Raw genomic sequence first — 229,429 nt, forward strand, 5'->3', positions numbered from 1 at the left:
GCGCCAGCCAGAGGGCGGCGATGAGCCGGGATTGCTTACGCGCCCCATCCGCCTGGCCCCGGACGACCCGGAGCAACTCACAACATACAGGATTGTTTCGCTTCGCTCGCAATGACGGGGAGGCTGGTCGTTGCGGCGCGCCGCTTAAGGCCGCACCGCGCTCATGACGAAATCGACGACATGGGCGCGCCGGGCCGCGAGGACCTCCGGCCGGTCGAACTCGGTCTCGAGGATCACCGAGAGCGTGTAGATGTTCGAGAAGAAGAAGTAGCAGATCCCGACCAGCGTGATCCAAAGCTGCAGCGGGTCGAGGCCTGGACGGACGACGCCCGCCGCCTCGCCACGCTCCAGGATGCGCCCCATCGCCTGGATGATCGCCGAGTTGAGGCTGGTGACCAGGCTCGATTTCTTCAGGACCTTGGCCTTCTGGCGGTTTTCCGTCGCCAGCAGGTTGATGAAGGTCCGGTCGCGCACGAAGGAATCGAAGGTGAATTCGACGAAGCTCTGCAGCGCCTTCAGCGGCTCCATGTTGTCGAGCGCGAGCTTTTCCTCGGCGGCGCGGGCCTTGAGATAGGCATTCTCCAGGACCGCCAGATAGAGCAGCTCCTTCGACGAGAAATAATGGTAGATCATGCGCTTGTTGATCGAGGCGCGATCCGCGATCTCGTCCGTCCCCGCGCCCTCATAGCCCTTGCTGGCGAATTCGCGGGTGGCGATGTGCAGGATGCGAGCGCGGGTCGCCACGCTGTTGCGACGACGAACCGGCTTCTCGGAGGCCTCGTCTGCCGCTGTCACCTTATTTGCATCCTTCTTGCGCACGCGCCACATGACCCAGGTTCATGATCTCCTGAGCCATGTGACAAGAAAGCCGGCTCGCGACAAGCGCCGCCGTCATTCGATCGTGACATTGGCCGAGCGGATGACCTCGCCCCATTTCGCCACATCGGCGGCATGGACCTCGCGCAGCGCCTGCGGCGAGCGCTGGTTCTCCGGCGGCGGCTCGGCGCCGAGCTGCAGGAATTTTTCACGCGAGGCCGGATCGGTGATTGCCTTGAGCAGGGCGGCATTCAGCTTCTCGACCACCTCGGGCGGCGTCCCCTTAGGCGCGAACAGGGCGTTCCAGACGACCATGTCGATGCCGCTCATACCGGCCTCGGTCGCGGTCGGCACATCCGGCAGGACGGGGGAGCGCGTCGGGGCGAGCACGGCAAGTGGCCTGACCGCATTGGCCTTCACCTGCGACATCAGGCTCGTCACCTGGTCGCAGAGATAGCCGACCTGTCCGGAGACGACATCCTGCAGCGCCGGCCCGGTGCCGCGATAGGGCACGAGCGTGACCGAGACGCCGGCGCGGTTGTTGAGCAGCAGGCAGGCGAGATGCGAGGTCGAGCCGACGCCGGCATTGCCATTGGTCAGCTTGGCGGCATTCGCCTTCATGTAGTCGGTGAATTCGGAGAGCTTGGTCGCCGGCACCGAATTATTGGAGACGAGCATGATCGGCGCTGAGGCGGCGATGCCGATCGGCTCGAAATCGGTCAGCGGGTTGAAGGCGAGCTTCGGATAGAGCGCGGGCGTGAAGCTCATCGTGCTCATCGGGCCGACCAGGATGGTATGGCCATCGGGCGCCGCCTTGGCGACGCGCCCGGCGCCGGTGGTCCCGGCCGCGCCGGCGACATTCTCGATCACGACCTGCTGCCCGAGCGTGCGCGACATATGCTCCGCGACGATGCGTCCGACGATATCCGTCGGCCCCCCGGCCGCGAACGGCACGATCATGGTGATGTAGCGGTTCGGAAAGCCCTGTTGCGCCACAGCCTGCACGCTGCCGAGCGCCAGCAGCGCGGCTGCCGAAAGCGCGATCTTCCACTTGGACATTATTGCCTCCTCCAATGCGTCTGGTCTTTTGCAGGAAGCTAGCGTGGGGCCTTCATCCCGTCAATTAAGTAAGTAACCAGTGAGATACAATTGAATTGCTGGCGACCCCCTCTGGGCGAGCCGATCCGCGATGATGGGAGATCGTGGTTGTATCGAATCGTCATTCGTCGGAGATGAACAGATGGTCCGGCGGCAATTGCCGGATCGACTGCGACTGACGGGATGACTGCCATGGCCCTGCATATCCACCTGAACCAGAGCGAAGCACCGCGCGACGTGCAGGCGCTCCGCCAGGTCCTCCAGGCCGTGGACCCCGCTGCCATCCGCATGCTGGCCGTCCTGGGCAAGACCGAGGGCCCGGCGAGCCTCGAGGACCGCTCGCGCCATGAGGCCCATGAGGAGGCCGCGCGCGTCATCGAACAGGCGGGCGGCGCGGAGCTGCTGGAACGCAGCTGGCGCATCTTCTCGACCGGTTGCGAGGGCATTGCGACTCCGGTCTGCATCGCGATCGCCGATACTGGCGTGGTGGGGCAGGGGACAGAGGCGGCGGAACCCGGGATGGCCGTCGGCGCGGCGCGCTCAGCCGCCGTGGCGGATGCCGAGCGCTGCACGCGCTCGCATGTGGCGATCGCCGCAGATTGCGTGCGCCAGGCGATGGCAAATGGCGGCATCGCCCCGCAGGATGTCGATCTCGTCTTCGTCAAGTCGCCGATCCGCCAGGGCACGGACGGGATTGGCGGGCAACATGCGCGCTCGACCGGGGCGTCGCGCGGTTCGGCCGCGCTCGGCGTGGCGGTCGCCCTCGGCGAATGCGATCTGGCGTCGCTGCCGGAGGATCCGGTGCTGTCGGTGCCGGCCTTCGCCTCGCGCACGATGGCGTTTTCCGGCACGGAGACCGATTGCGTCGAGGCCATCGTCTTCGGCCGGCGCAAGGGCGGGGATCGCGATTGGCTGGTGACGCAGGTCGTGCTGAGGGACCTGCTCGATGTCGATGCGCTCAAGCGGATCGAGAGACCCGCGGGCTTCGAGCCGCGGCTGGTCTTCTTCAAGGCGGGCATCCCCGCCGATGGCCGGCTGCGCGGGCGCCGGACCACGGTGCTGAGCAGCGAGCTGCCCGCAGACAAGCAGCTGCGGGCGGCGGCGAGCGGCTTCGTGGCGGCGATCTTCGGCGCCAGCGACACCTTCATCAGCGGGGGAGCGGAGCATCAGGGGCCGGATGGCTCCTGCCTGTGCTCGATTCTCTGGCAGCACGGGCTGTAAGCCGCGCTCAGGCCGCCGAGCGGCGTCCCGAGGCGCGGTCCAGAACGAGGCCGGCCAGTGCGAGGTCGCAGCAGGCCATGCCCTGGATCACCGCGACGACGACATCGCTCTCGTTGCGCCGGATGCGCGCGGGATCGGCGGCGATCTCGCCGATATTGGCGCTGATCCGCCCGCGCAGTTGGTCTGGTGCGATGCCGGCCTCGATCCAGCCATGCACGGAACCGATCGTGCAGGCATAGGCGAAATCGTCGACCACGAGCAGGTCGGCGCGCTCCACGATATCCGACGCGAGCTCCGGGCCGCCGCCGAGGCTGCACAGCGTCATGCCCGGCCGCAGCTGCGCGGCATGGACCAGCGGGCTCTCCGACGAGCTGCAGGTGATCACGATATCGGCGCCCTCGATCGCCTCGTCGATCGAGGCGAGGGCGCGGATCGGGCAGGCGCCGGCATTGCGCTCTGCCAGCGCCTGGGCCGTCTCGATCCGGCGTGAGACAATGCGGATCTCGTCGAGATCGAAGGCCTGCGCGAGGCCGGCCGGCAGCTCGTTCGAGATCTGGCCCGCGCCGATGATCGTCGCGATGCGGCTCTTGGGGCGCGCGAGATAGGTCATGGCGACGACGCCGGTCATGGCGGTGCGCACGCGGTGCAGCCAGGTCTCGTCGATGACGCCGAGCACCTTGCCCGTCACGGAATCAGCGACCCAGCAGAGATCGATGGTCGACTCGCGGCCGTCGATCATGCGGTCGGCGATCAGCCGGAAGCCGCTGATGCCCTGGCTGGGCACATGGGCGCCCTTGACCTTGAAGGCGGCACTCTCCGCTGCGAGCGGTGCCATCAGCATCGCCGGCGGATTGGAGAGCACCGTGCCGACGCGGCCATAGTCGGCGTAGACGGAGCGGATGACCTCGATCGCGTCACGATGCGTGACGAGCGATCGCACGGTCACATCGTCGATCACGTTGATGGATGTCGAAAGCAAAGCTGTGAACTCCAGGCGGATTGAAGGGCCTCGCCCCGGATGGTGCAGAAGCCGGACGGTTCTCGTCCGGCTGTCGCGCGTCGATCGGGGGCCAGGACATGGCCTAAATGGTAGAGACGCGGGGCGAGCCTAGGCGGCGCTGGCGGCGGCATCCTCGCTGACGCTGTCGCGGACATCGCCCTCGATCAGCGACCAGATATGGTCGACCAGCTCGACGAATTTCGGATCCCGCTTCAGCCGCAGCTCGCGCGGGCGGTCGAATTCGATCGGGATCACCTCCTTGACCCGGCCGGGGCGGCGGCCGAGCACGACGACCTTGTCGGCGAGGAAGATTGCCTCGTCGATCTGGTGGGTGATGAAGAGCACGGTCTTGCGGCCGACCTCCCAGATCTTGAGCAGCTCCGCCTGCATGATCTCGCGGGTCTGCGCGTCGAGCGCGGAGAAGGGCTCGTCCATCAGCAGCACGGCCGGATCGAGCGCGAGCGCCCGGGCGAGGTTGACGCGCTGGCGCATGCCGCCGGAGAGCTGGCCCGGCCAGAAATTCTCGAAGCCGGTCAGGCCCGTCAGCTTCAGCAGCTTGCGCGTCCGCTCCGTCGCCTCCGCGTCGAGCTTGCCGTTGAGCTTGAGCCCGAGCACGGCATTCTCCCAGATCGTCTTCCAGGGCAGCAGGGAATCCGCCTGGAAGACGAAGCCGCGGTCGATGCCGGGCCCGGTCACGCGCTTGCCGTTGACGGAGACGCTGCCGGAATCCGGCTTCTCCAGCCCGGCGATGACGCGCATCAGCGTGGTCTTGCCGCATCCGGAGGGGCCGACGATCGAGACAAATTCGCCCGGCGCGACGTCGACGGAGATCGAACGCAGCGCCTCCAGCGCGCCGAAGCGCTTGCTGACTTGATCGATGATCAATCCCGACATGGTCACACCCGGTTCCAGGGCTGCAGGGCGCGCTCGAGCATCTGCGCGAGCGTCGTCAGGACGAGACCGGCGAAGGCCAGGACGACGACGGCGGCGAAGAGGCGCGGCATGTTGAAGACCTCGGAGGCCTGCGCCAGCATGAAGCCGAGGCCGGCGCGGGCGCCGAACAACTCACCCACCACGACGGAGACGATCGCCCTGCCGACGGCGAGGCGCACGCCGGCGAGGATGTAGGGGATCGCCGAGGGGAACATCACGTTCCAGAACAGCTGGACCTTCGACGCGCCGAGGCATTCCACCGTTTCCAGCAGCTTGCGGTCGGTCGCGCGCAGGCCGGCCTCGGTGTTGATGATGACGGGGAATACCGCGTTGACGACGACGACGATGACCTTCGACCAGATATCGATGCCGAACCACAGGATGATCAGCGGCGCGACGGCGATGGTCGGCGTGGCGTAGAGGCAGGCGATCCAGGGGCCGGCGACTTTCCGCGCGATCGAGCTCGAGGCGAGGACGAAGCCCATGCCGATGCCGATCACGATCGACAGCACCAGCCCGATGGCGAATTCGGCGCCGCTGACCGCCATGTGTTTCTGGAGCTCGCCGGTTCCGAGAAGTTCGGCGATCTGCACCGCGACATCCGACGGTGCGGCCAGGAAGAGCGGGTTGCGGATGATGAAGCGGGCGAAGAGCTCCCAGAGCAGCAGCCCACCAAGGATGGAGGCCACGGGCGCCAGCCAGTCGGCCTGAAACAGCCGCAAGCCTCCGCCCGGACGGCCGGCCGTTGGTTGGCCGGCCACGATCTGTTTCGCGCTCATTACTTGCCCTGTTCCGCCGCCTTGGCGAACCGCACGTCATAGAAGGCGGTGATCGGCTTGACCGGCTCCTTCAGGTCGCCCTCCGAGACCAGGGTCGAGCGGACGCGCTCGAGGGTCTCGTCGCTGATCATCGCGGTCGGGACGAAGCCGTTGACCTTGAGCGCGAGATCGAGCGTGCGTGCCGCATCCTCGACCGACGAGCCCGAGGCCTTGGCGAGGATCTGGCAGGATTCATCCTTGTTCTTGGGATCGAGCAGGAACGTCACGGCGCGGTTATGGGCGCGGATGAAGGCGGCGATCTTGTCGTTGTTGCTGGCCGCCCAGGTCTTGTTGACATGGTAGACCATCATCGGGAACTCGCCGAGATAGCCAGCGACCGGGCCGAGATCGGTGAAGCCCTTGTCGATCAGCTGGAAGCTGTTCGGCGGGGAGAGCACCGACGCTTCGATGCCGCCGGAGGCGAGGGCGGCGGTGCGGTTGGCGGTCGAGCCCGAGAACAGCAGGTCGACATCCTTGGTGCCGTCGAGCTTGAAATTGCGCGCCATCGCGTACCACCACAGGCCGGTGATGTCCTTCTGGCCGCCGACCATGACCCGCTTCGACTTCAGATCGGCCACCGACTTGATGTTCTTGGCGGCGACGAGCGAATGGATGCCCTGAGCCAGGCTGTTCATGAAGATGACGAGGTCGCCGCCGCCGTCGATGGCGCGGAAGGCGTCGACCATGGAGGACGAACCGAACTGCGCGACGCCGGCCATGACCTGCTGGGCGGCCTTGGAACTCTGCCCGGCCTGGATCAGTTCGACATCGAGACCCTCGTCACGGAAGAAGCCCTTTTCCTGGGCGATCAGGCCAGGCCAGTTCGTCGCCGTGATGCTGCCGACGGAGAGGATGACCTTGGTCCGCTCGGCCGCAAAGCTGGCGGGGGCGCTGAAGGCGACGAGGCAGCCCAGCAGGGCGCCCAGCAAAGGCAACTTGGCACGTATCACGACTTCGCTCCGTGGTTCAGAAGATCGACAATCTTGCGTTCGGTCTTGCTTGCGCGCGGCCGGCCCGGCTGGGGCGCGTTCGCCGAGGGCATGACGGCCTGCGAGACATCGCCCAGCAGCTCGCTGCTGACGCCGACATGGTGCTGCAGCAGGGCGCTGACCTTATCGAGGTCGCGCCCCAGCGCCGCTTCCAGCAATTCCTGGTGTTCCGGAACCTGCTTGCGGAACCATTCCTGCGATTTGGGGACGAGGCGGCGATAGCGCTCGGCCTGGTCGAAGGCGGCGCGCCATTGCTTCAGCAGCCATTCGCTGGCGCAGGCCGAAACCAGGGCGCTGTGGAATTCGGCATGGCATTGCTCCCAGCCATGATAGCTGCCCTCGCTGGCGGCCGGATCGAGCGAGGCCTTGGACAGGCGGCGGAAGGCCAGCACGAGCTCGGCCTCCCAGCGGTCGTCGCCGCGGGCGAGCGAGTCCGACACGGCGCGATGTTCGAAGAAGCGGCGGGCGGCGAGGATATGGGCGAGATCGTCGAGCGAGGCCTCGGCGACGCGGAAGCCGCGCTGGCCGATCTGCGCGACCAGCCCGATCTCGGTCAGTCGCACCAGCGCCTCGCGTAGCGGGCTCAGGCCGACATTGTACAGCGCCTGGAGTTCGTCGGTCCTGAGCCGTTCGCCCGGCGCGAACCGGTTCGCTTTGAGGTCGGCCCGCAAGCGATCGAGCGCATAGGCGGCCAAGGTGCTGACATCTGTTCTAGCCATAAAAATTTATAAATATCACGAGATATACATTTCAAGATCAATTTATGAGCGTAGCCGCCCAATCAACAGGCAGCGATGGCGCGTCGTCAGCGAGCGCGCTGTGCCCTGCGAGGCACTGCTGCAGGGAGTCCAAAAAGTTGCGGGATTGACGAGGCTTAGCGGCGCATCTGCCTCGGCGCCGAAGCCGGGGATTGCGCGCGGACGATGCGGTCGGGGTGATCGTCGCCCCGCGTCACTATGGTGCTGTGCTCAAGAAGAAGGCTGCCCGAGAGCGGTGCAGCCTAGGCCGGCCGGCGAGTTGCCCACGGCGAGAATGGCGTGGGCGACATGATCGAGCGCCTCACGCGGATCGGCGCAGTCCATGGCGCCGTTGACCGATGGTGCGCCCTCCAGCGTGAAGACCGGTCGCCCGAACTGCAATGCGAATGCGATTTCGGAGAGCGTGCCGTAGCCGCCGCCGATCGCGACGAGACAACGCGCGGCGCGGGCGATCAGGGCGTTGCGCGCGACCCCGATGCCGGTGGCGATCGGCACGGTGACATAGCGATTGGCGGCCTCGGGCTCGGTGTCGGGCAGGAGGCCGATCGAGAGCCCGCCCGCAGCGGCGACGCCGCGGCAGACATCCTCCATCACGCCGGAACGGCCGCCGCAGAGCACGGTGACGCCATGCTCCGCCAGCAATCTGCCGATCGTCTCGGCGGCGTCCGACTGAGCCGGCGTCGGCTCCCGTGTTCCGATCACGGCGACCGGCGTCCGCATCGGCCTGCCGCTCTCGCGCTGGAGCCAATGCAGCGCCTGCGCGGGGCTGACCGGTTCGCCGGCGGCGGCGGACTCTTCCGCACGCCATTGCATCGAGGTCGTGTCCAGGACACGGCCTCGATCGTCGGCCAGCATGCCGCTGTCCCGGTTCAGGGTAAGACTGGCCGGCACAGTCATTGGATCAGGCGGACTTTGCCTGGCCGAAGTCGGAGATGCCGCCATGGGCTGCCGACCATTTCGCCGGCTCGTTCAGGAAGTTCTCGACCTCCGCGAGGATCTTCGGCTCGAAATGCCCGCTCTCCTTGGCGACCTTCAGCACATCCCACCAGGTGGTGAGATAGTGCAGGTTGACGCCGAGCTCTTCCATCAACTCGCGGCTCTTCGGGAAGATGTCGTAGTAGAAGAGCACGAAGCAATGGTCGACATTGGCGCCGGCGTCGCGCAGGGCCTGGCAGAAATTGACCTTGCTGCGCCCGTCCGTGGCGAGATCCTCGACGAGAAGCGTGCGCGCCCCGGCGACCACCTCGCCCTCGATCTGCGCGTTGCGCCCGAAGCCCTTGGCCTTCTTGCGCACGTATTGCATCGGCAGCATCAGCCGGTCGGAGATCCAGGCCGCGAAGGGGATGCCCGCCGTCTCGCCGCCCGCGACATTGTCGATCGACTCGTAGCCGATATCGCGAACGATCGTCGCTGCGGCGAAGTCGATCAGCGCCGAGCGCAGGCGCGGATAGGAGATGATCTTGCGGCAGTCGATATAGACCGGGCTCGCCCAGCCGGAGGTAAAAAAGAACGGCTTGTCGCTGTAGAAATGGACCGCCTTGATCTCCAGCAGCATCTTGGCCGCCTCATGGGCGATGATCGCTCTGTCGACCGGGGTGTAGAGGTTTGGCATGGCGTCGATTCTCCAGGGCTGAGCACCATCGTTCGCCGGTTTCGGCGCTCGGGCGGATCGCATTGAGGTTCGCAAACGGCCTCTTCTCGGCGCGGTGGTGGTCGAGGTCAATCCCTCTTGCGTCCTGAAACCGGTTATCCAGTCCCTATTCACGGTCCCGCGCCGTCTGGTTCGCAGTCTGTCTCAAAATTGATATTTGTTGTTGCAATTGAGATTTTACTGTGGCACTCAGACTGTCTCGCCACGCGATCGGTTCCCGTTTGCCGCGGCGGACTTCTCACGGCCGGGTAGCGAGGGACCGGGCCGCCAAGCGACGCGCACGAAGCGTCCCGGGAAGTGGGGCACTGCCCAAACTCCGATGATGACTGGCAGGCCGGCCGCGGCACGCTCCGAGCGTGCGCGGACGCTTTGCATTTCAGCCTCCACGACCAAGAAGCCGAATAGGGGATCGCCATGAGCGACAATCAGGCTGCAATTGCTGGCTCGATCCGGGTGACGGCGCCGGACGAGGTCGATGCCAAGGCCAGGAAGGCCCTCTGGGGCTCCGCCATCGGCTACGCGATGGATGGCTTCGATCTTCTCATCCTGGGCTTCATGCTCAGGGCGATCTCGGCGGATCTGCAACTGACCCCGGCCCAGGGCGCATCGCTGGTCACGGCGACGCTCATTGGCGCCGTGCTCGGCGGCATCGGCTTTGGCATGCTCTCGGATCGTCTTGGCCGCGTTCGCGTCCTGACTTGGACGATCGTTCTTTTCGCTGTCTTCACCGGCATGTGCGCGCTGGCGCAGGGTTATTGGGATCTGCTGGCCTATCGCACCATCGCCGGCCTCGGCCTCGGTGGCGAATTCGGCATCGGCATGGCGCTGGTGGCCGAAGCCTGGCCGACGTCGAAGCGCGCCCGCGCCTCGTCCTATGTCGGCCTCGGCTGGCAGCTGGGCGTGCTGGCGGCCGCGATCCTGACGCCGATGCTGCTGCCGACGATCGGCTGGCGCGGTATGTTCGCCATCGGCATCCTGCCGGCGGTCGCCGCCTATTTCATCCGTCATTCGCTGCATGAGCCCGAGGTCTTCGTCGCCAAGACCAAGGACAAGCCGAAGGAATCGGCGCTCTGGCTGCTGGTCAAGGACTGGGAGACGACCAAGCTCAGCCTCGGCATGGTCATCCTCTGCTCGGTCCAGAATTTCGGCTATTACGGTGTGATGATCTGGTTGCCGAACTATCTGGCGACCCGCTTCGGCTTCGCCCTGACCCAATCCGCGGTCTGGACGTCAGTCACCATCGCCGGCATGGCGCTGGGCATCTTCGTTTTCGGCCATATCGCCGACCGCATCGGCCGCCGCCCCACCTTCTTCGCCTATATGTTCGGCGCCGCCGTGATGGTCGTGGTCTATTCGCGGCTGACCGATCCGTTCCAGCTCCTCATTGCCGGTGCGGTGATGGGCTTCTTCGTCAACGGCATGATCGGCGGCTACGGCGCGCTGATCAGCGAGCTCTTCCCCACCACCGCGCGCGCCACCGCCCAGAACGTCCTGTTCAATATCGGGCGCGGCGTCGGCGGCTTCGGCCCGGTCGTGGTCGGTGCGATCGCCGTGGCCTACAGCTTCGAGGTCGCGATCGGCCTGCTGGCAGCGCTCTATGTGCTCGACATCATCGCCATGTGGTTGCTGATCCCCGAGCGCCGTGGAGCCGAACTCGCCTGAACCGCGGGAGCATCCCATGTCGATCCATCTCGACCATGCAGGCATAGCCGCCATTCCGGTCGGGGGCGCGGAGGCTGCCGCCTCCTGCACCCCCTGGAAGGCGAGCGTCGTGGCGGAACTCGCCGAGGTCGTCTCCCACGAGGCGGTCAACAGCGAATACCGGCACCTCGTCCTGGGCTGTGGCCCGGAGGCGGCTGCGGCCCTGCCGGGGCAGTTCTTCCAGTTGCTCTGTCCGCATCCGCTCGGAGAGCAACCTTTCCTGCGTCGCCCGATGAGCCTCTACGGCGCCGATCCGGACCGACGGCAGGTCGAGTTCCTGTACAAGGTCACGGGCGCCGGCACGCGCGGCCTCGATACGCTGAAAATCGGCGACAGGCTCGACATCATGGGGCCGCTCGGCACCGGCTTCACGCTCGATCCGGCCTGGCGCAACATCGTCGTGGTCGCGCGCGGAGCGGGACTCGCGACGCTCGCTCCGCTCGCCAGGGCCGCGAAGGCGAATGGCACCCACATCACTGCCGTCCTCAGCGCGCGACGGCCCGACCTGCTGGTCTCCGTCGAGCTGTTCCAAAGCCAGGGCGCCGATGTCGTCGCCGTCACCGATGCGGAGGCGAGCAGCGGGCCCGCCAATGTCGAGCGCATCCTGCGCCGGCTGATCGCCGATGGCCGTTGCGACGCCTTCTTCACCTGCGGCTCGAGCCGTCTCATGCGCGTCCAGCAGCGGCTGGCGCGCGAGTTCGGCCTGCCCGGCCAGGTCGCGATGGAGCAGCAGATGGCCTGCGGAATCGGGCTTTGCTATTGCTGCGTGCGCGATTTCAACGTCGATGGCGAGATCGTCAGCCGCCGCGTCTGCTGGGACGGCCCGGTCTTCGACCTGATGGAGGCGCTGCCATGAGCGCCGATGTCGACCTCTCCGTCAGCATTGGCGGGCTCAGGCTGCGGAATCCCGTCATGCCGGCCTCCGGCACCTTCGCCGAAGGGCTGGAGAGGGTGATGGACTTCAACCGGCTCGGCGCCTTCGTCACCAAGACGATCACGCGCGAGCTGCGCGCCGGCAATCCGCTGCCGCGCGTCGTCGAGCGGCCGGGCAGCCTGATCAATGCGATCGGCATCCCCTCCAAGGGCGTGCCCTATTTCGTTGAGAAAACGATGCCGCATTACGCGCCCTATGACACGCCGCTCGTGGTCAGCATTTCCGCCCCGACGGCGGAGGGCTTCGCCAGCCTTGCGGCGGAACTCTCGATCCCCGGTATCGCCGCGATCGAGGCCAATATCTCGTGTCCGAATATCGAGGAGGACGGCAAGGCCTTCGCCATGCGGGCCGAGTCGACCGAGAACGTCACCCGGCAATTGCGGGCCGCCACCGACCTGCCGCTCTGGGTGAAGCTGACGCCGAATACCGGCGACGTGCCGGAGGTCGCCCGCGCGGCCGAGGCGGCCGGCGCCGATGCGGTCGTCGTCGCCAACACCATCCTGTCGATGGCGATCGACCTGAAGAGCTTCAAGCCCTGCCTCGGCAACATCATGGGCGGGCTGTCCGGCCCGGCGATCAAGCCGATCGTGCTGCGGCAGGTCTTCCAATGCGCCAAGGCGGTGAAGATCCCGGTGATCGGCTGCGGCGGCATCTCCACGGCCGATGATGCGGTCGAATACATGCTTGCCGGCGCGAGCGCGGTGCAGGTCGGCACGGCGACCTTCCTCCAGCCGGCGGCGATGACGACGATCATCGACGATCTCGAAACCTTCTGCCGGCATCGCGAGATTTCACGCGTGACCGACCTCATCGGTGGCGTCGTCATCGAGGAGGCCGACGAGCCGGACCTCGCCTGGCTGGATCCCGTATCATGATGGCTGCTCTCGCAGAGAAGCGCGCCGCCTTCCCCGAAGAAAGCGCTGATCGGAAACTGGCCGAAGAGCTTCTTGACGCGCTGCGCGCGAAGACCAGCGACGGCGTCGGCATCACCCGCGAAAGCTATGGCGCGGGCGAATCCGCAGCTCTCGACCTCGTCGAGGCCAAGGCCAGGGCGTTGGGGCTGCAGACGGAGCGCGATGCCGGCGCCAATCTCGTCGTGACCCTTGAGGGCAGCGAGCCCGAGCTGCCGTTCCTGGCCTGCGGCTCGCATCTCGATTCCGTGCCGCAGGGCGGCAATTTCGACGGCGCTGCCGGCGTCATCGCCGGGCTGGCGATCCTCGCAGGCTTCAAGGCGGAAGGGTTCAGGCCGCGCCGCACGCTCAAGCTCTATGCCCTGCGTGGCGAGGAAAGCGCGCGTTTCGGCAAGGCCTATCTCGGGTCGAGCGCGCTTTTCGGGGGGCTGACGCCGGCTGATCTCGCGGTCAAGGACGCGCAGTCCGGCCGTACGCTCGCCGAATGCATGCGCGATGTCGGCGTCGCCGTCGACCGCGTCGAAAGAGCTGAGCCGCTGCTCGATGCCGCGCGCGTCGCCGCCTGGGTCGAGCTCCATATCGAGCAGGGGCCGGTGCTCGTCGCCCGCAACCTGCCGGTCGGCATCGTCACCGGCATTCGCGGCAATATCCGCCATCGCGCTGTCGAATGCAGCGGCGAGGCCGGCCATTCCGGCGCCGTGCCGCGCTGGCTCAGGCGCGACGCGGTCTTCGCCACGGCCGAGCTGATCACCCATCTCGATCGTCATTGGCGTACGCTGCTTGAGCGCGGGCGCGATGTCGTCGTGACCTCCGGCGTCTTCGGCACCGATCCGCAGGAACATGCCATCGCCCGGATTCCGGGCACGGTCCGCTTCAGCTTCGAGGTGCGCAGCCAGAACACCGAGACGCTGGAGGCCTTCTACGATCTCTTCCTGTCGGAATGCGCCTTGATCGGCGAGGAGCGCGGCGTCTCGTTCAAGCTCGATCGCCGGCTCGAATCCACATCCGCGACCATGGATGCCGGCTGGGTCACGCGCCTGAAGGCGGCGGCCCGCGGCCTCGGCCTTCCCGACGAGGAGATTCCGAGCGGCGCCGGCCATGACGCCGCGGTCTTCGCCAATGCCGGCATCCCCAGCGCCATGATCTTCGTCCGCAACGAGCACGGCTCGCATAATCCGAAGGAGGCGATGGAGATCGACGATTTTCTCGCTGGCATTGCGGTGATGCGAGCTGCCATCAGGGACGCCGCGCAATGACAGGAGAGGCGGGCCGATGACGAAGAGCGAAACCGGCAGGCAGGTCGCACAGCTGCTGTTCCAGGCGGGCGCGGTCCAGGTCAGCCGCAACCAGCCCTTCATCCTCGCCGCCGGCTGGGCGAGCCCGGTCTACGTCGATGTCCGCCTGCTGCTGGGCGAGCCGGGCCCGCGCAAGGCCGTGACCGATCTCGCGCTCGCCTATGTCGAGGCGAATTTTCCCGCGGGACGCTTCGATGCGATCGCGGGGGCGGAAACGGCCGGCATTCCCTTTGCGGCCTGGCTCGCGGATCGGGCCGGGCTCAAGCTGCGCTACGTCCGCAAGCGCCCGCTCGGGATCGGCCGCAATGCCCAGGTCGAAGGTGGATCGGTCGACGGCATGCGGGTCCTGCTGATGGACGACCTGACCACCGATGGCGGCAGCAAGCTCAATTTCGCGCGAGGCCTGCGCGCGGCCGGGGCGAATGTCGAGCATGTCCTGACGATCTTCTATCACGATGTCTTTCCGGGCGCGGCCGCCCGTCTGTCGGAGGTCGGATTGACCCTGCACGCGCTCGCGACATGGGCGGATATGCTGGGCGCCGAGGCCAGCCGGCAGCTTGCCGCGGAAGACCGGGCCGAGGTCGAGCGCTTCCTGGCCGACCCGGTGGCGTGGTCGGCGCGCCATGGCGGCCGTACCAGCCTCACGCCGCTGAGCTGAGGCAAACCTGGCGCGGCAGGACATCGATCGCGATCAGACCTGACGCGGTTTTGCGGAGAAGCGTGATGAACGAATTGCTGAACTGGCTCCTGCTGCAGAAGGGCGGCATCAGGACCTATCTCGAATTCCAGAACCGGGCGCTCGATCTGCGCGCCTCCGAGCCGGAGCACGCGGCGCTGCTGCGCCTGCTCGCCGATCTCGCCGGGCGCTTTGCCGAGGCCTATGACGGCGAGCCCCTGTCGGTCGACGTGGCCGAACGGGCGCTCGGCCAGCTCAGCGCGCTTCTCGAAAAGGCGATCGCCCCCGGCGCCATCGGCCCGGCCGAGCATCTCGCGCTCCTCAACGAGATCGGCCAGGCGGAACTCGTCTAGCCAGGCCAAAGCGATAGAGCTTCGTCACGACGCCTTGCGGACGGGTTTTCGCCTCACGCCGGACCTGTCCAGCGCCGCCTGCAGGGCCTCGGCGGCGCGGACGCCCTTATGGGCCTTCTTCCAGAGATCGTCGGCGATCTTCTCATAGAGCCGCACGGGCTCCTCGGCGGCGGTCAGCATGGCGACGCCAGCGCTGATATTCGGCAACTCGCCGCCGAGACGGAACGGGCTGAGCGCCAGCGAGGTCGCCTCGGCGCTCCTGAACAGCTGGAAGGTGATGTTCGGCAGCGGTTCCTCGACGACCGCGATCTGGATGCCCATCGGCTCCTCCAGGAGGATCTTGAGGACATTTTCGACCTCGGCGCGCGCGATTGCGCGGCGCTGCTCGACCACATCAGGGGAAAGGCCGAAGCGCCCGATCGCGCCGAGCTGGAGGAAGCGGTCGATATCGGGGATCGTGATGAAATTGACGACGCTGAGGCGGCGCTGGCGCCAGGTCCGCTTGCGCTCCGTCAGGATGTCGACGATCTCGACGATGTCCCGATTGGCCGCGCTCGCCTCGTCTTCGTCAGCCACCTGTGCTTCGAACAGCATCGTCTTCAGATGCGCCGAATAGGCGTCGGAGGTCAGCAGGAAGGAAAACGGCGGAAAATGCGCGACGATCTGGTCGGCCGTGCTCTCGAGCTGCCGCATGCGCTCGAAATAGGCGATCGCGCTGCTGTAATACTCCATGGCGACGCCGAGCAGCGAAGCCGTCGAGGTGTCGAGTATGCCGGCGAGCTTCTCGAGCGTCTCGATCTTGACGACGTCGCCGGCTTCGATCCGGTAGACCGCCGCGCGCGAGAGGCCGAGCTTCTTCCCGACATCGTCGGCCGTCAGCTGCGCCCCAAGCCGGTAGGCCTTCAGCCGATCCCCGATATCCTTGAAGCGTGGCGGCATGCGACCCTCATCGACACATTGTCCAATATCCTGAGACGCTTGGCGTATCAACGCCACGGCGCTCGCGCCGCTGGCTCGGAAGCCGCTGCAGGATAATCCGGGGAATGGTCGAAATTTTGAGACGGGCTCTGGAGCCTGGGGCTGCTATCGGTGTCAGCCGAGGCGCCGTACCGTCGGTCCCGGGCTCGGCGGGCGCTTGGGATAGGGCGAAACGCCATAGGCGCCGAAGCCGATGACGCCGAGCGGGGGAAAGTCAGGGACCGGATCGAAGATCCAGCAATTGAGCCTGATGCGCTCGGCCTCGTTGGGCGCCTCGTTGCAGGCGCCCCAATGCGAGCGCTTCCAGAAGGCCTGGCTTGCCCCGCTGCTGGAGACGAAAGCGCCGGTTGCGAGCAGGGACGCGATGATGAACCTCGTCAGCATGCACTTCCTCCACTCGACTTGAACGCAACCACTCACGCCCTTCGATAACGCCCGGCAAGTCTTTCCGAAGCGTAAAAAAGTCTTTCCGAAGCGTAGATTCGCTTGGCTTTGGTCCGCGCCGCCGTTGCGTCCGCTCAGCTCGGCTCGATCGCAACCAGGATGTCGCCGGCCGAGACGGTAGCGCCGGTCCTGGTGCCGACGCGCTGCACGATACCGCCTGTGGGGGCCTTGAGCTCCATGAACAGCTTCATCGATTCCAGCACGGCGACGACCTGTCCTGCCGCGATCGCGTCACCTTCCTTCACATGCAGCGCCGCGACGGTTCCGGGCATGGCTGCCCGCACCGTATTGCCGCCATCGCCGGCCATGTCGCGCTTGGCCGCAGCGGCCTCGACGGCAAGTGCGATCTCGACGCGCCCTTCGAAGGAGCCGCCATGGCGCAGGAAGAGGCCGCGCTCGTCGCAAACCGCCAGCGCCTGCGTCGTTGCGCCGGCGAGCGTGGCGGCCCAGCCCCCAGCCCGCCCGGTGGGGTGTAGCGCGATATCGAGCGTGCGACCGAGGCCGGTGGCGCGGAAAAACACGTCATGGCTCTCGATTCCAAGCCGTGCTGTCTTGTCGCCGCTCGCAACGACGAGATGTGTAGTAGCCGGCCGTCCGGCCGGCGCGAGCAGGCGAAAGCCCGCGAGCGAGCGCCACGGCCCACTGTCCCGCCCGGACTGCCGCTCCGTCAGCCAGATCGCCGCTGCGACAGCGTAAAGCTCCGCCTCGTCGCATGGTTGCGGGCGCCAGCCGCCTGGATAGGTCTCGGCGAGGAACAATGTCGTCGCGCCGGCCGCGAAGCCAGGCGTCCGCAACGCCTCGGCCAGGAAAGCTCGCGTCGTCGCCGGTCCCAGCACGCTCATCCGGTCCAGGCCGTTGGCCAGCTTCTGGATCGCCCCGGCGCGATCCGGCGCATGCGCGATGAGCTTGGCGAGCAGCGAATCGTAATGCGGCGAGACCTCGCTGCCTGTGCCGACGCCGCTATCGCTGCGCAATCCTTCCGCAGCTTGCCAGAGCCGGATCAGGCCCGTGTCAGGCCGGAAACCTTCATCGGCCCGCTCGGCCGTCAGCCGTGCCTCGATGGCGTGGCCGGAGCAGGTGATCTCGTCCTGCCTCAGCGGCAGGGGCTCCCCGGCGGCGATCCGCAACTGCCACGCGACCAGATCGAGCCCGGTGATCGCCTCGGTGACGGGATGCTCGACCTGCAGCCTCGTGTTCATCTCCAGGAAGAACACGTCCTGCGTCGCCGCATCGACGAGGAACTCGACCGTGCCGAGATTGTCGTAGGCGATCGCTCGCGACAGCTTCAGGGCGTAGTCGTGCAGCGCCTTGCGCGTCTCGTCGCGGAGGTTCGGCGCTGGCGCCTCTTCCAGCAACTTCTGGTTGGAGCGCTGTACCGAACAGTCGCGCTCGAACAGGTGGACGAGATTGCCGTGCCGGTCGCCCGCGACCTGCACCTCGACATGGCGCGGCCGCGTCACGAATTTCTCGATCAGCAGGCGACTATCGCCGAACGCGGCCTGCGCCTCCCGGCTCGCGGTCGCGATGGCGCCGTCGAGATCGGCCTCGTGCTCGACCTTGCGGATGCCCTTGCCGCCGCCGCCGGCCGAGGCCTTGACCATCACCGGCAGGCCGACGCGCAAGGCTTCGCGTTTGAGCGTTTCCGGCGACTGGTCGGCGCCGTCATAGCCGGGAACGCCGGGAACGCCGGCCTCGCGCGCGATTTGCTTGGAGCGGATCTTGTCGCCCATCGCGTCGATGGCGGCGGCCGAGGGGCCGATGAAGGTGATGTCGGCCTTGTCGCAGGCCTCGATCAGGTCGAGCCGCTCGGACAGGAAGCCGTAGCCGGGATGGATCGCCTGCGCGCCGCTTTCGATCGCCGCGGCGATGATTTTATCCGCGCGCAAATAGCTGTCGCGGGCCGGTGCCGGGCCGATGGCGATGGCCGTATCGGCGAGCCGGACATGCAACGCCTCGCGGTCGGCCTCGGAATAGACCGCGACCGTGCGGATGCCGAGGCTGCGGCAGGTCTGGATGATACGGCAGGCGATCTCGCCGCGATTGGCGATCAGGACGGTGTCGAACATCTCAGCGATCACATCCGGTAGACGGGGCGGGGAGAGGTGTCGCGTGCTTCGCCGGCTGCGAGCGACAGGCACAGGCCGAGCACGTCGCGCGTCTGCGCCGGCTCGATGATGCCGTCATCCCAGAGCCGCGCCGTGGCGTAGTACGGGTCGCTCTGCTCCTCGAACTGCGCCCGCGTCCTGCGGTCGAGCTCGGCGATGGCCGCCTCGTCCGCGGCTCCCTTAAGGCTCTGGCGGCGCAGCTCGGTCACGACATTGGCGGCGACCTCCGGGCTCATCGTCGCGATGCGGGCATTGGGCCAGGAGAACAGGAAACGCGGCCGGAAGCCGCGCCCGCACATACCGTAATTGCCGGCGCCGTAGGAGCCGCCGATCAGCACCGTGTATTTCGGCACGCGCGCATTCGAGACGGCATAGACGAGCTTGGCCGAATGTTTTGCGATGCCGCCGCGCTCGGCCTCGGTGCCGACCATGAAGCCGGTGATGTTCTGCAGGAAGAGCAGCGGAATCTGGCGCTGGTCGCAGAGCTCGATGAAATGCGCGCCCTTCACCGCCGATTCCGAGAAGAGCACGCCGTTATTGGCGATGATCCCGACCGGATGGCCGTGGATGCGGGCAAAGCCCGTCACCAGCGTCGCGCCATAATCCGGCTTGAAGGCGGTGAAGGCGCTGTCGTCGACGATGCGCGCGAGCACCTCGCGCACGTCATAGGGCCGGCGCAGATCGGTGGGGACGATCTCTTCCAGCTCGGCCGCATCATGCTTCGGAGGCAGGGAGAGGTAGGGCGCCGGCGCCACCTTGCCGATCTCGCCGAGCGCGCCGACGATCTCGCGCAGCTTGGCGAGGCCCTCCATCTCGGTCTCGACCAGATGGTCGCTGACGCCGGAGACAAGGGTGTGCATCTCGGCGCCGCCCAAAGTCTCGCCGTCGACGATCTCGTTGATCGCGGCCTTCACGATCGGCGGCCCGCCGAGATGGATGCGGCCGGTGCCGCGCACCATGACCACCTCGTCCGACAGCGCCGGGATATAGGCGCCGCCCGCCGTGCAGCCGCCGAAGACCAGCGAGATCTGCGGGATGCCGGCCGCCGACATCCGGCACTGGTTGTAGAAGGAGCCGCCGAAATGGTCGCGGTCGGGGAAGACGCGGTCCTGCTCCGGCAGGAAGGCGCCGCCGCAATCGACCAGGTAGAGGCAGGGCAATCGGTGCTCCTCGGCGATCTCCTGCGCGCGCAGATGCTTGCGCACCGTCTCGGCGAAGAAGGAGCCGCCCTTCACGGTGGCGTCGTTGGCGATCAGCATGCAGGTGCGGCCCGCGACGATGCCGATGCCGGTGACGATGCCCGCGCCCGGCACCTCGTTGCCGTAGAGGCCCCAGGCAGCCAATGGCGAGAGCTCGAGGAAGGGCGTCTGCGGATCGAGCAGGAGGTCGATGCGCTCGCGCACCATGATCTTGCCGCGGCTTTCATGCCGCTCGCGCAGTTTCTGCCCACCGCCGGCCGCGACGAGAGCGTGGCGCTCGCGCAGGGTGGCGAGCATGTCCGAAAGGGGCGGCGGGGCGTTGGCTGCGATCGTGTCCGTCATGAATATCCGCTTCCCTTGAGCCGCCGGCCTTCGCCGTCATTCCAGCGTAGCGCAGCAATCCAGAAGGCCTCGCTCACCCGGTCCCCTGGGTTGCTTCGTCGGCTGCGCCGCCTCGCAATGACGACGCTTGAACCGCGCCGCCATTTCACCTACCGTCCGTTAGGTAGGCGTATCGGCGCCACAAGGTCAAGCCGCGGGAGAACGGACATGACAGCGCTCGAACAGTTCGCCGGAGAGGCACTGCGTCGCTCGCCCTATTTCAGCGAGGAGCATGAGGCGCTGCGCGACCAGGTCCGCCGCTTCGTCGAGAGCGAGATCAAGCCGCAGGCGCTTGCGTGGGAGGAGCAGGGCTTCGTGCCGCGCGCCGTCCTGGAGCGCATGGGCGAGCTCGGCTTCTTCGGCATCCGCTACCCGGCCGAGTACGGCGGCTCGGAAATGGATACGCTGGCGACCGTTGTGCTGGCGGAGGAGCTGGGGCGCTCGACCTTCTCCGGCGTCGCCATCACGGCGCTGGTTCACACCGACATGGCCTCGGTCCATGTCTTCAATGCCGGCAGCAAGGCGCAGCACGAGCGCTACATGCCTGACATCATCGCCGGGAAGACAATCTGCGCGGTCGCGGTCACCGAGCCCGATGCCGGCTCGGATGTGAAGGGCATCCGCACCACGGCGCGGCGCGAGGGCGATGCCTACGTGCTGAACGGCGCAAAGATGTTCATCACCAATGGCGTCCATGCCGACATCTACTGCGTCGCCGCCAAGACCGACCTCTCCGCAAAGCCTTCCCAATCGGTCTCGATCTTCCTGGTCGAGAAGGGCACGCCCGGCTTCAAGGTCTCGCGCGCGCTCGACAAGCATGGCTGGCGCTCGTCCGACACGGCCGAGCTCGTCTTCGAGGAGTGCCGCGTACCGGCTGAGAACCTGCTCGGCCAGGAGGGGCGCGGCTTCTATGCGATCATGCGCAACTTCCAGAACGAGCGCACCGTGATCGGCGCCATGGCGATCGGCGAGGCGCAGGCCGCGATTGACCTCACCCTCGACTATGTCCGCACCCGAAAAGCCTTCGGCGCAGCGCTATGGGAGAAGCAGGCGATAAGACAGAAGCTCGCCATGCTCGCGGCCAAGGTCGAGGCCGGGCGTCAGCTCGTCTATCACGCCGCCTGGATGGATGCGCAGGGCATGGAGGCCACCCGCGAAGTCTCGATGGTCAAGGCCTTCTGCGGCGAACTGGTCAACGAGGTGATGTATGCCTGCGTCCAGTTCCATGGCGGGATGGGCTTCATGCGCGAGAGCACGATCGAGCGCATGGCGCGCGACGCCCGCGTGCAATCGATCGGCGGCGGCGCCACCGAGGTGATGCTCGAAGAGGTCGCGAAGAGGCTGTGACGGTGCAGGCCGCCAAAGCGGAGCGCGACGCGGTCGAAGGCGGCTCGCGCCGGCTCATCCTCGACACGGCCGCGCGCCTGCTGCGTTCCGGCGGCTATCACCAGACCACCTTGCGCGAGATCGCCGAGGCCGTCGGCATCCGCAAGGCGAGCCTCTACTATCACTTCGCCTCGAAGGAGGAGATCGTCGAGGAGGTCGTCAACGATGGCGTGCGCTTCGTCCATCAGGCAGTCGTCGCGGCGCTCACCGAACACGCCGAGAGCACGCCCTACGCCCGGCTGGAGGCGGCGATCCGCGCCCATCTCACGGCGCTGCACGGCCATGGCGATTATACCTCCGCCAGCATCAAGGTCTTCACCTTCGGCGCGATGCCGGTGCCCGACAGCGTCCGGCAGGTTCGCCGAGCCTATGAGGAGGTCTGGCGCGAGCTGATCGCCGAATTGCAGCAGGCCGGTGCGCTCGCCGCCGAGCGCTCGCCCGAGGCGCTCAGGCTTTTCCTGCTCGGCGCGCTCAACGGCTCGACCGACTGGTACCGGCCCGGCCGCTTCGACATTGCTGAGTTGGCACAGGAATTCGCGGCTCTGATCGCGGCGAAGCGGTGATCGCTGCGGGTGGTTGCCGTTTTTTATGGCTGGCCGGCTTGTCTTAACCCCGCCTTGACCAACTCCGGTTGACGATGGGGCATGCAAGAGGAGCGCCTGCTCCGCTTCGGCGGTGAGTTTCGCGATACCGGACGGGAAGCGGCCTTCCAGGCCGCTCGCCTGCCCGAAACGCTGCGGCAATGCCGGCTCATCTTCCTGCTCTCGGCGCTGCTCAATGCGCTGTTCCTGATCAGCGACTGGCGCTTCTACGGCACGCCGCATTTCTTCGTTGCCGTGCCGGCGAGGCTGGGCGTCGTCTTCGTGTCGCTGGTCTGCATGCTGCTGATCCGCCGTGCCGCCAGCTTCAGGCAGGCCGAGGCCGTGACCCTGCTCTGGGAGGGCTTCGTCGCGGTCGGCGTCGCCTTCCTCGTCAGCTCCCGCAGCGACCTCGCGCTATTCGTCGTGATGCTGCTGCCATCGATCTTCTATCTGGTCGCGCCGATCTCGTTCCGGTGGACCCTGCTGTTCGGCGCCGCGACCAGCGTGCTGATGCTTGCCGGCTATCTCGGCTTCGGCCAGCTGCCGACGACCTTCATCGGGCTTGTGATGATCCTCGGCATGCTCAATGTCGCGCTCAGCCTCGTCGTGATCCATGCCAACCGGCTGCGCCGCGTCGAATGGCTCGCGACCCAGTCGGAGCGCGCCGCCAAGGAAGCGCTCGGCGAGAGCCGCGCCATGATCGAGCGGCTATTCATGGCGACGCCGATCCCGCTCGTCGTGATCTCGATGCTCGAAGGCCGCTTCATGCGGGTCAACGATGCCGCCTTGCGCTATCTCGGCCCGCGCGGCGCCACCGACCTGTCCGATATCACCGTGGCCGAGATGTTCGTCGATGAGGATAGCCGCCGCGCGCTCGTCCGGCAGTTGCAGAGCGCCGAGCATGTCGGCGAGTTCGAGGCCCGGATCAGGGCGGTCTCGGGCGAGAACCGCGACACGCTGATCACCGCGACCTCGCTTCAGGCCGCGGGCGACAATGCCATGGTCGTCGCCGGCATCGTCGACATCACCGAGCGCAAGGCGGCCGAGGCGCATGTGCGCTGGCAGGCGACGCATGACGCGCTGACCCGGCTGCCCAACCGCCTGCTCTTCCAGGAACGGTTGCAGCAGGCCGTCGGCGGTTTGGAAGCCGGCGGAGGCGTCGGTCTCTTCCTGATCGATCTCGACGATTTCAAATCGGTCAACGACACGCTCGGTCATGATGCCGGCGACGCCCTGCTGATCGAGGCCGCGGCGCGGCTCAGTCGCCATGTCGAGGCCGACGATCTGGTCGCCCGGCTCGGCGGCGACGAGTTTGTCGTGCTGACCCCCCATTCGCTCAGCCCGGCCGCGGCCCAGGCCAAGGCGGATCTCCTGCTCGCTGCCCTGCGCGCGCCGGTGGAGCATGCCGGCCAGATGATTTCCTCGCGCGCCAGCCTCGGCATCGCGCTGGCGCCGCAGCATGATCGCGATCCGGTCGAGCTGATGAAGGATGCCGATCTCGCGCTCTATCGCGCCAAGGCGCTGGGCCGGAATCTCGCGGTGATCTACGAGGCCGAGATGCGGGCCGCCATGAATACGCGCGTCGCGATCTGCCGCGAGATCGCCGGGGCGCTGGAACAGGACCGCATCCTGCCCTTCTACCAGCCGCAGATCGTGCTCGCGACCGGCGAGGTCGATGGGCTCGAGGCGCTCGCGCGCTGGAAGCACCCCGAGCGCGGCATCGTTCCGGCGGCCTCGTTCCAGCAGGCCCTGGAGGATCCCGAGACCTCGCAGGCCATTGGCGAGGCGATCCTGCGCAAGGCCATCGCGGATCTGCGTGAGTGGCAGGAGGCCGGGATCGAAGTGCCGCGCGTCTGGGTCAATCTCGCGCCGGGCATCTTCCGCGATCCCTATATGCCGCAACGCTTTCTTGCCCAGCTCGCCGCCGCCGGCGTGCCGCCCGCGAAATTCGGCGTCGAGGTCACCGAGACGGTGCTGCTCACCCGCAATGGCGGCGATGCCGAGCGGGCATTGAAGGCCCTGCGCGACAACGGCGTGCATGTCGCGCTCGATGATTTCGGCACTGGCTATGCCTCGTTGACGCATTTGCGCCGCCTACCGGTCGATCTGATCAAGATCGACCGCAGCTTCGTGCGGCATCTCGCCGAGGGTGGCGAGGATGCCGCGATCGTGCGCGCCATCATCAATCTCGCCGCCGATCTGAAGCTCGACGTCATCGCCGAGGGGGTCGAGACCCAGGAGCAGCAGGACTTCCTGCTGAAGCATGGCTGCGGCTTCGGGCAGGGCTATCGCTATTCGCGGCCCGTCGCCGGCAGCCGCGTGCCCTGGCTGATGCGGCAGGGCAGCCTGCTGCCGGCCGAGCCTGCCGCCAATGCAGGGCGGAGCGGCATCGCCGCGGCCTGACCGCGCCGCCATGGCTTGCTAGCATCTTCGTACGATTCAACGTTTCAGCCCGAGGAACGAGCCCGCATGCGCGCCTTCTATCACCCGGACCAGTCGCTCCACGATCCCCGGCAATATATGCGCTTCGGCCGCGTCGTCGCGCCGAAGGACCTGCCGGAACGGACGGAGCGCCTGCTCGGCGCGCTCGCCAGGCACGGCATCGCGCCGGAGCGGCCGGCGGCGCACGGCGTCGATCCGATCCTGAAGGTGCATAGCGCCGAGTTCGTCAGCTTCCTCGAGACCGCCTGGGCGCGCTGGCAGGACCTGCCGGCCGAGCGCGGCCCCGAGGTCTGGCCGAGCACCTTCCCCTATTGGAGCGGCCGTCCCGACGAGGACATGCGCCCGCCCTGCCGCCCGACGGGCTTCATCGGCCAGCTCGGCTGGTATCTCGGCGATCTTTCGGTGCCGATCGGCGAGCATTGCTGGACCTCGACCCTGCGCTCCTCCGAGACGGCGGTCTCCGGCGCCGATGCGATCCTGGCCGGGGAGCAGGCCGTCTATGCGCTCTGCCGTCCCTCGGGCCACCATGCCCGCGCCGATCGCGCCACCGGCTTCTGCTACATCAACAATACGGCGGTCGCGGCACAGCGTCTCCGCGAAAAATTCGACAAGGTCGCGATCCTCGACGTCGACGCCCATCACGGCGACGGCACGCAGCAGATCTTCTATCGGCGCCCCGATGTGCTGACGATCTCTGTCCATGCCGATCCGTCTAACTACTATCCGTTCTTCACCGGCTACGAGGACGAACGTGGCAACGGCCCGGGCGAGGGCTTCAACCTCAACCTGCCGCTTGTCCATGGCGCCGCGGGACCGGAGATGGAAGCGGCGGTCGACCGTGCCGGCCGCGCCATCCGCGAGTTCGGCGCTGAGGCGCTGGTCGTCGCACTCGGCTATGACGCCCACAAGGACGACCCGATCGGCGTGCTCAAGCTGGAGGCGCAGGATTTCGGCACGATCGGCGCCAGGGTGAAGGCGCTGCGCCTGCCGACGCTGGTCGTGCAGGAAGGTGGCTACGCGATCGAGGCGATCGGCGATTGCCTCGATGCGTTCCTGGGCGGCTTCATCGACACGGAATGAAGGGTGTCATCCCGTGCGCGCTGCGGCGCGGAGTGCCGCTGCGCAGAGTCCCGCATCTGCGCAGCAGCATTGCATGCCGCTGCGCGTGCGGGATGACGCGCCTCAGATCACCGCCTCGATCAGGAACGGCCCCTTCCGCGACAGCGCGCCCTTGAACAGCTTGACGAATTCCTCCGCCGTGCGCGCCCGCCCGGCCTCGACGCCCATGCCTTGCGCCATCCCGACCCAGTCCAGAGCCGGCTCGTCGAGATTGAGCATCTGCTTGGCGTTGCGCCCGAAATCATTGACGCCGACGGCGCGCATCTCCCCATGCAGGATCGCGTAGGTCCGGTTGGCGAAGACCACCGTGACGATGTCGAGATTCTCGCGCGCCTGCGTCCACAGGCCCTGGAGCGTGTACATGCCGGAGCCGTCGGCCTGCATGCCGACGACCTTGCGGTCGGGGCAGGCCACCGCAGCGCCGACGCAAAGCGGGATGCCGATGCCGATCGCGCCGCCTGTGATCTGCAGATAGTCGTGCTGCGGCGCGTCCGCGCACATCTCGTAGAAGACGCGACCGGACGAGACCGATTCGTCGCAGATGATGCTGTTCTCGGGCAGCAGCTTGGCAACCAGCGTGCAGACCTTGTCGGCGTCGAGATCGCCGCTCGGCAGGGCCTGCTCGGCGCTGCGGGGCTTCGCGATATTGGCCGGTGCGAACTTGCGGGCGCCAAGCTCGTCGGCGAGCGCGTCGAGCGTGCCCGGCAGGTCGTCGCCGGGCTGGGCCAGCGTCACCACCTCGCAGGAATCCGGGATCAGCCGGCTCGGCTTGCCCGGATAGGCGAAGAACGCGACCGGCGCCTTGGCCCCGATCAGGACGAGGACATCGATCTCTCTGAGGAGGTCGAGCGCCATGTCGACGGGGTAGGGCACCTTTGACAAGGCAACGCGCCCGGCGCCGCGCTCGGTACGGCCGTTCGACATCTGGCTGAGCATCCGGCTGCCGGTTGCGGCGCAGATCCGGGCGGCGGTCTCCAGCGGCTTCTCGCGCAGCGCCGAGCCGGTCAGCATGATCGCGGCGCGGCTGCCATGCTTGCGCAGGGCCTGCGCGGCCGCGCGGATCGCGTCGGCCTCGACGGCCTTCGGCTTCGGGACCTCGGTCTTCACGAGCCTCGCCGGCTCGACGCTGCCCCAGGCGCAATCGGCCGGCAGGATCACGGTGGTCACGCCGGGGAGCGACAGCGAGGCGGCATAGGCCTCGCCGATCGCCGGGCCGACATCCTCGGCCGAGGCGATGCGCCGGACGAAATGCGACATCGGCTGGGCCAGGCTCTCGATGTCGCTGGTCAGCGGCGCGTCATGCTCGAGATGATAGGTCGCGTGGTCGCCGACCACATTGATCATCGGCGTGCGGGCGCGTCTGGCATTGTGCATGTTGGCGAGCGCGTTCGCCATGCCGGGCCCGCAATGCAGCAGGGTCGCCGCCGGCTTGTCGGCCATGCGGGCATAGCCGTCGGCCGCCGCCGTCACCACGCCCTCGAACAGCCCGAGCACGCAGCGCATCTGCGGCTTGCGGTCGAGCGCCGCGACGAAATGCATTTCGGATGTGCCGGGATTGGCGAAGCAGACATCCACGCCGTTGACGAGAAGCGTGTCGCACAGGCGGTCGGCGCCGTTCATGCTGGAGACCTCGAGAGAATGCGCGGCGCGCAGGAAGGGCCTTGAGGGGAACGGATGCACTCCCTCATGTCAAACAAGAGAATGTTATCGCCTTCGTTCATGGCGCTGATCGCCGCCTTGACGGTTTTGCATATGCATTTAACCTGATCTGGAACGAAGGTTGCATCTTGCCGGCGATGCGATTGCGATAGGCTCCGCCTCCGGAACTGATGCAACAAGAGCAGGGGAACGACTCGTCATGACAGGTTTGAAGCGTATCGGAGCGATGGCCGGCCTCGGCCTCGCCGCCTTCCTCGCGGCCGGCGCGGCCCAGGCGCAAACGAAGGTCTCGATCGGTATTTCCGGCTGGACCGGCTTCGCGCCGCTGGTGCTGGCCAAGGAGGCCGGGATCTTCGCCAGGAACGGCCTCGACGTCACCATCAAGAAGATCCCGCAGAAGGACCGTCACCTCGCCATCGCCTCAGGCGACATCCAATGCGCCGCGACCACGGTCGAGACCTGGATCGTCTGGGACGCAGCCGGCATCAAGACCAAGCAGATCTTCCAGCTCGACAAGAGCTACGGCGCCGACGGCATGGCTGTGCGCAGCGCGACGGGCTCGATCAAGGACCTGAAGGGCAAGACCGTCGCCGCCTCGGCGCCCGGCACCTCGCCTTATTTCGCGCTCGCCTGGTTCCTCAAGGAAAACGGAATGTCCGTGAAGGACGTGACCGTGGTCAACATGGAGCCGGGCCCGGCCGCGCAGGCCTTCATCGCCGGACAGAACGACGCGGCCATGACCTACGAGCCCTATCTCTCGGCCGTGCGCGAGAAGCCGGATGCCGGCAAGATCATCGCCACCACGCTCGACTACCCGATGGTGATGGACACGTTCGGCTGCACCCCGGCCTTCCTCACGGCCAATGACGCTGCTGCCAAGGCGCTGACCAAGAGCTATTTCGAGGCGCTCGAGATGATCAAGGCTGAGAAGGACAAGGCCTATGGCATCATGGGTGCCGACGTGAAGCAGACCGGCGAACAGTTCGGCAAGTCGGCGGGCTACCTGCGCTGGTCGGATGCGGAGGGAAACAAGAAATTCTTCTCCGGCGAATGGCAGGCCTTCACCGCCAAGGCGGCCGACCTGCTGCTCGAGATCGGGCTGATCAAGGCGAAGCCGGAGATCAACTCGCTGGTCGAGCCGAAATACGTCGCTGGCGGCGCGATGTGACGATCCTGCCGGACGTCGTCGGGCCAGGCCTGGGGATCGTCTTTTGCGGAACGCAGGCCGGGCGTGTCTCGGCCTTGCGCCGCGCCTATTATGCCGGGCCGGGGAACAAGTTCTGGGGCGTGCTGCACGCCGTCGGGCTGGTTCCCCGCCAGTTGCGGCCAGAGGATTATCCTGAACTGCTCGAACATGGCTTCGGCCTCACCGATGTCGCCAAGGCGACCTCGGGCCCGGATGCCGCGCTCGTGAGGGCTCATTTCGATGTCGAAGGATTTCTGATGAAGATGCGCGCGGCGGCTCCGGCCTTCATCGCGTTCAACGGCAAGCGGGCAGCGCAGGCGGCGCTCGGTCTGCCCGCGCCGATGCTCTCCTATGGCAGGCAGGCGATCGATGTCGCCGGCTGCACGGCTTTCGTGCTGCCCTCGACCTCCGGCGCTGCCTCGGGCTTCTGGTCGATCGAGCCGTGGCACGAGCTCGCCGCCGCCTGGCGAGCGGAGAGGGGACAGCAGTGAAGCTCCTCCAGCCGGTCTCCGCCCCGTCCCGCATCGGGCTCGGGCTCGCCTTCTTCGCGCTCTTCGTCGCGCTCTGGTCGGTCGCGACCTTCGGCGGCTTTGTCCAGAAGCTGTTCCTGGCCGATCCGCTGACCATGCTCGGGGAGGGCTACAACCTTCTCGTCCGCTACGGCTTCTCCTTCGATATCGCCATGACGATCTGGCGCGTCGTCGGCGGCTTCATCCTGGCGGTCATCGTCGCGCTGCCGCTCGGCATCCTGATGGGCGCCTACAAGCCGATCGAGGCCTTCTTCGAGCCCTTCGTCTCCTTCGCGCGCTATTTGCCGGCTTCGGCCTTCATCCCGCTGCTGATCCTCTGGGCCGGCATCGGCGAGGCGCAGAAGCTCCTCGTCATCTTCATCGGCTCGGTCTTCCAGCTCATCCTGATGATCGCGGTCGCGGTCGGCTCGATCCGGCGCGACCTCGTCGATGCCGCCTATACGCTCGGCGCCGGCGACCGCTCGGTGGTGATGCGCGTGCTCCTGCCGAACGCCGCCCCGGAGATCGCCGAGATCCTGCGCATGGTCCTCGGCTGGGCCTGGACCTATGTCATCGTCGCCGAGCTGATCGGCTCCTCCTCCGGCATCGGCCATATGATCACCGACAGCCAGGCGCTGCTGAATACCGGGCAGATCATCTTCGGCATCATCGTCATCGGGCTGATCGGCCTGATCTCGGATTTCCTGTTCAAGGCGGTCAACCAGCGCCTGTTTCCCTGGGCCGCGAAATGAGCAAGCTCGTCATCGATCAGGTCGGAAAATCCTTCCCGGCGCGCCATGGCGGCCAGGCGACGCGCGCCTTGCTGCCGACCTCGCTCAGCGTCGCCGACAACGACTTCATCACCATTCTCGGCCCCTCCGGCTGTGGGAAATCCACGCTGCTGCGCATGGTCGGAGGGCTGGAGACCCCGACCGAAGGGCGCATCCTGCTCGATGGCGAACCCGTCTCGGGGCCGGGCGCCGATCGCGGCTTCGTCTTCCAGAGCTATACGCTCTTCCCCTGGCTCACGGTGGCCCAGAACATCGCCTTCGGCCTGCGCGAGAAGGGCGTGGCGGAGGGCGAGCGCCTGCGCATCGCCGCCGACTGGGCCGGGCGCATCGGCCTCAGGGGCTTCGAGAATCACTATCCCAAGCAGCTCTCGGGCGGCATGCAGCAGCGCACGGCGATCGCCCGCGCGCTCGCCAATGATCCAAAGATCCTGCTGCTCGACGAGCCTTTCGGTGCGCTCGACAACCAGACCCGCGCCCTGATGCAGGAGATGCTGCTCGGCATCTGGGAGCGCGAGCGCAAGACGGTGCTCTTCGTCACCCATGATGTCGAGGAAGCGATCTTCATGGCCTCACGCGTCGTGGTGATCAGCGCCCGGCCGGGCCGGATCAAGGCCGACATCCCGGTCGACCTGCCGCATCCGCGCCCCTACACCATCAAGACGACGCCGGATTTCGTCGCGCTGAAGGAGCGGCTGGTCGAGGAGATCCGGGCCGAGGTGATGGCGAGCGCGGCCTGATCTGCACCGACGGCTGGCAGGGGCCACGAGCTCGCCACGCTCGGATACGCCTACGCCGTCAGATGCGCGTGCAGGATCGAGAGCCCGAGCCCGATCAGCGCCACGCCGCCGGCGATCTCGGCCCAGCGGCCGAAGCGCGCGCCGATGAAGCGCCCCATCAGCATGCCGCTCGTCGACATCAGGAAGGTGGCGAAGCCGATCGCCGCCGCGACGATCGCGATGTTCACGTCGAGGAAGGCGAGCGAGACGCCGATCGCCATCGCATCGATGCTGGTGCCGACCGCAGTCGCGAGCAGCACGCCGAAGCTGCGCGGCGGGGCTGCCTCGGCCTGCTCCCCGCTGTTCCGCAGCGCGTGCAGCACCATCCGCCCGCCGACGATCCCGAGCAGCAGGAAGGCGATCCAGTGATCGACCGCCGCGACATAGCGGCTGGCCGCCAGTCCGAAAGCCCAGCCGACAAGTGGCGTGATCGTCTCCACGATGCCGAAGACGAGCCCGGTGCGCAGCGCCTCGGTGACCTTGGCGCGCTGCAGATTCGCTCCGCGGCCGATCGAGGCGAGGAAGGCGTCGATCGACATGCCGACGGCAAGGACCGCGATGGAAGCAGGGGACATGTCGCCATTCCGTCTGGAGCCGCAGAAGAACTGCGCGGACCAACCGGGTGCAGCCGGCCGATGCGCGGCGCAGGCTTAGTTCATTGCCCCGCGGAAAGTCAAGAAACTCAAATAAATCAAATACTTATAAATGAGAAGCATTTGCATTGCGGCGCCGTCCGGCGAATGCCGATGCCGAAAGGCTCGGCGGTTGAACCTTAGGCTAAGCCGCCTCTCCGTTGACAAGCCTCCGGTATGGTGGTTCGTTCTCGCTCAATTGGCCTGACCACATGGCCAAATGGAACTCGGCGCAAACCGAGGCAGGAAACGGGTCCCGGGGAGTGAAACGTGCCGCTCGAAGCCGTCGAGTCGCCACGCCTTTATCGCCAGATTGCCGACCAGCTCCGCCATCTCATCGATCGGCGCGAGTTCCCGGTTGGCGGCCGCCTGCCGCCTGAACGCGAGCTCGCCGAGAAGCTCGGCGTCTCCCGCCCCTCCGTGCGCGAGGCGCTGATCGCGCTCGAGGTCGAGGGTCGTGTGCGCATCCGCATGGGTTCGGGCGTCTACGTGACCGAGGCGCCGCGACCCAGGCCGGTCGAGCCTGCCGACCTGCCGGATGGTCCCTTCGAGGTGCTCAAGGCCCGCGAGATCGTCGAGAGCGCGGTCTGTGCCGAAGCAGGCGGCCAGGCAGCAGCGCAGGACATCGCCGCGCTCGACGAGATTCTCACGCAGATGGAGGCGCCGGGCCTCTCCGGCGACGAACTGATCGCATTCGACCGCGCCTTCCATGTCGCGATCGCCGCGATCCTCGGCAATGCCGTGCTGGCGCGCTTCGTGGGGGATCTGTTCGACCAGCGCGTCAACCCGTATTTTCAGCAGCTCGCGAGCTATTTCGAGAACGACGCCTCCTGGCGCGAGGCCTTTGGCGAACACCGCGCCATCCGCGATGCGATCGCGTCGGGCTTGGGCAACGAGGCGCGAGAGGCGATGCGCCGGCATCTGAAACAATCGCAGGAGCGCTTCTCGCAGAGCTTCGGCGATGGACGTGCTGCAAGCGGACCGGAGAGCGTCGACGCCGGTCCGGCAGGCAAGAACTGACGCGAAACCAATGCTTTTCACAACGGGAGGATATCGATGAAGAAGTATTTCGCTCTCGCCGCCGCGGCGGCCGCGCTGATGATCGCCGGCGCGCCGGCCCAGGCCCAGACCAAGCTGAAATGGGCCCATGTCTACGAGACCTCCGAGCCGTTCCACACCGAGTCGGTCTGGGCCGCCGAGGAGATCAAGAAGCGCACCAACGGCAAGTACGAGATCACGGTCTATCCGGCCTCGCAGCTCGGCAAGGAGACCGACATCAACCAGGGCCTGACGCTCGGCACGGTCGACATGATCATCTCGGGCTCGAGCTTCGCCGCCCGCTCCTATCCGCCGATCGGCGTGACCTATTATCCGTTCATCTTCCGCGGCCCGGAGCACCTGCTCGCCTATACCAAGAGCGACGTCTTCAAGGAGATGGCCAAGGGCTATCAGGAGAAGACCGGCCACCAGATCCTGGCCGTGACCTATTACGGCACGCGCCACACCACCTCGAACAAGCCGATCAAGACCTGCGCCGACATGAAGGGCCTGAAGATCCGCGTGCCGGACGTGCCCGCCTATCTCGCCATGCCGCGCGCCTGCGGCGCCAACACCGCGCCGATCGCCTTCGCCGAGGTCTATCTCGCGCTGCAGAACGGCACGGTCGAGGCGCAGGAGAACCCGCTCAACACGATCGACGCCAAGAAGTTCTACGAGGTGCAGAAGCACATCATCCTGACCGGCCACATCGTCGACCATCTCAACACGGTCGTCGCCAAGCAGCTCTGGGACAAGCTCTCGCCTGAGGATCGCAAGATCTTCTCCGACGTCGCCATGGAGGCGGCCGAGCGCGCCACCAAGAAGATCCAGGATGACGAGACCAAGCTTGTCCAGGTCTTCAAGGATCGCGGCCTGACCGTCAGCGAGATCGACAAGGCCGACTTCCTTGCCAACGTGCAGAAGAACGTCTCCTTCGAGCAGTACGGCTATCGCAAGTCGGACTGGGAGCGCATCCAGGCGATCAAGTGATCCCGCACTGACTTGAGCTTCGCCCGGCGGCTTTGGCCGCCGGGCTTCTCCTATATCGGCCGCAGGGCCGCCCAGCACCGAGGTCAGCCGTGAACCAGAGCACGACGACGCAGGAAATCCATACCCAGGTCACCAGCGAGGAGATCGCCCACGTCTTCGACGAGGCGCCGCCGCCGGCCGATCTCAGCGTCTACGGCATCGAGGACTGGGTCACGCTCGCCGCCTTCTGGCTGATGGTCGGCTGTGTCGTGCTGCAATTCTTCACGCGCTACGTGCTCAACGATTCCTTCGCCTGGACTGAGGAGATCGCGATCTACGCATTGGTCGTCGTCGTCTTCCTCGGCTCCGCGCTCTGCGTGCGCGCCTCGCGACACATCCAGGTCGATTTCATCTACCGCTACGTCTCGAAGGGCGTCGGCCGCGCGCTATCGACCTTCGTCGACATCGTCCGCATCGGCTTCTTCGGCTACGGCACCTGGCTGATGTACAAATATTCCTCGCTCATCCCCGACGAGATGATGACGACGATCAACTTCCCGAAATCGATCGTCTTCAATGCCGTGCTCCTCGCCTTCGCCATCATGACGATCCGCGCGATCATCGTCGCCTGGCAGAACCTGCGGCGCGGCTACTCCGTCCTCGAGAATCCCGCGGCCTTCGACGGCTCGGAGGCCTGATCCATGCTCATCCTGCTCGGTACCTTCCTTGGCCTGATGATCCTCGGCGTGCCCGTGGCGATCTCGATGGCCGTCGCCTCGCTCGTCTTCATCGTCGCCACCGGCACCGTTCCCGACGTCATCCTGGCGCAGCGCATGATCGCCGGCGTCGAGAGCTTCCCGCTGCTCGCCGTGCCCTTCTTCATCCTGGCCGGCAACCTGATGAACATCGCCGGCGTCACCGGCCGCATCTATTCCTTCGCGGTCGCGCTCGTCGGCTGGATGCGCGGCGGCCTGGCTCAGGTCAACATCATCGGCTCGGTGATCTTCTCCGGCATGTCCGGCACCGCGATCGCGGATGCTGCCGGCATCGGCACGATCGAGATCAAGGCGATGAAGGACCACGGCTACCCGGCCGATGTCGCCGTCGGCGTCACCGCCGCCTCCGCCACGCTCGGCCCGATCATCCCGCCATCGCTGCCCTTCGTCATCTACGGCATGATGGCGAACACCTCGATCGGCGCGCTCTTTCTCGGCGGCGTCATCCCCGGCGTCGTGATGACGCTGTTCATGATGGGCACCGTCTGGATCTTCGCCCGCCTGCGCAACTGGGGCTCGGACACGGTCTTCTCCTGGCGCCAGCTCGGCTCGGCCGGGTTCGAGGTCGTCGTCGTCTTCGCCTTCCCGCTGCTGGCCTATGGGCTGGTCTGGGCCGGGCTCGACGTCAACATCGCGATCGGCCTCGCGCTCGCCGTGCTCCTGGCGCTGGATTATTACTTCAACTTCTCGGCGGTGATGGCGCTGATGACGCCGGTCATCCTGATCGGCGGCATGACCATGGGCTGGTTCACGCCGACCGAGGCCGCCGCCGCCGCGGTGATCTGGTCGCTCTTCCTCGGCCTTGTGCGCTATCGCTCGATGACGATGCGGACCCTGACCAAGGCGACCTTCGACACGATCGAGACCACCGCCTCCGTGCTCTTCATCGTCACGGCCGCCTCGATCTTCGCCTGGCTGCTGACGGTCTCGAACACCGCTCAGATCCTCTCGGACCTGATCCTCGGCTTCACCCAGAACAAATGGGTGTTCCTGATCCTGGTGAACCTGCTGCTGCTGTTCATCGGCTGCTTCCTCGACACGATCGCTGCGATCACCATCGTCGTGCCGATCCTGCTGCCGATCGCGCTCAAGCTCGGCGTCGATCCGATCCATTTCGGCCTGATCATGACGCTGAACCTGATGATCGGCCTGCTTCACCCGCCGCTCGGCATGGTGCTCTTCGTGCTCTCGCGCGTCGCCAAGCTCTCGGTCGAGCAGACCACCATGGCGATCCTGCCCTGGCTGGTGCCGCTCTTCCTTGCGCTGTTCGCGATCACCTTCATTCCCGAGCTGACGCTCTGGCTGCCGCGGACGATGGGGATGCTTCGCTAACGGGCGGGCGGATCGGCTTGAGCCGGGCGGGGAGAGATATCTCTTCCGGCCCCCGGAACAGCGCAAATCATGCGCGTTAAGCAGTCGGCGCATGCCTTTTGTCTCGTTAGCGGCTTGTTATGCGTTTGCGGCAATTCCGCACTGTATTGCAGGAGTTGCAGCAACCAGAATATCGCACCATTTTAATGACATAGGGGTATTCGCCGACAGGAGTGAAGCTCTTGCGTTCGCTCATTGAATCGATGCTTTCGAAGCTGGTGAAGTCGCAGCCTCTCGAAATCGTCTTCGCGGATGGCTCGCATCGCATGGTTGGACCGGGCAAGCCGCCCGCACTGACCATGCGCATCATGGACCGGCCGACCGAGCTGAAACTCGCATTGAATCCGGAGCTGGCGCTGGGCGAGGCGGTCATGGATGGCCGCGTCGTCGTCGAGCATGGCAGCCTCTACGATCTGCTCGATATGCTGATCGCCGGCCTGCATGGACAGACGCTCTCGGCCTGGGCGCAGACGCTTAGCCGCGCGCGCACCGCCATCCGCCGCTTCAGCCAGAACAACACGCCGACATGGGCGCGGCGCAACGTGGCGCGCCACTACGATCTCAAGGCCGATTTCTTCAAGCTCTTCCTCGACGACGACATGCAGTATTCCTGCGCCTATTTCCCCGAGCCGGGCATCTCGCTGGAGGAGGCGCAGCAGACCAAAAAGCGCAGGCTCATCGCCAAGCTCGCGGTCGAGCCCGGCCAGCGCGTCCTCGATATCGGCTCGGGGTGGGGTGGCCTCGGCCTTTCCATTGCACGCGAGACCGGCGCGACGGTGAAAGGCATCACCTTGTCGACGGAGCAGCTCGCCATCGCGCAAGAGCGGGCGGCGATGGCCAGGCTGCCGGTCGAGTTCAGGCTCGAGGACTATCGCAACGTCACCGGCCCGTTCGATCGCGTCATCTCGGTCGGCATGTTCGAGCATGTCGGCGTCGGCTATTACCGCACTTACTTTCGCAAGATCGCCGAGCTGTTGACGCAGGACGGAGTCGCGCTCGTCCACACCATCGGCCGCACCACGCCGCCCGGCGCGACCAATCCCTTCATCGCCAAATACATCTTCCCGGGCGGCTATATTCCGGCCCTGTCCGAGATCGCGGCGGCGGTCGAGCTGGAAGGGCTGGTCATCACCGATGTCGAGGTGCTGCGCCTGCATTATGCCGAGACGCTGAAGGCCTGGCGCGAGCGCTTCCTCGCCCATCGCGCCGAGGCGGTCGCGATGTATGACGAGCGCTTCGCTCGGATGTGGGAGTTCTACCTCGCCGCTTCCGAGGCGACCTTCCGCCACGACGACCTCGTCGTGTTCCAGCTCCAGCTCGCCAAGAAGCTCGACACGCTGCCGGTCACGCGCACTTACATGGAGCGCTGATATCTGGAGCTAGAGCATTTTCGAGCGAAGTGGATGCCGGTTCGCGTGAAGAAAATGCGTCAAAAAAATAGATAGAGCATTTTCGCGATTCGAAGAAACGCGGAAATGCTCTAGCGCGCCGCGCTTTCCCAAAGCTCGATCGTGAAGATCTCCGCGGCTTCGCGGTCGCTCGCGAGCGTGACGGCCTCGCCAGGTTCCAACAGCGCGCTGTCGCCGATGCCGATCGTATCGAGGCCGTGGCTCGCGGCGATCGTCCAGCCATCGCTGCGGGCAACCAGCATCAGCAGGCCGCTGCTCACGGCAAGTTCGATCGGTCCCGGGTCGGTCAGCCGTTCGACACGGTGCAGCCAGCGGCCACGCCGCGTCATGACGTTGAGATCGTCGATCGGGCCGGCGACGAGCCTGCCCTCGACCGCGCGATCAGCCGCGAAGGAATAAGGCGCGGAGGATTGCTCCAGCCGCATCGTCTCGCCATCGCCGAAGGCGAGCGCGATGCCGTTCCCGGTCAGCACCGACAGCGTCCTGTCGATGCCCGGGAAGCTGGAGAACGGTCCATCCATCCCGACATGCGCCATCGAGACGCGCCAGTCGAATTCGTCGAGCGAGGCACCCGGCGGATGGGCGGCGATTTCGGTGGTGGTGCCGCCGCCGTTCTTCCACGGCATGACCCGGCAGTCGCTGGCGCGGATGATGTGCATGGGATGCCTGCCTTCCGAAAATGCGCGCTTCGCCATAATCGTCATTGCGAGGAGCGTCAGCGACGAAGCAATCCAGGGAGACGTAGAACGCTGGCGCCCCTGGATGGCTTCGCGGAGCCTGCACTCGGGCTTGCCGAAGGCAAAGCCCGGGTGCTCGCAATGACGAGTCTAGCCCAGGATGCCCGGCAGCTTCAGGCCCTTGGCCTTGGCGCACTCGACCGCGATCTCGTAGCCCGCATCGGCATGGCGCATCACACCGGTGGCCGGGTCGTTCCAGAGCACGCGTTCCAGCCGCTTCGCTGCCTCGGGCGTGCCGTCCGCGACGATGACCACGCCGGCATGCTGTGAATAGCCCATGCCGACCCCGCCGCCATGGTGCAGCGAGACCCAGGTGGCGCCGCCGGCGGTGTTGAGCAGGGCGTTGAGCAGCGGCCAGTCGGAAACCGCGTCCGAGCCGTCCTTCATCGCCTCGGTCTCGCGGTTCGGCGAGGCGACCGACCCGGAATCGAGATGGTCGCGGCCGATCACGATCGGCGCCTTGACCTCGCCCCTGGCCACCATCTCGTTGAAGGCGAGGCCGAGCCGATGCCTGTCGCCAAGGCCGACCCAGCAGATCCGCGCCGGGAGGCCCTGGAACTTGATGCGCTCGCGGGCCATGTCGAGCCAGTTATGCAGATGCTTGTCGTCCGGCATCAGCTCCTTCACGCGCTGATCGGTGCGGTAGATATCCTCCGGATCACCCGACAGCGCCGCCCAGCGGAACGGCCCGACGCCGCGGCAGAAGAGCGGGCGGATATAGGCCGGCACGAAGCCGGGGAAGTCGAAGGCGTTGTCGACGCCCATATCCTTCGCCATCTGGCGGATATTATTGCCGTAATCGAGCGTCGGCACGCCCATCCTCTGGAAGTCGAGCATGGCGCGGACATGCACGGCCATCGACTTTTTCGCCGCGTCGATCGTGCCGGCGGGATCGCGCTGCTTGCGCTCCTCCCATTCCTCCAGCGTCCAGCCGGCCGGCAGATAGCCGTTGAGCGGGTCATGCGCCGAAGTCTGGTCGGTGACGACGTCCGGCCGGATGCCACGCTCGACCAGGTCCGGAAAGACCTCGGCGGCGTTGCCGAGCACACCGACCGAGACCGCCTTACCTGCCTTGTGGGCGCGTTCGACGATCTCGAGCGCTTCATCGACGCTGTCTGCCTTCTCGTCGAGATAGCCGGTGCGCAGGCGGAATTCGATCGAGGAGGGCTTGCACTCGACGGCGATCATCGAAGCGCCGGCCATGGTCGCGGCGAGCGGCTGCGCCCCGCCCATGCCGCCGAGCCCGCCGGTCAGGATCCATTTGCCCCTGAGGCTGCCGCCATAATGTTGGCGGCCGACCTCGACGAAGGTCTCATAGGTGCCCTGAACGATGCCCTGCGTGCCGATATAGATCCAGGAGCCGGCGGTCATCTGGCCGTACATCATCAGCCCGGCCTTATCGAGCTCGTGGAAATGCTCCCAATTGGCATAGGCCGGGACGAGATTGGAATTGGCGATCAGCACGCGCGGCGCGTCGGCATGGGTCCGGAAGATGCCGACCGGCTTGCCGGATTGCACCAGCAGGGTCTCGTCGGCTTCGAGCGTGCGCAGGCTCGCGACGATGCGGTCGAAGTCCTCCCATGTGCGGGCGGCGCGGCCGATGCCGCCATAGACCACGAGCTCGCCCGGCTTCTCGGCGACGTCGGGATCGAGATTGTTCATCAGCATGCGCAGCGCGGCTTCGGTCAGCCAGCTCTTGGCACTGCGCTCGCTGCCCTTCGGGCTGCGGATGACGCGGCTATTGTCGATGCGGGTCATGAATGGCTCCGTTCGAGCTTGGTCGCCGCGTCCAATGCGGCTTCGATGATCGAGGCGAGGGCGGCCTGCAGCTTGCCAGCCTTGGGCGCATCGAAGCGCCAGGGCGGCGCCTCCTCGCTGAGATAGGCCGAGAGCGCGATTTCCATCTGGATGCCGTGGACATGCTCTGCCGGCTGGCCGTAATGCCGGGTGATCCAGCCGCCCTTGAAGCGGCCATTGGCGACATGGCTGAAGCCGGTCTGGCCCAGCGCCGCTTCGGCGGCCTTCCCGACTTCGGGCGCACAGCTTGCGCCGGAATTGGTGCCGAGATTCAGCGTCGGTAGCGTACCGGGGAAGAGGCGCGGGATCACCGATTTGATCGAGTGGCAATCCCAGAGCAGGCAGAAACCGTGCGCCGCCTTCACCCGCGCGACCTCGGCCGCAAGTGCATCGTGATAGGGCTGGAAATAGGCCCGCCTGCGCCTGGCGATCTCGGCCTCGTCCGGCGGCATCAGCCAGATCGGCTCGCCGTCGAAGGTCGTGGTCGGCACGAGTTCCGTGGTCGCCTGTCCCGGATAGAGCGAGACGCCGGACGGGTCTCTGTTCACGTCGATGACATAGCGCGACAGCCCGGCCTCGACGATGCTCGGCTGGAGGTGCTCCGCGAAGGCATAGAGCTGGCGCATGTGCCAGTCGGTATCCTCGACCTGCCTGCCGCGCTCGGTGAGCGCTGCCGCGACCTCCTCCGGCAGGCCGGTGCCGGGATGCGGCATGGAGAGGATGAGCGGGGAGGCGCCCGGCGTGACGCTGACGATATCAGTGGTCATTGGCATGCCCTTGTTCGGCGTCCGAGGTTCTTCCCGTCTCCCCTTGCGGGAGAAGGTGCCAGTGCGAAGCGCTGACGGATGAGGCGTCGCGCCACGCTGTTCGAATTGCGCCCTTTCCAAGCGCGCCAGCGATCGGCGCCGCGCGACACCTCACCCCCGCCCTCTCCCGCAAGGGAAGAGGGGCTCTTTCGAGGTGGATCGCGATCACGCCGGGAACTCCGCAAAACTATCCAACCCCGCCGCCTTGCCGAGCGCGCCCGACAGCACGAGTTCTGTCGCCGCCGCCAGGTCGGGCGCGAGATAGCGGTCGGCGTCCAGCGGCGCGATCTTGCCGCGGATCAGCGCCAGCACCGGCTCGAGCCGCGGGCTGGTCTTCATCGGCCGATGGTGCTCGATGGCTTCCGCCGCTGCCATCAGCTCGATGCCGATGATGCTCGCCGCATTCTTGGCCATGTCGAGCAGCCGGAAGGCGCCATGCGTCGCCATCGAGACATGATCCTCCTGGTTGGCCGAGGTCGGGATCGTGTCCACGGAGGCTGGATAGGCCTTCTGCTTGTTCTCCGACGCCAGCGCCGCCGCCGTGACCTGCGCGATCATGAAGCCGGAATTCAGGCCGGCGTCGCGGGCCAGGAAGGGCGGCAGCCCGCTCATGACGGGATCGACCAGCAGCGCCATGCGCCGCTCCGACAGGTTGCCGATCTCACATACGCCCATGGCCAGTATATCCGCGGCGAAGGCGACCGGCTCGGCGTGGAAATTGCCGCCCGAGACGATCTCGCCCGGCCCGAGCACGAGCGGGTTGTCGGTCACCGCATTCGCCTCGATCGCGAGCGTCGCCGCGGCATTGGCGAGCAGGTCGCGCACCGCGCCCATCACCTGCGGCTGGCAGCGCAAGGAATAAGGGTCCTGCACCTTGCTGTCGCCGAAGCGATGGCTCTCGCGGATCTCGCTGCCGGCGACGAGTTCGAGCAATGTCGCGGCGACCTTGATCTGGCCGGGCTGGCCGCGCAGCTTCTGGATGCGCGGGTCGAACGGCGTATCCGAGCCTTTCAGCGCATCGACCGAGAGCGCGCCGGCGATCAGCGCCGCGTCGAAGACATGGGCGATGTCGCTCAAAGCCTTCAGCGCGATCGCGGTCGAGACCTGCGTGCCGTTGATCAGCGCCAGGCCCTCCTTGGCGCCGAGCGTCAGCGGCTCCTGGCCGATACGCTTCAGCGCCTCCCCGGCGGGCAGTATCTCGCCTTTCAGCCTGATCTCGCCTACGCCCATCAGCGCCGCCGTGAGATGGGCGAGGGGAGCGAGGTCGCCGGAGGCGCCGACCGAACCCTTGGCCGGCACGACCGGCAGCGCATCCGCCTTGAGCGCGCCCGCGAGCGCCTCGACCACGACAGGCCGCACGCCAGAGGCGCCGCGCGCCAGGCTGGCGGCCTTCATGGCGAGGATGAGCCTGACGACATCGTCGGGCAGGGCAGGGCCGGTGCCGATCGCATGCGAGAGGATGAGGTTGCGCTGCAAGGTGGTGAGGTCGGCATCGGCGATGCGCACGCTGGCGAGCTTGCCGAAGCCGGTATTGACGCCATAAGTCACCGTGCCGGCCGCGACGATCTCGTCGACGATCGCCTGCGCCGCTGCGAGCGCCCTGGTGTCCGAGAGCGCGATGGCGGTGCCGCCGAGCACGCTGCGCCAATGCGAGAGCGCTGCCTCGCCGGGTGTCAGGGATAAAGCGGTCATTGGCCGTTCCAGATGCGGGCGTGAAGCGGGTTGAAGCCGATGCGGTAGGCGAGCTCGGCCGGGCGCTCGATCTCCCAGATCGCGAGGTCGCAGAACTTGCCGGCCTCCAGCGTGCCGATCTCGTTGTGCATGCCGAGCGCCTTGGCGGCGTTGCGCGTCAGCCCGGCCAGCGCCTCCTCCGGTGTCAGGCGGAAGAGAGTGCAGGCCATGTTCATCACCAGCAGCGGCGAGGTCAGCGGCGAGGAGCCGGGATTGGCATCGGTCGCGAGCGCGATCGGCACGCCATGCTGGCGCAGCAGCTCGATCGGCGGTTTCTGCGTCTCGCGCAGGAAGTAGAAGGCGCCGGGCAGGATCACCGCGACGGTGCCGGCCTTCGCCATGGCGGTGACGCCGGCCTCGTCGAGATATTCGAGATGGTCGGCCGAGAGCGCGCCATGCTCGGCCGCGAGCCTGGCGCCGCCGAGATTGGAGAGCTGCTCGGCATGGATCTTGACAGGCAACCCCTTGGCCTTGGCCGCCGCGAAGAGCCGCGCCGTCTCCTCGGGCGAGAAAGCGATTCCTTCGCAGAAGACATCGACGGCATCGGCCAGGCCCTGCGCCGCGACCGCGTCCAGCATCGGCCCGGCGACGAGATCGATATACGCGCCGGAGCGGCCCGCGAATTCCGGGGGCACCGCATGGGCGCCGAGGAAGGTGGTGCGCACCCTGACCGAGCGCTCGCGGCCGAGCCGACGCGCCACGGTCAATTGCTTCAGCTCGGCCTGCGGCTCGAGCCCATAGCCCGACTTGATCTCGACGCTGGTGACCCCTTCTTCCATCAGCGCCGCGAGCCGCGTGTCGGCGCTGGTGAACAGCTCCGCCTCGCTCGCGGCACGCGTCGCCTTCACCGTCGAGAGGATGCCGCCGCCGGCTCGCGCGATCTCCTCATAGCTCGCACCCTGCAGGCGCAGCTCGAATTCATGCGCGCGATCGCCGCCATAGACGAGATGGGTGTGGCAATCGATCAGACCTGGGGTGATCCAGCGTCCGCCGCAATCGACCGTCTCGCGGGCAACGAAGGCCGGAGCATCCTTGCGCGCTCCCACCCAGACGATGCGACCGTCCTTCGCGGCGATGAGCCCGTCCTCGATCGCGCCGTATGGCGCCGATGCGCCCGCCGCCATGGTCGCGAGCCGGGCGTGGGTCCATACTGTGTCGCAGCTCAGGCTCTGATTGGGCTGTCCCGCCACGTCGCTCCCTTTCGACTATCCTTCCGATCAGACTATGCTATCTAATTGCATATGCAAATAGCAAGCGGAGAGCCGGCGTGACCCTGAACCTGCACTTGCAGCAGGCCCTCCTGCCCGAGGGTTTTGCCGAGGATGTGGCGCTTTCCGTCGAAGACGGGGCGATCGCCTCTGTCGCGATCGGCGTGCCGCCGGCGGAAAGCGCGCTCAGGCTCGATGGGCTGGCACTGCCCGGCATGCCGAACCTGCACAGCCATGCCTTCCAGCGCGGCATGGCCGGGCTCTCCGAGCGCCGCGGCGCGAGCGAGGATTCGTTCTGGACCTGGCGCGAGGTGATGTATCGCTTCCTCGACCGGCTCGATCCCGACGATGTCCAGGCCATCGCGGCGCAGGCCTTCGTCGAGATGCTGGAGGGCGGCTTCACCGCGCTCGCCGAATTCCACTACCTGCATCACGACAAGGACGGACGCCCCTATGCCGATATCGCCGCGATGGCCGGTGCCATTGCCGCGGCCGCGGAGGAGACGGGCCTGGGCCTCACCTTGCTGCCGGTGCTTTATCGCTATGGTAATTTCGGCGAGGCGCCGCCGGTCCATGGCCAGCGCCGCTTCGTCAACGACCCGGACAGCTATCAGCGGCTGATCGACGCGAGCGAGGCGGCGATCGGCCATTTGCCCGACGCCCGGCTCGGCCTCGCGCCGCATTCGCTGCGTGCGGTCGGCAAGGCCGATCTGACCTGGCTCACCGCCCTGCGACCGGACGGTCCGTTCCATATCCATGTCGCCGAGCAGACGCGCGAGGTCGAGGACAGCCTCGAGATCACCGGCCGCCGTCCCGTCGAGCTGCTGCTGGATGCGGTCGGGCTCGATCAGCGCTGGTGCCTGATCCACGCCACCCATCTCAGCGATGGCGAGCGTGACGCCATCGCCCGGAGCGGCGCGGTCGCGGGCCTTTGCCCCATCACGGAATCGAATCTCGGCGACGGCATTTTCGATGGCGTTCGCTATCGCGCGGCGGCCGGCCGCTTCGGCGTCGGCAGCGATTCCAACGTGCAGATCGATGCCGGCGCCGAGCTGCGCCAGCTCGAATATTCGCAGCGCCTGCGCGATCGGCGCCGGTCGCTCCTGGCCGAGCAGCAGGCCTCGACCGGGCTGGCGCTCTGGCGCAATGCCTGCGCCGGCGGCGCCCAGGCTTGCGGCCGCGCCATCGGCGAGATCAAGGTCGGCAGCCGCGCCGACCTCGTCACGCTCGACCTCGACCACCCCGCGCTCGTGGGCAAAGCCGGCGAGGCCGCGCTCGACAGCGCCATCTTCGCCGCCAATGCGCTGCCTTTGCGCGATGTGCTGGTTGGTGGCAGGAGAGTCGTCAGCGACGGACGGCATCTCGCCGGCGCCGCCATTGCCAAGCGCTTCGGCGTGGTGATGCGGCGGCTGCTGGGCTGAGCGTGGAAGGGTTCTTGATCGTGACGAGGCATCATGTCGGATAATGGGCTCGATGCCGTGAAGCTCGATGGCGCCGGGCCGGTCTACGACCAGATCCGCCGCGCCATCCGCGATCTCGTCTTGAACGGCGCCTGGCCGCCCGGCACCTCGGTTCCGCCCGAACATGCGCTGATGGAACGTCTCGGTGCGTCCCGCATGACCGTGCACCGCGCGCTCGTCCAGCTCGCGCGCGAAGGCCTGATCACCCGCAGGCGCCGCTCCGGCACGGTGGTGGCGAGCCCGCCGGCGAGCCACGCCATGCTCGACATTCTCTCGATCCCGGACGAGGTCCGGCGCCTCGGCCAGGATTATTCTTTCGAGATCCTGTCGCGTCGCGACGGCAAGCCGGCTCCCGAGGTCGCGGCCTTGTTCGAGCTCAAGCGCGCGGCGCCTGTCATCCATCTCGTCACCCGGCATCTCAGCGGTGGTCAGCCGCATGTGCTGGAGGAGCGCGTGATCCACCTTGCGACGGTGCCGGGTGCGGCCGACGAGAGCTTCGAGACGGTGCCGCCTGGCGACTGGCTGCTGCAGCACAGCCTGTGGTCGCAGGCCGAACATGCCCTGAGCGCCGTCGCGGCCGGCCCACGAGAGGCCGAGCTGCTCGGCATCGGCCGCGGCGAGCCCTGCCTTCTCGTCGAGCGCCGGACCTGGAACCAGGAGAGCCCGGTCACTGCCGTGAGGCTGCTCTATCCTGGCGGGCGGCATCGCTTCGTCGGTCGCTTCGGGCCATATGGCAGGGTCTGAGCATTTCAACGTTTCTTGGATTCGCGAAAATTCTCTAAGACTCTGTTTTTATTAGTTTTTTTAACGTGAACCGGTACCCACTTTGCTCGAAAATGCCCTAGCACGCAACAAAAAGGGACCGCCACGCGCTTGTGACGGTCCCGGCACCACGCTGATTGCGTTTCGATCAGCAATCGTAGCGGAAGCGGCGACCAAATTCGTCGCGCCCGACGCAGGTCCGCGTGGGCGACGTGGCCGATCCGATGATCGCGCCGCCGACACCGCCGATCGCCGCGCCAGCTGCCGCGCCGCCGGCACGCCCCGTGGCCAGGCCACCGATGACCGCACCTGTACCAGCGCCGATCAGCGCTCCGCCTGCCGTCCGTTCCTCATGGGCGGTGCACGCGCCGAGGGCAGCGGAGAAGGCCGCGACGATGAGGATTTTCTTCATGGTGTGCAGCTCCTTGGGTGACGGTAGCCGAAGGCATGCCTCAAGCCCCGTTAGTTTCGACGGTGTTGATCGATGGCTGTCAACGCCCGCGCTGGCCGAAGGTTCCTGAATGGGACGCAGGGTCAGGAAAATGAGACGCTGGCTACACACAGCCCGGTTGAAGGGAACGTGAAAGACGCTGGAACCTTCTTCGGTGAGCGGCGTTTTCAGGTCAGTCTTCAGCGGCAAGTCAGCCTTCATCGGCGGGACCGCGCCGCATCCCGGATCACGGAGGAAAGTCAGATGACCGATCTCTCGACGGCCACCACCACCACGTCGGCCAACCCGCTGATTGCCGGCGCGCGTGTCGCCGGCACCGATGTCTACAACACGGCCGGCGATCATCTCGGCGAGATCTACGACGTGATGCTCGACAAGCAGACAGGCAAGGTCGCCTACGCGATCATGTCCTTCGGCGGCTTTCTCGGCCTTGGCGAGAAATATCATCCGATCCCCTGGAGCGTGCTCGATTACGACACCAACCGTGGTGGCTATATCGTGCCGCTGACCAAGGAAAAGCTCGAGGCGGCGCCCATGTATGACAGCGAGGGCGAGCCGGACTGGGACGACAAGGCTTACGGCAAGCGCGTCCACGACTACTACGGCACGATGCCGTACTGGATGATGTAGACGCCAGCCGCATCTGGGGCATTTTCGCGGTGCTGATCATCGGTGCTGCTTGAAGATGCTTTCGTTGCAGGTCGCGGCGGTTGCTATCCCCCCAGCCGAACCGTCGTGACGGCGGGATGCGGGCCGAAAGGCCCGCATCTTCTTTTTTTAGCTGCTCCATGCCGCGATTTTAGGCTTCCCTGCGAGGAACCAAAGCGCCCTCTGCGCGTCCCTTTGGCAGCACATTTTCATCACATCGCCGGTTCGCCCAGCCGCCGTTCACGGCGCGGCGCCCGCAGCAAGGAGGCCGTAATGCTGATCCGCTATGGCTACCGGATAGAGATCGTCTGCGGGCACGAACTGCCGCTGATCACCATGCTCGACGTCCACCCCTCCCGGCGCCATGATCTGTCGAAGCCCGACGAGATGGTCGTGACGGCGCTGGCCGATCCCTCGGCCTTCGTGCCGACGACGCAATATCTCGACCAGTTCGGCAATATCTGTCGCCGCCTGGTCGCACCGCCCGGCGGGATCCTCCTTCAATCGGAAGGCGTCGTCTATGATTCCGGCGAGCCGGATGTCGTCAACGCCGCGGCGCGCGAGGTTCCGCCCTCGCGCCTGCCGGACGAGGCGCTCGTCTACCTGCTCGGCAGCCGTTATTGCGAGACCGACAAGCTCGCCGACCGCGCCTGGAGCCTCTTCGGTCATTTGCCGCCCGGCTGGGCCCGGGTGCAGGCGGTGGTCGATTTCGTCCATAACCACCTGACCTTCGGCTACGCCTTCGCGCGCAACACCCGCACGGCCGCCGAGGCCTTCGAGGAGCGTATCGGCGTCTGCCGTGACTTCGCCCATCTTGCGATCACATTGTGCCGCTGCCTCAACATCCCCGCGCGCTATTGCAACGGCTATCTCGGCGATATCGGCATCGAGCCCAACCCGGCCCCGATGGATTTCAACGCCTGGTTCGAGGCCTATCTCGGCAATCGCTGGTACACGTTCGATGCGCGTCACAACATGCCGCGGATCGGCCGTGTCGTGATCGCGCGTGGGCGCGATGCCACCGATGTCGCCATGCTCAATAGTTTCGGCCAGCACGGCCTGCAGCGTTTCGAGGTCACGACCGAGGAGATCGAGGACGTGCTGCCTGAGCTGCCCCACCTGCCGGGCAACGGACAATGGCACGAGGATCGCGCCATCTCGTCGTGAACGACTTGCAACTCGCCGGGTACGAGCACACCTCCCTCGGCGTGATGCGTTACATCGTCGTCATCAACGCACGGGCGGGAACCGTGCTCGAAGCGGGCTCCGAGGCCTTCGCCGACCGTATCGAGGCCGCGTTCAGGGCCAACGGTCGCGAAGCCGAGGTCAAGCTCGTCCATCCGCGCGATCTGGACGATGCTCTCTCGCTCGCGATCGAGGAGGGCGGGGCCATTCCCGTCATCGCCGGCGGCGACGGCACCATCAACCGCGTCCTGCCGATCCTGCTGCAATGCGAGCGCCCGGTCGGCATCCTGCCGCTCGGCACGGTGAACGTCCTGGGACGCGATCTCGGGCTCGCCGGCCCGCTCGAGCACCAGATCCAGGCGCTCTGCGAGGGCGAGCCGGTGACGATGGATCTCGGCCGCGTCAATGACCGCCTGTTCCATTCGCTCTCGGGCATGGGCTTTTTCAGCCTGATGGCGCGCGAGCGTGAATTCGCCCGCAGGCGCTTCCCCTTCAGCCGGGCCGTGGCCTTCGTCGTGGCCGCGACGCGCTCGATCCTGTTCACGCGCGCCATCACCGTCGATATCCGCGTCGGCGATCAGCATCGGCAGGTCCAGGCCGATGCGGTGCTCGTCACCATCAACAGCTTCGACGGCATCGAATGGCGCCGGGCTCGGCTGGATGGCGGGCATTTCGAGGTGCATATCCTCAATGCCGGTGGCCTGATCTCGCGCGCCGGGGCGGCGTTCGCGGTCGCCTCCGGCCGCTGGCGCTCGTCGAAGCACCTGACCTCCTTCACCGGCGAGGAGATCACGCTGATCCGGCGCGACAAGCGCCGCGGCCACATCACTTTCGATGGCGAGGTCCAGCGCACGCCCGGCCCCTTCGCCTATCGCCTCCTGCCCAAGGCGGTGCAGGTCATTGCCGCCCGTCCACAGACCGTTTGACGGCGGGTTGTTAAGCCGTCTCAATTCCGGCGTGTTCTCAGCCTCTCAGGAACCCGATGTTCTCGCTCCAGCCTCGCGTGCTCGTCCCCATCGCTGCCGCCTTCGGTTTCGTCGGCCTAGCCACGTTCATCGCATCCGGGCACAGCTTTGACTTCGACCGTAGCCTCGTCCTGATCTTCCGCGAGGCCGGCGACCCGTCGACGCCGATCGGCCCGGCCTGGCTGCGCGAGGCGATGCGCGACGTCTCCGGTCTCGGCAGCTTCGTCGGGCTCGGCATGATGACGATCGCCGCGACGCTGACGCTCTGGCTCTGCGGCTTCCGGCATCTCGCGGTCGGCCTCACGCTCAGCGTCGTCACCGCGACACTGGTCAGCACCGGGCTGAAGATCGCGTTCGGCCGGGAGCGCCCCGATATCGTCGCGCATACGGCGCTGACCTTCACGGCGAGTTTCCCGAGCGGCCACGCCTTCCTCTCCGCTGTGACGCTGCTCAGCATCGCCGGCTTCATCGGCCTGGCCTCGCGCCGCCCGGACATCACGCGCGTCTGCCTCTGGCTGGCCTGGTTCATGATCATCATGATCGGCATCAGCCGGGTCTATCTCGGCGTGCATTGGCCGACCGACGTCATTGCCGGGTGGTGCCTGGGCGTCGCCTGGTCGAGCCTGGCCGTGGCCTATCTCGGCCGCAGGATGGCGGAGTCGGAGAAGTCGCTGGTGCAGGCGGTGGCGCCGGCCGAGCAGCCGACCCGCTAGAGATTTCCGCGCTTCTCCGAATCCCGAAAACGCTCTATCTATTTGTTTTTAAGGCATTTTCTTCACGCGAATCGGTGTCCACTTCGCTCGAAAATGCTGCAGCATCGGACCGAAAAGAGGGCGCGCGGCGATCCAGCGCTCATTCAGCGCATGTCGATCGTGGTGTTGACGCCGAGGTCGGGCGCTCGCCCCAAGAGCTTGGCGGTCGCGAGCTTGAAGGCGATGACCACGCCGCTCGACGGGCCGTTCCAGATCTCGGCCGAGATCGGGTGGAGCGCGAGCAGCGTCACGTCGGGATCGTCCGGCCCGCCTGGAAACCAGGCGCCGGTGATCGGATTCCACACCTGCTTCAACAGTTCGGCATCGTCGATCCGCGTCGCCTCGCATTCGATCGCCGCATAGAAATTGCGGTCCTCGTCACTGATCGCGATCGAGGCCGTGCCGAGCGGCTCAATCTCTTCGACCGGCCCGGTATGGCTATGCGTGACGAAAAGCAGGCGATGGTTCTCGCGGTCGAGATGGCCCGACATCGGCCGGGTCCTCGGCTTGCCGCCGACCACGGTCGTCATCATCACCACGGGATGGTCGTTGAGCATGGCCCAGATTCGCTGCTGGAATTCGGTTTCGGCCATCGTCGTTCCCCTTGCCTGCGTCGCTGCCGCGATATCCCGCAATGCAAACGCGTCGCCGCGTCGAACGTTCCTGGCGGGCGTGGTCACGCAGCCTGACGAAACGCGAGCAGTCTCGTCGTTCTTCGAAGGCGCGGCAATCCTCATATGCGCCGGAGCGGCCCCGAGGCCGGCGCATCGCAGGCCGGGTTCCGCTCAGCTATTGGCGAGGATCATGTTGCGGACGATCGGGTAGATTTGCCCCTCCCATTTCCGCCCCGAGAACACGCCGTAATGGCCGACCCCGGCCTGCATGTGGTGGCGCTTGCGGAAGGGCTTCAGTCCGCGGCACAGGTCATGCGCGGCGGCGGTCTGGCCGAGCGAGCAGATATCGTCGCGCTCGCCCTCGACAGTGAGCAGCGCCGTCTTGCGGATGGCGGAGCAATCGACCGTCTCGCCGCGATGGGTCGGCGTCCCGGCGGCGAGCCGCGCCTCCTGGAAGATCCACTGCACGGTCTCGAGATAGAACTCCGCCGGCAGGTCGAGCACCGCGAAATACTCGTCGTAGAAGGTCTTGATCACCTGCGCCTTCTCGGCCTCGCCGGTGGCGAGATGGGTGAACATGTCGATATGGGCGTTGACGTGCCGGGTCAGGTTCATCGCCATGAAGGCGCCGAGCTGGACGAAGCCGGGATAGACCCGCCGGCCCGCGCCGGCATAGCGCGCGGGCACCGTCGCGATCAGGTTCTTCTCGAACCATCCGATCGGCTTCTCCATCGCGAGCCTGTTGACCGTGGTCGGGTTGATGCGCGTGTCGACCGGTCCGGCCATCAGCGTCATGCTGCGCGGCTGGGCCGCGTGGCCCGCCTGCGCCATCACGGCCGCCGCCGTGAGTACCTGGACGCAGGGTTGGCACACGGCGACGACATGCGTCTGATCGCCCAGCGTCTCGATGAAGCGGATCAGGTAGTCGACATAATCGTCATAGCCGAAGACGCCGTCGCCATGCCGGACGTCGCGCGCATTGTGCCAGTCGGTGATGTAGACGTCGTGATCCTGGAGCAGCACGGCCACGGTATGCCGCAGCAGGGTGGAGAAATGGCCGGACATCGGCGCCACCACCAGCACCTTGGACTGCGCCACCTCGCTGTCCTTCCTGAAGCGCAGCAGGCTGCCGAAGGGCAGGGCGAGCGCCACCTCCTCGCGGACCGCCAGATCGTGGTTGCCGATGCGCACGCTGTCGATCTGGTACGGCGGCCGGACATGGGTCAGCCCGGCGCGGGTCACCATCTCATAGGCCGCTGCCACGACCCGGATATCGATCGGCTCTCCCGTCAGTGCCCTGGCGCCGAGCGCCGTCAGTGCCGCCTGGGCGAGCATTCGGGCCGGATTGATCAGGTCGGACTGGGCTTGATAGGCAGCGTAGAGCATCAGCGAGCGACCTCGATCGACCGGGCCTGACGCAGGGCCCGGCCGTTGCCACGGAGCTGCGCCATAGCCTCATGTTGCGCTGCAATATGGCGGCGATGCAAGGATGTTCTGCTATGTCTCATTCGATGGAACATCTCTTGCTATGAAGCTTGGCATATGCCGCAGAGGATTCCGCCATGGCTCCAACGACCCTGACGATCAGTAGCAAGAATTATTCCTCCTGGTCGTTGCGCGGCTGGCTGCTCTGCACCATGGCGGGGCTTGATTTCGAGGAGCATGTCCTGCCGGTCGACGATCCTTCGACCCGGGCCGAGCTGCTGCTGCTCTCGCCCTCCTTCCTGGTGCCATGCCTGCGGCATGACGGCGTCACGGTCTGGGACACACTCGCCATCGCGGCCTATCTCGACGAGATCGAGCCGGAGGCCGGGCTGCTGCCGCAGGATGTGAAGGCACGTGCGCATTGCCGCGCGATCTGCGGCGAGATGCATTCCGGTTTCGCCAATCTGCGCTCCGCCCTGCCGATGAACCTCAGGGCGCATTATCCGGGCTTCAAGGTCTGGGCCGGTGCGCAGGCCGATATCGACCGTGTCACCGAGATCTGGCGCGAATGCATCGAGACCTATGGCGGGCCCTATCTCTTCGGCGGACTGTCCATGGCGGATGCGATGTACGCCCCGGTCTGCCTGCGCTTCCTGACCTATGACGTCGCGCTCGATCCGATTTCGAAGGCCTATTGCCGGACGATCGCCGAATGGCCGGCGCTGCAGCGCTGGATCGCCGCTGCCAGGACCGAGCCGGACGAGCTCGAGGAACTCGACGCCGAGTTCTGAACGCTCGACACCGGCCCCCAGCATACCGTATGCGAGACCTCGCGCTGGCTCGACATGAGCCAGGCGAATGGCGCGCGCCGGGCAAAAGCGCTAACACCGGCGCCGGCCGAGCGTGTCGGGCGGATTGAAGCCGGTCCGCCTCTTCAGACGCGTCGCAGGAAACAGTCCCGAGAGTTCGAGAGGCAGCGATGACCGAGATCTTCAAGAACCTGATTGGCGGCGAATGGGCCGGCGGCGCGAATGCTTCGCGCAACATCAACCCCTCCAACACCAACGATGTCGTCGGCGAGTACACGCAGGGTTCGGTCGAGGACCTCAACAACGCCGTCGCCGCCGCCAAGGCCGCTTTCCCGGCCTGGAGCCGCTCCACCCCGCAGGAGCGCTACGAGATCCTGAAAAAGGCCTCCGACGAGATCCTCGCCCGCAAGGACGAGCTCGGCCGCCTGCTCTCGCGCGAGGAAGGCAAGACCCTTCCCGAGGGCATCGGTGAGGCCACCCGCGCCGGCCAGATCTTCGCCTTCTTCGCCGGCGAATGCCTGCGCCTGGCCGGTGAGGCGATTCCGTCGGTTCGTCCGGGCGTCGGCGTCGAGATCACCCGCGAGCCGGTCGGCATCGTCGGCATGATCACGCCCTGGAACTTCCCGATCGCGATCCCGGCCTGGAAGATCGCTCCAGCGCTCGCCTACGGCAATTGCGTCGTCATCAAGCCGGCCGATCTCGTGCCGGGCTCGGCCTGGGCCCTGGTCGACATCATCCAGCGCGCCGGCCTGCCCAAGGGCGCGCTCAACCTCGTCATGGGTCGCGGCTCGGTCGTCGGCCAGGCGCTGCTCGAGCACAAGGATGTGCACGCGATCAGTTTCACCGGCTCGGTCAATACCGGCCGCAAGGTCGCGGCGGCCTGCATCGCCGGCAACCCGATGAAGAAGGTCCAGCTCGAGATGGGCGGCAAGAACCCGCTCGTGGTTCTCGACGATGCCGATCTCAAGCTCGCGGTCGAGACCGCCGTCAACGGCGCCTTCTTCTCCACCGGCCAGCGCTGCACGGCCTCCTCGCGCATCATCGTCACCCAGGGCATCCATGACCGCTTCGTCGAGGCGGCGGTGGAGCGCCTCAAGGGCCTCGTCGTCGACGACGCGCTGAAGGCCGGCACGCATATCGGCCCGGTCGTCGACCAGAGCCAGCTCGATCAGGACCTGAAATACATCGCCATCGCCAAGGACGAGGGCGCCAACCTCGCCTGGGGCGGCGAACTGCTCAATCGCGAGACCCCCGGCTTCTACCTGCAGCCGGCGCTCTTCACCGAGACGACCAATTCCATGCGCATCTCGCGCGAGGAGGTCTTCGGCCCGGTCGCCAATATCGTTCGCGTCAAGGATTACGAGGAGGCGCTCGCGGCCGCCAACGACACCGAGTTCGGCCTGTCCTCGGGCATCTGCACGACCTCGCTGAAATACGCCTCGCATTTCAAGCGTAACAGCGAGGCCGGCATGGTGATGGTCAACCTGCCGACCGCGGGCGTCGACTATCACGTGCCGTTCGGCGGCCGTAAGGGCTCGAGCTACGGCCCGCGCGAGCAGGGCGCCTATGCCAAGGAATTCTACACCACCGTGAAGACGGCCTACACGCTGGCCTGATTTTCCTGGGTCCGGAATTCGAAGGGCCGCGCCGCAAGGCGCGGCCCTTTTGCGTCAGAAGCCTTCCAGCACGACCTTGCCCTTGGCGCGGTTGCTCTCGAGCAGCGCATGCGCGCGCTTGAGATTGGCGGCGTTGATCGTGCCGAAATTCTCGCTCAGCGTCGTGCGCAGCTTGCCGGCATCGACCAGTTGCGAGACCTCGTTCAGCAGATCGCCCTGCGCCTGCACGTCCGCGGTCTGGAAGAGTGTGCGGGTGAACATCAGTTCCCAGTGCAGCGAGATGCTCTTGCGCTTCAATGGCACGGCATCGAGCAGTTTTGGATCGTCGATCAGTCCGAACCGGCCCTGCGGCGCGATCAGCTCGACGATCGCCGGCATATGCGCGTCCGTATGCGTGGTCGAGAACACGAAGGCCGGCGCGCCGATCCCCAGCGCCGCGACCTGCTCGGCCAACGGCTTGCTGTGGTCGACGACGTGATGGGCGCCGAGCTCCTTGATCCAGGCGAAGGTCTCGGGCCGCGATGCGGTCGCGATCATTGTGAGATCGGTGAGCTGGCGCGCGAGCTGGATCGTGATCGAGCCGACGCCGCCGGCCCCACCGATGACCAGGATCGCGTTGGCCGCGCCCGCCACCGGCTCGGTGACCTTGAGCCGGTGGAACAGCATCTCCCAGGCCGTGACCGCGGTGAGCGGCAGGGCCGCCGCCTCTGCGAAACCCAGGCTCATCGGCCTGTGCCCGACGATCCGGGAATCGACGAGCTGCAGCTCGGCATTGCTGCCGGAACGGTCGAGCGCGCCGGCATAGAAGACCTCGTCGCCCGGCTTGAACCCCTTCACCTCCGGCCCCACTGCCTTGATGATGCCGGCGGCGTCCCATCCGAGAATGCGTGCGCTCTCCGCCTCGGGCTGGGCGTTGCGGCGCACCTTCGTATCGACGGGATTGACCGAGATCGCCTTGACCTCGACCAGGAGGTCGCGCCCGGCCGCGACCGGCTCCGGCAGATCGAGATCGATCAAGGCATCATCTGCGGTGATGGGCTGCGGATGGCGATAGCCGACGGCGCGCATGGGCATTCTCCTGCATTGCTGTACAGCCGAGATGCGCGTTAGCCTGAATTGGCGCAAGTACGCACAATTCCAGCCCCTAGTATCGAAAAGGGTACCGTCATGGCCCCTCGCCATAGCCGCATCGATTGCTCGCCGGGATGCCCGGTCGAGGCCGCGCTCGGTCTGATCGGCGGCAAGTGGAAAGGAATTCTGCTCTACCACCTGTTCGAGGGCACGTTGCGGTTCAACGCCATCCGCAAGCGCCTGCCCGGCCTGACGCAGCGCATGCTCACCGCACAATTGCGCGAGCTGGAGGCCGACGGCCTGATCGTCCGCACCGTCTTCGCCGAAGTGCCGCCGCGTGTCGAATACAGCCTCTCACCGAAGGGCCGCACGCTCGAGCCGGTGATCATGGCATTGAAGGCATGGGGCGACGAGCATGTGCTGAAGGAGGCGCAGCCGCAGGCCGCATGAGGTAAGCTGGTATGTGATTTGCTGACCTCGACGAGAAGTCTCGACAGGACCGGATCATGCCCGCATCGCCATCGTTCAATCGCCGCACTGTCCTCGCGCTGGGCGCAGTCGCCGTGCTTCCGCGCATCGCCTTCGCTGCGCCGGGCGGGCAAATTGCCGCGCTCTTCGCCGGCAAGGTCGATGATGGCGGCTTCATGCAGGCGGGCTATGACGGGCTGAAACTCGCCGAAGCGCGGCTCGGCGCCACGGTTGCATTCACCCAGGGCATCGCACCAAAGCAGGAGGAGCTGAGCGAGGCCTTGCGCGCGCTCGCCAAGGCAGGCCCCGACCTTGTCATCGCCCATGGCGGCCAGAACAATGCCGCCGGCAAGGCTGTCGCCGCCGAGTTTCCGGAGATCCGTTTCGCGGTCACGCAGGGCAATGTCACCGGCCCGAACCTCGCGAGCTACGAGGTGCTGCAGGAGCAATCGGCTTTCCTTGCTGGCATGCTCGCCGGGCTCACCACCAAGACCGGTGTCGTCGGCCACATGTCAGGCATTCGCGTTACGCCGGGTCTCAAGGGCCGCGCGGCCTATGTCCATGGCGTCAGGCACGCCAATCCCAATGTGAAGGTGCTGACCAACTTCTCCGGCAATCAGGATGACAACCCGCTCTCGAAGAAGATCGCCGCGGCGATGATCGCGGCCAAGGCCGACATCATCTTCACTATGCTCAATGCGGGCCGCATGGGCGCGGTCGAAGCCTGCCGCGAGGGCGGAGCGAAGCAGATCGGCAATGTCCGCGACTGGACGACGGTGGTGCCCGAGGTCTTCATCGCCTCGGCCTTCGCCGATTCCGGCCAGGCCCTGTTCAACGCCGCGCGGGATTTCGTCGAGGAGCGCTTCGCCGCAGGCCAGATCAGGCAGATCGGCCTGGAGACGCCGGAGGCTGTACGCCTGATCATGGCCGGCACTGTCCCGGCCGATGTCAAAGGCCGGATAGAAGTGACGGCGGCCGAGATCGCGGCCGGCAGCTTCGCGGTTCCGGCCGAATGGGAAGGGACGGAATTCGCGATCCCGACCTAGCGCATCGGCCCGCAAGTGGATCGCGGTTTTCGGGAAAAGCCGATGCGCAACAAGGAGCTAGATCATCGGGCCGGATACGATATCTGGTCCGATGATCTAGTACGGCAACCCGACATAATTCTCCGCCAGCGCCGCCATGGCGTGGTCGGAACCGGCGAGATAATCGAGTTCGGCCCGCTGGATGCGCCGCCCGAAGGCGCTGTCCTGCGGGAAATGATGCATCAGTGAGGTCAGCCACCAGGAGAAGCGCTCGGCCTTCCAGACCCGCGCGAGCGCCTTCGCGGAATAGGCATCGATCCCCGCTGAAGAGCGCTCGCCGAAATAGTCGATCAGCGCCTGCGACAGGTAATGCACGTCGCTGGCGGCGAGGTTGAGACCCTTGGCCCCCGTCGGCGGCACGATATGGGCGGCATCGCCGGCCAGGAACAGCCGGCCGAAGCGCATCGGCTCGGCCACGAAGGAGCGTAGCGGCGCGATCGACTTCTCGATCGAGGGGCCGGTGACCAGCGCTTCCGCCGTCGCCGGGTCGAGCCTGAGGCGCAACTCGTCCCAGAAGCGCTCGTCCGGCCAGTTCGCGATATCCTCATCGGCCGCGCATTGGACATAGTACCGGCTGCGGCTTTGCGAACGCATCGAGCACAGCGCGAAGCCGCGCTCCTCGCCGGCATAGATCAGCTCATGCGAGACCGGCGGGACATCCGCCAGGATGCCGAGCCAGCCGAATGGATAGCCGCGCTCAAAGATCTGCATCGCGGATCCCGGCACGCTGGCGCGGGAGATGCCGTGATAGCCGTCGCAGCCAGCGATGAACTCGCAATCGAGCCGCTGCGCGACGCCGTCCTTGGTGAAGGTGACGGAGGGCTTGCTGCCATCGAAATCATGCAGCGCGACGTCCTTGGCCTCGAAGACAGTGGCTGCACCTTCCGAGGCACGCAGGTCCATCAGGTCCCGCGTCATCTCGGTCTGGCCGTAGATGGTGACACGCCGTCCGGTCAGCCGCTGCAGGTCGATCCGGTGCCGCCGGCCGCCGAAGAGCAGCTCGAAGCCGTCATGCGGCAGCCCCTCGGCATGCAGCCGGGCGCCGGCGCCGACCGCGTCCAGCAGCCGGACGGTCCCGTCCTCCAATACGCCGGCGCGGATGCGCGAGAGCACATAATCCCTGCTCTGGCGCTCCAGGATGACGGCATCGATGCCGGCCCCGTGCAGCAATTGTCCGAGCAGCAGCCCGGCCGGCCCTGAGCCGATAATGGCGACCTGCGTGCGCACCGATCCCCCGGCAAGCTCGTTCTTCTTGCCGGCAAGTTGCCACAGCAACTAGTTCCGGGAAAGGGTCGTCTCCAGCTCGATGATGCTGTCGAGGCAGAAATCGCTGACCGGCTCCAGCGTCTCGCGCGTGCCCGCCCCGGTCAGCACGCCGATGCGCAGCCCGGCGCCGGCGGCGCGGCCCATCTCCATGTCGTGGCGGCTGTCGCCGATCATGGCGATCTCTGCCGGTTCCAGCCCGGTCGCGGCGCAGAAGGCCAGCGCCATTCCGGCGGCAGGCTTGGCGCCATGGCCGGAATCGTACCCGGTCATGAAGGCGAGCGTGTCGGCGATGCCGAAATGCGCGGCGGTCGCCGTCACCGACGCGATGCTGTCGCTCGAGGCGATGCCGAGCGTGAAGCCGGCGCCCCGCAGCCGCGTGAAGAGATCGTCGAGAGGGCAGACCGGCACCATGCGCGCGATCGACCCCTGAAACAGGGCATCCAGCGCGAATATGAGGTCCGCGAGCACGAACGGGCTGCCGGCGTCGCACCAGGCTTCGGCGAGCTCCTGTGTGTTGCCGACGGCGAGCAGGCAGTCGCCCAGCGCAAACCCCGTCACGGGGTCGCCACCGGCAACGCGCAGCAACTCGGCGGCGAGGGCTGCGTCGCCCTTGGCCGCCAGCAGCCCCGCCTCGCGATTGATCGGCGGCCAGCTCGCCGCATAGTCGAGCAGGGTGCCGTCCTTGTCGAACAGCAGCCCGCGTATGGCGGGATATCGGCTCATGTGACCGGAATGACGTCGACTGCGACGCCGACCCGCTGCGAGCCGGGTCCGATCACCACGCCGTCGAGCGGGGCGACGTCGGCATAATCGCGCCCGATCGCGGTGACGATATGGTCGTCGGCGACGACGAGATCATTGGTCGGGTCGAGGCCGATCCAGCCGGTCTCCGGCCCGCACCAGAGCGAGACCCAGGCATGGCTGGCATCGGAGCCTTCGAGGCGCTGCTGGCCTGGCGGCGGAATGGTGCGGATATAGCCGCTGACATAGGCGGCGGGCAGGCCCAGCCCCCGCAGCCCGGCGATCATGATATGCGCGAAATCCTGGCAGACGCCGTGGCGCTCGCTGAAGGCCTCGGCCAGCGGCGTCGAGACTTCGGTCGCCTCGGGATCATAGGTGAATTCCTTGCGGATGCGGGCCATCAGCTCGCTCGCCGCTTCGAGCACCGGCCGGCGCGGTGTGAAGCTCTTGCGAGCATAGTCGACCACTTCCGCCACCGGCGGCACCAGCCGGCTCGGATAGAGATGATGGGCAGGAGAATCCGGGGCGAGGCTGGAGGATGACAGCGCCAATGCGCCGACCTCTTCCCAGGCCCGGGTCAGGCCGGGGAAGGGCGCGGCCGGCCGGTTGATCTCGACCCGCGCCCGCATGTCGAGCCTGAGTTCCTTGTGCGGCTTGGCGATCGTCGCCGTCGTCACATGATTGCCGAAGAAGCAGACCGCGTCGATGCGCTCGGCCGGGCGCGGCGTGATCACGAGGTCGCGCTTATGCACGATCTGGCCGATGCCGTCGCGCGGCAGCAGCCGCAGGATGCAGCGCGCGAACGGCACGGGCCGGCCATAGGCGTAGGTCGTGACGTGGCGGACGTTGTAGATCACGCGATGCCCGTCAGCCGCGAGCCTTCAGGCTCGTCATTCTGCAGGAAGTAGCGGTCGGCGACGGCGCTGGAGACGCCCATCAACAGCTGCTCGAAGAGCAGGATGCTGGTCTTGTCGAGCCGTCCCGCTTCGGCGGTGCGGCATTCGGCGGCGAGCTTCAGCGCCAGCCGGCGGGGCGCTTCCAGCATGCCGTCTTCGTTCAGGGTCGGCAGCGCCGCGATCTCGGCATCGAGCCGCTCGATCTGGAAGGCGACCGAACGCGGATTGTAGGGGTCGAGCATGACGAGATCGAGAACCGGCTGCAGCGCCGGCCCGAGCAGGTAGCGCGAGCGATAGGTGATCTGCGAGTCGGTGAGATCGAGCAAGGCGTCGAGGCTGTCGCTGGGCGCGTCGGTCTCGGAAAAGTGCCGGGCGACGCGGCAGGTCGCGATGCCGCGCTCGATCCGCCGGCCGATATCGAGGAAGCGCCAGCCGGCGCCGCGCACCATGTTCTCCTGGCTGAGGCCGGAGAAGGCCGCGAGCGTCTTCAAGGCTCTGTCTGCCACCTCGAAGGCCTCGCCTTCGCTGCGCATGTGCCGCGCATCCAGCGTCAATTGCCGTTGCAGGTCGCCGAAGAGCCGCCAGGCATCGACCGACAGGCGCTCGCGGATGACCGAGGCGGTGCGTCGCGCCTCGCGGATCGAGGCCAGCGCCGAACCGTACTGGTTGGCATCATGCAGGGCGGCGAGCGCCTGTCCGTTCGGCTTCTGGCCCTTGCCGCCGGGCGCGGCGCCCCAGGCGACCAGCAGATTGGCGAGGCGGCGCAGCGTATCGGCGCGTCCAGGCGAAGCGTCCTCGGCATCGATCAGCCGGCCGAGCAGGGCCCGGACCAGCCGCAGCGTCGCCTCGGTGCGCTCGAGATAGCGCCCCATCCAGAACAGGTTGTCGGCAGCCCGGCTCGGCAGCACGCCGATGATGCGCTTGATCGCGACGCGGTCGGCGCTGGGCAGCAGCGTCACCTGTTCGACCGGTCCCTCGGACGTCACCCAGACATCGCTCGAGCGCACGCCGCTGCGCATCGTCACGGCGCGGGCGTCGGGCTGCTCGGAGATGCGGCAGAAACCGCCGGGCATCACGCGCCAGCCCTCCGGCGTGGCGGCGGCAAAGACGCGCAGGGTCACGGGGCGCGGGTGGAGACGCCCGTTCTGGAAGACCGGCATGGTCGAGAGCCGCACGACCTCCTGGCCGACATAGTCCTGTCCGCGCGCCGCGATGCGCGCGCGCAGCGCCTCGCGCTGGTCCGAGGGGAGTTCGCCGGCCAGGATAGAGCCCGAATCCAACCCTTCGCCGGAGGCCCGGAAGGCCGAGGCGATGGTCATCTCGTCCAGCCGGTCGAGCACGAGATCGCGCTCGCGCGGCTGGCCGCACCACCAGGTCGCGACATTCGGCAGGATCAGCTCTTCGCCGAGCAGTTGCCGCGCCAGCACCGGCAGGAAGCTCATCAGGGCACGGGCCTCGACTGCGCCGGAACCGAGCCCGTTGGCGATATGGACATTGCCGCGCCTGACCGCATGGACGAGGCCGGCCACGCCCAGCGCGGACGCAGCATTGAGCTCGAGCGGATCGGCGAAATCGCCGTCGATGCGCCGCCAGATCACGTCGGCCCGCTTCAGTCCGGCGATGGTGCGCACATGCACGCGCCCGTCGCGCATCAGGAGGTCGCCGCCCTCGACCAGCAGGAAGCCGAGATAGCGGGCGAGATAGGCCTGCTCGAAATAGCTCTCGTTCAGCGGGCCGGGCGTCAGCAGGCAGATGCGTGGCTCGATCCGCCGTGCGCTGGCGACGAGCCCGGCGCGAAAGCCCTGGAAGAAGCTGGCGAGCCGTTCGATATTCATCGTCCGGAACAGGTCCGGGAAGGCGCGGGTCAGCGCCAGCCGGTTCTCCAGCGCGTAGCCCGCGCCGGACGGCGCCTGCGTGCGGTCGCCGAGCACCCACCAGCGCCCGTCCGGGCCGCGGCCGAGATCGGCGGCGTAGAGCTGCAGGCTGCCGCCATTCGTGCTGCCGTGCAGCGGCCTCAAGTAATCCGGGCTGCCGGTGATGACGGCGGCCGGGAGCAGGCCCTTGGCGATGCTTTCGCCCGGCCCGTAGACATCGTCCAGCACCGAGGCGAGGAGCTGCGCGCGCTGGGCCACGCCTGAAGCGATGGTCTGCCATTCGGCGCCGGTGAGGACGAGCGGCACATGGTTCAGCGGCCAGGAACGCTCGCCGGCAAGCGGGTCGTGCTCGTCGTGATCGCCATGGACCCGGTAGGATACGCCGGTATCGCGCACATGCCGGTCGGCGAGGCCGAAGCGATGGTGGAGCTCATCATGCGAGAGCGCGCTCCACTCGGCCAGGAACGGCTCCCAATGCGGCCGCACCTTGCCGTCCGCCGCCATGAACTCGTCGAACGCGCCCGGCAGCGGACGGTACTCCGCCAGCAGAGCGCTGCGCCGCTCCGTTTTCACGCGCGTCGAGGAGGTTCGGCCCTGGGCAGCCATGGCTCGCGGCTACACTCCTGCGAGCATGATGCCGGAAAGGGCAAAGCGGCTTTCGGGCGACATCATGCTCGAACTCTTGGTTGAGAGACCGATTCACACATCAGGTCGTTTCGACGTGATGTGATCGGGCTCTAGGGCCGGCGCAAATCGAGTGTCAGCGGAAACTCCGGACTGCGCTCGTCGGCCGGAATCGCCATGGGTCCGGGAGTATGGCCGATCGATTCGAAACGGGCGAGACGGCGTGCCTCCGCTTCGTAGGAATTCACCGGCGGTGTCTCATAATTGCGCCCGCCGGGATGGGCGACATGGTAGACGCAGCCGCCGAGCGAGCGCCCGCTCCAGCTGTCGACGATGTCGAAGGTCAGCGGCGCATGCACGGGAATCGTCGGATGCAGGCCCGAGGCCGGCTGCCAGGCCTTGAAGCGCACGCCGGCGATCGCCTCGCCTCCGCCATTCACCGCCGTCAGCGGCAGGCGCCGGCCATTGCAGGTCACGACATGGCGTCCGGGCACGAGGCCGGTCGCCTTGACCTGCAGCCGCTCCACCGAGGAATCGACATAGCGCACCGTGCCGCCGATCGCGCCCTGCTCGCCCATCACATGCCAGGGCTCGAGCGCCTGCCTGAGCTCCAGCTCGACGCCGCCATGGCTGACCTTGCCGTAGAACGGGAAGCGGAACTCCTGCTGCGCCTCGAACCAGACCGGATCGAAGGCGTATCCGGCCTGCGCCAGGTCGGCGAGAACCTCGCGAAAATCCTGCCAGACCATCTCCGGAAGCATGAACCGATCGTGCAGGCTCGTGCCCCAGCGCACCAGCTTGCCCTCCTGCGGTTCGCGCCAGAACCAGGCGATCAGCGCCCGCACCAGGAGCTGCTGTGCCAGCGACATGCGCGCATCCGGCGGCATCTCGAAGGAGCGGAACTCGATCAGCCCGAGCCGCCCGGTCGGACCGTCCGGCGAGTAGAGCTTGTCGATGCAGATCTCGGTGCGGTGCGTGTTGCCGGAGACGTCGACCAGGAGGTTGCGGAACAGCCGGTCGACCAGCCAGAGCGGAATCGCCGGCTCGCCCGGTTTCGGGACCATGGCAAGCGCGATCTCCAGCTCGTAGAGCTGGTCGTGCCGGGCTTCGTCGACACGCGGCGCCTGGCTGGTCGGGCCGATGAAAAGCCCCGAGAACAGGTAGGACAGGGAAGGGTGGCGCTGCCAGTAGAGGATGATGCTTTTCAGCAGGTCCGGGCGGCGCAGGAACGGGCTGTCCGGCGGTGTCACGCCGCCGAGCACGACATGGTTGCCGCCGCCCGTGCCGGTATGGCGGCCGTCGACCATGAACTTCTCGGCGCAGAGCCTGGCCTGCCGCGCCTCCTCGTAGACGCCGCGCGTGATCGCGACCGCCTCGGGCCAGCTCTTGGCCGGGTGGATATTGACCTCGATCACGCCGGGATCGGGCGTCACCTTGATGACGTTCAGCCGCGGGTCGTGCGGCGGCGCATAGCCCTCGATATGGACAGCCTGGCCCTCGCGTTCGGCCACCGCCTCGATGCTGGCGATCAGGTCGAGATAATCCTCCAGCCGCTCGACCGGCGGCAGGAAGACACAGAGGATATTGTCGCGCACCTCGATGCTGAGCGCGGTGCGGACATGCTCGCGGCCGATCTCCTGCTCGACGCGTTCCTGCGCATTCGAGGCGGGCTGCGGCTCGCTTGCATGCGACATCTGCATCGGCGCGCCGTAAGGCGGCTCGTCGAACTGGCCTGGCGCCGACAGGAAGCCGGGAGCCGCGAGCGATCCGCGCGGTTCCATCGGATCCTGCGGATGGATATGCGGATACTCGGCTTCGGGCACGACCGGCAGCGAGCCCAGCGGCAGGCGATAGCCGACCGGTGAATCGCCAGGCACCAGGAAGAGCTTGCCGCGCCGGAGCCGCCATTTCTCCGAGCGCCAGCGCCGGTCGCCGGCCTCGCCCTGCCAGCGCTGCACGGGAATGACGTAGCCGCGCGGCTTGCCGAGCCCGAGCTGGAAGACCTGCGCCATGCGCGCCCGCTCCTCAGGGTCGGCGAGACGCGGGTCGAGCGGGTCGACATTATCGGGAAGCTGCGCCTCCTTCAGCAGCCAATGGCCGGTATCCTCATAGGCCGGCAGCACGTAGTCGGCACCGAGACCGAGCGCCTGCGACAGCCCGGCAGCGAGCGTCTCGGCCTCGCGCGCCGAGATTGCGGCCTCCAATTCGCGGTCGCCGCCGGTTCTGGCGCCGGGCTCGCGCGCGATCAGCTCGGCATTCTTCCAGATCGGTTCGCCATCCTCGCGCCAGTAGAGCGCGAAGGCCCAGCGCGGCAGGCTTTCGCCCGGATACCACTTGCCCTGGCCGTAATGCAGCATGCCGCCTGGGGCGAAGCGGCCGCGCAGCTTGCGGATCAGCTCGTCGGCGCGCTGGCGCTTGGTCGGGCCGACGGCGGCCGTGTTCCACTCGTCGCCGGACTGATCGTCGACCGAGACGAAGGTCGGCTCGCCGCCCATGGTCAGGCGGACATCCTGCGCCTGAAGGTCGGCATCGACCTTTTCGCCGAGCGCATCGAGGCGCTGCCAGGATTCGTCGGAGAAGGGCAGGGTGATGCGCGGCACTTCATGCACGCGCGCGACGCTCATCGAAAACTCGAACGTGGTCTCGGCGTAGCTCGCCATGCCGCTGACCGGGGCGGCCGAGCGGTAATGCGGCGTCGCCGCCAGCGGCAGATGGCCCTCGCCGGTCAGCAGGCCCGAGGTCGGGTCGAGGCCGATCCAGCCGGCGCCGGGGATATAGGCCTCGGCCCAGGCATGCAGGTCGGTGAAATCCTTGTCGGTGCCGCGCGGCCCTTCGAGCGGGTCGATATCGGCCTTCATCTGGATCAGGTAGCCGGAGACGAAGCGGGCGGCGAGGCCGAGCCGGCGCAGGATCTGGACGAGCAGCCAGCTCGTGTCGCGGCAGGAGCCGGACTTGAGCTGCAATGTCTGGTCCGGCTCCTGCACGCCGGGCTCCATGCGGATGCCATAGGCGATCATGCCCTGCAGCCTGGCATTGAGATCGACGATGAAATTGACCGTGTTGGTCTGCTCGCGCGGAATCGTCGCCATGAACTCGGTCAGGAGCGGCCCGGCCGGCTCGGTGACGAGATAGGGCGCGAGCTCGGCCCGGAGCTCCTCGGGATAGGCGAAAGGGAAGCTCTCGGCATCGGTCTCGACGAAGAAGTCGAACGGGTTGATCACCGACAGCTCGGTGACGAGATCGACCTCGATGCGGAACTCGCTCACCGGCTCGGGAAAGACGAAGCGTGCCAGCCAGTTGCCGCTCGGATCCTGCTGCCAGTTCACGAAATGCTGCTCGGGCGAGACCTTGAGCGAGTAGCTTTTGATCGCCGCCCGGCAATGCGGCGCCGGCCTCAGGCGGATGATCTGCGGCCCGAGCGTGACCGGCCGGTCATAGCGATAATGGGTGAGGTGGTTCAGCGCGGCGATGATGGCCAAGGGCAGGCACCTGCTTGGTTCGCGAGACCGGATGCCATCACGATAGCGATGCAGCGACGGGCCGCAAAGCCGGCCCTCGTGCGATATTGCATAGGCAATGGGCAGCGATGCCTGTGAACTGGGCGATCAGGCCCTTCCCGGCTCGCGTCGGTTGAGTGATACGCTGGACATCAATCGCGATCTGGTTCCAGATTGCCAGCAATGGGCGCTGGACGCCCACACAACGAACAATGGGGAATTTCATGCGTCACGTAGCGAAACTGCTCGCAGCCTCCGCTTTTGCCGCCCTGATGACGACGCCTGTCCTGGCCCAGACGCCGAAGGACACCATCGTGATGGCCAAGCAGATCGACGACATCATCTCGCTCGATCCGGCCGAGGCCTTCGAGTTCTCCGGCGTCGAGGTCGGCGCCAATGTCTACGACAAGCTGATGGGCGTCGACCTGAAGAACAACAACGCGCTGGTCGGCGAACTCGCCCAGAGCTGGACCGTCAGCCCCGACAACCTGACCTACACCTTCAAGCTGCGCCCCGGCGTCAAGTTCCATTCCGGCAATCCGCTGACCGCCGCCGATGTGGTCTATTCCTTCCAGCGCGCCGTCACGCTCAACAAGTCGCCGGGCTTCATCCTCGCCCAGTTCGGCTTCACCAAGGACAATGTGCTGGAGAAGGTGAAGGCGACCGACGACACCACGCTGGTCGTCACGGTCTCCAAGCCTTACGCGCCGACCTTCTTCCTCAACTGCCTGACCTCCGGCGTCGCCTCGATCGTCGACTCGAAGCTGGTCAAGGCCAATGAGAAGGATGGCGATTTCGGCAATGCCTGGCTCAAGCTGAACTCGGCCGGCTCGGGCGCCTACAAGGTCCGCGCCTATCGTCCGAACGAGCAATATGCGCTGGAGGCCAACGAGGCCTGGTACAAGGGCGCGCCGAAGAACAAGCGCGTCATCGTCCGCCATGTCGCCGAGCCGGCCTCGCAGCGCCTGCTGCTGGAGAAGGGCGATGTCGACATCGCCCGCAACCTCTCCAAGGACCAGCTCGCCGCGGTCAAGACGAACGCCAACATCGAGATCGTCCAGGGCGACAAGGGCTACATCCTCTATCTCGGCCTGAACCAGAAGAACCCGAACCTCGCCAAGCCCGAGGTTCGCGAGGCGCTGAAATACCTGGTCGATTACGACTCGATCGAGCGCAACATCGTCGAGGGCACTTACAAGGGCCACGAATCCTTCCTGCCCAAGGGCTTCCTCGGCGCCATCGACGACAAGCCCTACAAGTTCGATCCCGCCAAGGCCAAGGAACTGCTCGCCAAGGCCGGCCTGCCGAACGGCTTCACCGTCACGATGGACACCCGCTCGGTCAATCCGATCACCGATATCGCGCAGGCGATCCAGTCGAACTGGGCCCAGGCCGGCGTCAAGCTCGAGCTGATCCCCGGCGACGGCAAGCAGACCCTGACCAAGTACCGCGCCCGCACCCACGACATCTATATCGGCCAGTGGGGCCCGGATTATCTCGACCCGCACACCAATGCCGAGACCTTCGCCATCAACGAGGATAATGGCGAGGAGGCGAAGTCGAAGACTCTGGCCTGGCGCAATGCCTGGGACATCCCGGCCATGACCAAGATCACCCAGGCCGCGGTGCTGGAGACCAGCGCCGACAAGCGCAAGGCCGAATATGAGGGCCTGCAGCGCGAGCACCAGAAGGTCTCGCCCTTCGTCATCATGTTCCAGCAGATCGAGGTCTCCGCCGACCGCAAGGGCGTCAGCGGCTGGGCGATCGGGCCGAGCTCCGACACCAACTTCTACGCGCCGATCGCCAAGAACTGAGCCTCCGGCTCCCGTGCCCCGCCGCAGCCTCCGTCAGGTTGCGGCGGCTTTCTCTGTTGCTGGTGGACTGTTGAATGGCCTCATTGCGTGAGAAATGGGCGGGCCGATCGGTCCGCTGGGGCCGGATCGCGGGGCGCGAGCTCTCGACCGTCGCCATCACCATGTTCGGCCTGCTGCTCGTGACCTTCCTGATCGCGCGCGTCATCCCGATCGATCCGGTCCTCGCCGTCGTCGGCGACAATGCCAGGCCCGATGTCTATGAGAAGGCGCGGCTCGATCTCGGGCTCGACAAACCGCTCTGGCAGCAATTCGCCATCTATATCGGCAAGGTCTTCAGCGGCGATCTCGGCACCTCCGTGCTGACGGCGCAGCTCGTGACCGAGGACATCAAGCGCGTCTTCCCGGCGACGCTGGAGCTCGCCACGCTCGGCACCCTGATCGGCGTCTCGCTCGGCATCCCGCTCGGCGTGCTCGCCGCCGTCAACCAGGGCCGCTGGCCGGACCAGATCGCCCGCGTCATCGGCCTGTTCGGCTATTCGATCCCGGTCTTCTGGCTCGGCCTGATGGGCCTGCTGCTGTTCTATGCCAAGCTCGGCTGGGTCGGCGGCCCCGGACGCATCGGCGTCGCCTGGCAGGATTTCGTCACGCCGGTGACGGGCGTGCTGCTGATCGACGCCGCCATGCAGGGCGAGTGGGAGGCCTTCTGGGACGGCTTCTCCCATCTCATCCTGCCCTCTGCCGTGCTCGGTCTCTTCAGCCTCGCCTATGTCAGCCGCATGACCCGCAGCTTCATGATCACCGAGCTGCAGCAGCAATATGTCATCGCCGCCCGCGTGAAGGGCATGTCGGAGGCGCGCGTGATCTGGCACCACGCCCTGCGCAACGCCGTCGTGCCGCTGGTCACCGTGATCGCGCTCTCCTATGCGCATCTGCTCGAAGGCTCGGTGCTGACCGAGACGATCTTCGCCTGGCCCGGCCTTGGCCGCTACATCACCAATGCCCTGCTCAACGCCGACATGAACGCCGTGCTCGGCGGCACCCTGGTGATCGGCGCGGTCTTCATCGGCGTCAACCTGCTGTCGGACATCTTCGCCCGGCTGGCCGATCCGAGGGCGAGGTGAGGCGATGAGCTCCTGGACCGACTATCTCATCACCGATTCCCCGGCCTCGCGCCGGCAGGCCAGGCTCGGCCAGTTCTACCGGCAATGGCTCGCCTTCCGGCGCAATCCGCTCGCCGTCATCGGCCTCGTCATCGTCGTCGCGTTGCTGCTGATCGCCGCCTTCGCGCCGCTGATCGCGACACATAACCCGCTGACCCAGAATCTCGACGGCCGGCTGCTGCCGCCCTCGGCCGCGCATTGGTTCGGCACGGACTCGCTCGGCCGCGACATCTACAGCCGCATCGTCTACGGCGCTCGCGTCACGCTAGTCATCGTGCTGCTCGTGGTCGTCACGGTCGGCCCGCTCGGCCTGCTGATCGGCGCGGCCTCCGGCTATCTCGGCGGCTGGGTCGACCGCGTGCTGATGCGCATCACCGACGTCTTCCTCGCCTTCCCGCGCCTGGTGCTGGCGCTCGCCTTCGTCGCGGCGCTCGGCCCCGGGCTGGAGAACGCCGTCATCGCCATCGCCTTCACCGCCTGGCCGCCCTATGCCCGCGTCGCCCGCGCGGAGACGCTGATCATCCGCAACCAGGACTATATTTCGGCCGTGCGGCTGCAGGGCGCCTCGCAATGGCGCGTCGTGCTCCGGCATGTCGTGCCGATGTGCCTGCCCTCGCTGATCGTGCGCACCACGCTCGACATGGCCGGCATCATCCTGACCGCCGCCGGGCTCGGCTTCCTCGGCCTCGGCGCCCAGCCGCCGATCCCGGAATGGGGCGCGATGATCTCGACCGGCCGCGAGCAGATCTTCGATCAATGGTGGGTCGCGACCTTCCCCGGCATCGCCATCTGCATCGTCGCGCTCGGCTTCAACCTGCTCGGCGACGGGCTGCGCGACGTCATGGATGCGAGGTGAGATGATGCGCGCTCCCGACACGCCCCTCGAGCAGCCGCTTCTCGAACTCGACAATCTGCGGGTCAATTTCCACACGCCGACCGGCATCGTGCGCGCCGTGCGCGGCCTCTCCTTTACGCTCGGCCGCGAGCGGCTCGGCATCGTCGGCGAGTCCGGCTCCGGCAAGTCTATGACCGGCCGCGCCATCCTCGACCTGATCCCGCATCCCGGCGAGGTCCTGGCCGACCGCATGGTCTATCGCGGCCAGGACCTGCTCACGATGGACAGGCGGACGCGCCGCAAGCTGCGCGGCCGCCATATCTCGATGGTGATGCAGGACCCGAAATTTTCGCTCAACCCGGTCCAGACCGTGGGAGAGCAGATCGCCGAGGCCTATCGCGTCCATCACAAGGCGAGCTCGCGCGAGGCGAGGGAGCGCAGCCTCGCCATGCTCGAGGCGGTGCAGATCCGCGAGCCCGCGCGCGTCTACGCTCTCTACCCGCACGAGGTCTCGGGCGGCATGGGCCAGCGCGTCATGATCGCGATGATGCTGATCGCCGAGCCCGATATCCTGATCGCCGACGAGCCGACCTCGGCGCTCGACGTCACCGTGCAGCTCCAGGTCCTGAAGATCCTCGACGACCTCGTCACCAGCCGCGGCATGGGCCTGATCTTCATCAGCCACGACCTGCATCTGGTGAAGTCCTTCTGCGACCGGGTCATCGTCATGTATGGCGGCAAGGTGATGGAGACGCTGCAGGCGAGCGAGCTGGAGCAGGCCCAGCACCCCTACACGCGCGGCCTGCTCGGCTGCCTGCCCGATCTCGACCATCCCAAGGCGAAGCTCGCCACCTTGAACCGCGACCCGGCATGGCTGGCATGAGCGCGCAACCCGCCATCTCCGTCGAGAAGCTCAACGTCTCCTTCGGCGACTCCCATGTCGTGAAGGACCTTTCCTTCGACGTCGCGGCCGGCGAGAGCTACGGCATCGTCGGCGAATCCGGCTCCGGCAAGTCGACCGTGCTGCGCGTCCTCGCCGGCCTGAACCGCGAGTGGAGCGGCGAGGCAAAAATCCTCGGCAAGAGCCAGCCCAAGATCCGCGACAGAGCCTTCTATCGCGCCGTGCAGATGGTCTTCCAGGACCCGTACGGCTCGCTGCATCCGAAGAAGACGGTCGACGACGCCCTGGCCGAGCCGCTCGCGATCCACGGCATTCGCGATGCCGAGGCGCGGATCGGCCGGGCCATGACCGATGTCGGCCTGCCGACCTCGTTCCGCTTCCGCTATCCGCACCAGCTCTCGGGCGGCCAGCGCCAGCGCGTCGCGATTGCCCGCGCCCTCGTGCTGGAGCCGACCATCCTGCTGCTGGACGAGCCGACTTCGGCGCTCGACGTCTCCATCCAGGCCGAGGTGCTGAACCTGCTCCAGGCCCTGCGGCACGAGCGCAAGCTCACCTACATTCTCGTCAGCCATGATCTCGCGGTCGTCGCCCATATGTGCGAGCGTCTGCTGGTCATGCAATTCGGCCGCGGCGTCGAGGAGATGAGCGCGGCGACATTGGCTGCGCGCGCGCCGCAGACCGCCTATGCCCAGCAATTGCTGACGGCGAGCGAGGGCTTCCGGCGTCACGCCTGAGCAAGACGGCTGCGCGCTATCGTCGCTTGGGTGCGCCTGCGAAACCGTCTAAGTCTCGTCGTAGCGGCCGGCTAACGTGAGCCGGTTCTCGCCACGGAGGCCATCGCCATGGACGCCATCGCTGACCGCGTTTTGAAGCTGGAAGCCTCGCCGGAGCGCACGCCGGTCCCGCCCTTCGACCTGGTGATCTTCGGCGCCGGCGGCGACCTTGCCTTGCGCAAGCTCTTCCCGGCGCTGGCGCAGCGCAACGAGGAGGGCGTGCTGCCGGAGGAAAGCCGTATCCTCGGCATCGTCCGCAAGACCGAGGATGTCGAGGGCCTGCCGGGCGAGATCGCCAAGAAGCTCGCGAGCTCCGGCCTTCCTGCCGATCGAATCGAGGCTTTCCTGCGCCGGCTCACCATGGTGCAGATGGATGCGCTGAAGCCCGAGACCTATCCGGCGCTGAAGGCGGCCCTGGGCGAGTCCGAGCGCGTCCGCTCCTTCTATCTCTCGACCCCGCCGGACCTCTTCATCCCGATCTGCGAGAATCTCGCCAAGGCCGAGATCCTGACGCCGACCTCGCGCGTCATCCTGGAGAAGCCGCTCGGCCGCGACCTCGCCTCGGCCCGCGCCATCAACGATGCGGTGGCGAAGATCCTGCCGGAAAGCCGCACCTACCGGATCGACCATTATCTCGGCAAGGAAACGGTGCAGAACCTCTTGGTCCTGCGCTTCGCCAACACCTTGTTCGAGCGCTCCTGGTCGAGCCGCGACATCGATAATGTCCAGATCACGGTGGCGGAGACCGTCGGCCTCGAATCCCGCGCCGGCTATTACGACAAGGCCGGCCATCTGCGCGACATGGTCCAGAACCATGTGCTGCAGCTGCTTTGCCTCTTCGCCATCGAGCCGCCGAACCTGCTCGAGGCCGATGCCGTGCGCGACGAGAAGGTGAGGGTGCTGAAGGCGCTGCGTCCGATCGTCGGGCCCGATGTGCAGCGTTACACCGTGCGCGGTCAGTACGGGCCCGGCGTCGCCGAGGGCGCGCGCGTCAAGGGTTATACCGATGAGCTCGGCCAGCTCAGCAATACCGAAACCTTCGTCGCGATCCGCTGCGAGCTCGAGACCTGGCGCTGGGCCGGCGTCCCGATCTATCTGCGCACCGGCAAGCGCATGGCGCAGCGCTATTCCGAGATCGCCGTCACCTTCAAGCCGGTGCCGCATTCGATCTTCGGCGGCGCGCCGGGCTGCGAGCAGCTCAACGCCAATCGCCTGGTCATCCGGCTCCAGCCCGATGATGGCGTGCAATTGCAGCTGATGATGAAGGTGCCGGGTTCCGGCAAGCTCAAGATCGTGCCGCGCCAGCTCGATCTGCGCTACGATACGGCCTTCGGCGTGCGCTCGCCCGACGCCTATGAGCGCCTGCTCACCGACGTCATTCGTGGCGACCAGACCCTGTTCATGCGCCGCGACGAGGTCGAGCAGGCCTGGACCTGGATCGACCCGATCCTCGCCGGCTGGCAGGATTATTACCCGCAGCCGCATCGCTATGCCGCCGGTTCCTGGGGCCCGTCGCAGGCGATCGGCCTGATCGAGCGCGAGGGCCGCTCCTGGGCCGATCCGGAACCGCTGGAATGAGCGCAGCTGCCGGACCCGTCGCCTGGTATCGCTTCGAGAGCCTTGCCGATACCTCGGAGGCGCTGGCCGAGGCCGTGGCCGTCGCGCTCTCGGCCGCGATCGCGGCGCGCGGCTCGGCCTTGCTTGCCGTGCCCGGCGGCAACACGCCGGCGCGCTTCCTTGGGACTTTGGGGGAGCGTGCCCTCGCCTGGGACAAGGTCACCGTGCTGCCGACCGACGAGCGTTTCGTCGCGCCGAACGACCCGGCCTCGAACGAGCGCATGATCCGCGAGGCCTTCGCCCCGCTGCGCGAGGGCGGCGCCGGCTTCGTCTCCTTCCACAATGCCGGCGATGATCTCGCAGCGGCGGCGCGCAGCCTCGACGGCGTGCTGTCCCGCCTGCCGCCGATCGATGTCCTCGTCAGCGGCATGGGGGCGGACGGGCATATCGCCTCGCTTTTTCCCGGCGACGACGCGGCTGCGAATGCGGGCGATGCGGTCCACGCCGTGGCGGCAAAGCCGGCCGGACTGCCGCCGCGCATCTCGCTTTCGCCCGCCAGGCTGAGATCGGCCGGCTGGGCGGCGCTGCTGATCGCGGGCGAGGACAAGGAAGAGACCCTGAAGGCGGCGCAGGATTTGCCGGCCGCCTATCCGGTCGGCATCCTGTTGCGCCGCCAGCAGGGGCTCGACGTTTACTGGGCCAAGGCGTAAGCGCAGCGGGTCAGGAGGAAACACATGTCAGCCGAACCCGAAATCGCGCGTCTCAGTGCCTGCGGCGTTGTCCCGGTCGTGGTCATCGATGATGCCGAGGTCGCCCTGCCATTGGCGCAGGCGCTGCTGGCGGGCGGCATCGACGTGATCGAGATCACCTTGCGTCGTCCGGCCGCGATGACGGCGCTGGAGACGATTGCCCATAAGCTGTCCGAGATCCTGCCGGTCGCCGGCACGGTGGTGACACCGGGCCAGGTCTCCGACGTCAAGCAGGCCGGCGCCAAGGTGGTGGTCAGCCCCGGCTTCAGCGAGATCGTCGACAACGCCATGCGCGCCGCCAACCTGCCCTGGCTGCCCGGCGTCGCCACGGCGTCCGATTGCATGCGCGCCGTCGCCGCCGGACGGCTGACCTGCAAGTTCTTCCCGGCCGAGCAGGCCGGCGGCACGGCGACGCTGAAGGCGCTGTCGGGCCCGTTCCCGCAAATGCGGTTCTGCCCGACCGGCGGCGTTGGCCTCGGCAATCTCGGCGATTACCTGGCGCTGAAACAGGTTATCTGCGTCGGCGGCTCCTGGCTGGTCCCGGCCGATGCTGTCGCCGAGCGCAACTGGGCGAAGGTGACCCAGCTCGCGAAGGAAGCGCGCGAGAAGGTCACGGCGCTGCGCGGCTGATACACGCCGTCATTTCCGGGCAGGGCGAGCCTTTTTCCGTCATGGTCGGGCCTGTCCCGACCATCCACGTCTTCGTCGATGCAGCGCGCTGCCCAAGACGTGGATGCTCGGCACAAGGCCGAGCATGACGGCGCGCGCCTACCGCAACTGCTCGACCGTCAGCTCTGCGATGGCCAGCGACGAGGTCAGCCCCGGGCTCTCGATCCCCAGCAGGTTGACCAGTCCCGGCACGCCATGCACCGCCGGCCCGTCGATGCGGAAATCCGGCATCGGCTCGGTCGGACCATGCAGCTTCGGCCGGATGCCGGCATAGTCGGCGACGAGCGCGCCGTCCTTCAGGCCGGGCCAGTAGGTCCGGATCGCCGCATAGAAGCGCTCGGCCCGGGCAGGATCGACGACAAGGTCCTGGTCGTCCTCGACCCATTCGACATCCGGCCCGAACTTGACCCGCCCGGCCATGTCGATCGTCGCGTGGATGCCGAGTCCTGCCGCCTCCGGCACCGGGTAGATCAGATGCGTGAAGGGCTGCTTGCCCAGCAGCGAGAAATAATTGCCCTTGGCGAAGGACTGCTTCGGAACATGCTCGGCCGGGAAGCCGTCGAGCTTGCCGAGCAGGCGTGGCGCGCCATGGCCGGCTGAATTGATGATGCTCTTGACCGTGTAGGTCGCGGGATCGTCGCCGCCGAAATCGACGCTGAACCCGTCGGCCTCGCGGCGCCAGCCGGAAATCGGCGTGTGCAGCGCCAGCGAGCCGCCCGCCGCCTCGCATTCGCCGAGCAGCGAGAGCATGAAAGCATGGCTGTCGACGACGCCGGTCTCGGGGGAGAGCAGGGCAAGCTCGCAGGCGACCTCGGGCTCCATCGCCCGCGCCTCGGCGGTATCGACGAAGCGCAGCGTATCGACGCCGGAGGCCGCCGCCCGCGCCGCGATGCCTTCCAGGACCGGGCGCTGGCTTGCCGAGGTCGCCACGATCAGCTTGCCGCAGGCCTTGTGCGGCAGGCCACGCTCCTGGAGATAGCGATAGAGTTGCTTGCGGCCCTCGACGCAGACCCGCGCCTTCAGCGAGCCCGGCGGATAATAGATGCCGGCATGGATGACCTCGCTGTTTCGCGCCGAGGTCTGCGTGCCGATGCCCTCGGCCGCTTCGGCGATGACGACCTCGCGGCCGGCCAGAGCCAGCGCCCGCGCCACTGCGAGGCCGACGACGCCGGCCCCGATCACCAGGCAATCGATATCCGCCATGGATCGTTCGCTGTCAGACCGCGCGCTGCGGCATGGCGATCTCGACCAGGCTCGCCCAATAGGTCACGCCGACCGGTATCGCCTTGTCGTCGAACTCATAGGCCGGGTGGTGCAGCCCGGCCGAGTCGCCATTGCCCATGAAGATATAGGCGCCGGGACGTTCCTCCAGCATGTAGGAGAAATCCTCCGAGCCCATGGTCGGCGGGATCTCGGTCTCGATCGCCTCGGCGCCGAAGACGTTCTTGGCAGCACTGGTGACGAAATCGGTCTGGCCGGCATGGTTGAACGTCACCGGATAGCCGCGATCATAGGCGAGGTCGCAGAGCAGGTTGAAGGAGAGCGCGAAGCCGGCGACGATCTCGCGGAAGCGCTTCTCGGCGAGGTCGCGCATCTCCGGCGAGAGCGTGCGCACCGTGCCCTTGATCTCGACATGCTGCGGGATGACGTTGAACGTGTCGCCGGCCTTGATCTGCGTCACCGAGACCACCAGGGATTCTAGCGGGTCGGCATTGCGCGCGACGATCGTCTGTAGCGCCGTGACCAGGTGGCAGGAGGCGATCAGCGGGTCGTTGGTCTCGTTCGGCTTGGCGGCGTGGCCGCCGCGGCCCTCGATCTTGATCAGGAAGCGATCGGCTGCCGCCATCATCGGCCCCTTGCGGATGGCGAATTTGCCGACCGGCAGGCCCGGCATGTTGTGCAGGCCATAGACCTCCTGCACGCCGAATCGCTCCATCAGCCCGTCCTTGCACATCTCCTTGCCGCCGGCGCCGCCTTCTTCGGCCGGCTGGAAGATCATGATTGCGGTGCCGTCGAAATCGCGGGTCTCGGCCAGATACTTGGCGGCGCCGAGCAGCATCGCGGTGTGGCCGTCATGGCCGCACGCATGCATCTTGCCGGGCACGGTCGAGCGATGCTCGAGATTGGTCTCCTCATGGATCGGCAGCGCGTCCATGTCGGCGCGCAGGCCGATGACCTTGCCGGAATTCTGCTTCTTGCCCTTGATCACGCCGACGACGCCGGTGCGGCCGATACCGGTGATCACCTCGTCGACGCCCCATTCCTTCAGCTTGTCCGCGACGATCCCGGCAGTGCGCTGCACGTCGTAGAGCAGCTCGGGATTGCGGTGGAAATCGCGACGGATCGCGGAGATCTCCGGGGCAAGCGCGGCGATGAGTTCGGATTTAGGCATGATGTCCTCGGACGGGTCGGGGCGACTTCGCAGAAAACGGGTTGTCAGGCAGCCAAGCTAGCGCGGCGCGCCCGTCTCTGTCCAAGCCTCTTGCGGCATGAGGGGTGGGAATAGGCCGAATGGCGAAGGATTCCTTGCGCAGCGCCGGTCAGATCGCGCCCGAGACCTCGCGCTGGCGCCGGTCGAGCTCTTCGCTGTAGCGCCGCAGGGTGTGGCTTTCGGTGAGCAGGCCGATGACGTTGCGCTTGACCGGATCGTCGACCACGACGAGCGCCTCGCTCTCCGACTTGTCGAAGATGGCGGCGGCCTCCTTGGCGTTCATCGCCGGGGTCAGCATGGCCGCCTTGAAGCGCAGCAGATCGTCGAGCCTGGTCGTCGCGGCCGCCTCGTCCAGCGTGAGGTCGAAGGCCTCCGGCACTAGCACGATGCCGGCATAGCGATCGGCATGATCGACGATCACGACGCGCTGCGTCGAGCCGAGCGGGAAATCGCGGCGCAGGACGGCGATGCTGGTGTCGCTGCGCACGGTGCGGACATCGCGGCGCATCATCTGGCCGACCGTCAGGTTGCGGATCCAGCCGATATCATGGGCGCTGCGGATGCTCTCGCCCCTGAGATGGAAGCGCCAGGTCGCGAAGGAATAGCCGAAGGTCTTGCGCACCGTCAGCGAGGAGGCGGTCACCGCCACCAGCACGAGCACGGTGATCGGGAAGTCGCCGGTCAGCTCGAGCGCAAGGAATGTCATGGTCAGCGGCCCGCCGATGACCGCGACCGCGAGCGAGCTCATGCCGACGATGGCGTAGATCACCGGCGTCAGCGTCGCATCGGAGAAGAGCACGGGCGCGAATGCCGCGTAGAGCTTGCCGATCAGCGTGCCCAGGAAGAGCGAGGCGAAGAACAGGCCGCCGCGGAAGCCCGAGCCGATCGAGATCGCCGAAGCCAGCGATTTGAGCGCGATCAGCGCAATCAGGCTGCCCGTGGCGAGGGTGACGCCGAGATTGAGATGCAGCGCGCCGTGCCCAGCCGAGAGGATCTGGGGCGAGATCAGCGCGAGCCCGCCGACCACGGCGCCGCCGAGCAGCGGCCGCAGCGCCGCCGGCTTCACCAGCCGCCGGGCAACGGCCTCGACCAGGGTCACGCCCTGCATGATCAGGATGCCGAAGCCGGCGCAGAGCACGCCGAGCACGAGCGCCGGGACATAATCCGCGTTGACGACGTTGCCGAACTCTCCGACCTCGATCAGGAAGGTGCTCCCGACCAGCAGCCGGGCCGTGAACGTGCCGCACAGCGCCGCGACGATGACGGGCGTCAGCGTCGCGATCGAATAGGCGCCGATGATCAGCTCGAAGGCATAGAAGGCGCCCGCCAGCGGGGCGTTGAAGGCGGTTGCGATCGCGGCCGCGGCGCCGCAGCCGACCAGGGTGCGCATATCGTTGCGGCGGGTCTCGAAGGCGATGCCGATGCGCGAGGCCAGCCCGGCCGAGATCTGCGTATAGCCGGCCTCCAGGCCGACCGAGGCGCCAAAGCCGTTCGAGATCAGGTTCTGCAGCGCGACCAGCACGCTGTCCGACAGCGACATCCGGCCGCCATGGAGCGCATTGGCCTCGATCGGGTCGACCGCGACCCGGGTGCGCCAGCGCGCTACGATCAGCAGCAGCAGGCCAAGCAGCGCACCGCCGCAGATCGGCGCCAGCAGCGCGGTATAGGGATCGATGCCGCTCTTGCTGCTCAGCCTCTCGCCCTCGTTCAGCGCGAAGATCAGCCGGTGCAGCCATTGGGCGGGCGCTGCTCATCGCCGTGACCGCAAGACCCGCCAGGACCCCGATCCCCGCGGCGACCGCGATGAGGCCGAGCTCGCTGGTGCGGACCAGGGCGCGCAGCTTCCGCGTCGGAGCGAGCCTCCGCAGGAGCGAGGCGGGGTGGGGCGAGGGAGAAGGTGGCATTGCAGTGACGGTCAGCGGTGGAGAGCGGCTTCTCATCCGCCCATCCGCTGGCGATTTGCAATGCCAAATTGGGCTGGCGAGGGTTGCAAATTGCCGCGTCCCACGCGGCATCGCGCCGATCCGAACTTGCGCGATGGTGCCGGCCTTCGCGCTCGGCTAAGAGACGAGTCCCATCAGAACGAAGCGATCCGAGCCATGCCCGCATACAAGGCCATCGAGGAAGTCGTCATCCCGGAGTTGCCGAACTACTATCGCGGCAAGGTCCGGGAGAATTACGACCTGCCGGACGGGCGGCGCATCCTGATCTCGACGGACCGGCTCAGCGCCTTCGACCGCGCCATCGCCTGCATCCCGCTCAAAGGGCAGGTGCTGACCCAGACCGCCCGGTTCTGGTTCGAGAATACCGCCGATATCTGCCCGAACCATGTGCTCGAATATCCCGACCCGAATGTCGTCGTCGGTCGCCGGCTCGAGATCCTGCCGGTCGAGATCGTGGTGCGCGGCTATCTCGCCGGCACGACCAGCACCTCGATCCTGACCATGTACAAGCAGGGCGCCCGCGAGATGTACGGCGCCCGCTTCCCGGACGGGCTGCGCGACAACGAGGCCCTGCCGCAGGCGATCATCACCCCGACCAGCAAGGCGTTCGACGGCGGCCATGACGAGCCGCTGACGGCGGCCGAGATCCTGGCGCAGGGATTGCTGAGCAAGGAGCAGTGGGAAACGGTATCGCACTATGCACTGGCGCTCTTCGCGCGCGGCCAGGCGATGGCACGCGAGCGCGGCCTCATCCTGGCCGACACGAAATACGAGTTCGGTGTCGATGCCGGCGGCAGGATCATCCTCGCCGACGAGATCCATACGCCGGACAGCAGCCGCTACTGGTTCGCCGAGAGCTATCCCGAACGCTTCGCGGGGGGCGAGAAGCCCGAGAGCTTCGACAAGGATTTCGTGCGCAACTGGGTCGCGACGCGTTGCGATCCCTATAACGAGCCGATCCCGGAGATCCCGGCCGAGCTCATCGAGCAGACCTCGCAGGTCTATATCCGCGCCTTCGAGACGATCACCGGAACCGGGTTCGCGCTGCCCGGGCCGGGCGAGGACCCGGTGGAGCGGATCAGGCGGAATCTCGCGCAGTATGCCTCATCCTAGGCCGGCGCCTTAGCGTCGCCCGGCCGCCAGCTTCCGTGAATCCGGGTGGTGGCGCAGGCGCCACATCGCCCAGCATCCGGCTGCCGGTCCCAGCGCCAGCATCGCGAAGGCCGCCTTCCAGCCGAGACATGCGGCGAGGGGCGGCACCAGGTGGATGCTGACGAGCGTCACCACGAAGCCGGCGCAGGTTTGCGCTGTGATCATCGTGCCGACCATGGCGGGCTCGCTCAATTCGGCGACGCTTGCCGAGAACTGGGCGGAATCGGCGACGGCCGACATTCCCCAGATGATCGCGACGATGCCAAGCAGGATCGGAGCCGCCGTCAGCCAGCCGATCAGCAGCGCGCAGCCGCCGCTGATCGCCATGGCCCCGATCGTGACGGAGGTCCGCCCGATCCTGTCGGCGAGCCAGCCGCCGAGCCACGCTCCGACTGCGCCGGCCGCCACCGCGGCGAAGGTCAGCAATTCCGCGGTGCCATGCGCCGCCTGCGACCCGCGTTCCGCCATGACCTGCTGCAGGAAGGCGCCGAGCCAGGCCCACATCGCATAGAGTTCCCACATATGGCCGCAATAGCCGGCATTGGCGAGGCGGATCGCCTGGTTGCGCCAGGCGCAGCCAAGCCGCCCCAGGTCGATATGCGAGCTCTGCACCAGATTGGGGCCGAGGCCGGCGAGCAGGATGAGGCCGGCGCCGCATAGCGTCGACGCGGCCGCACCCAGATAGATGTCGCGCCAGCCGATGCCGTCGAAGGCGGCAAGCAGGTGCGGGCTGGCCGAGCCGATCACCAACGCTCCGACCAGCAGGCCGATGAGCAGGCCGAGATCCCTGTTCGCCCAGGTCGCGGCCATGCGCATTCCGACCGGGTAGATGCCGGCCATGCAGGCGCCCGTCGCGATCCGCAGGATGATTGCGGCCGGTCCCGCGGGCGGCAGGACGGTCAGGAGCATCGTCAGCATGGCGGCAGCGAGCCCGGATAACGCGAAGAGCCGGCGCGGATCGTAGCGATCGGCGAGGCCGAGCAGGCTGCTGGCAAGTGTGCCGAGCACGAAGCCGCCCTGCACCGAACTGGTCAGCAAGACCTCGCTCAACGGCTCCAGGGCTTGCTCGTGCCGGATTGCGGCGACGGCGGCAGAGGAGGCGAACCATGCCGCCATGGCCAATGTTTCGGCCAGCAGCAGCAAGGCGAGCGATCTCGCCCTGGTCGTTCGGACGGTGGAGGAAATCATAGGCGATGCGGGACTTGGCTGCATGGCTAAGCGGCCTCCGCGCCCGATCGGATCATCCGCGAGCGCCTATCGTCTCATATAGTAGACTTTCGACTTCTATAGAAGACGGTTCGCGCAGCTTGTCTCGCTTTTTCCGCTGCGCCTCTTGAGTGCACCGCGCAGACGGCGGAAGAGCAGGGATCGCCAATTCGAAAAGCAGCCCGACCCGCATGCGCGCCCGCAATCAAGCCGATCCCAACCTCGCCATCGCCGCTCGCATCAAGATCGAGCGCGAGGCGCGAGACTGGTCGCTGGCCGAGCTCGCCGAGCATTCGGGCGTCTCGAAGGCGATGATCAGCAAGATCGAGCGTGGCGACGCGAGCCCGACCGCGACGGTGCTCGGGCGGCTTTCAGGCGCGTTCGGCCTCTCCCTGTCGGTCCTGCTGGCGCTCGCCGAGCGCTCGGAGGACCGGATCAGGCGCGAGGACGAGCAGCCTGTCTGGACCGATCCCGAGACCGGCTATGTCCGGCGCATGATCTCGCCGCCCTCGGGCGACATCCTCGAACTCCTGCAGATTTCGCTGCCGCCGAACGTGCGCGTGCCCTATCCCGCTGCCGCTTTCATGTTCCAGCGGCAGCAGATCTGGATCCTGCGCGGCCAGCTCGAATTCCGCGAGGGCGGGACGACCCACACGCTTCGGCAGGGCGATTGCCTGCAGCTCGGCCCACCGATCGACTCGTCCTTCTTCAACCCCGGTGAGGAGGAGTGCGTGTACTTGGTCGCGCTCGTGCGCCGGTAGAGCATTTTCGAGCGAAGTGGAGACCGGTTCGCGTGAAGGAAATGCGTCAATACAAAGAGATAGAGAATTTTCGCGTTTCGGAGAAGCGCGGAAATGCTCCAGGCACGCTGGTTCAGCAAATCGCCTGATTGACGCTGCGTCATTTCGCACAGCCGCCCACGCTTACGTGAGGGAACGCTCCGCGCGCTGCTGTGTTAGTGTGTAATTAGTTGTCTTGAGTGGGAGGCCGCCATGCGCCGCCTGATCGTTCTTGCCGCTTCTCTCGTTCCCTTGTTGACCGTTGCTGCCACCGACGCCTCCGCACAAAGACGCTTCGGCGGCGGTGGCGCAGGCTTCCATGCTGGCGGTTTCGGCGGTGGCATGCGCGCCGGCGGCTTCGGCGGTGGCATGCGTGCCGGTGGCTTTGGCGGGGCCTATCGCGGTGGCTTCTATGGCGGCGGTGCCCGCTGGGGCTACCGTGGCGCTGGCTTGGGCTACCGTGGCGCTGGCTGGGGTTATCGTGGTGCCGGTTGGGGCTACCGGGGTGCCGGTTGGGGTTATCGCGGCGCCTATTATGGACGGCCCTACTGGAGGCGAGGCTATTACAATAACTGGGGCTGGGGCGCCGCCGGTCTCGTCGCCGGAACGGCCTTGGCCGCTGCTGCCACCTACCCGTACTATTACGATAACTATTACGGATCGTCGTATTACAGCGCACCGTATTACGCGACGCCCTACTATAATACGCCGCCATACTACGGGGCCCCGGCCTATTCCGTGCCCGTCTCCTCCGCGGGGATTGGCGGCTATTGCGCGACGCGTGTTCGCACCTGCGCGCTGATCAATCCCAGCGAGATCGGCAATGGCTGCTCATGCCGCGTTTCCGGTGGACGCGCGCACGGGGTGGTGGTCGGCGGCTAGAGCATTTTCGAGCGAAGTGGATGCCGGTTCGCGTGAAGAAAATGCGTCAAAACAAATAGATAGAGCATTTTCGCGATTCGAAGAAACGCGGAAATGCTCTAGCGCATCTGCGTAGCAGCAGCGGATCGAGGCGCGCGACCGCCGTCGCGCGCCTTCTGCTATGGGCTCAAACGCCGTATTGCGTCCGCCAGGCCGCGAGATCGTCGAGCGAGACGTTGGAGCCGCAAAGCACCAGCCCGACGCGCTCGCCCGGCTTGAACATGTCCTTGCGGGCGATCGCGGCCGCGACGACGCAGGCTGCCGCCGGCTCCAGCAGCACGCGCCCGTTCTGCAGCACCCAGACGATCTCGCGCACCGCGTCCGCATCCGGCACCACGATGATCTCTTCGAGGAACTGACGTGCCGCCGCCATGGTCCGCTCGGTCGCGAACGGGGCGCCGAGCGCGCGGGCGATCGAGGTCGGACGGATCGGCACCGGCTTGCCGGCCTCGAGCGCCTGGCTCATCGTGGTCGCGCCTTCCGTCTCGACGCCATGGATGCGCACGGCGGGATCGAGCCCCTTGAGCGCCGCGCCGACGCCGGCCGCGAAGCCGCCGCCGCCGATCGAGATGAAGACATGGTCGAGCCGTCCGCTCGCATCATTGGCAAGCTCGAGGCCGAGCGAGCCATGGCCGGCGATGATCGCCGGGTCATCATAGGAATGGACGTTGGTGATGCCCTTCGCGGCGTAGTCGTCGGCCTTGGCGAAGGCCTCGATCGCGTCCTCGCAGAGCTCGACCTCGCCGCCCATCTGCCTGGTCAGCTCGATATTGAAGGGCGCGACATTCTTCGGCATCAGCACCAGCGCCTTGGCGCCCATCGCGGTCGCGACCATCGAGACGGCGATGGCATGGTTGCCGCCGGAGACGGTGACGATGCCGCGCCTCAGCTCGGCTTCGCTCAGCGACATCAGCTTGTTGAAGCAGCCGCGCACCTTGAAGGAGCCGGCAAGCTGCAGGCTCTCGACCTTGACCATCGTCTCGACGCCGAGCCGGGCCGAGAGGCCGGCGCTGTGAAAGGTCGGGGTGCGCCGGACCTTTCCGGAGATACGGGCGGCGGCGGCCTGGATATCGGCGAGGGTGACGTCGAAATTCATCGGGTTGGCTCTCTCTGGGCCGCAATTGCGGCTCGGTATTCATGCGCGGCGCACATGAGCGCGTCCTGTGCAGTTCGGTCAAGCGGGCAGAGGTGATTGACCCGGTCAACCATTTGCGTAGCGTGCCGGCACGAAACCTGCCTGCAACCCGGCTTTCTGGAGAACCGACCTCGTGAATCTCACCCCCAAGGACATGCTGGCGAAGCTGGTTTCGTTCAACACCGAGTCGCAGCGCAGCAATCTCGACCTGATCCACTGGTGCCGTGACTACCTCGCGAGCCATGGCGTTGAAAGCACGATCGTGCCGAGCCCGGACGGCATCAAGGCCAATCTCTATGCCACGATCGGCCCCAAGGTGGCCGGCGGAGTCGTGCTCTCCGGTCACACCGACGTCGTGCCCGTCGCGGGGCAGGACTGGACCTCCGATCCCTGGACGCTGACCGAGCGCGACGGCAAGCTCTATGGCCGTGGCGCCTGCGACATGAAGGGTTTCGACGCCATCGCGCTCGCCCTCGTGCCCGAGATGCTGAAGGCGCCGCTGAAGCGCCCGGTGCATATCGCGCTCTCCTATGACGAGGAGGTCGGCTGCTTCGGCGCGCGCGTCATGATCGACGCCATGGTCAAGGCCGGGCTGCAGCCCTCTTCCGTCATCGTCGGCGAGCCCTCGATGATGCAGGTCGTCACCGGCCACAAGGGCGGCACCCGCATGAAGACCACCGTGCGCGGCCATGCCGTGCATTCCAGCCGCGTCGATATCGGCGTGCCCGCCGTGATGATCGCCGGCCAGCTCATCGCCTGGCACACGCAGGTGATGGACGAGAACAAGGCCCGCACGCAGAGCAACAGCTTCGAGCCGCCCTACACCACGCTGCATGTCGGCGTCGTCCAGGGCGGCACGGCGGTCAATATCACCGCCGAGCATTGCTCCTTCAGCCACGAAGTGCGTGCGATCCCTGGGGAGAGCGGCGACACCTATGTCGAGCGTTACCGCGCCCGCATTGCCGAGCTCGAAGCCGGAATGAAGGCGATCGCTCCGGAAAGCGGCATCACCCTGGAGATCACCTCCTTCACCCCGCCGCTCGGTCCGGAGAAGGAAGGCGAGGCCGAGTCCCTGTCGCGCCGCCTGACCGGCGACAATGGCAGCCATGTCGTGGCTTACGGCACCGAGGGCGGCCTGTTCCAGGCGGCCGGCTGGTCGACTGTGGTCTGCGGCCCCGGCGACATCGCACAGGCGCATCAGCCGGACGAGTTCATCACCGTCGCCCAGCTCGAGGCCGGAGCGAAATTCGTGCGCGGCGTCATCGCCGAGCTGTCACGTTGATCCCCTATCTGGCCGGTTTCGCCGAGAAGCCGGCCAGCGGCGCGAGCGCCCGGGCAATGGCATGCGAAGCTTTCGTGAAGCTGTTCGCATGATCGTGTGCGGTACAACCTAGGCTCGCAATAAAGTTCAATCTGGAACAAAGTAAGGCGCTCAGGCTGGACGTATACCAGAAATCCGTCATTAATCGGCCGCCTTGATCCAGGGCCAACGCACGCCCTGAATCGACCGCTCCCCGGGAGGAGTGGGTGTAGAACCGTATGGGAGCATTCCATCATGTCATTCAGGTCGACCTGCCTTGCCGCCGTGGCGGCTGTGGCTCTCATGTGCGGGGCTGCACAGGCGCAGACCCTGCGCTATGCCAACCAGGGCGAGCTCAAGTCGCTCGATCCGTATACCGTCAACGAGACCACGACCAACGCCCATCTCAGCCACGCCTATGAGGGCCTGACGGCGCGCGACCGGGATCTCAAGATCATCCCCGGCCTCGCCGAGAAGTGGGAGACGTCCGCCGACGGCCTGAAGTGGCGCTTCTACCTGCGAAAGGGCGTCAAATTCCATGGCGGCCAGGATTTCACCGCCGATGACGTGCTGTTCTCGGCCGACCGCGTCCGCGCCCCCGGCTCGAATTTCGTCACGCGCGTCCCGACCGACGCCAAGTTCGTCAAGGTCGACGACTACACCGTCGACGTGATCCTGACCACGCCCAACCCGATCCTGATCGCCCAGTGGGACTACTGGATGATCATGTCGAAGAAATGGGCCGAGGCGAACAATGCCGTCGCCCCGACCCCTGCCGCTGCGACCACGCCGAGCTTCGCCTCGCTCAATGCCAACGGCACCGGCCCGTTCAAGATCGAGAGCCACCAGCCGGGCGTGAAGACCGTCTTCAAGGCCAATGAGAACTGGTGGGGCAAGCCGGAAGGCAACATCAAGGAAGTCATCTTCACGCCGATCTCCTCCGACGCGACCCGCGTCGCGGCGCTGCTCTCGGGCGAGGTCGATGTGATCGAGCCGGTTCCGATCCAGGACATCCAGCGCGTCAAGGCCTCCGGCACCGCCGACGTGCTGTCCGGCCCGGAGCTGCGCACGATCTATCTCGGCATGGATCAGATCCGCGATGAGCTGCTCGAGTCCAACGTCAAGGGCAAGAACCCCTTCAAGGACCTCCGGGTTCGCCAGGCCTTCTACCAGGCGATCGACATCGAGACGATCAAGAGCCGCGTCATGCGTGGTCTCTCGACCCCGTCGCCGCTGATGATCGCGCCGGAGCTCTTCCCGCATACCGGCTTCACCCGTCCGAAATTCGATGCGGAAGCCTCGAAGAAGCTGCTCGCCGAGGCCGGCTATCCGAACGGCTTCGAGGTCGGCATGGACTGCCCGAACGACCGCTACGTCAATGACGGCCAGATCTGCCAGGCCATTGTCGGCATGCTGGCGCGCGTCGGCATCAAGGTGAACCTGAACGCCCAGCCCAAGGGCCAGTATTTCGCCAAGGTCCTGAAGTCGGGTGGCTACAACACCTCGTTCTTCCTGCTCGGCTGGACGCCCAGCACCTTCGACGCGCACAATGTGCTTTACGACATCATCGGCTGCCGCACGAACCCGAACTCCTCGCGCGGCGAGACCAATCTCGGCGGCTATTGCAGCAAGCCGATGGACGCCCTGACCGACAAGATCCTGGTCGAGCCGGACACCGCCAAGCGCAACGAGATGATCAAGGAAGCCTTCAAGATCTCGACCGACGAGATCGCCTACATCCCGCTGCACCAGCAGGCGCTGGCCTGGGGTGTGTCGAAGAAGGTCAAGATGGCCCAGCGCGCCGACAACTCGCTGCTGTTCCGCTACGCCACCAAGGAGTAAGCCCTTCTAGAGGCGTGCGCGCGAGCGCACGCCTTCGGCTATCCGCGTCCTCCCTGTCCTGACGGGCTCCCGTAAGGGAAGCATCGTCGCGGCAGGGAGCATGGCTTGGTCGGTGGCCGAGCCGCGTTTTGTTTTGTCCAGTCAGTCACACAGGCGGCCATGCTCGCTTTCATTCTGCGCCGGCTGTTTCAGTCGCTCCTCGTCATGCTGGCGGTGGCGCTCATCGCCTTCACGATGTTCCGCTTCGTCGGCGACCCGGTGAACCAGCTCGTCAGCCTCGACACGCCGCAGGCGCAGGTCGCCGAGATCAGGCGCTCGCTCGGCCTCGACGATCCGGTCCTCGTCCAGTTCTTCCGCTATCTCTATAACGCTGCCCGGCTCGAGTTCGGCGTCTCCTATCAGTTCCGCCTGCCGGTGATCTCGCTGCTCGGCGAGCGCGCCCCCGCGACGCTGGAGCTCGCCTTCATGTCGGCGCTGTTCTCGCTGCTGGTCGGCATCCCGATGGGCGTCTACACCGCGCTGCGGCGGGATTCCGCGCTCGCCAAGCTGTTCCAGGCGGTGTCGCTGATCGGCATCAGCCTGCCGACCTTCCTGATCGGCATCCTGCTGATCTACCTCTTCTCCGTGACGCTCGGCTGGCTGCCCTCCTTCGGGCGCGGCGAGGTCGTCAAGCTCGGCTCCTGGTGGACGACCGGCTTGCTGACCGCCTCGGGCTGGAAGGCGCTGATCCTGCCCTCGATCACGCTCGGCCTGTTCCAGATGACCCTGATCATGCGGCTCGTCCGGGCCGAGATGCTCGAGGTGCTGCGCACCGACTACATCAAGTTCGCCCGCGCCCGCGGCCTCAAGACCCGCGCCGTCCATTTCGGCCATGCGCTGAAGAACACGCTGGTGCCGGTCATCACCATTGCCGGCCTCCAGCTCGGCTCGATCATCGCCTTCGCCATCATCACCGAGACGGTGTTCCAGTGGCCGGGCATGGGCCTGCTCTTCCTCAAGGCTGTCCAGCAGATCGATATCCCGATCATGGCTGCCTACCTGATCCTGATCTCGTTCCTCTTCGTCAGCATCAATCTGATCGTCGACCTGCTCTATGCCGCCGTCGACCCGCGCCTGCGCGCGACGGTCGGCGCGCATTGAAGGGGCCGAAGGATAAGCCATGTCGACCACGAACACCCCATCCGCCAGCCCCTCGCCGCAGAAGCCGCCCTCGCTCTTGGCGCGCATCCTCGACAGCGACATCCTGGCGAGCTTCCTGCGCTCGAAGGTCACGATCGTCGCCGCGATCGTGGTGCTCATCCTCTTCATCGGCGCGGCCTTCGCGCCCTTCATCGCGCCGACCGACCCGTTCGATCCGGCGACGGTGTTCCTGGCCGATGCCAGCATCCCGCCGGTCTGGCAGGATGGTGGCGACCCACGCTTCATCATCGGCACCGACGACCAGGGCCGTGACCTCTATTCGGCGATCCTCTACGGCCTGCGCGTCTCGCTCATCGTCGGCGGACTCGGCGTGCTGCTGGCGGCGACGATCGGCATCACGCTCGGCCTGCTCGCCGGCTATTTCGGCGGCCGTGTCGATGCGGTGATCATGCGCATCGCCGATGTGCAGCTCACCTTCCCGGCGATCCTGATCGCGCTTCTGATCGACGGCGTCGTACGGGGCATCTTCAAGAGTGCAACCCGCGAGGATACGGCGCTCTACGTGCTGGTGATCTCGATCGGCCTGAGCTTCTGGGTGCAATATGCCCGCACCATTCGCGGCTCGACCCTGATCGAGCGCAACAAGGACTATGTCCACGCCGCCCGGCTCGTCGGCTTGCCGGCGCCGCTAATCATGCTGCGCCATGTCCTGCCGAACGTGATCGGCCCCGTGCTCGTCATCCTGACGATCAACCTGGCGCTCGCCGTCATCACCGAGGCCACGCTCTCCTTCCTCGGCGTCGGCCTGCCGCCGACCCAGCCCTCGCTCGGCACGCTGATCAATATCGGCAATCGCTACCTGTTCTCGGGCGACTGGTGGATCGTCACCTTCCCGGGCGTGACCCTCGCGGTGCTGGTGCTCGCGGTGAACCTGCTCGGCGACTGGCTGCGTGACGCCCTCAACCCACGGCTGAGGTGATCCGATGACCGTCCCCGTTCTTTCCGTCCGCGACCTGACGGTCGAATTCGTGACGCGGCGCGGCACCTTGCGCGCCCTCGACAAGATCTCCTTCGACATCGCCCGCGGCGAGGTGCTTGGCGTCGTCGGTGAATCCGGCGCCGGCAAGTCGGTGACCGGCTCGGCCATCATCGGATTGATCGATCCGCCCGGCCGCATCGCGGGGGGCGAGGTCGTGCTCTCCGGCGAGCGCGTCGACAACCTGTCGCCTGAGCAGATGCGCCGGATCCGCGGCAAGCGTATCGGCATGATCTTCCAGGATCCGCTGACCAGCCTCAACCCGCTCTACCGGGTCGGCGAGCAGCTGATCGAGACGATCCAAACCCATACCACCCTGAATGCGTCAGAGGCCCGCAAGCGCGCGATCGCGCTGCTCGACGAGGTCGGCATCCCCGCGCCGGACAGACGTATCGATGGCTATCCGCATGAATTCTCCGGCGGCATGCGGCAGCGCGTCGTCATTGCGCTCGCGCTTTGCGCCGAGCCGGAATTCATCATCGCCGACGAGCCGACGACAGCGCTCGACGTCTCCGTGCAGGCCCAGATCATCGCGCTGATCAAGCGGCTCTGCAAGGAGCGCGGCACCTCGGTCATGCTCGTCACCCATGACATGGGCGTCATCGCCGAGACCGCCGACCGTGTCGCTGTGATGTATGCCGGACGCGTCGCCGAGATCGGCCCGGTGCGCGATGTCGTGAAGGATCCGCTCCACCCCTATGCCAAGGGCCTGATGGGCGCGATCCCCTCGCTCGAGGGCGAGATCGACCGGCTCGTGCAGATTCCCGGCTCGATGCCGCGGCTCTCCAACATCCCCAAGGGCTGCGCCTTCAACCCGCGCTGCTCCAAGGTCTTCGCGCGCTGCCATATCGACAGGCCCGAGCTGATCGAGGTCGGCGATCGCAAGGTCGCCTGCCATCTCTATGACCAGCCCAAAGCGGAGATCGCGGCGTGACCGAGACCCCCTTCATCCAGGTCCGCGATCTGAAGCGTGTCTTCGACGTCTCGAAGCCCTGGCTCAACCGCGTGCTCGAACAGGCGCCGCGGCAATATCTCAAGGCGGTCGACGGTGTCTCCTTCGACATCCGCAAGGGCGAGACCTTCGCGCTTGTCGGCGAATCCGGCTCGGGCAAATCGACGGTCGCCCGCATGGTCGTCGGTCTGCTGCCACCCTCCGACGGCACGGTCTCGATCGCCGGCGTCTCGATGACGGACAGGGCTGTCTCGCAGGAGCGCCAGCGCCTGCGCCGCCGCATCCAGATGATCTTCCAGGACCCCTATGCCAGCCTCAATCCGCGCTGGCGGGTCGGGCGCATCATCGCCGAGCCGATCCGTGCCTTCGACATCATCCGGGGCGAAGCGGCGGTCAGCGAGCGCGTCGGCGAGTTGCTGACCCTGGTCGGCCTCCATCCCGACGACGGCAAGAAGTTCCCGCACGAATTCTCGGGCGGCCAGCGCCAGCGTATCGCCATTGCCCGCGCGCTCGCCTCCAATGCCGAGTTCATCGTCTGCGACGAGCCGACCTCGGCGCTCGACGTCTCCGTCCAGGCGCAGATCCTCAATCTGATGCGTGACCTGCAGCAGAAATTCGGGCTGACCTACCTGTTCATCTCGCACAACCTGGCGGTCGTCCGGCACATGGCGACGCGCATCGGCGTGATGTATCTCGGTCGCCTCGTCGAGGTCTCCGAGGGCAAGCAGCTCTTCTCGGCGCCGCGCCACCCCTACACCAGGATGCTGCTCGATTCGGTGCCGGACCTCGCCATGATCGGCAAGGCGCGCGAGGGCGTGAAGGGCGAGATCCCGAACCCGATCAGCCCGCCCTCGGGTTGCACCTTCCACCCGCGCTGCCCGCTGGTCTTCGATCGCTGCCGGGTGGAGAACCCGCCGGTGATCGACGGCGTCGCCTGCCACGCGGTCAATGCGGGCAGGGCGGCCGCCTGAAGCTCACTTTCCGGCGGGCGTCGGCCCGCCGGCTTTCGGCCGTGTATGGCTCGGCGCGGATGTCGGCCGCGGCGAGAGCGGCGCCAGCGGCCGGTCGGTCCGGTATTGCCCGCGCGCGATCGCGATGAAGAGCAGGATCACGGCGGCGAGCGTCATCAGCCACCAGGTCTGCAGCGTCGCGAAGCCGAGTGCGGCGAGGGCGAAGGCGGTGGTGTAGGCTGCCGTCACCCCGGCCGCGAGCGGGCCGGACATGGTGCCGGCCGCCCGGATCGCGAAATAGAGGCAGGCCGCGGCGCTCGCCGCGCCGACGATGCCGAGCTCGTACCAGGTCTCGAATAGCAGGGTGTTCGGCGCGTCCTGTGGCAGGCCGCCGGTCAGGCGGGCGCGCAGCACCGTGTCGAGCCCATGGCCGGTGACGAGCTGGACCGGCGAGCTGCCGACGATATCGGCCCAGATCGCCAGCGAGCGATGCAGCTCGTCGGCGCTGCCGGGTAGCTGCGAGACAATCGGGATCAGCAGGAAGGGCAGCACGGGCGCGAACAGCATCAGCCCGGCGATGATCAGGGCGATGATGCGCACGGCGACCGCGCGATTGGCGCTGACGGCGCCGAAGGCGACCGCGCCGCAGATCATCGCCACCGCCTCGCCATCCTCGAAGCGCGTCAGCGACAGCATGCCGACTGCCAGCGCCAGTCCCAGGGCGCTGAGGCCACGGGCACGCGACAGGAGCCAGGCCAGGGCCGGCCAGGCCATGATCAGCACGGCGCTGATGCCGCGCTCGACGCTGCTGACTTCGGCTTCCGCAGTGGGATTGCGCATCGAGCTTGCAGCCATCAGTGCGAGCGCGAACAGCGCGGCAAGCCCGGTGCCAAGTGCGACGAGGTTGAGGTTGGAGGCGCGCATGCGCTCCGGCAGCGCCGCTGCGCCACAGAAGCCGAGCACGACCGCGAAGATCAGGTTGCCCGCCTTTTCGCTCGCGGAGAATGTGTAGGGGCTCCAGACCAGCGAGAGCACCGCCCAGCCGATCAGGCCAACCAGGATCAGGCTCGGACGGCTGAAGACCGCCTCTTTCAGATTGCGACCGAAGCTGCCGCGTTCCTCGATCAGCGAGGAGATGATCAACAAGGCGACGCCGATCGGAGTCAGCACCACCGCAGCGCGGCGCGACACGAGCGAGGCCAGCGGCAGCACCAGCGCAAGCGTGGCGAAGCCGATGCGGCGCAGCAGCAGGGCTGCGTCCGTGGCGGGGTCGAGCGGGGCGTTGGCGTTACGGCGGATCATCGATGGCAACCGGACAGGAGCTTCCGCCGGACGGTTCGCCGGAGATCAGCCCAGATCACAATAGCTTGCGCCGGCTGCCGGGACTGTAGGTGCGGCGCAACACTGCGCCGGCAACTCGTGCGCGTTGCGAGGCGATCAAAACCGCGTGCGTCCTTAAAGCGCTATGGCAGGAAACCCGCTTTCGTGGGATGAATCGGACATGGATATGCTTGCAGCCATCGTTTATCCCTCTGGCTTCCCGATCGACGATCTCATGGCGGGGCTCGCGCGGCTGATGAAGCAGCGCGGCTTGCGGCTCGCCGGCGTGGTCCAGCACAATGAGGCCGAGTGCGAGGGGGGCGATTGCCACGCGATGTCGCTGGAAGAACTCGCCAGCGGCCGGCAATTCCCGATCAGCGAGGAGCGCGGCCCCGGTTCGGAAGGCTGTCGGCTCGATGCGAGCGGTCTCGCGGCCGCGGGCGGCGCGGTCGCCGCGTCCCTGGCCGGCGCGCCCGATCTCGTCATCCTCAACAAGTTCGGCCGCCAGGAGATGCTCGGCCAGGGGTTGCGCCAGGAGATCGCCGCCGCCGTGACCGCGGGCCTGCCGGTGCTGATCGCGGTGCGCGAGGATTTCGTCTCGGCCTGGCGCGAGTTCGCCGGCGATGATTGGGCGCGCCTGCCGCCCGAGGAAGCGGCCATCGAGGGCTGGGCCTCGGCACGCTTCGGCGTCGCGGCGTGAGGCGGGCGCTCCAGAGCATTTTCGAGCGAAGTGGGTGCCGGTTCGCGTGAAGAAAATGCGCCAAAACAAAGAGATAGAGAATTTTCGCGATTCGGAGAAGCGCGGAAATACGCTAGGCACGATGCCGTGGCGCAGGATCTGAGTTTCCTCGACGATTACCTGGTGCGGCCGGACCCCGCCGCGCCGCGTCTCGGCGCGACCGTGCATGGCATCGACCAGACCGGTGCGCCGGTGGAGACCCGCGTCGTCACCGAGCGCGCCCTGACGCTCTATCTGAACGCCCAGGAGATCGTCACGATGATGACGATCGGCGACCATCCCGATTATCTCGCCCTCGGCTATCTGCTCAACCAGAACATGCTGAAGCGCGGCGATATCGTCACCGGCATCGACTATGACGAGGAACTCGAGGTCGTCGTCGTGCGCACGCCGGAGCGCAGCAATTTCGAGGCCAAGCTCAAGAAGAAGACGCTGACCTCCGGCTGCGCCCAGGGCACCGCCTTCGGCGACCTTATGGAGGCGATCGACGAGATCGAGCTGCCCAGGGCCGAGTTGCGCACCAGCTGGCTCTATGCGCTGACCAGGAAGATCAACACCACGCCCTCGCTCTATCTCGAAGCCGGCGCGATCCATGGCTGCGTGCTCTGCGCGCGCGACCGGCCGCTGGTCTACATGGAGGATGTCGGCCGCCACAACGCCGTCGACAAGGTCGCCGGCTGGATGTTCCAGCACGATGTCGATCCGTCCGGCATGATCTTCTACACCACCGGCCGCCTGACCTCGGAGATGGTGATCAAGACGGTGCGAATGGGCATTCCAGTGCTGGTCTCGCGCTCTGGCTTCACCGAATGGGGTGTCGAGCTGGCGCGCAAGGCGGGGCTCACCCTGATCGGCCGCGCCCGCGGCAAGCGCTTCGTCGCGCTAGCCGGCGAGGACAGGATCGTCTTCGACCAGGATGTCGATCTGGTCGAGGACGAGGGCGGCAAGCATCGCCGCAAGGGGGAGGGGGCGATGAATGAGCGTGCTGAAATCCGATAGCAGCATGCCATGGTCCCCGGCGCATCTGCTTGCTCAGGGTGAAACTGCGATCTGGTGGGCGCGCCCCGCCCCGGAGCACTATGCCTTTCATAAGACTTGGGGGCTCGCCCTTGTCGGTTCGGTCTGCGCGGTGCTTGCCGGGCTCGCGTTCGCTTCGACCCTTAAGCAGGGGTTTCGTTGGGAGGCGGTACCGGGCTTGGGGTTTGCTGGCGGCTTTCTTGTCGTTGGCGCTTTGGGACCTGCTTGGGCCATCCGTCGATATTTTGGCGAGGCAAAGACGATCACCTACCTCATGACCGACAGGCGCGCGATCATCGATAAGCCGCCGGCCATCATCAGTATGCTGTGGTCTGCCGTGACGTTTGTCGAGCTGGATATCGTATCGGACAGACACGGCAACGTGCTCTTCTATGAATATGAAGTCGATGGAGAGGGGGGGCCGGCGCGGGTTCGCGACGGCTTCATTGGCATCACCAATGCAGATGCCGTCGCACGCGAGATGCGTCGCCTGCAGGCGGCCGCATGAGCGCCCCCCCGACACTCGGCTTGCTGCTCGCCGGCGGCCTCGCCCGCCGCATGGGCGGCGGCGACAAGCCGCTGAAGCAGATCGGCGGCCGCAGCATCCTCTCGCATGTGGTCGCGCGCCTCGGCCCGCAATGCGACAGCCTGCTGCTCAATGCCAATGGCGATCCCGGCCGCTTCGCCGCCTATGGCCTGCCTGTCATAGCCGATAGCGTGCCGGATTTCGCCGGGCCGCTTGCCGGTATCCTGGCCGGGCTCGACTGGCTCGCTGAGAACCGCTCCGACTTGTCCTGGCTCGTCAGCATAGCCGCCGATACGCCCTTCATCCCGCGCGATCTCGTCTCGCGATTGCACGCCGCGCGCGCCGCGGCCGACGTCCCGCTCGCCTGCGCCGCCTCCGGTGGCTGGACGCATCCTGTCATTGGCCTTTGGCCGGTCGCACTGCGCGAGGATCTGCGCCATGCGCTGACGGTCGAGGACGAGCGCAAGATCGACCGTTGGACTGCCCGCCATGGCGTGGCGCAAGTGGAATGGCCGGTCGATCCGGTCGATCCCTTCTTCAACGCCAACAGGCCCGACGACCTCAACGAGGCCGCGCGCCTCTACGACCTCTTGCGGGATTGAACGCGGCCCGGCCGCTCGCTATCTCTCGATTGTATAAGAACAGCTTATCAGCCTGCGCCTGGGGGAAGGCCATGAAATCCTTCATCATCGCCGTGATCTTCGCTGCCGCTGCCGCCTATGGTGCGAGCCTGGTGCTCGACCATTATCAGCGCCCGGTCGACGTCGCCTTTGCGAGCAGCGGCGTCAGGCTCTGACGCGCGAGAGCCGGGTCCGATCAGATCGGCGCGTGCTCTGGCGTCTCAGCCCTCCAGCAGCGCCTTGAGACGCCTGAGATCGCTCGTGATCCAGTCCGCGTCGCGGGCGAAATCGTCGTCGCTCATCTCCGGCCGCCTGTAGAGCGTGAACACCACTTCGCTGCCGCCGCCATTGGCGACGGCGCGCATCGGGTTGTGCATCGCCGCGCCCGATTCCGGGATCACCGCATGGTCGAGCACGCCATAGGGGTTTGGCTCGCTGAACAGCACGCGCATCTTGCCCATCGGCGTCTGCGCCATGAAGGTCATGCCTTCGATGTGCTCGAAGCCGTGGCCGAGCCCCTCCGCCCATTTCGGGAAATTGCGCGGTTCGGCCAGGAAGCCGTAGACCTCCTCGATCGGCCGATCGATCGAGATGCCGAGATGGCGCGCTGTCTGGACGGACATGGGAACCTCCCCTGTAGTCTCGACATGAACATATCATGAACATTGGCGGACTCAAGCCGCGCTGCACTGTCATCCTGTTGTCGTCTAAACGCCTGTGAGTAGCGCCGGTTGCCGAGTGGGAAGCGCGCAGGATGTTCGACGATACCCAGGTCAGATCGAAGGTCCTGCAGATCGGGCTCTATAGCGCGGTGCTGATCGCCGTGCTTGTCGGGCTCGCCTTCCTCCTGCCCTGGTTGTTTTCGCTGTTCGAGGCACCGCCCAAGCCGTTGCCGGCCCCGGTCGCGCGCATCGAGACGCCGGCTCCCGCACCGAAAATCGGGCAGCTCGAGCGGATCAGGGCGGCGCTCGCGCCCGAGATCTCGGCCGGCAGCATTACGGTCGATCCCTTCGGCGGCTGGATTGCCATTCGCGTCGGCAACCTGATCACCTTCGATTCCGGCCAGGCCAATGTGCTCTCCGGCTTCGTGCCGGTCGGCCGCCGCATCGCCGAGATCATCGAGAAGGAGAAGGGTCCCGTCCGCATCGTCGGCCATACCGACAATCAGGCGTTGGGCGGCGGTGGTGCCTTCAAGGACAATGACGCGCTCTCGGTCGCCCGCGCCAAGGCGGTGGCGACCCTGCTGCAGGGCGCGCTGACCGACGCGAGCCGCATCAGCACCGAGGGCCGCGGCTCGAACGAGCCGATCGGCGATAATGCGACGGCGGATGGACGCGCCAAGAACCGGCGCGTGGAAATCCTGATCACCCGCGCCGCGGAGTGACGCCGTCCTTCCCGTCATTGCGCGGAGCGTAGCGACGAAGCAATCCAGGAGGGCGCCCGGTTTTCCCTGGAATGCTCGCGGAGCCTGTACACGGGCCCGCCGAAGGCAAGACCCGGCTCCTCGGCATAACCGAGGCCTACTCGATGACGATGCGCGGCGCGGCCCGGACCGTGCCGCCCTGCAGGCCGGCCTGTACCTGCCGCGCGATCATCAGATAGGCCTTGGCATGGGCGCTGTCGGGATCGCTCGCCACGATCGGCCTGCCTCCATCCGAGGTCTCGCGGATCGGCATCGCCAGCGGCACCTCGCCGAGGAAGGGCACGCCGAGCCGCTCGGCCTCGTGCCTTGCCCCGCCATGGGCGAAGATGTCGGAGCGGTGGCCGCATTCCGGGCAGATGAAATAGCTCATGTTCTCGACGATGCCGAGAATGGGAACCTCGACCTTCCTGAACATGGCGACGCCGCGACGCGCGTCGAGCAGGGCGAGGTCCTGCGGCGTCGAGACGATGACGGCGCCGGCGAGCGGCGTCTGCTGCGCCATGGTGAGCTGGGCGTCGCCGGTGCCGGGCGGCATGTCGACGACGAGCACGTCGAGCTCGCCCCAGGCGACCTCGCGCAGCATCTGGGTGATGGCCGATATCACCATCGGCCCGCGCCAGATCATCGGCGTCTCCTCGTCGATCAGGAAGCCGATCGACATGATCTTCAGGCCATAGGCCTCCATCGGCGCGAGCGTGCGGCCCTGCACCAGCCGCGGCTTGCCGGTGATGCCGAAGATCTTCGGAACGGAGGGACCGTAGATATCGGCATCGAGCACGCCGACCTTGAGGCCGAGCGTTGCCAGCGCCACGGCGAGATTGGCCGTGGTGGTCGATTTGCCGACGCCGCCCTTGCCGCTGGCCACCGCGATGATCTGCTTCACGCCGGGGATGCCGGCCGGCTTCGGCGGCGCGCCGCCGGGGCCGTGGGCGTGACCGCCATGGGCCTGCTGGCGCGCCTGCATGGCCGGGGAGGGCGCGCCGCGCGAGGGCGCCTTTTCGGCGGTGAGTCCCACGAGCACCTGCGTCACGCCTGGAATGCCGCTGACCGCGCTCTCCGCCGCCTTGCGCACCGGCTCCATCGCATTGGCCTCTGTCGGGTCGATGCCGATGGCGAAGATCACCTTGCCGCCATCGATCAGGATATTGGCGACGCGGCCGGAGGCGGTGAGCGATTGCCCGCTCGCCGGCAGCTTCACCAGTTCGAGCGCGCGCAGGATGTCGGCTTGGGTCACGGCCACGGCGGAATGCTCCAGTCGGCGCAGCTCAGGCTGCCGCCTTGCGAATATGGAAGATCAGCAGCTCGCCCTCGCTCTTGCTGAGCTCGATGGCGTCGCCGGTCTCGCGCATCAGGTTCGGGATGTCGATCGCCGCCATCGGGTCGGTGCACTCGACCACGAACAGCGCGCCGGCCTCGGCTCCCTTCAGCGCCTTGCGCACGCGCAGGGCCGGCAGAGGGCATTTCAAGCCACGCAGATTGAGCGGAATCGAGGTCATGAACGGCGCCTGTCGCAGATGCTGCGTTTCATATGATGGCTTTTTGTGCCGGGGCAACACCGCGCCTTCCCTTCCCCCTTGCGGGAGAAGGTGGCGCGTAGCGCCGGATGAGGGGCCGCGCTGCGCTTTCTACGTCCAGGCATGCCGGGCACCGACGCTATAATCGTGACGCGACCCCTCATCCGTCAGCGCTGCGCGCTGCCACCTTCTCCCCCAGGGGGAGAAGGATTTGCGCCTTGCCTCCGCCGCATCCTCGTCGATGATCAGGCCATGCGGAAAATCTGTTTCGCCTTGCTGGCCATAATCCTCGCGGCGGTCCCGGCTGCGGCGCAGGAACTGCGCGGCCATGGCGGACCGGTGCGGGCCGTCGCGGTCTCGGCCGACGGCAAGCTGGCGCTGACCGGCTCCTTCGACCAGTCGGCGATCCTCTGGAATCTCGCCAGCGGCAGTGCGGTCAAGGTGCTCCGCTTCCATCAGGGGGCGGTCAACGCGGCCGTCGCAATCAACGGCATCGGCTTCGCCACGGGCGGCGAGGATGGCCGCATCGCGCTTTGGCGCGGCGATGCGGCCGAGCCCGCCAGGATCTTCGAGGGCCACAAGGGGCCGGTCGCAGCGCTCGCGGTCTCGCGAGATGGCGGCCAGATCGCCTCCGCCTCCTGGGACGAGACAATACGCGTGACCTCGCTCGCGGACGCTTCGGCCCGCGTGCTCGAAGGTCATAAGGGCCCGGTCAATGGCGTCGCCTTTGCGCCGGGCGGCGGCATCGTCAGCGTCGGGTATGATGCGACCCTGCGGATCTGGCCGCCAGGCGATGGCGCGGCGAAGGTCGTGACCTTGCCCGCGCCGCAGAACGGCGTCGTCGTTGCTGCTGATGGCGAGATCGCTACCTCCGCCGCCGACGGGCGGTTGCGCTTCTTCGGCCTGGACGGCGAGGCGCGCGGCGAGATCGAGATCGGCCAGACGCCGTTGATCGCGCTCGCCATCTCGGCCGATGGCGCGACCATTGCTGCCGGCGGCTTGCGCGGGCAGGTCGCGCTCGTCGACCGCAAGTCCCGTGCCATTCGCGCCAACCTGATCGGCCCCGGCCTGCCGGTCTGGTCGCTCGCCTTCCTGCCCGATGGCCGGCAATTGCTCTCGGGCGGCGCCGACCGGCTGGTGCGGCGCTGGAACGCCGTCACCGGCGAGCATATCGGCACGGTGGTGCCACGTGCCGGCGAGGACGTGCTCGCCGCCTTCCAGGGCGAACGCGGCGCACAGGTCTTTCGTGCCTGCGCCGCCTGCCACACGCTGACCCCCGCCGATGGCAACCGCGCCGGCCCGACGCTCCACGGCATTTTCGGTCGCCGCATCGCGACCGCACCGGGCTATGCCTATTCCGAGGCGCTCAAGGGCATGGACATCGTCTGGAGCAAGGAGACGGTGGCGAGGCTCTTCGAACTCGGCCCGAATGCCTACACGCCCGGCACCAAGATGCCGGAGCAGACGATCGGCTCGGCCCAGGACCGGCAGGCGCTGGTGGAGTGGCTGGAGAAGGTGACGCGGTGACCTTGGCCGTCATCGCGAGGCCCCTGGATGGTTTCGCTGCGCTCGCAGCCGCCGCTACTGCAGCGGGTCCTCGCCGCGCTCCGCCCGTTCGCGCAGATAATCGTCCGTGGTGCGGACCGGTGGGCGCTGTGGCGAAAGATGCGGATCGAAGCTTTCGTTGACCACCGCTTCGACCCGGCAATCCTCGCACATCCGGATCACCGAGATGCGCTTGGCGCTGTCGCCGGAGAACATCCAGTGCTTGTTCTCCAGCTTGGCGGCGATCTTCTCGATCGTGCTCTTCACGCCAAACGGCTTGCCGCAGGCGATGCAGTGGAACGGCTCTTCCTGTTTCAAGATGCGCCGCCCGCCCTTCCAGGCGTCGAAATCGAGGCGGGCCTCCAGCGTGATCACCTTTTCCGGGCAGGTCGCCTCGCAGAGGCCGCATTGCACGCAAAGGTCTTCCTGGAACGTCAGGGTCGGCCGCTCCGGATTGTCGCCGAGCGCCTGGACCGGGCAGGCCGAGACACAGGCGAGGCAGAGCGTGCAGCCTTCCGTCTCGACATGGATCGTGCCGAAGGGCGCGCGCTCGGGCATCGCGACGGCCGCGGCCGGCATGGGCGCGGCGGCGTGCAACTCGCCGATCGCCTGGCGTAGCAGCGGCCTGCCATCGCCCATCGGGCGGAAGCGGGCGGGGTTCGCCGGGAGCGTGCCCGGCGCGATACGCGCAAGCGCGGCGGCCAGACCATCGGGATCGTCGGTCTCGATCAGCGCGGCGCGGCCCTCGCCATAACCGAGCGCCCCGGCGAGCGCATTGGCATAGTCGAGGTTGCGGGTGAGGCCGGAGAGATCGTGCTTCGGCTTGGCGCGGCCGAGCACGCGGATGGCGGATGCGCCAAAAGCGAGCGCCGTGGCGAAGGTTTCGAGCCCGAGCTGCGTGATCTCGTTGACGCGCAGGGGCAGCACGCGCGCCGGCAAGCCGTCGCCGAAGCGGGCAAGTGCGTCGATCAGCGCCTCGCCATGCTCGCCATCATGCAGCAGCACGACCGCATCGCGCCCGCCCGCCTCGGCATAAACCGTCAGCAGGGTCCGCATGCGCCTGAGCAGCGCGTCTGCCGGCGGCAGGGCATAGGTCACGGCGCCGGTCGGGCAGACCGCCGCGCAGGCGCCGCAGCCGGCGCAGATCTCGGCCGAAACGGCGACATGGTCGCCGGCGGGCGTGATGGCTCCGGTCGGGCAGAGTTCCAGGCAGCGCGTGCAGCCGGTCTTGCCCGAGCGCGAATGGGCGCAGAGATCCTCGTTCAGGCGGACATAGGCCGGTTTGTCGAACTCGCCGACGAGATGGCCGGCATCCGCGATCAGCTTCTCGACCGCGGCGGGGCTGCGCGGATCGGCGCGGAGATAGCCGGCGCGCAGGTCGCCGGCCGGAAAGAGCGGCACGCTGCCGGAAACGTCGATGACGATGTCGCAATGCGAGGTCGCGCCGTTGCGCGCTTCGCCGAAGACGAGCTTTGCCCGCGAGGACGGGGAGGGTGCGGCATAATCGTCGACCTTGAGCTCGAAGGCGCCAAGCCAGCCGGTCGCGGCCACGACCGTGCCCTTGAGCACCGGGGTCTCCTCGACGCGCGGCGGCGTCACGTCGCCGGGCCGCGTCAGCAGGATGGTGACGTCGAGATGTTCGGCCAGCCGCTGGCCGACCGAGAGCGCCACCTCGTCGCGTCCATAGACCAGGGCCACGCCCTTGCTGGTCAGCGTGGTGAAGCTTACGGGCGGCATCGGCTCGGCGGCGGCAGCGAGCAGCGCCGCCATCTTTGGCCCGGCGGCCCCGGCCTCGCGCGCCCAGCCGCCGGTCTCGCGGATATTGGCGAAGGTGAGCTCGCCCGCATAGTCGAGATCGGCCGCGATCTCCTCGAAGAGCGGGGCTTCCTGGGTGCAGCCGACGGTGATCGCCTCGCTCTCGTCGAGCAGCTTGCGGAACAGCTCGGTCTGGCTGCGGCAGAGATGGCGCGCGGTCCTGATTTCGCCGCCCTTGCAGCCGCGGCGGATCGCCTCGCCATCGAGAGGCATCGTATCCTCGCACGAGCAGACCATCAGCGTGCGGGCGGCGTCGGTCATCGTCTCAGGAACCCTCGGGCAGCAGGCAAGGCGTCTTTCGTCTGCCTTGCGATAATCTAGACTTATATGGAATTGGAACGCTTCAAAAGAAGCGCGCCCATGAGCATTTGGTCGCGGTGGGGAGGCTGGCGAGGTCATCGTGTCGAGTGCGCACCGTTCAGAGGGCTTGCGGCGTGAGCCGGTGCTGCCGCCGGGCTTCACGCTCGTCACCCTGCGCGAATCGGGCGATGCCTTCGCCCACGCCCAGGAGATCGCGGCCGAGGCGGGGGCTGCGACGCTCGTCTGGGTGCGGCGTTTCGACCTGGTCGAGTTCGCCGTGGTGCTGGAGCCGGATGCGCCGCTCAGGGAGGCGCGGCTGGCGCACTATCTCGCGATGAATGCCCTGGCCGATGCGCTCGCGGTGCACTGCCCGCCGGAGCGGCCGATCCTGTTCCGCTGGCCCGACGCGATGATCTACGACCACGGCCTGATTGGCGGCGGCCGTCTCGCCTGGCCTGGAGCCTGCGGCGAGGATGAGGTGCCGGACTGGCTCGTCTTCGGCGCCATGGTCCGCGCCAGCACGATGTCGCCCTTCGAGATCGGCCAGACCGGCGTCGGCATGGAGGAGGAGGGGTTCGAGGAGGTCGATGCAGTCGACCTGATCGAGGCTTTTTCGCGCCATCTCATGCTCGGCGTCGCCCATTGGCAGGAGGACGGGCCGAAGGGCGCGGCGCGGCGCTGGCTCGACCGGCTCGACAAGGTCGTCGGTACGCGCCACGGCATCGAGCCGAACGGCGATCTCGTGGCGACCACCCAGATGGGCGTCGAGCGCCGCAGCCTGGTCGAGGCGCTGGCCGAGACGGCCTGGCTCGACCGCGAAACGGGCGGGCCCAAGCTGTGAAGCTCCCGCGCACGATCCGTCTCGACCCGTCGGACACCTTCGTGTTCCGCCGGCCGGCCGAGCCCGGCGAATGGGTCGTCACCGGCTCCTTCCTGTTCGATCCGGCGCAGGTCGAAAGCCTGGACGCCAAGGGGCGCACGGCGTTCCGATCAGGCTTCCTCGGCATTGTCAGCTTCGGCTGGAGCACGCTCGCCGTGGTGACGCAGGCGAGTGCCGGCGAGCGTGAGGCGGCTGTCGAGCAGCTCGCCGCTCAGCTCGTCGCCAAGCTCGGCGCTCCCGATCTCGCGGCCGCCCGCGCTGCGGCGGAAGAGGAGATCGGCTTCGCCGCCTCGCTTTGCGACCATCCCGAGGGCACGCTGCTCGCCCTGCACCGGACACTCGAGGCCGGCGAGATGCGCGAGCGTTTCCGCACCTTGCAGCCGCGCGGCGACCGGCCCAAAGATGCCTTCCGCGCCTTCGAGTTCCTGGACGTCGATGGCGAGGGGGAGCCGGTGGAGGAGGTCGACCTGCTCAATCTCGGAAAGAAGAGCGCGCCATGACACATTTCTGGGCGGCATCGGGCCATTTGCTGCTGGACCGTGAGCCGGGCGGCGGTCTTGTCGTCACCGATGATTTCCTGAAGGCCTATCTGGCGCGTCCCGAGATCCTGCCGCCTGAGGATGCCTGCGCGGCCGAGCGCGCGCTTCATGCCAGGCTGTCGGCCGAGCCGCAGGCCGAGGTGAGCAAGGCCGAGATCGCCGCGATCGAAGACGCCGATGCCCGCGAGAACTGGCAGTTCCTGCTCGGCTGGCGCGAGCGGCTGCTGGCGGCCCCGACACTGGAGGGGGCCTATGCCCGCATCATCCGCGAGGGCGTCTCCGGCATCCCGCCGCTGTTCCTGGATCAACTCGTGCAGGTCATCCTGCGCTCGGCATTGGACGAGGTCGAGGACCCGTTCGTCGTCCGCGCCGCCGAATGTCTGTTCCGGCCGCAGCGCGTCACCGTGCAGGACGGCACGATCCTGCTTGGCGATGCCGAGGTGATCGCAGGGCACGAGGCGGACCGCCACGCCTCGCCCCTGCTCGCCATGCTCGGCGGCGAGGCCGTGACCTCGCTCGACATCCTGAAACCCGCCAACGCCGAGCAATACTGGCAGCGCTCGGACGGGTTCGACATGGTGCTGGACCTTGGCGGCAAGCCCTCGGGCCGTGCTGCGCTCGGGCAGGCATTGCGGTCCTGGGTTCGCCAGATTCACGGCTTCGACGTCACGATCGAGCCGCTCGACAGTTTCAGCGATGCCGACTGGCGCTGGTTCGTCGGGCTCGATGCCGAGGCGACGGCGATCGGCAATGCGCTCTGGCAGGGCAGGCAGCCAGGCACTGAAGCGCTCTCGCGCGTGCTCGGCCTCTACCGCCTGACGCTGCCCGATGACGTGCCGGTGCTGGCCGCGGCGAAGGGAAGACCCATCTATCTGATCATGGCGATGAATTCCGAGCGTCTTCTCCGTCTGAAGCCGCAGAACCTGGTGGCGGGCCCGCCGCTTGCGGTGCGTGAGATGGCGAATTGACCATGGTCGGCACAGCGCTGTCCGTCATTGCGAGGAGCACGGCGACGAAGCAATCCAAGGGGGACTGCGCGAGACCGTTTGAATTGCCTCGCAGAGCCTGTACTCGGGCTTGCCGAAGGCAAGACCCGGGTGTTCGCAATGACGCCAGCTGTCGAGAGAGGTTAGGGAGGCTGCGATGACCCAGAGCCATATCGAGGTCGGCATCGTCGTCGAGCGCCGCAGCAGCGCCTCGCCCTGGGCCGACCACGCCTGGACGCCACTCGCCGTGCTGCCGGAGCCGCCGGCACTGGCGCCCTGGACCGAACTGCCCGGCACGCCGGAGCGCCGCAGCTTCTATCTCGGCCCTGCCGTGCTGACGTTGCACTCGGTCGATACCGCGCATTTCCGTGAGAATTTCCTCGCCGGCCAGGCCAAGCTCTGGGTCGCGATCCGCCCGACCGGGATCGAGCCCGAGCTCGAATTCGTCGGCGTCACCGCCGATCCGTCCGAGGGCGAGGTCTATGCCGATAATCCCGGCGACATCGTCGAGCCCGTGCCGATGCCGGCCGTGATCGCCGAGCAGGTCCTCGCCTTCTTCGAAGCGCACCATGTCGAGCAGGAATTCGTGAAGCGTCAGCGCTCCGAATATGACCCCCGCAAGGGCGGCGGCCCGCGACCCACGCCTGGCGGGCGGCGCGGGGACGAGCGATGAGCGCCGGTCCCGACGACCGCGACGAAGGTTTCCTGGCCCGCTGGTCGCGGCGCAAGCGCGAGATCGTCGAGTCCGGGACGGAACCTGTCACGCCCCTGCCGGAGGCCGCGGCGCTTCCGACCGCTCGGGCGGAGCAGGCTGATGCCGCGCCTGAGCCCGACATGGTCGAGCCGCCCTCGCTCGACCTGATCGACAAGGATTTCGACCTCGCTCATTGGCTCAAGCAGAACGTGCCCGAGAGCTGGAAGCTCGCGGCCCTGCGCCGGGCCTGGCTGGCCGACCCGACCATCCGCAATTTCGAGAACCCGGCCCGGGACTATGCGCTCGACTGGAACACGCCGGGCGGCGCGCCGGGCTATGGGCCGCTGACGGAATCGGATGATGTCGAGGCGATGGTACGCGCCATTTTTGGCGAGAAGCCCGACGCCGAACGGGCGGTGCCTGACGCTGCGGCAGGCGTTGGCGACAGCGTGAAGCATCAACTTTCGTCTAAGGATGAAAGTGGCGATTTCGATGCTGCGGTGCAGCAAGAGCCCGATCGGCCGGAGCTGGCTGAGTCGACGCAGAACCCGGAATTGGCCTCTGTGCGGCTAAGTGCGGCCGATAATCCCGCGAAATCGCCGAATGCCTCGCTTGCCGCACTGCAAGAGAGTTCGGCTTCAAAAGCCCAGCCTGTGCGCATTCGCAAACGTGGAGGTGGGGCAATTCCAGTGTGAACATAGATTGGAATAGTTGTATTTATTGTCGATAAGCGTTCATTATCACTGCCTCGAAAAGAGGCATCGACAGAGCGGTCGAGGACGAAAGGGCACTGCGCAGGGATGCGTGATCCGGCACTCGACAGGGCGATAGGCGCAGCCGGTGGCGTGCGTGCACTGGCCCGGGCCGTTGGCGTGTCGCAGCCGGCGATCTCGAACTGGAAACGCGTCCCGGCCGACCGCGTCCTGTCCATCGAGGCCCTGACCGGCGTCCCACGCACGGAGCTGCGGCCCGATCTCTATCCCGACGACGCACCGGTGAACGGCGCCATCCTCCTCGCCGATTCCGCACGCCCGATCGACGAGATCGATGAGGCGAGGGCCCGCGAATACGAGCTGGTCGGCGCGCTGCTCTGGCGCACACCCACGGCCGAGGCATTGGACGCGCTGCGCGGCCTCAGGGGCGATGCCTCGCCGCTCGGCATGGCCCATCTCGCGCTGGCCGAGGCCGCTGCCGAGACCACGCCGGAGGCGGTCCGCAGCGAGTTCTTCGAGCTCTTCATCGGCGTCGGTCGCGGCGAGCTTCTGCCTTACGCGTCCTATTATCTCACCGGCTTCCTGCATGAGCGCCCGCTCGCGCTGGTGCGTGAGGACATGGGCAAGCTCGGCATTGCCCGCGTCGAACGCGTGGGCGAGCCCGAGGACCATATCGCTATCCTGATGGATGTGATGGCGAACCTGATCCGCGGCAACTTCGCCGCCGAGGGCGTGGCGGAAGACGGCTTCTTCGCGCGGCATATCCGCCCCTGGGGCGAGCGCTTCTTCGCCGATCTGGAGATCGCGAAGGCAGCGAAATTCTACAAGGCTGTCGGCCGCGTCGGCAGCCTGTTCCTGGAAATCGAGACGCAGGCCGCCGGGTTGCCGTCATGACCACCCATGTGTCCAGCGCGATGGAGACGACGATGTCGAACAAGCCAGAGAGCACCGAGAAACCGGCCGTCGACCGCCGCAGCTTCTTCAAGGCGCTCGGCGCCGGCGCCGCCGTCGCGGCCACGCCCGCCATGGTCACCCCGGCCGAGGCCGTCGATCCCGGCAAGGACGAGACCAGGGCGCGCTATCGGGAAACCGATCACATCAAGGCCTATTACCGGGTCAACCGTTACTGAGGGGATCGGCCATGCTCATCAAGCGCAAGTCAGCCGACGTCCAGCGCGGCAAGCTGCAGGCCGCGATGGCCGGCCTCTCCTCCGGCGTGATGGACCGCCGCACCTTCCTGCGCCGCTCCGGCCTGCTGGCCGGCGGCGTTGCGGCAGCGGGCGCCCTGCAGATCGGCTCGGTCCGCAAGGCCGAGGCTGCCGAGCTCGGCCCGGCCTCCGGCACCAAGGTCGTCAAGAACATCTGCACGCATTGCTCGGTCGGCTGCACGGTCAAGGCCGAGGTCGCCAACGGCGTCTGGGTCGGCCAGGAGCCGGCCTGGGAGAGCCCGATCAACCGCGGCAGCCATTGCGCCAAGGGCGCCTCGGTGCGCGAGCTCGTCCATGGCGACCGCCGCATCAAATACCCGATGAAGCTCGTCGACGGGCAGTGGCAGCGGATCTCCTGGGACCAGGCGATCAGCGAGGTCGGCGACAAGATGATGGAGATCCGTGCCAAGTCGGGCGCCGATTCCGTCTATCTGCTCGGCTCGGCCAAGTTCTCGAACGAGGGCTCCTACCTGTTCCGCAAGTTCGCCGCCTTCTGGGGCACGAACAATGTCGACCACCAGGCGCGCATCTGCCACTCCACCACGGTCGCAGGTGTCGCGAACACCTGGGGCTATGGCGCGATGACGAATTCCTACAACGACATCCGCAACTCGAAGACCATCATCTTCATGGGCTCGAATGCGGCCGAGGCTCATCCGGTCTCGATGCAGCACATTCTCGAGGGCAAGGAAGTCCAGCGCGCCAACGTCATCGTCTTCGATCCGCGCCTGACCCGCACCGCCGCCCACGCCACCGATTATATCCGCATCCGCTCGGGCACAGACATCGCGGTGATCTGGGGCCTGATGTGGCACATCTTCAAGAACGGCTGGGAGGACAAGGCCTTCCTCGCCGCCCGCGTCTACGGCATGGACGACGTCCGCAAGGAGGTCGAGAAATACGATCCCAAGACGGTCGAGGACATTACCGGCGTGCCTGAAGCGCAGATGCGCCGCGCCGCCGAGACCTTTGCCAAGGTCAAGCCCGCCACCTTCATCTGGTGCATGGGCGTGACCCAGCACTCGGTCGGCACGGCGAATGTCCGCGCCATCTGCAATCTCCTGCTGGCGACCGGCAATGTCGGCTCGAACGGCACCGGCGCCAACATCTTCCGCGGCCATTGCAACGTGCAGGGCGCGACCGATTTCGGCCTCGATATCTCGAATCTGCCTTGCTATTACGGCCTGGTCGAAGGCGCCTGGCGCCATTGGGCTCGCGTCTGGGGCGTCGACTACGACTATTTCGTCTCGCGCTTCGACGAGGTGCCGGCCAAGGGCGGCCGCCCGGCCCGTACGCGCAAGGCCAATATGGAGACCTCGGGCCATACCTCGACCCGCTGGTTCGACGCCGCCAACCTTCCGTCCGAGCAGATCGATCAGAAGGACAACCTCAAGGCCATGATCGTCATGGGCCATGGCGGCAACACCATCCCGCGCATGCCCGACGCCGTGAAAGGCCTGGAGAAGATCGATCTCCTCGTCGTCTGCGATCCGCACCCGACCAATTTCATCTCGCTGGGCGGCCGCAAGAACGGCACCTATATCCTGCCGATCTGCACGCAGTTCGAGACCGCCGGCTCGCGCACCTGTTCCAACCGCTCGGTGCAATGGGGCGAGCGCGTGGTCGAGCCGATCTTCGAATCGGCCAGCGATTTCTGGGTCATCTACAAGCTGGCGCAGAAGCTCGGCTTCGGCGACGCCATGTGCAAGAACATCGAGATGTTCCAGGGCAAGTACGGCCCTGAGCCCTCCGCCGAGGGGATCCTGAAGGAAATCAATCGCGGTGGCTGGTCCACCGGCTATACCGGCCAGTCGCCGGAGCGTCTCAAGCTCCATATGGCGAACCAGGACAAGTTCGACGTGATCACCCTGCGCGGTGCCAAGGGCTCTCCCGTCGAGAACGATTTCTACGGCCTGCCCTGGCCGTGCTGGGGCACGCCCGAGCTCAAGCATCCCGGCACGCATATCCTCTACAATACTTCGCTCGAGGCCGGGAACGGCGGCGGCACTTTCCGTCCGCGCTTCGGCCTGACCCGCGAGGAGACGAGGCCCGACGGCAGCAAGGTCGAGGTCACGCTGCTCGCCGAAAACGGCTCCTACTCGCTGAATTCCGGAATCCGGGACGGCTATCCGGAATTTACCATGGGCATGCTGAAGAAGCTCGGCTGGGACAAGGACCTGACCCCGGCCGAGATCGCCACCATCGCCTGGGTCGGCGGCAACGCTATCGACACGGTGAACTGGGCAAACGATCTCTCGGGCGGCATCCAGCGCGTCGCGCTCGCCCATGGCTGCGTTCCCTATGGCAACGGCAAGGCCCGCGCCAATGCCTGGAACCTGCCCGATCCCGTCCCGGTCCATCGCGAGCCGATCTACAGCCCGCGTCCGGATCTCGTCGCCAAATGGCCGGCGCGTCCGGACGAGCGCACGCTACGCCTGCCGAACCTGCACACGACGATCCAGAAGGCCGCGGTGGACCGCGGCGTCGCCAAGTCCTTCCCGATCGTCCTGACCTCCGGCCGTCTCGTCGAATACGAGGGCGGCGGCGAGGAGACGCGCTCGAACAAATGGCTGGCCGAACTGCAGCAGGACATGTTCGTCGAGGTCAACACCAACGACGCGGCCGAGCGCGGCATCAGGGACGGCGCCTATGTCTGGGTCTCCGGTCCGGAGAACAACGCCCGTGTCCGGGTCAAGGCGCTGGTGACGGAGCGTGTCGGCAAGGGCTGCGCCTTCATGCCCTTCCATTTCGGCGGCGTCTACCAGGGCGTCGACCAGCGCGGGAACTATCCGAAGGGGCTGGACCCGATCGTGCTCGGCGAATCCGTCAACACCGTCACCACCTATGGCTACGACCCGGTGACCGCCATGCACGAAGGCAAGGTCACGCTTTGCCAGATCGCGGCTGCGTGAGGAGGAAAGAACCATGGCCCGGATGAAATTCCTCTGCGACGCCGACCGCTGCATCGAGTGCAACGCCTGCGTCACCGCCTGCAAGAACGAGAACGAGGTGCCCTGGGGCATCAATCGCCGCCGCGTCGTCACCATCAATGACGGCAAGCCCGGCGAGCGCTCGGTCTCGATGGCCTGCATGCATTGCACGGACGCGCCCTGCATGGCCGTCTGCCCGGTCGATTGCTTCTACAACACGGCCGATGGCGTCGTACTGCACAATAAGGACCTCTGCATTGGCTGCGGCTATTGCTTCTACGCCTGCCCCTTCGGCGCGCCGCAATATCCGAAGGTCGGGAATTTCGGCACCCGCGGCAAGATGGACAAGTGCACCTATTGCTCGGGCGGCCCGGAGGTCGATCTGTCGCCGGCCGAGTTCCAGAAATACGGTTCGAACCGCCTGGCCGAGGGCAAGCTGCCGCTCTGCGCCGAGATGTGCTCGACCAAGTCCCTGCTCGCCGGCGACGGCGAGATCATCGCCCAGATCTACAAGGAGCGCGTGGTCAAGCGCGGCTACGGCTCCGGCGCCTGGGGGTGGCAGACCGCCTACAAGGAAACGATCGCCATTTGAGTTTGGGGAGGGAACGCGCACCGGCCACGATAAGGCCGGGCGCGGGACCACCCGATGCAGCTTCACCCGCTCAGAGGACATTCGACCATGCGTCCCGGCGCTCATCTCCGTTTCCTGCTCGCCGCGCTGCTCATGGCGTTGTCCGTCGCCTTCGTCGCGCCGGTCACGGCCCAGCAGGTCAATCCCACCGCCGACTCTGTCAGGGAACGTCAGTTCCTTGATGCGCTGAAGGCGAATCCGCAGGCCGAGCTCCAGGGCCGGATCACCATTCCCGACCAGCGGGCGGCCACCCTGGAACGCCCGGCAGGGCGGCAATGGCGTGAGTTCCAGCAGGTCACGATCGTCTGGATCGGCGCCATTGTGGTGCTGGGCATGCTGGCCGTGCTGACCCTGTTCTATCTGATCCGGGGGCGCATCAGGCTCGAAGCCGGGCCTTCCGGGCGGACGATCACGCGCTTCAACGCCTTCGAGCGCTTCATGCACTGGCTGACCGCGGCCTGCTTCGTCCTGCTGGCATTGTCCGGACTCAACGTAACCTTCGGCAAGCTGCTATTGCTGCCGCTGATCGGGCCGGAGGCTTTCACCAATCTTTCGGTGGCGGCGAAATGGGCGCATAATTTCCTCGCCTGGCCCTTCATGCTCGGCATCGCCTTGATGTTCCTCGTCTGGATCAAGGACAACATTCCCGGTCTCGTCGACGTGAAATGGTTCGCGGCCGGCGGCGGCATCGTCGGCAAGGGACACCCCCCCGCCAGGCGTTTCAACGGTGGTCAGAAGGTCGTGTTCTGGTCCGTCGTGATCGGTGGAGCGTTGCTCTCCGTGTCCGGCATCTATCTGATCTTTCCGTTCGTCGCTGGCGGAGTGCTTGAGCTTCAGTTCTGGAACGTTGTCCACGGCGTCGTCGCCGTGCTGATGGTCGCGCTGATCCTCGCCCATATCTATATCGGCACGATCGGCATGGAGGGCGCCTTCGATGCCATGGGCTCCGGCGAGGTCGATCTCAACTGGGCGAAGACGCACCATTCGCTCTGGGTCGAGGAAGAGCAGAAGAAGGGCCATGTGCCCGCCGGGCCGAACCTGCAGCCGGCGGAATAGCTCTCTTCACGCCCGTCCGGCTTGACCGGGCGCGCGATTGTGCAGGATGACAGCCGGGCGAGGGTTCCTCGCCCGGCTTTCGTTTTGGGGAATGCGATTTCGATGCGCGTGATCGGCCTTGCGGGATGGAGCGGCGCTGGCAAGACCACATTGCTGACGCGGTTGATCCCGGAGCTGAACCGGCGCGGCGTCTCGGTCTCGACGCTGAAGCACGCCCACCACGCCTTCGATCTCGACACGCCCGGCAAGGATTCCTACGAGCACCGCATGGCCGGCGCCCGCGAGGTGCTGATCTCCTCCGAGCGGCGCTGGGCGCTGATGCACGAATTGCGCGACGAGCCGGAGGCGGTGCTCACCGATCTGCTGGGGAAGCTCTCGCCGGTGGATCTCGTCATCGTCGAAGGCTTCAAACGCGAGCCGCACGCCAAGATCGAGATCCATCGCGCCGCGAACGGCAAGCCGCCGCTGCATCCGGGCGACCCGACCATCGTCGCGATCGCGAGCGACGTCGCCTTCCCCGAGGCGGGGCGGCCATTCGTCCCTCTCGACGATATCGCGGCGATCGCAGAGATTGTTCTCGCCCGGGCGGAACCGATCGCGGCCGTCCTGGCGCGCCCGCAACGGCAGGCTTGAGGCAGGCATGGCGCAGCTCAGCAACGATTCCTTCGCCTTTGGCGGCCCGCTGATGAGCATCGAGCAGGCGGCCGCGCTCGTCGGCGAGCGTGTTCAGCCTGTCGCGGAGACGCAGACCGTCGCGCTTGCAGAAGCGGATGGCCGGGTGCTGGCGGAGGAGGTTGTTGCAGGGCTCGACCTGCCGCCCTTCGCCAATTCGGCTGTCGATGGCTACGCCGTGCGCTTTGCCGATCTTGCGCCGGATGGCGAAAGCCGGCTCGCGCTTGTCGGCCGCATCGCCGCCGGCTCCGATGCCGCCGGGGTAGCGACGGAGGGCGTCGCGGTCAGGGTCTTCACCGGCGCGCCGATGCCCGCGGGCGCCGATACCGTCTTCATGCAGGAGGATGTGACGGAGGAGGATGGTTTCGTCCGCCTGCCCAGCGGCTTGAAGCCGGGAGCCAATGCCCGCCCGGCCGGCGAGGACATCGCGCGTGGCGAGATCGCCTTTGCGGCGGGCCAGCGACTGCGCCCGCAGGATCTGGCGCTGCTCGCCGGACTCGGCCGCACCTCAGTCCTCGTCTGCCGCAAGCCGCGCGTCGCCATCTTCTCGACCGGCGATGAATTGGCCGAGCCGGGCCAGCCGCTGCCGGCTGCCGGAATCTACGATGCCAATCGCGCCGCCTTGCGCGCCATGGTGCAGCGGGCCGGCGCCGAGGTGGTCGATCTCGGCATCCTGCGCGACGAGCCGCAGAGCCTCGCGGCGCGGCTTGCGGAGGCGGCGCAGGACAGCGATCTCATCCTCACCTCCGGCGGCGTCTCGACCGGCGAGGAGGATCACGTCAAGGCGGCGGTCGAGAGCGCCGGCTCGCTGGTCTTCTGGCGCATCGGCATCAAGCCTGGCCGGCCGGTGGCGATGGGCGTCATCGGGGGCACGCCTTTCATCGGGCTGCCGGGCAATCCGGTCGCCGTCTTCGTCACCTTCGCCTTCGTGGCGCGCGCGGTGATCGCGCGGCTCTCGGGCACACAGTACAAGCCGCCGGTGCCGCTGCCGGTCAGGCTCGGCTTTCCCTATCGCAAGAAGGAGGGGCGGCGCGAATATGTCCGCGTTTCGCTGGCGCCGGGAGCCGATGGCATCATCGTCGCGAGCAAGCATCCGCAGGATGGCGCCGGCGTCATGACCTCGCTGACGCGCACCGACGGACTGGTCGAACTCGCCGAGGAGCTGACGAAGATCGAGGAGGGCAGGATCGTTCCCTTCCTGGCCTATGACCTTCTCACAGCCTGAAGCGGCCGCCGTCCCCCTTTCGTAACTCTCAATCGCGCCGGAAGATCACGCTGGCGAGCCAGCCGAACAACAGCGCCAGCGCCGCGGTCGCGAGCCCGTAGAGCAGCGGCTGATCATGCGCGCCGCTGGCCAGCCCCTGCTCGATCCCGGTCTTGATCACCTCGAAATTTGTCGTCTGCCGGGCGAGCAGCGCTCCGCCGGCATAGAGCACGACTTCGACCTCGTAGGTCCCGGTCGGCGCCGTGGCCGGTACCTCGATCGGGGCGCTGAACAGGGCCGGTGAGAGGAAGGTCACGCCCCGTTCCGCTTCGGTATAGAGACCCTTGTCCTCCATGAGGCGGATCATCGCCTCGCGGAAACGGCCCATGTCGGGATAGGCCTGCGGCACGGCGTCGGGCCGGCGCTGGGCGTGCAGCAGGCCGATGCGGTCGCGGCGCGCGGAATCGGGGCTGAGGATCTCGTTGAGCGGCCGGTTGCTCGCCACCATCAGGAAGACCGAGCTATCGGGGAAGCGGCGCTGGGTGCGGTTGATCCAGATCGGCCCGAGCCGCTCCTTCTCGCGCACCAGCAGCATGCGCTGCGGCCCACGCACCGTGATCACGATGTCATAGGGATCGCCGCGCCCGGCGGTGCGGCCGTCGCGCTCGACGAGGCCGAAGACGGTGACCTGGTCGCCGGTATAGTTCGAGGTGATCTGGATCTGATGGCTCGAGACCGATGCGATCAAGGTCTCGGCCCGCGCCGCGCCGCTCAGGACCAGTACGGCGAGGCCGGCGAGGAGCTTTGTGAATGCCGCCCTCATCGCGCGCTCTCCGGCAGCACGACGGAATAGGGATCGCTGGGCGGGATCAGCAGCTCGACGGCGAAGCGCAGGCCGACCGACAGGATGAGCAGCGCCAGCAGCAGCCGGAAGGAATCGACATTGAGATTGCGCGCCGCCCGGCCGCCGAACTGCGCGCCGACGACGCCGCCGAGCAGCAGCAGCACGGCGAGGATCAGATCGACCGACTGGTTGGTGACGGCGTGCAGGATGGTAGCGCCCGTCATCGTCACCAGGATCTGGAAGAGCGAGGTGCCGACCACGACGGCCGGGGGGATGCGGAAGAAATAGATCAGCGCCGGCACCAGGATGAAGCCGCCGCCGACGCCGAGCACCGCGCCGATGAAGCCGATTATGACAGCCAGGGTCGCGATCGGGATGACGCTGGCATAGAGCTGCGATCGGTGGAACCGCATCCGCAGCGGCAGCCCCATCCACCAGGGATGCGTGCCGGCGCGCCGGCGCAGCCGGACCGGCTTGCCGGCCCTGACCCTGAGTGCCGCGCGCAGCGCGTCATAGAGCATCAAGCCGCCGATACAGGTGAACAGCGTCACATAGGAGAGCGTGATCACCAGCTCGAGCTGGCCGAGACGGCGCATCGAGTTGAAGAACAGCACGCCGAGGACCGTGCCGATGATGCCGCCGGTGACAAGCACGCCGCCGAGCTTCAGATCGAGCGCGCGCCGCCGCCAATAGGTCAGCACGCCGGTCATCGAGGAACCGGCCACCTGTGCCGCGACAGTGGCGACGGCGACCGCGGGCGGGATGTCGAGGAAGATCAGAAGCGGCGTCAGCAGGAACCCGCCACCGACACCGAAAAGCCCGGAGATGAACCCCACAGCTCCGCTCAAGCCGAGCACCATCAGCACGCTGATCGGCAGCTCCGCGATCGGAAGATAAATCTGCACCCTATGCCCTCATGCGCCGGCGGCGCGGTGATCCGACGCCGGCTCATCCCAGATTGCACCGATCCGGTTAGGCAAATCCTTATCGCGGGAAAAAAGAGGAATTGCTGCCGGCATGGCCGCGGGGAGCCATCTCTCCTGATCGCCCCGCAACGCGTCGAAACCATGACAGGATGGCCGGAAAATCCGGCCATCGCAGCGTTTCGCGCTTTTAGGTGCGGGCCGGCTTTGCCGGCTTCTTCGCGGCCGCGGTCGGCGGCTCGTCCCAGCCCTTGGCCGGGGCGGCGACCTCGTTGGCGGCAGGGTCGAGCGGCTTGGCCTTCCAGGTATCGGCGGCAGCCTTGGCGGTGCTCAGATCGGCCGCGTTGAGGCGTCCCGCCACCTCGTCGCGCTTGCGCCCGGCGTCCTCGTCGCCCTGGGCGGCCGAGACCGCGAACCAGAGATAGGACTGGCCGAGATCGGCCGGCGCGCCGAGCCCGCGTCCGAGCAGGATGGCGAGGTTGTACTGGCTGTCGCGGACGCCGAGCTCGGCGGCGCGGCGGAACCATTCGGTCGCGGTCGCATAGTCGGGCTTGCCGTTGACACCTTCGGCATAGAGCACGGCGAGATTATGCATGGCCTTGGCGTTGCCGCGCTCCGCCGCGCGCCCGTACCAGACGCGGGCGAGCGAGATGTCGCGCGTCGTGCCGATGCCCTTCTCGAACATGTTGGCGAGGCGGAACTGCGCCGGCGGCAGGCCGGCGACGGCGGCGCGCTCGAACAGCCGCAGCGCCAGCTTCGGGTCGCGCGACGCGCTGGAGCCGTCGGAGGCGCGGTTGGCAAGCTCGTAGACCGCGCGCGCATCGCCGGCGAGTGCCGCCTTGCGCATGCCGGCCGTGCCGAGATTGTTCGGCAGGTCGCCGAGCCCGGTCACGCTCTGCAGCGGCTCGGGCGCCGAAACCGGCGGCAGGGCGGCGACCGCGACCGGCGCAGTGCTGGTCGAGCCGGTGATGTCGGGCTTGGCCTCGGCGGCTACGGCTGGGCCGGCGATCACGGAAGCCGGAAGGGGCTCGACCGGCGAGAGCATCGAACTCTGGTCCTTCGCCGGCTTGGCCGGGGCTTCCGGTGCCGGGGTCTCGGGCGCAGCCGGAGCAGGGGCAGGGGCAGGCGCTGGGGCCTGGCTCGCCTCGTTCTTGACGGGCTTGGCCTTGTCGCCCTGGAGCGCGCCGGTCACGACATGGGCCGTGCCCATCGCCAGCACGATCGCGGCGAGGCCGAGCAGGATCGGCCGGCGGCGCTTCTCCATGATCTCCTTGAGCCGGCCGCCCGTGCTGGTGCCCTTGCTCGTCTCGGCCTGGGCAGCGGGCGCGGCGGCAGCCGCCTCGGTCGCCGCCTTGGCCGAGCGCCGCGCCGCGGCGATCAGGTTCTGGCGCACCGATTGCGCATCCTGGCCGCCGGCTGCCGGCGCCTCGGCGCGCGGACGGCCCGAGCCGGGCTCGAGCGGCAGGTCGAGCGCCGCGCTGGCAGCCGTGGGCGCCTCGGGCGGCCGCGTCTGCTCGAGGCGCGCCCCGAAACGGTCTTCGAGCGCAGCGCTCATGCTGGCTTGCGGATCGAGCCCCTTGGCCAGGGGCATCGCCGCCGGGCGGGTTGGGGCTGCGGCGGCGGGAGGCGCGGGAGGGATCACCTGACGGGAGCCCTGGCGTTCGGCGCCGAGCTCCGATTCCAGGCTGGCGAGACGGGAGATGATGGTCTCGAGCGTGCGGTGCACGGCGCCGATCGCATCCTGGGTCTCGCGGCCGGAGGAGACATGCGTCTCGCGCAGGCCCGAGAGCAGATTGCTCAGCTCGGCGAAATTGCCGCTCGGCTGCGGCGTCTTGCTCGCCATGTCGGCCATGGCCGCTCGCGCCGCGCGCTCGGCCGCCGCGGCCGTATCCTCGCGCACCGTCTGGAGATGGCGCACGAGATCCTGCAGCGTGCGCTCGATGCCGGTCTCGGCCGAGCGTGTCGCGGCGGCTTCATCGAGCCGGCTGGCGATGCCGGCGATCTGCTGTTCGAGAGCGTCGAAGGAATCCGCTTCGGCGCCGGGCCGGCCCGCCTCGTCGATCTTCTCGGCGAGGCCGCGCAGCATATCCTCGACGGGCCGGAGATCGACCCGCGCCACCTGGATGCTGCCACCCTCGTTGACGAGCTGAGTCAGGCTGCTCGACGCCGCCAGATTCTCGATGCGTCCGGCAAGCGCCTCGATCTGCTTCGTCACCGCCGCCGGGCCGTGTTCGGCCAGCTGCTCGATCCGATTCTGCAGGGCGTCGATCCGGTCTTCGAGCTGGGTCGGCTGCCGCTCGGCGACATCCTCCAGCTTGATGACGAGTGCCTCGATCCGGCGCGACAATTCATCCGAGACCGGGCGGCCCGAGGCTTCGATCTCGTTGAGACGTGCGAAAAGCTGGTCGGTCTGGGCGTTGATCACCTCTGGCCGCATCGCCGGCAGCGACTCGACCTTGCCGGCCAGCGCCTCGATCTGGCGCGATAGCGAGATCAGCGGCGCGGGATCGGAGAAGCGATCCTGCGAGCGGTCGGACAGGATCGCGTCGCGCACGTCCTCGATCGCCAGCGACAGGCTGCGCAGTTCGCGCCCGTCGGTTTGCGTGTCGCGCAAGCGGCCGACCTCGGCAGCGAGCGTCGAGACCTGTTGCGAAAGCTCGCCGAGCCGGCCATCGCCACCGGCCGAGGCCAGCATCTCGCGAATATCGGAGATATCACGCAGGACCGGCGCCAGCATCGTCCGGTCGCCGCCGCGCGCAGCGAGTGCATCGACCTTGGCGGCGAGATGCGCGACCTCGAGCTCGAAACGGGCATAGCTCTCATTCGAGCGATCCTGAGACAGCCTGGCGACCTCGGATTCGATCCGGGCCAGCGGCTTCAGGATCGGCTCGATCCGGTCCCGCTGCTCGAGCCGGTCGAGCTTGGCGCCGAGATCTGCGATCTTGTTCTCGAGCTCGCGCGTATCGGCCACGATCGGCGCTGGCATAGGCACGGGCTGCGGCATCGGCGCGCGCGGACGTTCGCGGACAACCGGCGGCTCGTTCGCGGGGTCGATCCGCGCGCTGAGCGCCTGCAGGTCCTGGCGCAGTGCCGCGATCCGGCTTTCGCTGAACGCTGGGCGGGCTGCCGCCGGGGCGGCCTCGGTATCGGTATCGAGGACGCGCTGCCGTGTCCGGATATCGGTCACGGCGGCGGCGAGCCCATCGCGGCTGAGGGCCGCGCGCGTGGCGGGGGGGGCGGCGACGGGCGTCGGCTTGCCCTGGGGCGTGGCGGCCTTGCGTTCGATCTCGACCAGGCGCTCGCCCATCGTCTTGATCGCATCGGCGATGACGGAGGTGGCGCGCTCCTGGCGCTCGGCGATCGCACGCTCGCCGCTGGCGAGGCGGTTTTCGGTCTTCTCGATCCAGCGCGCGATCGAATCGAGCGCGCCGGCGGTCTTGGCGCTGGATTCGCGCGTGATCCGTTCGGCAGCCGCGGCCTGGGCGAGGGCGGCGTCGATATGGTTGCGTGAGAGTTCCGGCGCGGCGCTTTTGGCCGAAGTGGTGGCGGCCTGCTGCGAGGTTTCCATCTGTCCTGAGGACAGGCGGGCGAGGCGCTCCGACAGGGCGGCAATGTCGAGCTGCTCAGGGGGGGCGGCGGGCGGGCCGCTTTCTTCCGGCATGTCCTGTGCCTCGTCGCGGATCTTGTGGTCGAGCCATTCACCCAGCGTCATGCCGGCCCGGCGCGCGGCAGCTTTCGCGGCGTCGCGTGTACGCGGGTCGACACCCTTGACGCTCCAGGGCAAGCTATTGGCCATGGTTTCGCTCGCTCGCCTACGGGGGCCATTCTAGCCAGGATGCGCAGCCCCCTTCGCCGCAGCGTCCCATTGCGAATCGAACGATCGTAAAGATTCGGTTGCCGCCGAACGACGCGCTGCTTCGCGGTATCGACTTTTCGCAGTCACAGTAAACAGATGGTTAAGATCGGACCGGCATCAGTTAATTTTCAGCAAATTTCTGTCCGGCCAGTCCCGAATTGGGCCGTTTCATAACGGTAACTTACCCCCTCGGAATCCCAGGTTACCTAACCGGCACGCCGCCGATAGGTCAGGGTGTCGTAACGGAACCTCGCCGCCCAGCCTTCACGGCGCCGACGCCTACCGCTCTTTCCCCAACCATCAAGGAATGCCATGTCACGCCATAGCAGCCTCGCTCTGGCGACCGCGTCATCCCCCGACGGTCGCACACTTGCCTCTGCTTCCGCCGCCTCGACTTCGGTCGAGCCGGCCAGCGGCTTCACCATCAGCGATCTCGCTCGTGACTTCGGAGTGACCCTGCGCACGTTGCGCTTCTACGAGTCGCGCGGTCTTCTCTCTCCCGCTCGTTCGGGCATGACGCGGATCTATTCCGGTCGTGATCGCGCCCGCCTGGCCCTGATCCTCAAGGGCAAGCAGCTCGGCTTCACGCTGGTCGAGATCCGCGCCATGCTCGCCAATGAGGAGCGCAAGCAGAGTGGCGAGGCCTCCGCCTCGGTCGGCGGGCTGCAGCTCTCGCGCAACCAGATCGCCGAACAGCTCGAATTGCTGCGCAGCCAGCAAAACGAGATCGAGAGCGCGATCGCCGAACTCGAGGCAACGCTGCGCCGGCTCGGCCGCAGCTGATCGCAGCGCCGTCATCCCGAGACGAAGCTGGCCCTGGACCTCGGTTCGGGGCCTTTTTCTTTCCCGCTTTCTTTCCCGCGCGTGATGACCGTTGGGTCACGCGATTGCGACAGGCTGCGGCAACAAAAACGGCCAGCCCCCTTTCAAACTCAAAAGGGATAGTTTATATGTGAACTATCCTGAAGCGCGGCCGTCATGATGAGCCGGCATGCTGCTTCGCCGATAAGAGCATGTTTGGCGCGCGTTCCGTCGTGCAACCTCGCGACGAACCCAAGGCGTGCATGAGGGAGGACACAGATGCCGATCTACAAGGCGCCCGTCGAAGACACCCTGTTCCTGCTCAACGACGTCTTCAACATCGAACGCTACAACAACCTTCCCGGCTTCTCCGATGCGACGCCGGACGTGGTCGAGGCGGTGCTGGGCGAGGGCGCCAAGCTTTGCGAGGAGGTGCTGCAGCCGCTCAACCGCAGCGGCGACCTCGAGGGCTGCAAGCGCAACCCCGATGGCACGGTGACGACGCCGAAGGGCTTCAAGCAAGCCTATGAGGCTTATGCCGGCGGCGGCTGGATCGGCCTTGCCCTGGACCCCGAATATGGCGGTCAGGGCCTGCCCTATACGCTCGGCGCGGTGATGAACGAGTACTCCTCGGCCGCCAACATGGCCTTCGCCATGTATCCCGGCCTGACCATGGGCGCGATGGCTGCACTTTACGTGCACGGCACGGACGAGCAGAAGCGCACCTATCTGCCCAAAATGGCCGAGGGCACCTGGTCCGGCACGATGAACCTGACCGAGCCGCATTGCGGCACCGATCTCGGCCTGATCAAGTCCAAGGCGGTGCCGAACGGCGACGGCTCCTACGCGATCAGCGGCACCAAGATCTTCATCTCGGCCGGCGAGCAGGACATCACCGAGAATATCATCCACCTCGTGCTCGCCCGGATCGAGGGGGCGCCGGCCGGTGTGAAGGGCATCTCGCTCTTCGTCGTGCCGCGCAATCACGTGAACGATGACGGCTCGGTCGGCGGCCAGAACGGGGTCACCTGCGGCTCGATCGAGCACAAGATGGGCATCCACGGCAATTCGACCTGCGTCATGAACTATGACGGCGCGAAGGGCTGGCTGGTCGGCGAGGAGAATCGCGGCCTCAACGCCATGTTCGTGATGATGAACGAGGCCCGCCTCGGCGTCGCCATCCAGGGCCTGTCGCAATCCGAGGTCGCCTATCAGAACGCCGTCGCCTATGCGAAGGACCGTTTGCAGGGCAGGGCGCTGACCGGCGCCAAGGAGCCGGCCAGGCCGGCCGACCCGATCATCGTCCACCCGGACGTCCGCCGTACGCTGATGTCGATCAAGGCCTTCAATGAGGGCGCCCGCGCCTTCGTCATCTGGAATGCGCTGAAATCCGACATCGCGCATCGCTCTGGCGACGCCGCCGAGCGCCAGGCGGCCGATGACCAGCTCGGCCTGATGACCCCGGTGCTCAAGGGCGTGCTGACCGATCTCGGCTTCGACAATGCCGTCAAGGCGCAGCAGATGTTCGGTGGCCATGGCTACATCGCCGAGACCGGCATGGAGCAGTTCGTGCGCGATGCCCGCATCGCCATGATCTACGAGGGCGCCAACGGCGTGCAGGCCATGGACCTGATTGGCCGCAAGCTCGGCCGCGACGGCGGCCGCGCCATCATGGCCTTCTTCAACGAGGTCGGCGGCTTCCTGAAGGAGAATGGCGAGGACGAGGCGTTGCAGCCGCTGCTCGCCCCGCTCCAGGCCTCGCTCGGTCATCTCCAGCAGGCGACGATGTGGTTCATGAACAATGCGCTCGCCAAGCCGGACAATGCCGGCGCCGGTGCGCATGACTTCATGCACCTGCTCGGGCTGGTCTCGCTCGGCTATATGTGGGCGAAGATGGCCAAGGTGGCGCAGGACAAGCTCAAGGCCGGCGCCAACGGCGCGGAGGAGCGCATGAACACCAAGCTCGCCACGGCCCGCTTCTTCATGGAGCGCAGCCTGCCCGAGACCGCCGCGCATCTGGCGCGGATCACGGCTGGCGCCGATTCGACGATGGCGCTGAGCGCCGAACAGTTCTGACCGGTCGTCACTGCGAGGAGCGAAACGACCTGGCGATCCAGGGGCCGTCGAGCGTGACTGTCTGGATTGCTTCGCTTCGCTCGCAATGACGGGATAACGTCGCAACAAAAGCCGACACGGGAGGCCTTAAATGGCTGAAGCCTTCATCTACGATCACGTCCGGACGCCGCGCGGCAAGGGCAAGGCCGACGGCTCGCTTCACGAAGTCACCGCGATCGAGCTGGGCACCCAGGCCCTGCGCGCCATCAAGGACCGCAGCGCCCTCGATCCCAGGCTGGTCGAGGATGTCGTGTTCGGCTGCGTCGATCCGGTCGGCGAGGCCGGCGCCGACATCGCCCGCACGGTCGCGCTCAAGGCCGGCTACGGCAAGGAGGTGCCGGGCGTGCAGATCAACCGCTTCTGCGCCTCGGGCCTCGATGCGGTGAATCTCGCCGCGGCGCAGGTCATGTCCGGGCAGAAGGAGATGGCGATCGGCGGTGGCGTCGAGAGCATGAGCCGCGTCGGCATGGGCGCCTCCGGCTTCGGCATCGCGGTCGATCCCAGCGTCGCGATCGACACCTACTTCATGCCTCAGGGCGTCTCGGCCGATCTGATCGCGACGAAATACGGCTTCTCGCGCGACGATGTCGACGCATTTGCCGTGCGCTCGCATAAGCGCGCTGCCGCCGCCTGGGCCGAAGGCCGCTTCAGGAACTCGGTCATCCCCGTCAAGGACGTCAATGGCCTGACCATCCTCGACCGCGACGAGACCATTCGCCCAAATACCGACATGCAGGTCCTGGGCGGGCTCAAGCCCTCCTTTGTCCAGATGGGCGAGATGGGCGGCTTCGATGCCGTCGCGACCGCCGCGCATCCGGATGTCGAGTTCGTCAACCACGTCCATCATGCCGGCAACTCGTCGGGCATCGTCGATGGCGCGGCCGCCGTGCTGGTCGGCTCGAAGAAGGGCGGCAAGGCCGCCGGCCTGAAGCCCCGCGCCCGGATCAAGGCCTTTGCGACCGTTGGCTCCGACCTCGCGCTGATGCTGACCGGGCCGGTGGACGTAACCGAGCTGGTGCTGAAGAAGGCCGGCATGACCACGAGGGATATCGACCTGTTCGAGCTGAACGAGGCCTTCTCCTCGGTCGTGCTGCGCTACCAGCAGGCTTTCGACATCGATGACGAGATCCTCAACGTCAATGGCGGCGCCATCGCCATGGGCCATCCGCTCGGTGCGACCGGAGCGATGATCCTGGGCACTGTGCTCGACGAGCTCGAGCGCACCAACAAGCAGACCGCTCTCGTCACGCTCTGCGTCGCCGCCGGCATGGGCGTCGCCACCATCATCGAGCGGGTCTGAAGGATGAAGCCTCTCATTCCCGAGCAGACTGCGCTGATCGTCATCGATGTGCAGAAGGCCTTCGAGGAGATCGCGGCCAATGGCGTCCAGCGCAACAACCCGCAGGCCGAGGTGCGGATCGCCGATCTGCTCGCGGCCTTCCGTGCCGCAGGCGTCGCGATCATCCATATCCGCCACGCGTCGCTGGAGCCGGCTTCGCGTTTCCGCGCCGGGGCACCGGGCTATCAGGTGAGCGATGTCGCGCGTGAGCGGCCGGGCGAGCCTGTCGTGGTCAAGCACGTCAACAGCTCCTTCATCGGCACCGATCTGGAGCAGCGCCTGCGCGATGCGGGCTTGTCGACGCTCGTGATCGTCGGCGCCACCACCAACCATTGCGTGGAGACGACGACGCGCATGGCCGGCAATCTCGGCTTTGACGCCAGGCTGGTGCGCGACGCGACCTGGACCTTCGCGCGCACCGGGCCGGATGGCGAGCACCATAGGGCCGAGGCCATCCACGCGATGACGCTCTCCAATCTCTCGGATGAATTCGCCGAAATCGTCACCGCAGAGCAGATCATCGCAGCTGTCGCGCAAGAAGGTGCCAAGGCTGACCGCGCCGCCATGGCCGAGCGGGTGTGACAATGCCGAAGCTCGACATCGACGCCATCCCGCTGCGGACCGGAAGCTACTATCCGGCGGAATTCGTCCCGCCCGTGCAGGGGCGCAGCTCGCGCAGTCTCGGCGATGCCGGCGGCCTCACCCAGTTCGGCGTCCGCATCTGCTATCTCGATCCGGGCGCCTGGTCGTCGCAGCGCCATTGGCACGAGCAGGAGGACGAGTTCGTCATGGCGCTGACCGGCGATCTCGTCCTGATCGACAATGCCGGCGAGCAGCCGCTGCGGCCGGGCGAATGCGCCGCCTTCAAGGCGGGCGACGGCAATGGCCACAAGATCGTCAACCGCTCTTCGGCGCCAGGCTCCTTCCTGGTCGTCGGCACGCGCGCTCCGGTCGATAGGGCACATTACCCCGATATCGACCTCGTCATGAACAAGGACGCTGACGGCGTCCGCTACACCCACCGGGATGGAACGCCCTACTGACGCATCGCGCGCGAGGGCAGGGAGGAAGACCGATGAACCTCACCAATTTCCGCTTCGAGACCGATTCCGACGGCATCGCGACCCTGACCTGGGACATGCCGGAGCGCTCGATGAACGTCATCACCCCCGAGGTCATGGCCGAGCTCGACCAGGCCATCGACAAGGTCGCCTCGGACGAGGCGATCAAGGGCTGCGTCATCACCTCCGGCAAGGAGGCCTTCTCCGGCGGCGCCGACCTCACCATGCTGCAGACGCTGCGCGATCTCTATCTCGGCCTGGTCAAGGAGAAGGGCGAGGAGGTCGCGATGCAGACCTTCTTCGACGAGAGCCGCAAGCTTTCGCTGCTCTACCGCAAGCTCGAGACCTGCGGGAAACCCTTTGCCGCCGCGATCCACGGCGTCTGCCTCGGCGGCGCCTTCGAGCTCGCGCTCGCCTGCCAGTACCGCGTCGTCTCGGACGATGCCTCGACCCGCGTCGGCCTGCCCGAGGTCAAGGTCGGGCTCTTTCCTGGCGCCGGCGGCACCCAGCGCGTCGCGCGCCTGATGCAGACCGGCGACGCGCTGCAGATGATGTTCAAGGGCGAGCAGATCAAAGCCCTGCCGGCCCGCAATATGGGCCTCGTCCACGCCGCCGTGCCGCGCGACCAGCTCGTGCAGAACGCCAGGGACTGGCTCAAGGCCAACCCGCAGGCCAAGGCCCCCTGGGACGACCCGAAGTTCAAGCTGCCCTCGAACAAGGTCTATTCGCCGGCCGGCATGCAGATCTGGCCGCCGGCCAATGCGATCTATCGCCGCGAGACCAACGACAACTACCCGGCAGCCCGCGCCATCCTGAGCGCGGTCTATGAAGGGCTGCAGATGCCGATCGATCTCGGCCTGCGCATCGAGAGCCGCTATTTCGCGAAGATCCTGCGCTCGAAGGAGGCGGCGTCGATGATCCGCTCGCTCTTCGTCTCGATGCAGGACCTCAACAAGGGCGCCCGGCGCCCGGCCGATGTGCCGCCGAGCAAGCTCAAGAGGGTCGGCGTCGTCGGCGCCGGCTTCATGGGCGCCGGCATCGCCTATGTCAGCGCCAATGCCGGCCTCGAGGTCGTGCTGATCGACCGGGACATGGAGGCGGCCGAGAAGGGCAAGGCCTATTCGCACAAGCTCATCTCCGACCAGATCATGAAAGGCCGCGCCAAGACCGCCGACCGCGACGCGCTGCTCGGGCGCATCAAGGCCAGCGCCGACTATGCCGACCTCAAGGGCTGCGACCTGATCGTCGAGGCCGTGTTCGAGGACCCCAAGGTCAAGGCCGAGGTCATCACCAAGGTGGAGGCGGTCGTCGGCCCGCGCACGATCTTCGGCTCCAACACCTCGACCCTGCCGATCACCGGGCTCGCCTCGCATTCTCAGCGGCCGAAGAATTTCATCGGCATCCATTTCTTCTCGCCGGTCGAGAAGATGCTGCTGGTCGAGATCATCATGGCCCGGAAGACCGGCAAGAAGGCGCTCGCCATGGCGCTCGACTTCGTCCGCGCCATCAGGAAAACGCCGATCGTCGTCAACGACACCCGCGGCTTCTACGCCAATCGCTGCGTCGGCAATTACATCCGCGAGGGCCATCTCATGCTGATGGAGGGCGTGCCGCCGGCAATGATCGAGGCCGCCGGCAAGCAGGCCGGCATGCCGGTCGGCCCGCTCTCGCTCAATGACGAGGTTGCCGTCGATCTCGCCTGGAAAGTGCTGAAGGCGACCAAGGCCCAGCTCGGCGAAGGCTCTGTCGATCCGGGACAGGAGAAGCTGCTAGGCGAGATGGTCGAAAAATATGGCCGCCTCGGCCGCAAGAACGGCAAGGGCTTCTACGACTATCCGGAGACTGGTCCCAAGCGCCTCTGGCCCGGCCTCGCCGAGCTGGTCTCGAGCCATATTCCGCCCGAGAAGGTCGATATGGAGGAGCTCAAGCACCGCCTTCTGGTCACACAGGCGCTGGAAGCCGCCCGCACCTATGAGGAGGGCGTCGTCACCGACCCACGCGAGGCCGATGTCGGCTCGATCATCGGCTTCGGCTTCGCGCCTTACTCTGGCGGCACACTCAGCTATATCGACAATATGGGTGCGGCCGCCTTCGTGAAGCTCTGCGAGACCCTCGCCAAAAAGCATGGCGAGCGCTTCAAGCCGAACCGGATGCTCAAGCGCATGGCGAAGACCGGCGAGAGCTTCTACGGCGCGGCGGAGAAGAAGGCGGCGGCCTGAGCGGATCCGGCGATCATGCCGCAGCGGCCCATTCTCAGCTTCCCGAATCCGGATCTGCGCAAGCGGGCCGAGCCGGTGCCGTGCTTCGACACCGACCTGCGCGCACTGGCCGGCGATCTGCTCGACACCATGCGCGCGGCGCCGGGCATCGGCATCACGGCGCCGCATGTCGGCGTGCTCTTGCGTGTCGTCGTGCTGGAGCTCAAGCCCGGCGAGGTTCGGACCTATATCAATCCGGTGCTGGATTGGACCTCACCCGAGACTATCCGCCATGTCGAGGGTAGCGTCTCGATGCCGGGCGTGACCGATGAGATCGAGCGCCACGCCCGCGTCCGGATTCGCTATCAGGACCTTGACGGCGCCGAGCATGGCGAAGAGGCGGACGGTCTGCTGGCTGTCTGCCATCAGCACGAGATCGACCAGCTCGATGGCATTTTCTGGATCGATCGCCTGTCGCGCCTCAAGCGCGACCGGTTGATCGCCCGCTACAACAAGCTGCGGCGTAACTGAATCGGTCGCTGGCTAGAGCATTTCGAGCGAAGTGGACACCGGTTCGCGTGAAGAAAATGCGTCAAAACAAAAAGATAGAGAATTTTCGCGATTCAGAGAAGCGCGGAAATGCTCTACTGCGCAAGCGCGCCGAAGACGAATTCATTCGCCAGCTTGCCCGGCACGTTGCGGCGATCGACCCGGTTGTAGTTACCGCCGGTTATCGCGACGACGATATCGAGCTCCGGCGCTACCAGGAGGTGCTGGCCGCCATTGCCGAAGGCGGCATAGAGCGTCGCGGGCATGCTCTGGCGCGGCAGATACCATTGATAGCCGTAGTCGAGATTGTTGCCGGCCTTGGCGCGCACGGTGAGGGTTTGCTGGAGCCAGTCGGCAGGCACGACCTGCCTGTCCGCGTAACGGCCCTTGTCCAGCAGCAACTGGCCGATCGCGGCGAGATCGCGTGGGCGCAGCCGCAGGCCCGAAGCGGCCGATTCGCGGCCATCGAGACCGTTGGTCCAGCTGAACTCGGAAATGCCGAGCGGCGCCATGAGCCGGCTCCTGGCGAAATCGCTCAACCTGGCTCCCGAACCCCTGGCGATCAGATGGCCAAGAAGTGCGGTCGCGCCACCACTATAGCCCCAGGCCTCGCCGGGCGGCAGCACGATCGGCCGTTCGAGAATGAAGCGGTAGCGGTCCGGCGCGTATTCCATCGCGATCTCGCTGTTGCGCGGATCGGTATAGGGCAGGGATTCGTCCCATTGTGTGCCCATGGTCATCGAGAGAACGTGCTCGACCCGGACCCGCTGTCGCGCCGGATCGGCGGCGAGATCCGGATATTGCGGGAAGCTCGCCAGCAGCGGCGCCTCCGGTTTCGGCACCAGGCCGTCGGCGAGCGCAATGCCGTAGAGCAATCCGACGATGCTCTTCGAGACCGAGCGCAAATCATGCAACTCGCCGGCATTGAAGGCGATGACACCGCGGCTATCACCCCAGATTTCGTCGGCGCCGGAGAAATAGTGCTCCAGCGCGATCTTGCCGCGCCGGAGCACGACCAGTCCGTGCAGGCCTTCCAGCTGGCCGTCGGCGAAGGCCTTCTCGATCCGTTCGCCGGCGTCGGGTCGAAAGCCGGCTTCGGTCGGCGACAGGCTCTGCCATTCCCTGACCGGCGCCTGCGCTGCAGCCGGGCGCAGCATCAACGCTGAGCCCGTCACTGCCAGGAAGCTGCGCCGGTCGATCATGGCATGCCCCTCAGTTCGCCACCGACCGGATCACATTCCGCAGCTTGCCGATCAGCTCCTCGATCTGGGATTCCGTGATCACCAGCGGCGGCGAGAAGGCGATCGTGTCGCCGGCGGTGCGGATCATCAGGCCTTCCTCATGGAAGGCGCGATCGATCGCCGCGAAGCCGCGCTTGCCGGCGCCGTCCGCCCGCGGTGCGAGATCGAGCGCTCCGACGATGCCGACCGTGCGGATGTCGACGACATTCGGCTCGCCCTTGAGGCTCATCACCGCATCGGCAAAGAGCGGCTCCATCGCCCGGGCACGCTCGAACAGGCCTTCCTCGCGGTAGATGTCGAGGGTCGCGAGCGAAGCCGCGGCGGCGAGCGGATGGCCGGAATAGGTATAGCCGTGGAACAGCTCGATCACACCGTCGGGGCCGTGCATGAAGGCGTCGTAGATGTGCTTGCGCACGAGAACGCCGCCCATCGGCACCGTGCCCGAGGTCACGCCCTTGGCGAAGGTGATCATGTCCGGGATGACGCCGTAGCGCTCGGCGGCGAAGGCGTAGCCGAGGCGGCCGAAGCCGGTGATGACCTCGTCGAAGATCAGCAGGATGCCGTGCTTGTCGCAGAGCTCGCGCAGGCGCTTGAGGTAGCCTTTCGGCGCCGGCAGCCCGCCGGTCGAGCCCGCCATCGGCTCGACGATGACGGCGGCGATGGTCGAGGCGTCGTGCAGCGTGACGAGGCGCTCCAGATCATCCGCGAAATGCGCGCCGTAATCCGGCTCGCCCTTGCTGAAGGCCTGCTTCTCGCGGTCATAGGTATGGGCGATATGGTCGGTGCCGGTGAGCAGCCCGCCGAAGAACTTGCGGTTGTTGACCATGCCGCCGACCGAGATGCCGCCGAAGCCGACGCCGTGATAGCCGCGCTCGCGGCCGATCAGCCGGGTCTTCGAACCCTTGCCCGTGACGTTCCAATAGGCGAGCGCGATCTTCAGCGCAGTGTCGGCTGCTTCCGAGCCCGAGCCGGCGAAAAAGACATGGTCGAGATCGCCCGGCGCCAGCGCCGCGATGCGCGCCGCCGCGGCGAAGACCTTCGGGTGGCCGTATTGGAAGGTCGGGGCGTAATCGAGCTCGCGCGCCTGCGCCTGGATGGCCTGGATGATCGGCTCGCGGGCGTGGCCGGCATTGCAGCACCAGAGGCCGGCCGTGCCGTCCATCACCGGCTTTCCCTCCGGCGTGTAGTAGAACATGCCCTCGGCGCGGGCGACCATGCGCGGGTTCTGCTTGAAGGACCGATTCGCCGTGAAAGGCATCCAATAGGCGTCGAGATCGTTGGGGGTGCCGATCGGTCGCAGGGCAGATGTCATCGCGCGGGGTCCTGTTGGATTAAGTGTCTCTCAACCTAACAGCGCGGAGCGGGCTGTAAATCGCGGCTCAGGCGGGGCACCACTGCGCGCCGCGATCGGTGGATTCAACCGCGCCGGCGGGTGACGTTAGGTCCGTTCTGACGTAGCTTAACGAATGGGGAATAAACTGGACCGCGCCCCAATGGCCGAATTCAGCCACGAGACGGACCAACTCGTCCACAGCGAAGCCGAAGCGATTCGGGCTGGGCTCGAACGCGTCCTGGCGAGCGATACCTTTCGTGGCGCGCCGCAGCTCTCGTCCTTTTTGAGCTTCGTCGTCGAGAGCAGCCTCGATGGGCGCGGTAGTGAGCTCAAGGGCTACACGATCGCGGTGGAGGCGCTCGGCCGCCCCACCGATTTCGATCCCCAATCGGATCCGATCGTCCGGGTCGAGGCTGGCCGCCTGCGCAAGGCGCTGCGGCAATATTATGCGCTGGAAGGGGCGGACGACCCACTCCGGATCTCGATGCCGGTTGGAGCCTATGTGCCGGTTTTCGAGCCGAACGATCCGTCGGTTAGGGAGCGCGATGCGCTCGACGACGACTCGGTCGAGACGGAGGAGGGGGCTGAGGCTCAGAGCGCCACCCGCGCCGTTCCGGCGCGCCGTGGCGCCGCCTGGCTGAAGGGCTGGCCCATGCTCGCCGCTGCCGCGCTCGTGCTGACGCTGCTGCTCCCCGCCGGCAGCTATCGCAACCTGCCGGTCAGCCAGCCGGTGCCGGTCGATGCCGCCACCCAGCAGACGCGGCTGAGCGAACAGGCGACGCGCCTGGCCGGGACGAGCGCGCCGTCGCACTTGCCGGTGCTCGCCGTCACGATGAGCGTGACGGCCGCGGATCCCTCGCTCAACGACATCGTCCGCGCCTTCACGCGCCCGCTTGTCGACGCCCTGGCGCGCTTCGACGATCTCATCGCGATCAAGGCCCCCGCGGACGGTGCCGCGATGCCCGAGGGTGTCGACTACGTCTTCGAGATGAATGCCACCCGGGTTGGCGATGCGGTCGAGGGCTTCGGCCGGCTGCGCTCGGTCAAGGACGGCCGCATCGTCTGGACGACCTCGACGAGCCGGACCCTGGCCAAAGGCGCCGACGATCCGGCCTTGACCGAGATCGCGCGCCGCCTTGCCATCCGGCTGGCCGAGCCCTTCGGCATCATCTACGCCGATTTCCGTCAGGCGGCGCCCTCATCGCCGACGCGCTGCATCGTCAAGGCCTTCAATCTGCGCCGGGCGATGAAGGCGGAGGACCATCTCGTCGCTCGCTCCTGCCTCGAACAGGTGATCGAAAAGGACCCGGCCTTCCATCCGGCCTGGTCGCAGCTCGCTCTGGTGACGCTGGAGGAATACGGCTCGGGCTTCAATCCGCTGCCGGAATCGCCGGCGCTCGACCGGGCGCTCGCCGCGGCGCTCACCGCGGTCAGGCTGGCGCCGTCGAGCGCGCGCGCCCAGCAGGCGATGATGGACGCGCAATTCTCCAGCGGTGCGATCGACGACGCGCTCAAGTCCGGGCAGGAGGCGCTGACGCGCAACCCCTATGATCCGGACATCATGGCCGATCTCGGCGCGCGCTATGTTCAGCTCAATCGCCCGGCGGAGGGCCTGCCTCTGCTGCAGCGGGCGATCGAGCTGAGCAGCGGCCGGCCGTCCTGGTATGATTTCTTCGCTTTTCTGGGTGCGCATCTGATGGGCTCGACCAAGCTCTCCGATACGCATGCGGCCATCCTGGTTGCCGACGAGACCCCGTTCAGCCTGCTCGGCCGCGCCCTGCTCCATGCCAGAAGGGGCGATGAGGCGGCGCTGGCGGTCACGCTGCGGCGGCTGTCACATGTCGAGCCGGCCTTTGGCCGCGACGCCCGGCTCTACCTTGCCCGCAAGGGCTTCTCCGAGGCGGTCATCGACCGGATCGTCGAGGATCTGGGGGCGAGCCGGCTGGCAGCGCTCGCCACCCGCGGCGAGCGCTGATCCACCGGCTTTCGTCAAGGTAGGCGCCCGGGCCGGTAATGGCGCTCGCAAGCGCGCGAATCGCAGGATATCTTGGCCTGACGTAGTGATTCGCCGCGTTCGCCTCCCGATCAACCTCTAGCGGTCGTCGCCTTGGCCCCTGTCCGCCTTGCCGCCTTGCATCCGCTCGCCAGCGCCGTCACCGGCCTTTCGGCCGGCGCGGTGACGATCCTGCTCCTGCCCGGCGCGCTCGCCGATGCCGTCGGGCTCCTCATGGCCGGGGCCGGCTTTGCCGGGACGGCGCTGCTCTCCGAGCGGCGGCACCAAGCCCAGCGCGAGCAGATCCTCGCGGCGATCGGCGAGGTCAAGGTCAGGATGGCGACCAATGCCATCAAGGTCGACAATCTGGCCCAGCGCGTCGAGCAGATGCCGATGCGCGATGTCGATGCCGCTCCCGCCCGCGCCGCGATCAACGAGCTCACCGCGGAGGTCGGCTTGCTCAGCGATCTGCTGGAGCAGGTGGCGACGACGCTCGCCGATCATGACGAGCAGATCGCGGCTGCCGCACAGATGCGCCGCGCGCCAGTGCCGGCTCCCGCGCCCGTCGTCGCGGTCGTCGCTGCGCCCGATCCCGAGGCGGCCCGGCTGGCGCGGCTCGATGCGCTCGCCGCCGAGCGGGCCGAGGCCGTCCAGGCGGCCCAACTGCGCCAGGCCGAGGAACGCGCCGCCGTCATCAGCGCGGCGCTGGCCGAGGGCAAGGTCGAGGTCCATCTCCAGCCGGTCGTGCAATTGCCGCAGCGCAGGACGCGCGGCTACGAGGCGCTGGTCCGGCTCCGGCTCGACGAGAACACCTTGCTGCTGCCGGCCGAGTTCCTCGCCATCGTCGAGGAGCGTGGCTTCGGCCCGACGCTCGACGCGCTCGTGCTGACCCGCGCGCTGGCGATCGCGCGCCATCTCGGCAGCAAGGATGGCGGCGTCTTCGTCTCCTGCAATTTCAGCGGCGCGACCTGGGGCTCGCCACAGGCGCTCGCGGCCTTGTCGCGCATCCTCGAGAAATATCGCGAGCATGCCGGCCATCTTGTCATCGAGATGCCGCAGCGCATCTTCCGCGCGCTCGAGCCCTCGAGTCTTGGCCTGCTCGGCGCGATGTCGGCCAATGGCGTGCGCTTCGCGCTCGATCAGGTCGGCGATCTCAGGCTTGATCCGGCGGCGCTGCATGATCGCGGCATCCGCTTCGTCAAGGTGCCGGCGGCGCTGCTGCAGGCGGAGGCGAGCGGCCGCGCCTCGACCGATATCGCCCCGGCGGACCTTTCCGCGCTGTTGGCGCGCGCCTCGGTGACGCTGGTCGCCGAGAAGATCGAGGACAACCCGACGGTCGCCGATATGATCGAGCTTGGCGTCACCCATGCCCAGGGCCTGGTCTTCTCGCCGCCGCGGCCGGTGAAGCCGGATGTCTTCGCTGATCCCGAGCCCGCCAGGCTGCCCGAGCCGGCCCCGCTCGAGATGTCGGCAAAGCCCGGCCCGCGCGTCGCCGCCGAGATCCTCGGCTATCCCGGCTCGGCGCTTCCGGCTCCCGCCAATGCTCCGGCTGCCGAGGACAAGCCGCCGGAACGCGTCTCCTTCCGCTCGGTCCTGCGGCGCGCCAGCGCCTGAAGGCGCTATCCAGAGCCGCCGCCTCGCCTTACAGCAGGGAGAGCCGCGCCGCGCGACATCAAGCTCCCATGATTTGATGGAAGATCGGCGGCGTCCTGTTGGTCGATCAGCCCGGAGTGAGACAATTGCAGCCTGCGCAGACCCTTACCCAGGCCCTGACGGGATTTTCCGAGATCGCCGGCCGCTTTGATCTCTGCCTCTGCGACATCTGGGGCGTGGTCCATAACGGCGTCGCCGCCCATCGCGAGGCCTGCGAGGCGCTGGTGGCGATGCGGCAGCAGGGCATGGCGGTCGTGCTGGTGACGAACGCGCCGCGCCCGCGCGATGCGATCGAGCGCCAGCTTGCCCAGCTCCAGGTGCCGCGCGAGGCTTGGGATGCGATCGTGACCTCCGGCGATGTCTGCCGGTCGCTGATCGAGCAGCGCGGCAGCGAGCCGATGTATATGCTCGGGCCCGATCGCGACCTGCCGCTGATCGCCGGGCTCGACGCCCCGCGAGTCGCGCCGGCCGAGGCGCATTACGTGCTCTGCACCGGCTTGTTCGACGACGAGCGCGAGACGGTCGAGACCTATGCCGGGCAGCTCGACGATTTCGCCAGGCGCGGCCTGATCCTGATCTGTGCCAATCCCGACCTGGTCGTCGATCGCGGCGGCAAGATCGTGCCCTGCGCCGGTTCGCTTGCCTTGGCCTATGAGCAGCTCGGCGGTCAGGCGATCTATGCCGGCAAGCCCCACCGTCCGATCTACGAGATGGCCCTGGAACTGGTCGAGACGAAGCGTGGCGGCCCGATCGAGCGCGAGCGCATTTGCGCCATCGGCGATGCGATCCGCACCGACATTGCCGGCGCCAACGGGTTTGGCGCGACCAGCGTCATGGTGCTCGCCGGCATCCACGCGCAGGACCTCGTCGCGCAATCCTGGGCCGAGCGCCATGACTGGTTCTCGCGCCAGAGCCACCGGCCCGACTACGCCATGCCGCACCTGGTGTGGTGAAGCTGGATGATCGGGACGAAGTCGAAGATTTCTAGAGGAATTTGCTGAGGTCAGCGGGCTGGCGCGGCTGTCGGGAGCCGGAGCGGAGCGTCGATCGCTTCGTGGGCGCCGGAAGCGCAGGCGGCCGCCTCACCAGTGGAGTGATCACAGGCTCTCAAGCCTGGCAGACGGACTCGATCTTGGTCTTCAGCGTCTGCGCGTTGAACGGCTTGACGATATAGTTGTTCACGCCGGCCTTCTTGGCAGCGATGACGTTCTCGGTCTTCGACTCGGCGGTGACGATGATGAACGGTGTCTGCGCCAGCGCGTCCTCCTCGCGCACGCGCTGCAGCAATTCGAAACCCGTCATCGGCTCCATGTTCCAGTCGGAGATCACCAGCCCGTATTTCTTGTCGCGCATCTTGGCGATGGCGGCGGAACCGTCGGAGGCGTCGTCGACATTCTCGAAGCCGAGCTGCTTGAGCAGGTTCCGGATGATCCGCACCATCGTCTGGTAGTCGTCGACTACGAGGATAGGCATGGACGGGTCGAGAGCCATTGCGGTGCTCCAAGCAAACAGGCATGGCGCGGGACGATACCCACGCCGAGGTCGCCATCTCAGGGAGGCGACCTATGGTCAATCTTGATAGAGCAGCGGCGTTTCAAAGCCGTTAACCCGATGCCGGAGTGAGGCCTGGGTCGGTCAAGGTCTAAGCACCAAAGTCGCATGGCCGAGCCGGCGCGATCGTGTCACTTTATGCTGCATCGCAGCATGGGCGCTGCAGCATCCGGGATATTTCGACTTGGCTACCAATGACAGCTCCTATCAGGTCCACGCCTTCGAGGATCTCGCCGTCGGCCAGAGCGAAAGCCTGATGCGCACGGTCATGGAGCGCGATGTCTCGCTCTTCGCCGATCTCTCCGGCGACGCCAACCCGATCCATCTCTGCGACCGCTATGCCGCCAGCACGAAATTCGGCCAGCGCATCGCCCATGGCATGCTCACCGCGAGCCTGGTCTCGGCCCTGCTCGGCACCAGGCTGCCAGGCCCTGGCGCAGTCTATCTCTCGCAGACCCTCACCTTCCTGGCGCCGGTGAAGATCGGCGATGTCGTCACCGCCCGTGTCGAGATCGCCGAACTGGTCGTCGAGCGCCGGCGCGCGCGGCTGTTCTGCGAATGCGTCGTCGACGGCAAGGCGGTGCTGGAGGGCGAGGCCTGGGTCGCCTTGCCGCCGGCCCAGCCGAAGGCCTGATCCGGTCCCTGTTCTTGACGCTGCCCGCCTCAGCCGCCATTGACGCGCTTGTGCGGGATGCCCCGCCGAGGCGGAATCCTTCGAACCATGACCCGTCCTGACGCTGCGCCGCCATCCGGCCAGCCTGACAGTTTCGTTCTTGATCGCGACGCAGCCGTGCCGGAGGCTCTGCGCGGCGCCGTGCTGGCGCTCGGCAATTTCGACGGCGTTCATCGCGGCCATGCCGAGCTGGCCCGGGTCGCGACCCTGATGGCGGCCGAGCGCGGCTGCGCCGCCGCAGCCTTCACCTTCGAGCCGCATCCGCGCAGCGTGTTCAGGCCGGACCAGCCGGTCTTCCGCCTGACCTCGCCCGAGGTGAAGCTCGAATTGCTGGCGCAGGCCGGTCTTGCCCGCAGTTTCGTGCTCCATTTCGATCGTGAGATCGCGGCGATCGGCGCCGAGAGCTTCGTCGACGATCTCCTGCTCGGCCGGCTCGGCGCGGCCGGGCTGGTCTGCGGCTATGATTTCCATTTCGGCAAGGGCCGCACCGGTTCGCCCGAGATGCTCCAGGCCAGGGCGGGAACCCGCGGCGTGCCGGTCGCAGTCGTGCCGTCCTATTCCTGGGCGGGCGAGCCGGTCTCCTCGACCCTGGTCCGCACTGCACTCGAAATGGGCGATGTCGCGCACGCCGCCGAGCTGCTCGGCCGGCCCTGGTTCGTGCGCGGTGAGATCGCCCATGGCGACAAGCGTGGGCGCGATCTCGGCTATCCCACCGCCAACATGCATCTCGCCCGCGATTGCCGCCTGCGCTACGGCATCTACGCCGTCAGGATGAAGGTCGACGGCATCTGGCGCGACGGCGTCGCGAGCTTCGGCAGCCGCCCGACCTTCGATGACGGCGCCCCCCGGCTGGAGAGCTTCCTGTTCGATTTCTCCGGCGATCTCTATGGCAAGACCGTCGATGTCGCGCTCGTCGCCTGGCTGCGTGGCGAGGCGAAGTTCGACTCGCTCGACGCCTTGATCGCGCAGATGGACAAGGACAGCCTCCAGGCCCGCGCCATCCTGGCGCAGACGCCACCCTTCCTTTGTTGACTTTGCCCTGTCGCGCGCTTTCCGTTCGGCCCTTCCGGCCGAACGACAAGAATTCGCGCCAGATCAATCTCTTGAGCAGGTTCTCACCGCAAAAGTGCATTCCACTTTTGCGGAACATGCTCTAGAAGCCGCTCATGCTCGCTCATCGCGCCATGATCATCGACCGGCGAATTACGGGCCCGGCTGCCGCCGCCTCGCGCTGAACCTGCGCGGGCCAGCGTGAAGCCGGGATGAGTTTCGCTTTCCTGAAATCCTTGCGGACCGGCGCTGAGCACGAGAAGCAGCCCGTCCGAGACGCCCGAGCCGGATCATGACCGACAAGACCGACCTTCAAGAGAAGACGAGGGATTATTCGCAGACCCTCTTCCTGCCGCAGACCGAGTTCCCGATGCGCGCCGGCCTGCCGCAGCGCGAGCCGGAGCTCCTCGCCCGCTGGGAGAAGATGGACCTCTACCGCAAGCTGCGCGAGACCGCGAAGGGCCGCGACCGCTTCGTGCTGCATGACGGCCCGCCCTATGCCAACGGCAACATCCATATCGGCCACGCGCTCAACAAGATCCTGAAGGACCTCGTCGTGCGCTCGCAGCAGATGCTCGGCCAGGACTCGAACTACGTGCCGGGCTGGGACTGCCACGGCCTGCCGATCGAGTGGAAGATCGAGGAACAGTACCGTGCCAAGGGTCTGAACAAGGACGACGTCCCGGTCGTCGAATTCCGCAAGGAATGCCGCAGCTTCGCCGAGCATTGGGTCGATGTGCAGCGCAAGGAGTTCAAGCGCCTCGGCGTCGAGGGCGACTGGGCCGATCCCTACCTGACTATGGCCTATCCGGCCGAGGCGCAGATCGCCCGCGAGATCATGAAATTCGCCGAGACCGGCCAACTCTATCGCGGCTCCAAGCCGGTGATGTGGTCGGTGGTCGAGAAGACCGCCCTGGCCGAGGCCGAGGTCGAGTACGAGGAGCACACCAGCGACACGGTGTTCGTGGCGTTCCCGATCGTATCGGGCGGCGATCTCTCCGGCGCCTCCGTCGTGATCTGGACGACGACGCCCTGGACGATCCCGGGCAACCGAGCGATCTCCTTCCACAACAAGATCGCCTACGGCCTCTACCGCGTCACCGCCGCACCCGAGGGCAATTGGGCCAAGACCGGCGCGACCTATGTGCTGGCCAAGAATCTCGCCGAAGCCGTGTTCAAATCCGCCAAGGTCGACGCTTTCGAGCTGGTGCGCGACGTTCCTGCGTCCGAACTGGCAGCGGCCACCGCAGCCCATCCGCTCCGCGGCCAGGGCTACGATTTCGACGTCGCGCTGCTCGACGGCGACCATGTCACCGACGATGCCGGCACCGGCTTCGTCCACACCGCGCCGGGCCATGGCCGCGAGGACTTCGACATCTGGATGGCGAATGGCCGCAGGCTGGCCGAGCGCGGCATCGAGACCCGCATCCCCTATACCGTCGACGCCGATGGCCGATTCACCAAGGAGGCGCCTGGCTTCGAGGGCAGGCAGGTCATCACCGACAAGGGCGAGAAGGGCGATGCCAACGACGCCGTCATCAAGGCGCTCGCGGCGTCCGGCCATCTCGTCGCCCGTGGCCGCCTGAAGCACCAGTACCCGCATAGCTGGCGCTCGAAGAAGCCGGTCATCTTCCGCAACACGCCGCAATGGTTCATCGCCATGGACAAGACGGTGGCCTCGCTCGGCAACCGCACCCTGCGCGAGGTCGCGCTCGGCGCGATCAAGGACACCGAATGGGTGCCGGCCGCCGGCGAGAACCGCATCAACGGCATGATCGCCAACCGCCCCGACTGGGTGGTCTCGCGCCAGCGCAGCTGGGGCGTGCCGATCACGGTCTTCGTCGAGAAGGAGACGGGCGAGATCCTGGTCGACGCCAAGGTCAACGCCGCCATCGCCGAAGCCTTCGAGGCCGAAGGCGCGGACGCCTGGTTCACCGATCTCGATGGCGCCCGCTTCCTCACGCCCTTCGGCTACGACCCGGCCAAATACGAGCGCGTCACCGACGTGCTCGACGTCTGGTTCGATTCGGGCTCGACCCACGCCTTCACGCTCGAGAAGCGGCCGGACCTGCGCGCCCGCCGCCGCGGCGAGGGCGGCAATGATCGCGTCATGTATCTCGAAGGCTCGGATCAGCATCGCGGCTGGTTCCATTCCAGCCTGCTCGAAAGCTGCGGCACGCGCGGCCGCGCGCCCTATGACGTCGTCCTGACCCACGGCTTCTGTCTCGACGAGAAGGGCGAGAAGATGTCGAAGTCGAAGGGCAACGTCACCGCGCCGCAGGACGTCATCAAGGAATCCGGCGCCGACATCCTGCGCCTCTGGGTCGCGGCGGCCGATTATTCCGACGACCTGCGCATCGGCAAGGAGATCCTCAAGACCTTCGTCGAGACCTATCGCAAGCTGCGCAACACGATGCGCTGGATGCTCGGCACGCTCGCGCATTTCAGCGAGGATATCCGCGTCGCCGGGCCGGCCTCGATGCCGGAGCTGGAGCGGCTGATGCTGCACCGGCTGGCGGAGCTCGGCCCGCAGGTCGAGGAGGCCTATCGCACCTACGACTACAAGCGCGTCGTGAACCTGCTCTCGCAGTTCATGAACACCGAGCTGTCGGCCTTCTATTTCGATGTCCGCAAGGACACGCTCTATTGCGATCCGCTGTCCAGCCATGCCCGCAAGAGCGCGCTGACCGTGGTCGACCATCTCTTCCGCTGCCTGACGACTTGGCTCGCGCCGATCCTGGTCTTCACCAGCGAGGAAGCCTGGCTTGAGCGCTATCCGCAGAAGAAGGCCGAGGGCTCCGTCCATCTCGAGCTCTTCGCCGAGGCGCCCGAGAGCTGGCTCGATCCGGAGCTCGCCGAGCGCTGGAGCAAGGTTCGCCGCGTCCGCCGCGTCGTCACGGGCGCGCTGGAACTGGAGCGTGCCGCCAAGCGCATCGGCTCCTCGCTGGAGGCCGCTCCCGAGGTCCATATCGCCGATCCCGACCTGCGTGCGGCGCTCTCGGGCCTCGACTTCGCCGAGATCTGCATCACCTCAGGCGTCAGGATCGTCGCCGGGGAGGGGCCGGCTGACGCCTTCCGCCTTGCCGACGTGCCCGGCGTCGCCGTCGTCCCGGTTCGGGCTGCCGGCATCAAATGCGCCCGCTCGTGGAAATATTTCGACCCGGCGAGCGCCGAGCCCGGCTATTCCGACGTGACCCCGCGCGACGCCAAGGCCCTGCGCGAGCTCGGCGAGGTCGCCGCCTGATGCCGTCGCTGCGCCGCCTCGGCCTCTGGATCGTCGCCCTGGTCTTCATTCTCGACCAGGCGAGCAAGCTCTGGCTGCTCTTCGGCATCCGCCTCGCCGAGAACGGCCCCTTCGCGGTCACGCCTTTCATGGACATCGTGCTCGCCTGGAACCGCGGCATTTCCTACGGGCTCTTCCAGCAATACAGCGATCTCGGTCGCTGGCTGCTGGTGGTGATTTCCTTTGCCGCGGTGATCTGGCTCGGGCGCTGGCTGTGGAAGGCGACGGGCCGGTTGACTGTGGTCAGCCTCGCCCTGATCATTGGTGGAGCGCTCGGCAACGGCGTCGACCGGGCGGTCTATGGCGCGGTCGTCGACTTCGTCCATCTGTATTATCGCAGCTTTAGCTGGTATATCTTCAATATCGCTGATGCCGCCATCGTTGTCGGTGTCGTCGGTCTGCTCTATGAGTCGTTGCGACCCGGTGCGGAAAAGGCAGCCTGATTTCGGCCTTCGCCATTGTTTCGCCGCTCGTCTGATGTTGAGACGGGAAGAGGAAGTCCTGAGGGAGTTTGACATGGCTTACCGCAACCGCATCCCGCAGCTCTTCGTGGCTGGTGGCTTGCTGCTGGCGGCCTCGCCGGCCTTCGCCCAGGAGGGCATGCTGTTCCAGCGCCTCATGCAGGGCGTGATGGGCAGCAGCGAAGACAATATCGATTATCGCGAGCGCCCGCCGCTGGTCGTGCCGCCCTCGTCCGCTTTGCCACGCCCGCAGGACCCGGCCTCCACGCGCAACGCCGCCTGGCCGAACGATCCTGATGTCGCGGCCCGCCGCGAGGCCGCGCGCAGCGCGCTCGTTCCCACCGAGAACGAGAAGTACCGCAACAACCCGCTCCTGAGCCAGCAGGAGCTGCGCCGCGGCCGCACCTTGCGGCAGCAATCGGCCGGGAACACCACCACCGAAGACCACAGCAACTACAACAACCAGATCGCACCGATCCGGGTCGGGCGCGAGCTCGCCTCGCAGCGCAACCAGGCTGCCGAGGCGACGCTCACCTACGGCTCCGAGCCGCAGCGCCGCCTGCTGTCCGAGCCGCCGACCGGCTATCGCCGTCCGGCCGGCAACGCTCCGCTCGGCCCGGGCCGCAGCGGGCCGGTGGAAGACCAGCAGGCCGTCGGCCAGCTCGAATTCGTCACCGGTCAGAAGCCGCCGACCCGCTGAGGCGCGAGCGGACAACGCTCGTCCTTGGCTTGAGGCTGTCTCACGCCTGAAACTGTGCCCCGCGCGTGGCTGATGCCGCGCCGGGCCCAAGCATCTACTGTCAGGCATCTGCTATTCGGTTCTGGCGGTCGCCACACCGCATGCCTATGTTCATCGAACGCTCGCTGCCCGGCGGGCGCTGTTCCACGGAGCTGACCCCAGGTGAACGTGCAAGTGCGCCAGAGCGAGACGGCCCAGCCGGTCGAATCCTTCCGCCTCGGCAACGGGCTTGATGTCGTGGTCGTGCCGGATACGCGGGCGCCGGTCGTGACCCATATGGTCTGGTACCGCAACGGCTCGGCCGATGATCCGGCGGGCAAATCCGGCATCGCGCATTTCCTCGAGCATCTGATGTTCAAGGGCACCGAGCGCTGGCCGGCCGGCGAGTTCTCCAAGATCGTCGCCGGCTATGGCGGCCAGGAGAACGCCTTCACCTCCTTCGATTACACCGCCTATTTCCAGCGCGTGCCGAAAGAGCATCTGCGCGCGATGATGGACTACGAGGCCGATCGCATGACCGGCCTCGCCTTCGACGAGAGCGTCGTCGGCCCCGAGCGCGACGTGGTGCTGGAGGAGCGGCGCATGCGCGTCGATGCCGATCCGGCGGCTCAGCTCGGCGAGGAATTCTCCTCGGCCCTGTTCGTCCATCACCCCTACGGCACGCCGATCATCGGCTGGGAGCACGAGATAGAGGGCCTCTCCCGCGACGACGCCTTCACCTATTACCAGCGCTTCTACACGCCGGAGAACGCGATCCTCGTCGTCGCCGGCGACACCGATTCCGCCGAGGTCCGCAGGCTCGCCGAGGAAACCTACGGAAAGATCGCCGCGCGCGGCGCCATGCCGGTGCGCAAGCGCCCGGCCGAGCCCGATCCGCGTGCCGCGCGCCGGGTCGCCCTCTCGGATCCGCGCGTGAAGCAGCCGTCCCTGCGCCGCGGCTGGCTGACGCCGACCTATCTCAGCGCCGGCGACCGCGACGAGGTCTTCGCGCTCGAGCTCGCGGCCGAGATCCTGGGCGGCGGCACCACCTCGCGGCTCTATCGCAAGCTCTGCGTCGAGCAGGAGATCGCTGCCGGCGCCAGTGCCTATTTCATGGGCTCGATGGTCGATCGCGCCGCCTTCCAGCTTTCGACCAGCCCGCGCCCCGGCACGGAGATGGACAAGCTCGAGGCCGGGCTCGACGCAACGCTCGCGGCCTTCCTCGCGGAAGGGCCGAGCGAGCTCGAACTCGCCCGGGCCCGGACCCGGCTCGTGGCCGAGACGATCTTCGCACGCGACAGCCAATCCTCGCTCGCCCGCATCTTCGGATCGGCGCTCGCCATCGGCGAGACGGTCGAGGATGTGCTGGTCTGGCCGCAGCGCATCGAGGCCATCAGCCGCGATGCCGTGATCGAGGCCGCTCGCCGCTATCTCAAGCCGGACCGTTCGGTCACTGGCCTGCTGCTACCGTCGGCCTGAGGCCGGCGCCCTTCTCCCATAAGGTGGGGCGAAGGCGTCCCGCCGTCAGGAAGCGACATGAACGCGCCCATTCCCGCTGCACCGCTCACCCTTTCCGGCCCTTCGATCACGGTGCAGAAGATCCGCTCGGCCGGCGGCATCGAGGCCTGGCTCGTCGAGGAGCATAGCCTGCCGCTGATCGCGGTGGATTTTGCCTTCGACGGTGGCGCGACCCGTGATCCCGACAATCAGGCCGGCAGCGCCTATCTCGTCTCCGGCCTGCTCGACGAGGGCGCCGGCGATCTCGACGCCGAGGCCTTCCAGGGCAAGCTCGCCGACCAGGCCATCAGCCTCGGCTTCGATGCGCGCCGCGATGATTTCCATGGCCAGCTCCAGACCCTCTCGCGCCATCGCGATTCCGCCTTCGACCTGCTGGCGCTGGCCCTGAACGCGCCGCGCTTCGACGCCGACGCCGTCGCGCGCGTGAAGGCGCAGGTCGTCGCCGGCCTGCAGCGCCAGGCCCAGAACCCCGAAACCCTTTGCCGCAACGCGCTCTACGCCGCGGCCTATCCCGGTCACCCCTATGGCCGACCCGAGCGCGGCGATGTCGACAGCGTCTCGCGGCTGGAATCCGCCGGGCTGAAGACGCTCTCGCGCGAGCTGCTCGCGCGCGCGGGCTTGAAGATCGTCGTGGTCGGCGACATCACGGCGAGCGAATTGTCCGAGCGGCTCGATCAGGTCTTCGGTGGCCTGCCGGCAGGCGAGACGCGGGCGCTTCCGACCGAACCGATCGCGGTCCAGGGCCTGGGCGAGACCCATGTCATCGATCTCGACGTGCCCCAGACCGTGCTGCGCTTCGTCGGCCCCGGTCCGATGCGGCGCGATCCCGACTTCATCATCGCGAGCGTGCTGAACCATATCCTCGGCGGCTCCGCCTTCACCTCGCGCCTGTTCATGGAGGTGCGCGAGAAGCGCGGCCTTGCCTATGGCGTCTCCTCCAGCCTGCTGCCGCTGCGCGAGAGCGCCATGCTGGTCGGCGGCACCGCCACCCGCAACGACCGCGCCGCCGAGTCGATGGCGGTCATCCGCGAGGAGATGCTGAAGCTCGCCAATGACGGGCCGAGCGAAAGCGAGGTCGAGGAGGCCAAGCGCTATATCATCGGCTCCTATCCGCTGCGCTTCGACACCTCGCCGAAGATCGCTGGCGAATTGCTCAGCCTCGCCATCAACGATTTCGATCCGGAATTCCTCTCCGAGCGCAACAAGCTCTTCGCGGATGTGACGCTCGACGACGTCAAGCGCGTCGCCAGGCGTTTCTTCGGCGATCCGCGCCTGCTCGTGCAGGCGGTCGGCCGCCCGGTCGGGCTCGCCTGACCAACGCATCGCATTTTCTTCCTCGACCACGGACCAACGGCCATGCTGCAGCAAAGCTTCGATCTCGCGCTTGAATCCGGCGTTGGCGCTGGTGGCATTCCCGACGCCGCCTTCGAGAAGGCGCTCGCCGATCTCGGCCCGGCGCTCGCCCGGCTTAAAGAACAGGCCGACACCAGGTCGCTGCCGCTGCTCGGCCTGCCCTCCGATACCGCCGACCTGCCGCCGGTCCATGCCGCGGCCAGGCGACTGCGCGAGGGCGCGACCGACATCCTCGTGCTCGGCGTCGGCGGCTCCAGCCTCGGCGGCCAGACGCTGGCGCAACTCACCGGCTATGGCACGGTCGGCCTCTCCAGCTTCCTGCCGGAGCCGCGCATCCATTTCCTCGATAATCTCGATCCGATCACTTACGAGGCGCTGCTCAAGAAGCTGCCGCTGAAGACGACGAAATTCATCTCGATCTCGAAATCGGGCGGCACCGGCGAGACCTTGCTGCAGACCATCGTGGCGATCACCGCGCTGCGCGGCGCCGGCATTGCCGAGGCTGATCTCGGCAAGCATTTCCAGGGTCTCTCCGAGCCGGCCAAGCCCGGCAAGTTCCATGCGCTGCGCGCGTTGCTGGAGCCGTTCGGCACGCCCTTCCTCGATCATCATACCGGTGTCGGCGGCCGCTACTCGGTCCTGACCAATTGCGGCCTGCTGCCGGCTTCGACGCTCGGCCTCGACATCGAGGCGTTGCGCGCGGGCGCCGCCAAGGCGCTGGCGCCGGTTCTCGCCGGCAAGGGCGTGCGCGAGGTCCCGGCGGCGGTCGGCGCGGCGCTCCATCTCGCCGCCATGCGCTCGGGCAAGGGCATCGCCGTGCTGATGCCCTATGCCGACAAGCTCGCGCTCTTCACCCGCTGGTGGGTCCAGCTCTGGGCCGAGAGCCTGGGCAAGGACGGCAAGGGCACGCAGCCCGTCGCTGCGCTCGGTCCGGTCGACCAGCATTCGCAGCAGCAGCTCTATCTCGCCGGGCCGAAGGACAAGTTCTTCACGGTGCTGACCGTGGGCGCCAAGGGCAAGGGCCCGAAGATCGACGCCGGCCTGGCCGGCGTGATCGCCGAGCCGGATTTCGCCAACAAGACCATTGGCGATCTCGTCGCGGCGCAGGGCCTTGCCATGGTCGACACCTTCGCCAAGAACGGCCGCTCGGTGCGCCGTCTCCATGTCGAGCATGTCGACGAGACCGTGCATGGCGAGTTGCTGATGCATTTCATGCTGGAGACGATCCTCACCGGCTACGGCATGGGCGTCGATCCCTTCGACCAAGAGGCGGTCGAGGAGGCGAAGATCCTCGCCAAGCGCTATCTTGCCGAGGGGCGCGGCTGACGATTCGGCTGACCGCGTCCAGAGTTCCACTGGACAAGACATGACCGTTCGCCGCCTCGACCCGATCCTCGTCGACCGCATCGCCGCTGGCGAGGTCATCGAGCGGCCGGCCGCGGCGGTGAAGGAACTGGTCGAGAACGCGATCGATGCCGGTGCGCGTGCCGTCGCGGTGACGATCGCGGCCGGCGGGCGCGAACTGATCCGGGTCGTCGATGACGGCATCGGCATGTCGCCGGAGGATCTCGCGCTCTGCGTCGAGCGCCACGCCACCTCGAAGCTGCCGGATGGCGATCTCTTCGCCATCGGCACGCTCGGCTTCCGCGGCGAGGCCTTGCCCTCGATCGGCTCGGTCGCCCGGCTCTCGATCACCACCCGCCGGCGCGAGGCGCAACAGGGCCATGCCCTGGTGGTCGAAGCCGGCGAGAAGGGCGTCGTCCGTCCCGCCGCTGCCGCGCCCGGCACCCGTATCGAGGTCAGCGACCTCTTCATCTTCACCCCGGCCCGGCTCAAATTCCTCAAAAGCGGTCGCGCCGAGGCGCAGGCCGTCTCGGATATGCTTCGCCGGCTCGCTATCGCGCATCCGGCGATCCGGTTCTCGCTCGATGGCGACCATGTCACCGGCTTCGACTGGCCAGCCGAGCCGATCGGCGAGGAAGGATTGCTGCGCCGGCTTTCTCGCGCGCTCGGCCGCGACTTTCCCGAGAATGCGCTGAGGTTGGAGGCCGCGCGCGAGGGGTTCGGCGTATCGGGCTTCGCCGGCCTGCCGACCTTCCATCGCGGCACCTCGGCCGGCGTCCATCTTGCCGTCAACGGCAGGCCGGTGCGCGACAAGCTGCTGCTCTCGGCGGTGCGCGGCGCCTATGCCGACGTCGTGCCCTCCGACCGCCACCCCGTGCTCTTCCTCGATATCGGCTGCGCGCCCAATCTCGTCGACGTCAACGTCCACCCCGCCAAGAGCGAAGTCCGCTTCCGCGATCCCGCCCTGGTGCGCGGCCTCGTCGTCTCCGGGCTGAAGGCCGCGCTCGCCGAGGCCGGCCACCGCGCGACCACGACCGGCGGCGCGCGCACGCTCGAAGCCTTCCGCTCGGTGCTGATGGGGCAGGGCGGTCCCGGCGCGATCCAGCGGCCCGGCCTGCCACCGGCCATGGACTGGTCGCGGCCCGCGGCGCCGATCCGGCCGGCCATGCCGCTGCAATCCGGCTTCGCCGAATTCGCCCCCTCGGCCGATGCCCGCGCCCATGTCGCCGAGCCGGCGCCGGACGCGCTCGACCGGCCGCTCGGCGCCGCCCGCGCCCAGGTGCACGAGACCTATATCCTTGCCCAGACCCGCGACGGCGTGGTCATCGTCGACCAGCACGCTGCCCATGAGCGGCTGGTCTATGAGCGGCTCAAGGCCGAGCGCGCGAAGGCCGGCATCGCCCGCCAGGCGTTGCTGCTGCCCGAGGTGGTCGAGCTCGATCCCGTCGATGCCGACCGGCTGAACGCTGCCTCGGACGATCTCGCCTCGCTCGGCCTCGTCATCGAATCCTTCGGCCCCGGCGCGGTGCTGGTGCGCGAGGCGCCGAACGCGCTTGCCGGCGGCAACCTGCAGAAGCTCGTCCGTGATGTCGCCGACACGCTCGCCGAGCACGGCGATTCCGGCTCGATCGAGCGGCGGCTCGACCATGTGCTCGCGACCATGGCCTGCCATAACTCGGTCCGCGCCGGCCGGCGCCTGCGGCCGGAGGAAATGGACGCGCTGCTGCGCGAGATGGAGGTCACGCCCAATTCCGGGCAGTGCAACCATGGCCGGCCGACCTATGTCGAGCTGAAGCTCAGCGACATCGAGAAGCTGTTCGGGCGCCGCTGACCGGCCCGGAATGCCCGCCGCTGCGGCAGGCCCAGCCCTGCGCAAGCGACTATACCATACGGTAAGTGGCCACAGCGCCGGTGACCTTGCGGTAGCTCCGGCCGGTCAATAACCTCACCGACCAGTGAAGCCCTGAGTCTCGTGCGATGAGCAATGTGCCTGCGCCTGCCGAAGCTCGGCCGGTTCCCCGCCGATCAAGCCCGGCCGCGCAAGCCAAGCGCGCGGCGATCCTGAAGGCCGCCGAGCAGGCTTTCCTCGAGGAAGGCTATCAGCTCGCCTCGATGGACCGCATCGCTGAGCGGGCCGATACGACCAAGCGCACGGTCTATGATCATTTCGGCAGCAAGGACGCGCTGTTCTTCGCCGTCATCGCCGCGGCCTGCCGCAGCATCGTCGCGGCCCTGCCGGGACCGGCGGCCCTGAAGCCGGATCCGCGCGAAGGGCTCGCCCAACTGGCGCGCGCCATCGCCACCGTCGTCACTTCGGTCGATTGCATCCGCCTGCAGCGCCTCGTCATCTCCGAGGCGGAGCGCCATCCGCAATTCGCCGCCATGCTCTACGACACGGCGCTGCTCGGCGCCGAAATGGCGCTGATCGGCTATCTAGAGCATTGCGTCGCAACCAAGCGGCTGAAGCCGCATGATTGCCAAGTCTCGTCGCGCCTGCTGATCGACGTGATGATCCATGGCGCCAGCCTGCGCAAGCTGCTCGCCGTCAGCGGTCGCGAGGCAGAGCGCCTGGCAGATATGGGCAATGTCGATCAGGTCATCGACTTCGTCGTCTCGGCCTTCCGGATGCCGTGACGCCAGGGCGCGCAGGAGGTTTCAGGCGCGCAGGATCAGCACCTGCGTCTCGCCATAGTCGCGCCGCTCCAGAAGCGTGAACCCATCGGGCAGTGCGAGCTCGGCATCGACGGCTTCTTCGAGCACGATGAGCGCGTCCGCCGCCAGCCAGCCGCCCTCGTGTGCCGAGAGCAGGGCCTTCTCGCCCAACCCTTTGCGATAGGGCGGATCGCAGAACACTAGGCCGAAAGGCGGCATCGGGCCGATCGGGCCGAGCTTGGTCGCGTCGCGGCGATAGATCCGGCTGAGGCCCGCCAGGCCGAGCGCCATCTGGTTCTCGCGGATCAGGCCGCGCGCCTCGGTGCCGTCATCGACCAGGAGCGCAAAGGCTGCCCCGCGCGAGAGCGCCTCGAAGGCCATCGCGCCGGTGCCGGCAAAGAGATCGAGCACGCGCGCGCCCTCGGCCACGTCCTCATAGGCATGGGCGAGCACATTGAAGAGCGATTCCCGCAAACGATCCGAGGTCGGGCGAATGCTGCCGATCCCCGGTTTCGGCCCGGCCAGGGGCCGGCCGCCGAAACGTCCGCCGACGATGCGCATCGCCTCAAGCCTCAGTCACGCTTGCCGCCGCCGGGCCGCGGGCCACGTCCACCCGGCTTGCCACCGCCCGATTTGCCGCCGCCCGGTTTGCCGCCGAAGGGACGGCCGCCAGCCGGCTTGCCGCCTGCGCTGCGGCCGGGCGGCCGATCGCCGAAGCTGCGGCCGCGGGGCCGCTCGGCACCTTCGCGGGGTGTCCGCGCCGGCCGTTCGCCGCGCGGCGCGCGCTCCTGCCAGGGACGTTCGTCGCCGCGGTCCCGTCCGGCCGTCTCCTCGCGCGGACGCCGGGCCGGCCGGTCACCAAGGCCGTGCTCGGCGGCACCGCGCTCCGACCGTTTGACACGCTGGACCGGGCCGCTGCGCTCGGCGCGTGGCTTGCGCCCCGGCGCTTCTTCGCGCGCGGGAGCGCTGACCCGCTCGACCAGGACGCGCCGTCCCTTCGGATCGGCGATCGGCGTGTCGCGCTTGCGCCTGACCTCGCCGCCTTCCTCGCGCGTCTGACGCTCGAGCTTGGGGTCGGCGCCGCGCCGTGGCGGCGCCTTGCGCTCGCGCTGCGGCTCGGCCTCGGCATCGCGCCAGACGGTGCGCTTCCACGGCTTCTCGCTGCGCCGCTCGTCGCGCGACGGCGTGCGCGCGCTGTCCTCGCCATGCCCCGGCCGGGCTCCGTCGCGTCGGCGCGGCCGGTCGTCGCCGCTTGGCGCGCGGCGGTGCGGCGCCGGAACCTCGTCACGGCGGGGCGCCTCGAAATCGGTGCCGGCCTTGGCCATCAGCTCTTCGCCGAGCTGGTCGCGCAGCACCCGCGAGCGGATCTCGTCGACCTCGCCCTCATCGAGATCGCCGAGCTGGAATGGGCCGAACGAGACCCGGATCAGCCGGTTCACGGCGAGGCCGAGATGCTCGAGCACCGTCTTGACCTCGCGGTTCTTGCCCTCGCGCAGATCGACGGTGAGCCAGGTATTCGAGCCCTGCTCGCGCTCGAAACGGGCGATCACCGGACCATAGGCGACGCCCTCGATGGTGACGCCATTGGAGAGCGTGTCGAGCCTGTCCTGTGTGACGCTGCCGAAGGCGCGCACGCGGTAGCGCCTGAGCCAGCCGGTCTCGGGCAGCTCCAGCACCCGCGCCAGCCCGCCATCATTGGTCAGGAGCAGCAGGCCTTCGGTGTTGATGTCGAGCCGGCCGATCGTCAGCACGCGCGGCAAGTCCTCCGGCAGCGCCTCGAACACGGTCGGGCGGCCCTCGGGATCGTGGTTGGTCGTCACCAGCCCGCGCGGCTTGTGGTAGAGCCACATCCGGGTGCGCTCGCGCTCGGGCAAGGGCTCGCCATCGACCAGGATGATGTCGTTGGGGCCGACATCGAGAGCCGGGCTCTCGATCACCGCGCCGTTCACGCTGACGCGGCCTTCCTCGATCATCGCCTCGCTCTCGCGGCGCGAGGCGACGCCGGCGCGCGCCATCACCTTGGCGATGCGCTCAGGAGCCTTCTCTGATGGGAGGATCCGCGGAGCGGCCTGAAGCTCGGCCTCGTCACGGCGCGGGCGGCGAGGGCGGTCGTCTCCAGTGCGCGAGCGGGCCGGCCTGTCGAATTTCGGCTTGTCGAAGCGCTTGCCGCCATCGCGGTCCCCGAAATTCCTGCTGCGAGGCGCACCCTCGCGCTGATCTGCAGGCTTGTCGAAGCGGCGAGCCGGGCGCTCGCCGCCCTCGGTTGAAGCGCGGCGTGGACGATCTTCGCCCGAACGGGCGCGGAACGTCGCGCGTTCGCCTTCGGCCCTGGCGCGGAAGGGGCGCTCGCCGCCTTCACGCGGCGGGCGCGGCGCACCATCGCGCTGTCCCGTGGGCTTGTCGAAGCGACGGGCGGGCCGCTCGGCCCCATCCGCCGAGCTGCGGCGCGGACGATCATCCTCTGAGCGGCCGCGGAACGGCTTGCGCTCGCCGCCTGACGACCGGCCGCCGGCCGGGCCACGGCCCTTGCCGTCGCCGCCGCGAAATCCGCCGCCTTTGCCGCCGGCGCCGCCGCCCTTGCGTGGACCACGGCTTTTCTGGTTGTTGTCGTCGCTCATCATCGCTCCTGCATAGCCGGCGCTTGTAGCAGAGCGGTTCCCACGTCGCGAGCGCCAAAGCAGGGACGGCACGTTGCAATCCAAGCCAGATCGCGCTTCCGATGGAATGATGATCGCGCTTGCCGAGGCGCGGGCCGCCGGTGCACGCGGCGAGGTGCCGGTCGGGGCGGTGGTGATGCGCGGTGGTGCGATCCTCGCCAGCGCCGGCAACCGCACCCTGGAGCGCAAGGATCCGACCGCCCATGCCGAGATGCTGGCGCTGCGGCTCGCCTGCGAGGAGATCGGCAGCGAGCGGCTGATCGGCTGCGATCTCTATGTCTCGCTCGAGCCCTGCCCGATGTGCGCGGCCGCGATTTCCTTCGCCCGCATCCGGAGACTCTATTTCGGCGCCTCCGATCCCAAGGGCGGGGCTGTCGAGAACGGTGTCAGGCTCTATGGCAGCCCGACCTGCCACCATGCGCCCGAGGTCTATGGCGGCCTGAGCGAGGGCGAGGCGTCGACGTTGTTGCGCGATTTCTTTAGGGAGCGGCGCTAAAATTTTAATCAATCAGTTTTGCACGCGCGATCTGATGTAATAACTATCAATGTGAGGTAATCCGGAAGTATGATGTGACCTGAAAGGCTATATCTTTAGGGGTATCGCGAGGTAAGAAGGATAGGCCCGGATTGACGCGTCGAATTGCTCGACGGGGCTGCCACGTTTTCGCCTTCTGCTTCTCGTAGGTGGCCGCTGCACTGCTCGGCCAGACCAAGAGATGGTGGCTTGAGCCTTTCATTCCCCCAGATATGTTCAGGTCAATTATGCGTCCATTTGCACTGGCTGCGCTTCTCGCTGTCTGCTGCCCCGCGCTCTCATTCGCCAACGTCCCGTTGCAGCAGGTTTCATTCCAGCCTCAGGTGAAAGGGCTCGGCTGCCTCAAGCCGGAAGCCGTTGCCATGATCAAGGAACTCGTCGCCAAGATCGGCCCGATCCAGATCACTTCGACCTGCGGCGGCCGCCACGCCCGTCGCTCCCAGCATTACCGCGGTAACGCCATCGACTTCCGGCCGCTCGCCACCTCGTCGCGCAAGGCTGTTGCCGTCGCCAAATCCCTTCAAAGCACCGGCGGTGTCGGCTCCTATTCCAACGGTCTCGTTCACGTCGATGTCGGTGACCGCGAGATCTCCTGGTACGGGCACAAGCGCTCGCGCCGGGTCGCCTATGCCCGGCTCGGGCGCCGCTGACGGAGCTCTCGCCCCGACGCCTAGAGCATTTCCGCGTTTCTCCGAAACGCGAAATTCTCTATCTATTTGTTTTGACGCATTTTCTTCACGCGAACCGGCGTCCACTTCGCTCGAAAATGCTCTAGGCGACCGTCCGCGCCACCAGGTAGCAGCCCAGCGCCAGCAGCCCGGCGAAGAAGCAGAGCTTGAAGGTCGCGGCCGAGATCCGGTTGCGGATGAGCTGGCCTGCGGCCATGCCGGCCAGCGCCGGAATCAGCGCCAGCAGCGAGGACTGCGCCACGCTGGCATCGAGTGCCCCGGCGCCGACGAGGCCGAAGGACAAGGCCAGGGTCGAGACGATGAAGGAGAGGCCGAGCGCCTGCACCAGCTCGTCCTTGTCGAGCCCGAGCGCCTGCAGATAGGGCACGGCCGGCAGGACGAAGACGCCGGTGGCAGCCGTGGCGATCCCGGTGGTGACCCCGATGATCGGCCCAAGCCAGCGCTCAGCGGCATCAGGCACCCGCAGCTTGGCGGCCTTCAGCCCGACCGCCGCATAAAGAACCAGCGCGATGCCGAGCCAGAACGTGGCCGAGCCGCCCTTCTCCTGCTGCAGCAGGCCGGCCCCGGCCCAGGTCCCGACACAGATCCCGGCGAGCATCGGCCAGAGGCGGAGCGCGATCGCCTTCAGCCCGGGGCCGGTCGCGATCTGCCAGCCATTGGTGATCAGGTTTGGCACGACCAGCAGCGCCGCGGCCTGGGCCGGCGCCATGACCACGCCGAGAATGCCGACCGCGATGGTCGGCAGGCCGAGCCCGATCACGCCCTTGACGAAGCCGGCTAGCACGAAAGTCGCGGCGATGAAGAGGATGAGCGTCGTCTGATCCATGGCCCTGTCCGTTGCTTGCGATGGCGTCTTGTCGCAGTGCTGGCGGTTCCTGTCGCGAGCGGATACTACGGTCACGGCCGTAGCGTCGATGCTTGCTCGGGCGCTGCGCTGCGCCATGATGGACGGGGACAGGAGACAGCGCTCATGACCGGCCACGGCCCCTATCTTGCCGAGATCGCCCATCTCATGGGCGATCCCGCGCGCGCCAACATGCTGCACGCCCTGATGGATGGACGGGCGCTGACGGCCAAGGAGCTTGCTTATATCGCCGGCGTCGCGCCGCAGACGGCGAGCGGCCATCTCGCCCGGCTGATGCAGGGCGGGCTGCTCGCGGTCGCCGTGCAGGGGCGCCATCGCTATTACCGGCTGGGCGGGGCCGAGGTCGCGGCCGCGCTCGAAGGGCTGATGGTGCTCGCGGGCTCCCAGCCGACCAGCCGAAAGCTGCCCTCGCGCGTCGGCGCGGAACTGAGCCAGGCCCGGACCTGCTACGACCATTTCGCCGGCCGGCTGGGCATCGGCATCCATGACGCGCTGCTGTCCGGCGGGCATCTCTCCGTCGCCGATGGCGGCTATGGCTTGACCCGTTCGGGCGTCGCGGTCTTCGCGGAGCTCGGCGTCGATCCCGCTGAAGCCGCCTCGAAAAGCCGGCGTGCGGCCTTGCGGCCATGCCTGGACTGGAGCGAGCGGCGCCCGCATCTGGCGGGTTCCCTTGCCGCCGCGCTGGCCTGCCGCTGCTTCGAGGCCGGCTGGGTCCTGCGCAAGAAGGACAGTCGCGCCGTGAGCCTGACCGAGGCCGGGCGCGAGGCCCTGGCGAGCCATTTGCCGGGCTTCCGCTGCGACGAGCCGGACGCCGCTATCCCCGCCGCTCGAGCGCCTGCGACAGCCTTCGCTTGACATCGTCCTTGACCGGCTTGGCAGCGGTGAGGATGGCCTTGGCGCGGAAGAAATCGAGCCCGCCGAAGCCCTCGGCCCCTGCCCTGATCAGGATATCCGGCGGGTGGCGCTCGATCATGCGCTGAACCACCGACCGCATCAGGATCTGCGAGCCGCCGACCATCGCTTCGAGCGGGCTCGGCACGCGGGTCTCGCTTTCCGTGGCCGGGGCGCTGGCATCGACAGCCAGGACGATGCGGCCTGGCGCCGGCATGCGGTCATAGGGCAGGGGGTTGATCGCCCCGCCATCGATCAGCACCCGGCCTTCGACGGTCACCGGCCGCACCAGCCCCGGAATCGCCAGCGAGGCGGCAACGGCCGGTGTCAGCGGGCCATTCGTCAACCGGACCTCGCCATGCTGGTGATAATCCGTCGCCACCGCCGTGAACGGGATCGCCAATTCCTCGAACCGATCCGGCACCGCCTCGGGCCAGAACAGGTCGAGCAGGCGCTCGCCGTCGATCAGGACGGGATTGCCGAGCCCGCGCACCAAGTCGGCGAGCTTGCCGACGCGGGCATCGAGCAGGCGCGCGACGGCCTTGGCGCGGTCGCGGAAGATCGTCTCGACATGCGCGTGCAGGTCGCGGCCGCAGACACCCGCCGCATAGGCCGCGCCGATGATCGCGCCGATCGAGCAGCCGGCGATCAGCGCTGGCCTGATTCCGAGCTCGTCGAGCGCTTCCAGCACCAGGATATGGCTGAGGCCGCGCGCCCCGCCGGCGCCGAGCACGAGGGCGAGCTCCGGCGTAGCGGGTGGGCGCGTGGCGGGTGGGCGCATGGCAGGCTGGCTCGAACCGGGCATGGCTCTGCTGCCTTGCGTCCTCAAACCGCCCCGGCGAGGAAGGGCTTGAGCCCGGCCAGCGTCGCCTGCGGGTTCTCCTCGGCGAGAAAATGTCCGCTGGCGATGGCGAGGCCCTCGGCCTGCGGCGCGAACGTGTCGCGCCAGATATCGAGCGGGCTCGCCCCCTTGGCCGGAATCCCGCCCTCGCCCCAGAGCGCCAGGACCGGGCAGAGAATGGTCTTGCCGGCGACGCGGTCGATCTCGTCATGGGTCAGATCGGTCGTCGCGCCGGCGCGATAATCCTCGCAGGCGGCGTGGATGCGGGCCGGATCGCTGAAGGATTCCTCATAGGCCTTCAGAGCCAGCGGGTGGAAGGCGTCGAGCTTCTTGGCCCGGGTCCAGCTCGCGATCGTATGGTCGAGCCAGCCGACCGGATCGGCCTTGACCAGGTTTTCCGGCACCGGCTCGGGCTGGGCCAGGAAGGTCCAGTGATAGACCTGCATGGCGCGCGCCGCGTTCATGCCCTCCCACATCGAGAGCGTCGGCACGATGTCGAGCACGGCCAGCCGCTCGACCCGGCCGGGATGGTCGAGCGCGAGCCGATAGGCGACGCGCGCCCCGCGATCATGGCCGATGACGGCGAAACGGGCATGGCCGAGCGACTGCATCACCGCCACGACGTCCTCGCCCATGGCGCGTTTCGTGTAGAGCGCTGTGCCGCCATCGCCACGCGGCGCCGAGGACCAGCCATAGCCGCGTAGGTCGAGGCAGACGACGCGATGGCTCTTCGCCAGCTCGGGCGCGATCCGGTGCCACTGCACATGGGTTTGCGGAAAGCCGTGGATCAGCACCAGCGGCGGCCCATCGCCGCCGCTACGGGCGAAAATCTTGCCGACGGGTCCGTCGATCCAATGCGCCGTGAAGTCGGGGAAAAGGCTGTCGAGATTGCTCATGGCCCGGCCGCTCCTGCTGCGATCGCCGGCACGATATCAGTTTGGCTGAAATCGTCGCCCTTGAAGAGCAGCGGGGCGTTCAGGGATTTGGCGAGGGCGTAGGAGAAGCAGTCGCCGAGATTGAGCTTGGCAGGGTGGCGGCCCTTGCCGAAACGGAGGAAAGCCTGGGCCGAGATCACACTCAGTTCTTCGTCAACCGCAACACGGCGAATACCGAAACCATCGACGAGTGCGACATAATGTTCGAACGCGAAGCCCGGCACGCGGGTCATTGCCACCATGAAAGCTTCGACGAACGTAACCGTTGCGCAGCAGGCATCGGCACTTTCATCCAGGGTTGCGATGAACATGGCGCGCTCCGGCTCCTTGAGCAGGATTGCGATGATCGCCGAGCTGTCCACAACGATTGGCGAGACCATTACGAGGGGACACCATTCTCGTCATAGCCGATGATCTCGTCGTTGCTGAGATGGCCTTTGATTTTTGGCATGGCATCGATTTCGGCGAGCAGCTTTTCAACATTCGCCATGTCGATGCGCCCTTTGCGAGGGGGCAGGTCGGCAAGTTCCCGCTCAACCGCCGTTCGGACCGCGTCCGTAATTGTCCGGCCGGTCCGTGCCGCGAGTTCGCGGACGATCCGGTCGGTCTCGGAATCCTTGATCAGGATGGCCATGGCATCCCTCGCGTATATATCAATCGCCCTTCGATATATATAATGCCGCGCCGACCTTGTCAGCCTTGCTCGCGCTTGACCGCCTGCCAGCCGATATCGCGGCGGCAGAAACCCTCCGGCCAGTCGATCAGGTCGACACCCTGATAGGCGCGCTTCTGCGCCTCGCTGACGGTCCTGCCCAGCCCGACCACGTTCAGCACGCGCCCGCCATTGGCGGTGAGTTCGCTCGCGCCCTGCTTCGTGCCGGCATGGAAGACGAGCACGTGCTCCAGCGCCTCGGCCTTGTCGACGCCGCGGATCACGCTGCCCTTCTCGGGCGTGCCCGGATAGCCTTTCGCGGCCAGCACGACCGTGAGTGCCGCCTCGTCCGACCAGCGCAGGTCGAAAGCGTCGAGCACCCCGTCGCAGGCGGCGAGGAAGGCCGGCACGATGTCGCTCTTCAACCGCGGCATCAGCACTTCGCATTCAGGGTCGCCGAAGCGGACATTGTACTCGATCAGTTTCGGGCCCTGGGCCGTGATCATCAGCCCGGCGAAGAGCACGCCCTTGAACGGCGTGCCGCGCTTGGCCATGCCGGCGAGCGTCGGCTCGACGATCTCCGTCATGACGCGCCGCTCCATGTCCGGCGTCATCACCGGAGCCGGCGAATAGGCGCCCATGCCACCGGTATTCGGGCCGGTATCGCCGTCGCCGACGCGCTTATGGTCCTGGGCCGAGGCCAGCGGCAAAGCATGCCTGCCGTCGCAAAGCGCGAAGAAGCTGGCTTCCTCGCCGATCATCCATTCCTCGATCACGACCTCGGCGCCGGCGGCGCCGAGTCCGCCCGAGAACATCATCTCGATGGCCGCGTTCGCTTCCTCCAGCGTTTCAGCCATCACCACGCCCTTGCCGGCCGCGAGCCCGTCGGCCTTGATCACGATCGGCGCGCCCTGGCTGGCGACATAGGCCTTGGCGGCCTCGGCATTGTCGAAGCGCCCGAAGCCGGCGGTCGGGATGTCGAACTCAGCGCAGAGCTCCTTGGTGAAGGCCTTCGAGCCTTCGAGCTGGGCCGCGGCTTTCGACGGCCCGAAGGCTTTGAAGCCGGCCGCGATGACATCATCAGTGATGCCGGCGACGAGCGGCCCTTCCGGCCCGACCACGACGAGATCGATGCCGTGCAGCTTGCAGAAGGCGATGACGGCCGCATGATCGGCGATGTCGAGCACGACATTCTCGCCGCATTGGGCCGTGCCGGGATTGCCGGGCGCGATGAACAACTGGTCGCAGAGCGGCGAGCCCGATATCGCCCAGGCCAGCGCATGCTCGCGTCCGCCCGAACCGATCAGAAGAATCTTCATTGCGCCGTCTCCGCTGGTCACTGGCGCAATAGCCCCCGGCGCAGGGCAGGGCAACGCTTCTGCTCGGCGGCTGTGGAGGGTAGACTCGCGCGATGGATATCGAATCGCCTGAAGCCAAGTCGTCCAATGTGCCAGAATGGTCGGTCTCCGACCTCTCCGGCGCCCTCAAGCGTACGCTGGAGGACGCGTTCGGCTTCGTGCGCGTGCGCGGCGAGATTTCGGGCTATCGCGGCCCAGTCTCATCCGGCCATGTCTATTTCTCGTTGAAGGACCAGAACGCCAAGATCGATGCGGTGATCTGGAAGGGCGTCTTCGGCCGGCTGAAGACAAGGCCGCAGGAAGGGCTGGAGGTCATTGCCACCGGCAAGATCACCACCTTCGCCGGCAAGTCGAGCTACCAGATCGTCATCGATTCCCTCGAGCCGGCCGGCGTCGGCGCGCTGATGGCGCTTCTGGAGGAGCGGCGCAAGAAGCTCGCGGCCGAGGGCCTGTTCGACGAGGGCCGCAAGCAGCTCATCCCCTTTCTGCCGCGCGTCATCGGCGTCGTCACCTCGCCGACGGGCGCCGTCATCCGCGACATCCTGCATCGGCTGGAGGATCGCTTCCCGCGCCATGTCCTGGTCTGGCCGGTGCGCGTCCAGGGCGAGACCAGCGCGGCCGAGGTCGCCAATGCCATTGCCGGCTTCAATGCCCTGCCGGAAGGCGGACGCATCCCCAGGCCCGATGTGATCATCGTCGCGCGCGGCGGCGGTTCGCTCGAAGACCTGATGAGCTTCAACGAGGAGATCGTGGTGCGCGCCGCCGCGGCCTCGTTGATTCCCCTCGTCTCGGCCGTCGGCCACGAGACCGATATCACGCTGATCGACCATGCTGCCGACCTGCGCTGCCCGACTCCGACCGGCGCTGCCGAGAAGGTCGTGCCGGTGCGTGCCGACCTGATGCTGCAGCTCGCCGACCTGTCGCGCCGCCAGGCCGGGGCGATGCGCCGCCTGTCCGATCGCCGCCGCAGCGATCTGCGTGCGCTCGCCCGCGCCCTGCCGGGGCCGGAGGCGGTCCTGTCCGGTCCGCGGCAGCGGCTCGATCTGGCGGCGGCGCGGCTCGCTCCGGCACTCGCCCGCAATGCCCGCGTCCACGAGCAGCAACTCGCACTCCTCGCGCAGCGGCTCGGCCGGCAATCCCCATCCGTCCGGCTGGCGACTTACGCCGCGACCCTCAAGGCGCATGGGCGGGCCCTCGCGGTGGCGAAGGCGAATACGATCAAGACCGCCCGGGAGCGGCTCGAACGAGCCCGGGAGCGGGTCGGAACGCTGGCCGACCGGGTTCAGCGCGCCTTCGCCCAGGGCCTGGCGCGCCGCCGCGACCGGCTCGAATCCTCCTGGACTTTGGCGCGCTCGCTCGGTCCCGATGCCGTGCTTGCACGTGGCTATGCGCTGGTCCGCGACGAGGCGGGGGCCGTCATCCGCAATGCCGCGCAGGCGCAGCCAGGGACGGCGCTCAGCGTCCGGGTCAGCGACGGCACATTCGGTGTCCTGGTCGCGGGCGGTAGCGAGGCGCCGGCAAAGCCAGCCCGCCCGGCCCGCCGCGACACGCCATCGGCAGGGCAGGGCGATCTGTTCTAGAAAATCGCATTTTCCTCACGCCAACCGGTGCCCGCTTCGCTCGAAAATGCGCTGGGGCAGGTTATCGCGGCTTGAGCAGGAAGCTCTTCACCCGCAGGATCGCGTCGTCGCGCGCGGCCGGGTTGGTGCCGACGGTGGCCTTGCCGGTGCCGGTCGCGGAATAGGCCACGTCGGTGCGCTCCCTCACATCGAGGCGCGGATGGTCGAAATCATGCAGCGCGCCGGGATAGAGCACGAGCTCGACATTCTCCCCGCGTGACCGCGCCGCCCTGGCGAGGAAGTCGCAAGGCGCGGGCGGGGTCCAGTCATCGGCGTCGCCCATCAGGATCAGCAACGGCAGCCGCGCCCTGAAACTGTCGGATTCCGATTGCGTCCGGCAGCCCGGATAGAAGGCGATGGCGCGCGTGAAATCCGGCAGCGCGTCGGCGGGGCGCCGGTCGGTCCTGACCGCGGTCAGGATGGTCGAGCCGCCGCCGGACCAGCCGAGCAGCGCGATCGCATCCCTGCGTATATCCGTGCGCATCTGCAGCCAGCGCTTGGCCGCCATCGCATCGGCGACACGCTCGCGCCCCGCGCGCACGGTCAATTCCTTGACGCCGCATTGCGAGCCGAGCTTGCGCGAGCCGTAGCTGTCCGGCATCAGCACCATGATGCCGGCCTCGGCCAGCCGTTCGCCCCAATCCGAATGGCGCAGCGACAATTTGCCGTTCTCGCGCCACAGCCCGCCGCAGCCATGCAGCGCCACGACCGCGGGAAACGGTCCGACGCCGATGGGACGATAGAGCACGCCGTCGAGTTGCCCTTCGTCGGTTGGAATGTGCACACGCTCATAGCCGCCGGCCGAGGCAGCCACGGTGAGGAGAGCGAGGCTGACGAGGGCCGCCGGCAGACGGAGAAGACTGGACATCATCGTAAGGAACGCTATCACAGCAAGGGACTATCCGGGAAATCCCTTCCGCTGGAGCATGATGCCCAAAGTAGGTACCGGCTCTTGGCCATATCACGCTCTGGCGCCAAGTGAGAAACGGATTGATATATAGCGCGAATAACGGTCATCTGAAGCCAGAATGAACATCAGCGAACGTCCGCCCGTGCCGGGGCCCGAGGCCGCCATCGACTATGGCCATGGCGAGTTCCGCGTCGTGCGGCCCGGCGCCTTCGTCCGTTGCGCCGTGACCGGCGCGGTGATCCGGCTCGAGGATCTGCGCTACTGGTCGGTGGAATGGCAGGAGGCCTATGCCTCGCCCGAGGCCGTGCAGCTAAGGCTGCGCCGCGCCGGCCGCGCCTGAACGGCGGGCTCCCGCGTCGTCGAGAAGGCTGCCGATGCGCTCCGGCGCGTCGAAGGTCAGGGTGATCGGCACGCTGAGCAGGCGCTGCCGTTCGGCTGCCGGCCAGAGCGCCTCGAGCTTCACCATGTCCTTTTCGGTCGTCGCGACGAGGCAGTCCCGCTCGCGCGCCTCGGCCAGGATCGCCGCGACATCGTCGGCCGTATAGGCGTGGTGATCACCATAGCTGCGCTCGGCCACGATCTCGGCGCCGGCCTCACGCAGGGTCGCGGCGAATTTCTCAGGCCGGCCGATCCCGGACAAGGCCAGCACATTCCGGCCGCGCAGTGCGGCGCTCGTCTCGGCCGGGAGCAGCAGCCGCGCCCTCAGGATCGGCTTGCCCGCGGCTTTGGCCGTCTCCACGACGCCATCTCCCGCTTCGCCGGCGCCGATCACGATCAGCGCGTCGGTCTCCCCAAGCTGGCCGTCGAGCGGCGCGCGCAAGGGGCCGGCGGGCAGGCACAGCCCATTGCCGATGCCACTCGCTCCGTCGACGACGGCAAGCCTGAGCTGCTTGGCGAGCGACGGGTTCTGCAGCCCGTCATCCATGATGATCAGGCTGGCACCGAGGCCCTTGGCGAAGGCTGCGCCGGCGACCCGGTCGCGCGCCACCACGGTGCGGACGACCCTGGCCATCAGCAGCGCCTCGTCGCCGACGCCGGCCGCATCATGATGGCGCGGGTCGACTTCGACCGGCCCGGCAAGGCGGCCGCGATAGCCGCGCATCAGCACGAAAGGCCGCTCGCCGCGCGTCGCGGCGAGTTTCACCAGCGCCATGGCCGTTGGTGTCTTGCCCGCCCCGCCGGCGATGAAGTTGCCGACGCAGATCACCGGGATGCCGGCGTCGACGCCCGCGCCGCGCATGCGCGCCAGCGTGATCGCGCCATAGACGAGGCCGAGCGGCTGGAGCAGCCGGGCGAGCAGGCTCGGCCGGTTCTGCCACCAGAAGCCGGGCGCGCGCATCAGTCCGTAGTCTCGCGCTGCCCGAGCGCGACCCGCATCAGCAGCGGCTCGATCGCCTGCACGGTGCGGTTCAGCGCGCCGCCGAGCTGGTGGGCGGTCTGGCCTGCGGCGCGCGCCGCCTGCCTGGCCGCGGCCGGGTCGCTCAGCCAGCGATGCACCGCTTCCGCCAGCGCCTGCGCGTCCGAGACCTTGTGCGCGCCGCCGCCACGATCGAAGGCGGCGAAGATCTCGGCATTGTTGTGGACATCGGGGCCGTGCAGCAGGGCGCAGCCGAGCTTGGCCGGCTCGATCGGATTATGGCCGCCGATCATCGGCACGAGCGAGCCCCCGAGAAAGGCCACTTGCGAGAGACGGTAGAGCAGGCCGAGCTCGTTCATCGTATCGACGATATAGAGATCGACATCGCGCTCGGGCAGCCCGCCGGCCGCGCGCCGTGCCACCGCGACGCCATTGGCACGGGCAAGGTCCTCGATCTCCGCGCCGCGCTGCGGGTGGCGTGGCGCGATGATGGTGAGCAGCTTCGGCAGATGCGGCTTGAGGCCGAGATGGGCCGAGATCACCTGCTCGTCCTCGCCCGGATGCGTGCTGGCGGCGACCCAGACCGGCCGGCCGGTGGTCAGCCCGTCCAGGATGGCGAGCGTGTCGGCATCGGCGGGCGGCGCCGGCACGTCGAATTTCAGGTTGCCGGCGATGCTGACGCGCGGGGCGCCGAGCTGCGCCAGCCGCTCGCCGTCGCCCTGGGATTGCGCCAGGCAGGACTCGAAGCTGGAGAGCAGGTAGCGCGAGGTCTGCGGCAGCTTGTACCAGCGCTTGAACGAGCGCTCCGACATGCGGGCATTGACCAGCACCAGCGGGATCTCACGCTTGCGCGCCTCGATGACAAGGTTCGGCCAGATCTCGGATTCGCAGATCAGCCCGAGCGCCGGCTGCCAATAGTCGAGGAAGCGGCGCATGTAGCGGGGAACGTCGAGCGGCAGATACTGGTGGATCACGCCGGCCGGCAGCCGCGCGGCCAGGAGCTTGGCCGAGGTGACCGTGCCGGAGGTGACCAGTACCGCGAGCCCGCGCCGCTGCAGCCGTTCGATCAGCGGCAGCAGCGTCACCGTCTCGCCGACGCTGGCGCCATGCAGCCAGACCAGCGTCTGATCGGGCCGGACGACGCCGGGATAGCCGCGACGCTCCGCGAAGCGGGTGGGGTCTTCCTTGCCGCGCCGGCGTCGCCAGACAAGGAGCCCCGCCGCCGCCGGTTCGAGCAGGGCGCTGAGCAGGCGATAGCTCGCGAGGATGGGGCCCTTGCCGATCATGCGGCCGTGCCCGGCGCAGCGAGCGCCTTCAGCTGCTTTTCCCTCAAGCCGGCACCCGGGTCAGCCCCGCCGACCAGCTCATAGGCGCGGGCATGGACAGCATCGAGCCCCGCCTCGAGCGCGAGGCGGGCCGCCTCGACCGTCGCCTCGTCCGCATCGCGCGCGACAGTGATCGCGTCGCCGACCACGATCGCGCAGCGCCCGAAGGGCAGGCCGATCGAGGCGCGGTCCCAGGAGTTGAAATTGATGCGCCGGCTGGTCACCACCGCGATCGGATGGATCGGCCGGCCGGAGGCGCGCGCGAGCTGGATGATGCCCACCCCGGCGATGCGGGCACGCTTGGGGATATCGGCGGTCAGCACCATCGAGTCGCCAGCGGCGAGCCGCTTGACCATGGCGAGGAAGGCGCTGGCTCCGCCCTTCTCGCGCACCTTCCGGCCGAGCGCGCCGGAGCCGCGGATCGCGCCGATGCCGAGATGGCGCAGCGCGACCGCGTTGAAGCCGCCATCGCCATGACGCGAGACCAGCGAACAGGCTGGCATCCAGTCCGGCCGCGAGAACGGGATCATGATGTGCTGGCCGTGCCACATCGCGATGATCAGCGGCAGGCCGGGACGCACGCGCTCATAGATATCGGCCGGCTCGACCACGATCCGGTTGGTGCGCTTCACCAGTCGGAGGTAGGCGGCGAGCAGCCAGCCGAGCGTTTCCTGCGCGACGCGCGTCTTCAGAATGGGAAAGCCCATGAACTCCTGTTCCGGACCGCTGCTTGAGATCGAGGGTTCAGGCCTGGCTCGTCTCGGGGTCGAGCAGGCGGTGCAGATGGACGATGAAATAGCGCGTCTGGGCCTGATCGACCGTGGCCTGCGCCTTGGCCTTCCAGGCGGTATGGGCGCTGGCATAGTTCGGGAAGACGCCGACGATATCGACCTTGGAGAGATCCTTGAAGGTCACGCCGTCGAGCGAGCTCAGCTCGCCGCCGAAGACGAGGTGGAGAAGCTGCTTCGGTTCGGTGTCCATCGATCTCTCCAGGCTGGGGTGGGGTCTTCGCGGCACCAGATAAGCCATCCGCGCGGGCGGCGCGAGTGCCGCTGCGCATTTTGCCATGGCTGGCCCGTGCCGATTGTTCAGATACGCTGCGGCTGGCTCTCGCGCATGCCCCGCAAGGCCGACAGCAATGGCGCGGAGAGCCCCGCGCCGCTGGCGACGAGCATGCCGTGCACCGGCGTCTCGCGGTTGTAGATCACGGGCTGGCCCTCGCCCGTGCTGAGCCGGCCGCCCGCTTCCTGCAGCACGAGATCGGCGGCGGCGATGTCCCAGTCGCGCGCATCGGCCGAGACCAGCCCGGCATCGATGGTGCCGTCGGCGATGCGGGCGAGCCTGAGCGCCAGGGATGGAATCTTGTCGACTGGCTCGAACGCCTCGAGCCGCGCCAGCGCGTCCAGCATCGGCTTGGGGCCGGCGATGCGCGCCCCGCCCAGGCCGGTCAGCTTCGTCGCCAGGATCTCGGCGCCGTTGCGCTGGGCGCCGCGACCGCTCAGCGCCGTATAGGTCGCGCTGCAGGCCGGCGCGTGCACGACGCCCGCGATCGGCTTGCCCTCGTCGAGCAGCGCGACACAGACCGCCCAGTCCGGCGAGCCGGACATGAAGGCGCGCGTGCCGTCGATCGGATCGACGACCCAGACGAAGCGGCGCGAAAGCCTCAGCTCATCGTCGACGGTCTCCTCCGAGAGCCAGGCGGCTTCGGGCAACAGGGCCGAGAGCTTGATGCGCAGGAAGGTGTCCACGGCGATGTCGGCTTCCGTCACCGGCGAGCCGCCGGTCTTCGACCAGATCCGCGCCGCGGTCTTGGCTCCCGGCCGGAATAGGGCGAGCGCCAACTCGCCGGCCTCGAGGCAGCTTTCGCGGATCGCCGACAGCAGATCCGGCGCGATAGGCAGCGGTGGCGCGGTCATGATGCCCTCCGTATCAAGCCGAACTGGCGCGGTTTCAAGCCGAAAAAGCGCCGCTGCGGCGAAAGATTCCGTCAAGCATCATGCAGGAATGAAGCCATGGAACCCCGCAAAAACCCCGGAACACATTCCTTTAACCGAAGCTCTTAAGCGCTCGGATAGGCCTGGGGCGCCAGCTTCGCGTCAGTAAGCACGAGAACCCCGGACCATACAGAGGGCTCCGTGCCACAGGGACATGAGAGGCGTAGAAACCGATGGCCAGCGTCACGCCGGCTGCCGGAGAGGGCGGCTTTGTGCCGTCTCTCTCCGGCTGCCCGACTAAACCGACCACCGCACCCCGCAACCCCATGCCGGCGCAGCCCGATGCGCCGCGGATCGAGCGCATTGCCTCGGTCCGGATCCTGCGTGGCAATCCGGGCTGGCGTGGCGTCGCGCTGCGCCTTGCCAATCCGACCGGCGAGGATGAGCGTTTCGAGCTGGCGTTGACGGCCGGCGACGGCCGCTCGGTCACCGTCGCGAGCGTCGACCAGGATGATGCGATTGCGCTTTGGCGCGATTGCGGCCGCACCAGCGGTCTGCCTCTGGTGCTCGAGGCCGCCGACGGCTCGATCACCGAGCCCTATCCCCAACTCGGCCGGCTCGCCCTCGGCCCGGTGCGGATTCGCCGCCGCTACGGATTTCTCCGCGGCCGCCGCCCGCGCTTCCTGGCGCGCCGCAAGACCGGCCGCATCAGCGACCGTCCCGTGGTCGTCGTCGGCGAGCGCCTGACCGACCGGTGAAGCCCTAAGGCATCGGCCCGAAAAGTGGCTTGCGGTTTTCGGAGAAAGCCGATGCGGAAATAAGGAGCTAGATCATCGGGGCGGATCCGATATCCGGTCCGATGATCTAGAAGCCGGCGCGGACCAGCGCATCCAGCGCGAAGCCGGCCGCCAGCAGCAGGCCGGCATTGCGGTTGGAGCGGAACAGCCGCAGCGCGAGTTGCGGCGGCGCGCCGTTGAGCCGCGAGACCTGCCAGCCGAGATGGGCGGCGAAGGCCGCGAGCCCGATCCAGGCGATGAGCCCGCCGCCGGCGCTCCAGGTCGCCAGCCCCGCCAGCACGGCGGCCAGCGCGAAGCAGAGCGCCACGGCCTCGCGCGTCCAGCTGCCGAAATAGCGCGCGCTCGACTTGATGCCGGCGATGACGTCGTCCTCGATATCCTGCATCGCGTAGATCGTGTCGTAGCCGATCGTCCAGACGATCGCCGCCGCGTAGATCAGATAGGCCGGCGGATCGAGCCGGCCGAAGGCCGCGCTCCAGCCGATCAGCCCGCCCCAGGAAAAGGCGAGCCCGAGCACGAATTGCGGCATGTTGGTGATGCGCTTCATGTACGGGTAGATCGCCACGATCCCCAGCGAGGCGATGCCGAGCATGATGGTGAAGCGGTTGAACTGCAGCAGCACCAGCAGGCCGACCAGCGAGAGCGCGATCATGAATGCCGCTGCCTGCCTGGTGGTGACCTGGCCGGAGGGCAGGGGCCGCCCGCGCGTGCGCGCCACCTGGGCGTCGAGCTTGCGGTCGACGATGTCGTTGAAAGTCGAGCCGGCCGCGCGCATCACGATCGCGCCGACGAAGAAGAGCAGGCAATGCCAGGGATCGGGAAAAGGCTTGCCCGCCGCGATGGCGGCGAGTCCCGCCGCCCACCAGCATGGCAGCAGCAGGAGCCACCAGCCGATCGGCCGCTCGATCCGAGCGAGCTTGAGATAGGGGCGCACGGCGCTCGGCGCGCGCGTGTCGACCCAATGCCCCGTCAGTGCGTCCGGCAGCGGCGCATCGACCTGGTCCGGCGCCGACGCAGCCATGGCAGGATCAGAGCGCGCCCTGCGGTACCCGCATCGGGCCGCCGGTGACGGAATCGGAACCGCCGAACGGGCTGTTGCTCTGCTGCCGCTGCGCCTGCTGCGCCTTTCGCATCATATCCGCCTGCTGCTTGACGGCGTTGCAGGCGCGATTGCGGATGGTCGAAGCCTTTTCGTTGTCGGCCTTCATGTTGTCGATGAAGGCCGGCGGGATCTGGCACCAATCCTGGTTGGCGGTGGCGAATTTCAATGCTGCGCTGCCATTGTTGACGAGGCGCCCGAGCGTGCTGCAGGCCGCCTGCGGCGTCAGCTTCTGCTTTGTTTTCTGGGACGCGTTGAGGCCGGCGACGATGCTCTGGCGCTCCTGCAGCAGTTTCTGCATCTGCTCGCAGCCCGAAGCCTGCGCGCTCGCCGGGCTCGCGTCGAAGAGCGCCGCTGCCGCCAGTCCGAGCGTCGCGATCATGCCGGTCGCCGCCTGTCGCCGCATAATATCCTGTCCCCTTTGTCCCCGGGCTTCCACCTGGCCCGTAACTTTTCCATATCAGCACAGGCGCGGTTACGCCAAGCGCCAGGCTATCATCGTCCAGGTCTTTGCCGTGGAGCAGTGCGGCTACGCCAGGATTGTGGCGGTTTTTGCGTTCCGTACCCTTCGTTTTGCCACGTTCAGATCGATCGCGAGGCGTTATGCCCGGCCGGGACAGCCGTGACCGTCTCGGCTATGACCCGGTTTCCGGTTTGCCGGACACGGCTTAAGCCAAGCCATTGCAGAATCGTGGAACGATGACGGACAAGTCGATGCCAGCGCCTGACCTGCCGAGATATCGGCTCCATCTCGATGCATCGCTGACCGAAGCCCGGCCGGTGCCGCTCGCCCGAGAGCAGGTCAATTATCTCCTCAACGTGCTTCGGCTGAAGGATGGCGACGAGGTCCTCGCCTTCAACGGACGCGACGGCGAATGGGTCGCGGCACTCGTCGCTGCCGGCCGCAAGCAGGCCGATCTCAAGCCGCTGCGGCAGGTCCGGCCGCAAACGCCGCAGCCCGACCTGCATTATCTTTTCGCCCCGCTGAAGTATGCCCGGCTCGATTATATGGCGCAGAAGGCGGTCGAGATGGGTGCCGGCCTGCTCCAGCCGGTGCTGACCCGTCATACCCAGGTCTCCCGCCTCAATCTCGATCGGCTGAAGGCGAATGCGATCGAGGCGGCCGAGCAATGCGGCATCCTCGCCTTGCCCGAGATCAGGCCGGAACTTTCCCTCGAGGCGGCCCTGTCGGCGCTCGAACCGGAACGGCTGCTCGTCTTCTGCGACGAGGAGACGGAGCATGACAGCCCCGTCGCGACCCTGGCCGCCGCCAAGCCCGGCCCGCTGGCGCTGTTGATCGGTCCCGAGGGTGGGTTCGACGAGGCCGAGCGCAAGCGGGTGCTCGGCCGGCCGAACACGCTGCGCATCTCGCTTGGTCCGCGCATCCTGCGCGCCGACACCGCCGCCGTCGCCGCGCTTGCCCTGCTCCAGGCAACCTTGGGCGATTGGCCGCAGGGGAAAAACTGAACAGGGCCGGGAACGCCTCTGCCGGAGCGGCGTTGGGGCGGGTGTGCAGGGGAGATGCGAGACTGAGCGGGGTCGCCCGGCCGGCGTGATGCTGGCCGGTTTCCGCATGTCGGCGGCCTTTTCGGCACAGCCTGCATCGATCCCCTGAGAGGACGCTATGAGCCATGCCTGCCGTTTCGGTATCGAAGAAGAGTATTTCCTGTCCGATGCCGTGAGCCGCGGCAGCGTGCGCAAAGTCTCGCCGAAATTCATCACCGCAGTGCAGGAGGCCTTTCCCAAGGAGGTCCAGCGCGAGATGCTGCAATCGCAGATCGAGGTCGCGACCCCGGTCTGCGAGACGATGTCGGAGGCGCGAGCTTCGCTCGCGGCCTTGCGGTCCGGCCTTGCGGGCCTCGGCCGTGAGCATGGCATGTTGCTGCTCGCCTGCGGCACGCATCCCAGCGCAGTCTGGTCACGCCAGCGCGCCACCGATGCGGCGCGCTACGACAAGCTGATGCGCGACCTGCAGATGATCGGCCAGCGCAACCAGCTTTGCGGGCTGCATATCCATGTCGAGGTTCCGGACGAGGACGAGCGCATCCGCCTGATGGGCCGCATGCTGCCCTATTTGCCGCTGATTCTGGCGCTCTCCACCTCGTCGCCTTTCTGGCAGGGTCAGCGCACCGGTCTGATGGGCTACCGCCTCGCGGCCTATGCCGAGCTGCCGCGCACCGGCTTGCCGGAGCTGTTCAACGACCCGGCCGATTATCGCGCCTATATCGAGACCTTGGTCAGCGCCGGCGCCATCAAGGATGCGAGCTATATCTGGTGGGCGATCCGTCCCTCCAACACGCACCCGACGCTCGAGCTGCGCGTCGCCGATAGCTGCACGCGGCTTGGCGACACGCTTGCGATCGCGGCGCTCTTTCGCTGCCTTGTGCGCCATCTCCTGCGCAACCCCTGGCTCAACGCCAATCTGCCTGTGACCGCGCGCGCCCTTGCCGCAGAGAACATGTGGCGGGCGCAGCGCTATGGCATCCATGGCGGGCTGATCTCTTCCGAGAGCCGCAGCATGCGCACGGTTCCCGACCTGCTCGACGAACTGCTCGACCAGCTTTCGGATGATGCCGCGGCCCTCGGTTGCTGCGCCGATCTCGCCGGCTGCCGTGCGATCATCACGGAGGGCACCAGCGCCGATATCCAGCTCGCCATGTTCGAGGAGGCGCGGGCGCGCGGAGGGCAGGCGGCCGGGCTTGCGGCGGTCGTGGACTGGCTCGCCTCCGAGACGCGCGCCGACGGCGTCGCCTGGGAAGGCCCGCCGCGCCTGCTTGGTGCGGCGTGATTGCAAGCGCGCCGTGCAGAGCCGTGACAACGCCCGTGCGTTTGTGCAAGATCTACCCCTCTTCGAACGCGTAGCGGAGAACGTTGTCCTCTGCCGGGCGGTCGCCTATGAGTGGCGCTCCGAGCCTGTCCCGGCCGCGCCATTCCGGTGTCGGCAGGGCCGCGGCTGCCCTAATGTTGTGCCGGAGCGCCCATGGCTCGTGACGTGTCCGATTCGACCCCGGTCGCCTGCAAGTCCGAGCTGATCGGCTGGATCGCGCAGGGCGAGAAGCCGCGCTCCGCCTTCCGCCTCGGCACCGAGCACGAGAAATTCCCGTTCTACCGCGGCGACCTCGCCCCGGTGCCCTATGAGGGCCGCGGCGAGGCGGGCGGCATCCGCCATATCCTCGAAGGCATGCAGGCGCGGCTCGGCTGGGATCCGATCATGGATGACGGCCACATCATCGGCCTTGCCGGCCCCGATGGCGGCGGCGCGATCTCGCTCGAGCCCGGCGGGCAGTTCGAGCTCTCCGGCGCGCCTGTCGAAAACCTGCACGAGACGGCGGCCGAGCTCGCGCAGCATCTGGCTGATGTGAAATCGGTCGCCGAGCCGCATGGCATCGGTTTCGCGCTGCTCGGCCATTCGCCGCTGTGGACGCGGGCGCAGACGCCGATGATGCCGAAAGGCCGCTACAAGATCATGGCGAACTACATGCCGAAGGTCGGCACGCGCGGCCTCGACATGATGTTCCGCACCTGCACCGTGCAGGTGAATCTCGATTTCGGCGACGAGGCCGACATGGTGAAGAAGCTGAGGGTCTCGCTCGCCCTGCAGCCGGTCGCGACCGCGCTCTTTGCCGCCTCGCCTTTCACCGAGGGCAAGCTCAACGGCTTCCAGTCGATGCGCTCGGAAATCTGGCGCGATACCGACAAGGCGCGCTCCGGCATGCTCGCCTTCGCCTTCGACGAGGGCATGTCCTACGAGGCCTATGTCGACTGGGCCCTCGACGTGCCGATGTATTTCGTCAAGCGCGGCCCGGTCTATCACGATGTCGCCGGCGCCTCGTTCCGCGATCTGCTGGCCGGCAAGCTGCCGCAACTGCCCGGCGAGCGGGCGACCATGTCCGACTGGGCCAACCATCTCTCGACCATGTTCCCGGAGGTCAGGCTGAAGCGCTTCCTCGAGATGCGCGGTGCCGATGCCGGCCCGGAGCCGATGCTGAATGCCTTGCCGGCCTTCTGGGTCGGGCTGCTCTATGACCAGACCTCGCTCGATGCGGCCTGGGACCTGGTCAAGGGCTGGAGCAACGACGAGCGGCAGGGTCTGCGCGATACCGTGCCGAAGCTCGGCCTGGAGGCGGGCATTGCCGGCCGCCCGCTTGTGGAGGTCGCCCGCGAGGTGCTCGAATTGTCGCGCGCCGGCCTGGCGCGCCGCGCCCGCCGCAACGCCGCAGGGCAGGACGAGACGGCCTATCTCGACCCGGTCATGGCCATCGCCGAGCGCGGCCGCAGCCTTGCGCAAGACCTCGCCGGGCGCTTCCAGAACAGCTGGGGCGAGCGGATCGAGCCCGTTTTCGAGGAGCTCGCGATCTAGAGCATTTCCGCGTTTCTCCGAATCGCGAAAATTCTCTATCTATTTGTTTTGACGCATTTTCTTCACGCGAACCGGTGTCCACTTCGCTCGAAAATGCTCTAGCTTCTCGGGCAACCCGCAAAGCGCGAGTTGCAGCGATTTGCCGCCGCCACATTAACGGTTTGGCCGAATTTATCGGCTAGATCGCGGTTATGAACCGGATCAAGGCCTTCATTCAAGATGCTGCCACTGACCAGGGTGGGGCGACGGTGATCGAGTACGGCCTGGTCGCGGGCCTGATTTCGATCACGATCATTGTTTGGGCCACTCAGATCGGCCAGTCCGTGCTCGGCTTTTTCGAGGCGGTCAGCAAAGGCTTCCCCGCCTCGTGATCGTCACTCCGCCGCGGCTTTGAAGCTCGCCAGGTTATCCAGGCTCTGGATGATGTGCTCGGCCAGCGCGTTCGAGAGCACCGAAGGGTCGAAGCGCGTGCGCAGCAGGCCGATCTTGCAGGATGGCAGCGTCGCATAGCCGTCGGCGGGGCCTAGAATGCGCATGCCGGGCCTGACCGCGCTTTCCGGAAGCACGGAGACAGCGAGCCCCGCGATCACCGCCGCGCCCACCGCCGTCGAGTTCCAGCTCGCATAGAGCACGCGGAAGCGCCTTCCCTTCTTCTCCAGCGCCTCTACCGCAGCCTGGCGCCAGTTGCATGTCGGCCGTCCCAGCGCCAGCGGCAGCGGGTCCTCCTCATGCACGCTGTGGCGCGCCGAGGTCACCCAGAGCAGCGGCTCGATGCGGATGATCTCGCCCTGGCCGCGATTCTCGACATGGGTGATGATCGCCAGGTCGATATCGCCGGTGGCGATGCGTTCGGCCAGCATCGGTGTCGGCTCGCACACCACCGTGACCTCTGCCCGCGGGTTGGAATGCGCGAACCGGGCCAGGATCTCCGGCAGGTAGCGATCGGCATAGTCGTCGGGCACCCCGAGGCGGATGCGTCCCTTGAGATCGGCGTCGGTGAAGCTCGCGACGCATTCGAGGTTGAGCCGCACGATGCGCCGCGCGTAGTCGAGCAGGCGCTCGCCATCCTCGGTCAGCTTGGCATGGCGCCCATCGCGGCCGAAGAGCGGCCGTCCGACGCGCTCCTCCAGCCGTTTCATCTGCATCGAGACCGCCGATTGCGTCTTGAAAACGATCTCTGCGGCACGGGTGAAAGAGCCGGTATCGGCGATGGCGACGAAGGTTTTGAGCTGATCCGCATCCAGCACATGCGCCATGGACCCCTCCCGGATTGTTCATCAATATCCGTGTTGTGAAGCATCATAACCATTCGTTTGGTTTATGGCCAGCGCAAAGCTAAGGTCTCTGCAGTTTCCGGTTCGTGTCATCGGCGCGTCCAGCCGGTCCGGAAAGCTCCCGCAGCAAAAAACCCAAGGAGGTCAACATGCTGACCCTGACTTTCGCCCGGAAGCCGCTCTCGTTCGTCGCTGTCACCACCACGCGTGTCGCCGTTCGTGGCTTCGTCGGCGTGCGAGCCTTGGCGCGGGCCCTGATTCATCGCCGCGAGATCCTGCGGCTCACCGAGCTCGACGAGCGCGGCCTCAAGGATATCGGTCTGGTGCGCTCGGATATCGATGGCGCGCTCTCGACGTCCTGGCTCAACGATCCCTCGGCCATCCTGGCCGCGCGTTCCAGCGCCCAGAACAACGTCGCCTCGGCCCGTCGAGAGAAAGGTCTTCGACAGGCCATGGTGAGCCGACCGGCCGGCCGCCCGGCGGCCACTCCGAAATCCACGGTTGCGTGCAGCGCCTGACCCCTTGGCGCAGCACGTTCCTCGCGGGCGGGAGCCAAGTGCTTCCGCCCGTTTTTATTTGTGCTCCCGTTTTTATGTGCAGTTGTTGCGCCTGATTAGCGCCGCCCGCCGCCGAGCATGGCGTCGAGGATCGATTTCAGCGCGTCCTGGTGGCCTTCCTGGACCTGCCTGCCGTGCTCGAACATCTGGTTGAGCGCATCGAGGCCGATCGAGCCGGGCGTGCCCGGAGCGGAGGAGGGCGCCGGCTGATCCGCCACGTCCTCTTCGGGCTCGGGCTCGGGAGCGCGGCCCTGAGGGCGGCCACGCGGTTGCGCCGGTTCATCCTGAGCGGCGGCCTGGCCCGCCGCGCCGCCGAACAACCCGCCAAGGATCTGACCGAGCACATCGCCCATCGGATTGGCGCCGGCGCCCATACCGCCGGGCATCTGGCCGCCGGGCATCTGTCCGCCCGGCATCTGTCCGCCGAACGGCCCGCCCTGCGGCTGCTGGCCGGCGCCCGCTCCTGCGGCCTGACCGCCGAACAGGCCGCCGAGGACCTGGCCGAGCACATCGCCCATCGGATTGGCGGAAGGCTGCGCCTGCGGCTGCGGCGCCGGCTGCTGCCCCGGCACCTTGCCCTGCATCATCTCGGCGAACTGGCCGAGAATGCCGCCGAGCCCGCTATTGCCAGTCGATTTGAACAGGCCGCCCATCACCATGGCGGCGATCACCGGCAGCATCTGCTTGAGCACGGCCTGGCCGACGCCGCTGGTCGCGGCCGCCTGCGCCACCACGGCGTTGCTGACCTCCTTCGAGCCAAAGAGCTGGGCGAGCACGTTGTTGCCCATCATCTGCGCATTGTCGGGAATGCCGTCGCCATCGGCGTCGTAGAGCCGGCCGTAGGGCGAGGCCGTCATCATCTGGGCGAGATTGCCGAAGGCGTAGGGATCTTGCGTCTGGCGTTGCAGCCCCATCGAGAAGGCCGGCAGCAGGGCGTCGAGCGCGTTCTGCGTCTGCTGCTGGCTGAGCCCGTATTGCCGGGCGAGGTTCTGCATGGCCTGGCCGTTCTGGGCCGATTGCATCATGTCGAACAGGTTCATCATGGCGCGCCTCGATCTTCGCCGCAGGGATCGCCCTGCGTCCGGACGATAGCAGGGCGGGGCTCGCAGGCAAGCCGGCGCAGGCTCGCCTGAGAGGCCTCAGGCCGAGGCAGCCGAGGCACGGGCCGCAGCCGCTTGCGCCGTGGCACCGCGCTCCAGCTTGCCGATGCTGCGATAGGCCGTGACGAGGGCGGCAATTCCGAAAACGACCGCGCCGAGCGCCGCGCCGGCGAGCGCGCCTTTCGGTCCGGCATAGCTCGCGCCGAGCCAGGAGAGCGGCATGGTGCCGAGCGTGGCGCGGCCCCAGCTGAACACGGTCGAGAGGACCGGCATGCCGAGATTGTTGAAGGCCGCGTTGGCGACGAAGAGCAGGCCGACGAAGAGCCACATCGGGCCCGAGATCAGGCAGAAGAAGCTCACGAGTTCGGCCGTGAGGCCGGTCGCTCCGAAGAGCGCGGTGATCGGGCCGCTCAGCAGCACAAGGGCAAGCCAGGCGAAGCCGACGCAGCCCATGACGAAGATCACGGAATCGCTCAGCGTGCGCCGCATCCGGTCGAAACGGCCTGCGCCCCAGTTCTGCCCGAGGATCGGGCCGACAGCGCCGGACAGGGCGAAGATCACGCCGAAGGCGACCGGCACGAGCCGGTCGATGATCGCCATCGCGGCGATGGCGGCATCACCGAAGCGCGCCATCACGCTGGCGAAGACGGCATTGGCGATCGGGGCCGAGAGATTGGTCAGGATCGCCGGCGCCGCGATCGCCAGCGTGCGCGGCGTATCCGCGGCGATGGCGGCGCGCGTCGGCCGCGCGACGATGCCATGGATCTTGACCGCGCCATGGAAGCCGATCGCCGCGAAGATCACCCGCGATGCGACTGTGGCCCAGGCGGCGCCGTTGGGGCCGAGGCCGAGGCCAAAGATGAAGAGCGGGTCCAGCGCCGCGGTCGCCAGCCCGCCGCCCAAGGTCACGAACATGGCGCGCCGGGCATCGCCGACGGCACGCAGCACGCCGGAAAAGCCCATGCCGATCGCCATCAGCACGTTGGACGGCAACGCGATCCATAGGAAGGACAGGGCGACCGCGTAGGATTCGCCATGTGCCCCAAGCCGCGTGAGCAGCCAGGGCAGGCAGGGCAGGGTCAACGCCGAGAGCAGCAGCCCGGCCAGCGTCATCAGCGCCATGCTGGAGCCGGCGATGCGCCGAGCACCCTCGCGGTCGCCGGCCCCGAGCGCGCGCGAGGTCAGGGCCGCGACCGCGATCATCAGCCCGACATTGAACGAGATCATCAGGTAGAGGACGATGGTCGCATAGCCTACGCCGGCGGTGGCGCCCGGTCGTCCCAGCCAGGATACGTAGAGCAGCGACAGGAGATCGACGACGAAGATCGCCATCAGGCCGATCGAGCCTGTCGCCGTCATCACCGCGACATGACGAAAGGTCGAGCCGCTGACGAAGACGGCCTCGTCGGGCTTGACCGTGCCGCTCATCGCTCCGGTTCGCCGACGCCGCCGACGGCGACTTCCGCTCCGCCATCCTCGATGACCTCGCGCGTCTCCTGCGTCAGCGCCTTCGACTTCGCCTTGGGCTTGATCAGCGGCTCGGGCGTGACGCGCGGCACCTTGGTCAGGCTGGCGGCGATGCCTTCGGTGAACTGGATCTCCATGCGCTGGGCGTCGCGGTCGCGGACATGGTCGATCACCAGGCTGGCCTCGTCATAGGTCAGGCCGAGCCCCTCCAGGGTCACCCGGCCGAAGCCGAGGGCCGATTCGAAGGTCTCGCGCATCTGATAGTCGACATTGGCCTTCATCAGGTCGATGGCGTGGATACGGTCATAGGCGCGCACATGCAGCCTGACGGTCGGGAACTCGGCCTTGACCATCTCGACGATGCGCAGGGCCGCCTCGCGATTATCGATGCAGACACAGATGATCTTGGCCTTGTCGGCGCCGGCGGCGCGCAGCACGTCGAGCCGCGTGCCGTCGCCGTAATAGATCTTGAAGCCGAACTTGGCGGCCGAACGGATGCGCTCGACATCGGAATCGATGATCGTGACGTCGACATGCTGGAGCAGCAGCGCCTGCGTCACCACCTGGCCGAAGCGGCCGAAGCCGACGACGATGACGGTGCCGCCCGCGCCGTCGAAATCCTCTTCCATCGTCTCGGCCTCGGAATGGCCGAGCAGCCAGATGTCGATCAGCTTGGCGAGGATCGGGCCGATCAGCATGGTCAGCGCCGCCAGCGAGGTCGCGATGGCGCTCTGCTGCGGGTTGAGCAGGCCGAGCGAGAGCGCCAGCGGCAGCAGCACGAAGGCGAATTCGCCGGCAGGCGAGAGCAGGGCGCCGGCCCGGATCGCCTCGGTCGTCGTCGAGCAGGAGGCGCGCAGGATCGCCGCCGCCACCGCGATCTTGAACAGCACGAGCAGCGGCGCGGCGAGCGCCAGCAGGAGCGCGTTGTCCATCACCAGCTTCAGGTCGAGCGACATGCCGACCGCCATGAAGAACAGCCCGAGCAGCACGCCGCGGAAGGGCTCGATATCGGCCTCGAGCTCGTGCCTGAAATGCGAATCGGCGAGCAGCACGCCGGCGAGGAAGGCGCCCATCGCCATCGAGAGCCCGACATGCTCCATCAGGAGCGCCGCGCCGAGCACGATCAGCAGGGCGGCCGCCGTCATCACCTCCTTGGCGCCGGCCTTGGCCAGGATGCGGAAGAACGGGTTCAGCACATAGCGGCCGGCGAGCACGATGATGGCGACGGCGAGCAGCGCGAAGCCAAGGCCGAGCAACGCCTGGCCCGAGCCGTTATTCTCCGCCCCGGTCGTCGCCAGCAGCGGCAGCACGGCGAGGGCGGGCGCGATCGAAATGTCCTGGAACAGCAGGATCGAGAAGGTGCGCCTGCCATAGGTCTCGCCGCCATCGCCGCGCTCTTCCAGGAGCTGCAGCGCGATCGAGGTGGCCGAAAGCGCCAGCGCCAGGCCGACGGCAAAGGAGCCGCCGGCAGAGAGGCCGAACCACCACGCGACGAGGCCGATCACGCCCGTGCTCAACGCCATCTGGGCGAGGCCGGCGCCGAGAATGTCCTTGCGCATCGAATAGAGCCGCGACGGCTGCAATTCGAGCCCGACCAGGAAGAGCAGCAGCACGACGCCGATCTCGGCCGTGCCGCGGATCGCGTCGGGATCCTTGACCACCGCCAGCACCGAGGGGCCGATCACGATGCCGGCGGCGAGATAGCCGAGCACCGCCGACTGTCCGAGGCGACGGAACAGCGGCACGGCGGTCACGGCGCCGGCACAGAACGTCAGGATCGCGGGCAGGTAGCTCGTGTGGGAAACATCGGCCATGAAGATCTCGGGTCAGGAGGCATTTGTAGCCGCAAGGCCGACAACCTACCCCATCTAGGGGCTGCCTATCGATCCTGCGAGTCTCGAGTGCAGATGCATGGTGCAGGCCATGCCTGCACCGGCGCGTCATTGCTGTTCCTTGACATCATCCGCATCTGACCGAAAGAAGACGCTGACCCTTTCGGAGCCGCACAGCCGCGTGACCAAGCCGCCGCTCGACATTCTGCTTTGCGCCCCGCGCGGCTTTTGCGCGGGCGTCGTGCGCGCCATCGACGCTGTCGAGAAGGCGCTGAGCCTTCATGGCGCGCCGGTCTATGTCCGGCACGAGATCGTGCATAACAAATACGTGGTCGAGTCGCTGAAGCGGAAGGGCGCGGTCTTCGTCGCCGAGCTCTCGGAAGTGCCCGACACCACCCGCCCGGTGATCTTCTCCGCCCATGGCGTGCCGAAATCCGTGCCGGCCGAGGCCGAGCATCGCGCGCTTTTCGCAATCGACGCCACCTGCCCGCTGGTCACCAAGGTCCATCGCGAGGCCGAGGTCCATCACAAGCGCGGCCGCCACATCCTGCTCGTCGGCCATGCCGGCCACCCCGAGGTGATCGGCACGATGGGGCAATTGCCTCAGGGCGCGATCACGCTGATCGAGACGCTCGACGATGTCGCGACGCTGGTGCCGCCCTCCGGCCTGCCGCTCGCCTATGTCACGCAGACGACCCTCTCCGTCGATGACACACGCGGCATCGTCGAGGCCCTGCAGGCGCGCTTCCCCGATCTGATCGCGCCGCACAAGGAAGACATCTGCTACGCCACCACCAACCGCCAGGAGGCGGTCAAGCGCGTCGCGCCGCTGGTCGACGGCCTGCTCGTGGTCGGCTCGCCCAATTCCTCCAACTCGCAGCGCCTGCGCGAGGTGGCCGAGCGCGCCGGCTGCCCGCATGCCCGCCTCGTGCTGCGCACCGACGAGATCGACTGGTCGATCTTCGGCGATATCCGCAGGCTCGGCCTCACTGCCGGAGCCAGCGCGCCGGAGGTGCTGGTCGAGGAGATCATCGACGCCTTCGCCGAGCGCTACGAGGTCCGGGTCGAGACGGTCTCGACCGCCGACGAAAGCGTCTTCTTCCCCCTGCCGCGCGAGTTGCGCAGCGAGCCAGCGCCGACCGCGGCCGAGTGAGCGAATTTGGCCGTCTATACTGAAGTCGCCGATGACGAGATGGCCGCCTTCGTGGCGCGCTATGGCATTGGCGAATTGCTCGCCGCCAAGGGCATCGCCGAGGGCGTCGAGAACTCCAACTACCTGCTGCACACGACCACGGGCTTCTTCATCCTCACCCTCTACGAGAAGCGGGTGAAGGCCGAGGACCTGCCCTTCTTCGTCGCGCTGATGCAGCATCTCGCCGGGCGCGGCCTGAACTGCCCGGTGCCGGTGCAGGACAGCCGCGGCGAGGCGCTGAGCAAGCTCGCCGGGCGCCCGGCCGCGATCGTCACCTTCCTCGACGGGCTCTCGGTCAAGCGGCCGAGCGCCGCGCATTGCGCCGAGGTCGGCCGTTCGCTGGCGCTGCTGCACAAGGCCGGCGAGGATTTCGGCATGCAGCGCGTCAATGCGCTCTCCGTGCCGGGCTGGCGGCCGCTCGCCGAGCAGGCCGGCGCCGACGCCGACACGGTCTCGCCCGGGCTGGCAAAGCGGATCCTGGCCGAGATCGAGCGCCATGAGCGCGCCTGGCCGCAGGATCTCCCCAGCGGCGTCATCCATGCCGATCTCTTCCCGAACAACGTCTTCTTCATCGGCGACAAGCTTTCGGGGCTGATCGACTTCTATTTCGCCTGCACCGACGCCTTCGCCTACGATCTCGCGATCTGCCTGAACTCCTGGTGCTTCGAGGCCGATGCCTCGTTCAATCTCACCAAGGGGCAGGCGATGCTGGCAGGCTATGAGAGCGTGCGCCCGCTGACGCAGGGTGAGGTCGACGCTTTGCCGGCTTTGTGCCGCGGCTCGGCGCTGCGTTTCCTCCTGACCCGACTGGTCGATTGGCTGAACGTGCCGCCCGGCGCCCTGGTCAAGCCGCATGATCCGCTCGAATATGATCGCAAGCTCGCCTTCCACCAGCGTGTCGGCGATGCGCGGGACTACGGGTTGCGGCGATGAGCGAGGCGGTGGAGGTTTGGACCGGCGGGGCCTGTTCGGGCAATCCCGGTCCGGGCGCGCTTGGGGCTTGCCCCATTCGCGCAATCAAGAATTGCCGGGGCCAGCCATGAGCGAGGCGGTCGAGGTCTGGACCGACGGGGCCTGTTCGGGCAATCCCGGTCCCGGCGCGCTTGGGGCTTGCCCCATTCGCGCAATCAAGAATCGCCGGGGCCAGCCATGAGCGAGGCGGTCGAGATCTGGACGGACGGGGCCTGTTCGGGCAATCCCGGACCCGGCGCGCTTGGGGCTTGCCCCATTCGCGCAATCAAGAATCGCCGGGGCCAGCCATGAGCGAGGCGGTCGAGATCTGGACGGACGGGGCCTGTTCGGGCAATCCCGGACCTGGCGGCTGGGGCGCGATCCTCTGCTACAAGGGCCATGAGCGGGACTTGTCCGGCGGCGAGGCGCTGACCACCAATAACCGCATGGAGCTGATGGCCGCGATCTCGGCGCTGGAGACGCTGTCACGGCCCTGCACCGTCGCGCTTCACACCGACAGCCAGTATTTGCGCCAGGGCATCACCGGCTGGATCCATGGCTGGAAGAAGAACGGCTGGCGCACCGCCGACAAGAAGCCGGTCAAGAACGAGGAGCTCTGGAAGCGCCTCGACGCCGCGCTCGGCCGCCACAAGATCGAGTGGAAATGGGTCAAGGGCCATGCCGGCGACGCGATGAACGAGCGCGCCGATGCGCTGGCGCGGGCGGGCATGGCGCCGTTCAAGGCAGCCTCAAGATGATCCATAAGTTGTGACGCAGTTCTTCCTGAAGGAGTCGAACTAGAGCATTTTCGAGCGAAGTGGATACCGGTTCGCGTGAAGAAAATGCGTCAAAACAAGTAGATAGAGAATTTTCGCGATTCGAAGAAATGCGGAAATGCTCTAGCGAGGTAGACATCTGTGCTGCAAAAAGCCCAGACAGGAAGGGCTGACAGGGCCTAACTGCAGTTTCGTCGATATCTCAGCGAGCGGCCGCTGCATACGGACGCCAGGCGACAACATCACCTGAGACCGGCAGTCCAGATTGCCATCGCCAAACCCCCTCAGCGGAAAGTCGTGCCAGGCCGACGCTTATGGCCATTCCGCAGGACGCGATCACAACGAGCTCACCCCGAGGACAAGACGGTATCGCTTGCCAATGGTATGCGATTGCGGGTTCGCGCGGCATGATCGTCGACATCGAGCCACCTCACGAAACCTTAGATTTCGAAGGCTTGGCATATCCTCCGTCGATTAAAAAGGCCCAGCCCCGTCGAAGCAAGACCCGGCAAAGCATAGCGCGCCACGGCGCCTGAGCCCGCCGACGAACGGCTCGGCTGCGGACGGCGATGCGCGCGGGGAATCCGAATTGATGGCGATCGCCAACCTGCCGCGCAACGCGAGTGGCGATCACCCGCATATGCCCCAGAAAGCCCGAGCAACGCTGGTCTCCAGCTGCAAGCTGAGACTCTCAGGGGGCACTTTAACATTGACTAAATTAGTGATTTCGTTAAATTAATTGATTGCGCCTTCGGATTTTCGTAGAATTCGTTGCCGCCGCAAGAGTGGTCTCTTGCCATGGAAGATCGCGCCCCAATATTCGTCTGCGAAGATTGCGGTGCACTGGCGTCGATATTCCAGAATGGACGGACGACCAGACCCTGATTACGTGCCGTGTATGCGGAAGAACGATCGGCACAATTCGGTTCATACTAGAGGTCCTTCGGGCGGCTTTGGAGGAAGATGGGAATGATTTGTAGGAATGAGAGGGGCTATCGCCGGCGACACCAGCCGGCGCCTGCGTGGTGAAGTGTGGATCCTTCGTCCGCGCGGCGCCTGAGCCGGTGGCGAGCCGCGCGTGGATCGACAAGCCAGCATGGCGTCGACGCCTGGAATGGGGAGAGGCGTTTCAGGTTGCTGGAAAGCTCGCGCATTGATCGATCTCGTCTCCAAAGCCGGCGGGCTGAGTGACGGGTGACCGAAGGCGCGGAACAGCGCTCAAGCCTGGCAGTTGAATCGTATCAGTCGCGTTTCGAGGTGCCGCTATGAAAGCTCGAGCCAAGATCGCTACGACCAGTAGCACGGTCAGGTCCCGAAAAGCCCGCCCGATTATCCGCTCGGGCCGGATTCTTTCCCATCCGCAAGAGCTATGTCGCGAGGCCTGCGAAGACGCGAAGGGCAACCGGTACAGCGTGATCGTCTGGCGAGCTGTGCCGGGCCTATTTCCTACGACCTACACCCTTGACGACGGATCGCCGGTCAAGTTCGTGGATGATTGCGTGTTCGAGATCATTGGAACTGGTACCTACATAACCCGCTTCGCATAGCATCGTCTCCGCTACCGAGATCTTGACCACCCGCGACGTCGCCAACCAGCCACGGCTCTCAGCCTGCTCGCCAGGCATTGCGTACTGCGCCCTCGAACGCTACGTTGCATTTCGGGGTCTGCGAGCATCCAGATAAGCGCTTCAAATCAATAGTATTGGTGTTCGGTTGCTCGCTTAGGCTCAACGGTGAGCGGCCAGTCCGACAGCCTACAGGGGTGTGGCGCCTCCCTTGGCGCGCTGTGAGAGAACTTAAACTTCACGCAATTTAGACGATGGGCGTTCGTTTGTTGCCATCGGTTGCTATGTTAGGTCAAAATAGCAATGCACCTCGGCATAAAGGGCAAGAATATTGTTGTTATTGGAGCGACCGGATTTATCGGGTCGCATCTTGCACCAGCGCTGGCTCTTCATGGTTCAAATGTCGTCTGCGTCTCTCGTAACATTCGAAATCGTCAATTTCTAACATCCAAAAACATGATATGGGACGAGTGCGACGCCAGCAATAGAGCAGATATCAAAAGAATTATTAATCGTTATAATCCAAAAATTATATATCATCTTACTAGCGACAGCAAAGGCGGTCGCGCTATCACACTGATTCCTGACAGCATACAGAACGATCTCATGGCGACAATAAATATTCTCCTCGAATCGGCCCAAGCTGGAGGTATACACGTCGTTATGACCGGGTCGGTCGAGGAGCCTGGCAAGGATGATAAATATCCTTGCTCCCCTTATGCTGCAGCCAAAGCAGCAAGCACAGCTTATGCCAGGATGATCTCTTCGATTAGTGGCTTAGAGGTATCAATTCTTCGCCTTATGATGGTCTACGGCCCCAATCAAAAGAATTATAAGGTATTGCCTTATGTTATTAATCAATTGCGCGACGGACAATTAGCTGAGCTTGGAAGTGGCGCCCGGGCCTTGGACTGGGTGTATGTCGATGACGTGATCGACGCATTCCTCCGTGCTGGATCCTTACCATGGACAAGCGCCGATCCAATTGACATCGGCACCGGGTCATTGATGAGATTGCGGGATTGCCTTGAGATGATCGGAGAGTTGATGGGACGAGCGGATCTCCTCAGGTTTGGTGCGATAGACAACCGCGCACAAGAGCGCGAGGATTCAGCTGACACTGAATTGGCAAGACTTAGGCTGGGGTGGAAGGCAAAGACCAATTTTAGGGATGGAATACAGGCCACAATCAATAGTATTATAAAGTGATAGCGCAAGGTATAGCGATCCGAAATCACGATTTAGATCGATATTTTCTTGGACTGTTCGCCGTCAATCCGACATTGCATGAGCGCATCGGCTCGAAAAGTGCATTGCGGCTTTCGGAAAAGCCGGTGCCAATACAAGAAACTAGATCATCGGATAGGATATTCGGCTCAATCATCTGGATTTGCACCGGCCACTTAAAGGGCGAATGGCGACGCTCCGACCGGACGACAAGTGAGCACGATGTACACTTGGATCATACGGGCCGCTGGTCCAGCGTCTGGAGCAGGCCCTCCCGACAGAGGGCTCGCCGAGCCTCCTTGACGCTTTGCCAGGGAAGGTCTGCCTTGGCGGCAATATCCAGGAGGCTGTTCGTTCCATCGCTCATGTTGAGGAGCCAAAGCATCGCAAGCCGAAAGTCGCTCGCGAGCTGACCGCCGAGGCTCTCGTAGAGGCCACGACGCCCGAGCTGTGGCTCGCCGAAGGGCTGAAGATTGCGGTAGATCCGATTATTCTCAATCACATCGATCACATCCAGGCACGTCCGGGTGGAATCCCTCAGGGCGGCCGGACGCACGAAATCCGGATCATCGGCAGAGGTGTGGTACTCCGGGAATGCGCCGTGAGGCGTCCGCATGAGGCAGCCGACCGGAAGATTGAAGCCGGGTGATCCGTATTGACGCTCGTCGTACCCGTCCGGGGAGAAATCCCGGATCGCGAATTCCGAAGCCTTCTGCCGAAATACATAGGCAACAGCACGATCGATCTCGGCGTCGCCGCCTCGGCTCTTCTTGTAGGTCATGCGGCCCGCGTCGCCGAGGCAGGTCAGAACGAGACCATGCTTCACCCGCTCCAGAACAGATCGATTCCGTGCGAGCCAAGTGATCGCTCCGATCGTGCCCGGCGCGAAGACGAAGCGGTAGCTATAGCGGGTCGGGCATCGCAGCAATTCTTGGGCAAGCGCCGCTGCAACGACGATACCGGACAGGTTGTCGTTGCAGAGCGACGGATGGCAGACGTGGCATGAGATCAGGACCTCGTCCAAAGTTTCGCCCTCGATCAGGCATTCGCCATAGGTGAGGGAGCCATCCTCCAGGGTCGAATCGATACAGACTTCGTAAACCTCGTCACGGAGGCTTTCGAACTGGTTGTGGGAAAGGCAGAAGCCCCAGGTCTCAGCGTAATAGGACGTCCGATAGGGGATCCAGTCGGGCTGGGCGGGCAAGGTATGCAGATGCGAGCGCAGGTCGGCCAAACTCATCTGGGCGCGAACCGGAGCGCTGTAGCCCACGACATGCAGGTTGGAGTTCGCGAAATCAACGACACGCTCGCCCGAGAGGCGTTTGATGAATGCGTCGCGGATGTTCCACTCCCGCGGTATTGTCCAGTCCAGAACCTGTGTTCCGGTCGGCACCTCCACGACTTCCAGCGGAAGATATCGCGACAGGCGATTGAGCGTGGCGCGCACCCCGTCGCCGGTGATGCTGCGGCAGATCGGGTAAAGCTCTTCGATGAGGCTGAGCATGGCGTCGCCCGAATCCGAAGCGAGATGCGGCGCTTCCAGTCCTGACGTTGGCGCAGTCCCGCTTCCGTTGGAGGCGCCAGACTGGGCAGCTTGCGCCGCCTTGGGCACACCGAAGCGATCCTGTTCGAAAATGCCCCCCTCGTCGGCCGCCATTTTCTCGATCATGACGTCTGCCCGCCCCTGTCGTTCTCCCAGAGCAACTCCGCGCTTCTTCGAACCGTGAAAGTTCTCTAAGCTTTTGTTTTATCGCATTTTATTCACGCGAACCGGTGCCCACTTCGCTCGAAAATGCTCTAGTCGATGACCTGTGCGAATGGGATCGGCACAAGGAACTTTCCCCCCCAATCGCGGATATAGGCCATTTGCTCCATGATTTCGTCCTTCAGGTTCCAGGGAAGGATGAGGACGTAGGCCGGCCTGGTCTCCTGAATCCGGCTCGGGTCGTCGATCCGGATATGCGTTCCCGGGAGAAAGAGGCCCTGCTTGTGGGGGCTGCGATCCACCGTGTAGTCGATGAAATCGGAGCGGATGCCGCAATAGTTCAGGAGCGTATTGCCCTTGGCCGGCGCACCATAACCGACGACGCGCTTACCGGACCGCTTCGCCGCAATCAGGAGTTCGAGGAGCCTGCACTTCGTTTCGTGCACCCGGCCCGCGAATGCGAGGTACCGTTCCAGGTCCGCGAGCCCGAACTCTGTCTCGCGTCGACGAAGGTCGGCCACGCGCGGGCTCACCGGGCGTGCGTCGATCCGATCATGGCGGGCATAGATGCGCAAGGAGCCGCCGTGAGTCGGCAATTCCTCGACGTCGAACAGACACAGGCCTCGCGCGGCAAATATCTTTTCAACGGTTAGAAACGAAAAGTAGGAGAAGTGCTCATGGTAGATCGTGTCGATCTGGTTCTCTGCCATGAGCCTCATAAGGTGCGGGAATTCGAGCGTGACGACGCCATCGTCGGCGAGCAGGATTTTCAGGCCGCGCACGAAATCGTTGAGATCTGGAACATGCGCCAGAACGTTGTTTCCAATCAGCAGATCGGCCTGGATGCCCTCCCGCACCAGTTCGCGCGCCGCTTCCTCGCCGAAGAATCTCACACGAGTCGGAACTCCGCGTCGGCGTGCGGCCTCGGCGACGTTCCCGGCCGGTTCGATCCCGAGGACGGGGACGTTTCGCTCGACGAAATATTGAAGCAGATAGCCGTCATTGCTGGCGATCTCGATGACCTGGCTCTGCCCCCCTATGCCGAACCGTTCGGAGATGTCGTGGACATAGCGCCGGGCATGATCGAGCCATGACTCCGAGAACGAAGAAAAATAGGCGTAGTCGCTGAAGATGGCTTCGGGACTCTCGGAATCCTCGAGCTGGACGAGAAAGCATTCGGCACAGACATACGCTCGTAACGGAAAGAAGCGTTCGGGTTTGCCGAGATCGTCGCGCCGCAAATAGGAATTGGCGAGCGGCGACATTCCGAGATCGATGAACACATGGGTGAGGGCTGTCCCACAGAAGCGGCACCCCCTCTCAGGTTGGGGGGGCGAAATCGCTGTGCCGACATCGACCCTCGGGAGGCCTCGCGCTTTCACACCGGGTGCTTCAAGCATCTCTCCCGTCTCCCGTTAAGTCGGCACGACCCGCAGCGGACGCCGCTCCCTGTATCTCTCCAGATCCGGCCAGGACGCGTCTTTTTCGGAGATTGCGGTCACCGGCTCGGGCCAGGCGATCGCGATAAGTGGGTCGTCGTACCGGATTCCGGCGGCTGCGTGTGCGGCATAGGGGGCCGAGATTCGATACTGAACGACCGTCGCGTCCGCCAGCGTCTGGAAGCCGTGGGCCAGGCCTTCCGGAACATAGAGAGCCTTGCCGTTGTCGGCGGAGAGCTCGAAGCCCTGCCAGGCCAGATATGTCCTGGAGCCGGGCCGCATGTCGACGAGTACGTCGTAGATCGCGCCCTGCACGCAGCGGACGACCTTCGTCTCGGCCCAAGGCGCGTTCTGGTAATGCAGGCCTCGCAATGTTCCACGGATATTGTTGAAGGACATGCTGTCCTGTGCGTAGTCGACAACCAGGCCCTGCGACGTGAATTCGTCTCGACACAGCGTCCGTGCGAAGTAGCCGCGATGGTCGTGTTGCATCTCGATATCGATCGCAACCACGCCCTCCAGATCTGTCGCCGAGAAGATCAACGCCTCACTCCCTCAGGCGGCGACTGAATCGGGTCGAACAGTGCCCGTCGTCCAGCGCAAGGATTCATTGATCTGCCCCGTCCGCCGGAGGTATTTGAGCTCCTCGAGCCGGGTGAAGGGAGGCGCATTGAGCGTCGCCAGATCCAACTGAATTCTTTCGAACACGGAGCGCAACTGAAGCGCCCCGCGCTCCGCACTCCAGGCGCAGCGGAATCCCGGCATGCGTTCCCTGATCTTGTCGAAGCAGACGCGGTAGCTGCGATTATCCCCGCTCGCCGGGCCGTAGGTGATGCGGCAGTTCGGGAACGCGGCACGGACAATCTCGGCTATGTCCCGCACCGTATAGTTCTGGTCGTTGTCGCCGACGTTGAAGGCTTCCCCGGCCACGGCTTCTCGCGGCGCCTCCAGCGCGTAAAGGACCGCCGAGCAAATATCCTCGACATGCACCAGCGGTCGCCAAGGCGTGCCGTCGCTGGTCATCCGGATTTCACCGACGGCATGTGCCCAGGCCGCGAGGTTGTTCAGCACGAGGTCGAAGCGCTGGCGCGGGCTCGCGCCAAACGCCGTGGCGTTGCGGAGGAAAACCGGCACGAAGTCGATGTCCGAAAGCTTGCGGACCTCCTCCTCCACAAGGATCTTGCACCTCGCATAGGCCGTCTGCGGATGAAGGCTGGAGAGCTCCGTCTTGGCTTCGCTTCCGCCCGCGCCATAGATGCTGCACGACGATGCGTAGACGAACCTGGCGATCCCGGCCGCCTTGCACAGGCGAGCGAGGCGGACCGAGCCTTCGTGATTGATCGCGAACGTGACCGAAGGATCGTTCTCGCCGAGCGGGTCGTTCGAGAGCTCCGAGAGGTGGACGACCGCGTCGGCGCCCGCGAGCTCTGCCAGGCCAATGTCGCGCAAGTCCTTCGTCAGAACGGATGGCCGGGTCAAGCCGTCCTCGAACAGCCAGCCGCGCCGATAAAAGCCCGTATCGAGCCCGACCACGTCATGGCCTCGGTCGAGCAGCCTGGCGCCGAGAACCGTTCCAATATAACCATCGGCACCGGTGAGAAGAACTCTCATCGGCGTGAGCCCAGGCCTGAGACGAGAACACGGGGCGTTGCACGCGGTTCGGCCTGGGTTTCGGGGCGTTGCCAGACGCGCCAGGGCGGCTTTCCGGAATCCCAGGTCTCCTGGAGCAGAACCTTGTCTCGCAAGGTGTCCATGCTCTGCCAGTATCCCTCGTGCCGGTAGACCGCGAGTTGATCATTGGCGACGAGCCGGCGCATGGGTTCCTGCTCCCAGACCGTGTCCTCTCCGTCGATCAGGTCGAGGGCCTCGGGCTCGACGACGAAGAACCCGCCACTGATCGTATGGCCGTCGCCGCTGTCCTTCTCCCGAAAGCCTACGACTCGCGGTCGGTCGGAGGAGAGATTTAGCGCACCCCAGCGGCCCGGGAGCTGAACCGCCGTGACGGTCGCCAGCGCGCCTTGCTGGTGGTGAAAGGCGATCAGGTCGCGGATGTTCACGTCGGCGACGCCATCGCCGTAGGTCAGGCAGAAGGTTTGCTCGCCAAGATGCTCACGCACCCGCTTCAAACGGCCCCCGGTCATCGTCTTCTCGCCGGTGTCAACGACGGTTACCCGCCAGGGCTCGCGCGCGGATTGATGCGTTACAAGCGTGTTATCGGCGAGGTCGATGGTAAAATCACAGTTTCGATGAAAGAAATTTCTGAAATAGTCTTTGATAATTGAGCCTTTGTACCCGCAGCAGATGACGAAGTCGTTCAGCCCATAATGCGAATAGATCTTCATGATATGCCAGAGGATCGGGTACCCGCCGATCTCGACAAGCGGCTTCGGGACGACGGTGGTCTCTTCGCTCAGGCGCGTGCCATAGCCACCTGCCAGGATGACGACCTTCATGGCGCTTCTCCTACCGGCAAAGAGCCTAGAGCCCTTCCGCGTTTCTCCGAATCGCGCAAGGGCTCTATCTCTTTGGTTTAACGCATTTTCTTTGCGCGAACCGGTATCCGCTTCGCTCGAAAATGCTCTAGCCAAATCCAGGCATGGTCAGGAGTGTGCAGCGCCGTTCCAACGCGGAGTTGAGGCCCATCAAGAACGCGTGCGGGCGTCCGTCACTCACGCGGGCCGATGAAGCCCGCGCTCACCTTTCCCGGAAAGCGCGCGAGACCTGGTCCGAGAGGGGCTTGGTGAAATAGGTCAGCACGGTCCGCTGCTGCGTCTGCAGAAAAGCTTCCACGGGCATGCCTGGCGTCAGCTTCGCACCCTGGAGCCGGGCCAGTTCGTCATCCGTGACGGCGATCCGAACCGTGTAGAAGCCTTGGCCCGACCGCTGATCAACCGTCAGATCGGCGGACACGAGCGAGACCACGCCATTGATCTCGGGGGTGGTGCTGTGGTTGAGGGCGGAAAAGCGCAACACGGCACGTTGCCCCTGGTGGATCTGCTCGATCTCCTGGGGTGCCACCTTGGCCTGGACCGTCAGCCGCTCGGATGTCGGCACGATCAGCATCAGGGTTTCCCCAGGTTCGGCAATGCCCCCGACCGTGTGGATGGCGAGCTGATGAACCGTCCCGCCCCGTGGCGCCCTGATATCGATCCGCTTGAGTTGATCCTCAGCCGTGATCTTTCGCTCCACCAGTTCCGAAATCTTGCCTCTGAGATCGGCGAGCTCCTTGCCGACTTCGGTCCGAAAATCCTGGTCGATCTGCAAGATCTGGAGCTCAGTCTCCGTAATCTTACCCTTGGTCTGAGCGACTGATGAAGCAAGAGCTCCGCGCTCACCGCTGAGGCGCGCGCCTTCGCGTTCCAGGGCGTTGGCGCGGCTGAGCGATACGAGCTTTTTGCCAAGCAAGTCCCGGACGCCGTCGAGCTCCTGCCGAATGAGCTCGATTTCGCGATCTTTCGCAGCAATCTGCTCGGAATATGACTGGATCTGGTCCTGGAGCTGCCCAATCCGTTCTGCGTGCTGGGACTTCATGCCGGAGCGCGACGCCTTGCGCACGCCGAGGAGTTTCAGCTCCCCCTCCATCAACGCCTTCACCGCCGGCGTAGCGGCCAAAGACAGCAATTCGTCCGGGAATACGATGTCCGAAGCGTCGTCTTGTTCAGCGTGGAGGCGGGCTTGCCGCGCCAGTGCCTCGTTCAGCGCTTTCTGCACGATCGCAAGGCTCGCCTGAGTCACGGTCGGGTCGAGGCGGACCACGATGTCACCGGCCGAAACCTGGTCGCCGTCGCGAACCCGCAACTCGCTAATCACGCCGCCGGTCGGATGCTGCACCTTCTTCAGCTCGGAATCCACGACGAGCGAGCCCGAAGCCACGACGGCCCCCGAAAACTCGGTCATCGCAGCCCATCCGCCGACCGCGGTGAGAAAGAAAGCCACGCCGGCGCCGGCGGCAAGAAGGAGTCTGTCGATCGAGGCGACAGTCCGTTGAGACACGTCACTCATGCGCTGCGCTTTCTCGCCTGGGCGTTGCTCCGCTCCGTATCTCGGTGGCCTTCGGCACAGCCTTCAATGAGGTGAAGAGGACCTGCTCCTTGGGCCCGAAGGCTTGCATGCGGCCGTCCGCCATGACCATCGCGTAGTCGAGCGCGGCGAATGCGCTCGGCCGATGGGCAACGACGACGACGATCCCGCCCCGCCTGCGCACACCGAGGATGGCTTCGGTCAAGGCCTCTTCGCCCTCGGCGTCGAGGTTCGAGTTCGGCTCATCGAGCACGACCAGGAAGGGTTCGCCGAACAGCGCCCGAGCCAGCGCGATCCGCTGCCGCTGCCCCGCCGAGAGGGCGGCGCCCCTGTCGCCGATCTGTGTCTGGTAACCGTTCGGAAGGCGCTGGATGATGTCGTGGACGCCGGCTGCCATCGCGGCGCGGACGATCTCGCCAGCCGTCGCATCGCTACGAAAACGAGCGATATTCGCGGCCACGGTACCCGAGAAGAGCTGGACCTCCTGCGGCAGGTAGCCGACGTGACGTCCCAAGGCCTCGGCTTGCCAGTGCTGGAGCGACGATCCATCGAGGCGGACCGTGCCTCGCAGCGGCTGCCAGATGCCGACCAGCATGCGGGCCAAGGACGACTTTCCGGAAGCGCTGCGTCCGATCACGCCCAGGCCTTGTCCGGCTCGAAGAGAGAAGGCGATGTCGATGACCGTCAGGCGCTGCGCCCCGGGTGGCGTCGCCGAGGCGGTCTCCACTGCGAGACATTCCCGGGGTGCGGGCAATGCCAAGGCGGGCGGTGGGGACGGATGCGCGGCGAGCAGTTCCGTCAAGCGCGCCCAGCCTTGGCGGGCCTTGACGAACCCGGCCCAGTTGCCGATCGCCAGGTCGACGGGCGCGAGAGCACGCGCGGTGAGGATCGAGCTCGCCACGATGATGCCGCCCGTTGCCTCCTGCTTGATCACGAGATAGGCGCCAACGCCAAGCACCATGGATTGCAGCAGCAGGCGGAGCACTCGCGAGCTGGCTCCGAGACCACTGGAAACCTCTGCGGCGCGTTGCTGATGACGGCGGTGCTCGTCGTTCACGGCCGTCCACAAGCGCGTCATTTCGCTGCCCATTCCCATCGCCTGGACAGTCTCGGCATTCCGGCACCCGATTTCCCCCACCTGCAGCCGTTGCGCGGCCGCCTCGCTTGCCGCTCGGGCTGGCGAACGGGAAAGACGCTCGGTCAGAACCGTCAAGGCGACGAGAATTAAGGCGCCGATGAGAGCGGTGGTACCGATCCAAAAGTGGAACAGGAAACACATGCCGAGATAGAGCGGGATCCACGGCAGGTCGAACAGGGCGCCCGGGCCACTGCCGGAAAGGAATGTGCGCACCTGATCCAGGTCGCGCACGGATTGCATGCTCTGCCCCGGCGACCGTGAGCTCAGCGAAGCGGTCAGGACGGCCCGGAATACCTTCGACGTCATCGCTTCATCGAGCGCGCCGCCAATCCTCAGCAGGAGGCGGCCGCGGAGAATTTCGAAGATGCCGTTGAAGAAGAACAGCATGATGACGAGCAGAGTGACGCCGATCAGGGTCGGGACGCTTCGGCTCGGCAGGACGCGATCGTAGATCTCGAGCATGTAGAGCGAGCCGGCCAAGGTCAGGACGTTCAACATGCCGCTGAGTATGGCGATCGTGACGATCGCACCGCGCCATCGAGCGAGCGCCTCAGTGAGCGGAGAAGCCGGTGCAACGGATCGGTCGCCGATTCCGAAAGTCGCCATCGAGATAGGGGCCGTCGGCACGCCCTCCCGCCGCGTTCCAAAAGGAACGCGGAAAGCTCGCAGAGCAAGAAGCGCCTTCTTCCAGGCATTCAACGCGGCGAGGCCCTGCTCTCGCCAGGAATCCACCGAGAAAAGCGGCCTTCCAAAGGGTGGGTTGTCGGACAGTTCGAAAGCCTCGCGATCGGAAGTGGCGGGAGCAGTTCTGGCGAGCCAGGTCGCCCCGCGGAGGGGCGACCTGGTGAGACGGTGGAATTCGCCGATCAGAGGGCGAAGTCCGATCGATGGAGGATCAACTTATGGTTGAACTCGATCTGGAAATCGGCCGTACCGTCTCCATTGGTATCTCCCTGGAGAATGGTAGAGTCGTCTGTCCGATAGAATGAGACCGCGTTGGCTTGGACAGAGTGTGTCTCACCGGCGAATTTGAAGACCTGATCCCCCGCAACCGCGGTGTTCGCGTCGATGAGGCCGAGATCGATGGTGTCGGCGCCTTGCTGGAACCATTGGATGATGTCGTGCTGACCTGGGCCGACCCCGCTGTCGGCTGCAGTCTTGAACACGAAGGTGTCTCGACCGTCGCCGCCGTGCATGACGTCGGCTCCAAGACCGCCCGTCAGGCGGTCATTGCCGCTTCCACCGCGGAGCTCGTCGTTCCCGGCGCCGCCATCGAGGCGATCGGAGCCGCCATTGCCGTGAATGAAATCATTCCCCGCCGTACCTTGGAGTGTATCGGCCCGCTCCGTGCCGTACTGTTTGGCGATAGGACCCGGCGCGGGTGCCGGATCCGCGGGAGCGGGAGCCACAGGTACCGGGGGTGTCGGCGAGGTGCCGCCTGCGCCGCTTCCCGGAATTACGGGAGCCGGTGCACCGCCGGTGCCAGGCGTCCCGGCCTCGGTGAAGGGCAGCGACCCGTCGGCAAGACGATCGGCGCTTCCCAAGCCGCCTTCCAGGGAGGCATAGTCGTTGGTCACGGGAGCCGCCCCGGCGTTCCATGAGTTGCCCGATGTCGTTCCGGAGGCGGCAACCTGGCCGTCACCGAACGCGGCGTTGTCATAGAGGCTGCTTTTCCCGGTGAAGAAGCCGTAATTATAGGTGCCGTTGTCGTAAGCCGTGTTCTCTCTCAGCGTGGTCCCGGTTCCACCATTCTCATCGAAACCGATCGCCAGGTTTCCCCAGGCGACATTGTCGATGACGGTGTGACCTCCGGAGGAACCGCCGCTGCCCGCCCGAATGCCGCCGAGCTTGAATCCGTTGCCATCACCCGACGCATCGCCATTCGCGCCGTAGCCGTTGTCGAAGGCCCAGTTGCCCTCGATCCGCACCGGCGCATTCCGCGTGCCGTCCTGGATATTGAAGAAGTCGAAACCATCGTCGGCGTTGCCCCAGGCGCGGTTGTCGCGCAGGACATTGCCGGTACCGCTGGTGCTGACCTGGAAACCGTCGGCATTGTCTCCCGCCAGGTCACGATTGTCGTGGGAGTCGTTGTTGACGAAGAGGTTGTTCGAACTGGCTCCGAACAAGGAAATGCCCTTGCCCTCCGAGTACGTGAGCCGGCCATTATCGTGCACGTCGAGGTGCTCGATGATGTTGTTGTGTGACTGATCCCGCAACACGAGGCCGCCCATCGGTCCGCCGCGAATCTCCAGCCCGACGATGTGGTTCCACGAGACGCTCGAGCCGTCCAGCACCCAGCCACCAGCCCCGGCGCGACCGTACCAATCGGTCGACGTCATCCGAGACCCGTCCAGGATAGGCGTCTCGCCCGGGTAGTTGGCGATTGTGATCGGCGCCCCGCTTGTGCCGTCGCGGGTCAGCTGGATGCCGCTGGTGAGAGCGTAAACGCCGCCCCGCATATAGATGGTATCACCAGGCTGAGAGAGATCATGAGCATGTTGCAGGGAGGCAAAAGGCCGGTCGATGGCTCCGGTCTGGGTGTCAGATCCGGTTGGCGATACGTAGTAAACAGTCATGAAGTCACTTTCGCTGGATGGACATGCGAAACCGCTCAAAAGAGACGGCTCCGCCATGGACCGGCCGATGCGGCTGGTCGGCGGCTGGGTTACGCAGAAGCAACGGTTGGAGAAGGGGCGCAGGTAGTCCGGGTGCTACCGTCAGACTGCGCGGAGCGGAAAGAACCCGCCACCCGATCCAGAACTCATTTTGAGCTTCTAAAGTCGTATTCAGGCGACATATAGACCGAAAACTGCTCAAATGCAGTGATTACGGCCTCGTCATACCAATTTTATTCTATCGTATTGATCGTAGTCCTTCAATTATACTTTGATATCCAGGCATATAGCCTAAATTCTCCGCACTCATACTTTGTGTATGTGAGTGGAGTGATGCGTATATAGGTGAAAGGCGGCGGGTGCGTCATAGCTTCGCCAGCCAAATCATTGCTTTTTCCCGCCAATGTGAAGCCACAGTGCCCTTCCCCAGGGTCAAGTGTCGTCGAGCCCGCCTCGCCTGAGCTCACGTCGAAACTCCGTGGGCCTCTTGCCCGTCCATCGCTTGAACGCCCGGACCAGGGTGCTCGACTCGCGATAGCCCAGCAGCCAGGCGAGTTGCGACATGGTGAGCTCGCCGTTTCGCATGTATCGAACAGCGAGGGAGGCTCGCACCCCGTCGAGGATGCTGCTGAAGCTCATCCTCTCCTCTGCAAGCTTCCGTGTCAGCGTGCGCGCGCTCGTTCCGACGTCTCTTGCGATGGCGTCGATCGTGACCGTCCCATAGCGAAGACGTGCGGCGATCGCTTTTTCCACGCGGAGCTGCAGGGATTCGGGCTCCGGAGCGCGCATTGTGGACTCGCTGCTTTGCAGCCGCCTCAGAAGCTGATGCAGATGCGGATCGTGCGTGACGAGCGGCAGGTCGCCCGCGTCCTTGCCAAATTCGAGCAGGTCCCTGTCCGCACCGAAGATGACCTCCCGACCGAAATAGCGATCCATCTCGGGCACTTTACCAACCCGCAGATGGATCATGGTCGCGGAAGTCGGCACCAACTCGCGGCTTGTGAAGTCGCGGCACAGCCTGAGCGTGCCCGTGATCCAGAACTCAGAGAAATGGCGGTCCAGATGCGGATCCAGGCCTTCGTAGCTCAGTTCGACGGACACGCCGCTCGTTCTGCCGCTTCCGACACGCACCGGCTCGTTCAGGGATGCTGAATATTCTTCCTCATTGGCGAGGGCTTCGCCCAGAGTTTCAGCAGACGCCACCAAGTAATAGATAAATCCGAGCGCTCGAAAATCAAAGCTCAGCGCGAGATGGAATCCAAGAAGATCATCATTCAGGGCGTTGGCTGCCAAATCAAGAAAAATCGACTGGATGTTGACAGGAACGCGTTCGGATGTGTGAATGGAAAGATCGGAAGGCATCCCAGATTCTTTAAGGAGAGGAATTGGGTTAATATCATTCGATAACAACTCTCTTATCGCTAGAATCGTGATGATTGCTACGTTGCCATCCGGTTTATTTGCGTACTCGGACGCTACATCTTGCAGTTCTCGAATCATGCTTGCCTCGCGGTGCTTTTAGCTGATTCGAACTCTCGGAACTATTACTTGTCCTTCGCCGTGAGCGAAACGCTCATTGTTCGGCATGCGCAGTTGAGAGCGCCCGGGAGATTAATCGCGTCACATCTTTCGACTTGATCGCCATCAAGATGGGAGGCCGTGAAGGGCGTCGCTTGCCGGGTGCTGCCGTGTCGCCGGCGGCTTTTCGTTTTGTTCGCCCGCGTTTTGCCCGGCTGCGATTTTGACGGCCATACTTCCGCCGACGCCTAGTTCGCGGCTGCGGGCGCCAGGTCGCGCTGGGGAAAATCCATCGAGTTCGGCCTCGGGAAAAAAGAACTCGTCCGCCCGGAGATGCGATACCCGAACAAGCCGAGCCACTCCTTGACAGCTATATCCAGTCGCTGAAGGCCGTGTCCCACGACAGTGAACGGCCGAATCGAATCGATTGGTCCACGGGTCTGATAGTCGACCGGATAAGGGACGACCGCCAGCCCGACTTTCTGAAAGCAACCCATCGCGCGCGGCATGTGCCATGCGGACGTTATGAGAACCCAGCGCCCTCGCGCCCGCGCACCCAAAAGATCTTTCGTATTCCGCGCATTGTCCCACGTCGTGCCTGACGCCGTCTCGATGAGGAGGCGTTCCGTTGACAAGCCGAGCCTCTGCATTTGCTCGGCCGCCAGCTGCGCTTCCGATCGCGACGGATCACCCGAGCCTCCCCCCGTATAGACCAGGCGTGCTTCGGGATGGCGCCGAGCCATCTCCATGAAACGCACGAACCGCTCGGCCGCCCCATTCAGCGAAAACTCGTCTCGATCGAGCGAATTCGCCAGGTCCACCGCGCCTGACAGGACGATGATGCCGTCGATCGGGCGCCCGTCTTCCTGATACTTGGGAAAGCGTTCCTCGAGAGGGCGGATCAATATGTTGGCAATCGGCAGAATTCCGGCAATCAGTGTCCCACCGATGCCCAAGCTGGCCAGCCATAGGCCACGACGCCCCCGGCTAGCGAGTGCGATGATCAAGCCGAGCAGGCCGATTGCGGGAAGAAGGTTCGAGGGCGCAGTTGCGGACGCCGCAATCTGGGAGATCGTCGCGAACATGGGTTTGCGTCCGCTCACCGTCCGACTAGCGCATTTTCGAGCGAAGTGGATACCGGTTCGCGTGAAGAAAATGCGTCAAAACAAGTAGATAGAGCATTTTCGCAATTCGAAGACATGCGGAAATGCTCTAGGAGTCCGTAGCGCGGACGGAGCGCATCAGGAGAGCGTCAGGGCAACGAGTTGCTCGCCAGTCTCGTCCGATGGTCGAACAAGAATTCGGCTGCATCTCCGGGCCGATACCGTACATAGGACTTGAGGTCAACGCGGGTCAGCACCGCCAGGACGTTCGGCGGGGGCTCCCTTCCGACCGTCGCCGGCCTACTCAGCAACGCCAACGCATTCGCCGCAACGTCTCGGGTCGTGCTCCCCCATCTCACGGCGAAGAGGACCGCGTCCGCCATGCTTGCGAGAGCTGGAATGGCGGGAGATACGAACACCGCCGGGGCGTCCATGACGATATAGTCGTAACGCTCCTGCACTACTTTCAGGCCTGTGATCAACGCCGCGCCAACGAGCAGTGTCGGATCACCGTTGGTGAGTTCCATCACGCTGAGGCGGTCGCAATCCAGGTCTGCATCGCCGGAATATTGCGGGGTGGCAGAACCGCCGGCGAGGCCCGTCGGCGCCTCGCCTGCCGGTGTCGGGTGGATGCGCTCTTGCGGGGCATCCGCGCTGACAAGGAGAACGCGTTGCTGGAAGCTCTGTAGACAGGACGCGAGTCCCTCCGCGAGCGCCGTAGTACCCTCCGCAGGATGGCTCGACGTCAGGAGGATGATCTTGCCGCTGTCCTTGCGGTGCCCCGTGACGGCCTGCACCATTGCGCACACGGTCTCGATCGCGAACGCATTCGGATAGGCAGAAGTATCGAGCGTGGGCCGGCGCGGCCGTTTGGCCGAGCGACCGGCATCAGGGATAAGGCCGATGCATGGGACCCCGAGCACGCTCTCGATGTCGCGAGGCTGCCGGAACGTTCGATCCAACTGCTCGCGCGTTGAAGCGGCAACCCCGCCCAGCACGGCGAAGGCTATGACCGCAGCGGGAATGTAGAGGTAAGGACTGAGCGAGCTCGGGCGCAGGGGCACGGACGCGCGCGCAAGTAGCTGCACGCCGGTCGCGGGAGGATCCTTGTACTCTCGTTTGAGCCGGCTGAGTTCCCTGACGCTGTCCGCCGCTGAAGCGGCTCTTCGTTCGAGGGTTTGAAACTCCTTCCGCTGGGCGAGGATAATTCCCGATACGGTCTGTAGCGACGTGGTGTGTTCCGCAAGCGAGCGCGCCTGAATGCGCAGCACACGGATGTCACGCTCGAGCCGCTCCACCTCGGCCTCGCGAGTCACGTCCGGCCGTGGCGTCGACGTGTTTCCGGGCGCGGTCGCGGCGGTGTTCGGCACATCGGACACTGCGGGCTCCGCGGTCCGAGATGGGGAAGCCAGGGTGGCGATCCGGGTGCCAACATCCGCTTCCGCTCGCCGCAGATCCCTGATGTGTTCCAGCTTGGCCTCCTTTCTCGCCAACTCGGCCCGGACCCCCTCGAGCTGTTGGACGATCTCCGCGACCGGCTCCCCCTTCGCGCCATCCGGGAGGCTGGCTCCATGGACGGACGAGTAGGCGCGCAGCGCCTCGTCCGCAGCGTCCGATTCAAGTTGAGCCTGGGCGAGGTTCTGATCCAGCCATTGTTTTGAATTCTCTCGCTCGAGCTGCTTGCGCTGCGACAGAGCGTTCAAATGAAAGGCGGTGATCTGATTGGCGATCAGTGCGGCTCTGACCGGGTTGGAACTTTTGTAGCTGATCGAAACGACGCTCGAGCGCCGCTCTTGCCGAACCATGAGGGAGAGCTTCGCCTCGTCGAGACTGGGCGGCGCGAGCCCTGTCGGGTGATCCGACTGGGCCTGATCGGCTGGAGGTGTCGAGACCGCCGCTTCGAGCAGCCCGGCGGCGTCGAGCAGCCCCCCGCGCAGGCGGTCCTCGAACGCCGGCTCTGCGCCGGTCGAGCCCGAAGGCGCAGTCGCCTCGTACTCTGGCAGGCCCGACAGGCTCGCCAGCACCGCGCGCAGGCGAGCATCCGACGTGATGGTGGCGATATGGGTGTCGACGACGGCATCCAGGACGCCGGCCGCGATCTCGGCCTGCGTGGGCTCGATCACGAATTGTGACGTAGCGGTGTATTTCGGCGGCAAGACGAAGGCCGCGACGCCAGTCAGGAGCGCTCCGGCAAGTGCGAAATAGGCGATGAACGCCTTACGCCGCCAGATGAGAGCTCCAATGTTATGGATCTTGACATCCTGATTGCGCGGCGTGTCTTCCGAACGCTCCGAGAAGGCTGCCCCCGAGGAGCGACCACTTGAGATAAACTCGATCGCACCAAGTCTCATCACATGGTCTCTTTTCTGCTCGCGCGGAAAGGACGTCTAGACCCTGTGGTGCAAGTCATCGACGTGGTGAGCGGCGCGCCTACTGCACGCGCACCCAGCACGAGGATGCACGAGCGTAGGCACAGCAATCCACTTAACGCTAGGGGACGCTCATCCGATGCAACTTGATGGCAATCAAGACGGTCAGATTTTGCCGACATAACCTCGCCTCTTCAGAGGAGGCGCAAGTGAAAGCTGTCATTCAAGCAGGCGGCAGGGGCACACGGCTGATGCCTTACACCTCCGTCCTTCCGAAACCTCTCATGCCGATCGGCGCGCGGCCGGTTCTGGAGCTTCTGCTGCAGTGGCTCCGACGGAACAACGTGGAAGACGTCTACATTACCACCGGATATCTCGGGCACCTGATCAGGAGTTTCTGTAGCGATGGACAACAATGGGGCATCAACATCAAGTATACCCAAGAAATAGAGCCGCTCGGGACCGTCGGGCCGCTCACCCTTTTGCGCGAAGCCCTGGACGATACGTTCCTGATGTTGAACGGCGACATCCTCACGGATCTCAGCCTGCATGCGCTCGCCATGACCCACCGAAATCACGGCGCCCCTCTGACGATCGCCACGACCACCCGCTCCACCCGGATGGATTTCGGAATCATCGAAGATCAGGATGGTACCGTCACGAAGTTCACAGAAAAACCTACGCTTTCGAACTGCGTCAGCATGGGTGTATACTGTATGGAGCCCGAAGTTATTAAATATATCCCGTCAGGAATAGCCTTTGGCCTCGATGATCTAGCCCATTGCCTGCTGGACAAGGGCGTGCCGATCCATGTCTACAAACATGCGGGGCTCTGGCTCGACGTCGGCCGGGTCGAAGATTTTCATAGCGCCCAGGAAATCAAGTGGGAGGAGCGGGCGCCGTCCATTGTCGCGATGTCGGCCTAGCCGTCCTCGCGGCTGCCGCGAGCCGGTCTGCCAAAAAGCGAGGTCATTCCATGTTGCTTGTCTCGGAACCTACGCTCGGATCGGAAGAGAAAGCTGCCCTGGCGGAGGTCATCGACAGCGGCTGGATCACGATGGGTGACAGGGTCAACGCCTTCGAGCGGGCGTTCGCCGAGGCCCACGGTGCCGACGATGCCGTTGCGGTGAGCTCGTGCACGGCCGGCCTGCATTTGATCCTGCATGCACTTGGGATCGGTCCGGGCGACGAGGTGCTCGTCCCCGCGCTGACCTTCGTCGCGACTGCGAGTTGCGTCCTCTACGTCGGAGCGAAGCCGGTTTTCGTCGATATCGCGTCGACGGACACGCCGCTGATGTGCCTGGAGGATGCGGCCGCGAAGTGCACCGGCCGTACCAAGGCGATCATCCTGGTTCACTTCGCCGGCTACCTCATCGATCCCAAGCCATGGCAGGCGTTCGCGGCGGAACGTGGCTTGCTGATCGTCGAGGACGCGGCGCATGCAACCGTGCTCCCGGGGGTCGGCACCCTCGGTGTGGCGGCCGCCTTCAGCTTCTACGGCAACAAGAACATGACCACGGCGGAGGGTGGAGCGATCCTGGCCGGCGATGAGAAGCTCCGCGACGGAATTCGACGGGCACGCGGCCACGGGCTGACCAGCGGCACGTTTCAAAGACGATCCGGCAAGAGCCCGATCTATGACGTGACGATGCTGGGCTTCAACTATCGGATGGACGAATTGAGGGCAGCGATCGGCCTCGTTCAACTCGGTCACGTTCACCGGTGGAACGCGAAGCGAAAAGACCTTGCGCAGCTCTATCGGCGCTCAATCGAAGCCCGGTGCCCCATGGTGACCGTGCCGTTCGAAGCCGGACGGGCCTCGGTGCACCATATCATGCCGGTTTTGCTGCCGCTGTCGGCGGAACGGCAGACTGTCATCGATCGTCTGCGCGAGGCCGGGATCCAGACGACCATCCATTATCCGCCGACGCATCGTCTCTCCTTCTACCGGGATCTCTACCCGAACGTGTCGCTACCCAAGACCGAGGATTTTGCAGCTCGCGAACTCACGTTGCCTCTGCATCCACGTCTGGAAGCCGCGGATGTCGAGACCGTTACGCGCTGTCTCGCGGAAGCTTTGGGGGCAGAGCCGGGATTTGCCGCAGCAGCCACGCTTCAGAGCCTCCATGCTGCGTCGCCATAGATCTTGTCCGTGAGGGGGTCGTCGCCATGATCGTAACGAACTTGTTCGACGACGAAGGCGCAGGGGCTATGGCGGAACGTGTGCGCCGCGCGCTCGACATCTGCCTGGTCTGTGTGCTCGTGCTGCTTATCGGGCCGCTCTTGCTGCTGATCGCTGCCGCGGTGTGGCTCGAATCCGGACGGCCGATCCTGTTTTGCCAGGCTCGGATCGGCAAAGGCGGCAGACATTTCTGCATGTACAAGTTCAGAAAATTTCATGCCGACGCGGGGAACGCGGGCAGCCCCCTGACGCTCAAGAACGATCCGCGGCTCACGCTTGTCGGAAGCATTCTCGCGGCGACGAAATTCGACGAGTTGCCTCAGCTCTGGAACGTGCTGAGAGGCGATATGTCTATCGTTGGGCCGCGTCCAGAAAGTCTGGCCTTCGCCGATTGCTTTCAGAACGGCTGGGAGGAATTGTTGAGATTTAAGCCAGGTTTGCTCGGCCCTTGCCAAATCATATTTCGAAATGAAACCGACGTGTTTCCGGGCGATGTAGCGCCAGATGTCTTCTATAGGACTGTTCTCTTTCCAATGAAGGCTTGTATCGATCTGGAATATTTCAATAGCAGGACATTGGCGGCGGATTTCATCATCATGTTGCGGGGCGCTCTGGCGGTGGTCGGCTACATTCCCGACCGCATCGGCCAGGTCGCTATCAAGCTGGAGCCGCAGGTCCGGGTCGCGAGCGCGGGTGCCAGCCGGCCCTCCGTCTCGCGAGGAAGGCTCGCGCCATGAACTATGACGGCGTGAATGTCCTGGTCACCGGGGCCGACGGGTTCATCGGCTCGCATCTGACCGAGGCCCTTGCAGGCCAAGGAGCCAAAGTCACCGCGCTGACCCTCTACAACTCCTTCGACAGCAACGGTTGGCTTGACGAGGTGCCGATTGGTGCGGGGGGTAGAATAGATCTCGTGCGCGGTGATGTTCGAGATGCGGCCTTCGTCGGGCGGATCATGCCGGGCCAAGACATCGTCTTCCATCTCGCGGCGCTGATCGCCATTCCACATTCCTATGCGGCGGCACAGACCTATGTCGAGACGAACGTTCTGGGCACGCTGAACGTGCTGGAGGCCGCCCGCCGTTTGGGAACGGAACGCATCGTTCACACTTCGACGAGCGAAGTTTACGGCACGGCGCTCAGGATGCCGATCTCGGAGGACCACCCGCTACAGGGGCAGTCGCCCTATTCGGCCTCCAAGATCGGAGCCGACATGATGGCCGAGGCCTTCGCGCGGTCGTTCGGCTTACCAGTCGTAACGCTGCGTCCCTTTAATACCTTCGGCCCGCGTCAAAGCGAGCGTGCGCTCATATCGACGCTCATCCGGCAAGCGCTCGATCCGAGTTGCGAGGCTGTGAGGGTCGGAGATACGACGCCGGTGCGAGACCTCACCTATGTCGAAGACACGGTACGTGCCTTTCTGACCGCGGGCCTCGCGACGAACCTCGAATTCGGGCGGGCTTACAACGCGGGTAGCCAGAAGGCTGTGACGGTGGCCCAGGTTATCGATCTCGTCCTTGAACTGTGTGGAAGCTCAAAGGCTGTGGAGCAGGAAAGCATCCGCATGCGCCCGGTGAACTCGGAGGTGCGCGCTCTCCTGGCCGATAGCAGCCGCTTCGCGGCCGCCACAGGCTGGGGTGCGCGGGTCAGCCTGCGCGAGGGCCTCGACCGGACGATCGCGTGGTGGCGCGGTCGTCTGGCGGCCGGGCAAGTGCGCCAGCACAGCCATTTCATGACGTGAGCGGAGTGGATGTCAGGCGGGGCCCGGAAGGCCATGCTCCGACGTCCGCTCCTCACGCAAACCGGGGCAATTCGCATGAGGCGTCGACATATACCCGGCGGCAGAACTGGAGTGCTCCTGACCGCAATCGTGCTGGCGCTGCTCGGCGCGCTCGTTCCCTGCCGGGCGGAGTATCGGCTTTCCCCCGGCGACATTATCGAGCTCGCGGTTGCCGGCTTGCCGGACCTGAAACAGCGCGCTCCAATCCAGCTCGACGGTACGATCACGATTCCGATGGTCGGCACCATCGTCGCGGCTGGTTCTACGTCGACGGACGTCCAGGCTCGGGTCGAGATGGCACTTGCCACGAAAGTCCTTCGCCAGAGAACGCCCGACGGGCGCGACCGCATCGTGCTGATCCAGCCTGGCGACGTGTCCGTGGCGGTCGTCGAATACAGGCCGATCTATGTGAACGGCGACGTCTTGCAACCAGGCCAGCACCCCTATCGACCGCAGATGACCGTCAGACACGCGATTGCCCTCTCCGGCGGGGTCAGTACGGTCCGGGGGCGCTCGGCGACGATGGGTGTGGAGGTGGTAGAGGCCGACCGGGAGTATCGTGCCACCGTCCTTGCCTTGGCCAAGGAACACGTTCACGCGTGGCGGCTTACGGCGGAGCTCGAAGGATCGGAGGACATCAAGGAACAACGGCTGGCGGATGCTCCCGTACCGGCGGCGACATTGAGCGAGTATCTGCGGACGGAAGCCAGCTACCTGAACATCCGGCTGCTCGAGTACAAAAACGAGAAGGTTCATCTGCAGAACGCGGCGCGCCTGGCCGACGAGCAGATTGGAACGCTGACGACCCAGGAGAAGCAGGAGGCCCAGGGCCTTCAGACCGACATTGACGAGTTGGACCGGGTCAACAAGCTCTTTGGCTCGGGCAGCCTTGTCAGCCCGCGCGTGACGGAGAGCCGAAGGGCTGTTTTGCTGTCGTCGACCCGCCACCTCCAGACGACAGCGACTTTGAGCCAGGTGAAACAGCAGCGGGACGAGTTCCTGTTCCGCCTGGAAAAGCTCGACACGCAGCGCCGCCTCGAGGTTCTGCGGGAGACGAGCGAGTCGCAAGTGCGAATCGCCGAGCTGAGAACGAGGCTCGAGGCGGCGGCTCAGAAGTTACAGGTCTTCGGGCGACTGGCATCCGCGGATGCTGCCGGCAGTGGAGTCCGCCCGGCTATCACGATCATCCGCAAGAGCGGGGACGGATGGGATCGTCTTTCCGTGTCGGAAGATGCCGACCTGTTGCCGGGCGATGCGATCGAGGTTGTCGCTCGCCCCGATCTGCTCACGACTGCGGCAGGGCAATGAGTCCCTTTGTCCCAGAATCGGCAGGCCCTGGGAGCCTTCCGTCACCCCTTCCATTAATGAAACCACCACGTGCAGCGCATGAAAAATGCGTTAAAAAAATGTGTGGAACTAACGTATCTTGCTGTCAGTTTGGGGGGTGTTCCATGCGGAGCCTCGCCATGACCGACAATCAGATCACCGGGCCCGAGGATACCGCTGCTTACATTTCCAGGTTCGATCAACGGTGTCGCCTGGAAGCGCTCGAGAGAGAAAACAGGGAACTGCTGCACAGGCTGCAGAATTACCCGGCGCTCGTCCTCTCCGTGATCAGCCTCACGGCCGAAAGCAGCGAGAGCGTCGAGCATTTTCGCGGCGCCCTCGAAGGCCGAATTCGCGCTATTTCGGTGGGCGCGTCGATTGACAGGGAAGCGGACGGCAATTGCTCGCTCGAGCGTCTTGTCAAAGCCGCGCTCGCCCCGTTTTGCCGTGCTGACCAATTCACCGCAGTCGGCCCCTCCGTCAGGCTTCTGCGGACGCACGCGGAAGATTTCACTCTTATTCTGCATGAACTCGCGACCAACGCGGTCAAACACGGGGCCTTAAGTAACCGCGGGGCCTTGAACTGCCCGAGCGGACGGGTGCGGGTGACATGGAGCGTTCGGACGATGAAAAACGCGCCGGCGCGTCTCCGCCTGCAGTGGCTGGAGCGCGGCGGCCCGGCCGTCAATCCCACCCCCAGACGGGGCTTTGGCACGACGATCCTGTGCGATGGGGGGAAGGCCATAACGAACGACGACGCGCGCCTCATCTTTGAGCCTGCTGGGTTACGCTATGTGGTAACTACATCGTTGGATCGAGATGCCAGTTGGGCGAGTCGATCTGCGAAACCAAAACATCCCCGAATGGCGATGCGGCCGGTGGCCCAATAGAATGAGGCGCTGGTAGCCGCTGGTGCTTTTAGCCGGCATTCCGTCTTCCATGGCGCGTCCCTGCAGGCAAGTGCGCGAGGCAAGCGGACCTATCGCTGTGGGAAACGATCGCTGTCGTCATTTTGTCGGCATGTTGCGACGCAGCGCAGCCTTCGTGAGCGCCTGCTTCACCAGGGTGTAAGGCCGCGCGGCACCTATTGTCCCCCGTCAAGTATGAACCATGGCGGAGCGCTAGAATTCTCCTGCCGACATGCGCTGGCCCGGGCTGAAGCTCGACACGCCTCTGGAGCGCGATATCGCAATTCGAGGTTGATCGAGCAGATGATGCACCTTCTCAAACAATCAGCCGAGACCATACTTCCACGCCGTGTTTTCGGGGCTCTCCAGATCCGACGCGAACGCCTCCGTCTGGCAAAGATCTCGGGGGAGGCGTTCGATGCCGAGCGGCTCGGAACAATCACGAGCAGCGCACTCGCGCAGGCTCTCCACAGTTCGTCGATATCAACGGGATGGCTGCGAGATGAAGACCAGATCTCCGACGTCATGCCGTTCGCGGATATCGATGGCGGCATATGCCCCGGGGAGCGTCGCGCCCTCTATCAGCTGGTTGCGTCGCTCAAGCCAGCAAGAGTGCTCGAGATCGGCACCCATATCGGCGCGTCGACCTTGGCGATCGCCCGCTCACTCGCAACTCATTCCGGCCCTGGCGCGCACCTGACCACGGTCGACATCGTGGATGTCAACGATCCAACACACGGGGCCTTTGCGCGTCTCGGACTCGCTTCTCCTCGCGAGAACCTCATGCGTGCCGGATTGTCCGATCGGGTGACGTTCATCGCAAAGCCTTCATCGGAGTACCTTCGGGAAACCGACGACAGGTTCGACCTGATTTTCCTCGACGGCGATCACGCCGCCCCTGCTGTCTATCGCGAGTTTGCCCAGGCCCTGAACTGCCTGACCCCGAACGGCGCCATTCTGCTCCACGATTTCTACCCTGACGGCCGGCCCCTCTATCCAAATGGGTCGATCGAGCCCGGCCCTGTGGTCGCGGCCGAGCGGATCACGGCAGAGTGCAGGGGTATCGGATTTCTGCCTCTCGGTGAGCTGCCCTGGGAATCCAAGCAAGGCGTACGCACGACATCGCTGGCATTCGCGACGAACTGCGTCGGCGCGGTCCGGCGCGGCGGTATGCAGGTCCACTGATCGACTAGAGCATTTCCACGTTTCCTTGAAACGCGATAATTCTCTAAGTATTTGTTTTATCGCATTTTCTTCACGCGAGCCGGTGACCCACTTCGCTCGAAAATGCTCTAGGACGGGAGCACCCGTATGTCATCGATCGCAGCCTCGGATCTTCGGACTGAGACGAGGAAGCATCCATTTTTGTCGACGCTATGGTTCCCGGGATGGGAAGGCCGGGTCGGCGCGCTGCAGCTGCCCTATCCCCGATCTGGACCTCACGCTCTCCACAAGGAGCTGATCACTCTGGCGAGGATCCTGCGCGCTGCCCGCCACGCCCGGATTCTCATCCTGAACAGCTCGTCAGGCGTCATCTACCCGGACCTTCTTGCCTGCATGATCCTTGGCTTCCTTCCTCGGCGATACCGACCGGCGCTGATGCTCGTCGGCGAGATGTGGGAGCCGAACACCGGGCTCAGGGGGCTCATTGAAAGGCTCGCGGTTCGTCTCGTGGACAGGGCAGTGGATCGCTACGTGGTCTACTCCAGGGACGACAAAGAGGCGTTCTGCGCCTTGTGGGGCATCGACCCGGACAAGGTCGGGATAGCCTTGTGCTACTATCACCTGTCCGCGCAGGAGCTCGAAGGACCGGCCCCTCCGAACGGAGGACATATCTTCGCCGGCGGGGATAGCGGACGCGATTATGCGCCTCTGGTCGAGGCCGCGCGCCTGTTTCCGGAGACGCGGTTCATCCTGGCAACGGCCTGGACGAGTTCGAAACCCGTGCCGCCGAATGTCGACATCGTCCTCGCCAAACGCACCCGTACATCGCACGCCGAGTTTATTCGTCTGCTCCGCACGGCACGCGCCAGCATTGTTCCCCTCCGGCAGGGAATGAAGCGCTCGATCGGGCAGCAGACCTACCTCAACAGCATGTACCTGGGTAAGCCCACCGTGGTGGCGCGCGCGCTGGGGATCTCGGACCACATCGAGGACGGCGAGCATGCGCTCGTCGTGGATGGGACGACCCCTGGATATGTCGGCGCGCTCACGTGGCTGCTTGCCCCGCAAAACCAGGAGAGCGCCGCGGCGATGGCGGAGCGGGGACGCGTCAGGGCCGCCTCGTTCACCTCCGACCGACTTGCCGCAGACCTGTTCCGTCAGGCGGAACTGGTTCTGCACAAATATTCGCTTTCGCAAAGTTGCGCGCCGGATAGTGCTGATCGAGTCGAGCGCTGATGCCCAACCAGAAGACCGGCGCGAGTCGGGCACGAAAGGCCCTCTTCCAAGGTAGCCTACAAGGGAGCCGCGTTCGGTCTCGCTTTCCCCAGACTTGAGCCGGCGGCCAACCGGAGAAACGCAGTTTCCGGTAAGGATCCGTCCTCCATCCGTCGCCCCGTCGCAGCGGCGTCGGCGAGAGAGACGAAGCTTGCCGAGGATAAGGGGGGCGATCGCGTCCAGGAATTGTTTCGGTCGGTATTCTCGGCCGCAACGCGCGCCTCGCGGCCGGCCGGTTGAAACGCGACGTTGTCTATCAGCACATGTCCTGCCGGTGTCGGGAAGTAGAAATCGTATGTCCAGGTCTCCGACGGGCGTCCATACTCGTCCCTGCTGCGGCAATTGTCGTAGGCTGTGCAATTCACGACCGTGTTGGCAATCGTCGCGGAATTGTCCGTGAAGCCATTGAGAACGTTGCTCCAGGCGTAGCAGTCGGTCACGGTGTGCCCGCCGGAGGTTCCGCTGGCGTTGCCCCTTGCCGCTTGCCGTTGACCGCCTAGCTTGAAGCCGTTCCCTTCGCCCTTGCCCTGCGATCCATCAGCAAGGAAGCCGTTCCTCCAAGCCCAACAGCGGCTCAGCATGACCGGCGCGGGCGAGGTATTGTCGTTCACGTTGAAGAGATCGAAGCCGTCGTCGGAGTTCTGCCAGGCACGGCAGCCTCTCAGCGCGTTGCCGGTCGAAGCCGGGCCCCAAGGGCTGATCTGATATCCGTCCGCGTTGGTCTGCTCGAGATCGGCGTTGAAGTAACTGTCGCAGTTCACCAGCAGATTGTCGGTCGCGTAGCCGTAGAGCGAGAAGCCCTTGCCCTCCGATCCATTCCAGCCATTGCCATGGATTCTGAGGTTCTCAAAAATATTGCCGTGCGACCCTTCGTCGAGCGAATGTCCGCCATTGACGATGACGCCCCCCATTGGCCCGTTGCGGATGTCCAGGCCTTTAATGGTGATGTTGGACACGTTGTAGAGTGATAGGACGTAGCCGCCCGCATCGGTCGGGCTGCTGTAGCTATCCTTGGTCGAGGTCAGGCCGGAACCATTCAGCACGACGGCTTCGGTGGCGTAGTTCCGGATCGTGATAAGCTTTTCGGATGTCCCGGAGCGGCCCATGAGGTGGATGCCCGAGGGGCCGGTGAGATTGTAAGTCCCGCCGCGCAGGAAGATCGTGGCGCCGGGCCGCACGGCCGAAAAGGCCCTTTGCAAGGTCGCCCAAGGCGCACCAATCGAGCCATCGCCCGCTAGGTCGTCACCGGTCGGCGCGACATAGTGGGATGTTTCGTCGCCCGCCTCGACGCCCAGGACGGGGCGCACAGCCAACGCGCTGGAGGCCAGAAGGCCCGTGCTCACGCTTCGGATAAGCGAACGACGCGATATCACGTAGCGGCGCTTCATGCTGGAGGCTCAACGTTTGTAACTGCCACAGACCTCCAGTCCCATGTCCGACGCGCGAAGCTCTTGATGCTCGTCAAGATGGTTCGCATGGTCCTGCAGGCCAGAACGCGGCGGGGCCGGCATAGCCCCTGCCGCGCTATGGATCGGCTCGTTCACGCGAAGGCCCTGCAGGGATGCGGGTGCCCTTGCCCGGGTTCATTCGGTCGAACGCGCCCCGAACGAAACCCCAGCCCGTCCCCAATCCATAGCTGAGATGGAGTGTCGCCAGAGCCGCGGGGAGGAGTACCACGTGAAGGGCTGGCTCGTCGCGGGCCGCAAGCAGAACGGACAGAAGCAGAATGGCCGCGTAACCGAGCAGGGCTATCTTTGTGACGAACAGCGCTGGCGGAGAAATCAACGAAAGCGATGCCGGCAGGGCCAAGCACAGGACCAGGCAGAGCGGCGCGAAATGCCGCATCGTCACCGCTCCCGGGCTGCTCAGAGCCGCCCCCGCGACCCCCACGCCATTGGCGAAATACTGCCGCCACAGGGCCCCCAACGTCCGCCGTGGTTCATAGAGGGCGCGAATGTCGGGCGACAGGTAGAGCCCGTAGCCAAGCCTGCGAATACGGGCGTTGAAATCATTGTCTTCGGCGCGGTGAAGATCCTCACGCAAAGGCCCGACCCGCTCGACAATGTGCCGCCAATAGCATCCGTTCCAGACCGTATCCGCCCAGCCCTCTGCCCCCTCCTTGCGAAACTTCGCAACGCCGACCCCGAACGGACTTCTGTGGGCGCTCACGATGGCCCGACCGACGAGCGTTTCAGTCTCGGCCGGACGCGCTATCGCGCCCACGCCACCAGCACCCGTTCGCAACAGGCTTTCCACGCTCTTGCTGATGACGTCGGGCTCGAAGCGGGCATGAGCGTCGAGGCGTATGACCACATCGCCGACCGCTTGGCCGAAGGCCAGATTGATGCCCGCTGCAGTCTGCCCCTTGTTGTTGCGCAGGACACGAAACGTCCCGTTCCGCCTCTCCAGATCGAGCAAGGTCTCGGACGTTCCGTCGGTCGAGCAACCATCGACGAAGAAGATCTCGACGATCCGATCATAATCCTGGGCGATGACGTCGCTGACGAGCCGCTGCAACCCCGAGGCTTCATTATAGGTGGGGACCACCACGCTGACAGTCGGCCGGTCCGGAGCGGTCCCGCCGGGATAGTCCTGGAGCGCCGAGCGGTAGCTATGCTCCCTGCCGAGCGATTTCCTCACGGACGCCCTCCAAGATTCGGTCGCGATTGGCTTCGAACGTATTGTCGCGCATCAGGGCGCGTCCACGATTCCTGGGCCGTTGTCACAAGTCGGCGAACGCCTTGAAGCTGGTGGGAAACAGCATATCGGGCTCGTCGGTGGAGAGCCGGGAGCCATCAAGCCACAATAGTTGATCGACGAAGACGACGCGTTTCATCGCCTTTATGCCCCATTGTTTCTGACGTCGCATAACGCCCAAAGCTGATGGGCGATGGCGCGGGAACCGTACCGGAGCATGACGGCGGAACGGGCGCGCTCGCCGATGTCGCGACGAAGCCCGCAGTCCCTCGCCAGACGAACCACATGCCGGGCGAGATCGTCCGCGTCGTGATCTGCAATGAAGCCGGTTTTTCCCTGTTCGATCAGATCGGCCACTGCGTTGACCCGAGTGACGACAGGCGGCACGCTTGCCGACATGGCCTCGAGCACGACATTGGACATGCCTTCGTGGTCGGAAGACAGCAGGAGGATGTCCCCGGCAGAAATCAGCTCCCGGGCGTCAGGGACCGTTCCGATGAAACGAAGCACGCCGTTCAGGTCCGACTGAGCGACCTGGCGCTCCAAATCCTGGAGGGAGCCGAAATCTTTGCCGGCGACAACTGCCACCACAGGGACGTTCTTGCGCACCCTCTCGATGACCTGGATGAAGCGATCAAACCGCTTCTGCCTTGCAAGGCGGCCGACGCCCACCACGAGGACCACGTCATCTCCAATGCCGAGCCGCGCGCGCCACGTCGCGCGCCAGACTGCGATCTCATCGTTCGTTGGTGGTTCGACGCCGTTCGGAACGTAAACGAGCCTGGGTCGCTCGGCTTTTCTCAGCGCGATCTCGTCATAGGTTTCCTGGGAGTTGCATACGGCAAGCGATACCGCCGAAAGGCTCGCCCAGGCCCAGGCCGACCTTAGGAAAGCGGGCAGGTCGGCGAACTGGGCATTCCGGAAGGAACCGATGCGCCAAACGTCCATGCCCAGAAGCGCCAGGCCAAACGGATTTGTGTAGGACGACCACGAGAAGAAGTACCTGGCTCCCTGAGCCGCACAGGCCGCGCGAAACTGATACATCTTCGCGAGCCGGCTCCCCGTGAGGAGCCGTATCGGGATGCCGAGCGCGCTGATCTGCTCTTCCCAGAACCCGAGCTCGCCCGACACGTAGACCACCGGAGCCCAGCGCGTGCGGTCGCAATGGGTCAGAAACATGAAGAGCTGACGTTCGCTGCCGCCCTGCGACAGCTGGCCAATCAGCACCGCCACCGGCTCGGGTCGGCCGGCAGGTCTTTCGCGATTCCTGTCCACCGCGCCAGGCATCGCGCTGCCCTGCGACATCGGCTGGACGCGGCGTACCGGCGCGGGGTGCTCCAGAGCTCGTGCCCTCGGGTCGGGGTTCACGACGCGCTCCTTCTCGCAAATACGCTCAATATCAGCGCGCGATCGGCCTTTGCCATGACGATGAAGTAGGCGAACGCGCCATAGGCGAGGGTGATCACGGCCGCGTATGCGGCGAGCGACAGCCAGCCGGTCGGCCACCACAGCGCGCACATGATCTGGCCGAGCGCGGCCACACCGGCCATTCCCAACAGGCCAATAGCGAGAGGGCCATTGAAGCCATACCAACGAAGTCCCAAAAGGACAGCGCTCCGGCTCGACACGAAGACGACGTTCCGCACGGTCCAGGCGAGCGCCGCGGCTGCCGGGACGCCGGCTAGGCCCCAACCGGCCCGTACGAAAGCGATTGCCAGGACAACGTTTGCCGTGCCGAGCGCGAGCGTCACGAGTCCCTGGACTTTGACCTCGTTATAGGCCGTCAGCACGTAGGAGAGAGGCCGCGTGGCCAGATTGATGGTCAAAGGTGCGACGAGAAGGATCAGAACGATTTCGAGATCGGCAAAAGCGGGGCCAAGCCAAAGCGTCAGCAGTGGCGCAGCCATGCCGCAGAGAAGGCCGATTGGCAGGGCAAGCCCGAGGGCGAGAAGCCTGACGGAGCGTCTTGCCAGATCCTGAAGGGCATGTCTGTTGCCTGTCGCGTAATGCGCCATGATGGCTGAGCCCAATACCGGGAGAACGGCTTCTCCCATGGTGTAGATCAGTATTGGAAACAGCAAGACGGAAGCATAGCGACCTGTCATTTCCGCTCCCAACAGCTGATTTACGACGATTACATCGATCTGCATGATGAATAGCACGCCGATGATGTTGATCGCCGACCAGGTGCCAAGGCCGATGAGTGGACGAAATCGTGCGCTTTCGATCAGGCGAGGATCGATTGAGAGTTCAGGCGTCAGCTTCTTCCAGAGGAAGACATCACCTGCCAGACCGATGACTGCCGCCAGGATGAGGCCAATCCCGACATGGACGAGACTTGGGGATCCGGCGGCGAAGAGAAGCACCACGACACCGATCCTGCACAGCGCGACAACGGACCTGACGATGTTGCGCAGATCGAATCGATGACGGATGAGGCTCGACACACCGAAAACCCCGCCGACGAGCGCGGTCAATGCCGTCACGCCAACCGCGACCACCACGAACCTGGTTGCCGCAACCAGGTCCGGCGGGACGTGGAATAGGAGCGGCAACAAGTAGCTGGTGACGGCGATCGGGACGAGCAGCAGGCAGCAGGCGAGTATGGCCAGGACCAGCGCGCTGTTGAACGTCCGGTTCGCCGACGCGACGTCGCCTTGGCCGAGGTCAATTCCCAGGTAGCGGAAGACGGAACCGTTCAGGCTGTCGGTCACGATCGACAGGTAAAGGACCAGCGAATTGGCGAGCGACAGCATTCCATAAGCCGCCAGCCCGAGGTTGCTCACCAGGAACGGTACATACCAGGCCATCAGTCCAACGTTGAGCAAGATGAAGCCGACACTGCTCAGGACGTTCACGGAGAATCGGCGGCTTCCCGAATGATCCTCCGGGTCTGTTCGTGTAAGAGCTGTGGTGGCGTCGAGCGATTTCGAGCCAATCCCGCCGGGCTGATCGCCGTGCAAGGCTCCAGTCCAATGGTCCGACGGGCTCGTGTCGACGGGCAGCCAGCGCTTCCGCTCGCCGCTGTCGCTTGGCTTGTCGCACGCGAGATCGGAGATGGTCGGATTGCCGTGGACGGACGCGCGCATCGACATGGCGCTAACCGATCGCATGATCGACGTTCGACGGTGATCGCTTCCAGGAAGGAGGCTCGCCCGACCGCGACACGTCGATAGGCTCCCGAGCCTCAGTCGTTGTGATCAGCGACGGGGCGAGAAGTAGCACCAGAACCGCGAGGAAACTGGCGTGGTTCTCGAGCCCTCCCGATTTGATCCAGGCCAACGCATAAGCGACGCAGACGCCCGATACGATGGCGTAGTACGCGGTCGGCATCTCCCGGCTTGCCGCCCAGATGGCGCGATATCTGGCGAAGCTCATAATGGCGGATGCCAATATGGCGATGTAGACGAGCAAGCCGAAGAGCCCCGTCTCGATGGCAACTTCGAGGAAGGGCTGATGGCTCGGTAAGTCGAGCCGGTGGTTGGTCGCCGTGGTCAGCGCTGCCAGATAGGCGTGCAGCGCGAACGGGCCATTGCCGATGCCGACTCCGGTCGCGGGATAGTCGCGGAAGAGCTGAAGACTCGCTTGCCACAGCAACTCGCGCCCGCCCAGCTCCCCGCCCTGTTCTTCGGCGAACCGATGCGAAATCGTCTCGAAAAGGAACGGCGCAGCGACCGCGATAAAGACGAGGAGGGCGAGACCGACGATCCCCCATATCCGGGTCGACTTTCCAAACAGGAAGGCGAGCAGCAACAGCAGAACCGCAAGCGAACTGCCGCGCGACCCGCTCAGCGCCGTGCCAAGCAAAACGCAGAGGAGGAACACGATACTGACGGCCATCATGACGACCCGCTGCGGGCCTGACGAACGCAGGACGGGCCACAAGACGCCGGGAAGAGTCGTGATCAGCATCAGGCCAAAAACATTCTCGTTGATCCCGAAGACATTCAGCCTCTCACCGAAATGATACTCCCCGAACAAAATCGTATATACTGCGCATGCTACAAGAAACCATCCCATTATTCTTAGCATCTTCATGAAATCATCAAGCGAATTGATGGATTTGATCTGGTTTATGATCGTAATCAGGAGAATAAAGCTTATTGTCCAGGACACCAGCTTGCGGCGTGCCTCGATCAGGTCCGGCGCCCAAAGCATCGTCACCCCGCCCCACACGATGTACAGCAGGACAAGCAGGCAGGTGGCGTTCCAGCGGATCGATCCCGGTCGGCCCACCGCTTGAACCATCGCTACACCCAGAGCCGCCGCGATGGCCGCGTTCGACGCGAGCGCGTAAGCGCTCTCGTCGATCCGAAGGTCGCCGGGTGGAAGGAGTACCAGGAACCAGGCGATCAAGGCCGCCGCGAACGGTCGCTGCAACACAAGCAGCCCCAGCGTCCCGGCGACAGCCATGCCAATAAGCAGCAGAGGAGCCAGCGGCTCCTTGAGATGGAGGAGCGCGGCGATGACGACTCCAAACAAAAACATCCCGGCTGCGAGCGTGCCGACTATCGCGCCCCGCCCCGCCAGGATTCGGGCGCTCATGGCATTGGTTCCTGCGACCGAGCCGTTCCGTCGAGGCGGACGCTCACCGGCCGGCCTAGCGCTGCCGATTCCAGCATATCGCAGACCGTCGCTGCGTTGTGGCGGCACCTCACATAATCCAGCGCGCGCTCGCCGATTTCACGGTTCAGAACGCGGTCCTGCGTGAGCGCGCGCAAATCGCCGAGCAGACCGGCGGCCGTCCGGCTGACCCTTCCCAGCCCCTGCGATTCAATCACGTGCCCGGGGTCGACCGAGAGCGACAGCACTGGAACGCCGACGCTCCAAGCCTCCAGCATCGTGTTGGGAAAGCCTTCCACGTCGGACGTATTGACCAAAACCTTACTGCCCTCGAGCAGTGACATGATTTCAAAGGCTTGCGCCGGGCCCAGAAAGGCGAGGTTACTCAGCGAGCGCATCTCGTGTTCGAATTCCGACCGCGCCGCGCGCGGCAAGCTCGGATCGAACCCGCCAACGACGCTGAAACGGAGATCCGGGCATGAGCGGGCGAGGGCAAGGAACCGCTCAAAGCGCTTCTCGGGGCGGATTTGCGCAACCCAGAGGGCGTCGATCTGGGCGCCCTCAAACGGCCGAGGCCGGTAAGCGAACGACCTCACGAGGTTCGGCACGGGGAAGGCCCGCTCTCGTAGTCGATGCGACAGCAGGGTCCGTTGTCCGTCATGTTGGATCGCGATCACATCCGCGCTACGCAACCCGAGCGCATAGAGCGAATTATGAAGCCACGGCCGATGCCCGTAGGTGGACCAGGGCTTGCAATGATGGTCATGCGCGAGGGCATAGACGAAGCGCGTCCGGCTGCGGAGCCGGCCCATTAGTCCAGCCAGCCAGAGAAAATCGTCGGGCAGCCGCGCATAGAGAACGCTGGGCGAAACGGCCTTCAAGGCCCGCCACAGCCGGGCCGTGCTCGAAGGCCTGCGCCACGAGGGCGCGGCGTCGAGACAGAGAACCCCTGCAATTGTCATCGGCGGCGAGCGGCTCTCGCCGTCGCCATAGATCAGGCTCACCTCGTGTCCGAGCCGCGCCATCGCCGACGCGAGATGAGCGACTTGTGCCTCCGCGCCACCTGACATGCGGGTATCCCCGCCTAGCACACTCATGGAGCGGTGGCCGGGCGAGTAGAAGCACCATCGTATCCGCCGATCGGCCGACCTGAATTGGTTCTTTGTTTCCGCGGCGGCAGAGGAATTGTGCGTAGCGGTCGCTCGGCCGGCTGCGGCTCTGGACGCAATCGTCGATGCAAGCATGATCCGGACTGCTCCTGGCTCGCAATCGCGTGCACGGACGGGGCTTAATGCCCCGCCTGGCAGGATTGCGCGCGTTGGCCCCCAAATTGACGGGATTCCGCGCCGCAGAGTTGACGCGCGTCATATCCAAATCACCGTCCATGTCGCCTGCTTGCACGATCCAGGCTGCCTGATCGCCGGACCGAGAGGGGGCCGACGATCGGCACGCGTGGCGCACCCTCAGGACATATCGAGGCAATCACCGATGTGCGGCATTTGCGGATGGTTCGGACGACGTCCTCAGGGCGCGCGCGAGGCCACGCAACGGATGACCGAACAACTGCGTCATCGCGGCCCCGACGATGCCGGGATCGAGAGCGGTGACGGCTGGGAGCTCGGCTTCCGGCGTCTCAGCATCCTCGATCTGAGCCCGTCGGGGCATCAGCCGATGCGAAGCGAGGATGGGCGTTATTGGCTGGCCTTCAACGGTGAGATCTACAACTATCTCGAACTTCGCCAGGATCTGGAGCGCGTCGGAGAGCGCTTCCGAAGTGGTTCCGACACGGAGGTTCTGCTTCGGCTGCTGATGCGGTCGGGCGCCAACGCGCTTCCGCTGCTGAATGGAATGTTCGCCCTCGCGTTCGTGGATACCGAGGCCCGCAGCTTCGTGCTGGCTCGGGACCGCCTGGGCGTGAAGCCGCTCTATTACACGGCCGCTGACGGCGGCGTCCGTTTCGCGTCCGAGCTGAAGGCACTTGTCGCGGAGCCGAATGTCGATCGGCGCGTCGACAGCAACGCTGTCGCGCAATACCTGGCGCTCGGCTATCTGCCGAGCGAGACCTGCATATTTGAGCGTCACAGCAAGCTACCCCCAGGTCACGCTCTCTCGGGTAGTCTGGACCGGCCGGACACCGCGTACCCGGCGCCCTACTGGAACCTGGTGCTCAACGACGATCCCGGTCGCCGGCTCATCACGCCGGCGGAATTGGAGGAGCTCGAAACTCTGCTCCTCGACGCCGTCCGCATTCGCCTGCGCAGCGACGTTCCGGTGGGTCTCTTTCTCTCGGGCGGCCTCGACAGCGGGCTCGTTGCGGCCATGGCGGCAAAGTCCGAGGTGGCGCCGCTCGCCCTCACGATCGGCTTTGCGGAGGCAGGCTGGGACGAGAGCAAGTTAGCCTCTGCAACTGCGCGCCATGTCGGGTTGCAACACCTCATCGTCCCGCAGCGGTCCGGCGGACTCGCAGACCTGGACCGTCTGTCCTGGTTTTTCGACGAGCCTTTCGGCGATCCCTCCGCACTGCCCTTCTTCACGCTGTGCGAGGCGGCCGCCGGACACGCCACGGTGTTCCTGTCCGGAGATGGCGGCGACGAGACATTTGCCGGCTATCGCCGCTACATCGAGGCCGTAAACCGCGCCGGCGTGATCAAGGCCGCCGCCCGGGTGGATGGCACGCTTCGGGCAGCAAGCCGGCTTCTGCCAGAAGGCTCGCTTGCCCGATACCGACTTTCGAAGCTCGCCCTGTCTGACCACGGCTGTGCTGCCGCGTTCGACGAAATGCCGGACGATCCGATATTGGACAGTATCGTTCATCCAGATCTCCGGCCCAGCATGCGAATTGCGAGCAGGCCGATGTGGGAGAGATGGCAAAGAAGCAGCGGTGCCGGCGTAACGACCCGTCAGCAGCGGCTGGATTACGGGCTCTATCTGCCCGACGACGTGCTTGTGAAGGTCGACCGGGCCTCCATGGCGCATTCCATCGAGGTCCGTTCGCCGTTTCTGGACGTCAGGCTTGTCGAGTGGGCGGCGCGGCTCCCGCGCTCGGCGCTTCTCAATCGCACAGAGGGGAAATTGCCGCTCAGGGCGCTCGGCCCCCGACTGCTTCCGGAGGCGACCCTTCAGGCCCAAAAACGTGGCTTCGGCGTGCCGTTAGATGAGTGGTTCCGAGGCCCAATGGGCGTGTCCATGGTCCAGGACCGGCTTCTCGCCCCCCAAAGCCGGGCAAGTCGGTACTGGAACGTGCCCGGCGTAGAGCGGATACTGCGGCTTCACGGATCCTGCCGAGGCAGAGGCTTCGGCCTGATCCTCTGGCGGCTGCTTATGCTCGACGCCTGGTCCCGCCATTACGCGAACGCCCCCCAGGAGACTGCCAGGCCGCATAGACACCAAGCGATGCAGGGACACCAAGCGATGCAGGTCTGACCGAATGCGCTTCTGGGGCCGGCGTACGGCTCTTAGATTGCCCATCCGAGAGGCCGGGGCGAGCTCCAGGCGTCCCGTTCCACGATCCGTCGCTCGACAAGTTCGTAAGCCGACTTCATCAGGGGAGGGGGCCGCGGCAGCAGGCAAGCTTCGCTGACGATCCACCTGCTTCCAATGTCATGTCACGGGCTACGACCTTTGGTCTAGCTCGGTGGTGTAACTCGGAAGCCCGATTGAGAACCGCCACAGCGAGGAATATACCTTATAGCGGTCTTGGGGTTTGTTGCGGCAGTGAGGTTAGTGACATGTTGCTAACGCCCGATGACTCACAACACAGAAATTTTTCTGAATCTTTGGGTGCAAGAGGTCTGGCCCGGACACGGGTGCGAGATCCCCGAATTCGGTTCGTCCCCGGCAACGTCGTTCTTTTCTGGCAAGACGAGCATCTGCCCCACGCCATCGAAGTAATCGATGGCGCGATCCGTGCAGTTCGACTTTGGAGCGACGGGACTCGCCAAATCGTGACATTTTTCTGGCCCGGAAGTATCATCGCGCCTGCGGCCCTGCAGCGTTACACCGCCGAAACCTTGACTCGATGCACTTTGCGGCCGCGTGAGGATATTGTCGCGCGTGAACCGGGTGGCACCGATCAGGCTCTCCAGGCATCCCTCCGGCTTTTGGCTGCGACAGGAAAAAAGAGTGCGACGATTCGGATGGCTTGGTTCTTGCTCCAGATCCGTGAGCATCTCCCGCGTGATCCCGTTCTTTCGAATGCGTCTCGTATCGTTATTCCGCGCAACGACATTGCAGATTATCTTGGAATGACGCTGGAGACTGCGTGTCGGACGCTCGCCGCATTTCGCGCGCAAGGTTTAATTGATTTGCCTACCCGCAAGACGATTTGCTATCTCAACATCCCTCGCTTGCTTCGGATCGCCTCGTTGCAGGCGGAAGGCACCATAGCGTAATCTGGTAAGCTGATAGCTCCCACGATCATTGTCCGAACCTTCACATACTTGTGCCGGCCGTGCATATGGACGTGAGAGGCGGCATAGTGGACCAAGTTTTGTTGGCGGCTATCCTCTGATGCTTGCTCGAGCTGCGCCATGCGACGCATCCTCCTAGCAGACGACCACGGGCTCTATCGAAAGGGCTTGCAAGCAGCGCTGCTTCGCGCGTTTCCTGACGCGGAACTGGTGGCAGTCGAGACGTTTGAGGCCGCTCTCGCTAGCATTGAACGCGCGCCCAATTTTGATCTGCTCGTCATTGATCTCCACCTGCCCAAACGACTTGGCGGGGAAGATCTCCTTCGCCTCAGTAAGCCTCACGGAGACATGCGTGTCGCCGTTCTGTCAGCATCCGAATCTCGGAGCGATATTCTGGATTGCCTCGCGTGTGGCGTGCACGGTTACATCTCGAAAAGGGAGTCCGAAGACGAGATCATGTCCGCGATCAATTATATTCTGGGTGGGCAAATTTACGTAACTCCACATCTAATATCTACGAGTGATGATTCGTCATTTATGTCGATGAGAAGAAATATTGAATTGATAAAATTTCAGATTTCGAATCTGACTCCTCGTCAAAATGATGTATTGATGCTGTTATCTCTCGGTAGAAGCAACAGAGAGATTGCGAAAGAACTTAATATTTCTGAGGCGACCGTAAAAATACATGCCGCCGCCGTCATGCGCGTGCTGGGAGCAAAAAATCGTGCCGTTGCGGCGCTGATGGCGCAAGAGTTACTCGATAGAAGCAGATGACCGGTTATTTCGTTCAACATCTGCGAGGTCGTGCTGCCTTCCTGACCCCAGCGGCATTAGGTAGCAAAGAATTGCCCTCGGCTCAGGCCGTAGGCTGTCAGACCTGGCTAGAGTATTTCCGCGCTGCTTCGGATCGCGGAAATATTCTAGGCTTTTGTTTTATCGCATTTTCTTCACGCGAACCGGTACCCACTTCGCTCGAAAATGTTCTAGGTGACGCGATCGGATCACGCGTTCTCTAAGCCAGATCTGCATCACGTCTCGTCTCCGGCCACCAGGATGTCGAGCAGCGTCCGGGCTGTCGCTCGCGAGGAGGACGGATTCTGCCCGGTGATCAGCAGGCCGTCCTTGACGACATGCACGTCGAAATCCGCCGCTGCCAGGAAGTTGGCCCCCTGTATCCTGAGCTCATCCTCCAGCAGGTAAGGAACGATCTCGACCAGTTGCGCGATGGCTTCTTCGGAATTCGTGAAGCCGGTGACCGAGCGGTCCCTGGCGACAGGCTCGCCATTCGGCGCCTTGGCATTCGAGAGCATTCCGGCGGCGTGGGACAGGAGAGCCACCGGCTTGTCGGCAGCGAGCATAGCTTCGATGATGGACAGGGCGCCCCGATCGTTCGTCAGATCCCAAAGCGGGCCACGCCCACCCGGAAAGAACACGCCGTCGTAATCGGCCTGATCGACCTCGAGCAGTTTCTTCGTGGTTGCAAGCGCATGAAGGGCGCCTTCGTCCTGTTCGAAGCGGCGTGTTTCGCTCGTTTGGAATGCCGGCTCATTGCTTCTCGGATCGAGTGGCGGCCGGCCGCCATTTGGCGAGGCGAGCGTGATGTCGATGCCGGCGTCGCGGAAGATGAAATAGGGCGCCGCGAGTTCCTCGAGCCAGAAGCCGGTCCTTCTGCCTGTGTTTCCCAGCCGCTCATGCGATGTGAGAACCATCAGGATCTTCATAACCTGCTCCTGACCCTCCGCCTTTCCAGGCCAGAGAGACGATGTCGGACGTTTTGCGCCACGCCTGACGGGCAACTTCGGTGCTGCCGTGCTTGAGGGGCTGAGCCTATGGGCACCCGCCGCGCCGCGCTCGTTAAGCATGGTAAAGAGGGGTTAGCGCATCGGCCCGAAAAGTGGCTTGCAGTTTTCGGAAAAGCCGATGCGAAAACACGACGCTGGATCATCGGACCAGATGCGATTGCCGGTCCAATGATCCAGCGTCGGTGACCTCGGCCGTCGGCGACCGCTCCGACAATGCGCATCCCAATTCACCAGAATTGACAATGCTTTACCGCAGGCCGCGGCGCAGGCGTGCTTAAGCTCGGCCCGATCTCGCAATCGAGTTGAAAAGCAGGGCGAAGAGGCAGGGACAACAGATGTCAGACGAAACGGACCACCTTCAGACTCGCAATGATCCCGCGCGGCGCGATGTCATGCGGGCGGCCGGTGCCGCCGCACTGGTGGCTGTCGCCGCATCGGCCTCGGCTGTCTCCACTCCCGCCATGGCCCAGAGCCGCCCGCTCGGTGCACGCCTGCGGGGCGTGCAGCATTTCGGGATCACCGTCCAGAGCATGAACCGGGCCTTTGAATTCTATACCGAGGTTCTCGGCGGGCAGGAGATCATGCGGGACGGCGATTTCCAGGGAGATCGCATTCAGAACACGCTTCTCCTGACCGAGGAGATCGACGCGAGGGCGCGAGGGATCAATCCGCGGACGGTCGGAATTCCGGATATGCGTGGCGGCGCACAGAGGCTGGATGTCCGTTTCATCCAGTTCGACAACGTCGTCATCGAGCTTCTGCAATATCGCGATGCGACGCAGCCGCAGGGATCGGGACACAGCTTCGCCGCAGCGAATGAGCTGACCAGCCCGGCCTATCCGCGCTCGATGCATGTTTGCTTCTACCTTCGCGACGATGTCGACTTCAATCAGTTCGTGCGCGACCTCGAAGCCGAGTCGGCGCGGCGGGGCATGACGAATGTCCGGGCCAACCGGATCGTGACCGTCGCGACGGAGCAGCAGCGCCGTGAGGTGCCGCTCGATTCGAACAGCAATGCCATCACCGAAGGCCCGTCCGCCGGTTGGTCACTGATTTATTGCAAAGGGCCGGAAGGCGAGCAGCTCGAATTCGTCCAGGTCCTCGGGCCGGCGAAGCAGGTCTTCGACGGGGCGCTGGAGCGCAGGACCAAGGCGCAACGCTAGAGCATTTTCGAGCGAAGTGGATACCGGTTCGCGTGAAGAAAATGCGTCAAAACAAGTAGATAGAGAATTTTCGCGATTCGAAGAAACGCGGAAATGCTCCAGGCGCCAAGCAATCTGGTTCGCCGGCATTGTTGATCGAGTTTTCCGCCACGACGCGCAGCTGTCCGCGTCGTGGCGATCTGGCGGCTCAGGCGTAGGATGCGCTCGCCTCGGAAATAGTGGAGAGACGCTGGCGGCGATTGCGCGCTTCGGCGAGATCCTCCCAGGCCGCGTCGCCACTGAATTTCGCGCAGCACGCAGTGAGAAGATCCAAGGCCTCGGCCTGTCGGCCAGCGGCCTCCAGCATTCTCGACAAAGCCAGGGCCGCGCGAAGCTCGAGGGTCAGCGCGCCCATCTCGTTGGCTTTGGCGATGGCGAGCCCGAACTGCCTCTCGGCCTCCTGGCGATTGCCGGTGTGAAGCGCGATGAGGGCTGCAATGCGACAGATCTCGGGAAGGCACCAATTCGCGACCTGCGCATGCGCCAGGGATCGCGCCTGCTCGACGAGTTCCCGGGCGTCATCGGCCGCACCCGCTTCGAGCAGCGCCTCGGCGACCATGCTGTAATGCATGGGGGCGCGGAGCAGGTTTCGCGCCGCGATCAGGTCATGCAGACGCGCCTTGAACTCTGCCGCGCCGCCGGCTTCGCGCCTCTTGGCTCGCAGGGCGCTCTTGAAAAAGCGGCATACCTCCCGCCAGATGCCGATATCTTCCTGGCGGCCGTTTTCCTCGAGCATGGCAAGGAATTTCGCGGCATCGTCGAGATTGCCCGTCCAGATGGCGATCGGAATCGCGGAGACGGCCAGCGCGTTCGAATGGGAGACGACATGGCCCGTCGCCGCGGCCCGGTCGACCGCGGCCTGAGCGACCCGCATCGCCCGGTCGGGATCTCCGGAAATCCAGAGCACGACCGCGAACGAGCAGCGAATGCCGACACCGCGCTCGGCCTGGAAGCGAGCGAAGCGGACGGGGTCCTTTGGCCGCTCGTGGCGTGCTGCCAGCCTTTCAAGCCTCTGCCGGGCATTGCCGACCTGGCCGATATACATCTCGGCCATGGCCATCATCCGGTTGCCTTCAGCCACGGCCGGCCAATCGCCCTGGGCTTCGGCAATCGCCATGAACTGGTGCAGCTTGCTGATGCCTTCGAGCAGGCGTCCGACATAGATGAGATAGGCGGCCAGGCCCCACAGGCCATGGAGCTGATACTCCGTGCTGTTTTCCGTCACCCCCAGCCGATAGCACTCTTGCCAGGCCGCCTCGGTCGCTGGGGCAAGGTGCTGGGCGAAGCTCATTCCCGATGCGCGGGCCGCGATGAGCTTCATGGTCAGGTCCGCCGGGCAATCGCCGAGATCATGACCCGCGATGAGCGCGCGTTCGATGCGCGACTGCATCTCACAGACGGACGAGAGTTCGATCCAAAGCGGAATCGCCGCTGCCGTGAGCTTGATTCCGAGCAACTGATCCCCGCCATGGCCGAAGGCCCAGGCGAGAACATTTCTCAGATCATCGACACGGCCGGCATAATCGGACATCCAGTCCTGCTTCTCGCGCCACGCCCTTTCCTCCGCGGCCCGCTCGAACGACGCCAGGATATGTCGCGCGTGACATTCCAGGGCGCGACCGCGCTCGGCGGTGTCGGCCAGCCGTTCCGAGGAATAGGCCCTGGTGCTCTCGAGAAGCCGATAGCTGAGCTTGCCACCGTGATACTCGGTGCCGACGATCGATTTGTTGGTCAGACGCTCCAGCGTGTCGATGGTCTGCGCGGCGTCGAAGTCGGCCGCCTTCGACATGGCGACCGCATCCTGGAGCTGGAAAACGCCGGCAAAAACCGACAGGAGCCTCAGCAGCGACGCTTCATCGTCGGACAGGAGCCGATAGCTCCAGTCGAGTGTCGCCAGAAGTGTCTGCTGGCGCAAAGGCGCGGCGCGCGTGCCGTTGCTCAGCAACAGAAAGCGCTGCTCGAGCATGGTGAGCAGCGTCGGCACACCAAACGTGATGGTCTTGCTGGCCGCCAGTTCGATGGCGAGAGCGATGCCGTCGAGCCGGCGGCAGATCGCGGAAACGAGGGGGGCATCCGCATCGCTGAGCTCGTAGCTGCCGCGCTCCTGCGCGCGTGCCACGAACAGCTGAACGGCCGCAAAATCCAGCGCTTCCTTGGCGGTGATGATTTGGCTTTCGGTGGGAACATCGAGGGTCGGCAGCCGATAGATGTGTTCCGATACCGTCCGGAGCGGTTCGCGACTCGTCGCCAGGACCTTGATGGTGGGAAGCTTGGCCAAAAGCCGGTTCACGATCACCGTGACGATTGGCGCGAGATGCTCGCAATTATCGAGCACGATCAGCATCTGCCTGCCGTGCAGGAGATCGATGACTTCGGAAAGCGTGTCCTCCGAACTCTGCCGCGCCGCCACGCCGGCCGCGATCGCCGCGATCGCATATTGCGGATCGCCGACCGTGGAGAGGTCGACGAAACACACGCCGTCGGCGTAGTTCGGCAATTCGTGATGGGCGACGGCGATGGCAATCGTTGTCTTTCCCACGCCCCCCGGACCGACGATGGAGACACAGCGCGTATCCGCGAGCACCGATGCGATGCGGGAGATTTCCGTGGTGCGGCCGATCACCAGAGGCGGTTTGGGTAGCGTCCTCGTGGAGGCGACTGACGATCGCGGGATCGGGGCCTGCTCGGGCGCCTCCTGCTTGACGGGAGCGACAAAGCGATAGCCTCGACCGGCCACTGTTGCGATGTAGGCTTCGTCGGACCCCTCGGCGAGCGCGCGGCGCAGCGAGGCGACATTGACCTTGAGGTTGGCCTCATGGACGAACGTGTCGGGCCAGCAGAAATCGAAGAGCTCGTTCTTGCTGACGATTTCTCCGGAGCGGCGTACGAGCAGCGCGAGAATATCGAGCGCCCGGCCACCAATCCGGACGGGGACTCCGTTGCACAGCAGGAGCTGCCGCTCGGGAACAAGCCGGAACGGACCGAAGGAGTAGGTGCAACATTCTGGGGATGGGCGCGGTGCTGCCATTCCTGAATCGCCCTCGCGCAAACGCCGGTCCGTTCTCCCAATAACCGCGCGACGTTCTCGGTCCGCGGGAACTACCTATGTCGTACCATGTCCCAAGGCCGCACGCGGCGCAAATCCGGTCGATGCCGCATCGGCCGGGTCAACGCCGACATCTCAGAGTATCGCTGCTTTCTGCCGTGACGGCACGCCGTGACGCTCACAAATCCGCGAGAAATCGGCTCGATTTACCGAAATTTACCACCCTTTACCCGGCCGCGTGTTGCCTGCAGCCTAAGCTTCCGCTGTGCCCAGGGAGTGTCGAAGAGAGCTGATGGTCCAGCGGCTCTTCGACCGGTTGGCTTCGAAATCGACCTGAGCGGTGAGGTTGGCATGACAAGGACACGCAGAGACCTCCTGAAGGCAGGTCTGAGCTCGGTGTCTCTGCCCTTCATCGGCTGGGATGGCGCTGCGGCGCAATCGGCAAGCAGGTTCGTCTTTGCGAACAATAGCCCCTATGACAATCTCGACCCGCACACGATTTTCGACGTGTCGCGCGCGGCGATCCGCTTCAACCTCTATGACGGGCTCTATCGCTGGGTCGACAATCCGCCGAAGCTGATCCCCTGGCTGGCCGAGAGCCATTCCGTTTCCGATGACGGGAAAACCTATACGTTCAAGCTCCGACGGGATGTCGCATTCCATGACGGGAAGCCGCTGACCTCCGCCGATGTCGTTTATTCCGTCGAGCGCATCCTCGCGCTGAAGCGGGGGCCTTCAAGCGTCTATGCGGATGTCGTCAAGCCCGGCACGACGCAGTCGCCGGATCCGCACACCGTGGTGTTCAATCTCGTCAGGCCGTCCGCGATCTTCCTGGCCACGGTGCCCGACATCCTCGTCGTGAACAGCACAGCGGTGAAGGCCAACGAGAAGGATGGCGACTGGGCCGAGCCCTGGCTCGCCCGCAACGAGGCCGGCTCCGGCTCCTATGCGCTGCGGCGTCATGATCCTGCGATCGGCTTCACGGCGCGGCGCTTTCCCGAGCATTTCGCCGGCTGGACGGGCCAGCCGCTCGACGAGCTCGAATTCCGCACCGTGCTCGAGACCAACACCCGCGTCCTCGGCCTGATCCGCGGCGATTTCCAGGGCGCGGACGGCTATATGCCCTATGACCAGATCCAGCGCTTGCGCCAGTCGCCGAACGTGCAGGTCATCGAGCAGGAATCCATGCGGGTCTTCGGCCTTGCCCTCAACAATAGCAAGCCGCCGATGGACGACGTGCATTTCCGGCGGGCACTGGCCCATGCCTTCGACTATGACGGCTTCATCAACGACATCATGAAGGGCTCGGTTTCACGCAATCCCGGGCCCAACCCGAACACGATCTGGGGAACGCCGGCCGGGCTGAAAGGCTATCGCTACGATCTCGACGAGGCCCGTTCCGAGCTGCGGAAGGTCACGGCGCCGCTGCGCCCGATCACGCTCAATCCCCTCGCGGGCTTCAGCGAATCCGAGCAGGCCGCGGTCCTGTTCCAGAACTCGCTGCGACAGGTCGGGATCGAGGCCGTGGTCGAGGTCTCGCCCTGGCCGGTCATCGCAGCCCGCTTCAACAAGCCTGAGACGATGGCCGATGTGATCCCGGTCTGGAAAAGCACGTTCTATGTCGATCCCAACAACTGGGTCGGCGAGCTGTTCGGGACGCGGTACCATGGCCCGCGCACCTTCAGCTATTACAGCAATCCCGAATTCGACAGGCGCCTCGATCAGGCCCTTGTTTCAAGCAATAGCGAGGAGCGGCGGCGGCTCTACGAGGAGATGACCCAGATGGTCTACGATGATGCCGCCGGCATCTTCGTCTATAATACCCGCTGGTACGGACCCTATTCGAGCAAGGTGGAGGGAATCCGCTTCTCGCCCGTCAGCCATGGCCAGGACCTGCGCTGGGCCTCGCTGAAGCGCTGAGGATCGTGGGCCTCAGCCGCGCAGGCGCAGTTGGGAAATAGGGATACGCAGAGTCCCGAGGAATAGATTGTCTCGATCCCGAAGTAATTCTTGAATAAGCGCTGCGATCAGCCCGTATTTGATGATTGCGGTTCTGTTTTACGGGTTTTTACCAGTTTTAATTCTCGCAGTTCGACATGCGTCGACTATCAAGCTGGCGTTCCGAGGGAGAGCGCCATGACGCCCATTCGCACGTTTCTTCTCGCGACCGCCGCGACGCTGGTCAGCCCCGTGACCGCATCGGAGCAACCCAAGGTCGGCCAGATCGAGATCGTCGCCGAGCTCGACATCACCCCCGGCAATGTGACCGCTTCGAAGGACGGCCGCGTCTTTGCGAGCGTCCATGGCATGCGCCGCGGGCCGGTCCAGATGATCGAGATCACCGGGCGGAGTTCCTACGTCGCCTTTCCCGATGCGGGCTGGAATGCCAAGCCGGGCTCGGGGCCGAACGTGCTGAACACGCCGCATGGCGTCCTCATCGACACGCGGGACTGGCTCTGGGTCGTCGATCACGGCAACTGGATGGACAATCCCCAGCCGCCGAAACTGGTCGCGTTCGACATCAATACCCGCAAACAGACCTATCGCTTCGACTTCGATGCCACCTCCGCCCCCAAGGGGCAGATCCTGCAGGACCTTGCCGTCGATGCCGAGCGTGGCTTCGTCTATGTCGCCGATTGCGGCCCCGACCCCGCGCTGGTCGTCGTCAATACCGGAACCGGCAAGGCGCGCCGCTTCAGCGGGCATGCCTCGTTGGCGGCCGAAGATGTCGAGCTGGTCGTCGAAGGCAAGCCGCTGCTCTTTCCGGGCGCGGACGGGCGCATGGCTCCGACGCGCGTCGGCATCAACCCGGTCACGCTGTCGGCCGATGGCGAGACATTGTTCTTCGGCTCGATGAACGGCAAGAGCTGGTTCGCGGCGCCGGCCCGCTTGCTGAGGGAAGGGGCCGATGATGCCGCGATTGGCGCCGCCATCCGGAGCGTCGGGCCAAAGCCCTTGTCGGACGGCGCTGCGACCGATGCCGAGGGCAATCACTTCATCACCAACCTACCGGAAAACGGCATCGACAAGCTGACCAGCGACGGGCAACTGCAGCCCTTCGTGCGCGACGACCGGTTCCTCTGGCCCGACAACGCGCATTTCGGCCCGGATTCCTGGCTCTATGTCGCGGTCAACCAGCTCCATCGCAACCCGATCTTCTCGGGCACGACCGATGCCGGGAAGCCGCCTTACCTTATCGCGCGGATCTGGACCGGTACGCGCGGACAGCCCGGCCGGTAGCGTTTCCGCGGCGGCTCGGACTGGGTGGCCATCCGCCCGCGTCCGAACGAAAATGCGGGCGCTTTCCGGTGCGCTAGAGCATTTTCGAGCGAAGTGGATACCGGTTCGCGTGAAGAAAATGCGTCAAAACAAGTAGATCGAGAATTTTCGCGATTCGAAGAAACGCGGAAATGCTCTAGGCTAGCGTCTACTTGGTCTTGCGATGCCCCCAGCGCCTCTCTCGAAAGCGGGCTGGTCGATGATCCTGTTTGAAACCGTCCTGGCCTTTCTTCTCGGTGCGGTGCTGCTTGCGGCGCTGGCCCGGCGCGTCGGGATCGCCTATCCGGTCGTTCTCGCCGTTGCCGGCGTCGCCCTGGCCTTCGTTCCGAACATGCCGCAGATACCGCTCGATCCCGAGCTGGTCCTGGTGCTGTTCGTCGCGCCGATCTTGCTCGACGCCGCCTTCGACACATCCGTCCGCGATCTCCGCAGGAACTGGCGCTGCGTCGGCGGCCTCGTCGTGATCGCCGTGGGCGTCACCACGCTCGCCGTCGCCTGGGTCGCGCGCTGGCTGGTGCCGGATCTGCCATGGGCCGCGGCGATCGCGCTCGGCGCCATCGTCGCGCCTCCCGATGCGGTGGCCGCGACAGCGATCCTGCGGCGCGTGCGCCCGCCCCATCGCCTCATCGTCATCCTCGAGGGCGAAAGCCTGCTCAACGATGCGACGGCCCTGCTGATCTACCGGCTGGCGGTGGCGGCGATGGTCTCCGGCGGCTTCTCGCCGGCCGCCGCGCTGCCGACATTCGGCCTCGTGGTGATCGGCAGCCTCGTGCTGGGCGTCGCGATGGGGTGGCTGGTCACGCGCTTCCTGGCGCTGTTCCAGGATCCGCCCAGCCTGATCATCCTGCAATTCATCACGACCTTCGGCGTCTGGATCCTCGCCGAGCGGTTCCATCTCTCCGGCATCATCACCATCGTCGTCTATGCGATGGTGCTCGCCTGGACGACGCCTGGCCGCACCAGCTCGCGCCTGCGCATCCCCGCCTATGCCGTCTGGGAGACGACGGTCTTCGTCCTGCAGATCTTCGCCTTCATTCTGGTCGGCATGCAGCTGCAGCCGATCTTCGGCCATCTCGATGCCGCGACCATCATGCGATATGGCGTGGTCGCGCTCGCGGTCCTGGTCACGGTGATTGCGGTCCGCCTTGTCTGGGTCTTCCTCGAACACCGGGTCGCCGGCTATGCGCGCAAGCCGGCCGGGCTAGAAAATGGCCTGCAGCCCGACGTATCGTCGCACGGAGATGGGTTGATCATCGCCTGGTGCGGCATGCGCGGCATCGTCACGCTCGCCGCGGCCTATGCGCTGCCGGCGGATTTCCCCTATCGCGATCTCATCCTGATCTGTGCCTTCGCCGTCGTCGTCGGAACGCTGGTCATCCAGGGGCTGACCTTGCCGCTGCTTCTGCGGCATCTTGCGCTGAAGGACGACCATCCGATCGAACGCGAGTTTCGCCAGGCGCGCAGCTCCGCGCTCGAGACCGGCCTCGGCTCGATCGCCGAAGCCCGCTCGGAGGCCGCCGACATGGTGAGGGCGGAGTATTCCGAGATGTTGCGGCAATCGCTGGATCAGCCGACCTTCGATACCGAGCAGAACCGGCTCCGGCGCGTCGCGCTCGCTGCGGCCCGCCGCTCGGCCCTGGAG

Annotated in this window: 199 protein-coding genes and 1 pseudogene (1 of these 200 cut by a window edge); 116 read left to right on the plus strand and 84 right to left on the minus strand. The window is 66.1% G+C overall.

Features of this window, described 5'->3' with window-relative positions:
* Positions 1–144 precede the first annotated feature (144 nt).
* Both EV560_RS30985 and EV560_RS30990 read right to left on the minus strand, forming a co-directional pair.
* Positions 145–795: a TetR/AcrR family transcriptional regulator gene (locus tag EV560_RS30985; protein WP_248312291.1), complete on the minus strand. Its 651-nt coding sequence runs from the start codon at positions 793–795 to the stop codon at positions 145–147.
* 96 nt (positions 796–891) lie between these two features.
* Positions 892–1,875, minus strand: a complete 984-nt coding sequence (locus EV560_RS30990) for a Bug family tripartite tricarboxylate transporter substrate binding protein (RefSeq protein WP_131859720.1) — start codon at positions 1,873–1,875, stop codon at positions 892–894.
* Positions 1,876–2,106: 231 nt separating this feature from the next.
* On the opposite strand from EV560_RS30990, the gene EV560_RS30995 reads away from it, so the two are divergent.
* Positions 2,107–3,135: a ring-opening amidohydrolase gene (locus EV560_RS30995; RefSeq protein ID WP_165923719.1), complete on the plus strand. Its 1,029-nt coding sequence runs from the start codon at positions 2,107–2,109 to the stop codon at positions 3,133–3,135.
* 7 nt (positions 3,136–3,142) lie between these two features.
* Here the strand turns inward: EV560_RS30995 and EV560_RS31000 are convergent, their stop codons facing one another.
* The 7 genes from EV560_RS31000 to EV560_RS31030 all read right to left on the minus strand — a co-directional run bounded on the left by EV560_RS31000 (position 3,143) and on the right by EV560_RS31030 (position 9,245).
* Positions 3,143–4,114 (minus strand): NAD(P)-binding domain-containing protein, encoded by a 972-nt coding sequence (locus EV560_RS31000; protein WP_165923720.1) that lies wholly within the window; start codon positions 4,112–4,114, stop codon positions 3,143–3,145.
* 129 nt (positions 4,115–4,243) lie between these two features.
* A complete protein-coding gene (locus EV560_RS31005; protein ID WP_131859723.1) occupies positions 4,244–5,029 on the minus strand; it encodes an ABC transporter ATP-binding protein in 786 nt (261 codons plus the stop codon).
* A 2-nt stretch (positions 5,030–5,031) separates the two neighbouring features.
* A complete protein-coding gene (locus tag EV560_RS31010; protein WP_131859724.1) occupies positions 5,032–5,847 on the minus strand; it encodes an ABC transporter permease in 816 nt (271 codons plus the stop codon).
* Complete coding sequence (locus EV560_RS31015) at positions 5,847–6,836, minus strand: ABC transporter substrate-binding protein (RefSeq protein ID WP_131859725.1); 990 nt, start codon at positions 6,834–6,836, stop codon at positions 5,847–5,849. Before EV560_RS31015 ends, EV560_RS31010 begins: the two co-directional genes overlap by 1 nt.
* Complete coding sequence (locus tag EV560_RS31020) at positions 6,833–7,594, minus strand: GntR family transcriptional regulator (protein WP_131859726.1); 762 nt, start codon at positions 7,592–7,594, stop codon at positions 6,833–6,835. The genes EV560_RS31015 and EV560_RS31020 overlap by 4 nt, the downstream gene beginning before the upstream one ends.
* Before the next feature lie 249 nt (positions 7,595–7,843).
* The gene (locus EV560_RS31025) at positions 7,844–8,488 is read right to left on the minus strand and encodes a TIGR00725 family protein (protein WP_165923721.1); all 645 of its coding nucleotides are present in this window, start codon (positions 8,486–8,488) and stop codon (positions 7,844–7,846) included.
* A 46-nt stretch (positions 8,489–8,534) separates the two neighbouring features.
* On the minus strand, positions 8,535–9,245 hold the full coding sequence (locus EV560_RS31030) for an orotate phosphoribosyltransferase (protein WP_131859728.1): 711 nt from the start codon (positions 9,243–9,245) through the stop codon (positions 8,535–8,537).
* A gap of 453 nt (positions 9,246–9,698) precedes the next feature.
* Between EV560_RS31030 and EV560_RS31035 the strand changes: the two genes are divergently transcribed.
* The 6 genes from EV560_RS31035 (at position 9,699) to EV560_RS31060 (ending at position 15,154) form a co-directional block, all read left to right on the plus strand.
* Positions 9,699–10,946, plus strand: a complete 1,248-nt coding sequence (locus EV560_RS31035) for an MFS transporter (protein WP_248312292.1) — start codon at positions 9,699–9,701, stop codon at positions 10,944–10,946.
* Between the two features lie 16 nt (positions 10,947–10,962).
* The gene (locus tag EV560_RS31040; RefSeq protein ID WP_131859729.1) at positions 10,963–11,841 is read left to right on the plus strand and encodes a dihydroorotate dehydrogenase electron transfer subunit; all 879 of its coding nucleotides are present in this window, start codon (positions 10,963–10,965) and stop codon (positions 11,839–11,841) included.
* Positions 11,838–12,794 (plus strand): dihydroorotate dehydrogenase, encoded by a 957-nt coding sequence (locus EV560_RS31045; RefSeq protein ID WP_131859730.1) that lies wholly within the window; start codon positions 11,838–11,840, stop codon positions 12,792–12,794. Before EV560_RS31040 ends, EV560_RS31045 begins: the two co-directional genes overlap by 4 nt.
* On the plus strand, positions 12,794–14,086 hold the full coding sequence (locus EV560_RS31050) for a Zn-dependent hydrolase (protein WP_131859731.1): 1,293 nt from the start codon (positions 12,794–12,796) through the stop codon (positions 14,084–14,086). The genes EV560_RS31045 and EV560_RS31050 overlap by 1 nt, the downstream gene beginning before the upstream one ends.
* 16 nt (positions 14,087–14,102) lie before the next feature.
* Positions 14,103–14,783 (plus strand): orotate phosphoribosyltransferase, encoded by a 681-nt coding sequence (locus tag EV560_RS31055; RefSeq protein ID WP_131859732.1) that lies wholly within the window; start codon positions 14,103–14,105, stop codon positions 14,781–14,783.
* A gap of 65 nt (positions 14,784–14,848) precedes the next feature.
* The gene (locus EV560_RS31060) at positions 14,849–15,154 is read left to right on the plus strand and encodes a hypothetical protein (RefSeq protein ID WP_131859733.1); all 306 of its coding nucleotides are present in this window, start codon (positions 14,849–14,851) and stop codon (positions 15,152–15,154) included.
* A gap of 24 nt (positions 15,155–15,178) precedes the next feature.
* Here the strand turns inward: EV560_RS31060 and EV560_RS31065 are convergent, their stop codons facing one another.
* The 4 genes from EV560_RS31065 to EV560_RS31080 all read right to left on the minus strand — a co-directional run bounded on the left by EV560_RS31065 (position 15,179) and on the right by EV560_RS31080 (position 20,222).
* Entirely contained in the window at positions 15,179–16,093 is a 915-nt protein-coding gene (locus EV560_RS31065) for a helix-turn-helix domain-containing protein (protein ID WP_131859734.1), read from the minus strand.
* Between the two features lie 153 nt (positions 16,094–16,246).
* Positions 16,247–16,516, minus strand: a complete 270-nt coding sequence (locus EV560_RS31070; protein WP_131859735.1) for a hypothetical protein — start codon at positions 16,514–16,516, stop codon at positions 16,247–16,249.
* Positions 16,517–16,650: 134 nt separating this feature from the next.
* Positions 16,651–18,642 carry an acetyl/propionyl/methylcrotonyl-CoA carboxylase subunit alpha gene (locus tag EV560_RS31075; protein WP_131859736.1) on the minus strand — a complete coding sequence of 664 codons (1,992 nt, stop codon included), beginning with the start codon at positions 18,640–18,642 and terminating at the stop codon, positions 16,651–16,653.
* Between the two features lie 8 nt (positions 18,643–18,650).
* Positions 18,651–20,222: an acyl-CoA carboxylase subunit beta gene (locus EV560_RS31080; protein ID WP_131859737.1), complete on the minus strand. Its 1,572-nt coding sequence runs from the start codon at positions 20,220–20,222 to the stop codon at positions 18,651–18,653.
* Between the two features lie 207 nt (positions 20,223–20,429).
* Here EV560_RS31080 and EV560_RS31085 point away from each other — a divergent pair, with 207 nt between their 5' ends.
* The 4 genes from EV560_RS31085 to EV560_RS31100 all read left to right on the plus strand — a co-directional run bounded on the left by EV560_RS31085 (position 20,430) and on the right by EV560_RS31100 (position 25,750).
* Positions 20,430–21,608 (plus strand): acyl-CoA dehydrogenase family protein, encoded by a 1,179-nt coding sequence (locus tag EV560_RS31085; RefSeq protein ID WP_131859738.1) that lies wholly within the window; start codon positions 20,430–20,432, stop codon positions 21,606–21,608.
* A gap of 2 nt (positions 21,609–21,610) precedes the next feature.
* The gene (locus EV560_RS31090; protein ID WP_165923722.1) at positions 21,611–22,210 is read left to right on the plus strand and encodes a TetR/AcrR family transcriptional regulator; all 600 of its coding nucleotides are present in this window, start codon (positions 21,611–21,613) and stop codon (positions 22,208–22,210) included.
* Between the two features lie 81 nt (positions 22,211–22,291).
* Positions 22,292–24,631, plus strand: coding sequence for a putative bifunctional diguanylate cyclase/phosphodiesterase (locus tag EV560_RS31095; protein ID WP_131859740.1), 2,340 nt, complete (start codon positions 22,292–22,294; stop codon positions 24,629–24,631).
* Between the two features lie 66 nt (positions 24,632–24,697).
* Positions 24,698–25,750 (plus strand): histone deacetylase family protein, encoded by a 1,053-nt coding sequence (locus tag EV560_RS31100; RefSeq protein ID WP_131859741.1) that lies wholly within the window; start codon positions 24,698–24,700, stop codon positions 25,748–25,750.
* A gap of 102 nt (positions 25,751–25,852) precedes the next feature.
* On the opposite strand, the gene EV560_RS31105 is transcribed toward EV560_RS31100, so the two are convergent.
* Entirely contained in the window at positions 25,853–27,409 is a 1,557-nt protein-coding gene (locus tag EV560_RS31105; protein ID WP_131859742.1) for an acetolactate synthase large subunit, read from the minus strand.
* A gap of 265 nt (positions 27,410–27,674) precedes the next feature.
* Between EV560_RS31105 and EV560_RS31110 the strand changes: the two genes are divergently transcribed.
* From EV560_RS31110 to EV560_RS31125, 4 genes are read left to right on the plus strand one after another with little or no spacing between them, the layout of a single operon-like run.
* On the plus strand, positions 27,675–28,616 hold the full coding sequence (locus tag EV560_RS31110; RefSeq protein WP_131859905.1) for an ABC transporter substrate-binding protein: 942 nt from the start codon (positions 27,675–27,677) through the stop codon (positions 28,614–28,616).
* On the plus strand, positions 28,613–29,125 hold the full coding sequence (locus tag EV560_RS31115) for a mismatch-specific DNA-glycosylase (protein ID WP_207908165.1): 513 nt from the start codon (positions 28,613–28,615) through the stop codon (positions 29,123–29,125). The genes EV560_RS31110 and EV560_RS31115 overlap by 4 nt, the downstream gene beginning before the upstream one ends.
* A complete protein-coding gene (locus tag EV560_RS31120) occupies positions 29,122–29,895 on the plus strand; it encodes an ABC transporter permease (protein WP_131859744.1) in 774 nt (257 codons plus the stop codon). The genes EV560_RS31115 and EV560_RS31120 overlap by 4 nt, the downstream gene beginning before the upstream one ends.
* On the plus strand, positions 29,892–30,671 hold the full coding sequence (locus EV560_RS31125) for an ABC transporter ATP-binding protein (RefSeq protein ID WP_165923723.1): 780 nt from the start codon (positions 29,892–29,894) through the stop codon (positions 30,669–30,671). Before EV560_RS31120 ends, EV560_RS31125 begins: the two co-directional genes overlap by 4 nt.
* A 50-nt stretch (positions 30,672–30,721) precedes the next feature.
* On the opposite strand, the gene EV560_RS31130 is transcribed toward EV560_RS31125, so the two are convergent.
* Positions 30,722–31,285: a manganese efflux pump MntP gene (locus EV560_RS31130; protein WP_131859745.1), complete on the minus strand. Its 564-nt coding sequence runs from the start codon at positions 31,283–31,285 to the stop codon at positions 30,722–30,724.
* Positions 31,286–31,612: 327 nt separating this feature from the next.
* On the opposite strand from EV560_RS31130, the gene EV560_RS31135 reads away from it, so the two are divergent.
* From EV560_RS31135 to EV560_RS31155, 5 genes are all read left to right on the plus strand, one after another.
* Positions 31,613–32,362 carry a FadR/GntR family transcriptional regulator gene (locus tag EV560_RS31135; protein WP_131859746.1) on the plus strand — a complete coding sequence of 250 codons (750 nt, stop codon included), beginning with the start codon at positions 31,613–31,615 and terminating at the stop codon, positions 32,360–32,362.
* Positions 32,363–32,398: 36 nt separating this feature from the next.
* Complete coding sequence (locus EV560_RS31140; protein ID WP_131859747.1) at positions 32,399–33,370, plus strand: sialic acid TRAP transporter substrate-binding protein SiaP; 972 nt, start codon at positions 32,399–32,401, stop codon at positions 33,368–33,370.
* An 89-nt stretch (positions 33,371–33,459) separates the two neighbouring features.
* Positions 33,460–34,047, plus strand: coding sequence for a TRAP transporter small permease (locus EV560_RS31145; protein ID WP_131859748.1), 588 nt, complete (start codon positions 33,460–33,462; stop codon positions 34,045–34,047).
* 3 nt (positions 34,048–34,050) lie between these two features.
* Positions 34,051–35,457, plus strand: a complete 1,407-nt coding sequence (locus EV560_RS31150) for a TRAP transporter large permease (RefSeq protein ID WP_131859749.1) — start codon at positions 34,051–34,053, stop codon at positions 35,455–35,457.
* A 221-nt stretch (positions 35,458–35,678) separates the two neighbouring features.
* Positions 35,679–36,866 carry an SAM-dependent methyltransferase gene (locus EV560_RS31155; RefSeq protein WP_248312293.1) on the plus strand — a complete coding sequence of 396 codons (1,188 nt, stop codon included), beginning with the start codon at positions 35,679–35,681 and terminating at the stop codon, positions 36,864–36,866.
* 110 nt (positions 36,867–36,976) lie between these two features.
* Here the strand turns inward: EV560_RS31155 and EV560_RS31160 are convergent, their stop codons facing one another.
* The 5 genes from EV560_RS31160 to hutI form a co-directional block, all read right to left on the minus strand.
* Complete coding sequence (locus EV560_RS31160) at positions 36,977–37,564, minus strand: HutD/Ves family protein (RefSeq protein ID WP_131859750.1); 588 nt, start codon at positions 37,562–37,564, stop codon at positions 36,977–36,979.
* A gap of 168 nt (positions 37,565–37,732) precedes the next feature.
* Entirely contained in the window at positions 37,733–39,400 is a 1,668-nt protein-coding gene (gene hutU / locus EV560_RS31165) for a urocanate hydratase (RefSeq protein ID WP_131859751.1), read from the minus strand.
* On the minus strand, positions 39,397–40,206 hold the full coding sequence (gene hutG, locus EV560_RS31170; RefSeq protein ID WP_131859752.1) for an N-formylglutamate deformylase: 810 nt from the start codon (positions 40,204–40,206) through the stop codon (positions 39,397–39,399). The genes hutU and hutG overlap by 4 nt, the downstream gene beginning before the upstream one ends.
* 204 nt (positions 40,207–40,410) lie before the next feature.
* On the minus strand, positions 40,411–41,937 hold the full coding sequence (hutH, locus tag EV560_RS31175) for a histidine ammonia-lyase (protein WP_131859753.1): 1,527 nt from the start codon (positions 41,935–41,937) through the stop codon (positions 40,411–40,413).
* On the minus strand, positions 41,934–43,100 hold the full coding sequence (gene hutI / locus EV560_RS31180) for an imidazolonepropionase (RefSeq protein WP_211201137.1): 1,167 nt from the start codon (positions 43,098–43,100) through the stop codon (positions 41,934–41,936). The genes hutH and hutI overlap by 4 nt, the downstream gene beginning before the upstream one ends.
* A 143-nt stretch (positions 43,101–43,243) precedes the next feature.
* Between hutI and EV560_RS31185 the strand changes: the two genes are divergently transcribed.
* Entirely contained in the window at positions 43,244–44,605 is a 1,362-nt protein-coding gene (locus EV560_RS31185; protein ID WP_248312294.1) for a formimidoylglutamate deiminase, read from the plus strand.
* Positions 44,606–44,638: 33 nt separating this feature from the next.
* Positions 44,639–45,388 (plus strand): UTRA domain-containing protein, encoded by a 750-nt coding sequence (locus tag EV560_RS31190; protein ID WP_131859754.1) that lies wholly within the window; start codon positions 44,639–44,641, stop codon positions 45,386–45,388.
* A 166-nt stretch (positions 45,389–45,554) separates the two neighbouring features.
* On the opposite strand, the gene EV560_RS36915 is transcribed toward EV560_RS31190, so the two are convergent.
* On the minus strand, positions 45,555–45,818 hold the full coding sequence (locus EV560_RS36915) for a glycine zipper domain-containing protein (protein WP_131859910.1): 264 nt from the start codon (positions 45,816–45,818) through the stop codon (positions 45,555–45,557).
* A 282-nt stretch (positions 45,819–46,100) separates the two neighbouring features.
* Between EV560_RS36915 and EV560_RS31200 the strand changes: the two genes are divergently transcribed.
* The 4 genes from EV560_RS31200 to EV560_RS31215 all read left to right on the plus strand — a co-directional run bounded on the left by EV560_RS31200 (position 46,101) and on the right by EV560_RS31215 (position 49,368).
* On the plus strand, positions 46,101–46,487 hold the full coding sequence (locus tag EV560_RS31200; protein WP_131859755.1) for a PRC-barrel domain-containing protein: 387 nt from the start codon (positions 46,101–46,103) through the stop codon (positions 46,485–46,487).
* Between the two features lie 291 nt (positions 46,488–46,778).
* Positions 46,779–47,672 (plus strand): transglutaminase-like domain-containing protein, encoded by an 894-nt coding sequence (locus EV560_RS31205; protein WP_131859756.1) that lies wholly within the window; start codon positions 46,779–46,781, stop codon positions 47,670–47,672.
* Entirely contained in the window at positions 47,669–48,616 is a 948-nt protein-coding gene (locus EV560_RS31210; protein WP_165923724.1) for a diacylglycerol/lipid kinase family protein, read from the plus strand. The genes EV560_RS31205 and EV560_RS31210 overlap by 4 nt, the downstream gene beginning before the upstream one ends.
* A 77-nt stretch (positions 48,617–48,693) precedes the next feature.
* Positions 48,694–49,368, plus strand: a complete 675-nt coding sequence (locus EV560_RS31215; protein WP_165923725.1) for a phosphatase PAP2 family protein — start codon at positions 48,694–48,696, stop codon at positions 49,366–49,368.
* A gap of 143 nt (positions 49,369–49,511) precedes the next feature.
* Here EV560_RS31215 and EV560_RS31220 read toward each other — a convergent pair whose 3' ends face one another.
* Together EV560_RS31220 and EV560_RS31225 are read right to left on the minus strand one after the other, a co-directional pair.
* A complete protein-coding gene (locus tag EV560_RS31220; protein ID WP_165923726.1) occupies positions 49,512–50,000 on the minus strand; it encodes a pyridoxamine 5'-phosphate oxidase family protein in 489 nt (162 codons plus the stop codon).
* 192 nt (positions 50,001–50,192) lie between these two features.
* Entirely contained in the window at positions 50,193–51,407 is a 1,215-nt protein-coding gene (locus EV560_RS31225) for a polyhydroxyalkanoate depolymerase (RefSeq protein ID WP_131859760.1), read from the minus strand.
* Positions 51,408–51,583: 176 nt separating this feature from the next.
* Here EV560_RS31225 and EV560_RS31230 point away from each other — a divergent pair, with 176 nt between their 5' ends.
* Positions 51,584–52,237, plus strand: a complete 654-nt coding sequence (locus EV560_RS31230) for a glutathione S-transferase family protein (RefSeq protein ID WP_131859761.1) — start codon at positions 51,584–51,586, stop codon at positions 52,235–52,237.
* A gap of 188 nt (positions 52,238–52,425) precedes the next feature.
* Positions 52,426–53,871 (plus strand): aldehyde dehydrogenase family protein, encoded by a 1,446-nt coding sequence (locus EV560_RS31235; protein ID WP_131859762.1) that lies wholly within the window; start codon positions 52,426–52,428, stop codon positions 53,869–53,871.
* A 54-nt stretch (positions 53,872–53,925) separates the two neighbouring features.
* Here EV560_RS31235 and EV560_RS31240 read toward each other — a convergent pair whose 3' ends face one another.
* On the minus strand, positions 53,926–54,939 hold the full coding sequence (locus tag EV560_RS31240; RefSeq protein WP_131859763.1) for a zinc-binding alcohol dehydrogenase family protein: 1,014 nt from the start codon (positions 54,937–54,939) through the stop codon (positions 53,926–53,928).
* A gap of 99 nt (positions 54,940–55,038) precedes the next feature.
* Between EV560_RS31240 and EV560_RS31245 the strand changes: the two genes are divergently transcribed.
* Positions 55,039–55,392 (plus strand): winged helix-turn-helix transcriptional regulator, encoded by a 354-nt coding sequence (locus tag EV560_RS31245; protein WP_131859764.1) that lies wholly within the window; start codon positions 55,039–55,041, stop codon positions 55,390–55,392.
* A gap of 56 nt (positions 55,393–55,448) precedes the next feature.
* The gene (locus tag EV560_RS31250; protein ID WP_131859765.1) at positions 55,449–56,456 is read left to right on the plus strand and encodes a BMP family protein; all 1,008 of its coding nucleotides are present in this window, start codon (positions 55,449–55,451) and stop codon (positions 56,454–56,456) included.
* Between the two features lie 96 nt (positions 56,457–56,552).
* Here the strand turns inward: EV560_RS31250 and pobA are convergent, their stop codons facing one another.
* The 5 genes from pobA to EV560_RS31275 form a co-directional block, all read right to left on the minus strand.
* A complete protein-coding gene (pobA, locus tag EV560_RS31255) occupies positions 56,553–57,722 on the minus strand; it encodes a 4-hydroxybenzoate 3-monooxygenase (RefSeq protein WP_131859911.1) in 1,170 nt (389 codons plus the stop codon).
* Positions 57,723–57,770: 48 nt separating this feature from the next.
* A complete protein-coding gene (locus EV560_RS31260; RefSeq protein WP_131859766.1) occupies positions 57,771–58,484 on the minus strand; it encodes an HAD family hydrolase in 714 nt (237 codons plus the stop codon).
* Positions 58,481–59,359 carry a transglutaminase family protein gene (locus EV560_RS31265; RefSeq protein ID WP_131859767.1) on the minus strand — a complete coding sequence of 293 codons (879 nt, stop codon included), beginning with the start codon at positions 59,357–59,359 and terminating at the stop codon, positions 58,481–58,483. Before EV560_RS31265 ends, EV560_RS31260 begins: the two co-directional genes overlap by 4 nt.
* Positions 59,356–61,878: a circularly permuted type 2 ATP-grasp protein gene (locus EV560_RS31270; protein WP_131859768.1), complete on the minus strand. Its 2,523-nt coding sequence runs from the start codon at positions 61,876–61,878 to the stop codon at positions 59,356–59,358. Before EV560_RS31270 ends, EV560_RS31265 begins: the two co-directional genes overlap by 4 nt.
* Positions 61,879–62,009: 131 nt before the next feature.
* Positions 62,010–65,375 (minus strand): transglutaminase family protein, encoded by a 3,366-nt coding sequence (locus tag EV560_RS31275; RefSeq protein WP_131859769.1) that lies wholly within the window; start codon positions 65,373–65,375, stop codon positions 62,010–62,012.
* Between the two features lie 242 nt (positions 65,376–65,617).
* Between EV560_RS31275 and EV560_RS31280 the strand changes: the two genes are divergently transcribed.
* The 8 genes from EV560_RS31280 to eda all read left to right on the plus strand — a co-directional run bounded on the left by EV560_RS31280 (position 65,618) and on the right by eda (position 73,812).
* Positions 65,618–67,207: an ABC transporter substrate-binding protein gene (locus tag EV560_RS31280; RefSeq protein WP_248312296.1), complete on the plus strand. Its 1,590-nt coding sequence runs from the start codon at positions 65,618–65,620 to the stop codon at positions 67,205–67,207.
* 74 nt (positions 67,208–67,281) lie between these two features.
* On the plus strand, positions 67,282–68,328 hold the full coding sequence (locus EV560_RS31285; protein WP_131859771.1) for an ABC transporter permease: 1,047 nt from the start codon (positions 67,282–67,284) through the stop codon (positions 68,326–68,328).
* 4 nt (positions 68,329–68,332) lie between these two features.
* Positions 68,333–69,223, plus strand: coding sequence for a nickel transporter permease (gene nikC, locus EV560_RS31290; protein WP_131859772.1), 891 nt, complete (start codon positions 68,333–68,335; stop codon positions 69,221–69,223).
* A gap of 1 nt (position 69,224) precedes the next feature.
* Complete coding sequence (locus tag EV560_RS31295; protein ID WP_248312297.1) at positions 69,225–70,085, plus strand: ABC transporter ATP-binding protein; 861 nt, start codon at positions 69,225–69,227, stop codon at positions 70,083–70,085.
* Positions 70,082–70,837, plus strand: coding sequence for an ABC transporter ATP-binding protein (locus EV560_RS31300; RefSeq protein ID WP_131859773.1), 756 nt, complete (start codon positions 70,082–70,084; stop codon positions 70,835–70,837). The genes EV560_RS31295 and EV560_RS31300 overlap by 4 nt, the downstream gene beginning before the upstream one ends.
* A 108-nt stretch (positions 70,838–70,945) precedes the next feature.
* Positions 70,946–72,454, plus strand: coding sequence for a glucose-6-phosphate dehydrogenase (zwf, locus tag EV560_RS31305; RefSeq protein ID WP_207908166.1), 1,509 nt, complete (start codon positions 70,946–70,948; stop codon positions 72,452–72,454).
* Complete coding sequence (pgl, locus tag EV560_RS31310; RefSeq protein WP_131859774.1) at positions 72,451–73,143, plus strand: 6-phosphogluconolactonase; 693 nt, start codon at positions 72,451–72,453, stop codon at positions 73,141–73,143. The genes zwf and pgl overlap by 4 nt, the downstream gene beginning before the upstream one ends.
* 24 nt (positions 73,144–73,167) lie before the next feature.
* Positions 73,168–73,812 (plus strand): bifunctional 4-hydroxy-2-oxoglutarate aldolase/2-dehydro-3-deoxy-phosphogluconate aldolase, encoded by a 645-nt coding sequence (gene eda, locus EV560_RS31315; RefSeq protein ID WP_131859775.1) that lies wholly within the window; start codon positions 73,168–73,170, stop codon positions 73,810–73,812.
* A gap of 138 nt (positions 73,813–73,950) precedes the next feature.
* On the opposite strand, the gene EV560_RS31320 is transcribed toward eda, so the two are convergent.
* The 3 genes and pseudogenes from EV560_RS31320 to EV560_RS31330 form a co-directional block, all read right to left on the minus strand.
* The gene (locus EV560_RS31320; RefSeq protein ID WP_131859776.1) at positions 73,951–75,054 is read right to left on the minus strand and encodes an NAD(P)/FAD-dependent oxidoreductase; all 1,104 of its coding nucleotides are present in this window, start codon (positions 75,052–75,054) and stop codon (positions 73,951–73,953) included.
* 13 nt (positions 75,055–75,067) lie between these two features.
* Entirely contained in the window at positions 75,068–76,243 is a 1,176-nt protein-coding gene (locus tag EV560_RS31325) for a M20 aminoacylase family protein (protein ID WP_131859777.1), read from the minus strand.
* A 148-nt stretch (positions 76,244–76,391) separates the two neighbouring features.
* A pseudogene (locus tag EV560_RS31330) lies at positions 76,392–78,186 on the minus strand (chloride channel protein).
* 195 nt (positions 78,187–78,381) lie between these two features.
* Here EV560_RS31330 and EV560_RS31335 point away from each other — a divergent pair.
* Positions 78,382–79,338 (plus strand): phosphoribosylaminoimidazolesuccinocarboxamide synthase, encoded by a 957-nt coding sequence (locus tag EV560_RS31335; RefSeq protein ID WP_131859778.1) that lies wholly within the window; start codon positions 78,382–78,384, stop codon positions 79,336–79,338.
* 9 nt (positions 79,339–79,347) lie between these two features.
* On the opposite strand, the gene EV560_RS31340 is transcribed toward EV560_RS31335, so the two are convergent.
* Complete coding sequence (locus EV560_RS31340) at positions 79,348–80,589, minus strand: MFS transporter (RefSeq protein WP_131859779.1); 1,242 nt, start codon at positions 80,587–80,589, stop codon at positions 79,348–79,350.
* A 185-nt stretch (positions 80,590–80,774) separates the two neighbouring features.
* Here EV560_RS31340 and EV560_RS31345 point away from each other — a divergent pair, with 185 nt between their 5' ends.
* Positions 80,775–81,344 (plus strand): helix-turn-helix domain-containing protein, encoded by a 570-nt coding sequence (locus tag EV560_RS31345; RefSeq protein ID WP_131859780.1) that lies wholly within the window; start codon positions 80,775–80,777, stop codon positions 81,342–81,344.
* Positions 81,345–81,617: 273 nt separating this feature from the next.
* On the plus strand, positions 81,618–82,244 hold the full coding sequence (locus EV560_RS35925) for a hypothetical protein (RefSeq protein WP_165923727.1): 627 nt from the start codon (positions 81,618–81,620) through the stop codon (positions 82,242–82,244).
* Between the two features lie 166 nt (positions 82,245–82,410).
* Here the strand turns inward: EV560_RS35925 and EV560_RS31350 are convergent, their stop codons facing one another.
* Positions 82,411–83,379 (minus strand): threonine ammonia-lyase, encoded by a 969-nt coding sequence (locus EV560_RS31350; protein ID WP_131859781.1) that lies wholly within the window; start codon positions 83,377–83,379, stop codon positions 82,411–82,413.
* Positions 83,380–83,551: 172 nt separating this feature from the next.
* On the opposite strand from EV560_RS31350, the gene argE reads away from it, so the two are divergent.
* The 6 genes from argE to EV560_RS31380 all read left to right on the plus strand — a co-directional run bounded on the left by argE (position 83,552) and on the right by EV560_RS31380 (position 90,659).
* Positions 83,552–84,700, plus strand: coding sequence for an acetylornithine deacetylase (gene argE / locus EV560_RS31355; RefSeq protein ID WP_131859782.1), 1,149 nt, complete (start codon positions 83,552–83,554; stop codon positions 84,698–84,700).
* A gap of 273 nt (positions 84,701–84,973) precedes the next feature.
* The gene (locus tag EV560_RS31360) at positions 84,974–86,560 is read left to right on the plus strand and encodes an ABC transporter substrate-binding protein (RefSeq protein WP_131859783.1); all 1,587 of its coding nucleotides are present in this window, start codon (positions 84,974–84,976) and stop codon (positions 86,558–86,560) included.
* Positions 86,561–86,719: 159 nt separating this feature from the next.
* Positions 86,720–87,700 carry an ABC transporter permease gene (locus EV560_RS31365; RefSeq protein WP_131859784.1) on the plus strand — a complete coding sequence of 327 codons (981 nt, stop codon included), beginning with the start codon at positions 86,720–86,722 and terminating at the stop codon, positions 87,698–87,700.
* Positions 87,701–87,719: 19 nt separating this feature from the next.
* A complete protein-coding gene (locus EV560_RS31370; RefSeq protein WP_131859785.1) occupies positions 87,720–88,679 on the plus strand; it encodes an ABC transporter permease in 960 nt (319 codons plus the stop codon).
* A gap of 4 nt (positions 88,680–88,683) precedes the next feature.
* Entirely contained in the window at positions 88,684–89,670 is a 987-nt protein-coding gene (locus EV560_RS31375) for an ABC transporter ATP-binding protein (RefSeq protein WP_131859786.1), read from the plus strand.
* The gene (locus tag EV560_RS31380) at positions 89,667–90,659 is read left to right on the plus strand and encodes an ABC transporter ATP-binding protein (protein ID WP_131859787.1); all 993 of its coding nucleotides are present in this window, start codon (positions 89,667–89,669) and stop codon (positions 90,657–90,659) included. Before EV560_RS31375 ends, EV560_RS31380 begins: the two co-directional genes overlap by 4 nt.
* A gap of 3 nt (positions 90,660–90,662) precedes the next feature.
* Here EV560_RS31380 and EV560_RS31385 read toward each other — a convergent pair whose 3' ends face one another.
* The gene (locus EV560_RS31385; protein WP_131859788.1) at positions 90,663–91,940 is read right to left on the minus strand and encodes a peptide ABC transporter permease; all 1,278 of its coding nucleotides are present in this window, start codon (positions 91,938–91,940) and stop codon (positions 90,663–90,665) included.
* A gap of 199 nt (positions 91,941–92,139) precedes the next feature.
* On the opposite strand from EV560_RS31385, the gene EV560_RS31390 reads away from it, so the two are divergent.
* From EV560_RS31390 to EV560_RS36755, 5 genes are all read left to right on the plus strand, one after another.
* Positions 92,140–92,658: a DUF2478 domain-containing protein gene (locus EV560_RS31390; RefSeq protein WP_165923728.1), complete on the plus strand. Its 519-nt coding sequence runs from the start codon at positions 92,140–92,142 to the stop codon at positions 92,656–92,658.
* A gap of 126 nt (positions 92,659–92,784) precedes the next feature.
* Positions 92,785–93,696, plus strand: coding sequence for a formate dehydrogenase accessory sulfurtransferase FdhD (locus tag EV560_RS31395; RefSeq protein ID WP_248312299.1), 912 nt, complete (start codon positions 92,785–92,787; stop codon positions 93,694–93,696).
* Positions 93,674–94,222, plus strand: a complete 549-nt coding sequence (locus EV560_RS31400) for a hypothetical protein (RefSeq protein WP_131859790.1) — start codon at positions 93,674–93,676, stop codon at positions 94,220–94,222. Before EV560_RS31395 ends, EV560_RS31400 begins: the two co-directional genes overlap by 23 nt.
* Positions 94,219–94,842, plus strand: coding sequence for a molybdenum cofactor guanylyltransferase MobA (gene mobA / locus EV560_RS31405; protein WP_131859791.1), 624 nt, complete (start codon positions 94,219–94,221; stop codon positions 94,840–94,842). Before EV560_RS31400 ends, mobA begins: the two co-directional genes overlap by 4 nt.
* Positions 94,843–94,913: 71 nt before the next feature.
* Complete coding sequence (locus tag EV560_RS36755) at positions 94,914–95,036, plus strand: hypothetical protein (protein WP_282568890.1); 123 nt, start codon at positions 94,914–94,916, stop codon at positions 95,034–95,036.
* A 45-nt stretch (positions 95,037–95,081) separates the two neighbouring features.
* Here the strand turns inward: EV560_RS36755 and EV560_RS31410 are convergent, their stop codons facing one another.
* On the minus strand, positions 95,082–95,483 hold the full coding sequence (locus EV560_RS31410; protein WP_131859792.1) for an SRPBCC family protein: 402 nt from the start codon (positions 95,481–95,483) through the stop codon (positions 95,082–95,084).
* Positions 95,484–95,614: 131 nt separating this feature from the next.
* Between EV560_RS31410 and EV560_RS31415 the strand changes: the two genes are divergently transcribed.
* A complete protein-coding gene (locus EV560_RS31415) occupies positions 95,615–96,244 on the plus strand; it encodes an OmpA family protein (protein WP_131859793.1) in 630 nt (209 codons plus the stop codon).
* A 136-nt stretch (positions 96,245–96,380) separates the two neighbouring features.
* Here the strand turns inward: EV560_RS31415 and EV560_RS31420 are convergent, their stop codons facing one another.
* The gene (locus EV560_RS31420; protein WP_131859794.1) at positions 96,381–97,523 is read right to left on the minus strand and encodes an Mrp/NBP35 family ATP-binding protein; all 1,143 of its coding nucleotides are present in this window, start codon (positions 97,521–97,523) and stop codon (positions 96,381–96,383) included.
* A 25-nt stretch (positions 97,524–97,548) separates the two neighbouring features.
* Positions 97,549–97,779 (minus strand): sulfurtransferase TusA family protein, encoded by a 231-nt coding sequence (locus EV560_RS31425; RefSeq protein ID WP_131859795.1) that lies wholly within the window; start codon positions 97,777–97,779, stop codon positions 97,549–97,551.
* 270 nt (positions 97,780–98,049) lie between these two features.
* Here EV560_RS31425 and EV560_RS31430 point away from each other — a divergent pair, with 270 nt between their 5' ends.
* The gene (locus EV560_RS31430; protein ID WP_131859796.1) at positions 98,050–99,324 is read left to right on the plus strand and encodes a c-type cytochrome; all 1,275 of its coding nucleotides are present in this window, start codon (positions 98,050–98,052) and stop codon (positions 99,322–99,324) included.
* Between the two features lie 54 nt (positions 99,325–99,378).
* Here EV560_RS31430 and EV560_RS31435 read toward each other — a convergent pair whose 3' ends face one another.
* Positions 99,379–101,418 carry a 4Fe-4S binding protein gene (locus EV560_RS31435; protein WP_131859797.1) on the minus strand — a complete coding sequence of 680 codons (2,040 nt, stop codon included), beginning with the start codon at positions 101,416–101,418 and terminating at the stop codon, positions 99,379–99,381.
* 139 nt (positions 101,419–101,557) lie between these two features.
* Here EV560_RS31435 and EV560_RS31440 point away from each other — a divergent pair, with 139 nt between their 5' ends.
* From EV560_RS31440 to EV560_RS31495, 12 genes are all read left to right on the plus strand, one after another.
* Complete coding sequence (locus tag EV560_RS31440; RefSeq protein WP_248312300.1) at positions 101,558–102,298, plus strand: biotin/lipoate--protein ligase family protein; 741 nt, start codon at positions 101,558–101,560, stop codon at positions 102,296–102,298.
* Complete coding sequence (locus tag EV560_RS31445) at positions 102,295–102,837, plus strand: DUF6505 family protein (RefSeq protein ID WP_131859798.1); 543 nt, start codon at positions 102,295–102,297, stop codon at positions 102,835–102,837. The genes EV560_RS31440 and EV560_RS31445 overlap by 4 nt, the downstream gene beginning before the upstream one ends.
* Positions 102,834–103,844 (plus strand): DUF6352 family protein, encoded by a 1,011-nt coding sequence (locus EV560_RS31450; protein WP_131859799.1) that lies wholly within the window; start codon positions 102,834–102,836, stop codon positions 103,842–103,844. The genes EV560_RS31445 and EV560_RS31450 overlap by 4 nt, the downstream gene beginning before the upstream one ends.
* A gap of 175 nt (positions 103,845–104,019) precedes the next feature.
* Positions 104,020–104,535: a DUF3305 domain-containing protein gene (locus tag EV560_RS31455; RefSeq protein ID WP_131859800.1), complete on the plus strand. Its 516-nt coding sequence runs from the start codon at positions 104,020–104,022 to the stop codon at positions 104,533–104,535.
* Positions 104,532–105,251, plus strand: a complete 720-nt coding sequence (locus EV560_RS31460) for a DUF3306 domain-containing protein (RefSeq protein ID WP_131859801.1) — start codon at positions 104,532–104,534, stop codon at positions 105,249–105,251. Before EV560_RS31455 ends, EV560_RS31460 begins: the two co-directional genes overlap by 4 nt.
* A 105-nt stretch (positions 105,252–105,356) precedes the next feature.
* Positions 105,357–106,163 (plus strand): Cro/CI family transcriptional regulator, encoded by an 807-nt coding sequence (locus tag EV560_RS31465; RefSeq protein WP_131859802.1) that lies wholly within the window; start codon positions 105,357–105,359, stop codon positions 106,161–106,163.
* 32 nt (positions 106,164–106,195) lie between these two features.
* Entirely contained in the window at positions 106,196–106,399 is a 204-nt protein-coding gene (locus EV560_RS31470) for a twin-arginine translocation signal domain-containing protein (protein ID WP_131859916.1), read from the plus strand.
* A gap of 11 nt (positions 106,400–106,410) precedes the next feature.
* Positions 106,411–109,389 (plus strand): formate dehydrogenase subunit alpha, encoded by a 2,979-nt coding sequence (locus tag EV560_RS31475; RefSeq protein WP_131859803.1) that lies wholly within the window; start codon positions 106,411–106,413, stop codon positions 109,387–109,389.
* 13 nt (positions 109,390–109,402) lie between these two features.
* Positions 109,403–109,999: a formate dehydrogenase FDH3 subunit beta gene (gene fdh3B / locus EV560_RS31480; protein WP_131859804.1), complete on the plus strand. Its 597-nt coding sequence runs from the start codon at positions 109,403–109,405 to the stop codon at positions 109,997–109,999.
* Positions 110,000–110,086: 87 nt separating this feature from the next.
* Positions 110,087–111,094: a formate dehydrogenase subunit gamma gene (locus tag EV560_RS31485; protein ID WP_131859805.1), complete on the plus strand. Its 1,008-nt coding sequence runs from the start codon at positions 110,087–110,089 to the stop codon at positions 111,092–111,094.
* Positions 111,095–111,196: 102 nt separating this feature from the next.
* Complete coding sequence (gene mobB, locus EV560_RS31490) at positions 111,197–111,727, plus strand: molybdopterin-guanine dinucleotide biosynthesis protein B (protein WP_131859806.1); 531 nt, start codon at positions 111,197–111,199, stop codon at positions 111,725–111,727.
* Positions 111,728–111,734: 7 nt separating this feature from the next.
* Entirely contained in the window at positions 111,735–112,991 is a 1,257-nt protein-coding gene (locus EV560_RS31495; RefSeq protein ID WP_131859807.1) for a molybdopterin molybdotransferase MoeA, read from the plus strand.
* Between the two features lie 28 nt (positions 112,992–113,019).
* On the opposite strand, the gene EV560_RS31500 is transcribed toward EV560_RS31495, so the two are convergent.
* The 3 genes from EV560_RS31500 to EV560_RS31510 all read right to left on the minus strand — a co-directional run bounded on the left by EV560_RS31500 (position 113,020) and on the right by EV560_RS31510 (position 118,533).
* On the minus strand, positions 113,020–113,793 hold the full coding sequence (locus tag EV560_RS31500) for a TIGR02186 family protein (RefSeq protein WP_131859808.1): 774 nt from the start codon (positions 113,791–113,793) through the stop codon (positions 113,020–113,022).
* Positions 113,790–114,719 carry a sulfite exporter TauE/SafE family protein gene (locus EV560_RS31505; protein ID WP_131859809.1) on the minus strand — a complete coding sequence of 310 codons (930 nt, stop codon included), beginning with the start codon at positions 114,717–114,719 and terminating at the stop codon, positions 113,790–113,792. The genes EV560_RS31500 and EV560_RS31505 overlap by 4 nt, the downstream gene beginning before the upstream one ends.
* A gap of 208 nt (positions 114,720–114,927) precedes the next feature.
* On the minus strand, positions 114,928–118,533 hold the full coding sequence (locus EV560_RS31510) for an SEL1-like repeat protein (RefSeq protein WP_131859810.1): 3,606 nt from the start codon (positions 118,531–118,533) through the stop codon (positions 114,928–114,930).
* A gap of 372 nt (positions 118,534–118,905) precedes the next feature.
* Here EV560_RS31510 and EV560_RS31515 point away from each other — a divergent pair, with 372 nt between their 5' ends.
* From EV560_RS31515 to EV560_RS31545, 7 genes are all read left to right on the plus strand, one after another.
* Positions 118,906–119,376, plus strand: coding sequence for a MerR family transcriptional regulator (locus EV560_RS31515; RefSeq protein WP_131859811.1), 471 nt, complete (start codon positions 118,906–118,908; stop codon positions 119,374–119,376).
* Between the two features lie 297 nt (positions 119,377–119,673).
* A complete protein-coding gene (locus EV560_RS31520) occupies positions 119,674–121,470 on the plus strand; it encodes an acyl-CoA dehydrogenase C-terminal domain-containing protein (protein ID WP_131859812.1) in 1,797 nt (598 codons plus the stop codon).
* A 130-nt stretch (positions 121,471–121,600) separates the two neighbouring features.
* On the plus strand, positions 121,601–122,809 hold the full coding sequence (locus tag EV560_RS31525; protein ID WP_131859813.1) for an acetyl-CoA C-acetyltransferase: 1,209 nt from the start codon (positions 121,601–121,603) through the stop codon (positions 122,807–122,809).
* Positions 122,810–122,812: 3 nt separating this feature from the next.
* The gene (locus EV560_RS31530) at positions 122,813–123,430 is read left to right on the plus strand and encodes a cysteine hydrolase family protein (protein WP_131859814.1); all 618 of its coding nucleotides are present in this window, start codon (positions 122,813–122,815) and stop codon (positions 123,428–123,430) included.
* 2 nt (positions 123,431–123,432) lie between these two features.
* Positions 123,433–123,891 carry a cupin domain-containing protein gene (locus EV560_RS31535; RefSeq protein ID WP_131859815.1) on the plus strand — a complete coding sequence of 153 codons (459 nt, stop codon included), beginning with the start codon at positions 123,433–123,435 and terminating at the stop codon, positions 123,889–123,891.
* Positions 123,892–123,923: 32 nt separating this feature from the next.
* The gene (locus EV560_RS31540) at positions 123,924–126,128 is read left to right on the plus strand and encodes a 3-hydroxyacyl-CoA dehydrogenase NAD-binding domain-containing protein (RefSeq protein WP_131859816.1); all 2,205 of its coding nucleotides are present in this window, start codon (positions 123,924–123,926) and stop codon (positions 126,126–126,128) included.
* A 15-nt stretch (positions 126,129–126,143) separates the two neighbouring features.
* Entirely contained in the window at positions 126,144–126,638 is a 495-nt protein-coding gene (locus EV560_RS31545; protein ID WP_131859817.1) for a peptide deformylase, read from the plus strand.
* Between the two features lie 113 nt (positions 126,639–126,751).
* Here EV560_RS31545 and EV560_RS31550 read toward each other — a convergent pair whose 3' ends face one another.
* Both EV560_RS31550 and aptA read right to left on the minus strand, forming a co-directional pair.
* Positions 126,752–127,858: a serine hydrolase domain-containing protein gene (locus EV560_RS31550; RefSeq protein ID WP_207908168.1), complete on the minus strand. Its 1,107-nt coding sequence runs from the start codon at positions 127,856–127,858 to the stop codon at positions 126,752–126,754.
* A 10-nt stretch (positions 127,859–127,868) separates the two neighbouring features.
* Positions 127,869–129,209 carry an omega-aminotransferase AptA gene (gene aptA, locus EV560_RS31555; protein ID WP_131859818.1) on the minus strand — a complete coding sequence of 447 codons (1,341 nt, stop codon included), beginning with the start codon at positions 129,207–129,209 and terminating at the stop codon, positions 127,869–127,871.
* A 181-nt stretch (positions 129,210–129,390) separates the two neighbouring features.
* Between aptA and EV560_RS31560 the strand changes: the two genes are divergently transcribed.
* The 3 genes from EV560_RS31560 (at position 129,391) to EV560_RS31570 (ending at position 133,829) form a co-directional block, all read left to right on the plus strand.
* On the plus strand, positions 129,391–131,205 hold the full coding sequence (locus tag EV560_RS31560) for a tetratricopeptide repeat protein (protein ID WP_131859819.1): 1,815 nt from the start codon (positions 129,391–129,393) through the stop codon (positions 131,203–131,205).
* A gap of 132 nt (positions 131,206–131,337) precedes the next feature.
* Entirely contained in the window at positions 131,338–132,837 is a 1,500-nt protein-coding gene (locus EV560_RS31565) for an EAL domain-containing protein (RefSeq protein ID WP_131859820.1), read from the plus strand.
* Positions 132,838–132,953: 116 nt separating this feature from the next.
* Entirely contained in the window at positions 132,954–133,829 is an 876-nt protein-coding gene (locus EV560_RS31570) for a TIGR01459 family HAD-type hydrolase (RefSeq protein WP_465247059.1), read from the plus strand.
* A gap of 154 nt (positions 133,830–133,983) precedes the next feature.
* Here the strand turns inward: EV560_RS31570 and EV560_RS31575 are convergent, their stop codons facing one another.
* Positions 133,984–134,367 (minus strand): response regulator, encoded by a 384-nt coding sequence (locus tag EV560_RS31575; protein ID WP_131859821.1) that lies wholly within the window; start codon positions 134,365–134,367, stop codon positions 133,984–133,986.
* A gap of 244 nt (positions 134,368–134,611) precedes the next feature.
* Here EV560_RS31575 and EV560_RS31580 point away from each other — a divergent pair, with 244 nt between their 5' ends.
* The 10 genes from EV560_RS31580 to EV560_RS31625 all read left to right on the plus strand — a co-directional run bounded on the left by EV560_RS31580 (position 134,612) and on the right by EV560_RS31625 (position 147,461).
* Positions 134,612–135,061 carry a MaoC family dehydratase gene (locus EV560_RS31580; protein ID WP_248312302.1) on the plus strand — a complete coding sequence of 150 codons (450 nt, stop codon included), beginning with the start codon at positions 134,612–134,614 and terminating at the stop codon, positions 135,059–135,061.
* A gap of 87 nt (positions 135,062–135,148) precedes the next feature.
* On the plus strand, positions 135,149–136,132 hold the full coding sequence (locus EV560_RS31585; protein ID WP_131859822.1) for a bifunctional riboflavin kinase/FAD synthetase: 984 nt from the start codon (positions 135,149–135,151) through the stop codon (positions 136,130–136,132).
* Between the two features lie 310 nt (positions 136,133–136,442).
* A complete protein-coding gene (gene ileS / locus EV560_RS31590; protein WP_131859823.1) occupies positions 136,443–139,394 on the plus strand; it encodes an isoleucine--tRNA ligase in 2,952 nt (983 codons plus the stop codon).
* The gene (gene lspA, locus EV560_RS31595) at positions 139,394–139,876 is read left to right on the plus strand and encodes a signal peptidase II (protein WP_131859824.1); all 483 of its coding nucleotides are present in this window, start codon (positions 139,394–139,396) and stop codon (positions 139,874–139,876) included. The genes ileS and lspA overlap by 1 nt, the downstream gene beginning before the upstream one ends.
* 73 nt (positions 139,877–139,949) lie before the next feature.
* Positions 139,950–140,594 carry a hypothetical protein gene (locus EV560_RS31600; protein WP_131859825.1) on the plus strand — a complete coding sequence of 215 codons (645 nt, stop codon included), beginning with the start codon at positions 139,950–139,952 and terminating at the stop codon, positions 140,592–140,594.
* Positions 140,595–140,795: 201 nt separating this feature from the next.
* Complete coding sequence (locus EV560_RS31605) at positions 140,796–142,091, plus strand: M16 family metallopeptidase (protein ID WP_248312303.1); 1,296 nt, start codon at positions 140,796–140,798, stop codon at positions 142,089–142,091.
* 57 nt (positions 142,092–142,148) lie between these two features.
* The gene (locus EV560_RS31610) at positions 142,149–143,444 is read left to right on the plus strand and encodes a M16 family metallopeptidase (protein ID WP_131859826.1); all 1,296 of its coding nucleotides are present in this window, start codon (positions 142,149–142,151) and stop codon (positions 143,442–143,444) included.
* Between the two features lie 42 nt (positions 143,445–143,486).
* A complete protein-coding gene (locus EV560_RS31615) occupies positions 143,487–144,809 on the plus strand; it encodes a glucose-6-phosphate isomerase (protein ID WP_131859827.1) in 1,323 nt (440 codons plus the stop codon).
* Positions 144,810–144,849: 40 nt separating this feature from the next.
* The gene (gene mutL / locus EV560_RS31620) at positions 144,850–146,658 is read left to right on the plus strand and encodes a DNA mismatch repair endonuclease MutL (protein WP_131859828.1); all 1,809 of its coding nucleotides are present in this window, start codon (positions 144,850–144,852) and stop codon (positions 146,656–146,658) included.
* 146 nt (positions 146,659–146,804) lie between these two features.
* A complete protein-coding gene (locus tag EV560_RS31625; RefSeq protein WP_131859829.1) occupies positions 146,805–147,461 on the plus strand; it encodes a TetR/AcrR family transcriptional regulator in 657 nt (218 codons plus the stop codon).
* 21 nt (positions 147,462–147,482) lie between these two features.
* Here EV560_RS31625 and rsmD read toward each other — a convergent pair whose 3' ends face one another.
* Both rsmD and EV560_RS31635 read right to left on the minus strand, forming a co-directional pair.
* Complete coding sequence (gene rsmD / locus EV560_RS31630; protein ID WP_131859830.1) at positions 147,483–148,040, minus strand: 16S rRNA (guanine(966)-N(2))-methyltransferase RsmD; 558 nt, start codon at positions 148,038–148,040, stop codon at positions 147,483–147,485.
* Between the two features lie 11 nt (positions 148,041–148,051).
* The gene (locus tag EV560_RS31635; RefSeq protein ID WP_131859831.1) at positions 148,052–150,097 is read right to left on the minus strand and encodes a pseudouridine synthase; all 2,046 of its coding nucleotides are present in this window, start codon (positions 150,095–150,097) and stop codon (positions 148,052–148,054) included.
* 106 nt (positions 150,098–150,203) lie between these two features.
* Between EV560_RS31635 and EV560_RS31640 the strand changes: the two genes are divergently transcribed.
* Complete coding sequence (locus EV560_RS31640; protein ID WP_131859832.1) at positions 150,204–150,632, plus strand: nucleoside deaminase; 429 nt, start codon at positions 150,204–150,206, stop codon at positions 150,630–150,632.
* 401 nt (positions 150,633–151,033) lie between these two features.
* Positions 151,034–151,321: a peptidoglycan L,D-endopeptidase MepK gene (locus EV560_RS35930; RefSeq protein WP_165923729.1), complete on the plus strand. Its 288-nt coding sequence runs from the start codon at positions 151,034–151,036 to the stop codon at positions 151,319–151,321.
* Between the two features lie 121 nt (positions 151,322–151,442).
* Here the strand turns inward: EV560_RS35930 and EV560_RS31650 are convergent, their stop codons facing one another.
* Positions 151,443–152,186 carry a sulfite exporter TauE/SafE family protein gene (locus EV560_RS31650; protein WP_131859834.1) on the minus strand — a complete coding sequence of 248 codons (744 nt, stop codon included), beginning with the start codon at positions 152,184–152,186 and terminating at the stop codon, positions 151,443–151,445.
* 144 nt (positions 152,187–152,330) lie between these two features.
* Here EV560_RS31650 and EV560_RS31655 point away from each other — a divergent pair, with 144 nt between their 5' ends.
* A complete protein-coding gene (locus tag EV560_RS31655; protein WP_131859835.1) occupies positions 152,331–153,080 on the plus strand; it encodes an ArsR/SmtB family transcription factor in 750 nt (249 codons plus the stop codon).
* Here EV560_RS31655 and EV560_RS31660 read toward each other — a convergent pair.
* From EV560_RS31660 to purD, 5 genes are read right to left on the minus strand one after another with little or no spacing between them, the layout of a single operon-like run.
* Positions 153,040–153,897: a patatin-like phospholipase family protein gene (locus EV560_RS31660; protein WP_131859836.1), complete on the minus strand. Its 858-nt coding sequence runs from the start codon at positions 153,895–153,897 to the stop codon at positions 153,040–153,042. The genes EV560_RS31655 and EV560_RS31660 overlap by 41 nt on opposite strands.
* Before the next feature lie 44 nt (positions 153,898–153,941).
* Positions 153,942–154,853 carry an alpha/beta fold hydrolase gene (locus tag EV560_RS31665; protein ID WP_131859837.1) on the minus strand — a complete coding sequence of 304 codons (912 nt, stop codon included), beginning with the start codon at positions 154,851–154,853 and terminating at the stop codon, positions 153,942–153,944.
* Complete coding sequence (locus EV560_RS31670; RefSeq protein WP_131859838.1) at positions 154,850–155,272, minus strand: type II toxin-antitoxin system VapC family toxin; 423 nt, start codon at positions 155,270–155,272, stop codon at positions 154,850–154,852. Before EV560_RS31670 ends, EV560_RS31665 begins: the two co-directional genes overlap by 4 nt.
* Positions 155,272–155,526, minus strand: coding sequence for a type II toxin-antitoxin system VapB family antitoxin (locus tag EV560_RS31675; RefSeq protein WP_131859839.1), 255 nt, complete (start codon positions 155,524–155,526; stop codon positions 155,272–155,274). The genes EV560_RS31670 and EV560_RS31675 overlap by 1 nt, the downstream gene beginning before the upstream one ends.
* A gap of 59 nt (positions 155,527–155,585) precedes the next feature.
* Positions 155,586–156,863: a phosphoribosylamine--glycine ligase gene (gene purD, locus EV560_RS31680; protein WP_131859840.1), complete on the minus strand. Its 1,278-nt coding sequence runs from the start codon at positions 156,861–156,863 to the stop codon at positions 155,586–155,588.
* A gap of 92 nt (positions 156,864–156,955) precedes the next feature.
* On the opposite strand from purD, the gene xseA reads away from it, so the two are divergent.
* Entirely contained in the window at positions 156,956–158,482 is a 1,527-nt protein-coding gene (xseA, locus tag EV560_RS31685) for an exodeoxyribonuclease VII large subunit (protein ID WP_131859841.1), read from the plus strand.
* A 61-nt stretch (positions 158,483–158,543) separates the two neighbouring features.
* Here the strand turns inward: xseA and EV560_RS31690 are convergent, their stop codons facing one another.
* Positions 158,544–159,389 (minus strand): dienelactone hydrolase family protein, encoded by an 846-nt coding sequence (locus EV560_RS31690; RefSeq protein WP_248312304.1) that lies wholly within the window; start codon positions 159,387–159,389, stop codon positions 158,544–158,546.
* Positions 159,390–159,549: 160 nt separating this feature from the next.
* Between EV560_RS31690 and EV560_RS31695 the strand changes: the two genes are divergently transcribed.
* A complete protein-coding gene (locus tag EV560_RS31695) occupies positions 159,550–159,771 on the plus strand; it encodes a DUF2093 domain-containing protein (protein ID WP_131859843.1) in 222 nt (73 codons plus the stop codon).
* Here EV560_RS31695 and lpxK read toward each other — a convergent pair.
* From lpxK to EV560_RS31720, 5 genes are all read right to left on the minus strand, one after another.
* Complete coding sequence (gene lpxK / locus EV560_RS31700; protein WP_131859844.1) at positions 159,742–160,770, minus strand: tetraacyldisaccharide 4'-kinase; 1,029 nt, start codon at positions 160,768–160,770, stop codon at positions 159,742–159,744. The genes EV560_RS31695 and lpxK overlap by 30 nt on opposite strands.
* Positions 160,770–162,074, minus strand: coding sequence for a 3-deoxy-D-manno-octulosonic acid transferase (locus EV560_RS31705; protein ID WP_131859845.1), 1,305 nt, complete (start codon positions 162,072–162,074; stop codon positions 160,770–160,772). The genes lpxK and EV560_RS31705 overlap by 1 nt, the downstream gene beginning before the upstream one ends.
* Positions 162,071–162,820 (minus strand): lysophospholipid acyltransferase family protein, encoded by a 750-nt coding sequence (locus EV560_RS31710; protein WP_131859846.1) that lies wholly within the window; start codon positions 162,818–162,820, stop codon positions 162,071–162,073. Before EV560_RS31710 ends, EV560_RS31705 begins: the two co-directional genes overlap by 4 nt.
* 37 nt (positions 162,821–162,857) lie before the next feature.
* The gene (locus EV560_RS31715; protein WP_131859847.1) at positions 162,858–163,094 is read right to left on the minus strand and encodes a DUF4170 domain-containing protein; all 237 of its coding nucleotides are present in this window, start codon (positions 163,092–163,094) and stop codon (positions 162,858–162,860) included.
* Positions 163,095–163,201: 107 nt separating this feature from the next.
* Entirely contained in the window at positions 163,202–164,029 is an 828-nt protein-coding gene (locus EV560_RS31720) for a 3'(2'),5'-bisphosphate nucleotidase CysQ (protein ID WP_131859848.1), read from the minus strand.
* A gap of 251 nt (positions 164,030–164,280) precedes the next feature.
* Here EV560_RS31720 and EV560_RS31725 point away from each other — a divergent pair, with 251 nt between their 5' ends.
* The gene (locus EV560_RS31725) at positions 164,281–164,805 is read left to right on the plus strand and encodes a DUF6101 family protein (protein WP_131859849.1); all 525 of its coding nucleotides are present in this window, start codon (positions 164,281–164,283) and stop codon (positions 164,803–164,805) included.
* A 106-nt stretch (positions 164,806–164,911) separates the two neighbouring features.
* On the opposite strand, the gene ubiA is transcribed toward EV560_RS31725, so the two are convergent.
* Positions 164,912–165,865: a 4-hydroxybenzoate octaprenyltransferase gene (gene ubiA, locus EV560_RS31730; RefSeq protein WP_131859850.1), complete on the minus strand. Its 954-nt coding sequence runs from the start codon at positions 165,863–165,865 to the stop codon at positions 164,912–164,914.
* A gap of 7 nt (positions 165,866–165,872) precedes the next feature.
* The gene (locus EV560_RS31735; RefSeq protein WP_131859851.1) at positions 165,873–166,349 is read right to left on the minus strand and encodes a hypothetical protein; all 477 of its coding nucleotides are present in this window, start codon (positions 166,347–166,349) and stop codon (positions 165,873–165,875) included.
* Positions 166,350–166,657: 308 nt separating this feature from the next.
* Here EV560_RS31735 and EV560_RS31740 point away from each other — a divergent pair, with 308 nt between their 5' ends.
* The 4 genes from EV560_RS31740 to EV560_RS31755 all read left to right on the plus strand — a co-directional run bounded on the left by EV560_RS31740 (position 166,658) and on the right by EV560_RS31755 (position 170,674).
* Positions 166,658–167,410, plus strand: coding sequence for a 16S rRNA (uracil(1498)-N(3))-methyltransferase (locus tag EV560_RS31740; protein ID WP_131859852.1), 753 nt, complete (start codon positions 166,658–166,660; stop codon positions 167,408–167,410).
* A 157-nt stretch (positions 167,411–167,567) separates the two neighbouring features.
* Entirely contained in the window at positions 167,568–168,731 is a 1,164-nt protein-coding gene (locus tag EV560_RS31745) for a carboxylate-amine ligase (RefSeq protein WP_131859853.1), read from the plus strand.
* 192 nt (positions 168,732–168,923) lie between these two features.
* Positions 168,924–170,303, plus strand: a complete 1,380-nt coding sequence (locus EV560_RS31750) for a glutamate--cysteine ligase (RefSeq protein ID WP_131859854.1) — start codon at positions 168,924–168,926, stop codon at positions 170,301–170,303.
* A 191-nt stretch (positions 170,304–170,494) separates the two neighbouring features.
* Positions 170,495–170,674 carry a Flp family type IVb pilin gene (locus tag EV560_RS31755; RefSeq protein WP_131859855.1) on the plus strand — a complete coding sequence of 60 codons (180 nt, stop codon included), beginning with the start codon at positions 170,495–170,497 and terminating at the stop codon, positions 170,672–170,674.
* A gap of 3 nt (positions 170,675–170,677) precedes the next feature.
* Here the strand turns inward: EV560_RS31755 and EV560_RS31760 are convergent, their stop codons facing one another.
* The gene (locus EV560_RS31760) at positions 170,678–171,559 is read right to left on the minus strand and encodes a LysR substrate-binding domain-containing protein (protein ID WP_131859856.1); all 882 of its coding nucleotides are present in this window, start codon (positions 171,557–171,559) and stop codon (positions 170,678–170,680) included.
* 167 nt (positions 171,560–171,726) lie between these two features.
* Here EV560_RS31760 and EV560_RS31765 point away from each other — a divergent pair, with 167 nt between their 5' ends.
* A complete protein-coding gene (locus tag EV560_RS31765) occupies positions 171,727–172,095 on the plus strand; it encodes a DUF1127 domain-containing protein (protein ID WP_131859857.1) in 369 nt (122 codons plus the stop codon).
* A gap of 95 nt (positions 172,096–172,190) precedes the next feature.
* Here EV560_RS31765 and EV560_RS31770 read toward each other — a convergent pair whose 3' ends face one another.
* The 3 genes from EV560_RS31770 to EV560_RS31780 form a co-directional block, all read right to left on the minus strand.
* Positions 172,191–173,177, minus strand: a complete 987-nt coding sequence (locus EV560_RS31770) for a DUF937 domain-containing protein (RefSeq protein ID WP_131859858.1) — start codon at positions 173,175–173,177, stop codon at positions 172,191–172,193.
* A gap of 96 nt (positions 173,178–173,273) precedes the next feature.
* Complete coding sequence (locus EV560_RS31775) at positions 173,274–174,662, minus strand: MATE family efflux transporter (protein WP_131859859.1); 1,389 nt, start codon at positions 174,660–174,662, stop codon at positions 173,274–173,276.
* The gene (locus EV560_RS31780) at positions 174,659–176,515 is read right to left on the minus strand and encodes a monovalent cation:proton antiporter-2 (CPA2) family protein (protein WP_131859860.1); all 1,857 of its coding nucleotides are present in this window, start codon (positions 176,513–176,515) and stop codon (positions 174,659–174,661) included. Before EV560_RS31780 ends, EV560_RS31775 begins: the two co-directional genes overlap by 4 nt.
* Before the next feature lie 199 nt (positions 176,516–176,714).
* Here EV560_RS31780 and ispH point away from each other — a divergent pair, with 199 nt between their 5' ends.
* The 4 genes from ispH to EV560_RS31810 all read left to right on the plus strand — a co-directional run bounded on the left by ispH (position 176,715) and on the right by EV560_RS31810 (position 182,226).
* Positions 176,715–177,686, plus strand: coding sequence for a 4-hydroxy-3-methylbut-2-enyl diphosphate reductase (ispH, locus tag EV560_RS31785; RefSeq protein WP_248312305.1), 972 nt, complete (start codon positions 176,715–176,717; stop codon positions 177,684–177,686).
* Positions 177,687–177,692: 6 nt separating this feature from the next.
* Positions 177,693–178,658: a homoserine kinase gene (locus EV560_RS31790; RefSeq protein ID WP_131859862.1), complete on the plus strand. Its 966-nt coding sequence runs from the start codon at positions 177,693–177,695 to the stop codon at positions 178,656–178,658.
* A gap of 326 nt (positions 178,659–178,984) precedes the next feature.
* A complete protein-coding gene (rnhA, locus tag EV560_RS31805; RefSeq protein WP_131859863.1) occupies positions 178,985–179,434 on the plus strand; it encodes a ribonuclease HI in 450 nt (149 codons plus the stop codon).
* 1,886 nt (positions 179,435–181,320) lie between these two features.
* Positions 181,321–182,226: an NAD-dependent epimerase/dehydratase family protein gene (locus EV560_RS31810; protein WP_131859864.1), complete on the plus strand. Its 906-nt coding sequence runs from the start codon at positions 181,321–181,323 to the stop codon at positions 182,224–182,226.
* Between the two features lie 253 nt (positions 182,227–182,479).
* On the opposite strand, the gene EV560_RS31815 is transcribed toward EV560_RS31810, so the two are convergent.
* From EV560_RS31815 to EV560_RS31865, 11 genes are all read right to left on the minus strand, one after another.
* Complete coding sequence (locus EV560_RS31815; RefSeq protein WP_131859921.1) at positions 182,480–183,748, minus strand: DUF4910 domain-containing protein; 1,269 nt, start codon at positions 183,746–183,748, stop codon at positions 182,480–182,482.
* A 293-nt stretch (positions 183,749–184,041) separates the two neighbouring features.
* Positions 184,042–185,349 (minus strand): class I SAM-dependent methyltransferase, encoded by a 1,308-nt coding sequence (locus EV560_RS31820; RefSeq protein WP_131859865.1) that lies wholly within the window; start codon positions 185,347–185,349, stop codon positions 184,042–184,044.
* Between the two features lie 15 nt (positions 185,350–185,364).
* Positions 185,365–185,931 (minus strand): dTDP-4-dehydrorhamnose 3,5-epimerase, encoded by a 567-nt coding sequence (rfbC, locus tag EV560_RS31825; protein WP_131859866.1) that lies wholly within the window; start codon positions 185,929–185,931, stop codon positions 185,365–185,367.
* Positions 185,932–185,943: 12 nt separating this feature from the next.
* Positions 185,944–186,999, minus strand: coding sequence for an NAD-dependent epimerase/dehydratase family protein (locus EV560_RS31830; RefSeq protein ID WP_131859867.1), 1,056 nt, complete (start codon positions 186,997–186,999; stop codon positions 185,944–185,946).
* Positions 186,996–187,841 (minus strand): glucose-1-phosphate cytidylyltransferase, encoded by an 846-nt coding sequence (gene rfbF, locus EV560_RS31835; RefSeq protein ID WP_131859868.1) that lies wholly within the window; start codon positions 187,839–187,841, stop codon positions 186,996–186,998. The genes EV560_RS31830 and rfbF overlap by 4 nt, the downstream gene beginning before the upstream one ends.
* A gap of 241 nt (positions 187,842–188,082) precedes the next feature.
* The gene (locus EV560_RS31840) at positions 188,083–189,390 is read right to left on the minus strand and encodes an HlyD family type I secretion periplasmic adaptor subunit (protein ID WP_131859869.1); all 1,308 of its coding nucleotides are present in this window, start codon (positions 189,388–189,390) and stop codon (positions 188,083–188,085) included.
* A complete protein-coding gene (locus EV560_RS31845; protein ID WP_131859922.1) occupies positions 189,383–191,152 on the minus strand; it encodes a type I secretion system permease/ATPase in 1,770 nt (589 codons plus the stop codon). Before EV560_RS31845 ends, EV560_RS31840 begins: the two co-directional genes overlap by 8 nt.
* Positions 191,153–191,412: 260 nt before the next feature.
* A complete protein-coding gene (locus tag EV560_RS31850) occupies positions 191,413–193,122 on the minus strand; it encodes a calcium-binding protein (protein ID WP_165923730.1) in 1,710 nt (569 codons plus the stop codon).
* A gap of 471 nt (positions 193,123–193,593) precedes the next feature.
* Entirely contained in the window at positions 193,594–194,661 is a 1,068-nt protein-coding gene (locus tag EV560_RS31855; RefSeq protein WP_131859871.1) for an AraC family transcriptional regulator, read from the minus strand.
* A 266-nt stretch (positions 194,662–194,927) separates the two neighbouring features.
* A complete protein-coding gene (locus tag EV560_RS31860; protein WP_131859872.1) occupies positions 194,928–195,764 on the minus strand; it encodes a YdcF family protein in 837 nt (278 codons plus the stop codon).
* A gap of 167 nt (positions 195,765–195,931) precedes the next feature.
* Positions 195,932–198,133 carry a GumC family protein gene (locus tag EV560_RS31865; protein ID WP_131859873.1) on the minus strand — a complete coding sequence of 734 codons (2,202 nt, stop codon included), beginning with the start codon at positions 198,131–198,133 and terminating at the stop codon, positions 195,932–195,934.
* Between the two features lie 227 nt (positions 198,134–198,360).
* Here EV560_RS31865 and EV560_RS31870 point away from each other — a divergent pair, with 227 nt between their 5' ends.
* From EV560_RS31870 to EV560_RS31905, 8 genes are all read left to right on the plus strand, one after another.
* Entirely contained in the window at positions 198,361–199,077 is a 717-nt protein-coding gene (locus tag EV560_RS31870; protein ID WP_131859874.1) for a nucleotidyltransferase family protein, read from the plus strand.
* A gap of 50 nt (positions 199,078–199,127) precedes the next feature.
* Entirely contained in the window at positions 199,128–200,294 is a 1,167-nt protein-coding gene (locus tag EV560_RS31875) for a DegT/DnrJ/EryC1/StrS family aminotransferase (RefSeq protein ID WP_131859875.1), read from the plus strand.
* A 26-nt stretch (positions 200,295–200,320) separates the two neighbouring features.
* Positions 200,321–201,070, plus strand: a complete 750-nt coding sequence (locus EV560_RS31880) for a sugar transferase (protein ID WP_131859876.1) — start codon at positions 200,321–200,323, stop codon at positions 201,068–201,070.
* Positions 201,067–202,074: an SDR family NAD(P)-dependent oxidoreductase gene (locus EV560_RS31885; protein WP_131859877.1), complete on the plus strand. Its 1,008-nt coding sequence runs from the start codon at positions 201,067–201,069 to the stop codon at positions 202,072–202,074. Before EV560_RS31880 ends, EV560_RS31885 begins: the two co-directional genes overlap by 4 nt.
* Positions 202,075–202,185: 111 nt before the next feature.
* Positions 202,186–203,421, plus strand: coding sequence for a polysaccharide biosynthesis/export family protein (locus tag EV560_RS31890; RefSeq protein WP_165923731.1), 1,236 nt, complete (start codon positions 202,186–202,188; stop codon positions 203,419–203,421).
* 158 nt (positions 203,422–203,579) lie between these two features.
* The gene (locus EV560_RS31895; protein WP_165923732.1) at positions 203,580–204,329 is read left to right on the plus strand and encodes a sensor histidine kinase; all 750 of its coding nucleotides are present in this window, start codon (positions 203,580–203,582) and stop codon (positions 204,327–204,329) included.
* Between the two features lie 321 nt (positions 204,330–204,650).
* Positions 204,651–205,532, plus strand: coding sequence for an O-methyltransferase (locus EV560_RS31900; protein WP_165923733.1), 882 nt, complete (start codon positions 204,651–204,653; stop codon positions 205,530–205,532).
* Positions 205,533–205,658: 126 nt separating this feature from the next.
* Positions 205,659–206,747, plus strand: coding sequence for a glycosyltransferase family protein (locus EV560_RS31905; RefSeq protein WP_131859881.1), 1,089 nt, complete (start codon positions 205,659–205,661; stop codon positions 206,745–206,747).
* 56 nt (positions 206,748–206,803) lie between these two features.
* On the opposite strand, the gene EV560_RS31910 is transcribed toward EV560_RS31905, so the two are convergent.
* From EV560_RS31910 to EV560_RS31935, 6 genes are all read right to left on the minus strand, one after another.
* On the minus strand, positions 206,804–208,174 hold the full coding sequence (locus tag EV560_RS31910) for a right-handed parallel beta-helix repeat-containing protein (RefSeq protein WP_131859882.1): 1,371 nt from the start codon (positions 208,172–208,174) through the stop codon (positions 206,804–206,806).
* Positions 208,175–208,310: 136 nt separating this feature from the next.
* Positions 208,311–209,426, minus strand: coding sequence for a glycosyltransferase family 2 protein (locus EV560_RS31915; protein WP_165923734.1), 1,116 nt, complete (start codon positions 209,424–209,426; stop codon positions 208,311–208,313).
* Between the two features lie 201 nt (positions 209,427–209,627).
* Complete coding sequence (locus EV560_RS31920) at positions 209,628–210,851, minus strand: glycosyltransferase family 4 protein (protein WP_131859884.1); 1,224 nt, start codon at positions 210,849–210,851, stop codon at positions 209,628–209,630.
* Entirely contained in the window at positions 210,848–212,578 is a 1,731-nt protein-coding gene (locus tag EV560_RS31925; RefSeq protein WP_131859885.1) for a lipopolysaccharide biosynthesis protein, read from the minus strand. Before EV560_RS31925 ends, EV560_RS31920 begins: the two co-directional genes overlap by 4 nt.
* A 4-nt stretch (positions 212,579–212,582) precedes the next feature.
* Positions 212,583–214,028, minus strand: a complete 1,446-nt coding sequence (locus EV560_RS31930; RefSeq protein WP_131859886.1) for an O-antigen ligase family protein — start codon at positions 214,026–214,028, stop codon at positions 212,583–212,585.
* The gene (locus EV560_RS31935) at positions 214,025–215,116 is read right to left on the minus strand and encodes a glycosyltransferase family 4 protein (RefSeq protein ID WP_165923735.1); all 1,092 of its coding nucleotides are present in this window, start codon (positions 215,114–215,116) and stop codon (positions 214,025–214,027) included. Before EV560_RS31935 ends, EV560_RS31930 begins: the two co-directional genes overlap by 4 nt.
* 418 nt (positions 215,117–215,534) lie before the next feature.
* On the opposite strand from EV560_RS31935, the gene asnB reads away from it, so the two are divergent.
* The 3 genes from asnB (at position 215,535) to EV560_RS31950 (ending at position 219,232) form a co-directional block, all read left to right on the plus strand.
* Positions 215,535–217,469, plus strand: a complete 1,935-nt coding sequence (gene asnB, locus EV560_RS31940) for an asparagine synthase (glutamine-hydrolyzing) (protein ID WP_165923736.1) — start codon at positions 215,535–215,537, stop codon at positions 217,467–217,469.
* A gap of 305 nt (positions 217,470–217,774) precedes the next feature.
* Positions 217,775–218,437 (plus strand): Crp/Fnr family transcriptional regulator, encoded by a 663-nt coding sequence (locus tag EV560_RS31945; protein WP_165923737.1) that lies wholly within the window; start codon positions 217,775–217,777, stop codon positions 218,435–218,437.
* Positions 218,438–218,575: 138 nt separating this feature from the next.
* Positions 218,576–219,232: a LuxR C-terminal-related transcriptional regulator gene (locus EV560_RS31950; protein ID WP_131859890.1), complete on the plus strand. Its 657-nt coding sequence runs from the start codon at positions 218,576–218,578 to the stop codon at positions 219,230–219,232.
* Between the two features lie 254 nt (positions 219,233–219,486).
* On the opposite strand, the gene EV560_RS31955 is transcribed toward EV560_RS31950, so the two are convergent.
* Positions 219,487–220,179 (minus strand): type 1 glutamine amidotransferase domain-containing protein, encoded by a 693-nt coding sequence (locus EV560_RS31955; RefSeq protein WP_131859923.1) that lies wholly within the window; start codon positions 220,177–220,179, stop codon positions 219,487–219,489.
* 416 nt (positions 220,180–220,595) lie between these two features.
* On the opposite strand from EV560_RS31955, the gene EV560_RS31960 reads away from it, so the two are divergent.
* Positions 220,596–221,423: a VOC family protein gene (locus EV560_RS31960; RefSeq protein WP_131859891.1), complete on the plus strand. Its 828-nt coding sequence runs from the start codon at positions 220,596–220,598 to the stop codon at positions 221,421–221,423.
* A 187-nt stretch (positions 221,424–221,610) separates the two neighbouring features.
* Here the strand turns inward: EV560_RS31960 and EV560_RS31965 are convergent, their stop codons facing one another.
* Positions 221,611–224,490: an ATP-binding protein gene (locus EV560_RS31965; RefSeq protein ID WP_131859892.1), complete on the minus strand. Its 2,880-nt coding sequence runs from the start codon at positions 224,488–224,490 to the stop codon at positions 221,611–221,613.
* Positions 224,491–224,859: 369 nt separating this feature from the next.
* On the opposite strand from EV560_RS31965, the gene EV560_RS31970 reads away from it, so the two are divergent.
* From EV560_RS31970 to EV560_RS35935, 3 genes are all read left to right on the plus strand, one after another.
* Positions 224,860–226,428 carry an ABC transporter substrate-binding protein gene (locus EV560_RS31970; protein WP_131859893.1) on the plus strand — a complete coding sequence of 523 codons (1,569 nt, stop codon included), beginning with the start codon at positions 224,860–224,862 and terminating at the stop codon, positions 226,426–226,428.
* Positions 226,429–226,644: 216 nt separating this feature from the next.
* A complete protein-coding gene (locus EV560_RS31975; protein WP_131859894.1) occupies positions 226,645–227,748 on the plus strand; it encodes an L-dopachrome tautomerase-related protein in 1,104 nt (367 codons plus the stop codon).
* Positions 227,749–227,986: 238 nt separating this feature from the next.
* Positions 227,987–229,429, plus strand: the 5' portion of a protein-coding gene (locus EV560_RS35935) for a cation:proton antiporter (RefSeq protein ID WP_165923738.1). Its footprint extends 99 nt past the window's final position; 1,443 of the gene's 1,542 nt are visible here — the first part of the coding sequence; its start codon is at positions 227,987–227,989; its stop codon lies off the right edge, out of view.

It is taken from the genome of Allobosea sp. BK604 (genome assembly GCF_004341515.1).
Lineage (GTDB): Bacteria > Pseudomonadota > Alphaproteobacteria > Rhizobiales > Beijerinckiaceae > Allobosea.

What these genes read in the sequence shown, in the direction of transcription:
- EV560_RS30990 (WP_131859720.1), bottom strand. Translation starts at nt 1,875, where the DNA reads ATGTCCAAGTGGAAGATCGCGCTTTCGGCAGCCGCGCTGCTGGCGCTC.
- EV560_RS30995 (WP_165923719.1), top strand. Translation starts at nt 2,107, where the DNA reads ATGGCCCTGCATATCCACCTGAACCAGAGCGAAGCACCGCGCGACGTG.
- EV560_RS31005 (WP_131859723.1), bottom strand. Translation starts at nt 5,029, where the DNA reads ATGTCGGGATTGATCATCGATCAAGTCAGCAAGCGCTTCGGCGCGCTG.
- EV560_RS31010 (WP_131859724.1), bottom strand. Translation starts at nt 5,847, where the DNA reads ATGAGCGCGAAACAGATCGTGGCCGGCCAACCAACGGCCGGCCGTCCG.
- EV560_RS31020 (WP_131859726.1), bottom strand. Translation starts at nt 7,594, where the DNA reads ATGGCTAGAACAGATGTCAGCACCTTGGCCGCCTATGCGCTCGATCGC.
- EV560_RS31025 (WP_165923721.1), bottom strand. Translation starts at nt 8,488, where the DNA reads ATGCTGGCCGACGATCGAGGCCGTGTCCTGGACACGACCTCGATGCAA.
- EV560_RS31030 (WP_131859728.1), bottom strand. Translation starts at nt 9,245, where the DNA reads ATGCCAAACCTCTACACCCCGGTCGACAGAGCGATCATCGCCCATGAG.
- EV560_RS31035 (WP_248312292.1), top strand. Translation starts at nt 9,699, where the DNA reads ATGAGCGACAATCAGGCTGCAATTGCTGGCTCGATCCGGGTGACGGCG.
- EV560_RS31040 (WP_131859729.1), top strand. Translation starts at nt 10,963, where the DNA reads ATGTCGATCCATCTCGACCATGCAGGCATAGCCGCCATTCCGGTCGGG.
- EV560_RS31045 (WP_131859730.1), top strand. Translation starts at nt 11,838, where the DNA reads ATGAGCGCCGATGTCGACCTCTCCGTCAGCATTGGCGGGCTCAGGCTG.
- EV560_RS31050 (WP_131859731.1), top strand. Translation starts at nt 12,794, where the DNA reads ATGGCTGCTCTCGCAGAGAAGCGCGCCGCCTTCCCCGAAGAAAGCGCT.
- EV560_RS31055 (WP_131859732.1), top strand. Translation starts at nt 14,103, where the DNA reads ATGACGAAGAGCGAAACCGGCAGGCAGGTCGCACAGCTGCTGTTCCAG.
- EV560_RS31060 (WP_131859733.1), top strand. Translation starts at nt 14,849, where the DNA reads ATGAACGAATTGCTGAACTGGCTCCTGCTGCAGAAGGGCGGCATCAGG.
- EV560_RS31065 (WP_131859734.1), bottom strand. Translation starts at nt 16,093, where the DNA reads ATGCCGCCACGCTTCAAGGATATCGGGGATCGGCTGAAGGCCTACCGG.
- EV560_RS31070 (WP_131859735.1), bottom strand. Translation starts at nt 16,516, where the DNA reads ATGCTGACGAGGTTCATCATCGCGTCCCTGCTCGCAACCGGCGCTTTC.
- EV560_RS31075 (WP_131859736.1), bottom strand. Translation starts at nt 18,642, where the DNA reads ATGTTCGACACCGTCCTGATCGCCAATCGCGGCGAGATCGCCTGCCGT.
- EV560_RS31080 (WP_131859737.1), bottom strand. Translation starts at nt 20,222, where the DNA reads ATGACGGACACGATCGCAGCCAACGCCCCGCCGCCCCTTTCGGACATG.
- EV560_RS31085 (WP_131859738.1), top strand. Translation starts at nt 20,430, where the DNA reads ATGACAGCGCTCGAACAGTTCGCCGGAGAGGCACTGCGTCGCTCGCCC.
- EV560_RS31095 (WP_131859740.1), top strand. Translation starts at nt 22,292, where the DNA reads ATGCAAGAGGAGCGCCTGCTCCGCTTCGGCGGTGAGTTTCGCGATACC.
- EV560_RS31100 (WP_131859741.1), top strand. Translation starts at nt 24,698, where the DNA reads ATGCGCGCCTTCTATCACCCGGACCAGTCGCTCCACGATCCCCGGCAA.
- EV560_RS31105 (WP_131859742.1), bottom strand. Translation starts at nt 27,409, where the DNA reads ATGAACGGCGCCGACCGCCTGTGCGACACGCTTCTCGTCAACGGCGTG.
- EV560_RS31110 (WP_131859905.1), top strand. Translation starts at nt 27,675, where the DNA reads ATGGCCGGCCTCGGCCTCGCCGCCTTCCTCGCGGCCGGCGCGGCCCAG.
- EV560_RS31125 (WP_165923723.1), top strand. Translation starts at nt 29,892, where the DNA reads ATGAGCAAGCTCGTCATCGATCAGGTCGGAAAATCCTTCCCGGCGCGC.
- EV560_RS31130 (WP_131859745.1), bottom strand. Translation starts at nt 31,285, where the DNA reads ATGTCCCCTGCTTCCATCGCGGTCCTTGCCGTCGGCATGTCGATCGAC.
- EV560_RS31140 (WP_131859747.1), top strand. Translation starts at nt 32,399, where the DNA reads ATGAAGAAGTATTTCGCTCTCGCCGCCGCGGCGGCCGCGCTGATGATC.
- EV560_RS31150 (WP_131859749.1), top strand. Translation starts at nt 34,051, where the DNA reads ATGCTCATCCTGCTCGGTACCTTCCTTGGCCTGATGATCCTCGGCGTG.
- EV560_RS31160 (WP_131859750.1), bottom strand. Translation starts at nt 37,564, where the DNA reads ATGCACATCATCCGCGCCAGCGACTGCCGGGTCATGCCGTGGAAGAAC.
- hutU (WP_131859751.1), bottom strand. Translation starts at nt 39,400, where the DNA reads ATGACCCGCATCGACAATAGCCGCGTCATCCGCAGCCCGAAGGGCAGC.
- hutG (WP_131859752.1), bottom strand. Translation starts at nt 40,206, where the DNA reads ATGACCACTGATATCGTCAGCGTCACGCCGGGCGCCTCCCCGCTCATC.
- hutH (WP_131859753.1), bottom strand. Translation starts at nt 41,937, where the DNA reads ATGACCGCTTTATCCCTGACACCCGGCGAGGCAGCGCTCTCGCATTGG.
- hutI (WP_211201137.1), bottom strand. Translation starts at nt 43,100, where the DNA reads ATGGCGGCGGGCGCATCGGCGCCATACGGCGCGATCGAGGACGGGCTC.
- EV560_RS31190 (WP_131859754.1), top strand. Translation starts at nt 44,639, where the DNA reads ATGTCGGATAATGGGCTCGATGCCGTGAAGCTCGATGGCGCCGGGCCG.
- EV560_RS36915 (WP_131859910.1), bottom strand. Translation starts at nt 45,818, where the DNA reads ATGAAGAAAATCCTCATCGTCGCGGCCTTCTCCGCTGCCCTCGGCGCG.
- EV560_RS31200 (WP_131859755.1), top strand. Translation starts at nt 46,101, where the DNA reads ATGACCGATCTCTCGACGGCCACCACCACCACGTCGGCCAACCCGCTG.
- EV560_RS31205 (WP_131859756.1), top strand. Translation starts at nt 46,779, where the DNA reads ATGCTGATCCGCTATGGCTACCGGATAGAGATCGTCTGCGGGCACGAA.
- EV560_RS31220 (WP_165923726.1), bottom strand. Translation starts at nt 50,000, where the DNA reads ATGGCCGAAACCGAATTCCAGCAGCGAATCTGGGCCATGCTCAACGAC.
- EV560_RS31225 (WP_131859760.1), bottom strand. Translation starts at nt 51,407, where the DNA reads ATGCTCTACGCTGCCTATCAAGCCCAGTCCGACCTGATCAATCCGGCC.
- EV560_RS31230 (WP_131859761.1), top strand. Translation starts at nt 51,584, where the DNA reads ATGGCTCCAACGACCCTGACGATCAGTAGCAAGAATTATTCCTCCTGG.
- EV560_RS31235 (WP_131859762.1), top strand. Translation starts at nt 52,426, where the DNA reads ATGACCGAGATCTTCAAGAACCTGATTGGCGGCGAATGGGCCGGCGGC.
- EV560_RS31240 (WP_131859763.1), bottom strand. Translation starts at nt 54,939, where the DNA reads ATGCGCGCCGTCGGCTATCGCCATCCGCAGCCCATCACCGCAGATGAT.
- EV560_RS31245 (WP_131859764.1), top strand. Translation starts at nt 55,039, where the DNA reads ATGGCCCCTCGCCATAGCCGCATCGATTGCTCGCCGGGATGCCCGGTC.
- EV560_RS31250 (WP_131859765.1), top strand. Translation starts at nt 55,449, where the DNA reads ATGCCCGCATCGCCATCGTTCAATCGCCGCACTGTCCTCGCGCTGGGC.
- EV560_RS31260 (WP_131859766.1), bottom strand. Translation starts at nt 58,484, where the DNA reads ATGAGCCGATATCCCGCCATACGCGGGCTGCTGTTCGACAAGGACGGC.
- EV560_RS31270 (WP_131859768.1), bottom strand. Translation starts at nt 61,878, where the DNA reads ATGGCTGCCCAGGGCCGAACCTCCTCGACGCGCGTGAAAACGGAGCGG.
- EV560_RS31280 (WP_248312296.1), top strand. Translation starts at nt 65,618, where the DNA reads ATGCGTCACGTAGCGAAACTGCTCGCAGCCTCCGCTTTTGCCGCCCTG.
- EV560_RS31285 (WP_131859771.1), top strand. Translation starts at nt 67,282, where the DNA reads ATGGCCTCATTGCGTGAGAAATGGGCGGGCCGATCGGTCCGCTGGGGC.
- nikC (WP_131859772.1), top strand. Translation starts at nt 68,333, where the DNA reads ATGAGCTCCTGGACCGACTATCTCATCACCGATTCCCCGGCCTCGCGC.
- EV560_RS31295 (WP_248312297.1), top strand. Translation starts at nt 69,225, where the DNA reads ATGATGCGCGCTCCCGACACGCCCCTCGAGCAGCCGCTTCTCGAACTC.
- EV560_RS31300 (WP_131859773.1), top strand. Translation starts at nt 70,082, where the DNA reads ATGAGCGCGCAACCCGCCATCTCCGTCGAGAAGCTCAACGTCTCCTTC.
- zwf (WP_207908166.1), top strand. Translation starts at nt 70,946, where the DNA reads ATGGACGCCATCGCTGACCGCGTTTTGAAGCTGGAAGCCTCGCCGGAG.
- pgl (WP_131859774.1), top strand. Translation starts at nt 72,451, where the DNA reads ATGAGCGCAGCTGCCGGACCCGTCGCCTGGTATCGCTTCGAGAGCCTT.
- eda (WP_131859775.1), top strand. Translation starts at nt 73,168, where the DNA reads ATGTCAGCCGAACCCGAAATCGCGCGTCTCAGTGCCTGCGGCGTTGTC.
- EV560_RS31320 (WP_131859776.1), bottom strand. Translation starts at nt 75,054, where the DNA reads ATGGCGGATATCGATTGCCTGGTGATCGGGGCCGGCGTCGTCGGCCTC.
- EV560_RS31325 (WP_131859777.1), bottom strand. Translation starts at nt 76,243, where the DNA reads ATGCCTAAATCCGAACTCATCGCCGCGCTTGCCCCGGAGATCTCCGCG.
- EV560_RS31335 (WP_131859778.1), top strand. Translation starts at nt 78,382, where the DNA reads ATGCCCGCATACAAGGCCATCGAGGAAGTCGTCATCCCGGAGTTGCCG.
- EV560_RS31340 (WP_131859779.1), bottom strand. Translation starts at nt 80,589, where the DNA reads ATGCAGCCAAGTCCCGCATCGCCTATGATTTCCTCCACCGTCCGAACG.
- EV560_RS31345 (WP_131859780.1), top strand. Translation starts at nt 80,775, where the DNA reads ATGCGCGCCCGCAATCAAGCCGATCCCAACCTCGCCATCGCCGCTCGC.
- EV560_RS31350 (WP_131859781.1), bottom strand. Translation starts at nt 83,379, where the DNA reads ATGAATTTCGACGTCACCCTCGCCGATATCCAGGCCGCCGCCGCCCGT.
- EV560_RS31360 (WP_131859783.1), top strand. Translation starts at nt 84,974, where the DNA reads ATGTCATTCAGGTCGACCTGCCTTGCCGCCGTGGCGGCTGTGGCTCTC.
- EV560_RS31365 (WP_131859784.1), top strand. Translation starts at nt 86,720, where the DNA reads ATGCTCGCTTTCATTCTGCGCCGGCTGTTTCAGTCGCTCCTCGTCATG.
- EV560_RS31370 (WP_131859785.1), top strand. Translation starts at nt 87,720, where the DNA reads ATGTCGACCACGAACACCCCATCCGCCAGCCCCTCGCCGCAGAAGCCG.
- EV560_RS31375 (WP_131859786.1), top strand. Translation starts at nt 88,684, where the DNA reads ATGACCGTCCCCGTTCTTTCCGTCCGCGACCTGACGGTCGAATTCGTG.
- EV560_RS31385 (WP_131859788.1), bottom strand. Translation starts at nt 91,940, where the DNA reads ATGATCCGCCGTAACGCCAACGCCCCGCTCGACCCCGCCACGGACGCA.
- EV560_RS31390 (WP_165923728.1), top strand. Translation starts at nt 92,140, where the DNA reads ATGGATATGCTTGCAGCCATCGTTTATCCCTCTGGCTTCCCGATCGAC.
- EV560_RS31400 (WP_131859790.1), top strand. Translation starts at nt 93,674, where the DNA reads ATGAGCGTGCTGAAATCCGATAGCAGCATGCCATGGTCCCCGGCGCAT.
- mobA (WP_131859791.1), top strand. Translation starts at nt 94,219, where the DNA reads ATGAGCGCCCCCCCGACACTCGGCTTGCTGCTCGCCGGCGGCCTCGCC.
- EV560_RS36755 (WP_282568890.1), top strand. Translation starts at nt 94,914, where the DNA reads ATGAAATCCTTCATCATCGCCGTGATCTTCGCTGCCGCTGCCGCCTAT.
- EV560_RS31410 (WP_131859792.1), bottom strand. Translation starts at nt 95,483, where the DNA reads ATGTCCGTCCAGACAGCGCGCCATCTCGGCATCTCGATCGATCGGCCG.
- EV560_RS31415 (WP_131859793.1), top strand. Translation starts at nt 95,615, where the DNA reads ATGTTCGACGATACCCAGGTCAGATCGAAGGTCCTGCAGATCGGGCTC.
- EV560_RS31425 (WP_131859795.1), bottom strand. Translation starts at nt 97,779, where the DNA reads ATGACCTCGATTCCGCTCAATCTGCGTGGCTTGAAATGCCCTCTGCCG.
- EV560_RS31430 (WP_131859796.1), top strand. Translation starts at nt 98,050, where the DNA reads ATGCGGAAAATCTGTTTCGCCTTGCTGGCCATAATCCTCGCGGCGGTC.
- EV560_RS31435 (WP_131859797.1), bottom strand. Translation starts at nt 101,418, where the DNA reads ATGACCGACGCCGCCCGCACGCTGATGGTCTGCTCGTGCGAGGATACG.
- EV560_RS31450 (WP_131859799.1), top strand. Translation starts at nt 102,834, where the DNA reads ATGACACATTTCTGGGCGGCATCGGGCCATTTGCTGCTGGACCGTGAG.
- EV560_RS31455 (WP_131859800.1), top strand. Translation starts at nt 104,020, where the DNA reads ATGACCCAGAGCCATATCGAGGTCGGCATCGTCGTCGAGCGCCGCAGC.
- EV560_RS31460 (WP_131859801.1), top strand. Translation starts at nt 104,532, where the DNA reads ATGAGCGCCGGTCCCGACGACCGCGACGAAGGTTTCCTGGCCCGCTGG.
- EV560_RS31465 (WP_131859802.1), top strand. Translation starts at nt 105,357, where the DNA reads ATGCGTGATCCGGCACTCGACAGGGCGATAGGCGCAGCCGGTGGCGTG.
- EV560_RS31470 (WP_131859916.1), top strand. Translation starts at nt 106,196, where the DNA reads ATGTCGAACAAGCCAGAGAGCACCGAGAAACCGGCCGTCGACCGCCGC.
- EV560_RS31475 (WP_131859803.1), top strand. Translation starts at nt 106,411, where the DNA reads ATGCTCATCAAGCGCAAGTCAGCCGACGTCCAGCGCGGCAAGCTGCAG.
- fdh3B (WP_131859804.1), top strand. Translation starts at nt 109,403, where the DNA reads ATGGCCCGGATGAAATTCCTCTGCGACGCCGACCGCTGCATCGAGTGC.
- EV560_RS31485 (WP_131859805.1), top strand. Translation starts at nt 110,087, where the DNA reads ATGCGTCCCGGCGCTCATCTCCGTTTCCTGCTCGCCGCGCTGCTCATG.
- mobB (WP_131859806.1), top strand. Translation starts at nt 111,197, where the DNA reads ATGCGCGTGATCGGCCTTGCGGGATGGAGCGGCGCTGGCAAGACCACA.
- EV560_RS31495 (WP_131859807.1), top strand. Translation starts at nt 111,735, where the DNA reads ATGGCGCAGCTCAGCAACGATTCCTTCGCCTTTGGCGGCCCGCTGATG.
- EV560_RS31500 (WP_131859808.1), bottom strand. Translation starts at nt 113,793, where the DNA reads ATGAGGGCGGCATTCACAAAGCTCCTCGCCGGCCTCGCCGTACTGGTC.
- EV560_RS31510 (WP_131859810.1), bottom strand. Translation starts at nt 118,533, where the DNA reads ATGGCCAATAGCTTGCCCTGGAGCGTCAAGGGTGTCGACCCGCGTACA.
- EV560_RS31515 (WP_131859811.1), top strand. Translation starts at nt 118,906, where the DNA reads ATGTCACGCCATAGCAGCCTCGCTCTGGCGACCGCGTCATCCCCCGAC.
- EV560_RS31520 (WP_131859812.1), top strand. Translation starts at nt 119,674, where the DNA reads ATGCCGATCTACAAGGCGCCCGTCGAAGACACCCTGTTCCTGCTCAAC.
- EV560_RS31525 (WP_131859813.1), top strand. Translation starts at nt 121,601, where the DNA reads ATGGCTGAAGCCTTCATCTACGATCACGTCCGGACGCCGCGCGGCAAG.
- EV560_RS31530 (WP_131859814.1), top strand. Translation starts at nt 122,813, where the DNA reads ATGAAGCCTCTCATTCCCGAGCAGACTGCGCTGATCGTCATCGATGTG.
- EV560_RS31535 (WP_131859815.1), top strand. Translation starts at nt 123,433, where the DNA reads ATGCCGAAGCTCGACATCGACGCCATCCCGCTGCGGACCGGAAGCTAC.
- EV560_RS31540 (WP_131859816.1), top strand. Translation starts at nt 123,924, where the DNA reads ATGAACCTCACCAATTTCCGCTTCGAGACCGATTCCGACGGCATCGCG.
- EV560_RS31545 (WP_131859817.1), top strand. Translation starts at nt 126,144, where the DNA reads ATGCCGCAGCGGCCCATTCTCAGCTTCCCGAATCCGGATCTGCGCAAG.
- EV560_RS31550 (WP_207908168.1), bottom strand. Translation starts at nt 127,858, where the DNA reads ATGATCGACCGGCGCAGCTTCCTGGCAGTGACGGGCTCAGCGTTGATG.
- aptA (WP_131859818.1), bottom strand. Translation starts at nt 129,209, where the DNA reads ATGACATCTGCCCTGCGACCGATCGGCACCCCCAACGATCTCGACGCC.
- EV560_RS31560 (WP_131859819.1), top strand. Translation starts at nt 129,391, where the DNA reads ATGGCCGAATTCAGCCACGAGACGGACCAACTCGTCCACAGCGAAGCC.
- EV560_RS31575 (WP_131859821.1), bottom strand. Translation starts at nt 134,367, where the DNA reads ATGGCTCTCGACCCGTCCATGCCTATCCTCGTAGTCGACGACTACCAG.
- EV560_RS31585 (WP_131859822.1), top strand. Translation starts at nt 135,149, where the DNA reads ATGACCCGTCCTGACGCTGCGCCGCCATCCGGCCAGCCTGACAGTTTC.
- ileS (WP_131859823.1), top strand. Translation starts at nt 136,443, where the DNA reads ATGACCGACAAGACCGACCTTCAAGAGAAGACGAGGGATTATTCGCAG.
- lspA (WP_131859824.1), top strand. Translation starts at nt 139,394, where the DNA reads ATGCCGTCGCTGCGCCGCCTCGGCCTCTGGATCGTCGCCCTGGTCTTC.
- EV560_RS31600 (WP_131859825.1), top strand. Translation starts at nt 139,950, where the DNA reads ATGGCTTACCGCAACCGCATCCCGCAGCTCTTCGTGGCTGGTGGCTTG.
- EV560_RS31610 (WP_131859826.1), top strand. Translation starts at nt 142,149, where the DNA reads ATGAACGCGCCCATTCCCGCTGCACCGCTCACCCTTTCCGGCCCTTCG.
- EV560_RS31615 (WP_131859827.1), top strand. Translation starts at nt 143,487, where the DNA reads ATGCTGCAGCAAAGCTTCGATCTCGCGCTTGAATCCGGCGTTGGCGCT.
- mutL (WP_131859828.1), top strand. Translation starts at nt 144,850, where the DNA reads ATGACCGTTCGCCGCCTCGACCCGATCCTCGTCGACCGCATCGCCGCT.
- EV560_RS31625 (WP_131859829.1), top strand. Translation starts at nt 146,805, where the DNA reads ATGAGCAATGTGCCTGCGCCTGCCGAAGCTCGGCCGGTTCCCCGCCGA.
- rsmD (WP_131859830.1), bottom strand. Translation starts at nt 148,040, where the DNA reads ATGCGCATCGTCGGCGGACGTTTCGGCGGCCGGCCCCTGGCCGGGCCG.
- EV560_RS31635 (WP_131859831.1), bottom strand. Translation starts at nt 150,097, where the DNA reads ATGAGCGACGACAACAACCAGAAAAGCCGTGGTCCACGCAAGGGCGGC.
- EV560_RS31640 (WP_131859832.1), top strand. Translation starts at nt 150,204, where the DNA reads ATGATGATCGCGCTTGCCGAGGCGCGGGCCGCCGGTGCACGCGGCGAG.
- EV560_RS35930 (WP_165923729.1), top strand. Translation starts at nt 151,034, where the DNA reads ATGATCAAGGAACTCGTCGCCAAGATCGGCCCGATCCAGATCACTTCG.
- EV560_RS31650 (WP_131859834.1), bottom strand. Translation starts at nt 152,186, where the DNA reads ATGGATCAGACGACGCTCATCCTCTTCATCGCCGCGACTTTCGTGCTA.
- EV560_RS31655 (WP_131859835.1), top strand. Translation starts at nt 152,331, where the DNA reads ATGACCGGCCACGGCCCCTATCTTGCCGAGATCGCCCATCTCATGGGC.
- EV560_RS31660 (WP_131859836.1), bottom strand. Translation starts at nt 153,897, where the DNA reads ATGCGCCCACCCGCCACGCGCCCACCCGCTACGCCGGAGCTCGCCCTC.
- EV560_RS31665 (WP_131859837.1), bottom strand. Translation starts at nt 154,853, where the DNA reads ATGAGCAATCTCGACAGCCTTTTCCCCGACTTCACGGCGCATTGGATC.
- EV560_RS31670 (WP_131859838.1), bottom strand. Translation starts at nt 155,272, where the DNA reads ATGGTCTCGCCAATCGTTGTGGACAGCTCGGCGATCATCGCAATCCTG.
- EV560_RS31675 (WP_131859839.1), bottom strand. Translation starts at nt 155,526, where the DNA reads ATGGCCATCCTGATCAAGGATTCCGAGACCGACCGGATCGTCCGCGAA.
- purD (WP_131859840.1), bottom strand. Translation starts at nt 156,863, where the DNA reads ATGAAGATTCTTCTGATCGGTTCGGGCGGACGCGAGCATGCGCTGGCC.
- xseA (WP_131859841.1), top strand. Translation starts at nt 156,956, where the DNA reads ATGGATATCGAATCGCCTGAAGCCAAGTCGTCCAATGTGCCAGAATGG.
- EV560_RS31690 (WP_248312304.1), bottom strand. Translation starts at nt 159,389, where the DNA reads ATGTCCAGTCTTCTCCGTCTGCCGGCGGCCCTCGTCAGCCTCGCTCTC.
- EV560_RS31695 (WP_131859843.1), top strand. Translation starts at nt 159,550, where the DNA reads ATGAACATCAGCGAACGTCCGCCCGTGCCGGGGCCCGAGGCCGCCATC.
- lpxK (WP_131859844.1), bottom strand. Translation starts at nt 160,770, where the DNA reads ATGCGCGCGCCCGGCTTCTGGTGGCAGAACCGGCCGAGCCTGCTCGCC.
- EV560_RS31705 (WP_131859845.1), bottom strand. Translation starts at nt 162,074, where the DNA reads ATGATCGGCAAGGGCCCCATCCTCGCGAGCTATCGCCTGCTCAGCGCC.
- EV560_RS31710 (WP_131859846.1), bottom strand. Translation starts at nt 162,820, where the DNA reads ATGGGCTTTCCCATTCTGAAGACGCGCGTCGCGCAGGAAACGCTCGGC.
- EV560_RS31715 (WP_131859847.1), bottom strand. Translation starts at nt 163,094, where the DNA reads ATGGACACCGAACCGAAGCAGCTTCTCCACCTCGTCTTCGGCGGCGAG.
- EV560_RS31720 (WP_131859848.1), bottom strand. Translation starts at nt 164,029, where the DNA reads ATGACCGCGCCACCGCTGCCTATCGCGCCGGATCTGCTGTCGGCGATC.
- EV560_RS31725 (WP_131859849.1), top strand. Translation starts at nt 164,281, where the DNA reads ATGGCCAGCGTCACGCCGGCTGCCGGAGAGGGCGGCTTTGTGCCGTCT.
- ubiA (WP_131859850.1), bottom strand. Translation starts at nt 165,865, where the DNA reads ATGGCTGCGTCGGCGCCGGACCAGGTCGATGCGCCGCTGCCGGACGCA.
- EV560_RS31735 (WP_131859851.1), bottom strand. Translation starts at nt 166,349, where the DNA reads ATGCGGCGACAGGCGGCGACCGGCATGATCGCGACGCTCGGACTGGCG.
- EV560_RS31740 (WP_131859852.1), top strand. Translation starts at nt 166,658, where the DNA reads ATGCCAGCGCCTGACCTGCCGAGATATCGGCTCCATCTCGATGCATCG.
- EV560_RS31745 (WP_131859853.1), top strand. Translation starts at nt 167,568, where the DNA reads ATGAGCCATGCCTGCCGTTTCGGTATCGAAGAAGAGTATTTCCTGTCC.
- EV560_RS31750 (WP_131859854.1), top strand. Translation starts at nt 168,924, where the DNA reads ATGGCTCGTGACGTGTCCGATTCGACCCCGGTCGCCTGCAAGTCCGAG.
- EV560_RS31755 (WP_131859855.1), top strand. Translation starts at nt 170,495, where the DNA reads ATGAACCGGATCAAGGCCTTCATTCAAGATGCTGCCACTGACCAGGGT.
- EV560_RS31760 (WP_131859856.1), bottom strand. Translation starts at nt 171,559, where the DNA reads ATGGCGCATGTGCTGGATGCGGATCAGCTCAAAACCTTCGTCGCCATC.
- EV560_RS31765 (WP_131859857.1), top strand. Translation starts at nt 171,727, where the DNA reads ATGCTGACCCTGACTTTCGCCCGGAAGCCGCTCTCGTTCGTCGCTGTC.
- EV560_RS31770 (WP_131859858.1), bottom strand. Translation starts at nt 173,177, where the DNA reads ATGATGAACCTGTTCGACATGATGCAATCGGCCCAGAACGGCCAGGCC.
- EV560_RS31775 (WP_131859859.1), bottom strand. Translation starts at nt 174,662, where the DNA reads ATGAGCGGCACGGTCAAGCCCGACGAGGCCGTCTTCGTCAGCGGCTCG.
- EV560_RS31780 (WP_131859860.1), bottom strand. Translation starts at nt 176,515, where the DNA reads ATGGCCGATGTTTCCCACACGAGCTACCTGCCCGCGATCCTGACGTTC.
- rnhA (WP_131859863.1), top strand. Translation starts at nt 178,985, where the DNA reads ATGAGCGAGGCGGTCGAGATCTGGACGGACGGGGCCTGTTCGGGCAAT.
- EV560_RS31810 (WP_131859864.1), top strand. Translation starts at nt 181,321, where the DNA reads ATGCACCTCGGCATAAAGGGCAAGAATATTGTTGTTATTGGAGCGACC.
- EV560_RS31815 (WP_131859921.1), bottom strand. Translation starts at nt 183,748, where the DNA reads ATGCTCAGCCTCATCGAAGAGCTTTACCCGATCTGCCGCAGCATCACC.
- EV560_RS31820 (WP_131859865.1), bottom strand. Translation starts at nt 185,349, where the DNA reads ATGCTTGAAGCACCCGGTGTGAAAGCGCGAGGCCTCCCGAGGGTCGAT.
- EV560_RS31830 (WP_131859867.1), bottom strand. Translation starts at nt 186,999, where the DNA reads ATGAGAGTTCTTCTCACCGGTGCCGATGGTTATATTGGAACGGTTCTC.
- rfbF (WP_131859868.1), bottom strand. Translation starts at nt 187,841, where the DNA reads ATGAAGGTCGTCATCCTGGCAGGTGGCTATGGCACGCGCCTGAGCGAA.
- EV560_RS31840 (WP_131859869.1), bottom strand. Translation starts at nt 189,390, where the DNA reads ATGAGTGACGTGTCTCAACGGACTGTCGCCTCGATCGACAGACTCCTT.
- EV560_RS31845 (WP_131859922.1), bottom strand. Translation starts at nt 191,152, where the DNA reads ATGGCGACTTTCGGAATCGGCGACCGATCCGTTGCACCGGCTTCTCCG.
- EV560_RS31850 (WP_165923730.1), bottom strand. Translation starts at nt 193,122, where the DNA reads ATGACTGTTTACTACGTATCGCCAACCGGATCTGACACCCAGACCGGA.
- EV560_RS31855 (WP_131859871.1), bottom strand. Translation starts at nt 194,661, where the DNA reads ATGATTCGAGAACTGCAAGATGTAGCGTCCGAGTACGCAAATAAACCG.
- EV560_RS31860 (WP_131859872.1), bottom strand. Translation starts at nt 195,764, where the DNA reads ATGTTCGCGACGATCTCCCAGATTGCGGCGTCCGCAACTGCGCCCTCG.
- EV560_RS31865 (WP_131859873.1), bottom strand. Translation starts at nt 198,133, where the DNA reads ATGAGACTTGGTGCGATCGAGTTTATCTCAAGTGGTCGCTCCTCGGGG.
- EV560_RS31875 (WP_131859875.1), top strand. Translation starts at nt 199,128, where the DNA reads ATGTTGCTTGTCTCGGAACCTACGCTCGGATCGGAAGAGAAAGCTGCC.
- EV560_RS31880 (WP_131859876.1), top strand. Translation starts at nt 200,321, where the DNA reads ATGATCGTAACGAACTTGTTCGACGACGAAGGCGCAGGGGCTATGGCG.
- EV560_RS31885 (WP_131859877.1), top strand. Translation starts at nt 201,067, where the DNA reads ATGAACTATGACGGCGTGAATGTCCTGGTCACCGGGGCCGACGGGTTC.
- EV560_RS31895 (WP_165923732.1), top strand. Translation starts at nt 203,580, where the DNA reads ATGACCGACAATCAGATCACCGGGCCCGAGGATACCGCTGCTTACATT.
- EV560_RS31900 (WP_165923733.1), top strand. Translation starts at nt 204,651, where the DNA reads ATGATGCACCTTCTCAAACAATCAGCCGAGACCATACTTCCACGCCGT.
- EV560_RS31905 (WP_131859881.1), top strand. Translation starts at nt 205,659, where the DNA reads ATGTCATCGATCGCAGCCTCGGATCTTCGGACTGAGACGAGGAAGCAT.
- EV560_RS31910 (WP_131859882.1), bottom strand. Translation starts at nt 208,174, where the DNA reads ATGAAGCGCCGCTACGTGATATCGCGTCGTTCGCTTATCCGAAGCGTG.
- EV560_RS31925 (WP_131859885.1), bottom strand. Translation starts at nt 212,578, where the DNA reads ATGTCGATGCGCGCGTCCGTCCACGGCAATCCGACCATCTCCGATCTC.
- EV560_RS31930 (WP_131859886.1), bottom strand. Translation starts at nt 214,028, where the DNA reads ATGAGCGCCCGAATCCTGGCGGGGCGGGGCGCGATAGTCGGCACGCTC.
- EV560_RS31935 (WP_165923735.1), bottom strand. Translation starts at nt 215,116, where the DNA reads ATGTCAGGTGGCGCGGAGGCACAAGTCGCTCATCTCGCGTCGGCGATG.
- asnB (WP_165923736.1), top strand. Translation starts at nt 215,535, where the DNA reads ATGTGCGGCATTTGCGGATGGTTCGGACGACGTCCTCAGGGCGCGCGC.
- EV560_RS31945 (WP_165923737.1), top strand. Translation starts at nt 217,775, where the DNA reads ATGTTGCTAACGCCCGATGACTCACAACACAGAAATTTTTCTGAATCT.
- EV560_RS31950 (WP_131859890.1), top strand. Translation starts at nt 218,576, where the DNA reads ATGCGACGCATCCTCCTAGCAGACGACCACGGGCTCTATCGAAAGGGC.
- EV560_RS31955 (WP_131859923.1), bottom strand. Translation starts at nt 220,179, where the DNA reads ATGAAGATCCTGATGGTTCTCACATCGCATGAGCGGCTGGGAAACACA.
- EV560_RS31960 (WP_131859891.1), top strand. Translation starts at nt 220,596, where the DNA reads ATGTCAGACGAAACGGACCACCTTCAGACTCGCAATGATCCCGCGCGG.
- EV560_RS31965 (WP_131859892.1), bottom strand. Translation starts at nt 224,490, where the DNA reads ATGGCAGCACCGCGCCCATCCCCAGAATGTTGCACCTACTCCTTCGGT.
- EV560_RS31970 (WP_131859893.1), top strand. Translation starts at nt 224,860, where the DNA reads ATGACAAGGACACGCAGAGACCTCCTGAAGGCAGGTCTGAGCTCGGTG.
- EV560_RS31975 (WP_131859894.1), top strand. Translation starts at nt 226,645, where the DNA reads ATGACGCCCATTCGCACGTTTCTTCTCGCGACCGCCGCGACGCTGGTC.